At 73.4% G+C, this 198,402-nt stretch carries 173 protein-coding genes and 2 tRNA genes; 93 read left to right on the plus strand and 82 right to left on the minus strand.

Annotated features, from left to right (window positions below; all coding sequences use genetic code 11):
* Window positions 1-195: 195 nt before the first annotated feature.
* From ABFT23_RS20645 to ABFT23_RS20675, 7 genes are all read left to right on the plus strand, one after another.
* Window positions 196-1,017 carry a biotin--[acetyl-CoA-carboxylase] ligase gene (locus ABFT23_RS20645; protein ID WP_347898652.1) on the plus strand — a complete coding sequence of 274 codons (822 nt, stop codon included), beginning with the start codon at window positions 196-198 and terminating at the stop codon, window positions 1,015-1,017.
* 86 nt (window positions 1,018-1,103) lie between these two features.
* Window positions 1,104-1,604: a PH domain-containing protein gene (locus ABFT23_RS20650; protein WP_347898654.1), complete on the plus strand. Its 501-nt coding sequence runs from the start codon at window positions 1,104-1,106 to the stop codon at window positions 1,602-1,604.
* On the plus strand, window positions 1,591-2,643 hold the full coding sequence (locus ABFT23_RS20655) for an adenylate/guanylate cyclase domain-containing protein (RefSeq protein WP_347898655.1): 1,053 nt from the start codon (window positions 1,591-1,593) through the stop codon (window positions 2,641-2,643). The genes ABFT23_RS20650 and ABFT23_RS20655 overlap by 14 nt, the downstream gene beginning before the upstream one ends.
* A 107-nt stretch (window positions 2,644-2,750) precedes the next feature.
* Window positions 2,751-3,068: a winged helix-turn-helix domain-containing protein gene (locus ABFT23_RS20660; protein WP_347898657.1), complete on the plus strand. Its 318-nt coding sequence runs from the start codon at window positions 2,751-2,753 to the stop codon at window positions 3,066-3,068.
* Window positions 3,069-3,122: 54 nt separating this feature from the next.
* Window positions 3,123-4,262 (plus strand): 5-(carboxyamino)imidazole ribonucleotide synthase, encoded by a 1,140-nt coding sequence (locus ABFT23_RS20665; RefSeq protein ID WP_457623824.1) that lies wholly within the window; start codon window positions 3,123-3,125, stop codon window positions 4,260-4,262.
* Window positions 4,263-4,264: 2 nt separating this feature from the next.
* Window positions 4,265-4,780 carry a 5-(carboxyamino)imidazole ribonucleotide mutase gene (gene purE / locus ABFT23_RS20670; RefSeq protein WP_347898661.1) on the plus strand — a complete coding sequence of 172 codons (516 nt, stop codon included), beginning with the start codon at window positions 4,265-4,267 and terminating at the stop codon, window positions 4,778-4,780.
* Window positions 4,758-5,915, plus strand: coding sequence for a heparan-alpha-glucosaminide N-acetyltransferase domain-containing protein (locus ABFT23_RS20675; RefSeq protein WP_347898663.1), 1,158 nt, complete (start codon window positions 4,758-4,760; stop codon window positions 5,913-5,915). Before purE ends, ABFT23_RS20675 begins: the two co-directional genes overlap by 23 nt.
* Here ABFT23_RS20675 and ABFT23_RS20680 read toward each other — a convergent pair.
* Entirely contained in the window at window positions 5,887-7,197 is a 1,311-nt protein-coding gene (locus tag ABFT23_RS20680; RefSeq protein ID WP_347898665.1) for an aldehyde dehydrogenase family protein, read from the minus strand. The two genes, ABFT23_RS20675 and ABFT23_RS20680, sit on opposite strands and share 29 nt — an antisense overlap.
* Window positions 7,194-8,132 carry a TauD/TfdA dioxygenase family protein gene (locus tag ABFT23_RS20685; protein WP_347898667.1) on the minus strand — a complete coding sequence of 313 codons (939 nt, stop codon included), beginning with the start codon at window positions 8,130-8,132 and terminating at the stop codon, window positions 7,194-7,196. Before ABFT23_RS20685 ends, ABFT23_RS20680 begins: the two co-directional genes overlap by 4 nt.
* Window positions 8,133-8,296: 164 nt before the next feature.
* Here ABFT23_RS20685 and ABFT23_RS20690 point away from each other — a divergent pair, with 164 nt between their 5' ends.
* Window positions 8,297-9,349 (plus strand): acyltransferase family protein, encoded by a 1,053-nt coding sequence (locus tag ABFT23_RS20690; RefSeq protein ID WP_347898669.1) that lies wholly within the window; start codon window positions 8,297-8,299, stop codon window positions 9,347-9,349.
* Here ABFT23_RS20690 and ABFT23_RS20695 read toward each other — a convergent pair.
* The 7 genes from ABFT23_RS20695 to ABFT23_RS20725 form a co-directional block, all read right to left on the minus strand.
* Entirely contained in the window at window positions 9,342-10,022 is a 681-nt protein-coding gene (locus tag ABFT23_RS20695; RefSeq protein WP_347898671.1) for a response regulator transcription factor, read from the minus strand. The genes ABFT23_RS20690 and ABFT23_RS20695 overlap by 8 nt on opposite strands.
* The gene (locus ABFT23_RS20700) at window positions 10,019-11,308 is read right to left on the minus strand and encodes a sensor histidine kinase (protein WP_347898673.1); all 1,290 of its coding nucleotides are present in this window, start codon (window positions 11,306-11,308) and stop codon (window positions 10,019-10,021) included. Before ABFT23_RS20700 ends, ABFT23_RS20695 begins: the two co-directional genes overlap by 4 nt.
* Complete coding sequence (locus ABFT23_RS20705) at window positions 11,305-12,300, minus strand: D-alanine--D-alanine ligase family protein (protein WP_347898675.1); 996 nt, start codon at window positions 12,298-12,300, stop codon at window positions 11,305-11,307. The genes ABFT23_RS20700 and ABFT23_RS20705 overlap by 4 nt, the downstream gene beginning before the upstream one ends.
* The gene (alr, locus tag ABFT23_RS20710) at window positions 12,297-13,406 is read right to left on the minus strand and encodes an alanine racemase (RefSeq protein WP_347898677.1); all 1,110 of its coding nucleotides are present in this window, start codon (window positions 13,404-13,406) and stop codon (window positions 12,297-12,299) included. Before alr ends, ABFT23_RS20705 begins: the two co-directional genes overlap by 4 nt.
* Window positions 13,403-14,038, minus strand: coding sequence for a M15 family metallopeptidase (locus ABFT23_RS20715; protein ID WP_347898679.1), 636 nt, complete (start codon window positions 14,036-14,038; stop codon window positions 13,403-13,405). The genes alr and ABFT23_RS20715 overlap by 4 nt, the downstream gene beginning before the upstream one ends.
* A gap of 75 nt (window positions 14,039-14,113) precedes the next feature.
* On the minus strand, window positions 14,114-14,527 hold the full coding sequence (arfB, locus tag ABFT23_RS20720; protein ID WP_347898681.1) for an alternative ribosome rescue aminoacyl-tRNA hydrolase ArfB: 414 nt from the start codon (window positions 14,525-14,527) through the stop codon (window positions 14,114-14,116).
* Window positions 14,528-14,585: 58 nt separating this feature from the next.
* Window positions 14,586-15,023, minus strand: a complete 438-nt coding sequence (locus tag ABFT23_RS20725) for a CoA-binding protein (RefSeq protein ID WP_347898683.1) — start codon at window positions 15,021-15,023, stop codon at window positions 14,586-14,588.
* Between the two features lie 399 nt (window positions 15,024-15,422).
* On the opposite strand from ABFT23_RS20725, the gene ABFT23_RS20730 reads away from it, so the two are divergent.
* Complete coding sequence (locus ABFT23_RS20730; RefSeq protein WP_347898972.1) at window positions 15,423-16,070, plus strand: sigma-70 family RNA polymerase sigma factor; 648 nt, start codon at window positions 15,423-15,425, stop codon at window positions 16,068-16,070.
* 29 nt (window positions 16,071-16,099) lie between these two features.
* On the opposite strand, the gene ABFT23_RS20735 is transcribed toward ABFT23_RS20730, so the two are convergent.
* Together ABFT23_RS20735 and ABFT23_RS20740 are read right to left on the minus strand one after the other, a co-directional pair.
* Complete coding sequence (locus tag ABFT23_RS20735) at window positions 16,100-16,972, minus strand: crotonase/enoyl-CoA hydratase family protein (protein ID WP_347898684.1); 873 nt, start codon at window positions 16,970-16,972, stop codon at window positions 16,100-16,102.
* A 24-nt stretch (window positions 16,973-16,996) separates the two neighbouring features.
* Window positions 16,997-18,292, minus strand: a complete 1,296-nt coding sequence (locus tag ABFT23_RS20740; RefSeq protein ID WP_347898686.1) for an LCP family protein — start codon at window positions 18,290-18,292, stop codon at window positions 16,997-16,999.
* 207 nt (window positions 18,293-18,499) lie between these two features.
* Between ABFT23_RS20740 and ABFT23_RS20745 the strand changes: the two genes are divergently transcribed.
* On the plus strand, window positions 18,500-20,026 hold the full coding sequence (locus tag ABFT23_RS20745) for an LCP family glycopolymer transferase (RefSeq protein ID WP_347898687.1): 1,527 nt from the start codon (window positions 18,500-18,502) through the stop codon (window positions 20,024-20,026).
* 14 nt (window positions 20,027-20,040) lie between these two features.
* Here the strand turns inward: ABFT23_RS20745 and ABFT23_RS20750 are convergent, their stop codons facing one another.
* Entirely contained in the window at window positions 20,041-20,823 is a 783-nt protein-coding gene (locus tag ABFT23_RS20750; protein ID WP_347898689.1) for an inositol monophosphatase family protein, read from the minus strand.
* 32 nt (window positions 20,824-20,855) lie between these two features.
* Between ABFT23_RS20750 and ABFT23_RS20755 the strand changes: the two genes are divergently transcribed.
* Both ABFT23_RS20755 and ABFT23_RS20760 read left to right on the plus strand, forming a co-directional pair.
* Window positions 20,856-21,764, plus strand: coding sequence for a glycosyltransferase family 2 protein (locus tag ABFT23_RS20755; protein ID WP_347898691.1), 909 nt, complete (start codon window positions 20,856-20,858; stop codon window positions 21,762-21,764).
* The gene (locus ABFT23_RS20760) at window positions 21,761-22,684 is read left to right on the plus strand and encodes a glycosyltransferase family 2 protein (protein WP_347898693.1); all 924 of its coding nucleotides are present in this window, start codon (window positions 21,761-21,763) and stop codon (window positions 22,682-22,684) included. Before ABFT23_RS20755 ends, ABFT23_RS20760 begins: the two co-directional genes overlap by 4 nt.
* Window positions 22,685-22,717: 33 nt before the next feature.
* On the opposite strand, the gene ABFT23_RS20765 is transcribed toward ABFT23_RS20760, so the two are convergent.
* A complete protein-coding gene (locus tag ABFT23_RS20765) occupies window positions 22,718-23,794 on the minus strand; it encodes a phosphatase PAP2 family protein (RefSeq protein WP_347898695.1) in 1,077 nt (358 codons plus the stop codon).
* Window positions 23,795-23,943: 149 nt separating this feature from the next.
* Between ABFT23_RS20765 and glf the strand changes: the two genes are divergently transcribed.
* From glf to ABFT23_RS20790, 5 genes are all read left to right on the plus strand, one after another.
* Window positions 23,944-25,179 carry a UDP-galactopyranose mutase gene (gene glf / locus ABFT23_RS20770; protein WP_347898697.1) on the plus strand — a complete coding sequence of 412 codons (1,236 nt, stop codon included), beginning with the start codon at window positions 23,944-23,946 and terminating at the stop codon, window positions 25,177-25,179.
* The gene (locus ABFT23_RS20775; RefSeq protein ID WP_347898699.1) at window positions 25,176-27,245 is read left to right on the plus strand and encodes a glycosyltransferase; all 2,070 of its coding nucleotides are present in this window, start codon (window positions 25,176-25,178) and stop codon (window positions 27,243-27,245) included. Before glf ends, ABFT23_RS20775 begins: the two co-directional genes overlap by 4 nt.
* On the plus strand, window positions 27,238-28,143 hold the full coding sequence (locus tag ABFT23_RS20780; RefSeq protein ID WP_347898701.1) for an ABC transporter permease: 906 nt from the start codon (window positions 27,238-27,240) through the stop codon (window positions 28,141-28,143). The genes ABFT23_RS20775 and ABFT23_RS20780 overlap by 8 nt, the downstream gene beginning before the upstream one ends.
* A gap of 2 nt (window positions 28,144-28,145) precedes the next feature.
* The gene (locus ABFT23_RS20785) at window positions 28,146-28,919 is read left to right on the plus strand and encodes an ABC transporter ATP-binding protein (RefSeq protein WP_347898702.1); all 774 of its coding nucleotides are present in this window, start codon (window positions 28,146-28,148) and stop codon (window positions 28,917-28,919) included.
* 299 nt (window positions 28,920-29,218) lie between these two features.
* On the plus strand, window positions 29,219-31,408 hold the full coding sequence (locus tag ABFT23_RS20790; RefSeq protein WP_347898704.1) for an N-acetylmuramoyl-L-alanine amidase: 2,190 nt from the start codon (window positions 29,219-29,221) through the stop codon (window positions 31,406-31,408).
* A 40-nt stretch (window positions 31,409-31,448) separates the two neighbouring features.
* Here the strand turns inward: ABFT23_RS20790 and ABFT23_RS20795 are convergent, their stop codons facing one another.
* Complete coding sequence (locus ABFT23_RS20795; protein ID WP_347898706.1) at window positions 31,449-32,183, minus strand: TIGR03089 family protein; 735 nt, start codon at window positions 32,181-32,183, stop codon at window positions 31,449-31,451.
* A 57-nt stretch (window positions 32,184-32,240) separates the two neighbouring features.
* Here ABFT23_RS20795 and ABFT23_RS20800 point away from each other — a divergent pair, with 57 nt between their 5' ends.
* Window positions 32,241-33,335 carry a mannose-1-phosphate guanylyltransferase gene (locus tag ABFT23_RS20800; protein WP_347898708.1) on the plus strand — a complete coding sequence of 365 codons (1,095 nt, stop codon included), beginning with the start codon at window positions 32,241-32,243 and terminating at the stop codon, window positions 33,333-33,335.
* A gap of 76 nt (window positions 33,336-33,411) precedes the next feature.
* Here ABFT23_RS20800 and ABFT23_RS20805 read toward each other — a convergent pair whose 3' ends face one another.
* The 3 genes from ABFT23_RS20805 to cofD are packed head-to-tail and all read right to left on the minus strand — an operon-like array spanning window position 33,412 to window position 36,207.
* Window positions 33,412-34,176, minus strand: a complete 765-nt coding sequence (locus ABFT23_RS20805; protein WP_347898710.1) for a DUF3105 domain-containing protein — start codon at window positions 34,174-34,176, stop codon at window positions 33,412-33,414.
* Window positions 34,177-34,216: 40 nt separating this feature from the next.
* The gene (locus ABFT23_RS20810; RefSeq protein ID WP_347898712.1) at window positions 34,217-35,182 is read right to left on the minus strand and encodes a coenzyme F420-0:L-glutamate ligase; all 966 of its coding nucleotides are present in this window, start codon (window positions 35,180-35,182) and stop codon (window positions 34,217-34,219) included.
* Entirely contained in the window at window positions 35,179-36,207 is a 1,029-nt protein-coding gene (gene cofD, locus ABFT23_RS20815; RefSeq protein ID WP_347898714.1) for a 2-phospho-L-lactate transferase, read from the minus strand. The genes ABFT23_RS20810 and cofD overlap by 4 nt, the downstream gene beginning before the upstream one ends.
* Before the next feature lie 162 nt (window positions 36,208-36,369).
* Between cofD and ABFT23_RS20820 the strand changes: the two genes are divergently transcribed.
* From ABFT23_RS20820 to ABFT23_RS20830, 3 genes are all read left to right on the plus strand, one after another.
* A complete protein-coding gene (locus ABFT23_RS20820; protein WP_139978190.1) occupies window positions 36,370-36,624 on the plus strand; it encodes a WhiB family transcriptional regulator in 255 nt (84 codons plus the stop codon).
* 115 nt (window positions 36,625-36,739) lie between these two features.
* Window positions 36,740-39,649: a glycosyltransferase family 2 protein gene (locus ABFT23_RS20825; protein ID WP_347898716.1), complete on the plus strand. Its 2,910-nt coding sequence runs from the start codon at window positions 36,740-36,742 to the stop codon at window positions 39,647-39,649.
* The gene (locus ABFT23_RS20830) at window positions 39,646-41,049 is read left to right on the plus strand and encodes a DUF5719 family protein (RefSeq protein WP_347898718.1); all 1,404 of its coding nucleotides are present in this window, start codon (window positions 39,646-39,648) and stop codon (window positions 41,047-41,049) included. The genes ABFT23_RS20825 and ABFT23_RS20830 overlap by 4 nt, the downstream gene beginning before the upstream one ends.
* Before the next feature lie 16 nt (window positions 41,050-41,065).
* On the opposite strand, the gene ABFT23_RS20835 is transcribed toward ABFT23_RS20830, so the two are convergent.
* Together ABFT23_RS20835 and ABFT23_RS20840 are read right to left on the minus strand one after the other, a co-directional pair.
* Complete coding sequence (locus tag ABFT23_RS20835; RefSeq protein ID WP_347898720.1) at window positions 41,066-42,064, minus strand: glycosyltransferase family 61 protein; 999 nt, start codon at window positions 42,062-42,064, stop codon at window positions 41,066-41,068.
* Window positions 42,054-42,443 (minus strand): metallopeptidase family protein, encoded by a 390-nt coding sequence (locus ABFT23_RS20840; protein ID WP_347898722.1) that lies wholly within the window; start codon window positions 42,441-42,443, stop codon window positions 42,054-42,056. Before ABFT23_RS20840 ends, ABFT23_RS20835 begins: the two co-directional genes overlap by 11 nt.
* A gap of 105 nt (window positions 42,444-42,548) precedes the next feature.
* On the opposite strand from ABFT23_RS20840, the gene ABFT23_RS20845 reads away from it, so the two are divergent.
* The 15 genes from ABFT23_RS20845 (at window position 42,549) to secA (ending at window position 60,730) form a co-directional block, all read left to right on the plus strand.
* Window positions 42,549-42,905 carry a DUF3499 domain-containing protein gene (locus ABFT23_RS20845; RefSeq protein ID WP_347898724.1) on the plus strand — a complete coding sequence of 119 codons (357 nt, stop codon included), beginning with the start codon at window positions 42,549-42,551 and terminating at the stop codon, window positions 42,903-42,905.
* 429 nt (window positions 42,906-43,334) lie between these two features.
* Window positions 43,335-44,702 (plus strand): phosphomannomutase/phosphoglucomutase, encoded by a 1,368-nt coding sequence (locus tag ABFT23_RS20850; RefSeq protein WP_347898726.1) that lies wholly within the window; start codon window positions 43,335-43,337, stop codon window positions 44,700-44,702.
* A 1-nt stretch (window position 44,703) separates the two neighbouring features.
* Window positions 44,704-44,907 (plus strand): Trm112 family protein, encoded by a 204-nt coding sequence (locus ABFT23_RS20855; RefSeq protein ID WP_457623831.1) that lies wholly within the window; start codon window positions 44,704-44,706, stop codon window positions 44,905-44,907.
* Window positions 44,904-45,914, plus strand: coding sequence for an SIS domain-containing protein (locus tag ABFT23_RS20860; RefSeq protein WP_347898728.1), 1,011 nt, complete (start codon window positions 44,904-44,906; stop codon window positions 45,912-45,914). The genes ABFT23_RS20855 and ABFT23_RS20860 overlap by 4 nt, the downstream gene beginning before the upstream one ends.
* A 42-nt stretch (window positions 45,915-45,956) precedes the next feature.
* Entirely contained in the window at window positions 45,957-47,000 is a 1,044-nt protein-coding gene (locus ABFT23_RS20865) for an acyltransferase family protein (RefSeq protein WP_347898730.1), read from the plus strand.
* A gap of 29 nt (window positions 47,001-47,029) precedes the next feature.
* On the plus strand, window positions 47,030-48,001 hold the full coding sequence (locus tag ABFT23_RS20870; protein WP_347898732.1) for a DUF808 domain-containing protein: 972 nt from the start codon (window positions 47,030-47,032) through the stop codon (window positions 47,999-48,001).
* Window positions 48,002-48,121: 120 nt separating this feature from the next.
* Window positions 48,122-49,567 (plus strand): adenosylhomocysteinase, encoded by a 1,446-nt coding sequence (ahcY, locus tag ABFT23_RS20875; RefSeq protein WP_347898734.1) that lies wholly within the window; start codon window positions 48,122-48,124, stop codon window positions 49,565-49,567.
* Window positions 49,568-49,691: 124 nt separating this feature from the next.
* Window positions 49,692-50,405: an MtrAB system response regulator MtrA gene (mtrA, locus tag ABFT23_RS20880; RefSeq protein WP_347898736.1), complete on the plus strand. Its 714-nt coding sequence runs from the start codon at window positions 49,692-49,694 to the stop codon at window positions 50,403-50,405.
* 7 nt (window positions 50,406-50,412) lie between these two features.
* Window positions 50,413-52,071, plus strand: a complete 1,659-nt coding sequence (gene mtrB / locus ABFT23_RS20885; RefSeq protein ID WP_347898738.1) for an MtrAB system histidine kinase MtrB — start codon at window positions 50,413-50,415, stop codon at window positions 52,069-52,071.
* Window positions 52,068-53,807, plus strand: coding sequence for an LpqB family beta-propeller domain-containing protein (locus ABFT23_RS20890; RefSeq protein WP_347898740.1), 1,740 nt, complete (start codon window positions 52,068-52,070; stop codon window positions 53,805-53,807). Before mtrB ends, ABFT23_RS20890 begins: the two co-directional genes overlap by 4 nt.
* A 71-nt stretch (window positions 53,808-53,878) precedes the next feature.
* Window positions 53,879-54,622 (plus strand): ComF family protein, encoded by a 744-nt coding sequence (locus tag ABFT23_RS20895; RefSeq protein ID WP_347898742.1) that lies wholly within the window; start codon window positions 53,879-53,881, stop codon window positions 54,620-54,622.
* Between the two features lie 334 nt (window positions 54,623-54,956).
* Window positions 54,957-55,592, plus strand: coding sequence for a ribosome hibernation-promoting factor, HPF/YfiA family (gene hpf, locus ABFT23_RS20900; RefSeq protein ID WP_347898744.1), 636 nt, complete (start codon window positions 54,957-54,959; stop codon window positions 55,590-55,592).
* A gap of 66 nt (window positions 55,593-55,658) precedes the next feature.
* Window positions 55,659-56,351: a response regulator transcription factor gene (locus tag ABFT23_RS20905; RefSeq protein WP_347898746.1), complete on the plus strand. Its 693-nt coding sequence runs from the start codon at window positions 55,659-55,661 to the stop codon at window positions 56,349-56,351.
* A gap of 219 nt (window positions 56,352-56,570) precedes the next feature.
* Window positions 56,571-57,791 (plus strand): winged helix-turn-helix domain-containing protein, encoded by a 1,221-nt coding sequence (locus ABFT23_RS20910; protein ID WP_347898748.1) that lies wholly within the window; start codon window positions 56,571-56,573, stop codon window positions 57,789-57,791.
* Between the two features lie 71 nt (window positions 57,792-57,862).
* Window positions 57,863-60,730 (plus strand): preprotein translocase subunit SecA, encoded by a 2,868-nt coding sequence (secA, locus tag ABFT23_RS20915; protein ID WP_347898750.1) that lies wholly within the window; start codon window positions 57,863-57,865, stop codon window positions 60,728-60,730.
* 84 nt (window positions 60,731-60,814) lie between these two features.
* On the opposite strand, the gene ABFT23_RS20920 is transcribed toward secA, so the two are convergent.
* A complete protein-coding gene (locus ABFT23_RS20920; protein ID WP_347898752.1) occupies window positions 60,815-61,297 on the minus strand; it encodes an Rv3235 family protein in 483 nt (160 codons plus the stop codon).
* A gap of 82 nt (window positions 61,298-61,379) precedes the next feature.
* On the minus strand, window positions 61,380-62,078 hold the full coding sequence (locus tag ABFT23_RS20925) for a LysM peptidoglycan-binding domain-containing protein (protein ID WP_347898754.1): 699 nt from the start codon (window positions 62,076-62,078) through the stop codon (window positions 61,380-61,382).
* Window positions 62,079-62,180: 102 nt separating this feature from the next.
* Here ABFT23_RS20925 and ABFT23_RS20930 point away from each other — a divergent pair, with 102 nt between their 5' ends.
* The gene (locus tag ABFT23_RS20930) at window positions 62,181-62,720 is read left to right on the plus strand and encodes a hypothetical protein (RefSeq protein WP_347898756.1); all 540 of its coding nucleotides are present in this window, start codon (window positions 62,181-62,183) and stop codon (window positions 62,718-62,720) included.
* Between the two features lie 24 nt (window positions 62,721-62,744).
* On the opposite strand, the gene ABFT23_RS20935 is transcribed toward ABFT23_RS20930, so the two are convergent.
* Genes ABFT23_RS20935 through ABFT23_RS20950 form a run of 4 tightly spaced genes read right to left on the minus strand, consistent with a single transcriptional unit; the run spans window position 62,745 to window position 66,141 of the window.
* Window positions 62,745-63,107 carry a sec-independent translocase gene (locus ABFT23_RS20935; protein WP_347898758.1) on the minus strand — a complete coding sequence of 121 codons (363 nt, stop codon included), beginning with the start codon at window positions 63,105-63,107 and terminating at the stop codon, window positions 62,745-62,747.
* A 3-nt stretch (window positions 63,108-63,110) separates the two neighbouring features.
* Window positions 63,111-64,274 carry an Mrp/NBP35 family ATP-binding protein gene (locus tag ABFT23_RS20940; RefSeq protein WP_347898760.1) on the minus strand — a complete coding sequence of 388 codons (1,164 nt, stop codon included), beginning with the start codon at window positions 64,272-64,274 and terminating at the stop codon, window positions 63,111-63,113.
* Window positions 64,275-64,286: 12 nt separating this feature from the next.
* Window positions 64,287-64,880: a DUF1003 domain-containing protein gene (locus tag ABFT23_RS20945; RefSeq protein WP_347898762.1), complete on the minus strand. Its 594-nt coding sequence runs from the start codon at window positions 64,878-64,880 to the stop codon at window positions 64,287-64,289.
* Window positions 64,873-66,141, minus strand: coding sequence for a magnesium transporter MgtE N-terminal domain-containing protein (locus ABFT23_RS20950; RefSeq protein WP_347898764.1), 1,269 nt, complete (start codon window positions 66,139-66,141; stop codon window positions 64,873-64,875). Before ABFT23_RS20950 ends, ABFT23_RS20945 begins: the two co-directional genes overlap by 8 nt.
* 148 nt (window positions 66,142-66,289) lie before the next feature.
* Between ABFT23_RS20950 and ABFT23_RS20955 the strand changes: the two genes are divergently transcribed.
* Window positions 66,290-67,483 (plus strand): endonuclease/exonuclease/phosphatase family protein, encoded by a 1,194-nt coding sequence (locus tag ABFT23_RS20955; protein WP_347898765.1) that lies wholly within the window; start codon window positions 66,290-66,292, stop codon window positions 67,481-67,483.
* 21 nt (window positions 67,484-67,504) lie between these two features.
* Here ABFT23_RS20955 and ABFT23_RS20960 read toward each other — a convergent pair whose 3' ends face one another.
* Genes ABFT23_RS20960 through ABFT23_RS20980 form a run of 5 tightly spaced genes read right to left on the minus strand, consistent with a single transcriptional unit; the run spans window position 67,505 to window position 73,417 of the window.
* Complete coding sequence (locus ABFT23_RS20960) at window positions 67,505-68,671, minus strand: glycosyltransferase family 2 protein (RefSeq protein ID WP_347898767.1); 1,167 nt, start codon at window positions 68,669-68,671, stop codon at window positions 67,505-67,507.
* 58 nt (window positions 68,672-68,729) lie between these two features.
* On the minus strand, window positions 68,730-70,247 hold the full coding sequence (locus ABFT23_RS20965; RefSeq protein WP_347898769.1) for a phospholipase D-like domain-containing protein: 1,518 nt from the start codon (window positions 70,245-70,247) through the stop codon (window positions 68,730-68,732).
* A 37-nt stretch (window positions 70,248-70,284) separates the two neighbouring features.
* Window positions 70,285-71,475 (minus strand): hypothetical protein, encoded by a 1,191-nt coding sequence (locus ABFT23_RS20970; RefSeq protein ID WP_347898771.1) that lies wholly within the window; start codon window positions 71,473-71,475, stop codon window positions 70,285-70,287.
* Between the two features lie 14 nt (window positions 71,476-71,489).
* On the minus strand, window positions 71,490-71,750 hold the full coding sequence (locus tag ABFT23_RS20975; protein WP_347898773.1) for a DUF6752 domain-containing protein: 261 nt from the start codon (window positions 71,748-71,750) through the stop codon (window positions 71,490-71,492).
* Window positions 71,741-73,417, minus strand: a complete 1,677-nt coding sequence (locus ABFT23_RS20980) for a class I SAM-dependent methyltransferase (protein ID WP_347898775.1) — start codon at window positions 73,415-73,417, stop codon at window positions 71,741-71,743. The genes ABFT23_RS20975 and ABFT23_RS20980 overlap by 10 nt, the downstream gene beginning before the upstream one ends.
* Window positions 73,418-73,527: 110 nt before the next feature.
* Between ABFT23_RS20980 and ABFT23_RS20985 the strand changes: the two genes are divergently transcribed.
* From ABFT23_RS20985 to ABFT23_RS21020, 8 genes are all read left to right on the plus strand, one after another.
* Window positions 73,528-74,757 (plus strand): hypothetical protein, encoded by a 1,230-nt coding sequence (locus ABFT23_RS20985; RefSeq protein ID WP_347898776.1) that lies wholly within the window; start codon window positions 73,528-73,530, stop codon window positions 74,755-74,757.
* 27 nt (window positions 74,758-74,784) lie between these two features.
* Window positions 74,785-75,981 carry an acyl-CoA dehydrogenase family protein gene (locus ABFT23_RS20990; protein ID WP_347898777.1) on the plus strand — a complete coding sequence of 399 codons (1,197 nt, stop codon included), beginning with the start codon at window positions 74,785-74,787 and terminating at the stop codon, window positions 75,979-75,981.
* A gap of 67 nt (window positions 75,982-76,048) precedes the next feature.
* On the plus strand, window positions 76,049-77,119 hold the full coding sequence (locus ABFT23_RS20995) for a DUF2332 domain-containing protein (protein WP_347898778.1): 1,071 nt from the start codon (window positions 76,049-76,051) through the stop codon (window positions 77,117-77,119).
* A gap of 5 nt (window positions 77,120-77,124) precedes the next feature.
* Window positions 77,125-78,177 carry a hypothetical protein gene (locus ABFT23_RS21000; RefSeq protein ID WP_347898779.1) on the plus strand — a complete coding sequence of 351 codons (1,053 nt, stop codon included), beginning with the start codon at window positions 77,125-77,127 and terminating at the stop codon, window positions 78,175-78,177.
* A 10-nt stretch (window positions 78,178-78,187) separates the two neighbouring features.
* Window positions 78,188-79,246, plus strand: coding sequence for a glycosyltransferase family 2 protein (locus tag ABFT23_RS21005; protein ID WP_347898780.1), 1,059 nt, complete (start codon window positions 78,188-78,190; stop codon window positions 79,244-79,246).
* A 7-nt stretch (window positions 79,247-79,253) separates the two neighbouring features.
* Window positions 79,254-80,468, plus strand: a complete 1,215-nt coding sequence (locus tag ABFT23_RS21010; protein WP_347898781.1) for a hypothetical protein — start codon at window positions 79,254-79,256, stop codon at window positions 80,466-80,468.
* Window positions 80,469-80,539: 71 nt separating this feature from the next.
* Window positions 80,540-80,716 carry a DUF5302 domain-containing protein gene (locus ABFT23_RS21015; protein ID WP_347898782.1) on the plus strand — a complete coding sequence of 59 codons (177 nt, stop codon included), beginning with the start codon at window positions 80,540-80,542 and terminating at the stop codon, window positions 80,714-80,716.
* A 200-nt stretch (window positions 80,717-80,916) separates the two neighbouring features.
* The gene (locus ABFT23_RS21020) at window positions 80,917-81,450 is read left to right on the plus strand and encodes a MaoC family dehydratase (RefSeq protein WP_347898783.1); all 534 of its coding nucleotides are present in this window, start codon (window positions 80,917-80,919) and stop codon (window positions 81,448-81,450) included.
* A 10-nt stretch (window positions 81,451-81,460) separates the two neighbouring features.
* On the opposite strand, the gene ABFT23_RS21025 is transcribed toward ABFT23_RS21020, so the two are convergent.
* From ABFT23_RS21025 to ABFT23_RS21035, 3 genes are read right to left on the minus strand one after another with little or no spacing between them, the layout of a single operon-like run.
* Window positions 81,461-84,001, minus strand: a complete 2,541-nt coding sequence (locus ABFT23_RS21025; protein WP_347898784.1) for an FtsX-like permease family protein — start codon at window positions 83,999-84,001, stop codon at window positions 81,461-81,463.
* Between the two features lie 38 nt (window positions 84,002-84,039).
* A complete protein-coding gene (locus tag ABFT23_RS21030) occupies window positions 84,040-84,762 on the minus strand; it encodes an ABC transporter ATP-binding protein (RefSeq protein ID WP_347898785.1) in 723 nt (240 codons plus the stop codon).
* A complete protein-coding gene (locus ABFT23_RS21035; RefSeq protein ID WP_347898787.1) occupies window positions 84,759-85,340 on the minus strand; it encodes a PadR family transcriptional regulator in 582 nt (193 codons plus the stop codon). The genes ABFT23_RS21030 and ABFT23_RS21035 overlap by 4 nt, the downstream gene beginning before the upstream one ends.
* Window positions 85,341-85,395: 55 nt before the next feature.
* Here ABFT23_RS21035 and ABFT23_RS21040 point away from each other — a divergent pair, with 55 nt between their 5' ends.
* The 3 genes from ABFT23_RS21040 to ABFT23_RS21050 all read left to right on the plus strand — a co-directional run bounded on the left by ABFT23_RS21040 (window position 85,396) and on the right by ABFT23_RS21050 (window position 87,574).
* Window positions 85,396-85,956, plus strand: coding sequence for a histidine phosphatase family protein (locus ABFT23_RS21040; RefSeq protein ID WP_347898789.1), 561 nt, complete (start codon window positions 85,396-85,398; stop codon window positions 85,954-85,956).
* 92 nt (window positions 85,957-86,048) lie between these two features.
* On the plus strand, window positions 86,049-86,681 hold the full coding sequence (locus ABFT23_RS21045) for a DUF6758 family protein (protein ID WP_347898791.1): 633 nt from the start codon (window positions 86,049-86,051) through the stop codon (window positions 86,679-86,681).
* 26 nt (window positions 86,682-86,707) lie between these two features.
* Window positions 86,708-87,574: a PHP domain-containing protein gene (locus ABFT23_RS21050; RefSeq protein WP_347898793.1), complete on the plus strand. Its 867-nt coding sequence runs from the start codon at window positions 86,708-86,710 to the stop codon at window positions 87,572-87,574.
* On the opposite strand, the gene ABFT23_RS21055 is transcribed toward ABFT23_RS21050, so the two are convergent.
* On the minus strand, window positions 87,571-88,335 hold the full coding sequence (locus ABFT23_RS21055; RefSeq protein WP_347898795.1) for an SDR family NAD(P)-dependent oxidoreductase: 765 nt from the start codon (window positions 88,333-88,335) through the stop codon (window positions 87,571-87,573). The genes ABFT23_RS21050 and ABFT23_RS21055 overlap by 4 nt on opposite strands.
* A gap of 74 nt (window positions 88,336-88,409) precedes the next feature.
* Between ABFT23_RS21055 and ABFT23_RS21060 the strand changes: the two genes are divergently transcribed.
* A complete protein-coding gene (locus ABFT23_RS21060) occupies window positions 88,410-89,210 on the plus strand; it encodes a ParA family protein (protein ID WP_347898798.1) in 801 nt (266 codons plus the stop codon).
* Window positions 89,207-89,929, plus strand: coding sequence for a L,D-transpeptidase (locus tag ABFT23_RS21065; protein WP_347898802.1), 723 nt, complete (start codon window positions 89,207-89,209; stop codon window positions 89,927-89,929). The genes ABFT23_RS21060 and ABFT23_RS21065 overlap by 4 nt, the downstream gene beginning before the upstream one ends.
* Window positions 89,930-90,041: 112 nt before the next feature.
* Here the strand turns inward: ABFT23_RS21065 and ABFT23_RS21070 are convergent, their stop codons facing one another.
* The gene (locus tag ABFT23_RS21070) at window positions 90,042-91,556 is read right to left on the minus strand and encodes a DEAD/DEAH box helicase (protein WP_347898804.1); all 1,515 of its coding nucleotides are present in this window, start codon (window positions 91,554-91,556) and stop codon (window positions 90,042-90,044) included.
* 164 nt (window positions 91,557-91,720) lie between these two features.
* Here ABFT23_RS21070 and ABFT23_RS21075 point away from each other — a divergent pair, with 164 nt between their 5' ends.
* Complete coding sequence (locus ABFT23_RS21075; RefSeq protein ID WP_347898806.1) at window positions 91,721-92,437, plus strand: ferritin-like fold-containing protein; 717 nt, start codon at window positions 91,721-91,723, stop codon at window positions 92,435-92,437.
* A gap of 17 nt (window positions 92,438-92,454) precedes the next feature.
* Here ABFT23_RS21075 and ABFT23_RS21080 read toward each other — a convergent pair whose 3' ends face one another.
* On the minus strand, window positions 92,455-92,676 hold the full coding sequence (locus tag ABFT23_RS21080) for a DUF3107 domain-containing protein (protein ID WP_347898808.1): 222 nt from the start codon (window positions 92,674-92,676) through the stop codon (window positions 92,455-92,457).
* A gap of 64 nt (window positions 92,677-92,740) precedes the next feature.
* Window positions 92,741-93,373, minus strand: a complete 633-nt coding sequence (locus ABFT23_RS21085; protein WP_347898810.1) for a TetR/AcrR family transcriptional regulator — start codon at window positions 93,371-93,373, stop codon at window positions 92,741-92,743.
* A 146-nt stretch (window positions 93,374-93,519) separates the two neighbouring features.
* Here ABFT23_RS21085 and moeZ point away from each other — a divergent pair, with 146 nt between their 5' ends.
* The 3 genes from moeZ (at window position 93,520) to ABFT23_RS21100 (ending at window position 96,207) form a co-directional block, all read left to right on the plus strand.
* Window positions 93,520-94,728 carry an adenylyltransferase/sulfurtransferase MoeZ gene (moeZ, locus tag ABFT23_RS21090; RefSeq protein ID WP_347898812.1) on the plus strand — a complete coding sequence of 403 codons (1,209 nt, stop codon included), beginning with the start codon at window positions 93,520-93,522 and terminating at the stop codon, window positions 94,726-94,728.
* Window positions 94,729-94,933: 205 nt separating this feature from the next.
* On the plus strand, window positions 94,934-95,812 hold the full coding sequence (locus ABFT23_RS21095; protein ID WP_347898814.1) for a hypothetical protein: 879 nt from the start codon (window positions 94,934-94,936) through the stop codon (window positions 95,810-95,812).
* A 71-nt stretch (window positions 95,813-95,883) separates the two neighbouring features.
* Window positions 95,884-96,207: an MGMT family protein gene (locus ABFT23_RS21100; protein ID WP_347898816.1), complete on the plus strand. Its 324-nt coding sequence runs from the start codon at window positions 95,884-95,886 to the stop codon at window positions 96,205-96,207.
* On the opposite strand, the gene ABFT23_RS21105 is transcribed toward ABFT23_RS21100, so the two are convergent.
* On the minus strand, window positions 96,186-98,639 hold the full coding sequence (locus ABFT23_RS21105; RefSeq protein WP_347898818.1) for an SCO7613 C-terminal domain-containing membrane protein: 2,454 nt from the start codon (window positions 98,637-98,639) through the stop codon (window positions 96,186-96,188). The two genes, ABFT23_RS21100 and ABFT23_RS21105, sit on opposite strands and share 22 nt — an antisense overlap.
* Window positions 98,640-98,753: 114 nt before the next feature.
* Between ABFT23_RS21105 and ABFT23_RS21110 the strand changes: the two genes are divergently transcribed.
* From ABFT23_RS21110 to ABFT23_RS21155, 9 genes are all read left to right on the plus strand, one after another.
* Window positions 98,754-100,061 carry an SWIM zinc finger family protein gene (locus tag ABFT23_RS21110; RefSeq protein ID WP_347898820.1) on the plus strand — a complete coding sequence of 436 codons (1,308 nt, stop codon included), beginning with the start codon at window positions 98,754-98,756 and terminating at the stop codon, window positions 100,059-100,061.
* Complete coding sequence (locus tag ABFT23_RS21115; protein ID WP_347898822.1) at window positions 100,058-101,533, plus strand: DUF5691 domain-containing protein; 1,476 nt, start codon at window positions 100,058-100,060, stop codon at window positions 101,531-101,533. The genes ABFT23_RS21110 and ABFT23_RS21115 overlap by 4 nt, the downstream gene beginning before the upstream one ends.
* Window positions 101,530-102,642 carry an ATP-binding protein gene (locus tag ABFT23_RS21120; protein WP_347898824.1) on the plus strand — a complete coding sequence of 371 codons (1,113 nt, stop codon included), beginning with the start codon at window positions 101,530-101,532 and terminating at the stop codon, window positions 102,640-102,642. Before ABFT23_RS21115 ends, ABFT23_RS21120 begins: the two co-directional genes overlap by 4 nt.
* Window positions 102,639-104,858: a DUF5682 family protein gene (locus ABFT23_RS21125; RefSeq protein WP_347898826.1), complete on the plus strand. Its 2,220-nt coding sequence runs from the start codon at window positions 102,639-102,641 to the stop codon at window positions 104,856-104,858. Before ABFT23_RS21120 ends, ABFT23_RS21125 begins: the two co-directional genes overlap by 4 nt.
* Window positions 104,855-106,051, plus strand: coding sequence for a VWA domain-containing protein (locus tag ABFT23_RS21130; protein ID WP_347898828.1), 1,197 nt, complete (start codon window positions 104,855-104,857; stop codon window positions 106,049-106,051). The genes ABFT23_RS21125 and ABFT23_RS21130 overlap by 4 nt, the downstream gene beginning before the upstream one ends.
* On the plus strand, window positions 106,044-106,808 hold the full coding sequence (locus ABFT23_RS21135; RefSeq protein ID WP_347898830.1) for a GNAT family N-acetyltransferase: 765 nt from the start codon (window positions 106,044-106,046) through the stop codon (window positions 106,806-106,808). Before ABFT23_RS21130 ends, ABFT23_RS21135 begins: the two co-directional genes overlap by 8 nt.
* Before the next feature lie 41 nt (window positions 106,809-106,849).
* A complete protein-coding gene (locus ABFT23_RS22615; protein ID WP_457623849.1) occupies window positions 106,850-107,785 on the plus strand; it encodes a peptidoglycan-binding domain-containing protein in 936 nt (311 codons plus the stop codon).
* Window positions 107,786-107,949: 164 nt separating this feature from the next.
* Window positions 107,950-109,140, plus strand: coding sequence for a trypsin-like serine protease (locus tag ABFT23_RS21150; protein WP_347898832.1), 1,191 nt, complete (start codon window positions 107,950-107,952; stop codon window positions 109,138-109,140).
* A 150-nt stretch (window positions 109,141-109,290) separates the two neighbouring features.
* Window positions 109,291-110,013, plus strand: a complete 723-nt coding sequence (locus ABFT23_RS21155) for a lysophospholipid acyltransferase family protein (RefSeq protein ID WP_347898834.1) — start codon at window positions 109,291-109,293, stop codon at window positions 110,011-110,013.
* Between the two features lie 16 nt (window positions 110,014-110,029).
* On the opposite strand, the gene ABFT23_RS21160 is transcribed toward ABFT23_RS21155, so the two are convergent.
* Complete coding sequence (locus ABFT23_RS21160; RefSeq protein ID WP_347898836.1) at window positions 110,030-110,731, minus strand: hypothetical protein; 702 nt, start codon at window positions 110,729-110,731, stop codon at window positions 110,030-110,032.
* A 135-nt stretch (window positions 110,732-110,866) separates the two neighbouring features.
* Between ABFT23_RS21160 and ABFT23_RS21165 the strand changes: the two genes are divergently transcribed.
* On the plus strand, window positions 110,867-111,301 hold the full coding sequence (locus ABFT23_RS21165; protein WP_347898837.1) for a cupin domain-containing protein: 435 nt from the start codon (window positions 110,867-110,869) through the stop codon (window positions 111,299-111,301).
* A gap of 5 nt (window positions 111,302-111,306) precedes the next feature.
* Here the strand turns inward: ABFT23_RS21165 and ABFT23_RS21170 are convergent, their stop codons facing one another.
* A complete protein-coding gene (locus ABFT23_RS21170; RefSeq protein WP_347898839.1) occupies window positions 111,307-111,978 on the minus strand; it encodes a response regulator transcription factor in 672 nt (223 codons plus the stop codon).
* Complete coding sequence (locus ABFT23_RS21175; RefSeq protein ID WP_347898841.1) at window positions 111,978-112,913, minus strand: sensor histidine kinase; 936 nt, start codon at window positions 112,911-112,913, stop codon at window positions 111,978-111,980. Before ABFT23_RS21175 ends, ABFT23_RS21170 begins: the two co-directional genes overlap by 1 nt.
* A gap of 337 nt (window positions 112,914-113,250) precedes the next feature.
* Between ABFT23_RS21175 and ABFT23_RS21180 the strand changes: the two genes are divergently transcribed.
* From ABFT23_RS21180 to ABFT23_RS21200, 5 genes are all read left to right on the plus strand, one after another.
* Window positions 113,251-113,610 (plus strand): hypothetical protein, encoded by a 360-nt coding sequence (locus tag ABFT23_RS21180; protein WP_347898843.1) that lies wholly within the window; start codon window positions 113,251-113,253, stop codon window positions 113,608-113,610.
* Entirely contained in the window at window positions 113,597-115,105 is a 1,509-nt protein-coding gene (locus ABFT23_RS21185) for a potassium/proton antiporter (protein ID WP_347898845.1), read from the plus strand. Before ABFT23_RS21180 ends, ABFT23_RS21185 begins: the two co-directional genes overlap by 14 nt.
* A 66-nt stretch (window positions 115,106-115,171) precedes the next feature.
* Window positions 115,172-118,447 (plus strand): ATP-dependent helicase, encoded by a 3,276-nt coding sequence (locus ABFT23_RS21190; RefSeq protein ID WP_347898847.1) that lies wholly within the window; start codon window positions 115,172-115,174, stop codon window positions 118,445-118,447.
* Window positions 118,444-121,668, plus strand: a complete 3,225-nt coding sequence (locus ABFT23_RS21195; RefSeq protein ID WP_347898849.1) for an ATP-dependent DNA helicase — start codon at window positions 118,444-118,446, stop codon at window positions 121,666-121,668. Before ABFT23_RS21190 ends, ABFT23_RS21195 begins: the two co-directional genes overlap by 4 nt.
* A 40-nt stretch (window positions 121,669-121,708) precedes the next feature.
* On the plus strand, window positions 121,709-122,929 hold the full coding sequence (locus ABFT23_RS21200) for an ATP-binding protein (protein ID WP_347898851.1): 1,221 nt from the start codon (window positions 121,709-121,711) through the stop codon (window positions 122,927-122,929).
* Here the strand turns inward: ABFT23_RS21200 and ABFT23_RS21205 are convergent.
* Complete coding sequence (locus ABFT23_RS21205) at window positions 122,880-123,950, minus strand: NAD(P)-binding domain-containing protein (RefSeq protein ID WP_347898853.1); 1,071 nt, start codon at window positions 123,948-123,950, stop codon at window positions 122,880-122,882. The two genes, ABFT23_RS21200 and ABFT23_RS21205, sit on opposite strands and share 50 nt — an antisense overlap.
* A 27-nt stretch (window positions 123,951-123,977) precedes the next feature.
* Entirely contained in the window at window positions 123,978-124,673 is a 696-nt protein-coding gene (deoD, locus tag ABFT23_RS21210; protein WP_347898855.1) for a purine-nucleoside phosphorylase, read from the minus strand.
* A 23-nt stretch (window positions 124,674-124,696) separates the two neighbouring features.
* Here deoD and nudC point away from each other — a divergent pair, with 23 nt between their 5' ends.
* Complete coding sequence (gene nudC, locus ABFT23_RS21215; RefSeq protein WP_347898857.1) at window positions 124,697-125,608, plus strand: NAD(+) diphosphatase; 912 nt, start codon at window positions 124,697-124,699, stop codon at window positions 125,606-125,608.
* Between the two features lie 3 nt (window positions 125,609-125,611).
* Here the strand turns inward: nudC and ABFT23_RS21220 are convergent, their stop codons facing one another.
* Window positions 125,612-125,866 (minus strand): mycoredoxin, encoded by a 255-nt coding sequence (locus ABFT23_RS21220; protein WP_347898859.1) that lies wholly within the window; start codon window positions 125,864-125,866, stop codon window positions 125,612-125,614.
* Between the two features lie 180 nt (window positions 125,867-126,046).
* Between ABFT23_RS21220 and ABFT23_RS21225 the strand changes: the two genes are divergently transcribed.
* The gene (locus ABFT23_RS21225) at window positions 126,047-126,940 is read left to right on the plus strand and encodes a pyruvate, water dikinase regulatory protein (RefSeq protein ID WP_347898861.1); all 894 of its coding nucleotides are present in this window, start codon (window positions 126,047-126,049) and stop codon (window positions 126,938-126,940) included.
* Window positions 126,937-129,363 (plus strand): phosphoenolpyruvate synthase, encoded by a 2,427-nt coding sequence (gene ppsA, locus ABFT23_RS21230; RefSeq protein ID WP_347898863.1) that lies wholly within the window; start codon window positions 126,937-126,939, stop codon window positions 129,361-129,363. The genes ABFT23_RS21225 and ppsA overlap by 4 nt, the downstream gene beginning before the upstream one ends.
* 3 nt (window positions 129,364-129,366) lie before the next feature.
* Here ppsA and ABFT23_RS21235 read toward each other — a convergent pair whose 3' ends face one another.
* The 16 genes from ABFT23_RS21235 to ABFT23_RS21310 form a co-directional block, all read right to left on the minus strand.
* Window positions 129,367-131,346 (minus strand): hypothetical protein, encoded by a 1,980-nt coding sequence (locus tag ABFT23_RS21235; protein ID WP_347898865.1) that lies wholly within the window; start codon window positions 131,344-131,346, stop codon window positions 129,367-129,369.
* Window positions 131,333-132,406, minus strand: coding sequence for a zinc ribbon domain-containing protein (locus ABFT23_RS21240; protein ID WP_347898867.1), 1,074 nt, complete (start codon window positions 132,404-132,406; stop codon window positions 131,333-131,335). The genes ABFT23_RS21235 and ABFT23_RS21240 overlap by 14 nt, the downstream gene beginning before the upstream one ends.
* Window positions 132,403-132,945 carry a phage tail protein gene (locus tag ABFT23_RS21245; protein ID WP_347898869.1) on the minus strand — a complete coding sequence of 181 codons (543 nt, stop codon included), beginning with the start codon at window positions 132,943-132,945 and terminating at the stop codon, window positions 132,403-132,405. The genes ABFT23_RS21240 and ABFT23_RS21245 overlap by 4 nt, the downstream gene beginning before the upstream one ends.
* A 4-nt stretch (window positions 132,946-132,949) precedes the next feature.
* A complete protein-coding gene (locus tag ABFT23_RS21250; protein WP_347898871.1) occupies window positions 132,950-134,902 on the minus strand; it encodes a putative baseplate assembly protein in 1,953 nt (650 codons plus the stop codon).
* Window positions 134,899-135,309 (minus strand): GPW/gp25 family protein, encoded by a 411-nt coding sequence (locus ABFT23_RS21255; RefSeq protein WP_347898872.1) that lies wholly within the window; start codon window positions 135,307-135,309, stop codon window positions 134,899-134,901. The genes ABFT23_RS21250 and ABFT23_RS21255 overlap by 4 nt, the downstream gene beginning before the upstream one ends.
* A gap of 12 nt (window positions 135,310-135,321) precedes the next feature.
* Entirely contained in the window at window positions 135,322-135,606 is a 285-nt protein-coding gene (locus ABFT23_RS21260; RefSeq protein WP_347898874.1) for a PAAR domain-containing protein, read from the minus strand.
* Window positions 135,606-137,384, minus strand: a complete 1,779-nt coding sequence (locus ABFT23_RS21265) for a VgrG-related protein (protein WP_347898876.1) — start codon at window positions 137,382-137,384, stop codon at window positions 135,606-135,608. The genes ABFT23_RS21260 and ABFT23_RS21265 overlap by 1 nt, the downstream gene beginning before the upstream one ends.
* The gene (locus ABFT23_RS21270) at window positions 137,371-138,195 is read right to left on the minus strand and encodes a CIS tube protein (protein WP_347898877.1); all 825 of its coding nucleotides are present in this window, start codon (window positions 138,193-138,195) and stop codon (window positions 137,371-137,373) included. The genes ABFT23_RS21265 and ABFT23_RS21270 overlap by 14 nt, the downstream gene beginning before the upstream one ends.
* Before the next feature lie 30 nt (window positions 138,196-138,225).
* Window positions 138,226-138,660: a phage tail protein gene (locus ABFT23_RS21275; protein WP_347898879.1), complete on the minus strand. Its 435-nt coding sequence runs from the start codon at window positions 138,658-138,660 to the stop codon at window positions 138,226-138,228.
* 72 nt (window positions 138,661-138,732) lie between these two features.
* On the minus strand, window positions 138,733-141,021 hold the full coding sequence (locus tag ABFT23_RS21280; protein ID WP_347898881.1) for a hypothetical protein: 2,289 nt from the start codon (window positions 141,019-141,021) through the stop codon (window positions 138,733-138,735).
* A gap of 3 nt (window positions 141,022-141,024) precedes the next feature.
* The gene (locus ABFT23_RS21285; RefSeq protein WP_347898883.1) at window positions 141,025-141,183 is read right to left on the minus strand and encodes a DUF6760 family protein; all 159 of its coding nucleotides are present in this window, start codon (window positions 141,181-141,183) and stop codon (window positions 141,025-141,027) included.
* On the minus strand, window positions 141,180-141,641 hold the full coding sequence (locus tag ABFT23_RS21290; RefSeq protein ID WP_347898885.1) for a hypothetical protein: 462 nt from the start codon (window positions 141,639-141,641) through the stop codon (window positions 141,180-141,182). Before ABFT23_RS21290 ends, ABFT23_RS21285 begins: the two co-directional genes overlap by 4 nt.
* Window positions 141,641-142,087: a phage tail protein gene (locus ABFT23_RS21295; protein ID WP_347898887.1), complete on the minus strand. Its 447-nt coding sequence runs from the start codon at window positions 142,085-142,087 to the stop codon at window positions 141,641-141,643. Before ABFT23_RS21295 ends, ABFT23_RS21290 begins: the two co-directional genes overlap by 1 nt.
* Before the next feature lie 59 nt (window positions 142,088-142,146).
* The gene (locus ABFT23_RS21300) at window positions 142,147-143,700 is read right to left on the minus strand and encodes a phage tail sheath family protein (protein ID WP_347898889.1); all 1,554 of its coding nucleotides are present in this window, start codon (window positions 143,698-143,700) and stop codon (window positions 142,147-142,149) included.
* A 117-nt stretch (window positions 143,701-143,817) separates the two neighbouring features.
* Window positions 143,818-147,717 (minus strand): phage tail protein, encoded by a 3,900-nt coding sequence (locus tag ABFT23_RS21305; RefSeq protein WP_347898891.1) that lies wholly within the window; start codon window positions 147,715-147,717, stop codon window positions 143,818-143,820.
* Window positions 147,714-148,532 carry an eCIS core domain-containing protein gene (locus ABFT23_RS21310; RefSeq protein ID WP_347898893.1) on the minus strand — a complete coding sequence of 273 codons (819 nt, stop codon included), beginning with the start codon at window positions 148,530-148,532 and terminating at the stop codon, window positions 147,714-147,716. The genes ABFT23_RS21305 and ABFT23_RS21310 overlap by 4 nt, the downstream gene beginning before the upstream one ends.
* A 377-nt stretch (window positions 148,533-148,909) precedes the next feature.
* On the opposite strand from ABFT23_RS21310, the gene ABFT23_RS21315 reads away from it, so the two are divergent.
* Window positions 148,910-150,151: an HNH endonuclease signature motif containing protein gene (locus ABFT23_RS21315; RefSeq protein ID WP_347898895.1), complete on the plus strand. Its 1,242-nt coding sequence runs from the start codon at window positions 148,910-148,912 to the stop codon at window positions 150,149-150,151.
* A 55-nt stretch (window positions 150,152-150,206) separates the two neighbouring features.
* Here ABFT23_RS21315 and ABFT23_RS21320 read toward each other — a convergent pair whose 3' ends face one another.
* From ABFT23_RS21320 to ABFT23_RS21335, 4 genes are read right to left on the minus strand one after another with little or no spacing between them, the layout of a single operon-like run.
* Entirely contained in the window at window positions 150,207-152,255 is a 2,049-nt protein-coding gene (locus ABFT23_RS21320; RefSeq protein ID WP_347898897.1) for an ATP-binding protein, read from the minus strand.
* 11 nt (window positions 152,256-152,266) lie between these two features.
* Window positions 152,267-152,941: a DUF4255 domain-containing protein gene (locus ABFT23_RS21325; protein ID WP_347898898.1), complete on the minus strand. Its 675-nt coding sequence runs from the start codon at window positions 152,939-152,941 to the stop codon at window positions 152,267-152,269.
* A gap of 7 nt (window positions 152,942-152,948) precedes the next feature.
* The gene (locus tag ABFT23_RS21330) at window positions 152,949-157,433 is read right to left on the minus strand and encodes a hypothetical protein (protein WP_347898900.1); all 4,485 of its coding nucleotides are present in this window, start codon (window positions 157,431-157,433) and stop codon (window positions 152,949-152,951) included.
* Between the two features lie 59 nt (window positions 157,434-157,492).
* Complete coding sequence (locus tag ABFT23_RS21335) at window positions 157,493-158,188, minus strand: helix-turn-helix transcriptional regulator (RefSeq protein ID WP_347898902.1); 696 nt, start codon at window positions 158,186-158,188, stop codon at window positions 157,493-157,495.
* Between the two features lie 170 nt (window positions 158,189-158,358).
* Between ABFT23_RS21335 and ABFT23_RS21340 the strand changes: the two genes are divergently transcribed.
* The gene (locus ABFT23_RS21340; protein ID WP_347898904.1) at window positions 158,359-159,675 is read left to right on the plus strand and encodes a COG1470 family protein; all 1,317 of its coding nucleotides are present in this window, start codon (window positions 158,359-158,361) and stop codon (window positions 159,673-159,675) included.
* A gap of 21 nt (window positions 159,676-159,696) precedes the next feature.
* On the opposite strand, the gene ABFT23_RS21345 is transcribed toward ABFT23_RS21340, so the two are convergent.
* Complete coding sequence (locus ABFT23_RS21345; RefSeq protein ID WP_347898906.1) at window positions 159,697-162,669, minus strand: BTAD domain-containing putative transcriptional regulator; 2,973 nt, start codon at window positions 162,667-162,669, stop codon at window positions 159,697-159,699.
* A 164-nt stretch (window positions 162,670-162,833) separates the two neighbouring features.
* On the opposite strand from ABFT23_RS21345, the gene ABFT23_RS21350 reads away from it, so the two are divergent.
* Window positions 162,834-163,244 carry an ATP-binding protein gene (locus ABFT23_RS21350; RefSeq protein WP_347898908.1) on the plus strand — a complete coding sequence of 137 codons (411 nt, stop codon included), beginning with the start codon at window positions 162,834-162,836 and terminating at the stop codon, window positions 163,242-163,244.
* Here ABFT23_RS21350 and ABFT23_RS21355 read toward each other — a convergent pair.
* Window positions 163,228-163,542, minus strand: coding sequence for a hypothetical protein (locus ABFT23_RS21355; protein ID WP_347898910.1), 315 nt, complete (start codon window positions 163,540-163,542; stop codon window positions 163,228-163,230). The two genes, ABFT23_RS21350 and ABFT23_RS21355, sit on opposite strands and share 17 nt — an antisense overlap.
* Before the next feature lie 107 nt (window positions 163,543-163,649).
* Here ABFT23_RS21355 and ABFT23_RS21360 point away from each other — a divergent pair, with 107 nt between their 5' ends.
* Both ABFT23_RS21360 and ABFT23_RS21365 read left to right on the plus strand, forming a co-directional pair.
* A complete protein-coding gene (locus tag ABFT23_RS21360) occupies window positions 163,650-164,006 on the plus strand; it encodes an STAS domain-containing protein (protein WP_347898912.1) in 357 nt (118 codons plus the stop codon).
* Window positions 164,003-167,770: a SpoIIE family protein phosphatase gene (locus ABFT23_RS21365; protein WP_347898914.1), complete on the plus strand. Its 3,768-nt coding sequence runs from the start codon at window positions 164,003-164,005 to the stop codon at window positions 167,768-167,770. Before ABFT23_RS21360 ends, ABFT23_RS21365 begins: the two co-directional genes overlap by 4 nt.
* A gap of 15 nt (window positions 167,771-167,785) precedes the next feature.
* On the opposite strand, the gene ABFT23_RS21370 is transcribed toward ABFT23_RS21365, so the two are convergent.
* Window positions 167,786-168,463 (minus strand): GntR family transcriptional regulator, encoded by a 678-nt coding sequence (locus tag ABFT23_RS21370; RefSeq protein ID WP_347898916.1) that lies wholly within the window; start codon window positions 168,461-168,463, stop codon window positions 167,786-167,788.
* A 54-nt stretch (window positions 168,464-168,517) separates the two neighbouring features.
* Between ABFT23_RS21370 and ABFT23_RS21375 the strand changes: the two genes are divergently transcribed.
* Window positions 168,518-171,340 carry an FAD-binding and (Fe-S)-binding domain-containing protein gene (locus ABFT23_RS21375; RefSeq protein ID WP_347898918.1) on the plus strand — a complete coding sequence of 941 codons (2,823 nt, stop codon included), beginning with the start codon at window positions 168,518-168,520 and terminating at the stop codon, window positions 171,338-171,340.
* A gap of 59 nt (window positions 171,341-171,399) precedes the next feature.
* On the opposite strand, the gene ABFT23_RS21380 is transcribed toward ABFT23_RS21375, so the two are convergent.
* The gene (locus tag ABFT23_RS21380; RefSeq protein WP_347898920.1) at window positions 171,400-172,596 is read right to left on the minus strand and encodes an HNH endonuclease signature motif containing protein; all 1,197 of its coding nucleotides are present in this window, start codon (window positions 172,594-172,596) and stop codon (window positions 171,400-171,402) included.
* A 428-nt stretch (window positions 172,597-173,024) separates the two neighbouring features.
* On the opposite strand from ABFT23_RS21380, the gene ABFT23_RS21385 reads away from it, so the two are divergent.
* A complete protein-coding gene (locus tag ABFT23_RS21385; RefSeq protein WP_347898922.1) occupies window positions 173,025-174,794 on the plus strand; it encodes a BCCT family transporter in 1,770 nt (589 codons plus the stop codon).
* 10 nt (window positions 174,795-174,804) lie between these two features.
* On the opposite strand, the gene ABFT23_RS21390 is transcribed toward ABFT23_RS21385, so the two are convergent.
* Window positions 174,805-176,247 (minus strand): hypothetical protein, encoded by a 1,443-nt coding sequence (locus ABFT23_RS21390; protein WP_347898923.1) that lies wholly within the window; start codon window positions 176,245-176,247, stop codon window positions 174,805-174,807.
* Between the two features lie 103 nt (window positions 176,248-176,350).
* On the opposite strand from ABFT23_RS21390, the gene ABFT23_RS21395 reads away from it, so the two are divergent.
* The 5 genes from ABFT23_RS21395 to ABFT23_RS21415 all read left to right on the plus strand — a co-directional run bounded on the left by ABFT23_RS21395 (window position 176,351) and on the right by ABFT23_RS21415 (window position 181,067).
* Complete coding sequence (locus ABFT23_RS21395) at window positions 176,351-177,613, plus strand: deoxyguanosinetriphosphate triphosphohydrolase (RefSeq protein WP_347898925.1); 1,263 nt, start codon at window positions 176,351-176,353, stop codon at window positions 177,611-177,613.
* A complete protein-coding gene (locus tag ABFT23_RS21400) occupies window positions 177,610-178,539 on the plus strand; it encodes a 2-hydroxyacid dehydrogenase (RefSeq protein ID WP_347898928.1) in 930 nt (309 codons plus the stop codon). Before ABFT23_RS21395 ends, ABFT23_RS21400 begins: the two co-directional genes overlap by 4 nt.
* 29 nt (window positions 178,540-178,568) lie before the next feature.
* A complete protein-coding gene (dnaG, locus tag ABFT23_RS21405) occupies window positions 178,569-180,425 on the plus strand; it encodes a DNA primase (protein ID WP_347898930.1) in 1,857 nt (618 codons plus the stop codon).
* Window positions 180,422-180,919, plus strand: coding sequence for a hypothetical protein (locus ABFT23_RS21410; protein ID WP_347898932.1), 498 nt, complete (start codon window positions 180,422-180,424; stop codon window positions 180,917-180,919). Before dnaG ends, ABFT23_RS21410 begins: the two co-directional genes overlap by 4 nt.
* A 75-nt stretch (window positions 180,920-180,994) precedes the next feature.
* Window positions 180,995-181,067, plus strand: a tRNA-Asn gene (locus ABFT23_RS21415).
* 62 nt (window positions 181,068-181,129) lie between these two features.
* On the opposite strand, the gene ABFT23_RS21420 is transcribed toward ABFT23_RS21415, so the two are convergent.
* Window positions 181,130-181,879 (minus strand): ZIP family metal transporter, encoded by a 750-nt coding sequence (locus ABFT23_RS21420; protein WP_347898934.1) that lies wholly within the window; start codon window positions 181,877-181,879, stop codon window positions 181,130-181,132.
* Window positions 181,880-181,991: 112 nt separating this feature from the next.
* Entirely contained in the window at window positions 181,992-182,429 is a 438-nt protein-coding gene (locus tag ABFT23_RS21425) for a VOC family protein (RefSeq protein WP_347898936.1), read from the minus strand.
* Window positions 182,430-182,460: 31 nt separating this feature from the next.
* Between ABFT23_RS21425 and ABFT23_RS21430 the strand changes: the two genes are divergently transcribed.
* Together ABFT23_RS21430 and ABFT23_RS21435 are read left to right on the plus strand one after the other, a co-directional pair.
* A complete protein-coding gene (locus ABFT23_RS21430; protein WP_347898938.1) occupies window positions 182,461-182,691 on the plus strand; it encodes a DUF3099 domain-containing protein in 231 nt (76 codons plus the stop codon).
* Between the two features lie 119 nt (window positions 182,692-182,810).
* The gene (locus tag ABFT23_RS21435) at window positions 182,811-184,436 is read left to right on the plus strand and encodes an LCP family protein (RefSeq protein ID WP_347898940.1); all 1,626 of its coding nucleotides are present in this window, start codon (window positions 182,811-182,813) and stop codon (window positions 184,434-184,436) included.
* A 7-nt stretch (window positions 184,437-184,443) separates the two neighbouring features.
* Here ABFT23_RS21435 and ABFT23_RS21440 read toward each other — a convergent pair whose 3' ends face one another.
* Both ABFT23_RS21440 and ABFT23_RS21445 read right to left on the minus strand, forming a co-directional pair.
* Entirely contained in the window at window positions 184,444-185,259 is an 816-nt protein-coding gene (locus tag ABFT23_RS21440) for a DUF72 domain-containing protein (RefSeq protein ID WP_347898942.1), read from the minus strand.
* A gap of 58 nt (window positions 185,260-185,317) precedes the next feature.
* Window positions 185,318-186,592 carry an aminotransferase class I/II-fold pyridoxal phosphate-dependent enzyme gene (locus ABFT23_RS21445; protein WP_347898945.1) on the minus strand — a complete coding sequence of 425 codons (1,275 nt, stop codon included), beginning with the start codon at window positions 186,590-186,592 and terminating at the stop codon, window positions 185,318-185,320.
* A gap of 81 nt (window positions 186,593-186,673) precedes the next feature.
* Between ABFT23_RS21445 and ABFT23_RS21450 the strand changes: the two genes are divergently transcribed.
* Both ABFT23_RS21450 and ABFT23_RS21455 read left to right on the plus strand, forming a co-directional pair.
* Entirely contained in the window at window positions 186,674-187,336 is a 663-nt protein-coding gene (locus ABFT23_RS21450) for a potassium channel family protein (protein ID WP_347898947.1), read from the plus strand.
* 84 nt (window positions 187,337-187,420) lie between these two features.
* Window positions 187,421-187,497 (plus strand) — tRNA-Ile (locus tag ABFT23_RS21455).
* A 16-nt stretch (window positions 187,498-187,513) separates the two neighbouring features.
* Here ABFT23_RS21455 and ABFT23_RS21460 read toward each other — a convergent pair.
* From ABFT23_RS21460 to ABFT23_RS21485, 6 genes are all read right to left on the minus strand, one after another.
* Window positions 187,514-187,735, minus strand: coding sequence for a hypothetical protein (locus tag ABFT23_RS21460; protein ID WP_347898949.1), 222 nt, complete (start codon window positions 187,733-187,735; stop codon window positions 187,514-187,516).
* A gap of 92 nt (window positions 187,736-187,827) precedes the next feature.
* A complete protein-coding gene (locus tag ABFT23_RS21465; protein ID WP_347898951.1) occupies window positions 187,828-188,004 on the minus strand; it encodes a hypothetical protein in 177 nt (58 codons plus the stop codon).
* A gap of 122 nt (window positions 188,005-188,126) precedes the next feature.
* Window positions 188,127-188,636 carry a DUF2231 domain-containing protein gene (locus ABFT23_RS21470; RefSeq protein ID WP_347898953.1) on the minus strand — a complete coding sequence of 170 codons (510 nt, stop codon included), beginning with the start codon at window positions 188,634-188,636 and terminating at the stop codon, window positions 188,127-188,129.
* A 67-nt stretch (window positions 188,637-188,703) separates the two neighbouring features.
* Window positions 188,704-189,483 carry a DedA family protein gene (locus ABFT23_RS21475; protein WP_347898955.1) on the minus strand — a complete coding sequence of 260 codons (780 nt, stop codon included), beginning with the start codon at window positions 189,481-189,483 and terminating at the stop codon, window positions 188,704-188,706.
* Window positions 189,484-189,540: 57 nt separating this feature from the next.
* Window positions 189,541-190,920 carry a sensor histidine kinase gene (locus tag ABFT23_RS21480; protein WP_347898957.1) on the minus strand — a complete coding sequence of 460 codons (1,380 nt, stop codon included), beginning with the start codon at window positions 190,918-190,920 and terminating at the stop codon, window positions 189,541-189,543.
* Window positions 190,917-191,600 carry a response regulator transcription factor gene (locus ABFT23_RS21485; protein ID WP_347898958.1) on the minus strand — a complete coding sequence of 228 codons (684 nt, stop codon included), beginning with the start codon at window positions 191,598-191,600 and terminating at the stop codon, window positions 190,917-190,919. The genes ABFT23_RS21480 and ABFT23_RS21485 overlap by 4 nt, the downstream gene beginning before the upstream one ends.
* A gap of 60 nt (window positions 191,601-191,660) precedes the next feature.
* Here ABFT23_RS21485 and ABFT23_RS21490 point away from each other — a divergent pair, with 60 nt between their 5' ends.
* On the plus strand, window positions 191,661-192,494 hold the full coding sequence (locus ABFT23_RS21490; RefSeq protein WP_347898959.1) for a COG4705 family protein: 834 nt from the start codon (window positions 191,661-191,663) through the stop codon (window positions 192,492-192,494).
* A gap of 58 nt (window positions 192,495-192,552) precedes the next feature.
* Window positions 192,553-193,251 (plus strand): TVP38/TMEM64 family protein, encoded by a 699-nt coding sequence (locus ABFT23_RS21495; RefSeq protein WP_347898961.1) that lies wholly within the window; start codon window positions 192,553-192,555, stop codon window positions 193,249-193,251.
* Between the two features lie 21 nt (window positions 193,252-193,272).
* Here ABFT23_RS21495 and ABFT23_RS21500 read toward each other — a convergent pair whose 3' ends face one another.
* From ABFT23_RS21500 to ABFT23_RS21510, 3 genes are read right to left on the minus strand one after another with little or no spacing between them, the layout of a single operon-like run.
* Window positions 193,273-193,710 (minus strand): ribonuclease H family protein, encoded by a 438-nt coding sequence (locus tag ABFT23_RS21500; RefSeq protein WP_347898962.1) that lies wholly within the window; start codon window positions 193,708-193,710, stop codon window positions 193,273-193,275.
* 35 nt (window positions 193,711-193,745) lie between these two features.
* Window positions 193,746-194,123: an Hpt domain-containing protein gene (locus tag ABFT23_RS21505; RefSeq protein ID WP_347898964.1), complete on the minus strand. Its 378-nt coding sequence runs from the start codon at window positions 194,121-194,123 to the stop codon at window positions 193,746-193,748.
* Window positions 194,124-194,125: 2 nt separating this feature from the next.
* The gene (locus ABFT23_RS21510; RefSeq protein WP_347898966.1) at window positions 194,126-195,580 is read right to left on the minus strand and encodes a serine/threonine-protein kinase; all 1,455 of its coding nucleotides are present in this window, start codon (window positions 195,578-195,580) and stop codon (window positions 194,126-194,128) included.
* 142 nt (window positions 195,581-195,722) lie between these two features.
* Between ABFT23_RS21510 and tyrS the strand changes: the two genes are divergently transcribed.
* Both tyrS and ABFT23_RS21520 read left to right on the plus strand, forming a co-directional pair.
* Window positions 195,723-197,003, plus strand: coding sequence for a tyrosine--tRNA ligase (tyrS, locus tag ABFT23_RS21515; RefSeq protein ID WP_347898968.1), 1,281 nt, complete (start codon window positions 195,723-195,725; stop codon window positions 197,001-197,003).
* Window positions 197,000-198,049, plus strand: coding sequence for an alpha-hydroxy-acid oxidizing protein (locus ABFT23_RS21520; protein WP_347898970.1), 1,050 nt, complete (start codon window positions 197,000-197,002; stop codon window positions 198,047-198,049). The genes tyrS and ABFT23_RS21520 overlap by 4 nt, the downstream gene beginning before the upstream one ends.
* Window positions 198,050-198,402 lie beyond the last annotated feature (353 nt).

Genomic DNA, 198,402 nt, shown 5'->3' on the forward strand with positions numbered 1-198,402 from the left:
AGCCCGCGTGGACCGCCTCGTCCAGACGCCGCTCCAGATCGGCCAGCTTGCCTGCCGTCGTGTGCAGATCGATCCCCGACCCCACCTCGGGGACCTCGGTGCCCTCACCAGGCTGCGCGCTCACGTCACTCCTCGACTCCCGGACCGACCGGGGGGTGCTTGGACTTGGCTGGTCGGTAGGACAGGCTAGACCTCGTGACCCCGGACTCGGCCGTACGCCCACCTCTCGATCGGTCCCGTCTCGCCGACGGCAACCCCGAGCTGATGCCCGACCTCACCGTGGAGGTCGTCGACGCCCTCGAGTCGACCAACGTCGAGGTCGCCCGCCGGGCCCAGGACGGCGCGAGCGACGGTCTCGTCGTCGTCGCCGACCACCAGACGGCGGGTCGCGGCCGGCTCGACCGCACCTGGGAGACGCCGCCCGGCACCGCGGTCACCTTCTCGATCCTGCTGCGTCCCGAGGTGCCGGCGCGGCTGTGGCCGTGGCTGCCGCTGCTCACCGGCTACGCCGTCGACAAGGCGATCACCGCCGCCGGTCTCGACGCCGGCGTCAAGTGGCCCAACGACGTGCTGGTCGGGGAGAAGAAGGTCGCCGGCATCCTCGTCGAGCGCGTCGACACGCCGCAGGGTCCCGCGGCGATCGTGGGCGTCGGCATCAACGTCGGCCTCACCGCCGACGAGCTGCCGGTCGACACGGCGACCTCGCTCGAGATCGAGCTCGACCGCACTGTCGACCGCACCGACGTGCTCGTCGAGGTGCTCAACGCCATCCGCGAGGCGGTCGACGCCTGGGAGATGGGCGGTGAGCCCAGCAGCGTCCGGCTGCACGAGTCCTACGCCGCCGCGTGCGTCACCGTGGGCCGCGACGTGCGGGTCGACCTGCCCGACGGCAGCGTGCTCGAGGGCCGCGCCGTCGAGATCGACGCCTCCGGCCAGCTGGTGGTCGCCGTCGGCGGCACCGACGGTGAGCGCCGGGCCGTCGCGGCCGGCGACGTCGTCCACGTCCGCACGGCCTGACGCGCCCACGCCGGCCCACACCGGTTCAGGACCCGTAGCCCGGTCGGGTCACTCCCAACCGCTGCCGTTAGTGCGATCATCTGCCCGTGGCCATCTCGAAGAAGCTGCTCAACGACGGCGAGCACGTCGTCTCCAGCATGCGCACCCACCCGAAGGCGCTGTTCGTGCCGCTGCTCTGGACGATCCTGTTCCTCGCCGTCGGGGTGGCCGGGCAGACCCTGCTCGACGATCAGACGCTGGCCTGGGTGGTCTGGGGCGTCGCGCTCGTCGGCATCCTGTGGTTCGCCGGCCGCCCGTTCCTGACCTGGCTGACCTGCGAGCACGCGATCACCGACCGGCGGGTGATCACGCGCTGGGGCATCCTGACCCGCAACGGCAGCGACGTGCCGCTGCACCGCATCAGCGAGATCTCGATCGAGAAGAACCTCATCGACCGCCCCTTCGGCTGCGGCACGCTGATCATCACCAACGCCTCCGACCACGGCAAGGTCGTGCTCCACGACATCCCGCGCGTCGAGCAGACCAAGCTGCAGCTGCACAACCTCGTCTACGACATCTCCGGGCCCGGACGGCGTGACGAAGCCTGACCTGCCGCCCGACGAGACGCCCCCGACGCCGGACCCGACCGAGCAGGCGCCCTGGGGCGACCCGGCCGACATCGTCCGGGCGATCCTGCGCGAGGAGCCGATGTACTCGGCCTCCCAGGTCGCCCGCGAGGCCGGCCTCTCGCTCGGTGACGCGCGACGGCTGTGGCGTGCGCTCGGCTTCCCCGAGGCCGAGGGCGCGGCGGTCTACACGGCCTCCGACGCCGCAGCGATCCAGAGCCTGGTCGCCTCGATCGAGGGCGGGCTCCTCGACTTCGACCTCGCGGTCACGATCACCCGGGCGCTCGGCCAGACCATGGCCCGCCTCGCCGACTGGGAGGTCGCCGCGCTCGTCCACCGGGTCGAGGAGCTGCAGCGCGAGGTCGCGACCGAGCCCGGCCCGGAGGGACGAGCGGCCGGCCGCATGACCACCGCGATGCGGATGCTCGACGACCTCAGCGACGGCTTCGAGGAGATGATGATCTACGCCTGGCGCCGGCACCTCGCCGCCGCGGTGTCGCGCATCGTGGCCCTCGGCGAGTCCGACGACCTGCACACCACGCAGCTCACCGTCGGCTTCGCCGACATCGTCAGCTTCACCGCGCTCAGCAACGAGATCTCGCGCGAGCGCATCGGCGACCTCGTCGAGGTCTTCGAGTCGCGTTGCGCCGACGTCGTCGCCGCCCAGCGCGGCCGCGTCATCAAGTCGATCGGCGACTCGGTGCTCTTCGTCAACGACGACCCCATCCGGGCCTTCGACACCGCCGAGGGCATCATCACCGTCATCGGCCGCGACAGCCGGATGCCCGACGTGCGCGTCGGACTGGCCAGCGGCTCGGTCGTCATGCGTCTCGGCGACGTCTTCGGCCCGCCGGTCAACCTCGCCGCCCGCCTGACGGCGGTCGCGCGCCGCAACCGGATCATCATCGACCAGGCGCTGGCCGCACTCCTGCCCGCCGACCAGTTCGAGACCCGGCGCCTGCCCGAGCGCCCCGTGCGCGGCTTCGGCCTCGTCGAGCCCGTCGCCGTCCGCCGCCACTGAGCCCCGTCCTCCCCGGTCGCCAGGGCGAGGTCCTGTGGTCTGGACCACCGTGCGGGAGTTCGCCGGAAACCGGTGCGCCGGGGGTGATGACTTCCTACCTTGGGCTCGTGTTCGAGGTCCAGGGAGTGCGCCTCGACCCGGTCGAGCGCCGGGTCTGGCTCGACGGTGAGGAGGTCGCGTTCTCGCGCAAGGAGTTCGACCTCCTGCACGTCCTCATCTCGCACGCCGGCGAGGTCGTCAGTCGCGACGACCTGATGCGCGACGTGTGGCACACGACGTTCTGGACGTCGTCCAAGACGATCGACGTGCACCTCGGCTGGATCCGGCGCAAGCTGCACGACGACAGCCGGCGTCCGCACCTGATCACCACCCTCCGCGGGCGGGGGCTGCGGTTCGAGCCGCAGGCGCCCGTCGGCGCGGGCTAGACGCCGGCCCACTACGCTGCTCGGGTGCCGGACCAGGGGAGCAGAGCGCCACTCGTGGCCGTCGTCGGAGGCGGGCAGCTGGCTCGCATGATGGCCGAGCCCGCGGCCGCGATGGGCATCCCGCTGCGGCTGCTCGCCGAGGCCGAGGGGGTCTCCGCGGCGCAGGTCATCGTCGACCAGCTCGTCGGCGACCACACCGACCTCGCCGACCTGCGCGCCGTGACGGCGGGCGCGTCCGTCGTCACCTTCGACCACGAGCACGTGCCCACCGACCACCTGCGCGCGCTCGAGACCGACGGCGTCGCCGTGCGGCCCGGCCCCGGTGCCCTCGTGCACGCCCAGGACAAGGGCGTCATGCGCGAGCGGCTCGCCGAGCTCGGCGCGCCGTGCCCGCGCAACGCCATCGTCGCGAGCCTCGCCGACGTCGAGGCGTTCGGGCTGCCGTGCGTGCTCAAGACGACCCGCGGCGGCTACGACGGCAAGGGCGTCTGGTTCGTCCGCACCCCCGACGACGTCGCCGAGCCGCTCCGCGTCGCCGCCGAGACCGGCGTCCGGCTGCTGGCCGAGGAGACCGTCGACTTTCGCCGCGAGCTCTCGGCGCAGGTCGTCCGCTCGCCCAGCGGCCAGGCGGCCGCCTACCCCGTCGTCGCCTCCACGCAGCTCGACGGCATCTGCCACGAGGTGATCGCCCCGGCGCCCGACCTCGACCCCGACCTCGCCACCCAGGCCCAGCAGCTCGCGCTCACCATCGCCGGCGAGCTCGACGTCGTCGGCATGCTCGCCGTCGAGCTGTTCGAGACCCGCGACGGCCGCATCCTGGTCAACGAGCTCGCGATGCGCCCGCACAACACCGGCCACTGGACCCAGGACGGCGCGGTCACCTCGCAGTTCGAGAACCACCTGCGCGCGGTGCTCGACCTGCCGCTCGGCTCGCCGTCGGCGCGCCAGCCGTGGACCGTCATGGTCAACATCCTCGGCGGCCCCGACGACCAGGTCGGCCGGCTGTTCGACGGCTACCCGCACGCCCTGGCCCGCGACCCGCACCTGCGGGTGCACCTCTACGGCAAGGACCTCCGACCCGGCCGCAAGGTCGGCCACGTCAACGCCTACGGCGACGACCTCGAGGACTGCCTGGAGCGCGCGCGGCACGCCGCCGCGTGGTTCCGCGGCGACCTCGGCAACGAGAGCGAGTGAGGATGAGCACGACCATGACCGTCGGCATCGTGATGGGCAGCGACTCCGACTGGCCGGTGATGAAGGAGGCCGCGCTCGCGCTCGACGAGCTCGGCGTCGCCCACGAGGCTGACGTCGTCTCGGCGCACCGGATGCCCGAGGAGATGCTCGCCTACGGCAAGGACGCCGCCGACCGCGGTCTCTCGGTGATCATCGCCGGCGCCGGGGGAGCGGCCCACCTGCCCGGCATGCTCGCCGCCGTCACGCCGCTGCCGGTGATCGGCGTCCCGGTGCCGCTCAAGACGCTCGACGGCATGGACTCCCTGCTCTCGATCGTGCAGATGCCCGCGGGCGTGCCGGTCGCCACCGTGGCCATCGGCGGCGCCCGCAACGCCGGCCTGCTCGCCGCGCGCATCCTCGGCGTCTCCGACCCCGACCTGCGCCGGCGCATGGTCGACTTCCAGGCCGAGCTGAAGAGGTCGGCCCAGGAGAAGGGCGCCGTCGTGCGGGGCGACCGTGGGCGACGCCTCGGGTTCTAGCTCGTCGACCGGCCGCCTGGTCGCGATCGACGTCGCCCGGTGCCTGGCGCTGCTGGGCATGATGGCGACGCACGTGCTCGACGCGAGCACGGCCGACGGCGACCCGACGCTCAGCCACGAGCTGTTCAGCGGCCGCGCGTCAGCGCTCTTCGCGGTGCTCGCCGGCGTCTCGATGGCGTTGGTCTCCGGACGCCGGACGCCGGTCGGGGGCCGCGACCGGCTGCGGGTGTCGGCGGCGCTCGCCGTCCGGGCGGTGCTGGTCGGCGCGATCGGGCTCTGGCTCGGCACGCTGGAGACGGGGATCGCGATCATCCTGGTCTACTACGCGGCCCTGTTCGTGCTCGGTCTGCCGTTCCTCGGCCTGTCCTGGCGGCCGCTGCTCGCGCTCGCGGTCGGGTGGGCCGTGGCCGCACCGGTGGTGAGCCGACTCGTCGTCCCGGAGCTGCCGCCGCGCCAGTTCGAGAGCCCTCAGCCCGACCAGCTCGAGCACCCCGGCCACCTCGTGGCCGAGCTGCTCCTCACCGGCTACTACCCGGCGGTGCCGTGGCTGACCTACCTGCTGCTGGGCCTGGCCATCGGGCGTCTCGACCTGCGCTCGTCCTACGTCGCCGCCCGGCTCGCCGTCGGCGGGCTCGCGGTCGCCGTCGTGGCCACCTGGGTCTCGGGGATGCTGACGGCGAGCCGGTTCACCGACCTCGAGCTCGACGACGGTCGCTACGGCCAGGTGCCCACCGGTCCCGACGACGGGTGGCGGTGGCTCCTCGTCGTCGAGCCGCACTCCTCGCAGCCGTTCGACCTGGCCCAGACCGCCGGCAGCGCCGCGTTCGTGATCGGCGTCTGCCTGCTGCTGGTGCGCTGGATCGGCGACCTGTCGACGCACGCCGAGCGCGCCGTCCAGGTCGTCTTCGGCGCCGGCACGATGACGCTCACCCTCTACACGCTGCACGTCGTGATGCGCACCGACGACGTCTGGCCCGAGGAGGACCCGTCGACCTATCGCACCCATGTGCTCGTCGTGCTCGCGATCGGCGCGGTGTTCGCCGCCGTCGGCTGGCGCGGCCCGCTCGAGCGTGCCGTCGGCTGGCTGCCCGAGCGCATCCGCGGGGTCAGGGGGCGCGCGTCAGCACGTGCTTGAAGCGCGAGTAGTCCTCGATCGAGCGGGTCGAGAGCTCCGCGCCGTAGCCCGAGGCGCCGAAGCCGCCGAACGGCATCTCCGAGACCGTCGTCAGGTGGTCGTTGACCCACACCGTGCCGAAGGCGAGGCCCGCCGAGAACCGCTCGGCGCGGGCCAGGCTCGACGTCCACACGCTGGCCGCGAGCCCCTGCTCGACGCCGTTGGCCAGCGCGAGCAGGTCGTCGTCCGACGCCGCCCGCTGGACGGTCACGACCGGCCCGAACACCTCCTGCTGCACGATCTCGTCGTGCTGCCCGACGCCGACCAGCACCGTCGGCTCGTGGTGCCGCCCGTCACGGCCTCCACCGGTGAGGGCCGTGGCGCCGGCGGCGAGCGCGCGCTCTACCAGGCCGGCCACGCGGTCGGCGTGGTCGTCGCCGACCAGCGGGCCCAGGGTCGTGCTCTCGTCGGCAGGGTCGCCCGGGCGCAGGTCGCCGACAGCCGCGACGTAGCGCTCGACGAATTCGTCGTACACGGTGTCTGCGACGAGCAGGCGGCAGGCGGCGGTGCAGTCCTGGCCGGCGTTGAGGAAGCCGGCCGGCACGAGCGTGGCCACGGCGGTGTCGAGGTCGGCGTCGTCGAGGACGACGACCGGGGCGTTGCCGCCCAGCTCGAGGTGCACGCGGGTCAGGGAGGCCGCGGCCGTCGCGGCGACGGCGCTGCCGGCCCTGCTCGAGCCGGTGAGCGAGACCAGGGCCACCCGGCGGTCACGCACGAGCGTCTGGGCGACGTCGGGGCCGCCGACGACGACCTCGAGCGCGCCGGCCGGCAGCACCTTGGCGGCCAGCTCGGCCAGGCGCAGCGTCGAGCGCGGCGTGAGCTCGGACGGTTTGATCACGACGGTGTTGCCGGCGGCCAGGGCGGGCGCGACCTTCCAGACCGCCTCGAGCAGCGGGTAGTTCCACGGGGTGACGACGCCGACCACGCCGAGCGGCTCGCGGCGCAGCTCGGAGCGGCGTCCGGCGCTGAACGTGCCGACGGCCGTGCCGGTCGGCACCCGTGCCGCACCGGCGAGGAAGCGCAGGTTGTCGACGACGCCCGGCACCTCCTCGCGGGCGTGGGTGATCGGCTTGCCGACGTCCTCGGAGTCGAGGACGGCGAGCTCGTCGGCGTGCTCGGCCACCAGGTCGGCCAGGGCGATGAGGGCGTCGGCGCGCTCGCCCGGCGTCCGGGAGCCCCAGTCGGGGAAGGCGCGGGCGGCGGCGTCGACGGCCTCGGTGACCGTCTCGACGTGCTCGCTCACGTGATGAGCTGGTCGAGGCGAGCGTAGGCGCTGGCGTCGCCCTTGATCACCCGGCTGGTGCGGCCGTCGATCGAGACCGGGACGTCGCCCGCGACGGTGATGCGGCGCATCTCGCGGTACTCGGTGCCGAAGTCGGCCACCGCGTAGTGCTGGGTGGCGCGGTTGTCCCACATGGCGACGTCGCCGGGCTGCCACTGCCAGCGGATGGTGTTCTCGAGCCTGGTGATCCGTGACTGGAGGACGTTGAAGATCGCGTGCGACTCGGAGGTGTTGAGGCCGGTGAACGTCTTGACGAAGTGGCCGAGCACGAACGCCCGCTCGCCGGTCTCGGGATGCACGCGGACGACGGGGTGCTCGGTCTCGAAGACCTGCGAGGCGAAGTCGGCGCGGCTGTAGTGGGCGTCGGGCTCCTCGGACTCCTCGTCGTGGTCGTGCCGGGCGTAGTCGTAGGAGTTGGTGTGCACGGCCCACAGGTCGTCGACGAGGGCCTTCAGCGACGTCGGCAGCGCGTCGTAGGCGGCGACGGCGTTGGCCCAGACCGTGTTGCCGCCGTAGGGCGGCAGGTGGACGGCGCGCAGCACGCTGATCGCAGGCACGCGGTCGACGAAGGTGACGTCGGTGTGCCACGCGTTGGCGGCCATGCCCTTGTCGGCGGTGACCTTGAAGATGCGCCTCGAGCCGGTGTTGACCGTCGGGTGCGCGGTGGTGAGCGGGCCGAAGCGCTCGGCGAAGGCGATGTGGTCGTCGTCGTCGAGGTGGTGCTGGCCGCGGAAGAAGACGACCTTGTGCCGCAGCAGGGCCTCGCGCACGGCCGCGACGGTCAGCTCGTCGAGGTCGCCGGCGATGCGGACGCCGTCGACCCGGGCGCCGATGCGGCCGCCGAGCTGGTGCACCTGCACGTCGGAGTCGACGGGGCGCTCGAGCGTGCTGGTCATGAGGTCCTCCTGCGCGACAAAGGTATAAAGCCAAGTAACAATATAGAGTTATACACCAGGCCGTCTCGTTTCGTCCTCGCGACGCACCGCGCCGGTACCTCCGGGCAGTGCTGCGGCACCTGCGACCGATCCGTCGCGCGGCCGTGCTCGACAGGCTGGTCGCCGTGAACGAGGTCAGAGCTCCCCGTCAGCAGTGGGCCGACGTCGCCAAGGGCACGTGCATCGTGCTGGTGGTGCTGTGGCACGTGACCCGCAAGGACTACCTCGCCCTCGACTGGGACCTCGGCGCCCCGGTCACCGGGGCCTGGGGGACGGCGTCCGAGGTGCTGCTGCCGGTGCGCATGCCGTTGTTCTTCCTCATCTCGGGGCTGTTCTCGGCGCGCCTGCTCCAACGGTCGTGGCCGGAGGTGTGGCGGCGCCGCGTGGCGCCGATGCTCTGGCTGCTCGTGGTCTGGACGCTGCTGCACACCCTGCTGTTCCGGCTCACGCCGGGCTTCGACACGGCGGTGGCCGACGACCCCGTGGGGCTGCTGGTCCAGCTCACCGTCACGCCCGGCAACCTGTGGTACCTGCTGGCGCTCGGGTTGTACGTCGCCGTCGCCCGGGCCACCCGCGACGTCCCCCACGCCGCCCTGGCCGCCGCCCTGGTCCTGAGCGCGGTCGCGACGGCCGGTCTCGTGCCGACCCCCGGCAACCGCTACGGACTGCTCACCAACCTGGTCTGGTTCCTGCTGGGCACGCGCCTGACCTCGCTGCCGGCAGGGCTGCGGGCGTGGGTCGTGCCGACCCGGCGCGTCGTCGCCGCGACGGCGATCGGGGCCTTCGCGGTCGCGGCGGCGGCCTGGCAGGCCCTCGGCGCCGACGGGTGGCTCGGCGTCCGGCCGGCCCTGGGGCTGCTCGGCATCGCGGCCGGCGCCGCGGTCGCCGTCGCCGTCGCGCGCACCCGGGCGGGGAGTCCGCTCGCCGCACTCGGCCGGCAGACGCTCCCGGTCTACGTGCTGCACCTGCCGCTCGTGGCTCTGGCGCACGCGGTGTCCGGTGAACTCATCACCGGCGCGACGGCGCGGTCGCTGCCGCTCGCCGCCGTCTACCCCGTCGTCGTGACGGCGCTCGTGGTGGGTGCGTGCCTGGCGCTGCACCGGATGCTGGTGCGGGGCGGCGCCTCCTGGTTGTTCGAGGCACCGTGGTCGCGCCGACGGGTCGTCGCCGTCAGCTGACCAGCCCGTGCTCGTGCGCGAACACCACGATCTGCACGCGGTCGCGCAGCGCCAGCTTGCGCAGGATCGCGCCGACGTGGGTCTTCACGGTCGACTCGGAGGCGAAGATCTGCCCGGCGATCTCGGTGTTCGACAATCCCCGTGCCACGGCCGCGAACACCTCCCGCTCCTTGTCGGTCAGCTCGAGGTAGGGCACGGGCACCGGCTTGGCCGCGACGAACGAGCCGGCCATGAGGGCGTTGAGGTCGCCCGGTGCGAGCACGGCGTTGCCGGCGTGCACCGTGCGGATGGCGTCGCGCAGCTGGATCGGCGTGGTGTCCTTGAGCAGGAACCCGCTGGCCCCGTGACGGATCGCCGTGGCCGCCCGGTCGTCGAGGTTGAACGTCGTCAGCACGACGACGCGGACGACGCGCTGCCGCCGCGCGACGCGGTCGGGGGCGAAGATCTGGCGGGTGGCCTCGACGCCGTCCATCTCGGGCATGCGGATGTCCATGAGCACCACGTCGGGCTCGAGCTCGTCGACCAGGCGCACGGCCTCGACGCCGTCGCGGGCGGCGCCCACGACGCCCATGCCCTCCTGGGCGTCGACGATCACGCGCACCCCCTCGCGGAAGAGGTCCTGGTCGTCGACCAGCAGCACCCGGATGTCAGCGTCGGCCGGTGTCTCGTTCATCGCGGGCCCAACGGTACCCAGGCGGTGACGGTGAACGTCTCCCGCTCCGCCTCGTCGCGACGTCGCACGTCGAGCCGGCCGCCGACGGCCGCGAGTCGCTGGCGCATGCCGTCGAGGCCCTGACCACCCGAGTCGGTGTCGCGGGACGGGTCGACCGCGACCGTGTTGCGCACCTCGACGCGCAGGTCGTCGGACGTCGAGTCGTCGGGCCAGTGCCGCTCGACGAAGACCGGGTCGTCGCGCTCGCCGTGCTTGACGGCGTTGGTGAGCATCTCCTGCATAACCCGGTAGACGGTGACCTCGAGGTCGGGCGGCAGCGGACGCGGCGTGCCCAGCTCACGGACGACGACCTCGTGGCCTCCGGCGCGCACGCCCTCGACCAGTCCGTCGAGGGGCCGCGCCTGGGCGACGGCGCCGGTGTCGGGGGCGGACAGCACCTGCCGCACGTCCTGCAGCGACGACCGGGCGGAGCCCGCGATCGTGGCCATCGTCCGCTTCAGGGCCCCCGGGTCGTCGTCCGGCAGGTACTGCGCCGACTCGGCCTGGGCCAGGATCACCGCGAGCGAGTGCCCGACGACGTCGTGCACGTCGCGCGCCAGGCGCGCCTGCTCGTCGCGCAGCCGGGCGATCTCGCGGGCCTGCTCAGTCTCGACGCGGGCGCGCTCGGCGTCGGCCTCGGCGCGCACCTCCGACAGGCGCGACTCCCGGGCCCGGTCGCTGAACCGGAACGCGAGGCCGGCGAGCCACGGACCGGCGAGCACCAGCATCGTGACGACGCCGGCGCCGACCCGCCAGGTGTCACCGAAGCGGTAGGCGGTGTCGAGCAGGGTCTGCAGGTCGACCAGCGACAGGAGCGGGATGTACTCCTGCGCCGCGACCAGGTAGACCGCCATCGCCGCGGCCGCCGGCACGGCGAGCAACCCGGCGACCACCGTGACGACGTGGCCCCAGCGCGCGGCGGCGAACACGACGACGAAGAACGCCAGCTCGACCAGCATGATCTGGACGTCGGCGACCACCTGGACGGCGCCGATCGCCACCGAGACGGCGAGCGCCGCCCCGGGCGTGCGTCGCGCGAGCGTCACGGCGACACCGGCCGCCAGGACCAGCACGGCCAGCCGGCGCGGTGACGACTCGCCGACGAAGTACGAGGTGTTGTCGACCTCGAGCGCGCCCACGACGACGACCACCAGGCCGAGCGCGACCGAGGGCACCCAGTCGCGGGCCCACGCCGCGGCGCGGCCGGAGGGCTGACCGGCAGGGTGTCCGGTGGGCTGGGGCGTCATGGCCCCGTCATCGAACCACGCCCGCCGCCGGCGGCCTCGAGGGCGTCGCGCACCAGCAGGTCGAGCAGCGCGGCGTACGGCAGTCCAGCGGCGGCGAACATCTTGGGGGCCTGCGAGTGCTCGGTGAACCCGGGCATTGTGTTCACCTCGTTGAGCACCGGGCCGTCGTCGGTGACGAAGAAGTCGACCCGCGCGACCCCGTCGCAGCCGAGAGCGTCGTAGACGGCGAGTGCGGCGTCGTCGAGGGCCTTGCGATCGGGCTCGTGGAGATCGGCCGGGATGCGGAAGTCGGCCTGCCCGCCGTACTTGTCGTCGTAGTCGAACAACCCGTCGGTGACGATCTCGAGCGCGGGGGCGACGAACCGGCTGCCGTCGGGACGACCGAGGATCGCGACGTCGATCTCGCGGCCGACGACGACGTCCTCGACCAGCACGCGCGAGTCGAGCGCGAAGGCGGCGTCGAGCGCCGCGTCGAGATCGGCGGCGTCGGCGACGAGCGCGACGCCGTGGCTCGATCCCGAGGCGACCGGCTTGACGACGATGGGGCGGCTCCAGCGGTAGGCCGCGCGGTCGCGGGTGGTCAGCAGCACCCCGGGCGCGGTCGACACGCCGACGGCCTCGGCCACCAGCTTCGTCGCCCACTTGTCCATCGCCAGGGCGCCGGCTCCGACGCCGGACCCGACGTAGGGCAGGCCCGCGAGCTCGCAGAGCGCGGCCAGGGTGCCGTCCTCGCCGTGCGGTCCGTGCACGACCGGCAGGACGACGTCGCAGCGCCGTAGCAGGCACACCGCGCCGGTGAGCCCGACCGGGCGATCGCCGCCGTCGAACCAGGTGCCGTGCGGGTCGATGGTCAGCCGGACGACGTCGTAGCGCTCGGGGTCGAGCGCCGCGGCGACCGCGGCCGCCGAGGCGAGCGAGACCTCGTGCTCGCAGCTCGCGCCGCCGCCGATGACGGCGACCCGGGTCCGGGGGTCCCGCGCGGACGTGGTCACGACCGCCTCACCCGCGCCCCGATGCCGGTGACGATCTCGTGCTCGATCGTGTCGGCCCACCCGGCCCACTCGGCGACCGTCGGCTCGCCGCCCCGGCCCGGCCCGAACACGACGGCGCGCTCGCCGGGCGCGACGGCGTCGCCGTCGAGGTCGACGACGACCTGGTCCATCGAGATGCGCCCGACGACCCGACGGCGCCGTCCGGCGAGCCACACCTCGGCCCGGCCGCTGGTGACACGGGGGAGCCCGTCGGCGTAACCGAGGGGCAGCAGCGCCAGCGTCGTGTCGTGCGGGGCCCGCCAGGTGTGGCCGTAGCCGACCTCCGTGCCGCGCGGGACCCGTCGGCACGCCACGACCGGCGCCGAGAGCGTGAGCGCGGGCGCCAGCGCCGTCGTCCCGCTCGGGTCGATGCCGACCAGCCCGGCCCCGACGCGGCTCATCGTGTGCAGGGACGCCGCGTCGGTCAGGGTCGCCGAGGTCGCGGCGAGGTGCCGCAGCTGCGGGCGCAGGCCGGCGGCGCGTGCCGTCGCGACGCCCCACTCGAAGACCAGCCGGCCCGCCGCGTTGGCCGGGTCGTCGGGCACGTCGGCGCAGCCGAGGTGGCCCATCACGCCGACGACACGCAGCACGCCCGAGCGCTCGGCCCGTCGCGCGGCGCGGCACAGGGCCGGCCACTCCTGCGGGGACGCGCCGTCACGCGCCATGCCGGTGTCGAGGTGCAGGTGCACGCGGGCGCCGATCCCGGCCCGGGTGACGGCCTCGAGGTGCGCCAGGCTCGGGACGGCGAGGTCGACGCCCGAGCCGACCGCGGAGACGAAGTCGGCGTCGACCGGGTTGAGCCAGCTGAGCACCGGCACCCGGATGCCCTCGGCGCGCAGCGCGAGGGCCTCGTCGATGCTGGTCACGCCGAGCCACGACGCGCCGTGGGCCAGCGCGGCGCGCGCGACCGTCGCCGCCCCGTGGCCGAACCCGTCGGCCTTGACGACGGCCATGAGCGCGCCCGGCGTCCGCTCGGCGAACAGGCGGGTGTTGGCCGCGAGCGCGGCGTGGTCGACGTCGAGCCGTGGTCCGGCGACCGGTCGGGAGGCGAGGGTGGGCGCGCTCACCGGGCCACCGGGCCGTAGAGCGCGTGCGGTGCCGCCGTGAGCAGCGCCCAGTAGCGGTCGCCGTACGACCAGTGCCACCACTCGCTCGGGTAGTTGACGAGCCCGGCGCCCCCGAGGGCGTGCGCCATGAGGTCACGGTGGGCGCGCGCGTCGGGCCCGATGCCGTCGGCCGCCGTCCAGCAGCGGCCGTCGCTCTGCTCGGGTGTCGCGTCGATCGGGGTGCCGAGGTCGAGGTCGTCGCCGCACGCGTCGACCAGCGTCAGGTCGACGGCCGCGCCGGCCACGTGCGGAGCCACCTCGAGCGGCGCCACGAACCGGCTGGAGAGCACGCGGAGGCGGGCGGCGTCGGCCTCGGGGTGCAGAACCTGCAGGTCGGCCGTGTAGGCGGCGACGATCGCGGCCTGGTCGGCGAGCGAGCGGTGGCCCTCGACGACCCGGAGGCCGATGCCGGCCGGGAGACGGCGTGCGGCGGCCTCGAGGCGCTCGGCGAGGGTGCGTCGGACCGGCTCACGGGTGGGGGAGAGTCGACGCGGCAGCCGCACCAGCGGCTCGCCGTCGTCGACGACGGGAACGGCGGCGACACGGGGGTCGGCGAGCAGCACGGCGGGCTCGGCGAGGGTCTGGGTGGTCACGGCGACGACGCTAGGGATCCGCCACGGGGCCGGGCATCGGCCTCAGGTGCCGATCGGCTGACCGCGGGTACGACGTCAGTCGTCCCGCACGCGCCCTCGCAACGACTTGGTCTGCCCGCGCTGCTTCTTCGCCTCGACCCGACGCCGCTGCGAGCCCCGCGTCGGTTTGGTCGGACGCCGTGTCGGCGGCGGCGGGGCGAGCGCCTCCCGCAGGTGTTGGGCCAGGCGCTCGCGGGCCGCGACCCGGTTGCGGTGCTGCGAGCGGTGCTCGGTCGCCACCACGCGGACCGGCGAGCCGAGGCGGCCCACCACGCGCGCGCGTTGCGACGGCGACAGGGCCGAGGAGGTGAGGACGTCGTACTCGAGCTCGACGCGGCTGTCGGTGGTGTTGACCGACTGGCCGCCCGGACCCGACGAGCGCGAGAACCGCTCCACGAGCTCGGACGCCGGGATCGTGACCGAGGAGGTCACGACGAGGTCGTCGGGCATCAGCCCCGGCTCCTCGGAGGCCGACCGCGCCTCGACTCGTCGCCGCGGGCCCGCAGGCTCACTCGCGACGCTCGCTCGAGCGGGACGGCCGACCCCATTCGATGGCGGGACAGGTGTCCATCACCATCGCGACCCCGGCCGCACGCGTGCGTTCGAAGGCGGCCTCGTCGACCACGCCGAGCTGGAACCACACGCCGCGGGCGCCGATCGCGACCGCCTGGTCGGCGAACTCGCCCGCGAACTCGGAGCGACGGAAGACGTCGACCACGTCGACGGGGAACGGCACGTCGGCCAGCGTGGCGTACCCGGTCTCGCCCAGGACCTCGTCGGCGCCGGGGTTGATCGGCACGATCCGCTTGCCGCGTTGCTGCAGCAGCTGGGCGATCGACCACGCGGTGCGCCCGGTGTTCGGCGTCAGCCCGACGACCGCCCAGGTCTCGCACTCGTCGAGCATCAACGAGACCGAAGCGGGGTCCTGCCAGTCGTCCGTCGTCACGTCCACCACGGTACGTGCAGTCGGCGGAACAGGCCCCGAGACACCCGCTGTGGAACCCGTCGGGGCATACCGCGGAGCCCGCCGGGTACGGCGTCGGTGGTCGCCGGGATCCCCCCGCCCGGCGACCACCACAGCCTGCCGTCGAGCACGCCGGCGTCGGACAACATCAGTCACATGTTTCCCAGGAGACTGTTGTGCCGGCCTTCGAGTGGTGCCACCATGCTGGAAAGGACGGTCCCCCCTTCAACCGTCCAGGTCCGGAAGGTAACTCGCATGGGGTCGAGTCGCACGGTTACGGACGCGCGTCGTCGCGTCGAGACAGCAGCACTACTAGCTCGGGCACGAGCGAGCCAGGGCGAAGCCCGGGCCCGCTACGAGAACGAGGCGATCCGGTTGAACATGGTGGTCGCCACCGAGGTCGCCCGGCGCTATCACGGCCGCGGCATCCCGGCCGAGGACATCGACCAGGTCGCATACCTCGGCCTGGTGAAGGCGGTGCGGGGTTTCGACCCCGTCGTCGGCGACGACTTCCTCAGCTACGCCGTGCCCACCCTCCGCGGCGAGATCCGCCGCTACTTCCGCGACGCCGGCTGGGCCGTGCGACCACCGCGCTCGGTGCAGGAGGTGCAGGCCCGGGTCACCCAGGCCGACGCCGACCTCACCCAGCGCCTGGGCCGCAGCCCGCGCCCGGCCGAGATCGCGGTCCACCTTGACGTCCCGCTCGCGCTCGTGGTCGACGCACTGTCGGCCAACGGGTGCTTCAGCCCCGTCTCCCTCGACGCGCCCCGCCCCGACGGGGAGGTCACCGACTCCCCGCTCGACCGCATGGGCGACGTCGACCCGTCGTTCGCCAGCGCCGAGGCCCGCCTGGCGCTGCGGCCGCTCATGGACGCCCTGTCGCCGCGCGATCGTCGCATCATCGAGCTGCGCTTCTTCGCCAACCGCACCCAGGCCCAGATCGGCGCCGAGGTCGGCGTCAGCCAGGAGCAGGTCTCCAGGCTGCTGACCTCGATCCTGCGCAAGCTCCGGGTCTCCCTGGCCGCGTAGTCGGGCGCCGCGGCAGCGGCGCCACCCACCTAGCCGGGGAAGATGCGGGGGGCCTCGGAGGCCTTGCCGGTGAAGGTCGGCGTGCGCTTGTCGAGGAAGGCGGCGACGCCCTCCTTACCGTCGCCGATCGAGGCGTGCCACATGGCGACGGAGTCGGCGAGGTGGGACTCGAGGGGGTGGGCGGCACCTGCGCCGCCGTAGACGAGCTGCTTGGCCAAGGCGAGGGCGACCGGGGAGCGGTCGACGACGAACGAGCGGGCCAGGTCGAGGGCGGCCGGGAGGAGGTCGTCGGGCTCGTGGACCGAGCGGACGAGGCGGCCGGCGTGGGCCTGCTCGGCGGTGAGGATGTCGGCGGCGTAGACCCACTCCAGGGCCTGCTGCACGCCGACGAGGCGCGGCAGGAACCACGACGAGGCGGCCTCGGGCACGATGCCGAGGCGGCCGAACACGAAGCCGATGCGGGCCCGGGTGGAGGCGAGGCGGAGGTCCATCGCGAGGGTCATCGTGGCGCCGATCCCGACCGCGGGGCCGTTGATCGCCGCGATCACCGGCTTGGGCAGGGCGTGGATGGCGAGGGTGACCTTGCCGCCGGTGTCGCGCACGCCCTCGGCGTAGGCCGGGTCGTCGAAGCGCTCGCGCAGCGTCTCGGGGCTGACGTCAAGCGACTCGTCGAGCCCGAAGACGTTGCCGTCGGCCGAGAGGTCCATCCCGGCGCAGAACGCCCGGCCCGCCCCGGTGACGACGACGGCGCGGACGTCGTCGTCGGCGGCGTCGGTGGTGAACACCTCGTGCAGCTCGCGCGCCATGGTCAGGTCGAAGGCGTTGAGCGCATCGGGCCGGTTCAGGGTGAGGGTGGCGACGCCGTCGGCGTCGACCGCCCAGTCGAGGGTCTCGTAGGCCATGCGCCCACTATGGCGCGCCGGTTCTCACTGCGGGACGACGATCCCGTTCGGCGTGCACTGCTCGTTGGTGATCTTGTCGGTGTCGTTGTCGATGATCGCCTGGAACAGCGGGTCGGCGCGGTCGCGGTCCCACGTGGTGGCGCTGAGGTCGGTGACCGGCATCGTGCAGGTGCGGTTGCCGCCCGTGCCCGTGCGGCTCATCGCCAGCGCCCAGCGGCCCGCGTCGATCGCGCTCATGCCGTCGCCGAAGGCGAAGAACGACGGCACGGCGTGGTTGAGGTCCCACCAGCGGAACGGGTTGAGGACCGACCACGGCGAGAGCACCTTGTCGCCGATCGCGCCGATCACCTCGCGCTGGCGACGCACCCGCTCGAGGTCGCCGAACGTCGACTGCTTGCGCGAGCGCGAGTAGGCCAGCGCGGTGGTGCCGTCGATCTCCTGGCAGCCCTTCTTGATGTTCAGCCCGGCCAACGGGTCCTTGAGCCGCTCGGTGGGGCACACCTCGATGCCGCCGACGGCGTCGACGACGTCGGCGACACCGCCGAGGCCGATCTCGACGTACTTGTCGACCCGGATGCCGGTCTCGGCCTCGATCACCCGGGTGAGCAGGGGAGCGCCACCGCGGGCGTAGGCGCCGTTGATCTTGCCGGAGAAGAAGTCGCGGTCGATGCGGGTGTCGCGGGGGATGGAGAGCAGCACGCTCGGCCCGCCGCCGGTGTGCATCAGCATGATCGTGTCGGTGAGCTCGGACTGGGGGTTGCCGGTGCTCAGCTTCTTGCGCTCGGCCTCGGTGAGGTCGCGACGCGAGTCGCTGCCGACGAGCAGGTACGTCGTGCCGTCCTGCTCGGCGGGACGGTCGCCGTCGGGCGCGAAGGCGACCTGGTCGGCGCTGCGCCAGGTGACGAACGGCACCGCGACCGTGAACAGCAGCCACGCGAGCAGGAGCACGAGGAACGTGCGGACGTAGAACCGCGGACGGCGCAGCCGGCGGGCCCAGAAGCCACCGCCTCCGCCACCGCGTCGTGGCGGCGGCCCGCCGGGCGGGGGGCCACCCGGGGTCGGCGCGAGGCGCCCCGGCGGCATCGGCTCGGTGCTGTAGGACGACGGATCCTGGCCGGGCTGGCCGTACGGCGGGGGGACGGCGAGCCGCTCGGTCGGCGGGCCGTTCTCCGGACGCCGGGGCGGGGGCGGCTGCTGGTGGGGCGGGTCGGTGCGCCGCTGGACCGGGATGCGGCGCGTCGCCTCGGGGGCGTCGTCCGGCTGCTGTCCGTACAGCCAGCCGAACCTGGGCTCCTCGCCGTCGCCGGGGCGTTCACTCATGACGCGAGACGCTAGCCGACCCGTGGTCGGGGAGCGGGGACGCGGTGACGCCCGGGGTGCCCGGACCGGCGTCCGCCGGCCGTGGCGAGGTCACGGCGTCGAGCAGTGACCTCGTTCGTGCAGGCGTGTCGTCCCCGCTGTGACTCCTGTGACTGGTGATACTGACCAGCAGTTCTGCTTCCTTCCCCAGCAGAGGTTTCGTCTCCCATGTCTTCCCTGACGCCCGGCGTGTCCCGCCTGTCCCAGCCACCCACCACCGCGGCCCTCACCGCCCGGTCGTCGACCCCGGTCGCCGAGCGGGCGGCGCAGGTGCGCTTCCGCCGCGCGATCTCGCTGATGGCGATGACCCTGGTGGCCCCGGGCACGGCCCAGCTCGTCGCGGGCAACCGCCGCGTCGGCCTCGTCGCGTTCCGTACCTACCTGGGCATCCTCGCCCTGGGGGCGGTCATGGTGGTCGCGGTCGCCCTCGACCACGGCCTCGCGCTCGGCCTCGCGGTCAACACCACGCTGCTGTTCTGGCTCAACCTCGCGCTCATCGGTGCCGCGATCGGCTGGGCCGCGCTGTTCTTCGACGCCTGGCGCATCGGCCAGCCGCTCAGCTACTCGATGGGCCACCGGCGGGTCGCCGTCGGGCTCAACGGCGTGCTCGCGCTCGGTGTCGCCGGCGTGCTGCTGTTCAGCGCCCACATCGTCTCCGTGCAGCGCGACTTCATCCTCGCCACGTTCGGCGACGGCGCCGCGAGCGACGCCACCCACGGTCGCTACAACGTGCTGCTCGCCGGCGGCGACTCCGGCGCCGGGCGCTGGGGCCTGCGCACCGACTCGCTCACCGTCGCCTCGATCGACGAGCAGACCGGCAAGACCGTGCTGATCGGTCTGCCCCGCAACATGGCGAACTTCCCGTTCGCCGAGGGCTCGATCATGGCCGAGCAGTTCCCCGACGGGTTCGACTGCGACGACTGCATGCTCAACGGTGTCAGCACCTGGGCCCAGGACAACCCCACGCTGTTCGAGGGCAGCGACCACCCCGGCATGGACGCCACCGTGATGGCGGTCGAGGGCATCACCGGCCTGGAGATCAACTACTGGGCCATGGTCAACCTCGAGGGCTTCAAGGAGCTCGTCGACGCCGTCGGCGGCGTGACCCTCGACGTCAAGGACGACATCCCGATCGGCCTGCCCGGCGACGAGGTCACCGGCACGATCGAGGCCGGCACGCGCAAGCTCGACGGCTTCGAGACGCTCTGGTACGCCCGGGCGCGCTACGGCTCCGACGACTACTCGCGCATGGCCCGGCAGAAGTGCGTGATGAACGCGATGCTGCAGCAGGTCAGCCCGGCCTCGGCGGTCAAGAACTTCCAGGGCATCGCCAAGGCCACCTCCGACATGGTCGAGACCAGCATCCCGGCCTCCGAGGTCGACACGTTCCTCGACCTCGGCATGAAGGCGAAGAGCCAGCAGGTCGCCACCGTGTCGCTCGTGCCGCCGCTCATCAACACCGCCGAGCCCGACATCGCGCTGGTGCACCGCACGATCCGCGCCGCCATCGACAAGTCCGAGGGCAAGCAGCCCGCGCAGACGACGAAGAAGGCCGAGGCCGGTTCGAAGGCCAAGGCCGACACGGGCACCGACGCCCCGCCGACCTCGACGACCTCGACGACCGGTGGCTCGGTCGGCTCGATGAAGGACGGCTACGCCGCCAACGAGTCCGAGGACCTCGCCACCGCCTGCTGACGCCCGGCGGGCCGTCAGGCCAGACGGTCCCAGTCGGCCACGACGGCGTCGGCGACCTCGCGGTCGGCGGCGGCCACCAGCCCGACGTCGTGGATGCGCGTCGGGTCGTAGTCGTGCGCGTCGAGCAGCCGCAGCGCGCCGCCGGCCTCGGTGAGCAGCAGCCGGCCGGGCGCGTGGTCCCACGGCATGGTGCGCGAGTAGAGCAGGTAGTCGGCGTCGCCCTCGACGAGGTGCGGGTAGTCGATGCCGCACGAGACCCAGGTGAGCTCGAGCGGGGCGTGGCCCGGCAGCGAGCGACCGAGCCAGCGCCGCCGCGAGGTCGCACCGCGCCAGGTGGACGGCGCGCCGGCCGGCGTCCGGGTGAGCCGCTCGCCGTTGCGGAAGGCACCCGCGCCGAGCTCGGCGACGTACATCCGCTCGTGCTGCGGCTGCCAGATCCACGACCGGACGACGACGCCCTCGCGCAGCTCGGCGGCCATGACGGCGTGGTCGGGGGAGCCGTGGACGAAGTTCTTGGTGCCGTCGACCGGGTCGACGGTGAAGGCGTGCGCGGCGTCGGCGTAGCGGTCGAGCACCGAGGCGTCGACCGACGTGGCCTCCTCGCCGAGCACCACGGCGTCGGGGTAGGCCGCCGACAGCGCCTCGGTGATGAGCACCTCCGCCTCGCGGTCGGCGATCGTCACGAGGTCGCCGGGGTTCTTCTCGGCGATCTCGTCGGCGTCGAGCGAGCGGAACCGGGGGGTGATCACCTCCGCCGCGACCTCGCGCAGCAGGGTGCTGACGTCATCCGTCTCCAAGCCGGCCACACCTCAACACTAGGGTGAGCACCGTGCGGAAGGTGACGGCGGTCGTGGTGACGTTCAACCGCCTCTCCCTCCTCGAGCGCCTCCTCGCCCGGCTCGGCGAGGTCGACGGCCTCCACGAGGTGCTCGTCGTCGACAACGCCTCCACCGACGGCACCGGCGACTGGCTCGCCCGGCTCGGCGACGAGCGCGTCGTCGCCCGCACGCTCGCGACCAACTCCGGCGGTGCCGGCGGGTTCGCCGACGGGCTCGCCTGGGCGGTCGAGCGCGGCGCCGACCTCGTCTGGCTCATGGACGACGACGGCCTGCCCGAGCCCGACTGCCTCGACCGGCTCCTCGAGCACGACGGCGAGCTCGACTTCTGGGGCCCGGCGGTGCTCGCCGAGCAGGACCCCGCCCGGCTGTGCTTCCCGATCCGCCTGCCCGGCGGCACGACCGTCGTCCACCGCATGGCCGACGTCGAGCGCGCCGCCCGTGACGGGCTCGTCGGCGGCGTGGTCATCCCGTTCAACGGCGTGCTGGTCACGCGCGAGCTCGTCGAGCGCATCGGCGTCCCGCGGGCCGAGTTCTTCATCTGGGGCGACGACGTCGAGTACCTGTGGCGGGCCGAGCGCGACGGCGCCCGCATCGCCACGGTGGTCGCAGCCCGGTTCCGGCACCCGGCCACCGACGACCTCGGCACCCCGATGATGCGTGGACGCACCACCTACAACCACACGCCGAGCGACCTCAAGCACTACTGCATGGCCCGCAACAACACCGTCAACCTGCGCACCTACCGCGGCTGGCCGCACGTGCTGATGTTCTGGGTCAAGACCGTCTGGTTCTACCTGTTCACCCGGCGCCAGCCCCGCCGCGTGCCCCTGAGCGCGCGGGCGGCGCTCGCCGGGCTGCGCGGCGACTTCACCGGGCACCGGAGGTACCTGCGCCCATGACCGAGACAGAGACAGAGACCGAGACCGTCGCCGTCGTCGTCGTCACCCACAACCGCGCCGACCTGCTCGCCCGCCTGCTCGACGGCCTCGCGGCCCAGACGCGACGCCCCGACCTGGTCGTGGTGGTCGACAACGCGAGCACCGACCACACCCGCGACGTGCTCACCGCCGCTCCCGCCGAGCTGGCGCTGCACGTCGTCCACCAGGACAACACCGGGGGAGCGGGCGGCTTCCACACCGGCGTCCGGACGGCGCACGAGCGCGGCCTCGACCGCACCTGGCTGATCGACGACGACGTCGTCCCGGCCCCCGACTGCCTGGCCGTGCTGATGGCGCAGGACGAGGCCTGCGTGACGTCGGTGCGCGAGGACCTCACCGGTCGCCTCGTCGAGAAGGCCGCCATCCGCTTCGACCTCGCCAACCCGCTCGCCGTCAAGCCCAAGACGGCGATGGTCGAGACGACCTACGGCACCCGCTCGGCCATGCCCGAGCGCGTCGAGGTCGAGAACGTCGCGTTCGAGGGGTTCATGGTGCGGCGCGAGGTCGTCGACCGCATCGGGCTGCCCGACCCGGCCTTCTTCATCTTCTACGACGACGTCGACTACGCCCTGCGCGCCCGGCGGGCCGGCTACCGCATCTGGGCGGTGCGCGACGCCGTGCTCGTGCGCCAGCTCGACTTCGACCAGCAGCACGACCTCGCGGGGTGGAAGGGGTACTACATGTACCGCAACCTGTTCGTCGTGCACGCCCGCTACGGCGCCAACCCGCTCGTGCGGCTCAAGCCGTGGCTCGTCGCGCTCGCCGTCGTCGTCCTGAGCCCGGTGCGGGGCGGGCGCGCCGAGGCCCGCAACGTGGTGCGCGCGGTGCGCGACGCACGGAGGCTCAGGCGACTCTCGCCGGAGGCTGCACCGCGCCGGTGACCCGGCTGCTCCGGCGACGAGCCGGAACGGTCGTCAGACCTCGACGCTGACCTGCTCGTCGCGCTTGGCGGCGAGCTTGGGCCGCAGGCCCACGTGGTTGCCGGTGGCCAGCGCGGCCGCCCACACCGTGACCGAGCCGAGGGCGCAGCCGGCGAGGACGTCGACGAAGTAGTGCCAGCCCAGGTAGAGGGTCGCGAACATCGTCAGGACCAGGAAGACCCACGACAGGACGCGGATCCAGCGGGCCAGACCGACGTACTGGACCATGAGGCAGATGGTCACCATGATGCCGACGTGCAGCGACGGGAACGCCGCGATCGTCTGGATGGTGCCCGAGCCGAACACGTCACCCAGCACCTGCACGCGGTCGTCCCACATGGAGTCGGCGAGCTGGGTGTTGTAGGTGGGCGCGAGGTCGGCGAACTGCTCGCGCTGGGCCGAGGTGTAGATCGGGCCGACCGTCGGCAGCAGCATGTAGACCGTGCAGCCGAGCGCCCAGTCGAAGGCGACCGCGGTGACGTACCACGAGCCGGCGGTGCTGTGGCGGGTCCAGACCAGGGCGATCGCGATGCTGACCGGCACCAGGGCGATCCAGACGAAGTAGACGCCGGAGAAGAAGTGCGAGGCCCAGCCGGTGCCGAAGACGTTGTGCAGCACGACGGCGGGGTCGTGACCGAACCAGAGCACCCGGTCGATGGCCCGCATCTCGGAGTCCCAGTCGTGGCCGTTGACGAACGGCACGAAGCTCTTGATGTTGCGGAAGGCCGCGTAGGTCAGGTACCACGCGCCGACGCCGCCGAGGGCGAACAGCCACTGCGAGCGCGGCCACCGCTCGCGCATCACGGCCAGGAACGTGGCCTTCAGGGCGGTGCGCTCGACCCACACGCGGCGCACCAGGCGCGGGACGACGTCGAGCGAGACCGCCCCGAGCACGATCGCCGGGAAGCGGATGTAGCCCGGCACGAAGGCGTCGGGGTCGCGGATCGGCAGCTCGGCCACCGCGGCGAAGACCACGGTCGCCACGGCCATGGCGAGGCCGGCGGCCCAGGCCCAACCGAAGTTGCGCTCGAGGACGCCGCGCAGGCCGGCGTGCGGACGTGGCTCTTCCATAGCACGCAGTTTAAGGTCGCGGGCACAGAATCTCGGTATCCGTGACGACCGAGCCTCGATGTGGAACGGATCACGTCGTGAGCGGTGAGACGGGCGAAACGCCCTGAGGTTTCGGGCCTGGGAGGGCGGCTTCCGTAGACTCGCCGATCGTGCCAGACGCAACGACGCCGCCCGGTTCGACCGACCCGACTCCTGAGCAGGACCTGCCCGACCTGGTGGTCGTCGGCTCCGGCTTCTTCGGGCTCACGATCGCCGAGCGGTGCGCGGCCGACCTCGGCCTGAAGGTGCTCGTGCTCGAGCGTCGCTACCACCTCGGCGGCAACGCCTACTCGGAGTTCGACGCCGAGACCGGCATCGAGGTGCACAAGTACGGCACCCACCTGTTCCACACCTCCAACGAGCGGGTCTGGGAGTACGTCAACCGCTTCACCACGTTCACCAGCTACCGCCACCGCGTCTTCGGCAAGTACCAGGGCCAGGTCTACTCGCTGCCGATGAACCTCGGCCTGATCAACCAGTTCTTCGGCAAGGCCCACACCCCCGACGAGGCCCGGGCGCTCATCGCCGAGCAGGCCGCCGAGTTCGACACCGCGAGCGCGACCAACCTCGAGGAGAAGGCGATCAGCCTCATCGGCCGCCCGCTCTACGAGGCGTTCATCAAGGGCTACACCGCCAAGCAGTGGCAGACCGACCCCACCGAGCTGAGCGCCGACATCATCACCCGCCTCCCGGTGCGCTACACCTTCGCCGACGGCTGGTTCAACGACACCCACGAGGGCCTGCCCACCGACGGCTACACCGCCTGGCTCGAGCGCATGGCCGCGCACCCGAACATCACCGTGCAGCTCGACACCGACTTCCTCGACCCCTCGAACGGCGTCGCCGAGCGCTACAAGGGCAAGGTCCCGATCGTCTACACCGGCCCGGTCGACGAGTACTTCGACAACGTCGAGGGTCGCCTGTCGTGGCGCACCGTCGACCTCGAGCAGGAGACCGTCGACGTCGACGACTACCAGGGCACCGGCGTCGTCAACGCCAACGACCAGGAGGTCCCGTTCACCCGGGTGCTGGAGTTCAAGCACCTCCACCCCGAGCGCACCTACCTGCCGGGCAAGACGATCGTCGTCCACGAGTACTCCCGCTTCGCCGAGGAGGGCGACGAGCCCTACTACCCGATCAACACCGCCGACGACCGCGCCAAGCTCCTGAAGTACCGCGAGCTGGCCAAGAAGGAGCCGATGGTGCTGTTCGGCGGCAGACTGGGCACCTACAAGTACCTCGACATGCACATGGCCATCGGCTCCGCCCTGTCCATGTACGACAACAAGCTGCGCCCGCACTTCGCCGAGGGTGCGCCGCTCACCTCCGGAGGTGTGGACGAGTGACCACGACGACCACGACGACCACGACGACCACGGCGACCCTCGCCGACGGCGGGACGGCGCACGTCCGGCGGCTGCTGCAGCGCCAGATCATGCCGGTCGACCGCGACTTCGACGTCCTCCCGCTCTACGTCGACCCCGAGGCCGCCGTCCTCGACGCCGACAAGTACGAGATCGGCAGCAACCGCAATGCCCAGGAGATCAACGCCGCGGGCATGCGCAAGGGTGTCACCACCGGCGCGACGATCCACCTCGACCAGATCGAGTCGCGCACCGCCCTGCGGGTCGCCTCGGGCGAGCGGCTGTCGTTCGGCACCTACTTCAACGCCTTCCCGGCCGCCTACTGGCGCCGGTGGAGCGTGGTGTCCGACGTGCGCCTGGTCGTCACGGTGCGGGGCGCGGGCGCGACGGTGATCGTCTACAAGTCGATGGCGCGTGGCAACAGCCAGCGCGTCGACTCGGTCGTCACCGCCTCCGGCGAGGCCGAGTCGTTCAGCTTCGACCTCTCCCTCAAGCCGTTCGTCGACGGCGGCTGGTACTGGTACGACGTCGTGGCCGGCGACGGCGACGTCGTCGTCGAGGGCGCCGAGTGGAGCGCCGAGGTGCCGGCCGACCGCGCCGAGCACGGCACCGTCGACGTCTGCATCACGACCATGAACCGCCCCGACTTCTGCGCCAAGCTGCTCGGTCAGATCGGCGACGACGAGGCGTTGCGTCCCTACCTCGACACCGTCTTCGTCATGGAGCAGGGCAAGCAGCTCGTCACCGACTCCGAGGAGTTCCCCTACGCCGAGAAGTCGCTCGGCGACAAGCTGCGCGTGCTCGTGCAGGGCAACCTCGGCGGGTCCGGCGGCTACGCACGTGGCCAGCTCGAGTCGGTCCGCAAGGGCACCGCCACCTACGCGCTCATGATGGACGACGACGTCGTCTGCGAGCCCGAGGGCGTCATCCGCGCCGTCACCTTCGGCGACCTGGCCCGCCGTCCCACGATCGTCGGCGGCCACATGTTCAACCTCTACTCCCGCTCGCGCATGCACAGCTTCGGCGAGATCGTGCAGCCGTGGCGCTTCTGGTGGCAGTCGGCGCCCAACGTCTTCACCGACTGGGACTTCGCGGCCCGCAACCTGCGCTCCACCCGGTGGATGCACCAGCGCGTCGATGTCGACTTCAACGGCTGGTTCATGTGCCTCATCCCGCGCGTCGTGCTCGACGACATCGGCCTGTCGCTGCCGGTCTTCATCAAGTGGGACGACTCCGAGTACGGCCTGCGCGCCAAGGCCGCGGGCTACCCGACCGTCACGTTCCCCGGTGCCGCGGTGTGGCACATCCCGTGGTCGGACAAGAACGACGCGCTCGACTGGCAGGCCTACTTCCACGTGCGCAACCGGTTCGTGGCCGCGCTCCTGCACTCGCCCTACCCCAACGGCGGTCGGATGGTGCGCGAGAGCCGCAACCACCAGATCGCCCACCTGGTCGCGATGCAGTACTCCACGGTCGAGATCCGCCACCAGGCGCTGCTCGACGTGCTCGCCGGCCCGGGTCAGCTGCACGCCGACCTGCCCACCAAGCTGCCCGAGGTCAACGCCTTCCGCAAGCAGTTCACCGACGCCCAGCTGCAGTCCGACCCCGACGTCTTCCCCGCCGTCAAGCGCACGAAGCCGCCGCGCAAGGGCCGCGACGGCACCGAGGTGCCCAAGCGCCGTCAGCTGCTGCTCAGTGCCGCCCTGCAGCCGCTGCGCCAGCTCAAGACCCCCCGGCCGCTCTCGCGCCAGCACCCCGAGGCCGAGGTCCGGGCGATGGACGCCAAGTGGTACCGCCTCGGGCGCTACGACTCGGCGATCGTGTCGATGAACGACGGCACGTCGGCCGCGCTCTACCAGCGCGACCCCGCGCACTTCCGCGACCTCGTCAAGCGCACGGTCGAGATCCACGAGAAGCTGCGCCGCGAGTGGCCGCGCCTCGCCGAGGAGTACCGCGCCGCGCTCGGCGACATCACCTCGCCCGAGGCGTGGGAGCAGACGTTCGAGCCCTGGACCGGCGCCGGTCCCGAGGCGGGCACCGATGACTGACGTCGCCGACCCGGCGACCGCCGTCGGCGCCGTCGACGAGGCCGACCTGCCGCCGCTGCGGCCGCCGTCGGCCGACAACGGTCTCGCGGGCGTGTTCCGACGGCGCTACCTGCTCAAGCTCCTGGTGCGTCGCGAGGTGATCGCGCGCTACCAGGGCTCGGTGCTGGGCCTGCTGTGGAGCTACATCAACCCGCTCAGCCAGTTCTTCATCTACTACTTCATCATGGGGGCGATCTTCCAGCTCCACACGGACATCCCCAACTTCGCCATCCACATCTTCTCGGCGCTGGTGATCGTGCACTTCTTCGCCGAGACGCTCAACGCCGGCGTCCGCGCGATCGTGCGCAACCGGGGCCTCGTGGTGAAGATGGCGATGCCGCGGGAGATGTTCCCGGTGGCCACCATGCTGGTCTCGCTGTGGCACGTGGTGCCGCAGCTGTTCATCCTGCTCGCCGCCACCCTGGTCTCCGGCTGGCGCCCCGACCTGTACGGCATGGCCTGCTTCGTCGTCGCCGTCCTGATGATCATGATGCTCGGCACGGGGCTCGCCCTGCTGTTCAGCGCCGCCAACGTGTTCTTCCGCGACGTCGGCAGTGCGATCACCATCATCGTCAACGTCATCCGCTTCGGCGTCCCGATGATCTACAGCTACGAGATGGTCCAGGACCGCTTCGGCTGGTTCGCCCAGTACTACCTGTGGAACCCGATCGCCGACGCCGTCATCCTCTTCCAGCGGGCCTTCTGGACCGGGGCCGACAACAACACCGGCAACGAGATCGTGATGCCCGACCACATCCTCTACTGGGGCCTGGGCATGCTCGGGGTGAGCGCCGTCGTGCTGCTCATCGGCCAGCTGGTCTTCAGCCGGCTGGAGAACAAGATCCCCGAGAGGCTCTGAGCATGGTCGACTCGATCCGCGTCGAGCACGCCACGAAGACGTTCACCAAGCGCTACCAGCGCACCATCAAGGAGATCACCGTCGCCAAGCTGCGCGGTGAGAAGACCCTCGACGAGTTCCGCGCGATCGACGACGTCTCGTTCACCGTCGAGCAGGGCGAGTCCATCGGCCTGATGGGCCTCAACGGCTCGGGCAAGAGCACGCTGCTCAAGATGATCAACGGGGTCATGCGCCCCGACGAGGGCAGCATCCTCACGCGGGGCACCATCGCCGGGCTCATCGCCACCGGCGCCGGCTTCCACCAGCAGCTCAGCGGACGCGACAACCTGATCCTCAACGCCGCGATCCTCGGCATGAGCGAGAAGGAGACCAGGCGCAAGTTCGACTCGATCGTGGAGTTCTCCGGCCTCGAGGACAAGCTCGACACCCAGGTCGGGCACTACTCGTCCGGGCAGAGCGCGCGCCTCGGCTTCGCGATCGCGATCCACGTCGACTCCGACATCTTCCTCGCCGACGAGGTGCTGGCCGTCGGTGACAAGCCCTTCAAGCGCAAGTGCCTCAAGCGCATGCGCGAGATCCGCGACTCCGGTCGCACCCTGTTCTACGTCTCCCACGCGGCCGGCTCGGTGCGCAAGATGTGCACGCGGGTGCTCGTCCTCCAAGACGGCCGGCTGGTCTACGACGGCCCGGTCGACGAGGGCATCAAGTTCCTCAACTACGAGGACGACGACGCCGACGAGGAGCTGACCGACAGCGAGCTCGGCGCCGACATCTGATCGGACGGCGCCGCACGCCTCCCCGCCCGCACGCCCAGGACGGTCCCGGGGCGCGTCGGCCCCTGTGGACGACGGACGTCCCCAGGTCTCGCGGGGGAGCGCGCCGGAGCTCTGCGGGGTGGATGCGTGGCGCCGGGCGCTCTCCACCGGATATCCCCAGAAAACTCCACAGATGCACGGCGTGTCGGCTGGAAATTACAGGATTGTAGTTACTCAGATCCTCTTCCCAGGGCGTGTGACGGATGTGAAAGTTGCTTCTCGTGTGACTCTTCCCCCGCACACTGGAGCTGATCTTTCCCATGTACTTCCCCCGTCGCCCCCGCACGCCCGACGACACCCGTGACGCCTCTTCCCCGAGTCGGATCCGGTTCGTCACGACCTGCCAGCAGCTGCTGGTGCTCGGCGTGATCCTGGCCGTCCTGACGCCGGCCGCGAACGTCATCTCGATCGACTTCGGCCCCGCCCCGGAGCGGGCCGACGGTGACCCCGGCACCGGAGCAGCCGAGCTGCCCCAGATGTCGATGGCCGCCTACTCGGCGGTCCAGCAGAAGCCGGTGGCGGTGCCCACCGCGCCGGTCGACCCCGTCGTCCGCGAGGTGCCGCTGACCGCGCCCGCCGGCGCCCGGGTCGCGCCCGGCCGGCTCGCGGTCGCCAAGGCCACCGTCGGACGACGCTCGGGCACGCAGCGCATCGTGAGCACGCCGCAGAAGGTGACCGGCTACGGCGCCGTCGGCCTGACCTGGCAGCACGGGACCCGGATCGCCGACGACCAGATCAAGGTCAAGGTGCGTACGCAGGACGCACGTGGGTGGTCCAAGTGGACCAAGATGGAGTACCACGACGAGCACGGCCCCGACCCGGACTCGAAGGAGGGGCGTCGCGCCCGTCCCGGCACCGACGAGCTGCTCGTCGGCACGGTCGCCCACGTGCAGGTCAAGGTCGTGACCAAGAAGGTCGTCCCCGCCGACCTCAAGCTCGCCGTCATCGACCCGGGCGTCGCCACCGCCACCGCCAAGCAGCTGCCGGCCATCGACACCGCCTCGCTGGGCAGCGCGGCCGACCGCGACATCCCCGCCGACACCCCCGCCGACAGCCCCAACGGCGTCGAGACCTCCGACGGCGAGATCGAGCTCGCCGCCAAGGTGACCCCGAAGCCGACGATCTACTCCCGGGCGCAGTGGGGCGCCGACGAGCGTCTGCGCGACCCGGGCTCGCTGCGCTACTTCGAGGTGCACGCCGGGTTCGTGCACCACACGGTGAACGCCAACAACTACCAGGCCGCCGACGTGCCGGCGATCCTGCGCGGCATCTACGCCTACCACACCAAGTCCCGCGGCTGGTCCGACGTCGGCTACAACTACCTCGTCGACCGGTTCGGCCGCATCTGGGAGGGCCGCGCGGGCGGTGTCGACCGGCCCGTCGTGGGCGCCCACACCCTGGGCTACAACGACGACTCGTTCGCCATGTCGGCCATCGGCAACTTCGAGACCGCACAGCCGACCTCGGCGATGGTGCAGGCCTACGGGGCCCTGTTCGCGTGGAAGCTCGCGCTGCACGGCGTCAACGCCGCCTCGACCCGCCAGTTCGTCACCAGCCGGAACTTCCAGGCCATCAACGGTCACCGCGACGCCGGCTCGACGGCGTGCCCGGGCAAGTACCTCTACGCCAAGCTGCCCCAGATCCGCGCCCTCGCCGCCGGTGCCCAGGTCGGCTTCGCCGGGCGTCAGCTGCGCACGAGCCTGGTGCCGGGCCCGGTCCCCGACCTCGTGGTGCGGCGCCGGACCGACGGGCAGGGGTTCGTCGTCCCGCTGAACCGCACCGCGGGCAAGGTGAGCAAGCGGACGCCCATCAAGGCCGGCCTCAACCTCTCGACGCAGAACCTCCTGCTGAACGCGGGCGACTGGAACGGCGACGGAAAGGTCGACATCATCACCCGTCGCACCTCCGACGGCGTCCTCGCCATGCGTCCGGGCCTCGGCAACGGCCGCTTCGGGCCCGCGGTCCTGCTCGGACGGGGGTTCAACAACGTCGAGCTGCTGGCCGCGGTCGGCGACGTGACCGGCGACGGGAAGCCCGACCTCATGGGGCAGCCGCGCGGCAGCTCCATGCGGATCTACCCCGGGCGCGGGGCCACGACGCTCGGCGCCTCCTACGTCGCCTACAGCCGGATCACCGCCAGTGCCCACATCGCCGGCGGGCTCTGGGACGGCGACGGCGCGCCCGACAGCCTCATGCGGGTCGGCAACCGACTCGTCCTCTACACCGGCAACGGGCCCGGCGGGTTCACCGGCAAGCGGACGCTGAGCCTCGACGTCACCCCCTACGACCAGATCCGGGGCGTCAGCGACGTCAACGGTGACGGCCACACCGACCTGCTCGTGCGGCGCACGGCGACCGGTGAGCTGCTGCTCATCACAGCCACCGCGACCGGGTTCGGCCGACCGGTCTCGATCGGGACCGGCTACAACTCCTTCGACCTGATCGGCTAGCGCCGACACACGGACAGGAGCCCACGGACGCCCGGGTCGTTCAGGCAGGGAAGCGGGCGGTGGCGCGCTCGGCGACGTAGATCGCCTCGAGTCGCTCCCGCGCGGCCTGCACGACCAGGACGACGGAACCGCCGCGCTGCAGCGGTTCGACGAAGGAGGCGACACCTGGTGGGGAAGCCGGGTTCACCTCCGACAGGAGACGGCCGCCGTCGGTGACGAGAGTCCCGGCGGCGGTCGTCGCGTGTGCCGGCGTCCAGAGCTCGTCGTGGGTGATGGGGGAGCCGTCGAGGTCGTGCGCGACGTCGGCGCCCGTCGGCGGGTCCCAGGCGGTGAACGCGTCGGGTTGCGACCACACCTCGACCCCGAGGTCGTGGACGCCGGGCGGGACGCCGTCGGCGAAGCGCGTGGCCATCGGGTGCAGCGCGGTGGCGACCACCACGAGGTCGTCGGCGCGCCCGGCCCAGGTCGCGAGCGACGCCGGGCCGCACACGACGGCGTCGGGGGCGTCGTCCTCGGTGACGACGAGGCCGGCCGTCCAGGCGGCGCCGAGCACCACCGGCCCCAGCCAGTGCGTGGGCAGGTCGACCCGGATCGTCTGGCCCTTCTCGAGGTCGAGCTCGTCGACGAGCAGGCTCGCGGTCTTGGCCACCCAGTTGGCGTAGGTGGTCACCGACAGCTCGGTGCGCTCGCCGCTCGCGTCGTCGTAGAAGGTGACCAGCGGCCGGCCCGGCTCGCGGCGCAACAGGTCGTCGAGGACATCGGTGAAGGTGGTCACGGCACCAGTCTGGCGAACCCCCGTGCCGGCTGCGGCTCGTGCCCTACGGTTGCCGCCATGACGGACGAGATCGCGCCCATCGAGAACTTCTGGGCCGTCGTGCCCGCGGGGGGCGCCGGCACGCGCCTGTGGCCGCTCTCGCGCTCGACGTCACCGAAGTTCCTGCGCGACCTCACCGGCACCGGACGATCGCTCCTCCAGGGCACCTACGACCGCCTGGCGCCGCTCGTCGACGACCGGTTCATGGTCGTGACCGGCCAGGCCCACCGCGACGCCGTCGCCGACCAGCTGCCCGAGGTCGACCGCGACGAGATCGTGGCCGAGCCCTCCGCCCGCGACTCGATGGCCGCGATCGGTCTCGCCGCGGCGCTGCTCGAGCGCCGCGACCCCGACGCCGTCATGGGCTCGTTCGCCGCCGACCACGTGATCACCGACCCGGCCGCCTTCGGCGGATCCGTGCGGACGGCGGTCGCGGCCGCGCGCGACGGCTGGCTCGTCACGATCGGCATCGAGCCGACGTTCCCGTCGTCGGCGTTCGGCTACATCCACCTCGGCGGCGACCTCGGGGGGCACGCCGGCGTCCACGCCGTCGAGTCGTTCGTCGAGAAGCCGTCGGTCAGCGTCGCGGAGGGCTACCTGGCCACCGGCCGCTACCGGTGGAACGCCGGCATGTTCGTCGTGCGCCCGGGCGTGCTGCTCGACCTGCTCGCCGCCGACGACCCGGCGTTCGCCGCCGCCCTGCGTGCGATCGCCGCTGATCCGACGACGCTCGAGGCGGCGTGGCCCGCGCTGCCCAAGGTCGCCCTCGACCACGCCGTCGCCGAGCCCGCCGCGGCCGCCGGTCGCGTGGTCGTCGTCCCGGCCGCGTTCGGCTGGGACGACATCGGCGACTTTGACTCCCTCGCCGGCCTGCTCGAGGACGCCGACCGCGCCGAGGTCACGGTGCTCGGCGAGGCCGCGCTGGTGCACGCCGCCCAGGCCACCGGGCTCGTCGTCCCCGCCGGCGGCAAGGTCGTGGCCGTCATCGGCCTCGACGACGTGGTCGTCGTCGACACCCCCGACGCGCTCCTGGTCACCACCCGGGCCCGGGCACAGGACGTCAAGGCGGTCGTGAACGCCCTCAAGGACAGCGGCCGGGGCGAGCTCACCTAGCGCCGAGCCCGACAAGCACGCGCGCCGGGCCCCCGCGAGGGGAGCCCGGCGCCACGGTGCACCGATCAGGGACCGATCAGGGAATCGTCGCCTCGGGGGCGTCGGTGTAGGGGTAGGTGTCCATGAAGTCGACCAGGGCCTGCCCGGAGACCTCGCTGCAGTACTGCCACACACCGGTGGAGTTGGTGGTGTCGCCCTTCCAGTGCGTGAAGGCGACGTGCTGGTCGTCGGGGAACTTCGCGCCGTCCTCGTCGTCGGAGGTCCAGGGCGCGGCGATGAACTTGTTGCGGAAGTTCCGCTCGTCGCCCGACTCCTTGAACTTGGTCGCGATGGCCTTGATCTTGGCGAGCTCGCCGGCGCTGTCGGCGATGGTCTGGTCGTACCACATGATCGTGTAGCCGTGCTCGAGGTTGTGCACGAGCGCCTCGAGCGGCGGGCGGTCGTCGGCCTCGTAGAACTTCTCGCTGTAGGCGGCCGGGGCGACGCCGGCGACGTTCCAGTGGGCGCCGAAGGCCGGCGGGGCGGTGTCGTAGGTGACCGTCTGGGGCTGGTCGACGTGGTTGCCGACGTCGGTGCCCTCCTTCTCGATCACGTCCTGGCACACGTCGGGACCGGCGCCGATCTCGTTGACCGGGGTGTCGGCGTAGGCCGAGACCCGGAACCGCTCGAAGACGACGGGACCGGCGGCGACGCCGATGATGACCAGGGCGATGAGCACGGCGCCGGCGACGATCGCGTTGCCGCGTCGCTTCTCACCGGTGCGCTGCTTCTTGAGGGTCTCGTCGATCAGCCGCTGACGGTCGGTCTTGGCGGTCTTCGAGAGCTTCGACGGCTTGGCCACGCTCGGCATACCTCTTCCGGGTTCGGGGAACCCGGAGAGTCTACGGAGTCGACCTGGCAAAACGCAGATCGGCGTCGTCGTCGTGCCCGGCGACGGGCAGCCACCCGTGCGCGAAGGCCAGGACGACGGCCCGCTCGCCCGCCCCGCGCGGGACCTCGACCACGTGACGGTCGGTCGTGGCCACCACGCCGAGCACCGCGTGCAGCAGGCCGACGAGCTCGTCGGCCTCGACGGCGGCGCCGAACGGCGCGACGTCGTCGGGCTCGCCGCGGAGCGCCCGGACGACGGCCTCGCGGGCGCCGTAGCCGAACAGGTCGGCGCCCTCGGCACGCACCAGCGAGCCGGCGCCGGCACCGTGCTCGCCGGCGGGCAGCACGAGGTCGGCCCGGCCACGGACGACGGCGAACGGGCGTCCGCCGAGCTTGCCCTGGGCGAGCTCGGCGAGGCCGGCGATCTCGTCGGCGACGGCCGGCGCCGTGACGGCGAGCTCGTTGCCGTGGGCGTCGACCCGGCCCGCGAAGCTCTCGGCGACCACCAGCCCGGCGGCGCCGATGGCGATGTCGGTCTGCCCCTCGCGCCAGGCCCGCCCGGCGGTGTCGGTGACGACGACGCCGACGTTGCGCCCGGTGCGCTCGAGCAGCGCGACGCGCAGCCGGCGCGCCGAGGCGTCGGGGTCGAGGGGGAGGAGCACCGCGGAGCCGAGCTCGACGTTGGAGTTGTCGATGCCGGCGGCGGCGAGGGTGAGGCCGTGGTGGGTGCGCACGATCGTGGTCGGGCCGCGCCGGGCGACGACCCGCGCCGTCTCGGCGGCCAGGTGCTCGTCGCGACTGCCGGTCACGACCCGGCCCTCGGCCTTGCTGACCACCTTGCTGGTGACGACGGCGACGTCACCGTCGCCCAGAGCGTCGGCGTCGAGGGCGGTGAGGGCGGTGAGCAGCAGCTCGGCGAGGTCGGCGCCCTCGGTGACCTCGGGGACTCCGTCGGGGGCGGTCGCGGAGACCGTCACGCGGGGCCCCGGCCGACCAGCTCGACCGCCGCGGCCACCATCGCGGCGGTGGCGCCGACGTCGGTCATCAGCAGCGGGACGGCGGCGCACGGCAGCCCGCCGGCCTGCACGCGGGCCACCTGGTCGGCGTCCTGCTCGTCGACGAGCCAGCCGTCGAGCACGCCGGTCTCGGAGGCGGTGCGCGAGCCGTAGTGCAGCCCGACGGCTCCGGCGCCGACCTCGACGCCGATCGAGGTGAGCATCTGGTGGGCCATGCCGCGCACGTGGTTGCCGCCGATGATCGGCGACAGGCCGACCACGGGGGCGCTCGTGGCCCGGACGGCCTCACGGATGCCCGGGACGCCGAGGATGGTGCCGACCGAGACGACGGGGTTGGAGGGCGGCAGGACGACGAGGTCGGCGTCGGTGATCGCCTCGACCACCCCGGGGGCGGGGGAGCTGTCGTCGAGCCCGACGACCACGACGGTCTCGGCGGGCACCTCGGCGCGCAGGCGCACCCAGTACTCCTGGAAGTGCACGACGCCGCGTCCGCTCGGGGTGGTGTCGTCGGCGACGGCCACGTGGGTCTCGACCCGGTCGTCGGTCATCGGCAGCAGCCGGACGCCGGGCTGCCAGCGGTTGCACAGCGCCCGGGTGACCTCGGAGAGCGGGTAGCCGGCGTCGAGCATCTGAGTGCGGACGAGGTGGGTGGCGATGTCGCGGTCGCCGAGGCCGAACCACGTGGGCTCGACGCCGTATGCGGCCAGCTCGTCCTTGACGCGCCACGACTCGTCGCGGCGTCCCCAGCCGCGGTCGAGGTCGATGCCGTCGCCGAGGGTGTACATCACAGTGTCGAGGTCGGGGCAGATCTTCAGCCCGTGCATCCACAGGTCGTCGGCGGTGTTCGCGACGACGGTGACCTCGGCGTCGGCGGCGACGCCGGGCAGGGTGCCGGCCGCGATCCCGTGCAGCAGACCTTGCAGGAACCGGGCTCCGCCCATGCCTCCCGAGAGCACCGTGACACGTGAGATGGACCGCTCCGACATGACCTCTACTGTGCCGCGTGCCCCGTCGGGCCGGGCCACCGGTCCAGCCCCAGGGGTCTGGCCGGGTGCGTATATCACTGTTCCGCTTGACTTCCCGGTATGACAGGCATGTAATTCCTTCAATGTTGTTCGGGGGACGATGAGGGTCGAGAGGCGACAACCATGAGAGAGCTGTTCCTCCTGGAACCAGCAGGAGACGAAGCAGGATGGCAGGAGCGCGCCCTGTGCGCGCAGACCGATCCCGAGGCGTTCTTCCCCGAGAAGGGCGGCTCGACGCGCGAGGCCAAGAAGGTCTGCCTCACGTGCGAGGTACGTGACGACTGCCTCGAGTCGGCGCTCATGAACGACGAGCGCTTCGGCATCTGGGGCGGGCTGTCCGAGCGGGAGCGACGCAAGCTGAAGAAGAAGGTCGTGTAGGGACCGGTCCACCACCGCCCCCACGACCCGGCACCACACGAGGGAGCCCCGACCAGCGCCGGTCGGGGCCCTCGTGGTTTTTGGGCCCGCCCCACCACCAGTACTGTCGTCGATCGTGTCTGCTCCGGTCGGGACCCCCGAGGTCGTCGTGCTGCTCGTCAGCCACGACGGCGCCCGCTGGCTGCCCGGCGTCGTCGAGGGCATCGCCGAGCAGGGCGCGCTGGTCAGCCGGGTCGTGGCCGTCGACACCGGCAGCCGCGACGAGAGCCGCGACCTCCTCGCGGCTGCGGGCCACGACGTCGTCGAGGCCACGTCGGGCGAGTCGTTCCCGCAGGCCGTCGCGCTCGGGCTGCGGCGCATCGCCGAGACCGTCCCCGCCGCCGAGTGGGTGTGGGTCCTGCACGACGACGCCCGCCCCGCGCCCGGCGCGCTCGCCGCACTGCTCGAGGCCGCGGCCCGTCGTCCCGACGTCGACCTGCTCGGCCCCAAGGTGCGCGAGTGGCCCTCGCTGCGCCGACTCGTCGAGGTCGGCGCCACCATCTCCGGCACCGGACGACGCGAGACCGGCCTCGAGCGTGGCGAGTACGACCAGGGCCAGCACGACGACGAGCGCGAGGTGCTCGCGGTCAGCTCGGCCGGGCTGCTCGTGCGCCGCCGGGTGCTCGAGGACCTCGGCGGGTTCGACGTCCGGTTGCCGATGTTCGGCAACGACGTCGACCTCGGCTGGCGCGCGGCGTCGGCGGGCCACACCACCCTCGTCGTGCCGCGGGCCGTCGTGTTCCACGCCGAGGCCGCCCACCGCGGCACCCGGCGCACCGCGCTGACCGGCCGCCACACCCACTACCAGGAGCGGCGCGCGGCGCTCTACACGCTGCTGGTCAACGGCCGCGCCGCCACGTTGCCCTGGCGGGTGCTGCGGCTCACGCTCGGCACGCTCGTGCGGATGGTCGGCTTCCTGCTGCTCCGCTCGCCCGGCGAGGCGCTCGACGACCTCGCCGCCCTCGTCACGGTCGTCTTCCGACCCGGTGCCGTGCGGGCCGGGCGCCGCGAACGACGTGAGCGGCTCGCGGCGCTGGGCCGGGCTCCCGACGGCGCACGGGTCAGGCGGCTGCTCGCCCCGCCGTGGTTGCCCTACCGCCACGGCCTCGACGTCGTCGGCGACGTTGTCTCGGCGCTCACCAGCCAGGCGGCCGACGTCGCCGAGCGCCGTCGCGAGGCCCAGGCCGAGCTCGACCCGTCGTCGCAGGCCGCCGCGCGCCTCCGCGCCGAGCGGGCCGCCCGCGAGGACGACGACGAGAGCGGCCTCGCCGACACCGGCGCCGTGGCCCGCTTCGTCACCAACCCGGTCGTGCTGCTGACGACGGTGATCGTCGTCGCGATGCTCGTGGCGGCGCGCACCGCCTTCGGCCAGGTCTCCGGCGGAGGTCTCTCGCCGGCCCCCGACACGGCGGGCGACTGGTGGTCGCTGCACCTCGACACCTGGCACCCGCTCGCGTTCGGCACCGACGTCCCGGCGCCGCCCTACGTCGCCGTGCTCGCGCCCATCGCCAGCATCGTCGGTCCCACCGCGACGATCGGCCTGCTGCTCGTGCTCGCCGCGCCCGTCGCGCTCTGGGGCGCGTTCCGGTTCCTGCGGGTGGCCGGCCGGCTCGTCAGCCCACTCGGTGCCCCGCGGCTCCTGCTGGTCGGCGGGGCGACCACCTACGCCCTCGCGCCCGTCGCAGCCGGGGCCTGGGGCGACGGCCGGCTCGGCCTGGTCGTCGCCGGGGCCCTGCTGCCGTGGCTCGCCCACGCCGCCCTCGGCTTCGCCGACCCCGAGCCCGACCGGCGCCGCCGCGCCGCGTGGCGCGTCGGCCTCCTGCTCGCGCTCGCGACCGCGTTCGCCCCGGTCGCCTGGCTCGTCGCCGTGGTGCTCGCGCTGCTCGTGCTGGGCGCCGGCGCCGCCGTGGCCCGGGGCGCCGTGCTCTCCCGCACCGTGTGGGGCCCGCCGGGCCTCGCGCTCGCCGTCCCCCTGGTGCTGACCGCGCCCTGGTGGGTCCCCGCGCTCGTCGGCGGGCACGCCGACATGCTGCTGCTCGAGTCGGGTCGGGTGCCCTCGGCCGACCTCGGTCCGTTCGACGTGCTGATCGGCCGCCTGGGCGCCGACGCCCCGGCCGCACCCGCGTGGGCCGGCGTCGTGCTGGTCGTGCTCGCCGTCCTGGCCCTGCTGCCGCGCGCCACCCGCATCCCGGTCACCCTGTGCTGGCTCGTCGTCGCGGCGGCGACGGCGGTCGCCGCGGTGCTCTCGCAGCTCACCCTCACCCTGCCCGCCACCGACGCCCCGGCCGGGCTCGGCGCACCGCTGCTCGTCGTCCAGGCCGCGCTGGTGACCGCCGTCGTGCTCGGCGGCCAGGGCGTCGTCCGAGCCCGGGTGGCCCCGCCCGTGCGGGTCGTGGCCGCCGTCGTCGCGGTCGGTGCGCTCGTCGTACCCGTGGCCGGCGCGGTGTGGTGGGCCACCGGCGACGACCGGCTGACCTCGGCCGACGACGCCGAGGTGCCCGCCTACATGCTGCAGCGCTCCGAGTCGGGCGCCGAGTACGGCGTGCTCGTCGTCCGCGGCACCGTCGACGACGGCTTCCGCTACACCGTGCGCCGCGGCGACGGGCGCACCGTCGGCGAGGACGAGGTCGTCAGCGTGACCGACGCCGACCCCGGCGTCACCGCCACCATCACCGAGCTGCTCTCGCGCCCGACGCCCGACACGATCGACGCCCTCGCCGGTCTCGGCATCGCCTACGTGCTGCTGCCCGACCCTGCCGACGGCTCGGTCTCCTCGACCCTCGACGCCGCGTCCGGGCTCGTGCAGGCCAGCTCGCAACCGGGCAGCCGCGCCTGGGAGGTCGACCGCGAGCTCGACGCCTCGCTCCTCGACGGCGACCCGTCGTGGCTGCGCATCGGCCTGCTGCTCGTGCAGGGCGTCGTGCTGCTGGTCGCGCTCGTACTCGCCGCCCCCACCCTCCGCGCCCCGAGGAGGGACGACGCATGAGCGAGACGCCCCACCCGCCCACCACCCCGGCCCGCGGCACCGCCCGCGTGGGCCGCTCCCGCTCCCGCTTCGACGCCACCCTCGTCGCCGCGGTCGTCGTGCCGCTGCTGGCCGTCGGGGCCTCTGCCCTCATCGACGTCGACACGCCCACCCGGGCCGGCGCGGCGCCGTCCGAGACCCCGCTGACGGAGTCGAGCATCGTCTGCCCCGGCGGTGGCGGCGAGGTGCTCGTCACCTCCACCTCGGGCGAGGGCGGCTCGGTCGACGTCCGCTCCGGCGGCACCGAGGAGCAGGCCGACCTGCGGCCCGGCCGCACCACCTCGGTCGACCTCGGCGAGCGCGCTGCCGTCGTCACCGGCCGCGACGAGCTCGCTCCGGGCCTGGTAGCGGGACGGTTCTCGACCCCGCTCGCCAGCTTCGACTGCCGCGCGCCCGTCTTCGACCAGTGGTTCACCGGCGTCGGCGCCGGGGCCCGGCACCGCTCGACCATCCAGCTGGTCAACCCCGACGAGGGCCGCGCCGTCGTCGACATCACCGTGCTCGGCGCCGACGGCGAGGTCGAGGCGCCGCTGCGCGGCGTGACGGTCGAGGGCGAGTCGACCCGCGCCGTCCCGCTGGCCGAGGTGCTGCCGCGCCGCGACGAGCTGACCGTGAGGGTGACCGTCGTCCGCGGCCGGATCGCCGCCTCCGTCCGCGACGCCTTCCGCGGCGTGGGCAACGCACGCAGCGGCGACGACGGCCTCGCCTCGCAGGCCGCGCCGCAGACCGGCAACCTGCTGCTCGGCGTGCCGACCGGCGCCGGCCCACGCAGCCTGGTGATCGCCAACCCGGGCACGTCGCAGGGGCGCGCGACGCTCCAGCTCGTCACCGGCGACGCGACCTTCGAGCCGCGTGACGTCGAGCCGATCGACCTGCCGCCCCGCAGCACCGTCGTGGTGCCGGTCGCCGGGCTGCTGCGGCGCGCGGGCGAGGGCGACGAGGCGCCCATCGGGCTCCAGGTCGACTCGACCGTGCCGACCACGGCGACGCTGTCGGTGTTCGTCGAGGGCGACCTCGCCACGGCCGTGCCCGCAGTGCCCCTCGAGGGCCCCGGAACCGCGATCCTGCCCGAGGGCTCGAAGCGCCTGCTGCTCGGCGACGCGGCCTCGCCCGGCGTCGTCACCGTCGCGGCCCGCTCCGGCGACGGCACCGCGCTCGAGGAGCAGCGGGTCGAGGTCGGCCCCGGCCGGGCTGCCTCGGTCGACCTGCCCGACGACGCCCGGCTGATCACGGTCACCCCGGCGCGCACCTCCGTCGCCGGCGTGGTCGCCGTCGTCGGCAGTGGCGGCGCGACGATCGTGCGACTGCGCGAGCCGGCCACCGGCGGGGTCGTGCCCGACGTCCGCGTCGGGGCTCCGTAGGACCCTCGCCGAGCGGCTACAGGCCCAGCGACGACAGGTCGGCGGGCAAGTCGGCGGGCAGGTGGGCCGTCGGGTGCTCGCAGACGTGGCCGACCACGCGCTGCGTCGGCAGTCGGACGTCGTCGGAGCCGTGACCGCCGAGCACGAGCACCCGCACCCCGGGCGGGGCGAAGGCCGAGACGTGCAGGGCCGAGTTCGCACCGGCGAGTACCGACGCCCCCGCCAGGAGGCGCACCAGCTCGGTGGCGCCGAGCGTGTCGGGCCGCACCACGTCGAACCCGGCCGCCTGCAGCGTGCGGTCGTGGTCGGTGTCGGCCGTGCCCGACGACAGCAGCACGCGCGGACCGTCGGGATCGAGCAGCGCGGGGCCGCCGGCCGCCGCGGCCACCCGTCGCCACACCACCCGGGCCTCGGGCCAGGCCCAGCCGTTGACGACGAGGCTGCGGCCCGGCACCAGCAGCCGGTCGGCGACCAGGACGTCGTCCTCGACGACCTCGACCGGCAGGCCGCCCCACCCGGCCAGGGCGAGCAGGTCGGACCGGACCTCGCCCACCCCGCGGAACGGGCCCGTCGCGGCGTGGAACACCAGGCCGCGCACCCCCGCCACCGCCGGGTCTCCGGCACCGCCGGCACCGTCGCAGTCGTCGGGCCACAGCGTCGTCAGGGTCTCGGTGACGAACGACCCGACCGGCTCGCTCCAGTGGCCGCCGTAGAGCCACGTGCCCTCGAGGCGGCGTGCGCCCGTCGCCAGCCGAGCCGGTACCCGCAGGGGGTCGGCCGGCGCCACCCGGGCGCCCTCGACGCCACCGATCGCCTGCGACGAGACCACGAGCCGGCCCTCGCCGTCGTGGACGGCGCCGCGGACCCACGCGGTCGGCTCGAGGATCGTGCGCAGCCGGCCGCGGCGCACCCGCGTGAGGATGGCACCGTCGACCACCTCGAGACCGGGCCGGCCCTCGACCGGGTCGTGCGGGAAGTCCGGCACGGCCCAGCCGGTCGACGTCTCAGTCGTCATCGTCGCCGACCCGCGGGTCGACCTCCTCGGGACTGATGCCGAGCAGCTCGGCGACCTGCTCGACCACGACGGTCAGCACCATCGCCTCGAGCTCGGACCGGCTCTCGCACCGGTGCTCGATTGGCCGCCGGAAGACCACCAGCCGGGTCGGCGTCGCGCCCGAGCCGCGCACCAACGACGACAGCGGCACCGTGCCCGAGCCCCAGTCGTCGGGCACCTGCGGGGCGTCCTCGACGGCGTACTCGACCAGCCCCAGGTGCTGCGACCAGCGGTCCTCGACCTCGGCGACGACGGTCAGCACCAGGTCGTCGAACCGGTCGCGCCGCGAGCGCGTCTCGGGCCGACCGGGCACCCGCGGCAGCACCGCAGGCCCCCGCATGCCCCGGTCCCGTCGATCACGCACCGCTGCCGCCCCCCACTCGTGTGCCGGTCACGTCCGCGAGCCTAGACAGGATCGGCACCCACGGCCGGTACCGTCGCCTCCGTGAGTCTCGCCCGGCGCTGTTCGCGTACCGCATGCGACCGCCCGGCGGTCCAGACGCTCACCTACGTCTACGCCGACCAGACCGCCGTCCTCGGCCCGCTGGCCACCTACGCCGAGCCGCACGCCTACGACCTGTGCGCCCTGCACGGCGAGAAGCTCTCGGCCCCGCGCGGCTGGGAGGTGCTGCGCCTCGCCAGCGACCTCACCGACCGCGGGCCCTCCGACGACGACCTGCTCGCCCTGGCCGACGCCGTCCGCGAGGCCGGGCGCCCGCTCGTGCGCAAGACGCCGCCGCCCGAGGAGACTGGCCGCGAGACCTCGCGGCGCGGCCACCTCCGGGTGCTGTCTACTGATTGAATGGCGCGAGCGGAGCTCGCGCGTGGCCCGCTGGTCTGTTGGCGCTCGCTTCGCTTCGCGCGTGGCGCGCCGCCTGAAGAGGCCGTCTCGGCACACGTCCGGCGCACGCCCTCCGCTCCTTCGTCGCTCCGGACGCACCCCGGACGCACCCCGGACGCGCACCGAGACGCCCTCGCGGCGCGCCGGGTCCGATGGCACTGTGCGCGCAATTGCGCTGCTGGTGCCGCTGGGTGGGTCTGAACGTGGCGCTGTGCGCGCAATTGCGCTGCTGGTGCCGCTGGGTGGGTCTGAACGTGGCGCTGTCCGCGCAATTGCGCTGGTAGTGCCGCTGGGTGGGTCCGAACGTGGCGCTGTGCGCGCGATTGCGCTGCTAGTACCACCTCGTACCCTGGCCGCGCCGTGAGGCTGAGTGCCACTACTGTTCGGCGCATGGCTCTCGACCCGGCGACCGTGCACGCCATCTTCAAGGCCTACGACGTCCGCGGCACCGTGCCCGACCAGCTCGACGACGAGCTGGCGCGGGCGACCGGGCGGGCGTTCGTGCAGGTGGTCGGGGCCCGCGAGGTCGTCGTCGGCTACGACATGCGGCCGAGCTCGCCCGGCATGGCCGGGGCCTTCGCCGACGGCGCCAGCAGCGCCGGCGCCGACGTCACGATGATCGGCCTGGCCTCCACCGACCAGCTCTACTTCGCCTCGGGACACCTCGGGCTGCCCGGCGCGATGTTCACCGCGAGCCACAACCCCGCGCAGTACAACGGCATCAAGATGTGCCGCTCGCACGCCCAGCCGATCGGGCTGCAGACCGGCCTCGCCGAGATCCGTGACCTTGTGCTCGCCGACGGCGCCGCCCCGGCCGAGCGCGTCGGCTCGATCACCGAGCACGACGTGCTCGAGGCCTACGCCGCGCACCTGCTGGCGCTCGCGCCCGTCGAGGGGCGCCGGCTCAAGGTCGTGGCCGACGCCGGCAACGGCATGGCCGGCCACACCGCGCCCGCGGTCTTCGGCCGCCTCGACGACGCCGTCGAGCTGGTCCCGCTCTACTTCGAGCTCGACGGCTCGTTCCCGAACCACGAGGCCAACCCGATCGAGGCCGAGAACCTGCGCGACCTGCAGGCCAGGGTGGTCGAGGTCGGCGCCGACATCGGCCTCGCCTTCGACGGCGACGCCGACCGCTGCTTCCTCGTCGACGAGCGCGGCGAAGCCGTCTCGCCCTCGACGCTCACGGCCCTCATCGCCGAGCGCGAGCTCGCCAAGGACCCCGGCGCCACCGTCATCCACAACCTCATCACCAGCCGTGCGGTGCCCGAGATCGTCACCGAGCTCGGTGGCCGTCCCGTGCGCACCCGGGTCGGCCACTCGTTCATCAAGGCCACGATGGCCGAGACCGACGCCATCTTCGGCGGCGAGCACAGCGGCCACTTCTACTTCCGCGACTTCTGGCGCGCCGACTCCGGCATGCTGGCCGCGCTGCACGCCCTCGCCGCGCTCGCCGAGCACGACGGCACCCTGAGCGACCTGCTCGCGCGCTACGAGCGCTACCCGCTCTCGGGCGAGATCAACAGCACGGTGGCCGACCAGGCCGCCGTCGTCGCCGCCATCGAGGCCACCTACGGCACCGTCGACGGCGTCACGCTGGACCACCTCGACGGTCTCACCGTCAGCCACGCCGACTGGCAGTTCAACGTGCGTGCGTCCAACACCGAGCCGCTGCTGCGGCTCAACGTCGAGGGCAAGGACGTCGCGACCATGGAGGCCAAGCGCGACGAGGTGCTGGCCCACATCAGAGGAGACAACTGACATGACTGACGCCACGACGCACGGCATCGACGAGGGCCTGCTCGAGATCATCGTCTGCCCCGACTGCCACGGCGACCTCGTCGTCACCCCGGCCGCCGGCGACGACGGCGGCGCCGAGCTCGTCTGCCAGGGCTGCGGCCTGGCCTACCCGGTGCGCGACGGCATCCCGGTGCTGCTCGTCGACGAGGCCCGCAAGCCGGCATGACCTGGTTCGACGAGTCCCGGCTCGACGACGAGATCGCGCTCGGCGCGGCCGACCTGCGGCTGCGCACGCTGGCCGAGTCGGGTGCCCGCGTGCGCCGCGAGGCCGGCGACGCCGCCGCCGCGACGGCCACGGCGCCCGAGTCGCGCCCCCGCGCGGTGATCGCGGCCGGTCCCGACTCCCGGCTTCTGCGCGCGGTCCTCGAGCCGTTCTGCCCGGTGCCGTTCGTCGCCTGGCCGGGCCCCGCGCTGCCGGGCTGGGCCGGCAGCCTCGACCTCGTCGTCGTCCTCGCCCCGGTCGGCTCCGACTCCGGCGCGGCGTCCGCGGTGGCCGAGGCGGTGCGGCGCGGCTGCCAGGTCGTCGTGGCCTGCCCGCCGGGCTCGATGGTCGCCGAGCACGCCGAGGGCCGCTACACCACCCTGCTGCCCACCACCACCGACGACCAGCTCGCCACGGCCGTGGTCATGCTCTCCTTCCTGCACCGCCTCGGCCTCGGTCCCGAGGCGCACGCCGACACCGTCGCCGAGGCCCTCGACGCCGTCGCGATCGCCTGCTCGCCGCACCGCGACATCTCGATCAACCCGGCCAAGATGCTCGCGATCGCGCTCGCCGACGCCAACCCCCTCGTCTGGGGCGGTTCGGTGCTGGCCGCCCGCGCCGCGCGCCGCGTCGCCGAGTCGATCCGCCGCTCCAGCGGGCGCACGGCGCTCGCCGGCGACGCCGAGCACCTGCTGCCGGTCATCGAGGCGGCTCGTCCCCGCGACGTCTTCGACGACCCCTTCGCCGACGACGGCGGCGAGCGGCGGCCGGTCCTCGTCGTCCTCGACGACGGCGCCGACGACCCCCTCGTGCGCGAGCAGCGCGGCCGGCTCCAGGCCGCGGCCGCCGAGCGCGGCGTGCGGGTGGAGCTGGTCACCGCCGAGGCCGGGGGAGAGGTGGCCCGCTACGCCTCCCTGCTGCTCACGGGCACCTACGCCGCCGAGTACCTGCGCCTCGGGCTGGTCGACTAGCCCTCAGTTTTCTCTCAGGCCGGGCTCCTAGCGTCGATCGGCGTGCCTGCCACCCGAGACCCCTGGTTCGACAACGCCAAGATGGCGTTGATGACGCTCGTGGTCCTCGGTCACGCCTGGAGCATCTGGCTGCCGGCCACGCCCGCCAACAGCTGGGCCTACGACTTCCTCTACGTGTGGCACATGCCGGCCTTCGTGCTGCTCAGCGGCTACTTCTCACGCTCGTTCGACTGGACGTCGCGTCGTCTGAAGCTGCTGGTCGGCTCACTGGTGGTGCCGTTCGTCCTCTACCAGGTCCTGCTGGTCCTGTTCCAGGTCGAGATCGGCTGGGGGACCCCCGAACATCCGTTCCTCGAGCCGCTGTGGCCGTTGTGGTACCTCGTGGCCCTCGTCGCGTGGCGGCTGGTGGCGCCGGTGTTCCGCATGGTGCCGCCGCATGTCGCGGTCGCGGCGGCTGTCGGCGTCAGCCTGCTCGGCGGCACGGTCGACACCCCCTACCTCGGCCTGTCGAAGGTGCTCGGGATGCTGCCGTTCTTCGTGATCGGCCTGGTCGCGACCCGCGAGCACGTCGAGCGTCTCCGAAGCCCGCAGGTGCAGCTGCTCGGGATCGGCGCCCTCCTCTCGACGCTGTGGTGGGTGCGTCACCTCGACTCGGGCACCACCATCTACTGGCTCCTGCACCGCCCCTACGCCCTCATCGGCGTCAGTGACACCGAGGGCGTCGTCACCCGCGCCGTCGTGCTGACCGTGTCGCTGGTGTGTGCCCTCGCCGCGCTGTCCCTCGTCCCGGGCCGCGAGGGCACGTGGACGCGCATGGGGACGGCGACCATGACCGTCCTCCTCGGCCACGCGTTCGTCGTCCGGGGGGCCGAGGCGCGGGGCCTGTTCGACTGGACCGACACGCACGAGTCCCTGGGCCGGGTCGTCGTGGTCGCCGTGGCCGTCGGGTTGTCGGCGTTCCTCGCCTCGCAGCGCGTCGAGCGGTGCCTCGCCCCGGTGACCGACCCGGTGGGCTGGTGGCGTGCCCGGCGGTCGACCACGCCCGCGGTCGACCGCGAGCGCGTATCGCAGCCGGCCACCCGCTGACGGCGCCGGCCATGCCCTAGCCTTCCGCCATGAGCGCTGGCCTCTTCGGACTCCTCGACGACATCGCCGCGATCGCGCGCATCGCGGCGGCCTCGATCGACGACGTCGGCGCGGCCGCGGGACGGGCGGGCGTGAAGGCCGCGGGCGTCGTCGTCGACGACACCGCCGTAACCCCGCAGTACGTCCAGGGGGTCGCGGCCCAGCGCGAGCTGCCGATCATCAAGCAGATCGCCATCGGCTCGCTGCGCAACAAGCTCGTCTTCATCCTCCCGGCGGCGCTGCTGCTCAGCCAGTTCGCACCCGACTGGGTGCTGCCGCTGATCCTCGTCTTCGGCGGCGGGTTCCTGGCCTACGAGGGCGCGCACAAGGTCTGGGAGAAGGTCAGCGGTCACCACCCGCCGGCCGAGAAGACCGCCGGCGAGATCAGCCCCGAGCAGGAGAAGACGATGATCGCCGGCGCCGTGCGCACCGACTTCATCCTCTCCGCCGAGATCATGGTGATCTCCCTCAACGAGGTGAAGGAGGAGGCCTTCCTGGTCCGCGCGGCCACCCTCGGCGTCGTGGCGGTCGCCATCACCGCCCTGGTCTACGGCGTCGTCGCGCTCATCGTGCGCATGGACGACGCCGGCCTGGCCCTGGCCCAGAAGGAGTCCCCGCTCGCGAAGAAGGTCGGGCTCGGGCTGGTCCGCGGCATGCCCGGCCTGCTCACCGCCATCGCCGTCGTCGGCACCGCGGCCATGCTCTGGGTCGGCGGACACATCCTGATGCTCCAGTTCCACGAGCTCGCCGTCCAGGACTTCGTGCTCGGCTGGAACGGGCCCTACGAGCTCGTCCACCACCTCGAGGAGGAGGCCGCGCACGCCCTCGAGGCGATCGGCGGCGTCGTCGGTTGGCTGGTCAACACCGCGCTCTCCGCGGTCATCGGCATCGTCGTCGGCGGCCTCGTGCTGGCCGTCGTCCACCTCGTGCCGAAGCGCGACGGAGCCGCCGCCGCGCACTGAGCGGGCCCTCCCGAGGATTCATCGATCGCCCGCGGGCTGTCCTACGCTGCCAATGTCGCGTGGGAGATCCCGACGGCGCGCAGATGCGCGGCGCAGACGCAGTCGCAACCTCTTCTGGAGATGACGATGGACTACAAGGTCGCCGACCTTTCCCTGGCCGACTACGGCCGCACCGAGATCCTGCTCGCCGAGCACGAGATGCCCGGCCTCATGGCGATGCGCGAGCGCTTCGGCGACGCCAAGCCCCTCGCCGGCGCCCGCATCGTCGGCTCGCTGCACATGACGATCCAGACCGCGGTGCTCATCGAGACGCTCACCGCGCTCGGCGCCGACGTCCGCTGGGCCTCGTGCAACATCTTCTCGACCCAGGACCACGCGGCCGCCGCGGTCGTCGTCGGCCCGAACGGCACCGTCGACGACCCGCAGGGCGTCCCGGTCTTCGCCTGGAAGGGCGAGACCCTGGAGGAGTACTGGTGGTGCACCCAGCAGATCCTCGACTGGGGCGACGAGACCCCCAACATGATCCTCGACGACGGCGGCGACGCCACCCTCCTGGTCCACCTCGGCGTCCAGGCCGAGAAGACCGGCCAGGCTCCCGACCCGGCGACCGCCACCTCCGGTGAGCAGCGGATCATCTTCGAGGTCCTCAACGAGGTCCTCGCGAGCAAGCCGAACCACTGGACGCCGATCGCCAACTCGGTCAAGGGCGTCACCGAGGAGACCACCACCGGCGTGCACCGTCTCTACGAGATGATGCGCGAGGGCACGCTGCTCTTCCCGGCCATCAACGTCAACGACTCGGTCACCAAGTCGAAGTTCGACAACAAGTACGGCTGCCGCCACTCGCTCATCGACGGCATCAACCGCGCCACCGACGTCCTCATCGGCGGCAAGGTCGCGGTCGTCGCCGGCTACGGCGACGTCGGCAAGGGCTGCGCCGAGTCGCTGCGCGGCCAGGGCGCGCGCGTCATCGTCACCGAGATCGACCCGATCTGCGCCCTGCAGGCCTCGATGGACGGCTACCAGGTCACCACCCTCGAGGACGCCCTCCCGGTGGCCGACATCATCATCACCTCGACCGGCAACAAGGACGTCGTCACCGTCGACCACATGCGGGCGATGAAGCACAACGCGATCGTCGGCAACATCGGCCACTTCGACAACGAGATCGACATGGCCGGCCTCGAGGCCGACGGCGTCGCCACCCGCAAGAACGTCAAGCCGCAGGTCGACCTGTGGACGTTCAACGAGGGCGAGGGCGCCGGCAAGTCGATCATCGTGCTGTCCGAGGGTCGTCTGATGAACCTCGGCAACGCGACGGGCCACCCGTCGTTCGTGATGTCGAACTCGTTCACCAACCAGGTGCTCGCGCAGATCGAGATCTTCACCAAGACCGAGGAGTACCCGGTCGGCGTCTACGTGCTGCCCAAGCACCTCGACGAGGAGGTCGCCCGCCTCCACCTCGACGCGCTCGGCGTCAAGCTCACCACGCTGACCGAGTCGCAGGCCTCCTACCTCGGCCTCGCCGTCGAGGGCCCGTACAAGCCCGAGGCCTACCGCTACTGACGGCTCAGCCCTCACAGCGGCACATCGACGCCGCCGCGTCCCCTCGGGGCGTGGCGGCGTCGTCGTCCCCGGACCGCTCCGCGCGCCGGTCGGGCGTCTGGCGCCACCTGCCAGAATGGGTGACATGACCGAGACGGCGGCCGAGACGGCCGGGCACGCGCGTGTGCTCGTCGTCGACGACGACGCCGCCCTGGCCGAGATGCTCTCGATCGTGCTCCGCCAGGAGGGGTTCGACTCCCGCACCGTAGGGCGCGGCGACCTCGCGCTCGACGCCGTCCGCGACTACCGGCCCGATGTCGTCCTGCTCGACCTCATGCTGCCCGGGCGCGACGGCATCGACGTGTGCAAGGAGATCCGCGGCGAGTCGGGCGTGCCGATCGTCATGCTCACCGCCAAGGGCGACACCGTCGACATCGTCGTCGGGCTCGAGTCCGGGGCCGACGACTACGTCGTCAAGCCGTTCAAGCCCAAGGAGCTCGTCGCCCGCATCCGCGCGCGGGTACGACGCATCGAGCCGCCCGAGGCCGCGCAGGAGACCCTGAGCATCGGCGACCTCGAGATCGACGTCGACGGCCACGCCGTCACCCGGGGCGGCCAGGCCATCGGGCTCACGCCGCTCGAGTTCGACCTGCTGCTGTGCCTGGCGCGCAAGCCGTGGCAGGTCTTCACCCGCGAGATGCTGCTCGAGACCGTGTGGGGCTACCGGCACGCCGCCGACACCCGGCTGGTCAACGTGCACGTCCAGCGGCTGCGCTCGAAGGTCGAGCACGATCCCGAGCACCCCGAGATCGTGGTGACGGTCCGCGGCGTCGGCTACAAGGCCGGCAAGGGCTCCTGAGCCCGCCGTGCCTCCGGTCCTGACCCGCGCGCGACGGCCCGCGGCCTCGTCGTCCCGACGCGGTCACCTGCGGCGCGCGCTGACCTTCTGGAGGCGTTCCACCCAGGCACGGGTCGTGGCGAGCACGCTGGTGCTGTCCACGGTCGTGATCGGGGTCGTCGGCTGGTACCTCCTCCGCTCCACGCGTGACGGCCTGCTCGACTCCCGCGTCGAGACCGTCACCGCCGAGGCCGCTCTCGAGACCCAGAAGGCCCGCCAGGACCTCGCGAGTGCGTCGGCGATCGAGTCCGACGTCTCGGCGCAGCTGCGCCAGCTCGCCGACTCGATCATCGAGCGCACCAGCTCCCGCGGCTACGCCGTCGTCGTGGCCGGCCCGGTCGACGACGCCGGCGGCCTCGGCGACGGCCTGGCCAGCTCGACGGCGGGTCTCGACCTCGCCAGCGTGCCCGACGACCTGCAGCGCAGCCTCGAGACCGTCGGCGCCGAGCCGGCCTGGACCTACACCGAGCTGCGCTACGACAGTCGCCTCGATGAGCCCGCCCGGGCGGCGATCGTCGTCGGCTCGCAGGTGCGGCTGCCGGCCGACGGCCGCGCCTACGGTCTCTACCTCATCTACCCCCTCGACGAGGAGCAGCAGACGCTCGCGCTCGTGACCCGCGCGCTGCTCACGGCCGCCGGGCTCCTGCTCGTGCTCGTCGTCGGCCTGACCTGGCTCGTCACCCGCCAGGTCGTGACCCCGGTGCGCATGGCCCGGCAGGTGGCCGAGCGGCTCGCGGCCGGGCGGTTGCAGGAGCGCGTGCGGGTCCGGGGCGAGGACGACCTCGCCCGGCTCGCGACGTCGTTCAACCAGATGGCCAGCAACCTGCAGCGCCAGATCCGCCAGCTCGAGGACCTCAGCCGGGTCCAGCGCCGCTTCGTCTCCGACGTCTCGCACGAGCTGCGCACGCCCCTCACCACCGTCCGCATGGCCGGCGACGTGCTCCACGACGCGCGCGAGCGGTTCGACCCGGCCACGGCCCGCGCCGCCGAGCTGCTGCAGACCGAGCTCGACCGGTTCGAGACCCTGCTCGCCGACCTGCTCGAGATCAGTCGCTTCGACGCCGGCGCGGCCGTGCTCGACCTCGAGGACGTGAACCTCGGCGACGTCGTCCGTCGCGTCGTCGACTCCACCCGCGCCCTGGCCGACCAGCGCGGCGTCCAGATCGCCATCCACGACGCCGACCGGCCCTGCCTGGCCGAGGCCGACGCCCGGCGGGTCGAGCGCATCGTGCGCAACCTGGTCACCAACGCGATCGACCACGCCGCCGTCGGCGGGCGGCAGCCCGGCATCGTGATCCTGCTGGCCGCCGACGACGACGCCTCCGCGGTCGCCGTCCGCGACTACGGCGTCGGGCTCGAGCCGGGCGACTCCTCGATGGTCTTCAACCGCTTCTGGCGCGCCGACCCGGCGCGGGCGCGCACCAGCGGCGGCACCGGTCTCGGGCTCTCGATCTCGCTCGAGGACACCCACCTGCACGGGGGCTGGCTGCAGGCCTGGGGCCGTCCCGGCGACGGCGCGCAGTTCCGGCTGACCCTGCCCCGGCGCGCCGGGTTCGCCCTGCGGCGCAGCCCGCTGCCGCTGCAGCCCGACGACGCCGACCGCGGCCGCCAGGAGGTCGCCCCGTGAGCCCCGTCGTGCGGGCCCTCCTCGCGGCGCTGGCCCTCGCCCTCACGCTCGGCGGGTGCGCCGGCGTCCCGACGTCGGGGCCGGTCGTCGCGGCCGGGTCGGAGTCGACCATCGCCGACGACACCGCCAACGACGTCAACCCCGACCCGCCCAGCCGCGGCATGACCGAGTCGCAGGTCGTCGAGGGCTTCCTCGACGCGATGATGGCCTCGCCGATCGACTTCGACGTGGCGCGGCAGTACCTGACCACCGCCGCTGCCGACCGGTGGCGGCCGGAGCAGGAGATGATCACCTACGACCAGGTCGACACGGTCGAGGACTCCCGGCGGGTGCTGGTCACCCTCGACGACGCCCAACGGCTGAGCAGCACCGGTGCCTGGCTCGGCCGCCTCCGCGAGACCGAGCAGACCATCGAGCTGCGCCTGGTCTACGACGACGGCAACTACCGCATCACCAACCCGCCCGACGCGCACCTGGTGCCCGTCAACTGGTTCACCCAGCGCTACCGCCAGGCCTCGCTCTACTTCTTCGACCCCACCGGCTCGATCCTGGTCCCGCAGCCGGTGTTCGTGCCCGAGGGCACGACGCTCGGGCGGAGCCTCATCGACGGTCTGGTGGCCGGGCCCGGGCCGGGCCTCGCGACGGTCGTGCGCAGCTACCTGCCGGTCGGCGTCACCGCCGACGTGCGCGTGGTCGGCTCGGTCGCGTTGGTCGACCTCGAGGCCTCGGCGACCGTCACCCCCGGCTACAGCACGCCGACCACGCAGCGCATGCTCGCCCAGCTGGCCGAGACCCTCGGTGAGGACCCCACGATCCGCTCGCTGCGCGTCACGCTCGCCGGGACGCCGATCATCACCGCCGACGGCAGCGCGGAGTATGCCGTCGGCGCGGCGGCCGGCGTCGGCCCCAACGGCGCCGACCCCGACACCGGGCTCTACGCCGTCCGCGATGGCGTGCTGGCCCGCCGCGACGGCCGCGAGCTCGTCCCGGTCGCCGGCGCCTTCGGCAGCGGCCGTACCCGGGTCGGCCTCGCCGCGGTCGACCTCTCCGGCTCCCGGGCGGCCGGGGTGGGGCTGCGCGGGCGGAACCTGCTGCTCGCCGACCTCGCCGACCCGGCCGACGGCACGGAGGCGACGGCAACGCAGGTGCTGCAGGGGGAGCGGCTGCTCAAGCCCGAGTGGGACTTCGCCGAGCGGCTGTGGGTGGTCGACCGCACGCGGTCCGGCGCGGTCGTGCGGGTCGTGCGCGGCCGGCAGGTGCGCGAGGTCGACGTGCCCGGGGTGAGCGGTCAGGACGTCCGCTCGTTCCTGGTCTCGCGTGACGGCACCCGGTTCCTGGCCGTCGTGGCCTCCGGCGACGGCGACACCGTGCGCGTCGGCCGCGTCGAGAGCGACCCGGAGGGAGCCGTCGTCTCGGTGCGGGCCACGGAGGTGCTCGTCCCCGCGACGAGCGGTCAGGCGATCGACGACATCGCCTGGGCCAGCCCGACGTCGGTCACGCTGCTCTCGACCGTCGACCCCAGCTTCTCCGAGGTGCGCACCATCGGCGTCGACGGCGCCTCCGGCACCGAGGACGACGTGCGCCCCGTCGCCGGCCCGCTGCTCGGCCTGGTCGGCTCCCCGCTCCCGGACCTGCCGACCTACGGCATCACCTCGACCGGGCTGCTCGACCTCGTCGACTACGACCCCGTCGACTTCGCCGGTGGCCCGCCCCAGGCCGTCGACTACGCCGGCTGACGGCCGGCCGGTCCTCCACAAGAAGGCCCGCCGTGGTGGCGCGCGGACGCCGCGCCTGGTGCCATGGTGGCGTGGGCGGGGGAGACGGGTCGCTCGGCGACGCCGCGGCCGACCTGCTCCTGGGCGGCACGTGCCTCGGCTGCGCCCGGCCGGGCCGGCTGCTGTGCCCGCCGTGCGAGGCGGCGCTGCCGACGACGCCCTTCCCGGTGGCCGGGAGCGCCGCGTGGGCCGCAGCGTCCTACGAGTCCGTCGTCCGGGCGTTGGTCGTCGGGCACAAGGAGCGCCGGCTCCTCGCGCTGACGCCGGTCCTCGGGGCGCTGCTGGCGCGGGCCGTCGCCGCGGCCCTCGACGACGCCCGGGTGCCTCCCGGCGACGCCGTGCTCCTCGTGCCGGTGCCGTCGCGGCCCTCGGCGGTGCGCTCCCGCGGACACGACCCGACCCTCGCGATGCTGCGCGTCGCGGCCCGGTCGCTGGGGGGCGGCGTCCGGGCGCAGCCGCTGCTGCGCACCCGCGTCGGCGTCGTCGACCAGTCCGGGCTCGACGTCTCCGCCCGACGGGCCAACCTGGCCGGGTCGATGGCGGTGTCCGCGCGGGCGTTGCGGAGGGCCGCGCGGGGCGTCGGCGCGGTGCACGTGGTGGTGTGCGACGACGTCGTCACCACCGGCAGCACGCTCGCCGAGGCGCGCCGGGCCCTGGCCGCCGTCGGGGTCACCGCGGTGGCGGCGGCGACCGTCGCGGCGACCCCGCTGCGCCACCGTGCCGTTCACAGCGATTCATCAGACCCGGAGGTTCCGTGGGTGGACCGCACCGACTAACGTCGGTGCATGGAGTCCGTCCGGGTCCGTGGTTGCGCCGTTCCGGGTGCACGTCCGGAGCGGCAAGCCGATGCCAGTCGCAGGCGAAACGGCCCACGTAACCCGCGTGCTGCGCGGGGATCACGGTGCGGCTTAGTCGTAAGTCCTGCCCCGTCCCGGCCGTCAGATGCGGCCAGCCCCTCGGGGTGGCGGGAGAAGGCCAGTAGTGGCACTGAGCTGCGACCGTCTCAGCAGGCGATTGTGGGGACGAAGACCAGGTCGGCCGGACGGACTCCTCAGGCCGCGCACCCCCACGCGCGCCTGCAGCAACCAATCGCTAGCGGGAGGTTCACCGATGGAAGTTGTCGTCACCGGTCGTCACTGTGAGATCACGGACTCGTTCCGGGGTCACTGCGACGAGAAGTTGTCCAAGCTCGAGAAGCACGACCACCGGATCATGCGGGTCCACGTGGAGGTCGACTGCGAGCCCAACCCGCGCCAGCACGACAAGTCCATCCACGTCCAGCTCACCGCGTTCAGCAAGGGCCCGGTGATCCGCGCCGAGGCCGCCGCCGACCACCAGATGGGCGCTCTCGACCTCGCCCTCGACAAGATGGCCTCCCAGATGCGCAAGGCCGCCGACCGCCGTCGCGTGCACCGCGGACGCCGCACGCCGGTCTCGGTCGGGCAGGCGCTCGCCGCGGTGGAGGTCGACCTGACCGACGACACCGCGTCGACCGATGGCGGCGGCGAGGGCCTCGAGCGGTCGGTCGGCCCGATCGACGTCGTCGGCGACGGGCCGCTCGTCGTCCGCGAGAAGACCCACCCGGCGGCCCCGATGACGCTCGACCAGGCCATGTACGAGATGGAGCTCGTGGGCCACGACTTCTACCTGTTCGTCGACAAGGAGAGCGAGCGTCCCTCGGTCGTCTACCGCCGTCGCGGCTACGACTACGGCGTGATCTCGCTCGACGTCGACACCGAGGAGTAGCAGCTCGCCGACGGTCCGGGGTCCCGCCACGGGACCCCGGATCGTGCGTTGTGACAAGATCGGTGCGTGGCAGACGCTGTGGGGCAGTCGGACGCATCCGGACGAGAGCCGATCCGAGTGCTGGTGGTCGACGACCAGCAGCTCTTCCGGCGTGGTCTGACGATGCTGCTCGCCGTCGAGCCGGGGCTCGAGGTGGTCGGTGAGGCCGGCGACGGTGCCGAGGGCATCACGCTCGCCGAGAGCGCCGCCCCCGATGTCGTGCTGCTCGACGTGCGCATGCCGAAGAAGTCCGGCATCGAGGCGTGCCTGGCCATCAAGCAGTCCGTGCCCTCGGCCAAGATCATCATGCTCACCGTCTCCGACGAGGAGGCCGACCTCTACGAGGCCGTCAAGAGCGGGGCCTCGGGCTACCTGCTCAAGGACTCCTCGATCGAGGAGGTCGCCCAGGCCATCCGCGTCGTCGCCGACGGCCAGTCGCTCATCAGCCCGTCGATGGCGATCAAGCTCATCGACGAGTTCAAGCAGATGTCGAAGCCCGAGCGCGAGACCGGCCCCGCGCTGCGCCTCACCGAGCGCGAGCTCGACGTGCTGCGCCTCGTCGCGCAGGGCCACTCCAACAAGGAGATCGCGGCCCGGCTCTTCATCTCCGAGAACACGGTGAAGAACCACGTGCGCAACATGCTCGAGAAGCTGCAGCTGCACTCGCGCATGGAGGCCGTCATGTACGCCGTCCGCGAGAACCTGCTGGAACTGCCCTAACTGGATGGCGTCTTACGGGCGCCTGTCCCGGCGGGGCCGCCCAGCCTGGTGCTCGCTGCCGCGATTGCGGCGTCGGCCCCGACCCGCTCAGAAGGCGCCCGACGACGCGTGCGCCGTGTGGTCCGGTGTTGCTGTGGTCGGGGCGCCTTCGGGCGGTACCGGTCTCGATCAGCGTGCTCGGTCCGGTCGGCTGTCCGTGGTCTGGGGTAGACCTGACTTGTGCCTCGTCCTCAGTCCCTCAGCGTTGCCCAGGCCCGTCGCATCGCGCTGGCCGCGCAGGGCTTCCTCGACAAGCCGCACGAGCCCCCGACGATGCGCACGCTCGCGCGTACCGTCGAGCGCACGGGGGTGCTGCAGGTCGACTCGGTCAACGTCTTCGCCCGCGCCCACCTGATGCCGCTCTACGCGCGCATGGGGCCCTACGACACCGACCTGCTCGAACGGGCCGGCACCGGACGCCGGCAGCGTCGCCTCGTGGAGTACTGGGCACACGTGCAGGCCTTCATGCCGGTCGAGCTGTGGCCGGCGATGGCCCACCGGCGCGAGCACCACCACGCGCGCCGGGGCAAGTGGTCCTTCGTCGCCGCCGACGACGCCCTCGAGGCCCGGCTGCTCGCCGAGATCGCTGAGCGCGGGCCGTCGACCGCGCGCCAGCTCGACGACGGTCTGCCGCGCAGCAGGGACAACTGGGGCTGGAACTGGTCGCGCACGCGCCGGATGCTCGACTACCTCTGCTCGGCCGGGGAGGTGGTCGTCGCCGGGCGCAACAGCCAGTTCGAGATCCACTACGGGCTGCCCGAGCAGGTGCTGCCCGACGCCGTCCTCGCCGCACCCACGCCGCCGGTGGCCGACCAGCACCTCGAGCTGGTGCGCCGCGCGGCCCGGTCGCACGGCGTCGCCACCGTCCCGTGCCTGGCCGACTACTACCGCATGAGCACCGCCGACACCGCCGCCGCGGTCGCGGTCCTCGTCGAGGCCGGCGAGCTCGAGCCGGTGACCGTCGAGGGGTGGCGGCGCCCCGCGTTCCTGCACCGCGAGGCCCGTCGTCCGCGCGCGGTGGCCGCCCGCACGCTGCTCAGCCCCTTCGACCCCGTCGTGTGGCACCGCGAGCGCGCCGAGCACCTGTTCGACTTCCACTACCGCATCGAGATCTACACCCCGGCCGAGAAGCGGCTCTACGGCTACTACGTGCTGCCGTTCCTCCTGCGCGACGAGCTCGTCGGCCGGGTCGACCTCAAGGCCGACCGGGCCACCCGCCGGCTGCTGGTCAAGGGCGCCTACGCCGAGGACGGCGCCCCCGACGACGTCGCCGGCCAGCTCGCCGCCGAGCTGCACCGCGCGGCGTCCTGGCTCGGGCTCGACGAGGTCGTCGTCGAGCCACGCGGCGACCTCGCCGGCCCGCTCGCCGCCGAGGAACGGATCTTCGCGGGCGCTCGTTAGGATGGTCGGCGGCCCGACTCGGGTCGACCCCGACTCTCCACCTCATCCCTGATCCAGAGGAAGTCACCTACGTGCCCGCCATCATCGACAAGATCCTCCGCATCGGCGAGGGCAAGACCCTGCGTCAGCTCGAAGCCCTCGCCAAGGCGGTCAACGCCATCGAGGACGACTTCGTCACGATGAGCGACGCCGAGCTCCAAGCGATGACGGGGGAGTTCAAGGAGCGCCTGGCCGACGGCGCCACGCTCGACGACATCCTCCCCGAGGCCTTCGCGACGGTGCGCGAGGCCTCCAAGCGGGTCACCGGCATGCGGCCCTTCGACGTCCAGATCATGGGCGGCGCCGCGCTGCACCTCGGCAACATCGCCGAGATGAAGACCGGTGAGGGCAAGACCCTCGTCGCCACCCTGCCGTCCTACCTCAACGCGCTGTCGGGCAAGGGGGTCCACGTCGTCACGGTCAACGACTACCTCGCCAAGTTCCAGTCCGAGCAGATGGGCCGCATCCACCACTTCCTCGGGCTCACCGTCGGCGTGATCCTGCCGCAGATGCGCCCGGCCGAGCGTCGGGCCGCCTACGCCTGCGACATCACCTACGGCACCAACAACGAGCTCGGCTTCGACTACCTGCGCGACAACATGGCCGGCTCGATCGAGGAGTGCGTGCAGCGCGGCCACAACTTCGCCGTCGTCGACGAGGTCGACTCGATCCTCATCGACGAGGCCCGCACGCCGCTCATCATCTCCGGCCCCACGCAGGACGAGGTGAAGTGGTACGACGAGTTCGCCAAGATCGCCGCCAAGCTGGTCGTCGACGAGGACTACGAGGTCGACGAGAAGAAGCGCACCATCTCGGTGCTCGAGCCCGGCATCACCAAGGTCGAGGACCACCTCGGCATCGACAACCTCTACGAGTCGGTCAACACCCCGCTGATCTCGTTCCTCAACAACTCCATCAAGGCCAAGGCGCTGTTCCGCAACGACAAGGAGTACGTCGTCATGAACGGCGAGGTGCTCATCGTCGACGAGCACACCGGCCGCATGCTCGCCGGTCGTCGCTACAACGACGGCCTGCACCAGGCCATCGAGGCCAAGGAGGGCGTGCAGGTCCGCGAGGAGTACCAGACGCTGGCCACCGTCACCCTGCAGAACTACTTCCGGCTCTACGACAAGCTCTCCGGCATGACCGGTACGGCCATGACCGAGGCGAGCGAGTTCGACAAGATCTACAGCCTCGGCGTCGTGCCCATCCCGACCAACCGGCCGATGGTCCGCAAGGACCAGGCCGACCTGGTCTACCGCACCGAGGCCGCCAAGTACGAGGCCGTCGTCGACGACATCGTCGAGCGGCACGAGAAGGGCCAGCCGGTCCTCATCGGCACGGTGTCGGTCGAGAAGTCCCAGCACCTGTCCGACGAGCTGAAGAAGCGCGGCGTCGCCCACTCGGTGCTGAACGCCAAGGTGCACGCCGACGAGGCGAAGATCGTCGCCCTGGCCGGTCACAAGGGCGCCGTCACCGTCGCCACCAACATGGCCGGTCGAGGCACCGACATCATGCTCGGCGGCTCGGTCGAGTTCCTCGCCGACGCCGAGCTGCGCAAGCAGGGCCTCGAGCCCACCGGCGAGACCGCCGAGGCCTACGACGCCGCCTGGCCCGAGATGCTCGAGAAGATCAAGGAGCAGGTCGGCAACGAGCACGACGAGGTCCGCGAGCTCGGCGGTCTCTACGTGGTCGGCACCGAGCGCCACGAGTCCCGCCGCATCGACAACCAGCTGCGTGGTCGGTCCGGCCGTCAGGGCGACCCCGGCGAGTCGCGCTTCTACCTCTCCCTCGAGGACGAGCTGATGCGCCTGTTCAAGTCCGAGTGGGTCGACCGCGTGCTCACCATGCTCAAGATCCCCGACGACGTGCCGATCGAGAACAAGCGGGTCACCAACGCGATCGCCAATGCGCAGGGCCAGGTCGAGTCGCAGAACTTCGAGTCGCGCAAGAACGTCCTCAAGTACGACGACGTCATGGACCGTCAGCGCAAGGTGATCTACGGCGAGCGCCGCGAGGTGCTCGAGGGCGCCGACATCGAGGACGAGATCCGCACGTTCATCGACGACGTCGTCGACGGCACCGTGCGCGGCACGCTCGACGACTTCGCCGAGGAGTGGGACCTCGAGCAGCTCTGGACCGACCTCAACCAGTTCTGGCCGGTCGGGGTCGACCGCGAGCAGATGATCGAGGAGGCCGGTGGCGACCAGGCCGGGCTCACGAAGGACGAGCTGGTCAAGATCCTCCAGGTCGACGCCCAGCGCGCCTACAACGAGCGCGAGGCCGAGGTCGGTGAGGAGGTGATGCGCGAGCTCGAGCGGCGCGTCCTCCTGTCGGTCCTCGACCGCAAGTGGCGTGAGCACCTCTACGAGATGGACTACCTGCGCGAGGGCATCTACCTGCGTGCCTACAGCCAGCGCGACCCGCTCGTGGAGTACCAGCGCGAGGGCTACGACATGTTCGCCGCCATGATGGACGGCATCAAGGAAGAGACCGTCGGCTTCATGTTCAACCTCGAGGTCCAGGTCGAGGAGGAGGCCGAGCCCGACAGCGAGACCTACGACCCGTTCGGCCTCGGCGAGGACGGTGTCGAGGTCGAGGAGCCGCTGCGTCGCGAGCTGCCGTCCGAGACCCAGCCCGCCGCGGCGCCGACGCTGACCAAGCACGCTCCGACGATCAAGGCCAAGGGGCTCGAGAAGCAGAGCATGCCGACCAACTTGCGCACCTCGGCGCCGAGCATCGACGGCGACAACGAGGTCGAGGAGATCGTGACGCAGGCCGACGACGAGTTCGCCGGCGTGGGCCGCAACGCCAAGTGCCCGTGCGGGTCGGGCAAGAAGTTCAAGCAGTGCCACGGCGCGCCCGGCGGCCCGTCGGGCGTCACCGCCCGCATCGGCTGACCCACCGCGTACCACGACGGCCACCGAGTCCCCCTGGTCCGGTGGCCGTCGGTCTGTGCGACGCCGGCGCGACGGGGCGACGCGTCAGGCGAACTCGAGCGCGGTGCACACCCACCGTCCGGCGCGGCGCTCGAAGCGGGCCGCCACTGCCCGTGACCGCTCGCCGTAGCGCAGGTGGGCGCTGACCTCGGCGACCCGGGGGCTGGGTGCGCAGCTGTGCACGCTGTGCACCCGAGCGCGCACCGGGGCGATCCGCGAGACCCCGGGCACGTGGCCCCCGGCCCGGGCCACCAGCGTCGCCCGCCGCTCGAGGTCGGCATAGACCTCGCGGCTCGTGTGCCGTACCAGCTGCGAGACGGGCCGGTCGCCGCCGACGATCTCGACGGCGGCCTGCACGTAGCGGAAGGCCCACTCGTCGACGTCGGGTCGCGCCGGGCCCACGGGTGCCTCGGGCGGGTCGAGGTTCGGCTGGAGGTCGAGGGCGAGGGTGCCCTGCGTCGAGGCCACCGCGACCGGCACGGGCAGCGGGACGACGTCGGCGTGGTAGAGCGGATGTGCGGTCGGCATGGCGTGGTCTCCATTCGGGTCGGGGTGCAGGCGTGCAGGTGTTCGGGTTCGTCGGTGCTCAGGTGCTCAGGTGCTCAGGTGCTCAGGTGCGCGGCGGCCGGAGCCGGTCGCCCGGGTGCACGAGGTCGGGGTCGGGCCCGACGACGTCGCGGTTGCGCTCGTAGAGCGCGGAGGTCTCGGCGGCGATCTCGGCCGTGCTCGCCCTCGGGCCGAGCCGGCGCGCGCTGAGGCGCCACAGGCTGTCGCCGGCACGGACGACGATGTCGTCGTCCCGGAGCCCGGCGTGACGACGAGACGCCGGCCCCGGGTCTGGCGCGGGGTGGTCGGCTCCAGCGGCCCGGTCGGGGTAGGGGAGGCCGTCGAGGGAGCCGTCGGCGCGCGCCGTCTGTGCCGTGCCGGCCGCCAGGTCGCCGAGCCGGTCGTGGACCGGACCGAGGGAGGTGCCCGGCGCGCGGACGCCGCTCTCGGCCTGGGCCGCGCCCGCACCGAGGACCACGACGCCGCAGGCTGCGGCGACGACGCGGACCGCCCAGGTCGGCACGCCCCGGGGAGGTCGGGGCGGGCGACCGGAGTGGCGCAGCACCTGCGCGACGACCACGGTGCCCACGACCCACGCCCAGACGGCGCAACCGGTCAGCGCGACGCCGGCCACGCCGACGAGCAGCTCGTCGAACCTGGCCGCGGCGGGGTCGGCCGGCACCGAGGCCAGCGCCCAGTGCGCGACGGCCACGGAGGTCGTGGAGATCGTGAACCAGACCAGGATGCACCGAGAGCGAGACATCGTCGACCTTTACGTTTGCGTGCGTTTGCCTCACTACACGCTCGTTCAATGCAAAAGTCAATCGTTTGATCAGGGAGGCTGTGGATGAACTAGGGTCGGAGCATGGGGTGGGAGCAGGAGCTCTTCGGCTTCCTCGACGAGCTGGAGCAGCAGGCCGACGCGCTCTACGACGCAGAACGTCTGCCCGAGCTGGCCGACCGGGCACGCGCCGAGTACCAGCAGGTCCCGCTCGCGGCCCGGCTCATGGCCTCCCTCGACCACGACGTCGTGCTGCACGTGCTCGGTGTCGGCGCGGTCGCAGGTCGCCTCGACCGGGTCGCCCGGGGGTGGTGCCTGGTCTCAGGCCCGGGTCAGGACTGGATCGTGCCGTGGCCGGCCGTCGCGGCCGTCGAGGGCGCCTCCGACCGGGCGGTGCCCGAGGTCGCCTGGCCGGCCGTGGCGCGTCTCGGCCTGGGCTCCGCGCTGCGCCGCATCGCCGACTCGGGCGAGCGGTGCGTCGTCCACCGCATCGACGGCGGGCGCCACGACGGTCTCGTGCACCGGGTGGGGCAGGACTTCGTCGAGCTCGCCGAGGGCGACCCGCTCCGCCTCTCCCTGCTGGGTCTCGCGACCGTGGCCGCGGTGCAGAGCCGCGAGGTCTGAGGCGCTGCCGCGAGCCGCGCCCGGCTAGGTGGCGTCGGCGTCGAAGGGCGGCAGCTCGCCCTGGAGGAGCGGCATCTCGCCCCTCTTGCGCGAGCGCTCCGCCTCCTCGTCGGCGCCCTCCATCGCCTCGACGATGTGCTTGCGCACGATGGCGCGGGGGTCGAGGTCGCGCAGCTCGAGGTCGGCGTAGTCGGGCCCGAGCTCGTCGCGCAGGTCGTCGCGGGCGGCGTTGGCGAAGTCGCGGGCCTTGCGCACCATGGCGCCGGCCTGCTTCGCGAGCTCCGGGAGCTTGTCGGGCCCGAAGACGACGATCGCGACGAGCGCGATCACGATGAGCTCACCGAAGCCGATGTCGCCGATGAGCAGGGGCGACAGGGCGACGGTCATGGATCAGAACTTACTGGTCGGTGTGAGACCGAGCTGCATGCCGGCGAGGCCGCGGCCACGACCCGAGAGGCGCTCGGCCACCCCGGACAGCTCGCGGGCGGCCGGCGCGGTGGGGTCGGAGTCGACGATCGGCTTGCCGACGTCGCCACCCTCGCGCAGCGACACGTCGAGCGGGATCCGCGCGAGCACGGGCACCTCGTAGCCGAACCGCTGACCGAGCGTCTCGGCCACGCGGTCGCCGCCGCCGGCCCCGAAGATCTCGAGGCGGTGCTCGGTGCCCTCGGGGGTGCAGTGCGGGCACGGCAGGTAGCTCATGTTCTCGATGACGCCGACGACGCGCTGGTGCATCATCGAGGCCATCGTGCCGGCGCGCTCGGCGACCTCGGCAGCAGCCTCCTGTGGCGTCGTGACGACGACGACCTCGGCCCCGGGCAGGTGCTGCCCGAGCGAGATGGCGACGTCGCCGGTGCCGGGCGGCAGGTCGAGCAGCAGGATGTCGAGGTCCCCCCAGAACACGTCGCTGAGCATCTGCACGAGCGCCCGGTCGAGCATCGGGCCGCGCCACGCGACGACCTGGTCGCGGCGCGGCTTGAGCATGCCGATCGAGATCACCGAGACCCCGGACGCCGTGGGCACCGGCATGATGAGGTCCTCGACCTGCGTCGGCCGTGCGTCGGCCACCCCGAGCATCGCGGGCACCGAGTGGCCGTAGATGTCGGCGTCGACCACGCCCACCTTGAGCCCCTGGTGGGCGAAGGCCAGGGCGAGGTTCACGGTGACCGACGACTTGCCGACCCCGCCCTTGCCGCTGGCGATCGCGTAGACCTTGGTCAGGTTGCCGGGCTGCGAGAACGGGATCTCGCGCTGCGCCTGGCCGCCCTGCAGCACCTCGCGCAGGCCACCACGCTGCTCGTCGGTCATCACCCCGAGGGTCAGGTCGACGTCGGTGACGCCCTCGACGCGACCGAGGGCGGCCGTGACGTCGCGGGTGATGGTGTCCTTCAGCGGACACCCGGCCACCGTCAGCAGCACGGTCAGGTGCACGGCACCCGACTCGTCGATCTCGACGGTGTCGACCATGCCGAGCTCGGTGATCGGTCGCTTGATCTCCGGGTCGTTGACGGTGGCGAGTGCGGCGTCGACCTGCTCACGGGTGGGTGCAGTCATGATCTCCTCAGTCTAGGAGCCGGGCGGCGACAGCCGGTCGTCGGTGCCGTGGTGAGGCGCATCACGCTGGTCGTCGCGCCGTGCGGCCTCCGCCGCCCGCTCGTCGAGCTCGGCGAGCAGCGTGCGCAGCTCGGAGCGCACGTAGTCGCGAGTCGCGACCTCCCCGACCGCCATGCGCAGCGAGGCGACCTCGCGGGCGAGGAACTCCATGTCGGCGTGCGCGCGGGCATTGGCCTGCCGGTCCTGCTCGGCGACCACCTTGTCGCGCTGCTCCTGCCGGTTCTGCGCGAGCAGGATCAGCGGTGCGGCGTAGGAGGCCTGGAGGCTGAGCATCAGGGTCAGGAAGATGAAGGGGTAGATGTCGAACGCTGCGCCGCCGGGGGCCAACGCGTTCCACGCGACCCACACCACGACGAACAGGGTCATGTAGGCCAGGAACGTCGCGGTGCCCATGAACCGCGCGAACTGCTCGGCGAAGACGCCGAAGCTGTCGGCGTCGAGGGCCGGACGCCGCACGAGCTGGCGGCGCGTCGCCGTGGGGGTGTCGAGACGCGGCGCGCGGCTGCGGCGCTCCCGGTCCCGGTCGCGATCTCGGCGCTCAGCCACGGCCGGCCCCTTCGCGCAGGGCACGGTCGCGCCAGCCCGAGGGGAGCATGTGGTCGAGCAGGTCGTCGACCGTGACGGCGCCGAGCAGGTGGCCGTTGTCGTCGACGACGGGCGCGGCGACGAGGTTGTAGGTGGCCAGGTGAGCGGCCACCTGGTCGATCGTCGCCTCGGGGCGCAGGCTCTCCATCGAGTCGTCGAGGGCGCCGGCGACCAGGGTCGACGGGGGCTCGCGCAGCAGGCGCTGGATGTGCGCGATGCCGAGCAGCTTGCCGGTGGGCGTCTCGAGGGGCTGGCGGCAGACGTAGACGAGCGCGGCCAGCGACGGCGTCAGGTCGGGGTTGCGCACGTGCGCGAGCGCGTCGGCGATCGTCGCGTCGGGGCCGAGGATGACGGGCTCGGAGGTCATCATGGCGCCGGCGGTGTTCTCGACGTACGACATGAGGCGGCGCACGTCCTGCGCCTCCTCGGGCTCCATGAGGTCGAGGAGGATCTCCTGCGTCTCGAGCGGCAGGTCGGCGACGAGGTCGGCGGCGTCGTCGGGCGACATCTCCTCGAGCACGTCGGCGGCTCGCTCGGTGTCGAGCCGGGCGACGATCTCGACCTGGTCCTCCTCGGGCAGCTCCTCGAGCACGTCGGCGAGCCGCTCGTCGTCGAGGGCGGCCACGACGGCCATGCGCCGCTGCGTGGGCAGGTCGTGCAGCAGCGTGGCGGCGTCGGCCGGGCGCATCTCGTTGATGGCGTGCAGCAGCGCGGTGGCGCCCTGGGCGTCGTTGTCGGCACGCGCGAGACCGGTCACGTCGCGCCACTCGACGACGTGGGTCTGCCCGCGCCGGCGCAGCCCCTTGGCCGGCTCCTGGACGGCGACCCGGCTCAGCACCCAGTCGCGGGTACGGCCCTGCTCCATCGCGACGTCGTAGACCGTGCCGGCGACCGGCCCGTTGCCGGTCGCGATCGTGACGTGGCGGTCGAGCATCTGGCCGATGACGAGCGTCTCGGTGGAGCGCTGCTCGAAGCGGCGCATGTTGAGCAGCCCGGTCGTGTAGACCTGCCCGCTGTCGATGTTGGTGACCCGGGTCATGGGCACGAAGATCCGGCGGCGCCCGAACACCTCGGCGACCAGGCCGAGCACCCGCGGCGGCGTCGACTCCGAGCGCATGGTGACGACGAGGTCGCGCACCTTGCCGACCTGGTCGCCCTGGGGGTCGAAGATCGGCAGGCCCACGAGGCGGGCGGCGTAGACACGCGTCGGGGCGCTGCTCACGGGTGCCTCCTCGCCTCGGATGAGTGGGTCCGGCCGCCGGACGGCCTCCACAATTCAACCACCCGGACCCCGTCGTCCGGACGGCGACGCGGCGCGCCCGACCACGGCGTCGACCGGGGCCTGCCGAGGCGCCCGATATCATGCCCGGGTGAGCGAGCCGGGTCAGGACGACGAGCAGCCGTCCGCGCCAACCCGCGCCACCGCGCCCTCGCACCGGGTCGCCGCGATGCCCCGCGACTCGATCATCACCGTCGTGCTCGTCAGCGTGCTCGCGCTCGCCGGCGTCTCCGTCGCCGCGTGGGCCGGCATCAGCCGCACCACCGACGACCCGGCACCGGCCGCCGCGAGCGGCTCGACCAAGGCACCGAGCACCCCGCAGACCACCATCACGCCGTCGATCCCGCCGCCCCCGCCGCCCACCCAGACCGCGGTCCAGGTGCCCGAGCTCACCCTGCCGACCCTCAAGCAGGTCGACCGCAAGCTGAAGAAGCGCGGCTTCGAGCGTATCGCGGCCGACCGGGTCCAGACGCTGTCGTTCGTCGTCAGCTCGTTCAACGTGCTCGGCGCCAGCCACACCCGCGGCCCCGGACGCCGTCCCGGCTTCGCGGGTGCCGAGGAGCGCCTGCCCGGCCAGCTCGCCGAGCTCGAGCGCAAGCAGGTCTCGATCGCCGGCCTGCAGGAGTTCCAGTACCCGCAGGTCGCCCAGCTCGCCTCCCTGACCGGCGACACCTGGGGCATCTTCCCGGGCACCTCGCTCGGCGAGCGGCTTGCCGACAACTCGATCATCTGGCGCAACGACACCTGGGAGCTCGTCGAGTCCCAGACGATCGACATCCCCTACTTCGGCGGCGCCCCGATGCCCATGCCCTACGTGCTGCTCGAGCACCGCGAGACCGGACGCCGCGTCTGGGTCGGCAACTTCCACAACCCGGCCAACATCGGCGGCGACCACGCCGGCTGGCGCCAACGGGCCCTCGAGCTCGAGGCTGACCTCGCCCAGCGCCTCCACGCCGACGGCACCCCGGTCATCATCACCGGCGACATGAACGACCGTGAGGCCTTCGCCTGCCCGTTCGCGGCCCGCAGCGGCATGGTCTCGGCCGAGGGCGCCTACGACGACAACGGCCAGTGCATGCTCCCGGCCCAGCTCAACGTCGACTGGATCTGGGGCACCACCGACATGCAGTTCGGCAGCTTCCTCACCGACTACGGCGTCCAGGACCGCAAGCTCACCGACCACCCGATGATCACCGCCACCAGCACCCTCGCCGGCGCCGACCAGCAGGAGGGCTGCCAGACCCGCATCACGCGCTCGGGCCCCTACTGGTACTGCAAGGTCTAGGCGCACACCGACCCGACCCGACTACTCCGGGGTGTCGCCGTCGGCGGGGGCCTGGTCGTCGGCGGCGGGGTCGGTCTTGCCCTGCACGCGGTTCAAGGTGGTGCGGACGCGCGCCCGGCCGGCCCGGACGAGGGGGTGGGGCGGGCCCAGGGGGCCGACGGGGCGGGTCCTGAAGAGCTTGCGGAGGCGAGGACCGACCTCGGCGGCGTCGTCGCTGTCGGGGATGAAGGACCACTTGTCGAGCTCGCGGACCATCTCGAGGCGCTCGGCGAGCAGGCGACGCTCGTCGTCGGGCAGCGGCGTCGGGCGGTGGGTCGGACGACGGACGTCGACGTCGACGAGGAGGTCGAGGGCGGCGAGCTGGTCGACCGGGTCCTCCATGTGGCGCTGGTAGATCTTCTCGAAGTAGCGGGCCTTGACGTCGCGGGGGAGGTCCATCTCGACGAGGGCGCGCAGGCCGTAGGCGATGGAGAGGCGCTGGGTGCCGAAGTGCATCTTCGGCCCGGAGCGGACCATCGAGGTCCACTTGCGCACGAAGTCGTCGCCCGAGTAGGACTCGAAGTGCAGCATCCGCAGCTCGTCGCGGAAGACCAGGGGCCAGCGGTTGTCGTCGCGGTCGGCGGCCTTGTGGATGCCGAGCCAGATGTCGAGCCGGGGGCGGACGCCGACCTTCCCGGCGATGTGGCTGCGGTAGTAGAACGAGTTGCTGGGCTCGTCGAGCACCCGTAGCTGGTGCAGGAGGTCGAGCTCGTCGTCGTCGAGCAGGCGCTTGAACAGGTGCGGCTCACCCTCGGGGTGCCGGGTGCTGACGACCTCGAGCGGGCGGATGCCGACGGCCTTGACGTGGCGGGGGATCTCGTCGAGGACCTGGCGGTCGAGCCGGACGACCTCGTCGGCGTCGATGTGGAACAGCCAGGTGGCCCACGGCGAGAACGCCAGCACCGCCTTGGCGATGTTGGCGTTGACGCGCTGACGCTTGTTGAGCAGGTGCGGACGGTCGCCACGCCACCACGGGGTGTTGGTGACGACGTAGGTGACCTCGGGGCGCGTGTCGAGGTAGGCCTCGACCTCGGCTGCGCCCTGGTCGAGGAACAGGATCAGGTGGTCGGCTCCGCCGGCGAGGTTGCCCTCGACGTAGCGCTGGACGTTGTGCAGGTTGTCCTTGACGGTGCTGACGGTGACGATCACGGCGACGAGTGTAGGAGCCGGGTCGGTCGCGCCGACCCGGCCCTACCCGGGTTGCTGGTTACTCGTCGCGCCACTCGGGGCTGTCGATGCCGAGGCCGCCCCAGGTGTCGTCGTAGGCGAAGGAACGCCGGCCGTCGGGCTGCACCTTCCAGGTGCCGCCGTTGAAGTGGAAGCCGTGCGTGTGGTTGCGGTAGGTGTTGTTCCAGTGCGCCAGGTACTGGTTGTAGAGGCGGGCGCTGTCGACCTTGAGGATCAGCTCGTCGCCGTACTGGCCGCCGGCCTGGTAGTTGCTCGAGCCGGTGACGATGATGCGGCGGTTGCGCTTGCCCTCGTAGATGCCGTTGATCGTGAGGATCTTGGCGTGGCTGTAGAGGTCGATCTCGCCGTCGTAGTCACCGTTGCTGTCGGGGGTGTCGAAGCCGGTGCTGCGCACGGGCACGAAGCCGCGGGCGGTCCGGGCCCCGAACACGCGCTGGATGACCCCGTTGGCGTAGCCGATCATGATCTTGACGTCGCAGCCCTCGGCGTAGAGGTCACGCAGCCGGTTGGCGATGCGGACGCCGCGGTCGTCGGACCAGGCGTGCATGTCGACGCGGATGACGGTGCGACCGCCGCCCGGGCCGCGGCAGGTGATCGGCCCGAGGATCTTCTTGATCGGGTCGCGACGCCACAGCCACTGGGTCTTGGCGGTGGCCTTCGCGCGCGGGAACGGCAGCGTGTAGAGCTGGTAGCGACCGAAGGTCTCGGCCTTGTACGAGTTCTTCATGACCTTGTCGGCCCGCATCTCCTTGAAGGTCTGCTCCAGGGAGTCGTACATGCCGCCGGGCTGGTTGATGGTCAGCAGGTCGTTGAACTGGTTGACCGCGCCGTTCTCCTTCATGTTCAACGAGCCGATCATCACGACGCGCTTGGCGGCGCCGGTGTGGCTGAAGAGCACGAACTTGCTGTGCTGGACGTCGAAGTCGCCGCGGCAGCTCGAGGTGCACTGGTAGTAGAAGCTGTTGGACTTGTTCTTCTTGCGCTTCTTCCAGCGCGGGCCGAGGACCCGCTGGAGGTCGGCCTGCGCGCCGGGCTTCTCGTGACCGTTGATGATCACCTGGACGGTCACCTTGCGCTTCTTGTAGGCGCGGATGAGGGCGTCGGCGACCGGCTGACGGTCGAAGGAGAACATCGCCATGCGGATCATCGACCCGCGACGAGCGTGGTTGATGGCGTCGATGACGCGCGCCTCGAGGCGGTACTCCTGGGCGTAGCTGCTGCGCGGCAGGTTGAACGCGGCGCCCGTCGGCGGCGTCCACTGCGCCCACTTCTTCTTCTTTTTCTTCTTCGCCTGCGGGGCGGCCTTGAGCACGGCCGGGGCGGCGGCGGCCACGGTGGAGGCCGTCGTCTGCGAGGCGGTGACCGTCGAGTCGGCCGGTGAGCTTCCTGAGGCCCCCGACGAGGCCCCCAGCAGGGCCAGGGTCGAGGTCGCCAGGCTCAGCGTGAGCGCGATGGCGACGGTGGGTCGTCGCCGCGCCGACGTCTGACGACGCAGCGCACGACGAGGTGCGGGGTGGGGAGAAAGGCCCGGAGTCACGCCCGCACGATACCCCGCGGGTGCCCCCGGGCCGGCTTCATCGCGGGGTTTCGGGGGAGTCGTCGCGGTCGCGCGGCGGACGGACCTTGTCGCGCACGCGCAGGCCGGCGCGTTTCACGCGGGTGACCGGGCGGGCGTCCTCGGCCTCCCGGGCCGCGGCGCGGACGGCGGCGAGGTCGTCGCGGAGCGCGCGGACCTCGCCCCGGCTCTGCTCCAGCCGACGGGTGAGCTCGCGGACGTCGGCCAGCATCGCGCCGGTCAGGCGCGTGGCGGTGGCGAGCAGCTCGGCGTCCTCGACGGCGTAGGGCGTGCGCTCGCGGGGGAGGTCGTCGGGCACGGCGAGCTCGTCGAGGTCGCCGACGACGTCGTAGCCCTCCGCGACGATGCGCTCGATCGCCTGCGCGCTCTTGGCGCGGCTGGTGGCGAGGAGGTCGTCGGGCAGGCCGAAGCGGCGTCCGGCGCTGAGCTCGCGCAGGCGTTCCTCGGCGAGGTAGCCGCGGATCCAGGTGCCGCGGTCGGTGGGGGAGTCGAAGCCCTCGAGGTGCTCGTTGACCCGCCGCAGCAGCTCGACCTCGACGGCGCCGAGCGACTGGTTCGCCGGCTTCTCGGGCAGGGTGTACTCGCCCCGGAGGCCGAGCACGGAGGCGAAGCGCCGCCAGTGCTCGCCGGGGGGCGACCCCGGTCGGGGCATGGGGACGACGTGCACGCGCTCGGGCGCGACGGTGGGGCCCCAGCGCTTGAGGATGCGCCCGAGGTCCCAGGTGCGCCAGGTGAACTCGGAGCGGCGACGGTCGCCGTCGACCTCGTGCAGGGTGCGGAAGGCGCCGTTCTTGACCGCCTCCTGGTAGCCGGCCGCGAACAGGGCGGCGGCGTGCCGGGCGGTGATCACGAGGTGCACCTCGGCGGGCGCGAGGCGGTCGACGGCGGCCTGGGCCTGCTCGGCCGTGGCCCCGCAGAAGAACTCGTGGGTGATCAGCGCGTCGCCGTCGGGGACGGCGTCGAGCTCGGCGCACAGTCGTTCCCAGGTGCCGACGGCGTCGGGGTGGCGATGGTGCAGACCGGGCCGCTCCTGGACGTCGAGCGCGGCCCACAGGTGCTCGCGGTGGCCGGTGCCGGGCAGCAGCAGGCCCTCGGCGAGCAGCTGCTCGCGGTGGCCCCACACGACGTCCTGCAGGTAGGTGGTCCCGGTCTTGGGCTGGCCGATGTGCAGGAAGACGCGTGCGGGCACGACCGCCTCCGCGATCAGGCGGTCTCGGACGGGGGCGTGGGCTTGACCGGGCGCGGGCCCTCGGTGCTCACGCCGAGCCGGTAGCGCTCGATGATCTCGGCCACCCGCGGGTCGTCGCTGTCGGCGAGCGGCACGAGCAGCTCGGCGACGGCGTCGGCGAGCTCGGCCACGCGCAGGTTGAGCTGGCGGCACTCCTGGATCTCGGCCTCCATCGCGTCGAGACGCTCGCGGAGCCGCTGCGGCGAGGAGATGAGGCGGCGGGGGTTCAGTTCCATTGCAGCACCAATCGGCACAGGTGGGCGGGCTGGACGGTCTCGGGGCCGGGACCGTCGGTGATGGCGGCCGACGAGGGGTCGGCCTCGGGGTCGTCGGGGTTGCGCGCCGGCGCACCGGGTCGGGTGGACAGGTTGTCCGGCGAGAGCTTGACGTCGTCGACCCGGCCCTCGCGGCGCAGGACGACCCGCGCCCCGTAGCGCTCGGCCTCGGCGACGAACGCGTCGATGTCGACCGGCCTGAGGCCGGGCGGGTCGCCCGCCGGGTCGGGGGCGACGAGCGCCTGGACGTAGAGACGCCCGCCGTCGGCGAGCACCGTGCGGGCCATGCGGAGCAGGTTGCGACGACCGAGCGTGCTCGTGGAGTCGAGCAGGTGCCGCGCGGTCATGACCTTCGGGCCGCGGAGCGAGCGCAGCTCGGCGGTGGCGGCGTAGGTGGAGCGCAGCTCGGTGAGGTTGGTGGGCAGGAACGTCGCCGGGAAGCCCATCTTCTCGGCACGGCCGGCCATCGGGGCATAGGAGCGCGGCACGTAGTCGAGGCCGTAGGCCCGTCGTCCGCGTCGTGCGACGAAGAGCACGTCGGAGCCGTAGCCGCACCCGACGTCGACGACGGCGGTGCCCTTCGGCTCGCTCCGGTGCACCCAGCGGATGAACGCGCTCGGCGTGGTCTTGGTGAGGGCGCGGGCCTGGCCCCAGTAGGGGTCCCAGGTGGACTCGCGGCGGTGGCGCGTGCCGCGGAACCAGCCGTTGAGGCGCCGGGTGACGCCGATCGGCGTCTCGAACTTGAACGCCGGGTCGGGCACCCGCCAGTGCGGGCCGTACATCGCCTCGAGCAGCCGCTCGGGCACCGCCGGTGCCGGGAACGTGCGACCCGCGAGCTCGACCTCGGTGAGCGGGAAGACCCACTCCGAGCGGTAGGGGGTGCCGACCTCGCCCATGAGGTAGAGCTCGCCGTCGCGCAGGAACCCGGCGAACACGTCGAGGCCGCGCAGCGTGCCGTCGGGCTCGGTGACGATCACCTTGAACGCGGCGCCGCTGTAGCGCGTGACCAGGAAGCCCTGCTCGGTCAGCCGCCGCTGCAGCGCGAACGACTCGATCATCACGTCGGCCGGGTGGTCGCGACGGCTCACGTAGCCGAGGTCGGCGTCGGAGTCGTGACCGATGAACGTCTTCTCGCGGACGGCGCCGAGGAGGGTGCCGTAGGCGACGAACGGCTCGACGCCGCCCTCCTGCAGCGCGGCGATGACCGAGCTCATGCTGTCGAGGAGGGGGGTGAGCTGCTCGATGCTCCGCGAGGCGAACAGCCGCACCAGGCGTTGGCTCTTGTCGAGGCTGAGGGGGTTGCCGCGCGCGTCGACGACCGAGATCTCGCCCTGGCCGTCGCCGAGCGTGACCCGTTGCGCGCAGACCTGCTCGCCCGTGGCGTGCACGACCAGACGCAGCTCGGTGGTGCCGTCGAGGTGCGGTCGCAGGCTGCGGGGCCAGGCCCAGGTGCGTCGTCCTCGGGCCCCGAGGGTCGCCGTGGAGGCCGTGGTGTCGCGGACGGTCCAGAACGAGCCGATGCGCTGGTCGTCGAAGAACAGGTCGACGGGCTGGTCGACGTCGGCGGCGAACGAGATGCCGTTGTCGTCGACGGCGACGTCGGTGACGACGGCCGAGGGTGTCGCCATCTGCCTTCGCTCCTCCGTGGTGCCTGTCGTGCCGGGTCTGACCGGTCACCCTAGGGCACGGCGCAGGTGCCGTCGGTTGGTAGGTTCGCCGCCGTGAGGCAGCAGTGATCGTGCGCTCGACGCCGCGACTGGTGCTGCACGTGGGCGCCATGAAGACGGGCACCACCTACCTGCAGAACGTGCTGCAGGCCAACGGGCCGGCACTGCGCGACGCCGGCTGGTCGGTGCCGGGTCAGGACGACGTCGTCCGCGCCACCCGGCAGCTGCTCGACGTCGCGGGCCCGGCGGTCGAGCTCGGTGGTGCGCGGCCCGACGTCGCCGCGTCGCCGCGGTGGACCGCGCTCCTCGACGACGCGCGGGTGCACGGGGCCCGCGGTGGTCGCGGCACGGTGGTGTCGATGGAGTTCCTGTCGTTCCTGCGTGCCGGTGGCGTGCAGGCCGTGGTGGCCGGTGCCGAGGGGCTCGAGGTCCACGTGGTGCTGACCGTGCGGGACGCCGTCCGGGCGCTGCCGTCGCAGTGGCAGAGCCTGACCCGCAACGCCTTCGGGCACTCGTGGCCGGACTTCGCGACCAGCGTGCGCACGGTGATGCAGGGTGAGCCGGACCCGGTCGCCCGCCCGTTCCTGCGCACCCAGCGCATCCCGCGCATGGTCACTGCCTGGGCAACGTCGGTGCCCCGCGAGCGGTTCACCGTCGTCACGGTGCCCGACGCCTCGGCCGGGCTGCCCCGCGACCTGGTCTGGCGGCGGCTGTGCGACGTCCTCGACGTCGACCCCGCCACGACCTCCACAGCCGCGTCGTTCGACAACCCGCAGCTGGGCTACGGCAGCTGCGAGCTGCTGCGCCGGGTCAACGTCGAGCTCGCGATGCCGGCCGAGCGGCCCTACCGCAAGGTGATGCGCCGCCTGTCGCACGAGCACCTCCTCCCGCTGCGCGCGCAGCAGGGCCGCCACCGTCTCGACCAGGCCACGGCACGGCTCGCCGTCCGGCTCAACCGGCGCACGCTGGCCGCCGTCGCGGAGCACGCCACGCTGGTCGGCGACCCGGCCGACCTGCCGGGCGACCTCGACGGCCGTCATGACCTCGACCCGGGCGACCGACCGGTCGACCCGCCCGCGACCGAGGTGCGCGACGCCGCCGAGGCGCTGTGGCGCGGGGGACGCGAGCTGTGCGCCGAGCTCGGCCTCGCGCTCCGGCCCGAGCTGGCCGCGGAGCTGCCCGACGCGACGCCCGACGCCGTCCGGCAGGTGGCGGGCGTGGTGGCGGTCGCGATCACCGGTGACGAATCTCACCGGCTCCCCACGAGGGCTGCGAACGGCCCTACGGTTACCGCGACGTAGCACGTTCCGCGATCGAAAGGCACCACGATGGGTCGTCTCTGCGAGACCGAAGGCCTGACCGAGGACCAGACCGAGATCTTGAAGGCGGTCCGCACGTTCGTGGAGGAGAAGATCCTCCCGGTGGCGACCGAGCTGGAGCACGCCGACACCTACCCCCAGGAGATCGTCGACGGGCTCAAGGAGCTCGGCATCTTCGGCCTGATGATCCCCGAGGAGTACGACGGTCTCGGTGAGTCGCTGCTCACCTACGCGCTGTGCGTGGAGGAGATCGCGCGCGGCTGGATGAGCGTCTCGGGCGTCATCAACACCCACTTCATCGTGGCCTACATGCTCATGCAGCACGGCACCGAGGAGCAGAAGAAGCACTACCTGCCGCGCATGGCCACCGGTGAGGTGCGCGGCGCGTTCTCGATGTCCGAGCCGGGCCTGGGCTCCGACGTCTCCGCCATCAAGACCAAGGCGGTCAGGGACGGCGACGACTACGTCATCGACGGCCAGAAGATGTGGCTGACCAACGGCGGTACCTCGACGCTGGTCGCCTGCCTGGTCAAGACCGACGAGGGCGCCGACAGCGTCTACAAGAACATGACGACCTTCCTGCTGGAGAAGGAGGCCGGCTTCGGCGAGACCGCTCCCGGCCTGACCATCCCCGGCAAGATCGACAAGATGGGCTACAAGGGCGTCGACACCACCGAGATGGTGCTCGAGGGCCACCGCGTCGGAGCGGGCCAGATCCTCGGCGGCGAGCCCGGCCAGGGCTTCTACCAGATGATGGACGGCGTCGAGGTCGGCCGCGTCAACGTCGCGGCCCGCGCCTGCGGCATCGCCAACCGGGCCTTCGAGCTCGGCATCGCCTACGCCCAGCAGCGCGAGACGTTCGGCAAGCAGATCGCCGACCACCAGGCCATCCTGTTCCGCCTCGCCGAGATGGCGACCAAGGTCGAGACCTCGCACGCGATGATGGTCAAGGCCGCGCGGATCAAGGACCGCGGTCAGCGCAACGACGTCGAGGCCGGCATGGCCAAGATGCTGGCCGCCGAGTACTGCAACGAGGTCGTCCAGGACTCCTTCCGCATCCACGGCGGCTACGGCTACTCCAAGGAGTACGAGATCGAGCGCCTGTACCGCGAGGCCGCGTTCATGCTCATCGGCGAGGGCACCTCCGACATCCAGAAGATGATCATCGGACGGTCCTTGCTCAAGGAGTACAAGCTGAAGGGCTGACGGTGGTCGAGGTGCGAGCGCAGCGAGCCTCGAGACCAGACCTCGACACGCGACGGGTCGTGGTGCGGTGAACCTCGAGACGGCGTTCCGCAGCCAGGCCGAGGCGTGCGCGCACCTCGGCTCGCCGATGTACGGCGTCCTGCTGACGCGGGTGGCCGACGCGCTGGCGGCCGGGGGCGATGCCGCCGAGCCGTTCGCCCGCGTGCTGGCCGGGCACGAGGACGACCCCGGTCCGTCGGCGCTCGCGCTGCGGTTCGCCGGCTCGGTGCACCGCCTCGTGCTCGAGCGCCGCGCCGGGGCGCTGGCGGCGTACTACCCCAGCGTGGGCGGCACCTTCGAGCCCGACGGCGCCTGGACGGCGCTGCGCGGGCTCGTCGAGGCCGAGCCGGACGCCGTCCGGGAGTGGCTCGACCGGCCGCCGCAGACCAACGAGGTCGGCCGCTCCGCGGCCCTCGTCGCCGGTCTGCTCGAGGTCACCCGGGCGACCGGGCTCCCGGTCCGGCTCGTCGAGATCGGCTCGTCGGGCGGGCTGAACCTGCTCGCCGACCGCTTCTGCTTCGTCGACGACCGCGGCCGGGCGCACGGCGACCCCGCCTCGCCGGTCCGGCTCGACGACGCGTGGGCCGGGCCGGGGCCGTGGCGCGCCGCCGACGTCCGTTGGCCGCACGTGGTCGAGCGCACCGGGTCCGACCTGATGCCGATCGACGTCGCGACGACGGCCGGCCGGCTGGCACTGACCGCCTACGTCTGGCCCGACATCGGCGCGCGGCACGAGCGTCTGCGTGGCGCGCTCCGGCTGGCGGCGCAGCACCCGGTCGAGGTCCGTCGCGCCGGAGCGCTCGAGACCGTCGAGCGGCTCGAGCTGGTCGAGGGCACGGTGACCGTGCTGTGGCACAGCGTCATGTGGCAGTACCTCGACCGCGCCGAGCAGGACGCCGTCCGCGACCGCCTCGAACGGCTCGGGGCGCAGGCCACGACGACCGCCGGGTTCGCCCACGTGGCCCTCGAGCCGGGCCGGCGGACGTCCGAGGAGGACCGCCGGTTCTGGCTCTCGGTGCGCCGCTGGCCCGACGGTGGCGACGAGCTCCACGTGGGCGCTGGGCCCCATGGGCCGCCGATCGTGTGGCTGACAGACTGAGGGCCGTGACGCAGACGGGTCGACGTGTGGTGCTGCACATCGGGGCTCCCAAGTCCGGGACCACCTACGTGCAGAGCCGCATGCAGCTCAACCACGAGCAGCTGCTCGCCCACGGGGTCCTGGTACCGCAGAACGTCGCGGAGGAGGGGCCCTCGACGCTGATGTTCCGCGCGGCGCTCGACCTCACGGGCATCCGGCTGTGGCGGGGCCGCAAGTACGCCGACGGCCGGTGGGACCGGCTCGTCGGGACGACGCGGCGCCACCACGGCCTGACCTGGATCAGCGACGAGGCGTTCGTGCGCGCCGACGACGCCGCCGCCGTCCGGGCCGTGCGCGAGCTCGGGGGCGACGGTGAGGTCGACGTCCACGTCGTCTACACCGCGCGCGACCTCGGTCGCGCGATCGTGTCGGCCTACCTGGAGAACCTCAAGCACGGCGGGCTCGAGCACTTCGCCACCTACCTCGACCGCGGTCGCGCCGACGAGCTCAAGGTGATGCGCGCCTTCGAGATCGACACGGTGCTCGGCCGCTGGCTCGCCGCGGTCGGCGACCCGGCGAAGGTCCACCTCGTCACGGTGCCGCCCGAGGGCGGCGACCGGTCGCAGCTGTGGACCCGCTTCCTCGACGTCGCCGGCGTCGACCCCGCCTGGGCCCCCGCCCCGGCCGCGAAGGTCAACGACGCCGTGGGCCTGCCCGAGGCCCAGTTCCTGCGCGCGCTCAACGAGAGCCTCGAGGGCGCCGCCCAGCGCGGTGGCCGCTACCACGCCCTGGTGCGCGACATCGTGGTCGGGCAGGGGCTGGCCCCACGCCCGCGCACGCGCGTCCGCCTCGACCCTCGCCACGAGGACTGGGTGCGCGCCCGCACCGAGGTCTGGCAGGCGTGGGTGCGCGGGAGCGGCATCGACGTCGTCGGCGACCTCGCCGACCTCGACGTCGTCGCCACCGACCCGGCCGAGTGGGTCGACCCCGACCGGCTCGTGCCCGGTGCCGTCGAGGCGGCCGACGCCGCGCTCGCGGCGGTGCGAGCCGAGATGAGGCGGCGGGACGCGAAGCCGTAGGCTCGCCGCCATGATCGTCGCAGCCGCCACGGTGAAGGACACCGCGGCCAACGTCGGGCGCTTCGTGTCGCGCAACCTCGCCAACGGCGTCGACCACCTGGTCGTCTTCACCGAGGACACCGGGGCCGAGGCCGAGGCCGTGCTCGACGAGCACCCCGCCGTCACCCACGTGCGCACCGGTGGCGACTGGTGGCCCGAGCGCCCCCACGACCTCAACGTGCGTCAGCGCCACAACGCCAACCTGGCCCGGCTCCTCCTCGCCCCCTTCGACTGGGCCGAGTGGCTGGTGCACATCGACGGCGACGAGGTCGCCCTGGTCGACCACGACGTGGTCGACGCGCTCCCGGCCGCGCGCGTGGCGTTCCGCATGGCGCCGCTCGAGGCCGTGTCGCGGTCGTCGTGGCCCACCGGCGAGCCCACCCACTTCAAGAAGCCGCTCGAGCGCCCCCAGCTCGTCCTCCTGCGCGCTCTCGGCCTGGTCGAGGAGCCGAACAACAAGTCGTACTTCCACGGCCACGTGCGCGGCAAGGTCGGCGTCCGGCTGCGCACCGACCACCGCATCGGGCTGCACTCGGTCAAGGACTCCACGGGCACGACGGTGAAGAACCTGCCGACGCCGGGCCTGGCGCTGCTGCACTACGACTCGGCCACGGCCGAGGAGTTCGTGCGCAAGTTCTCCACGCTCGCCAAGTCCCAGTCACGCGCGGTCTACCGCCATGGTCGGATCCCGGTCGTCAACGCCATCCGCGCGATCGTCGCGATGGACGTGCCCGACGACGTGCGCGAGCGCACGCTGCACCGCCTCTACGAGCTGACGACGGTCGAGGACTTCGACACGCTGAACGACCTCGGCCTCCTCGTCGAGGTGCACCCCGACCAGGGCACCCACGTGCCCGCGGTGGCGCCCGCCGACGACCTCGTCACGCTCGAGAAGATGCTCGACGCCGCCAAGACGCTGTCGCGCGAGAGCCTGCACATCGACGACCCGTCGGGCGGCCGCGACGTCCTGCGGGACGTGCTCGACCGCACCGGGGTGCCGGCCGGACCGGCGGCGGTGCTGCTGTCGTGACCCGCCCATGACCCGCCCCAAGGTGCTCCTGCACGTCGGCACGCCCAAGACCGGCACGTCGTCGGTGCAGGACGTCCTGTTCCGCAACCGCAGCGCGCTGCTCGCCGCCGGCATCCTCTACCCGGCCGAGCGGTTCGACGCCCACTTCCTGGCCGCGCTCGACCTGATGCGGCTGCCCTGGGGTGGGCTCGAGGTGCAGGCCATCGGCGCCTGGGACGACCTCGCCGAGCAGGTGCGGCGCCACCCCGGCACCTCCATCATCAGTCACGAGATCCTGGCGACCGCGTCCCGCTCGCAGGCGGCCCGGGCCCTCGCCTCGCTCGGTCACGGCAGCGGCGGGCCCGACGAGCCCGAGATCCACCTCGTGCTGTCGGTGCGCGACCTCGTGCGCCAGATCCCGGCCGAGTGGCAGGAGAACGTCAAGCACCGGCGCACCTTCAGCTACCGCCGCTTCCTGCGGCTGATCACCGAGCCCGAGCGCTCGAGCCGCATCGCGTCGTGGTTCTGGGGCGTGCAGGAGATCCCGGCGATCCTCGACCGCTGGGCGCGCGACCTGCCGCCCGAGCACGTGCACCTGGTCACGGTGCCGCCGTCCGGTGGACCGCCCGAGCTGCTGTGGCAGCGGTTCGTGGAGGTGTTCGGACTCGGCGGACTCGACCTCGACCTGCAGAACGACCGCTCCAACCCCTCGCTCGGCGTCCCCGAGACAGCGCTGGTGCGGCGCATCAACCGGCGCACCCACGGTCACCTGCCCTCGGCGCACTACCGACCGCTGGTGCGTGAGCTGCTCGCCCACCGCACCCTCTCGCAGCGCCGGGGCTCGCCGCGCCTGGGCCTGCCGCCCGACCTGCGCGAGTGGGTCGACGGCCTCGCCCAGAGCTGGGTCGCCGAGATCGAGGCCCGCGGCTACGACGTCGTCGGCGACGTCCACGACCTGGTGGGCAAGCCGCCGGGGGAGTGGTCCGACCCCGACCACCCGCGCGAGCGGGCAGTCGCCGGTGCCTCCGTCGACGCCATCGCCGCGCTCCTGCTCGACAACGCCCGCATGCGCGAGGAGGAGGAGCACCTGCGCGCCGAGCTGGCCGAGACCCGTGACCTGCTCGAGCGCGCCCACCTGCGCCCGTCGTACCAGGTGCGCGAGAAGGTGGTCGACCGGCTCGAGTCGGGCACCGCCGGGCGTCAGGTGCTCAAGGCCTACCGCACCGTGCGCCGCCGTCGCTGAGTCGCGGCGGGTCGGCCGTGCCCCCGCGGACATGGGTCGACGCCGCTTGCCGGGCCTGGGAGGGTGGGGGCATGAGCGACGACAACGAGGACCTGAAGGCCAAGATGCGCGAGGCGCTCGACCGCAAGAACGCCGGACGCCGGGGCGTGACGAAGGACGGCCCGCTGAAGGAGAAGGCGCACGGCTCCGAGGTCGTCGGCGCCGGCCCGCAGATGCACCGACGCAAGGCCGGCGGCGGCGGAGCCTGACGGCGCGGAGCGTCGTCCGGCTCCACCGTCGACGCCTTGATGGTGGTCGAGCGATCCGGCGGGTCGAGACCTGGCCGGCGGCGGCGGAGCCTGACGGCGCGGTGCCGAGCGAGTCGTGACGTCGGTCACGACCCGCGCCGAGCGCTGTGCGCCCTGCCAGACTGACCGTCGTCCGCCACCCGACGAGGTCAGGAGCCATGGTGCAGTTCGGTCGAAGCTATGAGGAGTTCGAGGTCGGTGCGACCTACAAGCACTGGCCCGGCAAGACGGTCACCGAGTCCGACGACCACCTGTTCTGCCTCCTCACGATGAACCACCACCCGCTGCACCTCGACGTCAACTACGCCGAGAAGACCACCCAGTTCGGCAAGAACGTCGTGGTCGGCAACTACGTCTACTCGATCCTGCTCGGCATGTCGGTGCCCGACATCTCCGGCAAGGCGATCGCCAACCTCGAGATCGAGTCGCTGCGCCACGTCGCGCCGACGTTCCACGGCGACACCCTCTACGGCGAGACCACCGTGCTCGACAAGTGGGAGTCGACGTCGAAGGACGACCGGGGCGTCGTCCACGTCGAGACCATCGGCTACAACCAGGACGGCAAGGTGGTGTGCATCTTCCGCCGCAAGGTGATGGTGCCCAAGGACAACTACCTCGAGGCGCGCGGCGGCGAGCAGCCCGGGCGCCCGGTGCCGCAGCCGGACAAGAACTGGGCCGGACCCGCCACCGACTGACCGCCCCCGCTCACCCGGCCCGGCGGGTCAGCGTCAGTCGCGACGGCGCGACGAGCCACCCGACGACGGCGCACAGCAGGGGGACGCCCAGCGCGAGCAGGCCGAGCGCCGTCCAGGGCACCGAGGTACCGGGCGTGCCGATCACCTGGACGACGGCCACCCCGCCCGCCGTGCCGACGAGGAGCCCGAGCCCGCCCCCGAGCCCGCCGACGAACAGCGCATGTCCGGCGCTCACGGTGCGGCGCAGCCATGGCGGCGCGCCGACGGCGGTGAGCGTGGCGACGTCGTCGCGGCTCTCGGACGCCGCCAGCGCGACGACGAGCCCGACGACGAGCGCCGTGATCCCGAGGGCCCCGAGCGCGCCGACGAGCACGGTGCGCCCGTTGACGTCGTCGACGGCGGAGTCGGAGTAGGCGTCGATGCCGTGGAGGCGGAGCCGGTCCTGGTCGGCGGTGGTCAGGCCGCCCGGGACGACGGCCCAGCCCGCGTAGCTCGGCTCGGGGACGACGCCGAGCGCGCGGGCGGTCGGTCCGGAGACCCAGACGGGCTCGTACCCGGCCCAGGACGACTCGACGGTGACGGCGTCGAGGGTGTGGCGCTCGCCCTTGCGGGGCCCGCCGACGCGCACGACGACCTCGTCGTCACGCGCCAGCCCGGGGGCCGCGACCACGGCGGCGCCGTCGGCGAAGCGGGCGCGGGCGGCGTCGTCGACCCCGGCGGCGCGCAGGTAGGCGTCGTCGACGATGCGGACGGACGTGCCGGTGCGGTCGACGAGGTAGGTCGGCCGGTAGGTGCGACCGCCGTCGAGCACGCCGTACCGCCAGGTCGCCAGGGACGTCGCGCCGACGACCGTCGACATCGTCTGCCGCATGTCGTCGAGGTCGCTGCCCGGGGTGACCACCACGTCGGCCACGTCGACGGGCGTCAGCGACCGGCTCTCGGCGACGGGCTGGTCGGCACGGGCCTCGAGCCCGAAGCCCACGAGCGCGGCGGTGGTGGTGGCGATCCCGACGGCGAGCACGGAGGCGACGGTGCGGCCGCGGTGCCGGGTGGCGTCGCGGGCCGCGAGACGCCATGGCAGCCATCCGCGGCCCGTGACCCGCCCGGCCACGGCGACCAACCACGGGGCCAGCAGGCCGGTGCCGATCACGAGCAGCGTCACGCCGAGGCCGGCCACGAGCACGGGGACCGGGGTCGGGTTCGAGGCCGTCCGGACGTCGAAGGCGGACGCCGTCCAGAGACCGCCCGCGGCGGTGAGAAGGGCGCCGAGGCCGACGATCCACAGGCCGGGCGTGCGCAGCCGGTGCCGGGCGGCCCGCGGGCCGGTCGCGACGTGGCCGCCGAGCGCCTGCGCCGCCGTCAGGCGCCCGACCCCCCAGGCCGGGATCGCGGCGGCGACGACGGCGCTGAGCACGCCGAGCAGGAGCGTCGTGACGACACCGAGGACCGAGACCGACCAGTCCGAGTACGTCGTCGACCGGAGCTCGCCGAGCGGACCGCGACCGCGGTCGAGCACGGCCCAGGCGCCGAGCCCGCCGAGCGCGGCGGCCGCCGTCCCGATGCAGACGCCCTGGGCGAGCAGCGTGCGCCGCAGGTCGGCGGCGGTGGCGCCGGCGGCCATCATCAGCCCCAGCACGCGGCCCTGGCGGCGCGCCCCGACGGCGAAGACGGCGCCGACGACGACCACGACCACGAGCAGCCCGAGGCCGACGACGAGGGCACCGACCGCGGCGGCCACGGGGTCGACCGCCTCGGGCAGGGCGCCGGGCGTGCCCCACGCTCCGGCGCGCTCGACGCTGTCGCGCATCCGCGCCCCGATCCCGGCGCGCGCCAGGTCCTGCTGCAGCGCCTGGCCCTCGGCGACGCTGAGGTCGGGCAGGTCGACGACGTAGGAGACCCAGTCGGGGCTCTCGGCCGGGCCGACCTCGCGCGGTCGCTCGACCAGGCGTGACGAGGGCGGCACGACCAGGAGGCTCTGGTCGTAGCGGCCGAACGAGGCGCGGGCGGTGGTGCCGACGATCGTGAGCGAGGTGCCGTCCTGCAGCTCGAGGGTGCCGTCGCGGCCGACCTCGTCACGCACCAGCTCGGTGACGGCGACCTCGTCGGGAGCGCGCGGCGCACGGCCCGACGTCAGGTCGTCGAACCGGCCCGCGAACAGCGGGTCGTCGATGGCGGCGACGACGGCCGTCATCGTGCCACCGGAGGCCAGCGGGACCGCCACCGTCCCGGAGCGCACGACCCGCGACCCCGGGGGCAGCAGGGGCAGCACGTCGACGTCGGCCGGATCGCGGGTCGGGCGGCCGTCGGTGCCGACCGGGTTGGGGTAGACGGCCCCGCCCGCGTCGACGACGTCGACCTGGGCCCTATCCCACGGCGTCACCTGCAGCTCGGCGTCGGCCGGGCCGTAGCGCTGGGCGAGGGAGTTCTCGGAGTACCAGTCGTCGGTCGCCACGACGGTCGAGACGACGAGTGCGACCAGCACCGGGATCGCGACGACGATCGTGGTGGCGAGCGTGCGCAGCGGATGGGCGCGCAGGTCGCGGCGGGCCATGCGCAACGCTGGACGCCAGCGGCGGAGGGCGTCCATGCTCACGCCCCGGCCAGGAGCGACTCGGGCTCGGCCGAGCGTCCGGTGTCGTCGACGACGGCGCCGTCGCGCAGGAACACGACCCGGTTGGCCCACGACGCATGGCCGGCGTCGTGGGTCACCATCAGCGCCGCGACGCCGAGCGCGCACCTCTCGCGCAGCAGCCGGAGCACCTGCTCGCCGGTCTCGGAGTCGAGCGCCCCCGTGGGCTCGTCGGCCAGGATCAGCGACCGCTCACCGACGACGGCGCGGGCGATCGCGACGCGCTGCTGCTGGCCTCCGGACATGTCCTGCGGCAGCCGGTCGGCGAGGTCGTCGAGACCGAGGTCGGCGAGCGCGGCGACCGCCTGGCGGCGCGCGACCCGGGCCTTGGCGCCGTCGAGCTCGAGGGGGAGGGCGACGTTCTCGGCGGCGGTGAGGCCGGGCACGAGGTTGAAGTCCTGGAAGACGTAGCCGACCTTGCGGCGGCGCAACCGGGCGAGGTCGCGGGGTGCGAGCTCGCCGAGCTCGACGCCGTCGACCAGCACCTGCCCGGCGGTGGCGGTGTCGAGACCGCCGGCGAGGTTGAGCAGTGTCGACTTGCCCGAGCCGCTGGGCCCCATGACGGCGACCAGCTCGCCCGGGCGGACCTCGATGCTGAGGCCGCGGACGGCGTGGACGGCGCTGTTGCCGCGGCCGTGGATGCGGTCGACGTCGATCACGGAGAGGGCGGCGTGCTGACTCATCGGACGATCTCCTCGGTCGGGGTGGTGTGCGGCACGGACGGGGAGGTGCTGCGCGCCCGGGCGCGGGCGAGCTGGCTCTCGCAGTGGTCGAGCCAGCGCAGCTCGGCCTCGGCCGTGAAGCGCAGGTTGTCGAGCACGAGCGACCAGGCGAGGTCCTCGGGCGGCGGCTCGGCCGGGGCCTCGCGCTTGAGCCGGGTGAGCTCCTGCAGCCGTCGCATCGTCGCGGTGCGCTGCGACTGCACGATGCCGCGTGCGTCGACGCCGGGCGTGGTGGCCGCGAGCGCGAGCTTGATCGCCAGCTCGTCGCGGGGGCGGTCGCCGAGCTCGACGGGCCGGGCGAACCAGGTGCGGACGGCATCGTCGCCGTCGGCGGTGATCTCGTAGCGCTGGCGGCCCTCGCCGTCGGGCTCGTGGCCGACGACGAGGCCGTCGCGCTCGAGGCGGGTGAGGGTCGAGTAGACCTGCCCGATGTTGAGCGGCCAGGTGGCGCCGGTCGCCCGCTCGAACTCCGAGCGGAGCTGGTAGCCGTACATCGGGCCCGAGCGCAGGAGGGTCAGGAGGCCGTGCGGGATGCTCATGGATACGGAGTATGCATACCCGGTATCCATCGGGCAAGTACGACACACTGTCGGCGTGACCGAAGACCTCTGGATCGTGCGCCACGGTCCGACCGAGTGGAGCCGCGACGGCCGCCACACCTCCACCACCGACCTGCCCCTGCTCGTCGACGGCGAGGACGACGCCCGGGCCCTCGCGCCGCGGCTCGCCGACCTCCGCCCGGCCCTGGTCCTGACCAGCCCGCGCCTGCGCGCCCGCCGTACCGCCGAGCTGGCCGGCTTCCCCGATGCCGTCGTCGACGACGACCTCGCCGAGTGGGCCTACGGCGACTACGAGGGCGTCACGACCGCCGAGATCCGCGAGACCGACCCCGACTGGACCATCTGGGACGGCGTGACGCCCGGCGGCGAGACGGCCGACGAGGTCGGTGCCCGTCTCGACCGGGTCGTCGAGCGGGCCCGCGCCGTCGACGGGCCGGTGCTCGCGTTCGCGCACGGCCACTCCCTGCGGGTCCTCGCCGTCCGCTGGCTCGGCTTGCCCGTGGCCGAGGGGCGCCGGTTCCACCTCGACACCGCCACCGTCTCCGTGCTGGGCGTCGAGCGCGACGGCCCCGTCGTGCGCCGCTGGAACTCCTAGCCGCCGCGGCTCCGGCGCGACGGCGGTGGAGCGATCCGCAGGTCCGCTCGCAGCCCGGGCGCGCGAGGCGTCGAGGGCGGTAGCCTCTGGTCATGGGACTCTCGGCGGGGTGCCCGCGGTGCGCAGCCCCGGTGTCGCAGACCGACGCCGGGTGGGTGTGCGTCGAGCACGCCGAGATCCATCCGCTGTGGCGGCCCGACCAGGCGTCCTACGACGCCTTCGCCGAGCACCTCGGCCGGGCCGGCCTGGTGCCGACCCTGCTGCCGTGGCCGCTCAGCCCGGGCTGGGTGGTCAGCGACTTCGCCGCCGTGGGCGCCGAGCCCGAGCGGGCGCGCGCGACGATGACCTGCACGACCGGCACGAGCGCGCTCGACGGACCGGTCGACGTGATCGTCGTGGCCGAGGAGCCCGGCACCGGCCTGGGCGCGCGCATCGCGGGCACGCCGCACGACGACCCTGCGGTGGCCGGCAGCGAGCCGCCGAGCGTCAAGGTCCGCATCGGCAGCCAGGTGGTGCCGCTGTGGCCCGTCTCGACGAGCGCCTCCGACGGCGAGTGGGACCGCTCCGTCGTCGCCGGTGAGGCCCACGGGCGGTGGCTGTGGATCGTGCTGCGGCCGGCGTCGGCGATGCTGCTGCTGCGCGACGACTGGATCCTGCGCGACGCCTCGCAGTCCGGTCCGCACCTGGTCGAGCTGCCCTTCGGAGGCCCTGCGCCGTCCTGGTGACCGGATCGGCTGACAGACTCGACGGCGTGCGCATCGACCTCCACACCCACTCGGCGGTCAGCGACGGCACCCAGACGCCCACCGAGCTCGTGCGGGCCGCGAAGGCCGCCGGCCTCGACGTCCTCGCGCTCACCGACCACGACACCGCCGCCGGCTGGGCCGAGGCCGAGGCGGCGGCGTCCGAGGTCGGTCTCACGCTGGTGCGCGGCATGGAGATCAGCACCGGCCACCGGCACCGCAGCGTGCACCTGCTCGCCTACCTGCCCGATCCGACCCACCCGGGGCTGGCGGCCGAGCTGGCGCGCATCGTCGACGGTCGCGGCTCGCGCGCGCCGGCGATGATCGCCGCCCTGGCCCGCCTCGGCATCGAGCTCTCGCTCGACGACGTCGTGGCCGAGGTGCCCGGTCGGCCGCACGTCGCCGACGCCCTCGTGCGCAAGGGCTACGTCGCCGACCGCGACGAGGCGTTCGCCCGCTACCTCGACGAGGGCGGTCCGGCCTACGTCGACCGCTACGCGTGCCCGCTCGACACGGCCGTCCGGCTCGTCGGCGAGGCCGGGGGAGTCGCCGTCGTCGCGCACCCGTGGGGGCGCGGACGACGCGACCTGTTGCCGGCGTCGGAGCTGGAGCGTCTGGCGCGTCTCGGCCTCGCCGGCATCGAGGTCGACCACCAGGACCACGCGCCGTCCGAGCGCGAGGAGCTGCGCGCACTCGCCCGCGACCTCGACCTGGTCGCCACCGGGTCGAGCGACCACCACGGGCTCGGCAAGGTCGACCACGACCTCGGCGTGCACACCACCGCCGTCGAGCAGTACGAGCGGCTGATCGACCGCGCCGCCGCGGCGGCGCGGGCGTCGGGCCGCCGCACGCCGGCCGTCGTCGGGCCGTCCTAGCGACGCCCGATGCTCTGGTAGGTCTGGAGTGCCCTCGACGGCACCAGCCTGGTCAGGGCCGCGACGGCCTTGTACTGCAGGCCGGGGATCGAGTAGACGCGGCGCTTGTCGTAGTCCTTGAGGGCCTGGGCGACGAGGAAGTCGACGTCGAGCCACATCAGGCCGTCGCCGCGCTTGACCGACATCCGCTCGTGGAACTCGGTCTTGGTGAAGCCCGGGCACAGGGCCATCACGGTGACGCCCCGGCCGCGGTACTCGTGGTGGGCCCACTCGCTGAAGCTGTTGACCCACGCCTTGGCCGCCGCGTAGGTGCCACGGGGCAGGAACGCCGCAACGCTCGAGACGTTGATGACGCCGCCGCGCCCGCGCTCGACCATGCCCTCGAGGGCGGCGTGGCTCAGCCGCAGCACGGCCGTGACCAGCACCTCGAGCATCGCGACCTCGTCGTCGACGGGGTTGTCGAGGAAGCGCTTCTTCAACCCGAACCCGGCGTTGTTGACTAGCAGCTCGACCGGCCGGTCGGCGTCGCGCAGCCGCGCCTCGACGAGGGCGAGCTGATCCGGCACGACGAGGTCGGCGGTGAGGGTCTCGACGTCCACGCCGTGCTCGGCGCGCAGCGTCGCGGCGACGTCGTCGAGACGCGCGGTGTCGCGCGCCACGACCACGAGGTCGAAGCCGCGGCGGGCGAGGTGGACGGCGAACGCGTGGCCGATGCCGGCGGTCGCGCCGGTGACGAGTGCGGTCCGGGTCACGGGAGGCATGCCCCGATCCAAGCACGGCGCGGCGCACCTCGGTTGCGGCCCTGGCCCGGTCGGGTCGGGCACAATGGCGGGCAATGAGCCAGGAGAGCCGGGGGAGCACCACGCTCGCGATCGCCAACCAGAAGGGTGGCGTCGCCAAGACGACGACCGTCGCCTCGATCGGCGCCGCTTTGGCCGAGCTCGGCCACTCGGTGCTCCTCGTCGACCTCGACCCCCAGGCCTGCCTGACGTTCTCGCTCGGCATCGACCCGGAAGACCTCGAGCTCTCGATCCACCACGTGCTCACCAAGGGCCTCGACCCGGCCGAGGTGATCGTCGAGACCGACGACGGCGTCTCGCTGCTCCCGGCCACGATCGAGCTCGCCCGCGCCGAGGCCGACCTGCTCACCCGCACCGGCCGCGAGCACGCGTTGCGCGCCGTGCTCGACGACCTCCGCGCCCAGGACCGGCACTTCGACTGGATCCTGCTCGACTGTCCGCCGTCGCTGGGCGTGCTGACCGTCGCCGCGCTCACCGCGGCCGACGGCGTCCTCATCCCGCTGCAGTGCGAGACCCTGTCCCACCGCGGCGTCGGGCAGCTGCTCGACACCGTGCACGACGTGCGGCGCTTCACCAACCGCGACCTCGCCGTGTGGGGCGTGCTGCCCACGCTCTACGACGGGCGCACCACCCACGCTCGCACCGTGCTCGAGACGATCTCCGCGACCTACGACCTCGACGTCGTCGAGCCGCCGATCCCCAAGACGATCAAGTTCGCCGAGGCCCCGGCCGCCGGACGCTCGATCCTGGCCACGAGCCGCAGCAGCAAGGGTGCCGCGGCCTACCGCGAGGTGGCCGTCGCCCTGACGCGCAAGGCCGCCGGGGCGACGTCGTGACCACCCGTCAGCACCGCGCCGAGGTCGCGCACCGGCTCCAGCCGCGCTGGGGCCGCTTCGCCGTGCTCGGCGCCTCGCTCGCCACCACGGCCATCGCGCTGCTCGGCGGCATCGGCGTCCTGCCCTCGGCCGCCGACCACGAGCGCTCGCGCGACGCCGACCTGTCCGCGGCCCCGGTGGCGCCGTCCGGGACGACCGAGACGACCGAGCAGCCGCAAGCCGACGAGCTGCCGCAGGGTGAGGGCAGCCCCGACCTCGAACCGCCGGCTACGGAGGCCGAGGTGGACGTCGACGCGGACGCCGCCGACGCCGTGCCCGTGGTGCCCGCCGACAGCGGCGAGGGCCGCCGGGTCGTGTTCAGCGAGAGCGAGCAGCGGGTCTGGCTCGTCGGCTCGGCCGGCAAGGTCAAGCGCACCTACCTGGTCTCGGGCAGCCTCACCGACAACCTCGACCCCGGCACCTACCAGGTCTACTCCCGCTCCGAGAACGCCATCGGCATCGACGACTCCGGCACCATGAAGTGGTTCGTCCGGTTCACCCAGGGCCCGAGCGGCGCCGCGATCGGCTTCCACACGATCCCGGTCGACGACGGCGAGCGCGTGCAGACCAACGCCGACCTCGGCACCCCGCAGTCGCACGGTTGCATCCGCCAGAAGACCACCGACGCCAAGGCGCTGTGGGCGTTCGCACCGCTCGGCAGCACCGTCGTCGTCGTCTGACGGCGCGCGATGTCACTGACCGTTGAGACCACTGGCCTGCGCTTGGAGGCGCAGGCCAGAAGGTCCGACGGTCAGTGACGTCCCCGGGCCGCCGTCGCCCGGGGGCGGTCGATCAGGAGTCGGACGGCTCCGGCGCGCTCGTCTCGGCGGCCGCGGCGCCGCCCGAGCCCGACCCGCCGCGACGGCGACGACGCCGGTTGCGGTTGCCGGACGACGTGCGCGGCTGGGCCTCGCCGTCGCCGGTGGGTGCGGGGGACGCGCCGTCGGTCTGCACCGGCGCCTCGGTGGTCTCGGTGACGACGGTCGCTCCACTGCGCGTGCGGGTGCGGTTGCGCTCACGCGGCTTGCGCTCGCGCGGCTGACGCTCACGGGACGCGCCGTCGCGGTCGTCGCGCGGCTTGCGCTCGGCCGGCTTCTCGGCGACGATCCGGCCCTTCGTGCCCGGCGGGATCCCCTGGTCGTGGAAGAGGTGCTCGGAGCTCGAGTAGGTCTCGAGCGGCTCGTCGAACGGCAGGTCGAGGGTCTTGTTGATCATCTTCCAGCGGTGCAGGTCGGCCCAGTCGACGAAGGTGATCGCGGTGCCGGTGGCGCCGGCGCGGCCGGTACGGCCGATGCGGTGCACGTAGGTCTTGTCGTCCTCCGGGCACGTGTAGTTGATGACGTGCGAGACGCCGCGGACGTCGATGCCGCGGGCGGCGACGTCGGTGGCGACCAGCACCCGGATCTTGTCCTCGCGGAACTTGGCGAGGGCCTTCTCGCGCGCGACCTGCGCCATGTCTCCGTGGAGGGGCGAGGCGAGGAAGCCGCGCTCGGCGAGGTCGTCGGCGACCCGCTGCGACTGGCGCTTGGTGCGGGTGAAGACGATGAACTTGTCGGCGTCCTCGGCCTGCAGCAGGCGCCCGATGATTTCGGGCTTGTCGAGGTCGTGGCACTGGTAGATGAACTGCGCGGTGGCCGGGACCATCGTGGTGTCGTAGGACGACTCGGCGCGGATGTTCATCGGGTGGCGCATGTGGGTGCGCGCGAGCGCGACGATGGCCGAGGGCATCGTGGCCGAGAACAGCATCGTCTGACGCGTCTCGGGAGTCAGGCTCAGCAGCCGCTGGACGTCGGGCAGGAACCCGAGGTCGAGCATCTCGTCGGCCTCGTCGAGCACGACGGCGTGCACGTGCGACAGGTCGAGCACCCGGCGGTTGGCGAGGTCGATGAGCCGGCCCGGCGTGCCGACGACGATGTCGACGCCGGCCTCAAGTGTCTCGAGCTGCGGCTCGTAGCCCACGCCGCCGTAGACGGTGAGCACCCGCAGGCCGAGGTCCTTGCTGGCCAGGTGGAGGTCGTTGGAGACCTGGAGCGCGAGCTCGCGGGTCGGGGCGACGATGAGCGCCTGGGGCTTGCCTTGGGGCAGGTCGGCGTAGGCCGGGTCGGTCGACACGACGCTGCGCTGCAGCACGGGGACGCCGAACGCGAGGGTCTTGCCGGTGCCGGTGCGGGCCTGACCGATCAGGTCGGTGCCCATGAGGGCGACCGAGAGGGTCATCTCCTGGATGGCGAACGGGGTGGTGATGCCGGCGCGCTCGAGGGCGTCGCAGATCTCGGGGAGGACCCCGAGCTCACGGAAGGTGGTCAATGTTCTGCTTTCGGGTCGGTCGTGGCTGTGCGGCCGACCGCGCAGAACTGGCCAGAACGAGGCCGTGGAGGCGGGTCAACCGCGCACATGCAGTGGAGCGGCGGGATGGGCCGGGACGTCCGGCGGGCCACTCTCGAGGTGCAGTCTATCGATAGGGTGCGCGCATGGCTGAATCTCCCGCGATCGACCCCTCCCTCGATGACGGGCTCGCGGGGGACGACCCGGGCTACCGGGCCGCCGTGATCGACCTGCTGGGCGTGATCTCCTACGGCGAGATCTCCGCCTTCGAGCGACTCGCGGAGGACGCGAAGCTCGCCCCGACCATGCAGGACAAGGTCGCGCTCGCCACGATGGCCGCCCACGAGCTCGGCAAGGTCGCCGCGCTGCACCAGCGGGTCAGCGACCTCGGCGGCGACCCGTTCGAGGCGATGGCGCCGTTCAACAAGGCGATCGACGAGTTCCACCGCCACACCGCCCCGGCCGACTGGCTCGAGGGCCTGGTCAAGGCCTTCGTCGGCGACGGGCTGGCCAACGACTTCTACCGCGAGATCGCCGCGTTCCTCGACCCCACCACGCGCGACCTCGTCGTCTCCTCGCTCGAGGCCGACGGCGGCCATGCCGCGTTCGTCGTCGACCGCGTGCGCGCCGTCATCGCCGACGACCCCACGGTCGGCGGCCGGCTGGCGCTGTGGGGACGCCGCCTCATGGGCGAGGCACTCACCCAGGCCCAGCGCGTCGCGGCCGACCGCGACTCGCTCACCGCACTGCTCACGGGCGGCGTCGACCGCCCGGGCCTCGACCTCGCGGCCCTCGGCCGGATGTTCACCCGGCTCACCGAGCGGCACGCCGCACGGATGAGCGAGCTCGGCCTCGACGCCTGAGCGCCGACGTCGTCGGGCTAGCTGCGGAAGCCCACCGCGCCGGCGACGCCGCCGCCGATCTCGACGTAGGCGATCTTGGCCGACGGCACGATGACCTTGCGGCCCTTGGTGTCGGTGAGCGTGAGCACGCCCTCGCCCGCGACGGCCTCGGCGACGAGCCTCTCGACGGCCTCGGAGGTCTCGTCGGTGTCGACGAGGAGCTCGCGGGGGGACTGCTGGACACCGATCTTGACCTCCACGGAGGCCTCCTTCTGCTGGTTCGTGGGTGTGGTTCGAGGGTGTGGTTCGGGTGGTGCGGGACGGTCAGTCGGTCTTGGGGTAGCCGCGGATGCCGCGCCAGGCCAGGCCGGAGACCAGCGCGACGGCCTCGTCGCGACCCAGCCCGCCGGCGTCGGCGAGCCAGTAGCGAGCGCTGACCTGCGACATGCCTACCAGGGACACCGCGAGCAGCCGCGAGGCGGCGTCGGGCAGGCCGGTGTCGTCGTGGATGACGTCGGCGATCAGCGCCGCGCACTCGGTGGTCACGCGCTCGACGTGGGTGCGCACGGCGGGCTCGTTGGTCAGGTCGGACTCGAAGACGAGGCGGAACGCGCCGGTGTCGCCGGCGACGTAGTCGTAGAACGCCTCCATCGCCGCGGCGACGCGCTGCTTGTTGTCGGCCGTGGAGTCGAGCGCGGCGCGGCAGTTGTCGATGACGGCGTCGCAGGAGGAGTCGAGCAGCGCGAGGTAGAGCTCGAGCTTGCCGGGGAAGTGCTGGTAGAGCACGGGCTTGGAGACGCCGGCCTTCTCGGCGATGTCGTCCATGGCGGCCGCGTGGTAGCCGTTGGCGACGAACACCTCGAGGGCGGACTCGAGCAGCTGGGCCCGGCGCTCGCGCCGGGGGAGCCGTCCGCCGCGCGGTCGCGCGGAGTCGAGCTCGGGAGGGGTCGTGGCCACGGCGCCACATTACCCGCGGGTCGCGACGTGGCCGCGCACGCCGTCCCGGCTGGACGTCGCGGGCACCCGGGCGCGCCGGTGAGGAACAATGGAGCGTCCGTTGCGGTTCCCCGCACGACCCCATCACCGATCGAGGAGTAGTCCCCGTGAGCCTTCCCGCGCTGGTCGAGCCGGCCGACGAGCTGACCATCGACGAGGTGCGCCGCTACAGCCGCCACCTGATCATCCCCGACGTGGGCATGACCGGGCAGAAGCGGCTGAAGAACGCCAAGGTGCTCGTCATCGGCGCCGGCGGCCTCGGCAGCCCGGCGCTGCTCTACCTCGCCGCGGCCGGTGTCGGCACGCTCGGCATCGCCGAGTTCGACGAGGTCGACGAGTCCAACCTGCAGCGCCAGATCATCCACTCCCAGTCCGACATCGGGAAGTCGAAGGCGCTGTCGGCGAAGGAGTCGATCAACGAGGCCAACCCCTACGTCGAGGTCGTGCTCCACGAGGAGCGCCTCGACAACGACAACGTCATGCAGGTCTTCGAGGGCTACGACCTCATCGTCGACGGCACCGACAACTTCGCGACGCGCTACATGGTCAACGACGCCGCCTACTTCCTCGGCATCCCCTACGTGTGGGGCTCGATCTACCGCTTCGACGGCCAGGCCTCGGTGTTCGCGCCGAAGCAGGTCGAGGGTGCGCCCTGCTACCGCTGCCTCTACCCCGAGCCGCCGCCGCCGGGCATGGTGCCCAGCTGCGCCGAGGGCGGCGTGCTCGGCGTCCTGTGCGCCAGCATCGGCTCGATCCAGGTCAACGAGGCCATCAAGGTGCTCACCGGCATCGGCGACCCGGCGGTCGGCAAGCTGGTCATCTACGACGCCCTCGAGCTCGAGTGGCGCAAGCTCAAGGTCCGTAAGGACCCCAACTGCGCGCTGTGCGGCGACAACCCCACGGTCACCGGTCTCATCGACTACGACACCTTCTGCGGTGCGGTCTCGGAGGAGGCGGCCGACGCCGCCGCCGGCTCGACGATCTCCGTCGTCCAGCTCGAGCACATGCTCAAAGAGCGCGCGGAGGGCACCCGCGACTTCGTGCTGGTCGACGTCCGCGAGCCCAACGAGTACGAGATCAACCAGATCCCCGGCTCGGTGCTGATCCCCAAGGGCGACTTCCTCAACGGCTCCGCGCTCGAGCAGCTGCCGGGCGTCGACTCGGGCACGCAGGTCGTCATGCACTGCAAGTCGGGCGTGCGCTCGGCCGAGACGCTCGCGATCGTGAAGGGCGCCGGCTACGACGACGCCGTGCACGTCGGAGGCGGCGTCGTGGCCTGGGTCAACCAGATCGACCCGAGCCAGCCGTCGTACTGATCTGCTCGCTCCGCGGGCCGTGCCCGGCTGTCGTCGTCAGACGCCGGCGCGCGGCCCGCTCCGCTTCGCGGCGGACCCGTCATCTGATGGTCATTCGTGACTAGCCAGTAACCCGAACGGGCCATGGTCGTTGGAAGGGTCAACAGCCAACGCCCGGTACCGCCCAGCGAGGTGTGGCGCCGGCCTTTCGGGAGGACCCTCGTCCATGCGCCTGACCACCACGATTGCCGTCGCGACCGCGGCCACCGCCGTCGCCCTGACGACCACGCTCGTCGGCACCGCTCCGAGCAGCTCGGCCGCCGTCCGCCACACCACGTGGGCGCCGGCCGCCTCGGCCGCCATCACCCCGGGCGTGCAGATGTACACCGACGGCTCCCAGTGCACCGGCAACTTCGTGTTCACCGACGCAGACGGCGGCGTCTACGTGGGCTACGCCGCCCACTGCGCCGGTCAGGGCGAGGCCACCGACACCGACGGCTGCGGCCAGACCTCGGTGCCGACCGGCACCACGGTCAGCTTCCGCAAGGGCGGCTCGCTGCTCTCCGAGGGCACCCAGGTCGGCACCGGCACCCTGGCCTACACGTCGTGGACGACGATGAACGCGCGCGGCGAGTCCGACGCCAACACCTGCGCCTACAACGACTTCGCCCTGGTCAAGGTCAGCGTCGGCGACGTCGCCAAGGTCAACCCGAGCATCCCGACGTGGGGCGGTCCGGTCGGCATCAACACCACCGGCACGTCCGCCGGCGACCGCGTCTACTCCTACGGCAACTCCAGCCTGCGGGCCGGCATCACCCAGCTGTCGCCGAAGATCGGCATCAGCCTGGGCGACAACGCCGCCGACGGCGGCTGGAGCCACCCCCTCTACACCCTGACCCCGGGCGTGCCCGGCGACTCCGGCTCGGCCTTCGTCGACGGTCAGGGACGCGCGGTCGGCACCCTGTCGACCCTCGGCCTGCTGCCCCTGCCGCTGAGCAACAACATCGGCGACCTGTCCCGTGAGCTCGCCTACGCCCAGGCCCACTCCGGCATCCCGGGCCTGCAGCTGGCGAACGGCACCGAGCAGTTCCGCGGCGTCCTCTGACGCAGCACCGACCAGCCCCCGAGCAGTACCGGCCCCGCCTGGGCAGAAGGCGGGGCCGGTACTTTTCTCACGTGGTCACCGCCGACGAGGAGTTCGTGGAGCGGGTGCTCAGCCTCGTCGAGGCGGTCCCGCGCGGCCGGGTGACCACCTACGGCGCGATCGGTGACGCCGTCGGCAGCGGTCCGCGCCTCATCGGCAACGTGCTGGCCCGCCACGGTGCCGGGGTGCCGTGGTGGCGCGTCGTCCGCGCCGACGGCTCGCTGCCGCCCAACCATCTGGAGGAGGCCCGCCCGGCCTACCGCGAGGAGGGCACGCCGCTGAAGGCCTCGGGCACGGGCGTCGACATCGCCGTCGCCTTCTGGCAGCCGGAGGATCAGCGCAACCGACCGACGTAGTGCGCCGCGCGCCGCAGCTCGAGCACTCGGCGCTCCCAGGTGACGCCGACGACCACGAGCAGGGTGCCGGCGAGGCCGATCACGACCCACTGCGGCGTCTCGGTGGCGTACGGCGCGAGCTCGGCCAGGGTGAGCAGCGTGCCGACGGCGGCGCCGACGACCAGTGGCGCGCTCCAGCGCAGCTGGGCCCCGCCGATCGCGAGCACCAGGCACGCCACGCCGAGCAGCAGCGCCCGGAGGGTGGCCGGCTCGTCGGCGAGCACCCGCAGGAGCGAGGGCACCGTGGCGAGCGCGAGGCCCGGCGCGAGCGCCAGGGCGGTCGAGGCGGTCACGTCTCGGCGCAGGCGCACGAGGCCGACGACGACCAGCGCGACCGCGGTCGGCAGCGTGTAGGCCTCCGGGGCCTGGACGCCGAGGTCGAGCAGGCGCACCCAGGTCGCGGCGACGAGCAGCAACGACCCCGCCCAGGCGACCGGACGCCGCGCCGGGTGGAGCAGCGCGTGCGCCACGAGCAGCGCCCCGGCGAGGGTCAGGTGCAGCGCCAGGCTGAGCGGCACGTCGTCGGCCAGCGGCACCGCGGTGACCGCGGCCAGGACGCCGGCGACGACCGCCGGCACCTCGACCTCCTCCCGCGCCCGGCCCATGGCCATCGCGGCGACCACCACCAGCACCGGGACGGCGCGCCATGCGTCGAGGTCCGCGAGGTCGCCGAGCACCCAGGTGAGGCCGCCGAGGGACGGCGCCAGCACCAGCCCGCCCACGACGCCGGACGGCGTCGTCCGACCGACGAGCGCGAGCCCGAGGGCCGCGGCCGACAGCGCCGCGAGCGGCAGGAGCAGCACGGTCGAGCTCGGGGTCGCGACGGTGACGGCGGCGCCGAGCCCGGCGACGCCACCGAGCACCTGGCCCAGGGCGAGGCGGTCGTCGCGGCGGGCGCCGTCGGCGACGAGGGCGAGCGAGACGGCGGTGAGAGCGGCGACGACGGTCCACAGCGGCACGGGGTGCAGCGCGAGCGTCGCGGTGGCGGCGAGCAGCGTGGTCGCCACGAGCCCACGGACGACGAGCTTGCGACGCCGGAGGACCGGCGCCAGCACGAGGGCCAGCGCCACCACGGCCAGTGCCGTGGGCACCAGCAACGCGGGGGCGGCGACCGGGTCGCCCGGGTCGAGCCGCAGCGAGGTGGTCGGCGACAGGCTCGACGAGACGGCCTGTCCGCTCAACACGAGCCCGACGAACGACGCCGGCGCGAGCGACAGGGCCGCCGGCACGGCCGGCACGAAGAGGTCGGCGCGTCGCACCCACCCGGCCGCCGTCGTCCACCCGACACCGAGCGCCAGCGAGGCGAGGGCGATCTGGGTGGCACCGTTGTCGAGCACCGGCAGGGTGACGACGCAGGTGAGCATCGAGGCCGCGGCGCAGACGACGAGTCGCTGCACGTCGCGCTGGGAGGTCAGCACGACCGGCAGCAGCAGGAGGAGGGCGGCGGTGCCGAGGGCGATGCCCTCGCCCGAGGCCCACAGGTCGCCGACGGTCAGGTCGGCGGTCGGGCCGGCGAGGTCGCCGAGACCGCCGAGGGCGCTGAGGGTGAGGTCGGCCCAGGCGAGAAGACCGGCCAGGCCGGCCGCGGCTGCGCCGACGGAGGCCCCGGCGCTGCGCAGAGCCGCGGCCAGCCCGACGAACGCGGCGGTCGCCCCGGCGGCGACGACGAGGTCGTGACCGATCACCGACGGCAGCGCCGCCTGCGCGACGAACAGTCCGACGACGCCCGCCGCCTGCGGCACCGCCAGGCGGGCCGCGCCCGTCGCGAGCATCCCGCCGGCGGCCGCGAGCGCGAGCCCGACCACGATCGCCGTCGCCGCGGCCGAGGGGTCGCCGAGCCAGCCGGCGTGCTCGGCGCCGAGCACGTCGAGGACGACGAGCCCGAGGGACACGGTGGCGAGCGCCTCACCGGCCAGGCGGAGACCACGACCGGCGAGCACGAGAGCACCGGCTCCGGTCGCGACGGTCAGGCTGACGAGCACCGCCGTCCTGCCGCCGACGCCGAGCCAGTGCCACGCGACGGCGAGGAAGGTCACCGCCGCGACCAGCAGGCACAGGGCGCCGAGGCCGAGGAGGATCGCCGGCACCGACGACGTCCGGACGCCGGTGCGGGCGGGATCGGGCAGCGGCGGGACGACGGGGTAGGGGGCCGGCTGTTCGGGCACGGGGGTCGGCGCGGGGGCAGGCGCGGGGTCGAGGACCGCCAGCGCCCGCAGCCGGGCGGCGAGCAGGTCGGTGCGGCGCAGGGACTCGAAGATCTCGGTGGCCAGGACGTGCCCGAGCGGGACGGCGCAGGTCTCGCACCGACCGTCGGGGGCCACGGGCTGGCGGAGCGTCGTCCGGCACGAGGGGCACAGGCGCGGGTCGGCGTAGGTGAACGAGGCGGTCGGCATGCCCCCATCCCAGCCGCGCGGGCGGACGACGGGACCCGCGCGACCGCTCAACCCGCCTGAGTAGGACTACTCACGCACCACGGTTCGGAGGGGCAGGTGATGATGGGTCGCGTCATGACGAGGTGGAGCCTGGCGGCGGTCGAGAGGGCCGCGCCCGACGCGTCGTCGTGGACGGCTGCCCGCAAGCTCGCGACGCCGGGGCCGTGGTCGCAGACCGGCGCCACCGACGCGCTCGTGTGGGGCAGGTGCCAGGGGTCGGGCCGCACGCCCTACCAGGTGAGCGTCGATCTCGACGGCCCCGCCTACCGGTGCTCGTGCCCGAGCCGGAAGTTCCCGTGCAAGCACGCGCTGGCGCTGCTGACGCTGTGGGCGCGCGACGACCCGGTCATCGGCGGCGACGACGCCGGGGGAGAGGGCGCCGACGTCGCCCGCCAGTGGGCAGAGCAGCGCGCCGGCCGCGCCGCGGCCGCCGCCGCGACGGCGGCCGAGCCGGCCAGACCGGTCGACGAGCAGGCCCGGGCGAGGCGACAGGCCGACCGCGCCCGTCTCATGGACGCCGGCATCGACGAGCTCGCCCTCTGGCTGGCCGATCTCGTGCGCGGCGGCACGGCCGAGGCCCGACGACGTCCCTACGCCTGGTGGGAGGCCGCGGCCGCGCGCCTCGTCGACGCCCAATTGCCCGGGCTGGCCGAGCAGGTGCGCGACACCGGCGCCGGGCTCGCCGGCCGCGGTGACGACTGGGCCGGCTCGCTGCTCGACGACCTCGGTCGCTGGTGGACCGTCGTCCAGGCCTGGCGGCGCCGTGACACCCTCGCGCCGGACCCGGCCGCCGACCTGCGGGTCGAGGTGGGCTGGTCGGTGCCGACCGCCGAGGTCCGCGGCGCCGACGACGTCACCGACCGCTGGCAGGTGCTCGGCGCCTTCCGCACCGACGACGGTCGCCTGCAGCAGCAGCGCACGTGGCTGCGGGGCCTCGACTCCGGCGAGCAGCTCGTCGTCCTCGACTTCGCCGCGCGGGCCCAGCCGCTGCCCGCGGCCCGGCTGGTGGGCACGGTGCTGCACGCCGACGTCGCCCGCTACCCGGGCTCGGCGCCCCGCCGCGCGCTGCTGCCCGACGACGCCGTCGTCGTGGGCACCGACGCGCGCCTGCCCGGCGGCGTCGACCTCGCCATCGCCGCCGACGCGCTGGCCGAGGCCTGGGCGACCAACCCGTGGGCGCGGCGGGTGCCGGTGGTGCTCGACGAGGTCGGTCTCTCGGTGCCCGACCGACTGGTGCGCGACGCGGCGGGCCTCACCGTGCGGCTGCTGCTCGACGACGACCCGTGGGCCCTGGCCGCGCGCACCGGCGGCCGGCCGTGCCGGGTGTTCGGCGAGCTCGAGGCCGACGGATTCCGACCGCTCACCGTCGAGGCGGCGCCATGAGCGCGGGGGAGACCGCCGGCACCTGGGACGACCTCGTGACCGCCTCGCTCGTCGGCACCGGACGCCGCACGGTGCCGGCGTGGCCGCCCGGACTCGCCGTGCGCGAGGGCGCCTCGCCCGAGGAGCGGCTCCTCGACGCCGCCGCCGTCGGCGGAGCGCTGCGACGGGCCGGACGGGTGCCCGCCAGGCGCGCCGACCCGCTCGAGCAGGCCGGGCCCGACCGTCGTCCGGCACCGCCCGCCCGGGCGGTGCAGCTGCTCGACCTCGTGCTCGTGCAGCCGCCGGTCGGACGCCGCCTGCTCCCCGCGCTGCTGCGGGTCTGGTTCGACGAGGCCGGGCGCCGCGGCTACCGCGTGCACCACGGCGCGCTCCCCACGCTGCTCACGATGGCCACCGGCGACGCGACCCTGCGACCCGTCGTCGCGCCGGTGCTCGACGAGCGCGGCCGGTGGTTGGCCGGGTTGCGGCGCGAGTGGGGCTGGGCGGCCGCCGGGCCGCTCGAGCCCGACGACGACCCGCTCGACGAGACGTCGTGGGCGCGCCTGCCCACGCCGGCGCGGGTCGCGGCACTCGCGACGCGGCGCCACGACGACCCGGCGCGGGCGCGCGACCTGCTGGCGACCACCTGGGCGAGCGACCCGGCCCCCGCCCGGGCCGAGCTGCTCGGCATCTTCGCCGCCGGGCTGTCCGACGACGACGAGCCGTTCCTCGAGGCCGCGCTCGACGACCGCTCGGCGAAGGTGCGCGAGGCCGCGCGTCAGCTGCTCGACCGGCTGCCGACGTCCGCGCGATCCCGACGCCTCGCCGCGCTGCTGCGCCCGCTGCTGTCGGTCGACGCCGGTCGCGTCGTCGTCGAGCTGCCGGCCGCGCCCGACGCGGCCGCCGTCCGCGACGGTCTGGTGCCCGGGCCACGGGGCCGGTCCGAGCGGGCGTTCTGGCTCGGCGTGCTCACCCGCGGCGCGCCGCTCGACGTGTGGACCGAGGCCACCGGTCTCGACGCCGCCACCGTCGTCGCGACCCTCGACGAGCCGGCGGCCTCGCTCGAGCTGCGCCAGGCCACCCTGCTGCGGCGAGACGTCGCCTGGGCGCGGGCCCACGTCGCGCACGGCTGGGAGCCGGCGCTGCTGGTGCTGCTGCCGGGCGCCGAGCGCCACGACCTCGTCACGGCCCGGCTCGCCCGGTGCACCACGATGGCCGAGCTGCTCCAGGTCGTCCGACTCCTCGACGGTCCCTGGACGCCGTCGCTCAGCCGCGACGTCGTCGACCGCATCCGGGCACTGCTGACCAGTCGCAACGGCCCCGGTCCCGTCGACCACGGCTCGCTGATGGAGGTGCTCGCGACCCGGCTGCACGGCGACGCGCTGCCCGCCGTCCAGAGCCTGGCGGCCCGCGACACCCCGCTGCACGACCCGCTGCACCGGGTCGCCCACCACCTCTCGCTCGTCCCGACCATCCTGGAGGCCTTCGCATGACCGGAACCACCGTCGAGACCGAGCAGGTCCTGCGCGCCCACGCCGAGACCGCCTACGCCGACGAGCTCACCGCGCTGGCCGCGGTCGACGACCGACCGCGGCCGCCGAGCTGGCGGCTCTCACCGTGGGCGGTCACGACCTACCTGCTCGGCGGCACGATCGACGACGGCACGTCCGACGGACTCGCGATCTCGCCGAAGTACCTCGGGTCGCGCCGCCTGATGGAGATCGCCGTCGCGTCGCTGGCCACCGACCGCGCGCTGCTGCTGCTCGGCGTGCCGGGCACCGCCAAGACCTGGGTCGGCGAGCACCTCGCCGCCGCGGTGAGCGGCACGTCGACGCTGGTGGTGCAGGGCACGGCCGGCACGCCGGAGGAGTCGCTGCGCTACGGCTGGAACTACGCCCGCCTGATCGCCGAGGGGCCGTCGCGCGAGGCGCTCGTGCCGAGCCCGGTGATGCGCGCGATGGAGGCCGGGTCGCTGGTGCGCATCGAGGAGCTCACCCGCATCCCGGCCGACGTGCAGGACGCGCTCATCTCGATCCTGTCCGAGAAGACCCTGCCGGTGCCCGAGCTCGACACCGAGGTGATGGCGCGCCGCGGCTTCAACGTGATCGCCACGGCCAACAACCGAGACAAGGGCGTCAACGACCTGTCGTCGGCGCTCAAGCGCCGCTTCAACACCGTGGTGCTGCCCCTGCCCGACTCGCTCGAGCAGGAGGTCGAGATCGTGAGACAACGAGTCTCGTCGATCGGTGCGGCTCTCGACCTGCCCCCCGACCTCGAGTCGCTGTCGGAGATCGCCCGCGTCGTCACGGTGTTCCGCGAGCTCCGCTCCGGCGTCACGCTCGACCAGCGCACGACCGTCAAGAGCCCCTCGGCCACGCTGTCGACGGCCGAGGCCATCTCGGTGATGACCAACGGCACCTCGCTCGCCGCCCACTTCGGCGACGGCGTCGTGCGCGCCGACGACGTCGCCGCCGGGCTCACCGGCGCCGTCGTCAAGGACCCCGTGCAGGACCTCCTGGTCTGGCAGGAGTACCTCGAGACCGTCGTCCGCGACCGGCCGGAGTGGGCCGACCTCTACCGCGCCTGCCGCGAGCTCGCGTGACCGTCTCCCCGGTCACCGTCCTCGGGGTCCGACACCACGGGCCCGGCTCGGCCCGCTCGGTGCGGGCCGCGCTCGACGAGCTCGCCCCCGACGTCGTGGTGATCGAGGGGGCGCCCGAGCTCGACCCCCTCGCCGCGCTGGTCGCCGACGTCGACCTCGTGCCGCCGGTAGCCGCGCTCGTCTACGTCGTCGACACGCCCCGGCGGGCCTCGTTCTACCCGATCGCTGCGTTCTCGCCCGAGTGGGTCGCGCTGCGGTGGGCGGCCGCGCACGGCGTCCCGGTGCGGTTCGCCGACCTGCCGGCGGTCCACGCACTCGCCGACCAGACCCCGTCGGACGACGGTCCCGACGACGCTGCGCCGAGCGGGCCCCGCACCGACCCGATCACCGCGCTGGCGCGCGCAGCCGGCTACGACGACGCCGAGCGCTGGTGGGAGGACGCCGTCGAGCACCGCACGACGTCGACCCTGGGCGGCTTCGACCTCCTCCGCGAGGCGATGGCCTCGGTGCGCGAGCACGACCCGCACGACGTCGAGAACGAGCGTCGCGAGGCGGCGATGCGACGCGTGCTGCGCGCCGTCCTGAAGGACGGCGCCGAGCGGGTCGTCTTGGTGTGCGGCGCCTACCACGCGCCCGCCGTGCACCCCGACGCGTGGCCGCCGGCCTCGCACGACACCCGTCTGCTCACCAGGCTGCCGAGGGTCAAGGTCGCTGCGACCTGGGTGCCGTGGTCGGCCGGCCGGCTCGCCACCGCGAGCGGCTACGGCGCCGGCGTCACCGCGCCCGGGTGGTACCACCACCTCTTCGTCACCGACGAGCCCGACGAGGTGGTGCCGGGCTGGCTCACGCGCGTGGCCCGCGAGCTGCGGGCCGAGGGCTACGGCGCCGCGCCCGCCACCGTGGTCGAGGCGGTGCGCCTGGCCGAGGCGCTCGCTGCGATCCGCGCCCGGCCGTCGGTGGGCCTGAGCGAGCTCGACGACGCCGGCGAGGTCGTGCTCTGCGAGGGCTCGCGGCTGCCGATGCGCGCCGTCCACGACCGGCTCGTCGTCGGTCAGGAGATCGGCCGGGTGCCCGACTCGGTGCCGCTCACCCCGCTGGCCCAGGACCTCGCCCGCCAGCAGCGCTCGCTCAAGCTCAAGGCGACGACGACCCCGACCGAGGTCGTGCTCGACCTGCGCACGCCCAACGGCCGGGCCCGCAGCATCCTGCTCCACCGACTGCGCCTGCTCGACGTGCCGTGGGGCCGACCGGCCGACGCCGGCCGCTCGACCGGCACCTTCAAGGAGGCCTGGCTGCTCGCCTGGGAGCCCGAGCTCGCCGTCGCCCTCATCGAGGCCGGGCTCCACGGCACCACCGTGGTCGCCGCGGCCGACGCCAAGGCCCGCGCCGACGCCGAGGCCGCACCCGACCTCGCCACCCTGGGCGCGCTCGTCGAGGTCTGCCTCACCGCCGAGCTCGGCGAGGGGCTGGCCGCCGTCGTCGACACGCTCGCCGAGCGCACCGCGCGTCAGCACGACACCCTGGCCCTGCTCGGCGCCGTCGAGCCGTTGGCCCGCACCCGGCGCTACGGCGACGTCCGAGGGGCCGACACCAGCCGGGTCGCGGGCGTGCTCGACACCGTCGTCACCCGTGCCTCGGTCGGCCTGCGGGCGGCCTGCGTCAACCTCGACGACGACGGCGCCGCCGCGATGCGCGCCGCCGTCGACGCCGCCCACCGCGGCATCGCCCTGCTCGACGTCGCCGACCTCAGCCGACCGTGGCGCACGGCCCTCGGCGCGGCCGCCGCCGACGACCGCGTCGCACCGCTGGTCTCGGGCCGGGCCAACCGCATCCTGCTCGACCTCGGCGAGATCGGCTCCGACGACGTCGCACCGCGCATGAGCCGACGTCTGTCGCGAGCCGCCGACGCCGTGGCCGGCGCGGCCTGGGTCGACGGCTTCCTCGACGGCGACGCCGTCCTGCTCGTGCACGACGCCACGTTGCTCGGCCTCGTCGACGCGTGGGTCGCCGGGGTGGGGGAGGAGTCGTTCGAAGACGTACTACCTCTCCTGCGTCGCACGTTCGCGCGGTTCGAGCCGCCCGAGCGCCGTCAGATCGGCGAGCGCCTGCGGCACGGTGACCGGCCGAGGGCCGCCGGCGTCGAGGTCGACGACGGCCGGGGCCGGCCGGCCGCCCGTCGTGTGGCCGAGCTGCTCGGGTTGGCGGTGACGGCATGACCGAGACCGACGAGATCCCGGGTGAGCCCCCGCGCGACCGGCTCACCCGGTGGCGGCTCGTGCTCGGCGGCGACGAGGCCGACGCGCTCGGCGGCCCCGGCGGGGTCGAGCTGGCCGGCGACGACGTCACTCGCGACCGCGCCCTCGGCGACCTCTACGACGGCGACCGCCGTGGCGGCCTCGGCCGCTCCGCCCCGCGCGTCTCGCGCTGGCTCGGCGACATCCGCGGCTACTTCCCCTCCTCGGTCGTGCAGGTCATGCAGGCCGACGCCGTGGACCGGCTCGGCCTCCACGAGCTGCTCATGGAGCCGGAGATGCTCGACGCCGTGCAGCCAGACGTGTCGCTCGTCTCGACCCTGGTCGCGCTCAACGGCGCCATTCCCGAACGCAGCCGCGAGGCCGCACGCGCCGTCGTCCGCACGGTGACCGACGAGCTCGAGGAACGGCTGCGGGCCCGCACGGTGCAGGCCGTCAGTGGGGCCCTCGACCGCTCGACCCGCTCGCGTCGTCCGCGACCGGCCGACATCGACTGGGGCCGCACCATCGCGGCCAACCTGCGCCACTACCTGCCCGAGCAGCACACCGTCGTGCCCGAGCGGCTGGTCGGCCACGCCCGCCGCACGACGCAGGTCGAGCGACAGATCATCCTCTGCGTCGACCAGTCCGGCTCCATGGCCGAGTCGGTCGTCTACTCCAGCGTGTTCGGCGCCGTGCTCGCCTCCCTGCGCTCGGTCGCCACGCGCCTGGTCGTCTTCGACACCGAGGTCGTCGACCTGACCGACGACGTCGACGACCCGGTCGACGTGCTCTTCGGGGTACAGCTCGGCGGGGGCACCGACATCAACCGCGCGCTCGCCTACTGCCAGGGCCACATCACCCAGCCGGCCGACACCGTGCTGGTGCTCATCAGCGACCTCTACGAGGGCGGCATCGCCGAGGAGATGCTGCGCCGGGCCCGGCAGGTCGTCGACTCCGGCGCCACGATGATCGCGCTGCTCGCGCTCAGCGACTCCGGAGCGCCGTCCTACGACGCCGACCACGCGGCCGCCCTCGCCGCGGTCGGTGTCCCGGCGTTCGCCTGCACGCCCGACCTGTTCCCCGACCTGATGGCCGCGGCCATCGAGAAGCGCGACATCGGCCAGTGGGCCGCCTCGCACGACATCCAGACCAGCCACGGAGACGCCGATGGATGACGACCTGCTCGCCGCCTACGACGCCCAGCTGCGCGGCGTCGCCGAGGTCGCCGGCGCCACCCGCTGGGACCGCGTCGGCCCCTTGTGGCGCGCCGAGTTCGACGACGCCGGCTTCGTCTCCTACGAGAGCCTCGCCGGGCACGACGTGCCGGCACTCGTCGCGGCCACGGTCGCGCACTTCCGCGACGAGACCGCGGTGGGCAGCTTCGAGTGGAAGACCCGCGGCCACGACGACCTGCCCGACCTCGAGCCGGCCCTGCGCGCGCACGGGCTCGAGCCCGACGACGCCGAGACCGTCATGGTGGGCGAGGCCGCGCTGCTCGCCGTCGACGTGCCCCTGCGCGAGGGGCTCGGCGTGCGGCGGCTCGACACGCGCGACGAGCTCGACGCCGGCACCCGCGTCGCGCACGAGGTGTTCGGCCGCTCGGGCTTCGACCTCGCCGAGCTGGTTGCCCGCGACCCCGGCCGCACCGAGGCGTGGGGCGCCTTCGACGGCGACCGCATCGTGTCGAGCGGACGGCTCGTCACGGTCGACGACACGGAGTTCGCCGGGCTCTGGGGCGGCGGCACCCTGCCCTCGCACCGCGGTCTCGGCCTCTACCGTGCCCTCACCGCCGCGCGCGCCCGGTCGGCGCTCGCGCGCGGCGTCCGGCTGCTGCAGAGTGACTGCACGCCGATGTCCCGACCGGTCCTCGAGAGGTCGGGGCTGGTCGCGATCACCACGACGACGCCCTGGACCTGGACGCGCAAGGGATAGCCCGCTTCCGGGCCGCGGCCCCGACTGGTGGTGTGAAGGCCATGCGTCGTGTCCTCCTGCTGCTCACCGTGCTCACCGGCCTGCTCGCCTCGCTCCTCGTGAGCACCGCGGCACCGTCGTGGGCCGCGTCGTACCCGACCCTGCGCAACGGCTCATCGGGAGCGAACGTGACGTCGTTGCAGCACCTGGTGACCTCGCGCGGCTTCACCACCGCCGCCGACGGCGCCTTCGGCTCCGGCACCCAGCAGGCCGTGACGGCGTTCCAGCAGTCGGCCGGACTCACCGCCGACGGCGTCGCCGGACCCGCCACCTTCGCCCAGCTCGTCCGCACCCTGCGCCAGGGCGACACCGGCCCCGCCGTCCAGGCACTGCAGGTGCAGCTCAACAAGCACGGCTCGTCACTGGCCACCGACGGCGACTTCGGGCCCGGGACCGACGCGGCGGTGCGCGGCTTCCAGTCGGCCAACGGCCTCGGCGTCGACGGCGTCGTCGGCCCGGCCACCTGGACCACGCTCCTCGGCACCGGAGGTGGCGGCTCGGTGCCCGGCACGACCTACGCCTCGCTGTCCGATGCCCAGAAGGCGAGCTCACGCACGATCATCGGCGTCGGCAAGGCCGCGGGCGTGCCCGAGTACGGCTGGGTCATCGCCCTCGCCACCGCGATGCAGGAGTCGACGCTGGTCAACATCGACTACGGCGACCGCGACTCGGTGGGACTGTTCCAGCAGCGGCCGTCGCAGGGCTGGGGCACCGTCGCGCAGATCCAGGACGCGCGGCTGGCGAGCCAGGCGTTCTACGGCGTCGCCGCGCACACCGCCAACCCGGGACTGCTCGACATCAGCGGCTGGCAGTCGTTGTCGGTCACCGTCGCCGCCCAGCGGGTGCAGCGCTCGTGCTGCCCCGACGCCTACGCGAAGTGGGAGTCGCTCGCGCGCGACATCGTGGCCCACGAGGGCGGCGCGCCCGCCGTCCCGTAGCACGCGGGGCCGGACGGTTCGGCGCCGGAGATCGTCCGGAAGATTCCGAGCACGACGAGGGATTCCCCCAGATGTCACGGGCCCGCAGGACCGGTTGACTGCGGGCACCCGACGTCCCGGGACGATCTCCCGCGTCGGCCCATCCACTCTCGGAAGGCTCCTCCATGCACGTGCGCTCCTGGCTCGCCGCCCGGCGACGTCCCGTCCTCACCGCGGCCGCCTCGCTCGGCGTCGTCGCGGCCCTCGCCACGATGACGCCGTCGTCGGCCGCGCCCGGTGGTGACGACGGCACCGTCAGCCCGAACATCGTCGGCGGCACCACGGCCGCCCAGGGCGAGTTCCCGTGGATGGTCCGGCTCTCGATGGGCTGCGGTGGCGCGATGTACACCGAGCAGATCGTGCTCACCGCGGCGCACTGCGTCGACGGCTCGGGCCCGGACACCTCGATCACCGCGACCTACGGCGTCGTCGACCTGCAGAGCTCGAGCCGCGTGACCCGCACCTCGACCCAGGTCTACGCCAACCCGTCGTACGGCTCCGGCGGCGGCGACTGGGCGCTGGTCAAGCTCTCCTCGCCGATCAGCGGCGCCACGCTGCTCCCGATCGCGACGAGCACCGCCAACGACAACGGCACCTTCACCATCGTCGGCTGGGGCGCGGCGTCCGAGGGCGGCGGCCAGCAGCGCTACCAGCGCAAGGCCACCGTGCCCTTCGTGAGCGACTCCGACTGCGTCGCCGCCTACCAGCCCTTGGTGAACGCGGGCCAGTACGACGAGCTCAGCCCCGGCGTCGAGATCTGCGCCGGCTACTCGCAGGGCGGCGTCGACACCTGCCAGGGCGACTCGGGCGGCCCGATGGTCAAGCGCGACGGCGCCGGCAACTGGATCCAGGTCGGCATCGTCTCCCACGGCTACGGCTGCGCCCGCGCCGGCTACCCGGGCGTCTACGCCCAGGTGAGCGCGCTCGCGGGCGACATCGCCGCCCAGGCCGCCGCCCTGGGCGGGACGACGGCGCCCGGCGGCACGTCGTTCTCGAACAACGCCACCGTCGCCATCCCCGACAACGGCGCCGCCGTCACCTCGACCGTGCAGGTCACCGGCGTGAGCGGCAAGACCTCCGTGCAGGCCGGCGTCGACATCGCCCACACCTACCGCGGCGACCTCGTCGTCACCGTCGTCTCGCCGAGCGGGCAGTCCTTCGTCGTGTCGAACAAGTCGGGCGGCTCGGCCGACAACATCGTGCAGACCTACCCGCTGACCTTCTCCGGCTCGGCCAACGGCACCTGGACCCTGCGCGTGCAGGACACCGCGGCCCAGGACACCGGATCGATCCGCGGGTTCAAGCTGACGTTCTGAGGCCTCCGCCGTCCTCAGGGACGACCTCGCCGCGGCACTCTCCGCGCAATCGCGCGCAGAGTGCCACTCGACGGACCCGCCACCGGCACTGTGCGCGCCATTGCGCGCACAGTGCCGGACGGCATTTCTCGACACACCATCCGACCGGCAGTGACGTGGACCGACTTCACCGGACCCACCGGTAACCGCAAGACTGACCCCGTGGTCATGTACCGGGCACTGCATGCGGTGGTGCCGCCCGTCGCGAAGGCGGTGTGGCGCCCGACGGTCACGGGTCTACACCACGTGCCGCGCACCGGCGGGGTGCTGCTGGCCAGCAACCACCTGAGCTTCGTCGACTCCGTCGTCATCCCGGTCGTCGTGCCCCGCAAGGTCGTCTTCCTGGCCAAGTCCGACTACTTCGACGGCCCCGGCGTCAAGGGCGCGCTGTCGAAGGCCTGGTTCAGCGGGCTCGGCATGCTGCCGGTCGACCGCGACGACACCAAGGCCGCGCTGGCCAGCCTCGACACCGCGCTCGAGGTGCTCGGCCGGGGCGAGGCGTTCGGCATCTACCCCGAGGGCACCCGCTCGCGCGACGGCCGGCTCTACCGCGGCCGCACCGGCGTCGCCCACCTCGCACTCACCGCGGGCGTGCCGGTCGTGCCGGTCGGCCTCGTCGGCACCGAGAAGCTGCAGCCGGTCGGCTCGCGGCTGCCCCGCATCGTCAAGATCGAGGTCTCGTTCGGCGAGCCGATCGAGGTCGCCGGCCGCTTCGACGGCGTCCCGCTCGGCAAGGCGCGCCGCCTCCTGACCGACGAGGTCATGGCCGCGGTCCAGGACCTCTCCGGGCAGGTGCCGGCCGGCATCTACAACGAGCGCCCGCCCGACGCCTGACGAGCCGCGCCGGGGCTCAGGGGCGCAGGCCCCGCAGCACGCCGATGCCGACGGGCGTCGACCGGGTGCGGGTCATGGCGATCCAGACCAGGTTGCGGCGCTCGACGTCGACGACCCTCGAGCGGCCGGGTCGGATGCGCACCGAGCCGTCGGGGTCCTGACCGCGGAGTCCGCCCCACTCGACCCTCACGGCGCGCTGGAGCGGGTTGGTGAACCGGACCCGGTGCCGCTTGCGCAGCACCGTGGCGCGCACCGGCTCGACCGGCCGGACCGTCACGGTCAGCGTGGCCGGGGTCAGGTAGTCGTGGTCGCAGGCCCAGTAGCGGACGGCGTAGGACGCCGCGCGGTTGCCCGTGGCGACCACCCGCAGCGCCGTCGGCGCCGAGGTGCCGCGCCACGCGGCGCTGGTGGTCTCCGCGACGACGAGGGGCGCGCCGGCGGGCACCTCGACCCGGCACACGGCCAGCTCGTCGCCGTTCGGGTCGCGGTCGTTGGCCAGGACGTCGACGAGCACCGACTGGCCGCCCGCGTAGTCGGCCCCGGTGTAGGAGCCGGACACGGTCACCCGGTCGTCGGCCGTCACGGGCGCGTCCTCGGCCCGGTCGGCGTGCGCCGGGACGATGCTCGCCACCGTCAGGCAGGCCGCCCCGACGGCGGTCGCGGCGCCGGTGGCGACGCCCGTCGTGAGCGAGCGGACGCGAACGGGCGGCAGGGGCATCGGTGCTCCAGGGGTCGGTACCCCCGGACCGGACCGGGAGCGACCCGTCGACGCTAGAGGACCACCGTCGGGCCCGAGGCCGAACACGCCGAATCATGGGGTCGGCGGCCGTGGGGAGGACGGCATCATCGGACCATGCCACCTCCTTCCACGCCGTCCACGCCGGCCACCGCCGTCCGCCTCGGTCTCGAGCCGCACCCCGAGGGTGGCTGGTACCGCCGGACCTGGGTATCGCCGGAGACCGTGACCCTGCCCGACGGCCGGGTGCGCCCGACGGCGACGCTGATCCACTTCTTCCTCGCGGCGGGGGAGACGTCGGCCTGGCACCGGGTCGCCTCCGACGAGGTGTGGCTCGCGCACACCGGCACGGTCGCGCTGCAGCGCGGTGGCTCCGCCGCCAAGCCGACCGGCGGAGACGTCGTCGTGCTCGACGGCGAGCGGCAGGCCCAGGTCGTGGTCGCGGCCGGCGAGTGGCAGCGCACGCTGCCGGGCGAGGCCGACGCCCTGGTCTCGTGCGTCGTGTCGCCGGGCTTCGACTTCGCCGACTTCGAGCTGGCCCGACGCGACTGACCGCGTCAGGGCTCGATGAGCCCGGCCCGGATCGCGTAGCGGGTCAGCTGGGTGCGGTCGCGCATGCCGAGCCGGGCCAGGATCGAGGCGCGGTGCTTCTCCACCGTCTTCACGCTGATGGTCAGGGCGGCGGCGATCTCCTTCGACGTCGCGCCCTCGGCGATCAGCTTGAGCACCTGGTCCTCGCGCTCGGTGAGCACGGTGGTCGGCACGGTCTCGCCGCGGCGCAGGCGGTCGAGGTAGTCGCGCACGAGCGCGCTCATGACGCCGGGGTAGACGAACGCCTCTCCCCGCAGGGCCGCGCGGCACGCGGCGACGAGGTCCTCGTCGGCCACCGACTTCAGCACGTAGCCGCTCGCGCCGAGCTTGAGTGACTCGAAGAAGTACTGCTCGTTGTCGTGCATCGACAGCATCAGGACCTTCGGCGGCTCACGCCGACGCGCGATCTCGCGGGCGGCCTGCAGACCGGTCATGCGCGGCATCGCGATGTCGAGGACGACGAGGTCGACCTCGGTCGTGCGGAGGGCCGCGACGGCCTCGGCGCCGTCACCGGCCTCGGCCACGACCCCCAGGTCGGGCTCGGCGTCGAGAATCAGTCGGACTCCACGTCTGACCAAAGCATGGTCGTCGGCGAGCAGGATGCTTGCGGGGGCGGGCGTCGAGGTCGACGTCGTCATCAGGGCGCCACCGCCAGTCGTACGGTCGTGCCGCGACCGGAGCTCTCGACGGTGAGGTCGCCGTCGACCAGCACGGCCCGCTCGCGCATGCCGGTGATGCCCGTGCCCGGGGGACTGTCGCCCAGCCCGCGACCGTCGTCGGTGACCTGCAGGACGATGCCGTCGCCGATCCGCTCGAGGGCGAGGTCGACGCGCGTCGCGCCCGAGTGACGCGCGGCGTTGGTGACCGCCTCCTGCGCGACCCGGTAGAGCACGACCTCGGTCTCGGGCGCCAGGGCTGGTAGGCCGGGGGTGAGCCGCGGCCGAACGGCGAGCCCGCTCGTCGACATCTCGGTGGCCAGCGCCGCGAGGGCGCTGTGCAGGCCGAGGTCGTCGAGCACTCCGGGGCGCAGCCGCCGCGCGACGCGTCGGACGTCGTCGAGACCGGCCCGGGTCGTCTCGCGCAGCTCGCGCAGTCCGTCGACGAGGTCGGGCGGCGCGCCGTTCTCGAGCTGCTTGAGCCCGAGCAGGACGACGGTCAGGCTCTGGCCGACCTCGTCGTGCAGCTCCTGGGCGATGCGGTGCCGCTCGGCCTCCTGCGCCGCGAGCGCCCGGGCGCGGCTCCCGGCCCGCTCGGCCTCGAGGCGGTCGAGCATGCCGTTCCAGCTGCGCACGAGCACCGCGCCGGGCGAGCGACCGTCCTGCTCGGTCAGTCGGCCCGCCTCCTGCGACGGGTCGAGCGAGCGCATCGCCCTGACCACGCGGTCGACCTGCCCGAGCGACGGGCGCAGGATGACGGCGTTGGTGCCCAGCACGACGGTGAGCCCGACGACGAGGGCGACCACCTCCGAGCGCAACGGGTCGGCGGAGACGGTCGCGGGCGAGAGCACCAGCGCGGTCGCCCCGGCGACGAAGACGGCACCGTTGACGAGCACGACCTTCCAGAACAGCGGCACCCCCACAGCGTCACACGCTCGAGCGTGCTAGGCACGGCGGCCGCCGCATATGGGTGGTGGACCCCATACCGCGACGGGTCCTCGTCGCGAAGACTGGACGACGTCCCCACCCACCGGAGGAGCGCGGACGCAGAGCCGAGCAGGACCACGCCAGGACGGGAGGCCCCACGTGGCGCAACAGCCCGAGCCCGCCGCCTGGGTCGTGCTGGGCGTGCCCGCGCTCGGCTTGCTGGCTTTCGCGCTCCTCCGATGGGTTCCGACCGGCCATCTCCTCGTCGTGACGAGGCGTGGCCGCGTCGAGCGGGTGGTGTCGTCCGGGCTGAGGCTCCGGGCTCCCGTGTCGTCATCGGTGCTGGTGCCGACCGGGCCCGACATAGCCCTCGTGGCGCGCGGCACCACCCGTGAGGGGATCCAGCTCCGGCTCGTCGTCGAGACCGAGTCACGCCTCGTGACCCCGTCTCGCCACGAGCGTTTCGTCGACCCGGTCGCCACCGCGACCGAGGCCGGCGAGCAGGTGCTCGCCGCCGCCGTCGCGCACGCGTCGGTGCCCGAGCTGCCCGAGGCCCTCCTGGCCGACTGGGACGCCCTGACCGCCGACGTCGACCGGGCCACCACGCGGCACGGTCTCCACACCAGCTCGATGCGTCTCGTCGAGCTCGACGCCGTCCTCGCGGGCAGCGTCGATGGATCCCGCTGACCTCGACCTCGTCGTCCTCGTCGGCGCAGGGGTGCTGCTGGCGGCCGTGGTCGCCGTCCGCGTCTCGACCCGCCTCGGCCTGCCCAGCCTGCTGCTCTACCTGGCTCTCGGGCTGGTCATCGGCGAGTCCGGTCTGGGTCTGCCGTTCGAGGACGCCGAGCTGACCCAGGTCCTCGGCACCGTCGCTCTCGCGGTGATCCTGGCCGAGGGCGGCTTCTCGACCGACTGGCAGGTGGTGCGCCCGGTCGCCCCGCTGGCCGGGGTGCTCGCGACGCTGGGCGTCGCCGTCTCGGTCGTCGTCACCTCGGCGCTCGTGCACGTCGTCCTCGACGTCGACCTGCGCACGGCGGTCCTGCTGGGCGCCGTGGCGTCGTCGACCGACGCCGCCGCGGTGTTCGCGGTGCTGCGCACGTTGCCCGTGCGGGCCCGGCTGCGGGCGACCGTCGAGGCCGAGTCCGGCTTCAACGACCCACCGGTCATCATCCTGGTCACCGTCGTCGCCTCCGACGCCTGGGGCGACGCCAACGGGTTCGCGTTGGCCGGACAGGTGGTCTTCCAGCTGGTGGCCGGGGTCGTGGTGGGTTTCGTCGTCGCCCGAGCGGGGGTCTGGGTGCTGGCCCGCAGCGCGCTCCCGGCCACGGGCCTCTACCCGATCGCCACGCTCGCCATCGCGTTCGTAGGCTTCGCCGTGTCGGGCGTGCTCGGCGGCAGCCCGCTGATGGCCATCTACGTCGCCGGCCTCACGCTGGGCAACGCGACCCTGCCGCACCGCACGGCCACGGCGAGCTTCGCCGAGGGGCTGGCCTGGCTGTCGCAGATGGGCCTGTTCGTGCTGCTCGGCCTCCTAGCGAGCCCCGGCCGGCTCTGGGAGGCGCTGCCGTCCGCCCTCGTCGTCGGCGGCGCGCTCACCCTCCTCGCGCGACCCGTGTCGGTGGCGGTGTGCGCCGGTCCGTTCAAGGTGCCCTGGCGCGACCAGGTCTTCATCAGCTGGGCCGGGCTGCGCGGCGCCGTGCCGATCGTGCTCGCCACGATCCCGATGAGCAACGGGCTGCCGGCGTCCGAGCGGATCTTCGACGTCGTGTTCGTGCTCGTCGTCCTCTTCACCCTGCTGCAGGGCCCGGCCCTGCCCTGGGTCGCCCGCCGCACGGGCGCGACCACCGCCGTCCACCCGCGCGACGTCGCCGTCGAGTCGGCGCCGCTCGACGAGCTCGGAGCCACGCTCGTGCAGTTCTCGGTGCCCCCCGGCTCACGCCTGGCGGGGGTGGAGGTCGCCGAGCTGCGGCTGCCCCTGCACGCCGTCGTCTCGCTGCTGCTGCGCGACGGCGCCCTGCTGGCCCCCGGACCGACGACGGCGCTCCGCGAGGGCGACCACGTGCTCGTGGCCGCACCGCGTGACGACCGCGCGGCCGTCGAGCGCCGCGTGCGAGCGGTCAGCCGGTCGGGCCGGCTCGCCGGCTGGCACGACCGCATCGCCGGCCCCGGCGCCTCGCGCTGAGCCGGACCGGACCCGCGGCCGGTGGCTCGGCCGCCGGGTGTCGGAGGTGGCTGCTTAGGTAGGTCCATGACCACGACCGCCGCCCCGGGCACCGCGAGCCCGGCCACGAGCTACCGGCTCGTGCGCGAGCGGTCCGACGTCGTCGTCCCGACGCTCGACGAGCACCAGCAGGCCGTGGTCGACCACCGCGAGGGACCGCTGCTGGTGCTGGCCGGACCCGGCACGGGCAAGACGACCACGCTGGTCGAGGCCGTGGTCGACCGGCTCCAGCAGCCCGGGGTCCAGCCCGAGAACGTGCTGGCCCTCACGTTCTCGCGCAAGGCGGCCGAGCAGCTGCGCGACCGGGTCACCGCCCGGCTGGGGCGCACGCTGGCCACCGGCCTGTCGTCCACGTTCCACTCTTTCGCCTACTCGCTCGTGCGGCACCACGCGCCGGCCGACATCTACGCCGCGCCGCTGCGGCTGCTGTCCGCGCCCGAGCAGGACGTCGTGCTCCGCGACCTGCTCACCGACCACCCTGAGTCGGTCACCTGGCCCGACGGTCTCCACCGGGCGCTCGGCACCCGCGGCTTCGCGCGCGAGGTCAACGCCGTGCTGTCCCGGGCCCGCGAGAAGGGGCTCGACGGCGAGCAGCTCTCGGCACTCGGCGCCGAGCACGACCTGCCCGAGCTGACTGCGGCCGGGCTGTTCCTCGAGCAGTACCTCACGACCCTCGACTCCTTGGGCGCCACCGACTACGCCGACCTCATCCGGCGCGCGACCATCGAGGCCGCCGTCCACCGCGACGAGCTGCGGCAGCGGTTCCGCTACGTCTTCGTCGACGAGTACCAAGACACCGACCCCGGGCAGGTCGCCCTGCTGCGCCAGCTCGCCGGCGACGGGCTCAACCTGGTCGCCGTCGGCGACCCGCACCAGTCCATCTACGGCTTCCGCGGCGCCGAGGTCCGCGGCATCCTCGACTTCCCGGCCCGGTTCCCGCGTCGCGACGGCCGCCCGGCCGACGTCGTCGCGCTGCGCACCACCCGGCGCTTCGGCGCCCACCTGCTGCTCGCCTCCCAGCGCATCGCCTCCCGGCTCGCCCTGCCCGGCTCGATCCCCGAGGCGGCCAAGGAGGCGTTCCTCCAGCCGGTCTCCGAGGCACGCGGCGTGGGTCGCGCCGAGGTGTTCACCTTCGACACCGACCGGGCCGAGGCCGAGCACCTCGCCGACCTGCTCCGCCGCGCGCACCTCGAGCACGGCGTCGACTGGTCCGACATGGCCGTGCTGGTCCGTTCGGGGCGCACGTCCATCCCGCCGCTGCGTCGCGCTCTCGGCGCCGCCGGGGTGCCGGTCGAGGTCAGCAGCGACGAGGTGCCGCTCGTGCGCGACCCCGCCGTGCTGCCGCTGCTCGAGGCCGTCCGCGCCGTGGTCAACCTCGACAACGACGACCCCGACCACGTCGACTTCGTGCATGCCTCGCGGGCCGAGGCGCTCCTGCTCAGCCCGCTCGGCGGGCTCGACGCCGGCCAGGTGCGACGTCTCGGTCGTGCGCTGCGCACCCGGGCCAAGGCCGAGGCGCGCGACGGCGACGCCACCCCACCCACCTCGCGCGACCTGCTGCGCTCGGTCGTGGTCCGTGCCGACTTCCTCGACGGGCTCGAGGGGCCCGAGGTCGAGCGTGCCCGCGCCCTCGCCCGGCTGCTCGCCGGCTGCCGGGCCGACCTCGACGCCGGAGCGTCGGCCGAAGACGTGCTGTGGCGGCTCTGGTCGGGCACCCGGTGGCCCGAGCGGCTGCGCCGCTCGGTCGAGCACGGCGGGGGAGCGGCCCGGCGCGCGCACCGCGACCTCGACTCCGTCTGCGCCCTCTTCGATGCCGTCGCCCGCGCCGAGGAGCAGCGCGTGCACCTCGGCGTCGCCGACCTGTTCGCCACGCTCTCGGCCCAGCAGATCCCGGCCGACACGCTCGCCGAGCGGGGCGCGCGCGGCTCCGCCGTCCGGCTGCTCACCGCCCACCGCTCCAAGGGCCTCGAGTGGCGCCTCGTCGTCGTCGCCCACGTGCAGCAGGAGGCCTGGCCCGACCTGCGCCGGCGCGCCACGCTCCTGCAGGCCGACCGCATCGGCGACGACGGCCTCGTCCCACCCGTCACGCCGCGCGAGCTGCTGCTCGAAGAACGCCGGCTGTTCTACGTCGCCTGCACCCGCGCCCGCGACCGGCTCGTCGTCACCGCCGTCGCCTCGCCCGACGACGACGGCGAGCAGCCCTCGCGGTTCCTTGACGAGCTCGGCGTGCCCGTCGTCCACCATGTCGGACGACCGCAGCGCCCGCTGTCGATGAACGGCCTCGTCGCCGACCTGCGGCGCGCCCTCGCCGACCCCGCCAGCCCCGAGCCGCTGCGCGCCGCCGCCGCCCGCCGGCTCGCCCGACTGGCCAGCGAGGCCGCAGGCCCGCGGCGCCTCGTGCCGCAGGCTGACCCGTCGTCGTGGTGGGGCACCCGGTCGAGGTCGCGGTCGGTCGAGCCCGTGCGCGACGCCGACCGGCCGGTGCCGGTCTCGGCCAGCGTGCTCGACCACCTGATGCTCTGCCCCACCCAGTACTTCCTCGAGCGCGAGGCCGGAGGGGTCGCGCGCTCGCACCAGGCCGCCAACCTCGGCCAGGTGGTGCACGCGCTCGCCCAGCGGGTGGCCACCGGCGAGCTCGACGCCGGCATCGACGACGCCGACGTGCTCATGAGCCACGTCGACGAGGTCTGGGAGCGCCTGGAGTTCCGCACCCCCTGGTCGAAGGCGCGCGAGCACGACCGCATCCGCGCCGCGCTCGGCCGCTTCCTGCGCTGGCACCACGCCAACACCCGCACCCTCGTGGGCGTCGAGCAGGGCTTCTCGGCCGAGGTCGAGGTCGACTCGCCCGAGGGGCCCGACGCCGCCCCGGTCGCCGTCCGGCTCACCGGCTTCGCCGACCGTCTCGAGGTCGCGGCCGACGGCTCCGTCGTCGTGGTCGACCTCAAGACGAACCGCTCCATGCCCACCGGCCCGGCCGTCGCACAGCACCGCCAGCTCGCGCTCTACCAGTACGCCGTCGACGCCGGCGCCGCCGACGACCTCCTGCCCGACGGTGCCACCGGCCGCGCCGGCGGCGCCCAGCTCGTGCAGCTCGGCAGCCTCGACGACAACGACTCCGCCGTCGTCCAGACCCAGGAGGCGCCGTCGGCCGACGGGCCCGAGCGGCGCGCGCTGCGCGCCGACATCGGGCTGGCCGCCCACCTGCTGCGCACCGAGCAGTTCCCGGCCGTGCCCGGCGCCCACTGCCGCGACTGCTCCTTCGTGCCTGTCTGCCCGGCCCGCAGCGCGGGGTCGATGACGTGACGCCGCGCGAGATTCGCACGCCGGCCGAGCTGCAGCAGGTGATGCGCTCGCCCTACCCGGTGAGCGAGCAGCAGTGGGCCGCGGTCAGCGCCCCGCTCGCACCCGCCGTCGTCATCGCCGGCGCCGGCTCGGGCAAGACCACCCTCATGGCCGCCCGGGTGGTGCACCTCGTCGTCACGGGCCAGGTGCGCCCCGACGAGGTGCTCGGCCTCACCTTCACCACCAAGGCGGCCAGCGAGCTGCGCAAGCGCATCCGCGATGCGCTCGTCACCGCCGGGGCGCTCGGCGACGCGCGCGGCCCGGGCGGCGAGGTCGAGGGCGACGAGGCGGTCGAGCTCACCGTGCTCACCTACAACGCCTACGCCGCCCAGCTGCTCACCGAGCACGGCCTGCGCATCGGCCACGAGCCCGACACCCGCGTCGTCACCGACGCCGCCCGCTACCAGCTCGGCGCTCGCGTGGTCGACCGCTTCACCGGCGACGTCCACCACCTCACCGACCACCCTCCCACCGCGATCCAGAACCTGCTGGCCCTCGACGGCGCCATGAGCGAGCACCTGGTCACCCTCGACGACGTGCGTGCCTTCGACGCCCGCGAGCGTGAGGCGTTCCTCCGCGCGGCCGCGGAGGAGCGGGCGGGCAAGGACCGCAAGACCTACCGCGAGCCGCCCGAGAAGGCCGCCAACGCGATCGACCGTCGCGCCGAGCTGCTCCAGCTCGTCGCCGACTACCGCCGGCTGAAGTCCGACCTCGGGCTCATGGACTTCTCCGACCAGATCGAGCTCGGCGCCCGGCTCGCCCGCGAACGGGCCGAGGTCGGCGAGGTCGAGCGCGGCAAGTTCAAGGTCGTGCTCCTCGACGAGTACCAAGACACCTCGGTCGCCCAGGCGATCATGCTCTCGCGGCTGTTCTCCGGCCCCGACCCCGAGACCGGGCAGGGCCACGCCGTCACCGCGGTCGGCGACCCCAACCAGGCGATCTACGGCTGGCGGGGCGCGTCGGTGAGCAACATCGTCAACTTCGGCTCGTTCTTCCCGGCCGCCACGGGCCGGACGGCGCTCTACCACCTCACGGTCAGCCGCCGCTCCGACCGGCGCATCCTCGAGGCCGCCAACCACCTGGCCGCGCCGCTCTACGAGGCCTACGACCAGGTCGAGCCGCTGGTGGCCGCCGACGGTGCCGCCGACGGCGAGGTGCGGGTCGCCGTCCACGAGACCGCCGAGAGCGAGCTGGCCGCGCTGGCCGACGACGTCCGCGCCGTGCACACCGGGCAGCCGGGCGGACTGTGGTCCGACGTCGCGGTGCTCACCCGCGACAACTCCCACGCCGAGCAGGTCTTCGACGCCCTGACCGGCGTCGGCATCCCGGTCGAGATCGTCGGCCTCAAGGGACTGCTGCGACTGCCCGAGGTGGCCGAGGTCGTCGCCACGCTCCACCTGCTGCACGACGTCACGCACAACCCGTCGTTGCTCACCCTGCTCACCGGGCCGCGGTGGGCCGTCGGTCCGCGTGACCTGCGGCTGCTGAGCCGCCGGGCGCTCGAGCTTTCCGGGCGGGCCGGCGTCGACGGCGCCGGCATGGCCCTCGCCGACCACCTCGTCGAGATCGCCGACGGCGTCGACCCCGCCGAGCTCCCGGCCCTCGACGACGCCCTCGTCGATCCCGGCGAGCTGCCGTTCTCCGACGAGGCGCTCGACCGGTTCGCGCTGCTCGCCGACGAGCTGCACTACCTGCGCGGCCACGTGGGCGAGCCGTTGCTCGACCTCGTGCGGCGCATCCTCGACGCGAGCGGCGTCGACGTCGAGCTCGCCTCGGCGGTGAGCCCGGCCGCGGCGGCCCGACGCGACAACCTCGACCTGTTCGTCAAGGCGGTCGCCGACTTCCAGGCCGTCGACGGCGAGGTCACGCTGCCCGCGCTCCTGGCCTACCTCACCGCGGAGGACGACCAGGGCAACGGCCTCGACCTCGCCACGCCGAGCGAGGCCGACTCCGTCAAGCTGCTCACGGTCCACCGCGCCAAGGGCCTTGAGTGGGCCTCGGTCTTCCTCGTCGGCGTGGGTGAGACGCGGTTCCCGTCCAACCGCTCGCGCACGCTCTGGACGTCGTCCCCCTCCGTGCTGCCCGCCCCGCTCCGCGGCGACGCCGGCGACCTGCCCCAGCTGGCCGGTCACGACAAGGCCGCCCTCGAGGCCTACCGGCGCTCGACGCGCGAGCACGACGCCGAGGAGGAGCTGCGCCTCGGCTACGTGGCGGTCACCCGGCCGGCGCACCGGCTCGTCGTGTCGTCCTACTGCTGGGGCCAGCGCCCCACGCCGTTCGGTCCGTCGGCCTACCAGGCGACGTTGCGCGACCTGCTCCGGCAGTGGGGCACCGACGCCGACCCGTGGCGCGACAAGCCGGCCAAGGGCGACCCCCACCCCTACGCCGACGTCGACCCCTCGGTGCCGTGGCCGGCCACCGTGGCCACCACCGAGGCGACCCTGCGGCTCGAGGCCGCGGCCCGGGTGGCGAGCGCCGACGTTGCGGCCGACGACGCCGACCTCGACATGATCACGGCCGCACGCGTCGCCGAGTGGGACGCCGAGATCGACCGCCTGCTCGTCGAGGCCCGACGCGACCGCAGCGACCTGGTCGAGGTGCCGATGCCGTCGGCCGTGTCGGCCACCGCGCTCACCCGCCTGCGCGACGACGCCGGCGAGTTCGCTCGCGAGCTCGCCCGGCCGATGCCGCGGCCGCCGTCCCCGGCCGCGCGCTTCGGCACCCGGTTCCACGCCTGGGTCGAGGCGCGGTTCGGCCAGCTCACGCTGCTCGACACCGACGAGCTCTCCGGGCGTGGCGACTCCGACGTCGCCGACGACGCCGAGCTGGCCGAGCTGGTCGAGGCCTTCGAGAAGGGCGCGTTCGCCGACCGGGTCCCCGTCGCCGTCGAGCCGGCCTTCGCGCTGGTGCTCGCCGGCCAGGTGGTGCGCGGGCGCATCGACGCCGTCTACCGCGAGCCCGACGGCTCGGTGCTCGTGGTCGACTGGAAGACCAGCCACGCCCGCACCGCCGACCCGCTGCAGCTGGCGATCTACCGGCTCGCGTGGGCGGAGCTCCACGGCCTGCCCCTCGAGCAGGTGCGGGCCGGCTTCTACTACGTCCGCACCGGCGAGCTCGTCGAGCCGGCCGAGCTCGCCGGCCGGGTCGATCTCGAGCGACTCGTGAGCGGAGCCGCCTCCTGATGCCTTGTTATACTTTCGCGAGGTATAACGGAGTATGCCGATGAGCTCGCTCCCAGGCCCGGGTCCCACGGGTGCCGCCGGTGCTGCCGATCCCTACAGCCCGGGCCAGGTGCCCCGGGTGCTCGCCGGTCGCGAGGTCGAGCTCGGCCGGGTCCGCGACCGGCTCGGTCGGGTGGCGTCGTTCGGCGAGCTCGCCGGCCCGCTCCTGGTCTTCCACGCACCCCGCGGGCTCGGCAAGACCTCGCTCCTGCGTGCCTCCGAGCGCGAGGCCGAGGCGCTCGGCTTCGCCAGCGCGTGGCTGGCCTGCTCACGCGAGCGGCCGTTCCTCGCCGAGCTCGCCCACAGCGTCGACCGGGCCCTCGAGGCGGTCGACCTCGCGCCCGAGCAGCGCCGCAGCTGGCGCGACCGCATGCGCGGGCTGTCGCTCGAGGTCGGGGTGCTGGGCGTCAGCGTCGGGGGCGAGGTCACCGGCGACGCCGCCGACGACGGCGACCACGACGTCGCGGCCCAGGCCCCGATCGGCGCGCTGCAGGACCTCCTGGGCGAGGCGGCCCGCGCCGTCCGGGCACGCGGTGGTGCGGGGCTGGTGGTCTACATCGACGAGCTGCACGCCGCCTCCGCCGACGACATGAGCACGCTGCTCAACGCCGTGCAGAACCTCGACGGCGCGCGGGCCGACACCCCACTCACGGTCGTCACGGCCGGGCTCCCGGTGACGCCCGAGGCCATCGTCCGGGCGGCCACGTTCGGCGAGCGCAGCGCGTTCGTGCCGCTCGACGTGCTCAGCCCCGCCGACGCACGGCACCTGCTGGCGGGGCCGGCCGCCGACCTCGGCGTGGCGTGGTCGTCCGACGCCCTCGACCTCGTGCTCGAGCACTGTGGCGGGCACCCCTACCTGCTGCAGCTGCTCGGCAGCTCGACCTGGACGTCGCGGCGTCCGGTCGGCGGCGACGTGCTCGACATCGACGACGTCTCGGCCGGCCTGCCCGGGGCCGAGCAGCAGCTCCGCGCGATGTACGCCGCGCGGTGGGCGGTCGCGACCGGCCTCGAGCAGTCGTTCATCGTGGCGATGGCCGCGGCCGGCACGGGCAACATCACGCGGGCCGCCATCGCCCGCGAGATGGGGGTCGACTCGCGCGCGATCAGCGTGCCGCGCGACCGGCTCATCGACAAGGGCATCATCGAGCCCGTGGGTCACGGGCTCGTGCGGTTCACGATGCCCGGCTTCGACCGCTGGGTGCGCGACCGAGACTCGCAATGACGCCGAGCGCCGCCGTCCGGCCGGCCCGGTTGGCCCCGATGGTGCTCGCCGACGGGCCGTAGCCGACCAGCTGCACGCGACGGTCGGCGACGGCGGTCGTGCCGTCGAGCTGGATGCCGCCGCGCTCGCTGCGCAGGCGCAGCGGAGCGAGGTGCGTGACCGCGGGCCGGAAGCCCGTCGCCCACAGGATCGCCCCGACCGGCTCGCGGGTGCCGTCGGCGAAGCGGACGGCGTCCGGCTCGACGGAGGTGAACATCGGTCGCCGGGCGTAGGCGCCGAGGGCCTCGGCCGCGCGCTCCTGCTCGCGCAGCGCCAGGCCGGTGACGCTGACGACGCTGGCCGGCGGCAGGCCCTGGCGCACCCGTTCCTCCACGAGGGCGACGACGGCGCGACCGACCTCGGGCGTGAAGTCGTCGGTGCGCCACACCGGCTCGCGTCTGGTCACCCACAGCGTGTCGGTGACCAGCGCGATCTCGCCGAGCAGCTGCACGGCCGAGGCGCCGCCGCCGACGACCGCGGTGCGCAGGCCGCGGAACGCCTCGGCGCCCGGGTAGGCGACGGTGTGCCACTGCGGGCCGGTGAACGTCTCGGCGCCGGGGTAGCGCGGCACGAACGGGTGGGTCCAGGTGCCGGTCGCGTTGACGATCGTGCGCGTCGTCCACGAGCGCTCGCCCGCCTCGACGACGAGCAGGCCCGGGTCGTCGCGGTCGTCGTGCACGCGGTCGACGCGCACCGGACGCACCACGGGCAGGTCGTGGTCGCGCTCGTAGGCGGCGAAGTAGGCCGGGACGGCGACGTTGGCCCGCTCGGCCGGGTCAGGTTCGGGGGACAGGCTGTCCGGCAGGGCGGCGATGCCGTGCACGTCGTGCATGGTCAGCGAGTCCCACCGGTGCTGCCAGGCACCGCCCGGCGCGTCGTCGGCGTCGAGGACGACGTGCCGCACGCCGAGCCGGGTCAGGTGGTACGACGTCGACAGCCCGGCCTGACCGGCGCCGATCACGAGGCTGTCGAGCACGTCCATGTGACGGCAACGCCCGCCGGCCGGTGCTTACTTCCCGAGGGCCGCCGTGAGCGCGATCTCGACCATGCGCCCGAAGGTCTCCTGGCGCTCGTCGGCCGTGGTCTCCTCGCCGGTGACGATGTGGTCGGAGACGGTGCAGATCGCCAGCGCTCGCCGCCCGAAGCGGGCGGCGAGCGTGTAGAGCGCGCTGGCCTCCATCTCGATGGCGAGCACGCCGTGCTCGACCATGCGGGTCAGCAGCTCGGGTCGTGCGGAGTAGAACGAGTCACCGCTGAAGATCAGGCCCACGTGCGCCTCGGGCGCGGCCGCGGCGGCGTCGCGGAGCAGATCGAAGTCGGCCACCGGCGCGTAGTCGAGTCCCTCGAACGCGATCCGGTTCATCGAGGAGTCGGTGCACGCGCCCGAGGCGATGACGACGTCGCGGATCGCCAGGCGGTCGGTCAGCGCACCGCAGGAGCCGACCCGCACGATCGACTGCACGTCGTAGTCGCGGAACAGCTCGTTGACGTAGATGGCCATCGACGGCTGCCCCATGCCCGAGCCCTGTACCGAGACCGGCCGCCCCTGCCACGTGCCGGTGAACCCGAGCATGCCGCGCACCTCGGAGTAGCACACGGCGTCGTCGAGGAACGTCTCGGCGATCCACCGCGCGCGCAGCGGGTCGCCGGGCAGGAGGACGGTCGGGGCGATCGCGCCGTCGCCGGCGCCGATGTGGGTGCTCATGTCGGCGACTCTAGGCTCGAACCGTGAGTCACCCGCACCTGCTGCTGAGCGCCGGCGCCCACGATCGTCTGGGCGTCCGTCGCAAGGACCCCGACTGGCTCGCCGAGCGCTGGCACGACGCGTCGTCGCGGGCCCTCGTCGTCTCCGGCACCCGGGTGCGACCGGTCGAGGGGGCGCTGCCGTGGGTCGAGACCGCCGAGGCGCCCGACGGGGTGCGGGTGCTCCTCGGCGAGCGCGACGGCACCACCCACTGGGCCGTGATCACCGGCCCGGAGGCCGCGGAGAGCCAGGAGGGCGAGTGGTACCCGCTGCGCGGGCTCCTGCCGGCCCTCGCGGGCGACCAGGTCGTCGACGCCCCGCTGGTCTTCCACGCGCTCGGCCTCGCCGAGTGGCACTGGGCCACCCGCCACTGCCCGCGCTGCGGTGGCCGGCTCGCGCCCGAGGCCGCGGGTCACGAGCTGCGCTGCACGGTCTGCGGGCGCACGCAGTTCCCGCGCACGGACCCGGCGGTCATCATGCTGGTCACGTCGGGCGAGCCCGGGGCCGACGACGAGCTCTGCCTGCTCGGGCGGTCGCCCCAGTGGCCCGAGGGCCGCTACTCGACCCTGGCCGGCTTCTGCGAGCCCGGCGAGACGCTCGAGGACGCCGTCCGCCGCGAGGTCGCTGAGGAGGCCGGCGTGGTCGTGGGCGAGGTCACCTACTTCGGCAACCAGCCGTGGCCGCTGCCACAGAGCCTGATGCTCGGCTTCGTCGGCCGCGCCGTCACCACCGAGATCGACCTCGCCGACGACGAGCTGGCCGACGCCCGTTGGCTCACCCGCGCGCAGATGCGCGACGAGGCCACCGCGGGTGGCCTGGTGCTGCCCGGCGGCGTGTCGATCAGTCGCTCGCTGATCGAGCACTGGTACGGCGGGCCGCTGCCCGGCCAGTGGTGAGGATCAGGCCAGCTCGGCGAGCTTGGCCTTCACCTGGGCCAGCGACGGGTTCGTCTGCGCCGAGCCGTCGGAGTAGACGAGGGTGGGCACGGTCTGGTTGCCGTTGTTGACCGACTCGACGAGCTGGGCGGCCTCGGGCTGCTGCTCGATGTCGACGACCTCGTAGCCGATGCCCTCGCGGTCGAGCTGGCCGCGCAGCCGGTGGCAGTAGCCGCACCACGGCGTGGAGTACATCGTGAAGGTGGCGGTCTCGCTCATCGCTGCTGTGTCCCATCGGGTCGGGTAGGTGGAGGTTGCCTCCATGCAACCATCCGGGCGGTCGCTCTGTTCCGGGTGACGGTCGTCTCGCCCGGCCGACCACGTCGCGGGCGGTCGTGGCGCGGCACGGGCCGGCCGACTAGGTTCGACGGGACCGATCGTTGCGGGGAGGGAGCGCGCGTGAGCGAGGTGGGCGATCCCGACGCCGACGGCGTCGTCCCGGTCTTCTTCCTGTCCGACTCCACCGGCATCAGCGCCGAGACGATGGGCAACGCGCTGCTCATCCAGTTCCCCGACCTCGTCTTCGAGCGGACGACGATCCCGTTCATCGGCACGGTCGAGAAGGCCCGCGAGGTGGTCGCCATCCTCGACGAGGCGATGGACGGACCCGTCACGCCCCTGGCCTTCACCACCGCCGCCGAGGACCAGATCCGGCTCGAGCTGGCCAGGACCCGCGCGCCGATCATCGACTTCTTCGAGATGCACATGGGCCGGGTCGAGCAGGTGCTCGGGCAGCAGGGCGTGCGCGAGGTCGCCCGGCTGCACGGCGTCGGCGACATCAAGCGCTACAACACCCGCATGGCCGCGGTGGAGTTCACCATCGAGCACGACGACGGCCAGAGCCTGCGCGCGCTCGACCGGGCCGACGTCGTCCTGCTGGCGCCGTCGCGCTGCGGCAAGACGCCGACGAGCATGTACCTCGCGCTGCAGCACGGGCTGTTCGTGGCCAACTACCCGCTGGTCGACGAGGACCTCGAGTCGCGCGACCTGCCCCGGCCCGTGCGCGACCTCGCCGACCGGTGCTTCGGCATCACCACGACCGCCGACCGCCTCAGCCGCGTGCGCAACGAGCGCCGTCCGGGCTCCCGCTACGCCGAGCTGTCCCAGTGCCGCTGGGAGCTGCGGCAGGCGGGCCTGCTGTTCGACCGGCACCGGATCCCGACGATCGACTCGGCGACCAAGTCGGTCGAGGAGATGGCGGCCCTCGTGCTCCAGACGCTCAAGCGCAACGGCGGGGTCCCCAGCCGTGAACGGATCAAGGCCCGCGATGCCCAGGGAGGCAGCACTTCATGACCGGCACCAACCCCACCTCAGCCAACGTCCGATGGTTCTCCGAGCTCGGGCTGGGCGACCTCGACCAGGTCGGCGGCAAGAACGCCTCGCTCGGCGAGATGGTCTCGCACCTGACCGACCTCGGCGTGCGGGTGCCGGACGGCTTCGCCACGACGTCCGACGCCTACCACCGCTTCATCGGCGACACCGGGCTGGCCGAGCGCATCAGCGAGATGCTCGACGGCCTCGACACCGACGACGTCCGCCGGCTCGCCGAGGTGGGCCGCGAGATCCGGACGGCGGTCGTCGAGCAGGAGTTCCCGGCCGACCTCGAGGCCGACATCCGAGCGGCCTACGAGCGGCTGGCCGGCGAGTCGGCCGTCGACGGGCAGGACGAGGCCAGCTTCGCCGTCCGGTCGTCGGCCACCGCCGAGGACCTCCCCGACGCCAGCTTCGCCGGGCAGCAGGAGACGTTCCTCAACGTGCGCGGCATCGATGCGGTGCTGCTCGCCGTCCGCGAGGTCTTCGCGAGTCTCTACAACGACCGCGCGATCGCCTACCGCGTGCATCACGGCTTCGCCCACGCCGACGTCGGGCTCTCGGCCGGCGTGCAGAAGATGGTGCGCTCCGACGTCGGCGCCTCCGGCGTCATGTTCACGATGGACACCGAGTCCGGCTTCACCGACGCCGTCTTCGTCACCTCGGCGTGGGGTCTCGGCGAGGGCGTCGTGCAGGGTGCGGTCAACCCCGACGAGTTCTACGTCTACAAGCCGGCGCTGCGGGCCGGCCGACCGGCGATCCTCAAGCGGGGCGTGGGCGCCAAGCGCACCAAGATGGTCTACACGAGCAACGCCACGGTCGGGCGCACCACCGAGTTCGTCGACGTCGAGCCCGAGCAGTCGCGCGTGCTCTCGCTCACCGACGACGAGGTCACCGAGCTGGCCCGCCACGCCCTGGTCATCGAGGAGCACTACGGCCGACCGATGGACATCGAGTGGGGCCGCGACGGCGTCGACGGCCTGCTCTACATCCTGCAGGCCCGCCCCGAGACCGTGCAGTCACGGCGCAGCGGAGCCCTCGAGCGCTTCTCCATCGACAAGGCCGTGACCCAGGACGCCGGGGTCCTCGTCGAGGGACGCGCCATCGGTCAGAAGATCGGCGCCGGTCCCGTGCGCGTGCTCCGCTCGATCGAGCAGATGAGCGACTTCGTCGAGGGCGAGGTGCTCGTCGCCGACATGACCGACCCCGACTGGGAGCCGATCATGAAGCGCGCCTCGGCCATCGTGACCAACCGCGGCGGCCGCACCTGCCACGCCGCGATCATCGCCCGCGAGCTCGGCATCCCGGCCATCGTCGGCACGACCTCGGCCACCGGCACGCTGGCCGACGGTGCCGAGGTCACGGTCTCGTGCGCCGAGGGCGACACCGGGCTGGTCTACGACGGCCTGCTCGACTTCACCGTCGAGCGCACCGAGCTCGACGCCATGCCCGACGTACCGGTGAAGATCATGATGAACGTCGGCACCCCCGAGCAGGCGTTCTCGTTCGCCCAGCTGCCCCACCGCGGCATCGGCCTGGCGCGGCTCGAGTTCATCATCAACCGGCAGATCGGCATCCACCCCAAGGCCCTGCTCGACCTCGAGGCCGGCCGCCTCGACGCCGGCCCGCTGCGCTCGGAGATCGAGGAGACGGTGGCGGCCTACGCCTCGCCGCGCGAGTACTTCGTGCAGCGGGTGGTCGAGGGGGTCTCGATGCTCGCCGCCGCCTTCGCGCCCGAGCCGGTGATCGTGCGCATGAGCGACTTCAAGTCCAACGAGTACGCCAACCTGGTCGGCGGCGAGCGCTACGAGCCCGACGAGGAGAACCCGATGATCGGCTACCGCGGCGCGTCGCGGTACCTGTCGGAGGACTTCGCCGAGTGCTTCGCCATGGAGTGCGAGGCGCTGCGCCACGTGCGCGACGAGATGGGCCTGACCAACGTCAAGGTGATGATCCCGTTCGTGCGCACGCTCAAGGAGGCCGAGGGCGTCATCGCGCTGCTGGGCCGGCACGGCCTCGAGCGCGGCACCAACGGCCTCGAGGTCGTGATGATGTGCGAGGTGCCGTCGAATGCCGTGCTGGCCGACCGCTTCCTCGACCACTTCGACGGCTTCTCGATCGGGTCCAACGACATGACCCAGCTGACGCTGGGCCTCGACCGCGACTCGGCGTTGGTCGCCGACGGCTTCGACGAGCGCGATCCCGCCGTCCAGCACATGCTCTCGCTGGCCATCCAGGCCTGCAAGGCGCGCGGCAAGTACGTCGGCATCTGCGGCCAGGGGCCCTCCGACCACCCCGACCTCGCCGACTGGCTGCTCGAGCAGGGCATCGAGTCGATGTCGCTCAACCCCGACACGGTCGTCGCCACCTGGCAACGGCTCGCCGCCAAGGCGGGCACGGCCTGACGGTCAGGCGCGCTGCCGGAGCAGCACCCCGCCCACGAACGCGACGACGGCGCCGCTCACCACGAGTCCGAGACCGAGGGTGACGTCCTCGATCGCGACCATGGTGCCGACGCCGAGCAGCACGACGGCGACGGCGCCACGGCGCAGACCCGTGCCGGTGGTGCCCGTGAGCGAGATCAGCATCAGCACCCCCGTGAGCAGCACGAGCGCCAGGCACAGCAGCTGGACGTTGGCGCGCACGAGGAGCTCGTCGGGCACCCCGCCGCCGCTGGTCTCGTCGACGAGCGCCTCGACGGTGAAGCGGATGCCGCCGACGGTCGCGTCGCGCAGGTGCACGAGGACGCCGGCGACCGCGGTGAGCGTGCCGAGCAGGCCGAGCAGGACCGCCCACAGGCGTCGGTGGCTGTCGGCCTCCTGGGTGAACGTGGCCTCGCCGTGCACCGCGTCGGGCCCGGACGACGCCGTCACCCGCAGCCGCCGGGTCTCGGAGGTGCCGCCGTCGGGCCGGTCGTGGGTCACGGTCATCGTCGAGCGGGCGACCTGACCGGGCGGCACCGACAGCTGCACCGGGTGGAAGCCGATGCGGGCCCGGCCGAACTCGTCGGCGGCCGACAGGACGACGTGCAGCGGCTCGCCGCCCTGGCGGTTGTCGACGTCGACGGCGAACTCACCCCTGCGGGAGGACGTGACCAGGTGGGCCGGCTGCACGTGCACGGCCGCGGAGGCGATGGCCGCCTGGCGCGAGCTGAGCTCGAGCCGGCCGTCGATCTCGGACTCGAGCCCGGCGGCCTGCGCCACCACCGAGAACGGCCGGGTGACCGACTGGCCGCGTGGCGCCGGGGGAGCGGTCACGGTGACGCCGAGCCGGACGGCGCGCCCGGCGCCGACGGTGAACCCGGTGTGGTCGAACCGGAACCCGAGCACGCCGGCCGGGTCGCGACCGCGGAGGGTCACGACGGCATCGTCGCCGTTGGCGCGGTTGTCGACGACCACGTCGACGCGGGCCGTGGTCCCGCCGGCGAGCACGACCTGGCTCGGCTCGAGCCGCAGCTTGAGTGGCACGCGCTCACGGACGGCGGCGGTCTCCTGGGTGACCGTGACCTGGGTGGTCACCGGACCCTGCTCGTCGGTGGCCGTGATGCTCAGCTGGCGTGACGACTGCTCACCGGGGCCGGGAGCGGGGGAGACGAAGCGGGCGGCGACGTCGACGGTGCCGCCGGCGGGCACCTGGGCGACGAGCGGCTGCAGGTCGACCCGGACGACGCCCTCGGGGTCGGAGACCGAGAACCGGTACGTGCGTGGGTGGTTCGAGGCGCGGTTGTCGAGGCGCAGGCCGAACGCGCCGTGCTCGGCGTCCTGCAGCCGCACCAGGCTCGGGTGCGCTACCAGCGTCGCCGGCGGCCCCGACAGCGGGACGACGACGGTGAGCGGCACCTCGGCCACCCGCCCGGGGTCGACGGTCGACCGCACCCGGACGACGACCGGCAGGCGCTGTGCGAGGGCCAGCGTCTCGGGCCGCACCGAGAGCGTCACCGACACCGTGCGGGACTCCTCGGGCAGCAGGTTGGTGTCGCCGTGCTGGATCGCCAGCCACGGGGGCGGGTCGGCCACGACGACCTCGTAGGAGTCGACGATCGACGAGCCGTTGCGCAGCGCGAGCGGGAAGGTGCCGGGCACGAGCGGCGCGACCTCGACCTCGGCCGTGTCGGTGGAGACGACCGGCGGGCGCACCCGGTCGGGCGGACGGCGCGGCGCGTCCGCCGACGGGCGCGGCGGTGCCGGTGGCTGGCCGGGAAGGGAGAACGGCACGGTCGGCGGACCGGCTTCGTCGGCTGCGGGGGCCGGTGGTGCGGCGACCTCGTCGGTCGCGGGGGCGTGCCAGGCCAGGAACGTGTCGCAGACCGGGCAGAACTGCTCGCCCGGCCCGGAGCGCGGGGTTCCGCAGCGCGGGCAGGCGCCGTCGGGCGGGCTACTTGCGGACAAAGAACTCGAGCTCCCCGATCGCGGGCCGGCTGCCGGGGGCGTTGCCGGCGTGGGTGCTGACGATCTCGAACCGCACCGCCGTCACCTCGCTCTGGCGGATCGTCACCCGGACGTCGCCCCGCTTGTCCTCGAGCTCGACGTCGGTGACCTCGCGGCTGCCGTCGTCGTGGGTCACGACGACGCGCAGCTCGGCCGGGCGTCCCTGCTGCTGGAAGGCCTCCTCGTCGGAGGTGGTGACGCCCGGCGTGACGAGCACGTAGACGAGCCGCACGGGGGCGTCGAAGGCGACGTCGACGTGCTCGCCGCGGCCGTCGCCGGCCTTCGCGGGCGCCCAGTACTTGTTGGGCGTGCCGTCCTTGACCAGGTTCGGGCCGTGCCCCTCCTGGGCGCTGGACGCCGTCGCCGTGGCCGGGACGACGCGCTCGACACCCTGCACGCGGTCGCGGACGAGGTCGACGAGGCCACCGACCTGCCCGCGGAGCAGCAGACCACCGCCGGCGAGCAGGCCGACGACGACGAGCAGGGTGAGCAGCCGGGCCGGCACCCGGCGTCGTCCGCCCGGCCGGCGAGCCGCCGGGTGGGTGCCGGCCTCGTCGACCCGCGTCGTCCGCCGGGGAAGGATCCGGCGCCACCAGGGCGTCCTGGCCACGACCGCGTCGACGAGGTCGTGGCCACACCGGCGGCAGAACCTGCGGGTGGGCTTGTTGCCCGCGCCGCACTGGCCGCACACGAGGTCGCCGGGGTTGACCGGCTCCGGCGGCACCGCCTGGTGGCGCGGCGGCGGGGCGACCTGCGCCGCTCCGGGCTGCCGGGCCACCGGTTGCTGCGGAGCGGGCTGCTGGGGCGCGACCAGGGCCGCGGCCGGCGGTACGGACGGCGGTGGCACGGACGGCGAGGACTGCGGGGGAGAAGGGGTCGGCGGGGCCGGCGGGGGCGACGCGTCGACGACCGGCTCGGGCTCGGGAGGGCTCCAGTCGACGTAGCAGCCGCAGCTGCCGCAGAACTGCTCGCCGGCCTCGAGCGGTGCGCCGCAGTCGGGGCACGCGCGCGACGCGCTCACGAGGCGCTCCGGCCGCGCACGACGGTCACGATGTGCGCGACGTGCGCCGGCTTGGTCGACTCGATGAGCGTCTCGACGCGGCGCGGGTCGAGCGCGTCGGGGTCGTCGACGTCGATGGTGACCTCCATGCGGGCGGGGGCGGAACCGGGCAGCGGGCCGCCGGGCGAGGCCGACCACGTGCAGCCGCCGCTGTCGCGCACCGTGACCCGGGCGCCGAGCCCGAGGCCGAGCGCCTCCTCGACGCCGCGACGGGTGCCGCGCCGGCGGTGCACGGCGGCGGCGCCCGCCACGATCGCGCGGCGCTGCGGCAGCGTCCACGTGTCGTCGAGGTCGACGCCGACCCAGCCGGCGAGGTAGTCGACGAAGTCGGCCGGGGCGAGCTGCGGGTCGACGTAGCAGGCCAGCGAGTCGAGGGTCACCAGGATCGGGGCGTAGCCGTCGTCGAACGCGGCGACGAAGCGCTGGGTGAAGTCGTCGTCCTGCAGCACGCCGGGCAGGCGGTGCAGCAGCGGGGCGGGCGACGCCAGGCCGGGCACCATCCCCCTAGCCACCGCGCACCACCCGGATCCGGTGGTCGTAGGAGAAGGTGAGCGCGAACCGGTCGAGGTCGATGCGCTGCACGGCCTGGCCCCGCTTGCCGCTCACGGGGTCGGCGCCGAAGAGCACGACCTCGTCGACGAGCTCGGTGCCGGGCAGCCGCTGCAGCACGGCGTACACCTCGCCGGCCTGCACGGGCCGTCCGAAGGGCCACCCGGTGCCGTCGGGGCCGCCGGTGAGCGGGCTGTAGTAGCGGTTGAGGGCGAGCAGGGCCTCGCGCTGCAGCTCCTCGGATGACGCCCGCGCCCGCGCGACGAGGGTCGCGACCACCGTGACGCCCTGGTAGTACGGCGGCTCGACGCTCACCCGCGCGCCGAGCGTGCGCCGCTCGTCGATGTGGGTGGCCACGGCCCGCAGGGTCTCCTCGGTCGGCACGAGGTCCTCGAACCGCAGCCGCCCGTCGACGTCGGGCGAGGCCGCCGGGACGACGAGCACCCGGACGCCACCGGCCTCGTCGTCGCTCGCAGCGGGCACGGTCCTGACCCGTGCGACCTGGGGCGCGGCCGCGCGAGCGAGCTGCTCGTAGTCCTCGGCGGTGACGGCGCGGTCGCGCGTGCGCAGCGCGAGCGGACCGCGCAGGCGCGCCTCGTCGACGGTCTCGGAGGCGACGCCGCCGATGGCCGCGCGCCGGTTGACCACCCGGTCGATGCCCGGCACGGTCGAGCGCAGGACACGGACGGCCTGGGCCGACACGTTGCCGGTGGGGCCGCCACCGACGCGGTAGGTCGGCACGCGCAGCGGAGCCCCCTTGGGTGGTACGGATCCGTACGACCTCAACGAGCCGTCCGGTTCACGCACGGCCGGTCCGAACGCCACCTCGCCGGTGGCCCGGTCGACCCGGCACACGCGGCTGTCGGCGTCACACCCGGCGAACGACTCGACCTCGACCCAGCGCTCCCAACCTGAGCCGGCCGCGACCTCGACCTCGATCGGCTCGCCGGCCGAGACGACCGGCCCGCGCGCGAGCCGGAACACCTGACCGGGCACGCCCTCCGAGAGCCCGAGGACCTCGCCGTGCACGGCCTCGGCGTGCACGGCCGGCACGGTGCCGCCGAGGGTGAACGCCGTCGCGGCGGTGATCGTCGGGGACGCGCTGTAGAACGGGTACCCCTCCGCCGCGGGGACGACGCGGCAGCGCACCCACCCGGCACGCAGCCCGGCCACCACCGACGCGGCGTGGTTCCTCGGCAGGTGGACGACGACGTCCCCCGCCCGGTTGAGCCCGCCGGTGCCGTCGCGCTCGACCTCGCAGCCGACCCAGTCGCCGCCGTCCCACGCCTCCCAGACCAGCGGCGGTGCTGTGGGATCGACACCCACGCCCTGCACGTGGCACTCGAAGCGGAACCCGATCGCGCAGGCCGGCGCGGCGTCGTCGAGCCCGAGCAGGAGCACGTCGTCGTAGGCGGGCCGCTCGGAGAAGCAGGGGAACTCCTCCTGCAGGCCGAGCTGGTCGTCGCGCCCGGTGGGCTCGCCGCCGACGGGCTGCGTGAGCACGTGCCGCAGGCTCCTCGGGGGCATGCGCAGGTCGGTGGTGGTGGCGAACACGACGGCGTCGTCCTGCGCGGTGCGGAGCGTGGCGACGTCGCTGTCGGCCGGCAGCACGACGTCGTCGGCGGGCGGCGCGGAGAGCCACGCGGTGACGTCGACGTGGGCCGGCGTCGGCGGGTGCAGGGTGACGCCGAGCAGGTCGAGGAAGGTGATGTAGAGCCGGTCCGGCACCCGGTTCAGCCGGTAGAGCAGCTCGTCGGTCATGAACGCGAAGGTCTCGATCAGCGTGACGCCGGGGTCGGAGACGTTGTGGTCGGTCCACTCCACGCAGCGCTGCTGCACCATGCGCTTGGCGTCGTCGACGAGGTCCTGGAAGCGGCGGTCGTCTAGGTGGGGGATCGGCAGGCTCATGGCGTCGGCTCCTCGTGGGGCGGGATCACGTAGAACGGGAAGACCAGGTTGCGCGGGTCGTTGGTGCCGCGGACGGCGTACTGCAGCTCGACGTAGAGCACGCCGCGGTCGACGGCGTCGAAGCGGACGACGACGTCGCCGAGGTCGATGCGTGGCTCCCAGCGGTTGATCGCGATGCGCACCGCGTAGGCGATGTCGCCGGCCGTCGAGGCGTCGGCGGGCGCGAAGACGTAGTCGTGGATCGCGCAGCCGAACTCGGGCCGCATCGGCCGCTCGCCGGGCGCGGTCATGAGGATGAGCCGGATGCTCTCCTCGATCTCGTGGGTGCCCGCCACGAGGGCGACCTTGCCGGTCGGGTCGACGCGCAGCGGGAACGCCCAGCCGGCGCCGACGAACTCCTCACCCACGGGCCCTCACCCTCATCCGATGATCACCGTCGGGCACCCCGGCGGCAGGATCGGTGCGCCGCACCCGGACATGTCTCCGACGCGCGCGGCCGGCAGCCCACCGATGAGCACGGTGGGCGCGCCCGGCGGCACGATCGGGGACGGCGGGTGCGGGCCGGCGACCGGGGGCATCGTGCAGGTGTGCAGGTCGCCCACCCGCGCGGCGGGCAGGCCGCCGATGAGCACGGTCGGGCACCCCGGCGGCATGAGGGAGCCGGGGTGGCCGGAGAGGTCGCCGACACGCGCTGCGGGCGGCATCAGTTGATCTTCACGATCGAGCCCTTGACGGTGGTGACCCCCGTCGCCGACAGCTCCGCGGTGCCCGTGGCGCTCAGCTTGACGGTGGTGCCCTTGAGCTCGAGGCTGCCCGACGCCTCGATCTTCAGGTTGGTGCCCTTGACCGACACGTCGCCGGTGCCGGTGCTGAGGTCGACGTTGCTCTTGGCCGTCACCGACAGCGGGCCCTCGGAGACGATCTCGATGCCCTTGTCGGCGGTCTGGGTCAGCACGATCTTCTGCGCGCCACCGTTGCTGCTCAGCACGACCTGCTCGGCACCGGGCTTCTCCGTCAGCTCGACCACCATGCCCGTGCGCGACACGAACCCGCGGCGCACCACTTCGCCGGACGTGCTGTCCACGTTGGCCTCCCAGCCGCCGCCGGGCTTGTCCTGCCCGTTGTAGAGACCGCCGAGCACGAACGGGTGCTGCAGGTCGCCCTGCGAGAACGCGACCAGCACCTCGTCGCCGACCTCCGGCAGGACGGCGGCGCCACGGTCCTTGCCGGCGCCCGGCTGCAGGGTGCGTGCCCACCACGACTCGTACTGGTCGGAGAGCCACGGCAGGCGGATCTTGACCCGGCCCAGCTTGTCGGGGTCCTGCACGCTCGTCACCAGCGCCGGGACGACGCCCGGGGTCGTCGGGCGGTCGCGGACGGCGGCGTTGGTGGCGCCGTACAGCGAGCGCTCGGAGGTGTTGCTGGCCCCGAACGTCGTCCGGTAGCCGTGGTCGGGGGAGAACTCGTGACGCGTCGAGGTCAGCACGTACTTGCCGTTGAACTGCTCCCCGACGCCGGCGACCCGCACCGCCGTCCCGGCACGGAGGCCGGGGTTGCCGCGGGCGGTGCCCTCGAGCTCGGCGAAGCCGCCGGCGAGGTGGTCGGCGAGCGAGCCGGCGATCGAGCTGACGGCGGCCTGGTCGTGCAGGCCGGCCAGGCCGAGCACGTAGGGCGGGCTGCTGAACGTGCTCGCCAACGCCGCGGGCGTGGCACCGCTGTCGGGCACCGCGCTCGTGGTGGCGGCCGACGTCGAGGTGACGACCTCCTTCTTCGTGGCGGGGTCCCAGCCGCGCACCTCGACGCTCGGTACTTGGCCGGCAGCGGTGATCGTGCCGCGCAGGTGCACCAGGCTGACGCCGGCCTCGAGCACGAGCGGGTCGGTGCGTGAGTCGCCTGTGCCGCCCGGTGCCTCGCTGGCCGGCGTCCGTCTCGTGAAGTGCAGCTTTCCGTCGGACAGGGTGAGCAGTCGATCGTTCTCCAGCGCGAGCCGACGCAGGAAGTCCCAGTCGTTGACGCCGTCCTGGGTGACGTGGTGGTACGTCGCCTGGGTCGACTCGACCTCGGCCGTGAGGCTCGCCCGCTGCGCGACCTTCTGCACGATGTCGGAGGCCGTCATGTTCACGTAGGCCTCGACGCGCGTGCCCCGGAAGAGGCGGTGCGAGACGTCGAGGCCGCGCACCAGCGTCTGCACGCCCAGCTCTCCGACCTCGACCTCGATCGCGGTCACCTCGCCGTCGAGCAGCGGCGTGCTGCCACCGGGCGCCGTCGACTGCAGGCTGAGGCGGACCTTGGCGCCGATGGTGAACCCGCCCTTGGTCAGCACCGTGCCGCCGGTGTCGTTGAAGCGCAGCACGAACATGTCGGGCACGTTGGTGCTGTCGTCGACGTACCCACCGGCGAGCAGCGGGACGACGTCGGCCGGCAGGGGTGTGCCGTCGACGGCGACCTGCAGGGTGTTGGAGAACTCCTCACCGTGCGGCATCGAGCACCGTCCCGGGGCGGGTGGCGGTCGGCGTCGAGGCCGCGGCGACCCGCACGTGTGCCTCCAGCTCCTCGAGGGCCGGCAGCATCAGCCGGTCGCCGGGCCGCATGCGCATCGGGTCGTCGATGCGGTTGAGGTCGGCGACGGCCCGCCACAGCGCCGGCTGGCCGTACTCGCGGTAGGCGATCGCGGGCAGCGAGTCGCCCTCGACGACCTGGTGCACGCGGTGCGGCACGAGACCACCGGACGTCGGGTTCTGCTTCGGCGCGTCGCCGGCGAGCTCCTCCAGGGTCACCTGGCAGGCGGCCCGGATCGGGAGGCCGTCGGCGGTGAACATCGTGTACTTCGCCGAGACTTGGCTGACGTAGGCCAGGAACCCGGTCAGGCTGCCCCACCGGAAGACGACCCACGGCGGCGACGCCTTCTTCGACGTCATCGACGACTGCGTGGGCGTGGTGAGCGAGAACAGCTTCTCGACCGTCTTGACGACGCTGGTGTCATGCTTGGCGCTGGCGTCGAAGAACATCTCGAGCGTGAGCTTCGACGGCTGGCTGCCGGTGAACTGCGGCGGCGGTGCGCTCTTGTTGCCCTTGGCCGGCTCGCGCTTCCAGCTGGCCTGCTTGGCCAGCGCGATCTCCTTCGGGTTGAACTGGAAGTCGAGCTGGAACAGCAAGGCCCCCGGCGCCGACAGCGACCCGTTGGTCGAGGGCTCGTGCACCATCAGGTAGGCGTGCTGCAGGTTGGGCCGACCACCGGCGCCCACGGGCGAACCCGCGGCGGCGGCGTCGAAGCTGACCGGACTCCCGCCCATGGCGCTCTTCTCCTGCCTGCTACCTGGTCGCTACCGGGTGGTGAAGCCGTGGTGGGCGATCTCGAGGGTCTCGGTGAGCACCTTCGGCTGGTCGCTGTTGAGGCTCGGACCGGTCCAGCGCACCGGCAGGACGTCGACGACCGACCACTCCGCGACGACCTTGCCGTCGGCGCGCATCGCCTGGATGACGGCCGTCTTGCGCTCGTAGCCCTGGGCCACCGACGAGACCCAGGAGGCGATCTTCGAGGTGTCGGCGCCGAGGGGGCGGGTGAGCTTGATGTTGCTGTACTTGAGCCGTGTCGGCAGCTGCCACACGTGGGCGTTGTTGCCGCCCTCCTCGCGCATCTCCATGACGACCTCGGCGCCCAGGCCCTCGCAGCTGCTCCAGGCGCCGATGCTGGCGTCGTCGATCTTCACCACGAAGGCGACGCTGACGGCGGTGTCGACGTCCTGCAGCTGGGTCATGGGCGGGCTCCTCTCTCGATCTGGGGTTCCGGTCTATCCGTGGGCACTCACCAAACACTCACCAGCCGGACCTCACCAGGCGTCGGTGCGGGTGCCGCGGCGCTCGCGGTCGAGCAGGAGCTCGTTCTTGAGCCGGCGCAGCAGTGGCGGGAACAGCCGGTGTGCCAGGGCGTCGTCGTCGGCCCCCGAGGCCCGACCGCCCGCCGGTGTCGCGCCCGTGGCCGTCGCGCTGCCCGTCGCGCTGCCTGGCTCGGCATCCCCGGCGGCGTCGGCGTTGACATCCCCGACGGCGCCGGTGGTGTCGGGCGTCGTGACGGCGCCGGGCACTGCGGGGACTGGCAGGCCCGGCAGGTGCGGGAGCGACGCGGGGCCGGAGGCGAGGGCACCCGCGGCAGCGGCCGCGCCGCCGGCGGTCGCCGCGACGGCGTCGGCGGGCCGCGTGGCCAGTGGGAGCGCGGCCGGCAGGCCCGAGGTGAGCTCGCCGGGGCTCGGCAGCACGGAGGGCAGGTCGGCCGGGAGCCCGGGCGCCGCGGGCAGTCCGGGCACGGTCGGCAGGGACGGCAGTCCGGGTACCGGGAGGCCGGTCGGGAGGTCTGGCAGGTCCGGCAGGGACGGCGGCTCGGGGACGGTCGGCATCGCCGGTAGGTCGTCGGGTCCGGGCAGGTCGGCGGCCGCCGGCGACGAGGGCAGGTCGCGCATCGACGGCATCGACGGCATCGACGGCATCGACGGCACCGACGGCACCGACGGCGCGGTGGGCATCGGCGGAGCGCCCGGCATCGAGGGAATCGGGGGCATCGACGGCAGCGACGGCAGCGCGAAGCGCGACACGGTGACCGGCGGTACCGGCGGACTCGTCGGTGAGGTCGGTGTGGTCGGTGTGGTCGGGGTCGGTGGTGCGCTCAGGTCGATCGGGAGGGTCGGGAGGGTCGGGGCGGTCGGCGGTGGCCCGGTCGGGTCGTCCGGGCCGACGGCCGTGGCGTCGTCCCGCGCGCCGACCCCGCTGGCACCGACCGCGCCGGCGCCGGTGGGTGGTGTCGGGGCGGGGGCGGACCGGGGCGCAGCGACCGGGACGGCCGGGATCCGTTGCACCGGCACGACCCGCTCGCGCGTACGCGGTGCGGGGAGGAGCGGGGCCGGCCGGACGACCAGGTTCGGTGTCGGTCGGCCCGGCCCGGGCAGCACGGTGTCGCGCTGCACCGAGGTCGCGAGGCCGCGGGTGAGCGGCAGGGGTGCCGACGGCAGCGTGACGGGGGTTGACGGCACCGCCGCGACGACGGCCTTGGGGGCGGTCTCGACGACGGTGTCGGCCGGTTCGGGCCGTGCGGGCGCGTCGTCCGGCTCGTGCGGCTCGGGTGGCAAGGGTGGTGAGGGTGGCGCCGCGTCGGCGTCCGGCTCGACGACGGCGCGCTGCACGGCGACCTCGGTGAACCCACCGGCCCCGGGCAGCTCGAGAACGGGTGCCGCGGCGGGTGTGGCCGGGGGCTCCGGCGTGACCGACGCGAGCGACGTGACCGGCGCGTACGGCACGATGCCGGGCTCGGCGACGGCGGTCGCGGGTACCTGGGGGAGCGGTGCGCCGAGACCGAGGCGCGGCCGGGTCGCCACCACGGGGGCTGCGGGCGGCAGGGCGAGGGGTGCGTCGGTCGCCCGCTGCAGCGGGCGCGGTACGCCGGGCGCGGCGAGCGGTGCCGGCAGGTCGTCGTCCGGTGGCCCGAGGACGGCGCGATCCGCCGGCTCGGCCTCGGCGACCTCGGCGACCTCGGGGGCCGGGTCAGGCGCCGGAGCCGCCGCCGGAGCGGCGTCGGGCACGACCGCGCGCTGCACCAGCGGCATGCCGAGCGCCGGGGCGGTGACGAGCGAGGGTGCCGTGGGGGCCGGCGGCTCGTGGCCGCAGTCGTGGTCGTGCACGTGGACGGCGCGGGCCACCGGTAGGTCGGGGGTGTCGCTGCTCGCCCGCGGACCGACGGCCCGTTGCACCGGGGAGGGGCGCGGCGGCGGGAGCAGCGTCAGCTCGATCGGGGCCGGGACGAGGGCCGACGGCGTCCCCGTGCCGGGACCGAGGCCACCGCCGTCGCCGTCGATCACGCCGGAGGGCGCGGTGTCGACGACGGCGTGGCTCAGGTGGTCGGTGAAGGCCGGTGAGCGCCACGCCGGCAGCTCGTGCGGGAACGTCGTGGGCCGCGTGATGGTCTGGATGCCCTCGGCGAGGCTGCGCTGGATGGGTGGCAGGAACGCCCAGCCCAGGGGCGACGGCGCCGGCTCACGCGGTGCCGGCGACGGGGCCGGTGCCAGTGCCGGTGCCAGTGCCGCAGGGAGCTCGACGGGCGCGTCGTCGCGTCGTGACCAGGGCCAGCGCACGGGTCACCGCTCCTCGGCGAGCCGGGTGTTGATGCTCGCGATCTCGCCGACGAAGCGCAGCCGTTGCGGGTGCTCGAGGTCGAGGATGTCGTCGAGCCGCCAGTGGAAGTGGTAGGCGACGTACGCGACCTCTTCGTAGAGCCGGGCGGGCGCGTACGTCACGATTCCCCCAGGCGCCCACCCGCGAGGTCGATCGTGAAGCGCTGCGAGCACTCGGGACAGGTCACGGCGGCCCGGGTGTGTCCCTCGGCGTTGATGCGCCGGTAGAAGTCCTGCAGGAACGCGACGTCGCTGGCGAACATGTTCTCCACGACCTGCGCGCTCATCATCGGCAGCGTGCCGAGGCGGGTGATCACCCGGCCGAGCAGCACGACCGTGGTGAAGGCGGCGTTCTCCTGCACGCGCTCGTCGTAGAGCGGCAACAGCTCGTCGCGGGCGGTGGCCAGGCGCATCGTGCCGTGACGGTGGACGACGCCGTCGCCGTCGACGTAGCCCCGCGGCAGCTCGAAGTCGAACTCCGTGCGCATGGTCTGCGCCGTCTCGACCGGCGCCCGCTCCTGGACGACGGGCGGTCCCGCGGTGAGCGGGTCGAGCACGGCGGGGCCGGGTCCGCGCTGCATCAGGACACGGTCACTTCGTCGTAGCAGATCACGAACTTCTCGGTCGCCTGCTCGGCGGCACCGGCCTTGAGCGAGTTGACCTCGACGCTGCGCACCCAGCAGTTGGTGAAGTTGTAGGTCTTGATCGGCGCCCCGGCGTAGTCGAGCAGGGCGACCGAGGCCGTCTTGCGCGAGCCGGACACGTCCCCCTGGGCGACCTGCTTGAGCCAGTCGGTGATGGTCTTGGAGTCGGTGAGGCCGCGGGTGACGGTCAGCTCGCCGGCCTTGGGGCGTCCGATGAGCTGGCGGACGACGTACTTGCCGTCGCTGGTCTGCTGCTTCAGCTCGATCTTGTCGACCTCGGCCTTGAGGCCGCTGACCTCGTTGACCTTGGGGATCTGGATGCCGTCGACGGTGACGATGAAGCCGTTGGCCGAGGCTGAGTCGAGGGGGTCTGCGAGTCCCATGGTGGTGCGTCTCCTTCAGTTCGAGGTTGGTGCGACAGAGGGTCTGGTGGATGGACTGGCTACTCGTTGACCAGGCTCGTCCCGCCGGAGAACTGCGAGAGCTGGAAGATGACGAACTCGGCCGGCTTCACGGGCGCGACGCCGATCTGGCAGACGACCTGTCCGGCGTCGATGCCCTCGGCCGGGTTGGTCTCGTCGTCGCACTTGACGAAGAAGGCCTCGTCGGGGGTGGTGCCGAACAGGGCGCCCTTGCGCCACTCGTTGATGAGGAAGGAGGCGATGGTGCGCCGGATGCGCGCCCACAGCGCTGGGTCGTTGGGCTCGAAGACGACCCACTGCGTGCCCAGCAGGATCGACTCCTCGAGGTAGTTGAACAGCCGCCGCACGTTGAGGTAGCGCCACTCGGCGTCGCTGGAGAGGGTGCGCGCGCCCCACACGCGCACACCACGACCGGGGAAGGTGCGGATGCAGTTGATGCCGACCGGGTTGAGCAGGTCGTGCTCGGCCTTGGTGATCTGGGTCTGCAGCGAGATGGCGCCCCGGACCACCTCGTTGGCGGGAGCCTTGTGCACGCCGCGGGTGTCGTCGTTGCGGGCCCAGACGCCGGCCATGTGGCCCGACGGCGGCACGAACTTGTTGGTGCTCGACGCCGGGTCGAAGACCTTCACCCACGGCCAGTACATCGTCGCGAAGCGCGAGTCGTAGCCGGCGCCGCGGGTGCGCCACTCGTGCACCTGCTGCGGGTTGAGGCCGGGCGGGGTGTCGAGGATCGCGATGCGGTCGCCCATGAGCTCGCAGTGGGCGATCATGCCGAGCTGCACGGCCTTGAAGGTCTCGAGGTCGATCGCCCCCTGCTCGTAGGCGGCGGCGAGGTCGGGCACCGAGACCATCGTGACCTCGTCGACGGCCTCGAGGCCGCTGAAGCCGGTCCGCTGGGCCGCGTCGCCGACGTAGTCGCCGGCGCCGAGGTTGTCGACGGACGGCGGCACCGGCACGGGCTCCTGCTCGGCGAGCACGGCCTGACCGGCCGTCGCGACGGCGAGGGCGCTGCCCGACGACGTCTCCTCGAGGTTGATCAGCTTCGAGGCCGCGTTCACCGCCACGGCGACGTTGTTGTCGCCCGGCTGCGCGGTCACGTTGTCGTAGGTCTCGGTGTCCTTGCCGTCGACGGTGACGACGAGCCGGAACGTCTCACCTGGCGGGTTCTCGCCGCCGGCGGGCTCGACGACCACGCCGATCGTCTTGCCGGCCGTCGCGCCCTTGGCGATCGAGGTGGCCGTGTAGCCCCCGATCTGGGCCCGCTTGGGCGGGGTGATCTCCTTCGGCTTCGCCGCTCCGCCGCGTCCGCCGCTGGGCTCGATGCGGACGACGAAGCAGTTGCCGCCCCCGTTGAGGAACCAGCCGTAGACGGCGTGCGCCAGGTAGGCGTTCTCGGTGAAGTCGCCGAACGTCTCGGCGTACTGGGTCCAGTTGGAGACCAGCGTCGGCTCGTTGACCGGGCCTTTGGCGGCCAGGCCCACGAACGCCGCGACCGACGTCCCGACCCCCTCGATCGGACGGGTTCCGGCCTCGACCTCCTCGACGTAGACCCCGGGCGAGAGATAGGTGGGCATCCTGCAGCCTCCTCGGCTATGACGGTGAGGACTTCAAGGCTTCCCGGTGATGGCGGTGCCCGGGACGGCTGCGTGGACGGTCGCGGAGGAAGTGTCCGGTGCCTCATCGGGCAGGTGTCAACGCCGCGACTCGCGGATCGCTGCGAAGATCTCGGCGAGCTGGGCTGCCGTGGCCCGTCGGATGGTGGGTTCGTCGGGGCGGTGGGGGAGCGAGATCCCGTCCTCGCGCTGCACCTTCGCGACGTACGTCCCGACAGCCGTGGTGATGATGTCCATGCGCGACTTGACCAGCGTGGGCAGGTGTTCGGCGAGCGTGCGCCGGGCGTCGGCGGCGCTGACCCCCTCGATCCACCTCTTGAACTGGGCGTCGTTGCTGGACAGCTGCGACGTCTTCAGCTCGGCCGCGCGCTCGTAGATCATGACGGTCGTCAGTCGTGGGTAGGCGACCGAGCCCTGCTCGGTGACGACGCCGCCGGTCTTCTTCGTGCTCTGGCCGGGCAGGGTGCCGATGCCGAACAGCTTCTGCACGATTGCTTGGCACCAGCCCCACGGGACGACGTGCTCGCTCTCGAGACGCGACACCTCCCGCTCGCGACCGGTCTTGGCGTCGTCGAACTCCTTGCCCTTCTGGCCGTGCCGGTGGACGTCGCCCGCCTGGCCCGCCTCGCCGCCGCGGTTGACCCGGTTGATGGACTCGCCGTCGTAGCCGATGATCTCCCAGCACCGGGCGATGGCGTTGGCGAGGGCGCGGGCCTGCCGCAACAGCTCCGGCGGGATGCTGCCGCCGGACCTCATCATCACCTGGCGCGCGAGTTCCTGCAGGGCGCCGCGCTTCGCGTCCACGTCGCGGAACGCGGCCGCTGCGGCCACCCGGTCGCGGGCGTCGGGCAGCGTGTCGATGTCGGCCGCGGCCATCGCGCGGGTCATCGCCGCACCGGCCTCGCGCGGCGTCGAGGCAACGGTGATCTTCACGTTCTCGGGCTTGTCGCCGGTGACGGTCACCGAGTGCGACGTGCCCCTCGCGGAGAACCCGGCCCTCTCCCGGAGGCCGGCGATCTTGTCCTTCGTCCAGGTCTTGCCGGCGTCGACCTTTCCCTTCACGTAGGCCTTGCCGGCCGCGACCTTCTTCTTCGCCTTCGCGCCGAGGCCGGTGACGCCCCGGATCACCGGGCCGGCGAGCTTGAGGCCGGCCTTGATGACGACGTCGATCGCCTTGGTGAACGGCTTCTGGAGCGTCTGGATGATCGACTTGATCTTCTCGCCGATGCCGCCGACGCCGAGCACACTGGCCAGGAAGCCGATGAGGACCGGCACCATCTGGCCGAGCACGTCCTCGATCTTGGCCATGACGCTCGAGACGTTGCCCTTCGCGATGTCGACGACGCCGTCGATGATCGTGGTGACCAGCTTCATGATGCGCGAGCCGTTGGTGACGAAGAACATGATCACGTCGTAGATCAGCTTGCAGGCCTTGATGAACGCAGCCGCGGGGTTGAGCAGGCCGATCAGCCAGGTGATGCCGGCGGTGATGACCTTGGTGACCACGAAGTCCTCGACCTGCTCCATGATCATGGCCTTGATGTCACCGAGCTTCTCCACGATCAGCTCCCAGACGGCGCCGATGCCGCCCGAGGCGATCTTGGCGAAGATGTCGACGCCCTTCTCGATCGCCCCCATCGCCTTCTCGCCGATCTGCTTGACGATGCGGCTGCGGATGTTGGCCCAGCTGAGACCGAAGACCGAGGCGACCAGCTTGATGATGCCCTTGAGGTCGAAGGTCTCGGGCATCTCGATCCCGGCGTCGGCGAGCTGGCCGAAGAGCCAGCCCATGAGGCCCTTCTTGAGGTGCGTGCCGATGTTGGCGAAGAACCGCATGATGCCGCCCTTGACGCCGGCGACGAGGTTGCCGAGGAAACCGACCGGGTCCTTGATGATGTCCTCGATCGCGCTCGCGGCGCGCGCGAGGACGTTCTTGAGCATGTCGACGAGGCCCTTGATCGTGTCGATCACGCCCTTGATCGCGCCGATGGCGGCGTCGACGAGTCCCTTGTTCTCGGCCTGCATCGCCGCGATGCGCTCGTCGAGGCCCTTGCGTGCCTCGACGTACTTGGTAGCGAGGCTCTCGACGAGCGCGTCCTGCTTGGCGCCGACGTCGGACTCGAGCTGCTCGAAACGGTCGCCCATCTCGGTGGCGGCCTCGGTGCCGACCTTGCGCAGGTCCTGGGGGAGCGAGGTCACGTAGGCGGAGATCTCGCTCCTGCCGCGCGCGATGCGCTGCTTGGCCGCGCCGAGGTCGCCGCCGACGATGTCGGCGACGCGCGAGATCACGCCGTCCATGCGTTGCAGGTAGAGCTCGCGGCCGGCCTCGTAGAACGCGTCGACGGCGCTGGGCATGCCGAGCAGCTTGTCCTTGGCCCACTTGAGCCCGCCGAGCCAGCCGCCGTAGCGCTCGCGCTTGTAGGCCGACATCTTGGCCGCCACGAACGCCTCGAACGCCGCCTTCGCCGACGCCTCGCCGGTCTCGAACGCCGCGTCGACCTTGGCGTCGATGCCGTTGAGGATCTTCTTCACGTCGGCCTCGGTCGCGGTGAAGATCGACTGGACGCGCGCGGTCACCTCCGCGCGCTTGGCCTCGTCCTTGCTCTTGGCCTGACCCTTCTGGGCGACCAGCTGCGCGATCGCCGCGCCCTTGGCCCCGTGCATGCCGGTCAGGCCGGCCCGGGTCTCGGCGCCGGCGTCGGCCTTCGACTGCTCGAGCTTCGCCTTCTCCTGCTCGCGGTAGGCCGCGGGCGCGGTGTCGGCGTGCTCGGCGGCCTTCTTCCTCGCCGTCAGCGCACCCTCGAACTCGGGCTCGTTCGACCTCGCGAGCTGCTGCTCGGTGACGCCGGCGTCGGCCATCTCCGCATCGGTCTGGTGCTTCCCCGCCGCGAGGTTGGTCTGGTCGGCCGGAGCCGGCTTCGGCGCAGCCCCGGCTGCCGGGACGACGCCCGCCCGGCCCGGGTTCTCCGCCGCCATCGGCTCGACGTCCTTCGGCACCGCCGTCGACTGGTCGGGCGGGGCGTCGGTGGCGGCCTCGATGTCCTTCGCGGCTCCCTTCGAGTCGGCGCCGAGCATGCCCTTGACCTCGCCCTTGACCTCGCCGGCCCGGCCCGGGGCGGACTCGGCCTCCTCGAGGGTCTGGGGCGCCTTCGCCTCGATCGCGGTCTTGACCGCGGCGATGAACGCCGGTTTGTCGAACGTCCCGGCCTGCTGGGCGTCCATCGTGTCGGCCTTGGCGGCCCGGGCCTGGGCGGCGAGGTCGTCGGCGGGGGCCTGGGCCGCGCCCTGGGCCTCCTGCGCCTTCGACGCTGCCGTGGGGTGCGCCTTCGCGGTCCCGGCGACGTCGGCGACGCCGCCCTCGACCTGCTGGAACGCCGGGTCGTCGGCGGGCCGGGTGCCGGCGGGGGCGACGGGTGGGGCGAGCTCGGCGCCCGGAGCCAGCGGAGCAGGCCCGGCCAGCGCGGCACCGGCCCCGCCGCCGGATGCCGCGGTGGGCGTGGACGCGGGTCGCGGGGCGGCGTCCTTCGAGGGGACGGCCGGCCTCGGTGCCTTCGCGGCAGCCTTGCCCAACGGCGAGACCGGCTTGACGGGCTTGGTCGGCGGCACGGGCTTCTTCGGCGTCACCGATCCCGGCCCGAAGCCCGTCTTCGTCACCGCGAGAGCGTTCGGCCCGGGCTTCTGGGCCTCGCCGTCGATGTCGACCGGCACGCCGGCGGCCCTGGTCGCCTTCAGGCCCTTCTCGACGGCGTCGATGTCGGGGTCGCCACCGCGGACCTCGGTCAGCGCGCGGTCGATCTCGGCGGCGGCGTCGCCCGACGCCTTGGTGCGGCCGGCCATCAGCGCGGCCACGGCACCGTTGCCGGCCGAGCGCTGCAGCGCCACGAGGGCGGCCGGTCCCCGAGGCCGCGCGGCCCGGGTCACGGCCTCCCGGCCGCGGGCGAGGGCCTCGCTCGCGGCGTGCTCGCGGGCGGCACTCACCCCTCGGCTTCCTCCTCCTCGGCCTCACGCTGCACCGGTCCGAGGGACGGGTCGTGGGCGGCCTGGGCCGGTTCCTCCTCCTCGCCCTCCTCGGCGCGCTGCACCGCCGGCAGCGACGGGTCGTGCGCGGCCTGCACGCTCGCCTCGTCGCCGTGGTCGTGATCTGCGTGCCGCTGGACGGCGGCCGCAGGCGAGGCGGTGCTCGCGGTCTGCACCGGCCTGGTCGGCTCGGGCTGCGACATGACGCGCTCTGCGTTCGCGGCTGCCTCGACCTCGAAGCGGTCGGAGGGGCTGCTCACCGACACGCCGCCGGCGGACGGCGTCCCGTCGACCGGGCCCTGTCGCTGCTGCACGACGTGCGTGAGCTCGTGGGCGAGCAGGGTCTGACCCGACGTCGAACCGGGGTCGTAGGCGCCGCGCTGGAAGACGATGTTCGAACCGACCGTGTAGGCGTGCGCGCTCACCGACGTCGCCGAGTCGTGCGCGGCGTCGCCGGTGTGCACCCGCACGTCGCCGAAGTCCTGCCCCATCCGTACCTCCATCGACGTCCGCACGCCGTCGTCGAGCGGCGACCCGCCGCCGGAGACCACGTCGTGCACCGGCGAGCGCTCCTGCTCGACGGCGGCCGCCGTCGCGGCGTTGCCGGCCGCTCGCTGGAGGCCGAGGACGCCGGCGTGCCCGACGACGTCGGACCGGCCCTGCTGCACGGCCTTCATGGTGACCGGGTCGAGCTCGGGCGCCTTGCCGGCGTGGGCGTGCTCGGCCTCGGACTCGTGCTGCTCGTGGCCGTGGTGGCGCATGGCGACCTCCGTCATCGGGTGCTCGGACCTCCTCCGACCGTCGCACCGGGGGACGTCGCCCGTGGGTGCCGTCGAGACGTGTCTCGGGGCAGGTGGGGGTGCCTGATCGGGCAGGGCCTGTCGTGGTTGCCGTGCGGGGTTGGGTTGGCCGCGCGCGGTAGCACGCCGCGTCTCGGCCTCAAGGACCAATCCGTTCGTCGTGCTGTACCACGGTTTTGGGGATTGGTCCTTGACCCCGAGCCTCTCGCGGCGTGCTGGTCCGGCGCGTGCGGTGGCGCCTCCGCAAGCTCCGGCGCACCGCCCGCCAAATGCGCGGCCAGCGGAGGGAGCTAGGTCGGGTTCGTGGTCGACTTCGAGTCGAACGCGTGTTCGATTCTGTGGTATCATGGCCTATGGCCACCTCGACCCGCACCAGCAGCGATCCGCTGCTGCACGCGGTGCGTGGACGTCGCCTCGCTGAGGCTGACGCACAGGTCGAGACGCTGAAGTCGGTCCTCGCGTGGGCTGAGCGGTACGAGGCCACCTCCGACGAGGTCATCGTGCTGTTCCAGTCGGTCGAGCGTCCGCTGCACCTGGCCGGCCCGGGCGCGCCGGCGGTGTCGGAGTACGCCGCGCTCGACCTCGCCCTGTCACTCGGGATGTCGACCGACGCCGGCCTGACCTACCTCGGTCGGGCACTCGAGCTGTGTCACCGGCTCCCGCGCTTGTACTTGCGGGTGGTCAAGCACGAGGTCGCTCTGTGGCGGGCGTTCAAGATCGCGGATGCGACCATGACGCTGTCCGAAGCGGCGGCGTGGCACGTCGACAAGGCCATCACACCCGTGGCGGATCGGTGCTCGTTCGCCCAGCTCGACCGCACCGTCGACGCCGCCCGGGCCGAGCACGACCCCGAAGACGCCGAAGCCCGACGCCTCGCGGCGCTCGAGGACCGGCGGGTCACCGTGTACCTGGCCGGTGCGACCACCGACGGAACCGTCGACGTCATCGCCACCCTCGACACCGCGGACGCGATCGACCTCGAACACGCGCTGCGTGACGGCGCCCAGACCCTCGCCGACCTCGGGTCGACCGAGACCCTCGACGTCCGACGCTCCCAGGCCCTCGGAGAGATGGCCCGTACCCAGCTCGCCCTCGACCTCGACACCAGCAGCACCGGGCGCGGGGTCACGATCTACGCCCACCTCGACGCCACCAACCCCGACCTGCCCGGTCTGCTCGACAACACCCAGACCCCGCTCCTGGTTCAGCAGGTCCGCTCCTGGTGCGAAGCCGCCGGCACGAAGGTCACCGTGAAGCCGGTCATCGACCTCGCCGAACCCCTCGAGACCCCCTCGTATCGACCCAGTGATGCGATCCGCGAACGCGTCACGCTGCGTGACCGGTGCTGCGTCTTCCCCGACTGCACCCGACGCCGGGTCGACCTCGACCACATCGTTCCGTTCGAGTCCGGCGGCGTCACCGCGACCTGGAACCTCGCCCTGCTCTGCCGCAGGCACCACCGCGCGAAGACCCGCGGTGACTGGTCCTACCGGATGATCGAACCTGGCCGCTACCACTGGACCTCACCGACCGGCGTCGAGAAGACCGTCGACCGACGGCCACCACCCGGCACCCGAGCACGCCGACATCCCTGAAAGCCCCAACCAGCCCCGACTCCGACCGGACCGGGGCTACCGGCACGCGCTCGGCTCACGCGGTCTCGTGGAGCAGCCGGTAGTAGACGCCGAACTCCGACTCGAGGCAGAGCCGTCCGAGCTTGCGGTACTCGCGCTGGACGGCGGTCACCAGGTGTCGCATGCCGATGACGCCGGTGTCGGCGGCGGCGAGGTAGGCGGTGGTGACGGCGGCGGAGCGGATGGCACCGCCGGCGAGGCTGAAGGCGTCGGCGAGGAAGCGGAGGTCGGTGTCGGGGGAGCGGGGCACCGCCGCGCCGAGGCAGCGGTCCCACAGCGCGAGGCGGTGGTCGGGGTCGGGCAGGGGGAAGTCGACCATGACGTCGAGGCGGCGGGTGAAGGCGTCGTCGATGTTGGCGCGCAGGTTGGTGGCCAGGATGACGAGGCCGTCGAACGACTCCATGCGCTGCAGCAGGTAGGCGCTCTCGACGTTGGCGTAGCGGTCGTGGGCGTCACGGACCTCGGAGCGCTTGCCGAAGATCGCGTCGGCCTCGTCGAAGAGCAGCACGGCGTTGACGCCGGCGGCAGCGGTGAAGATCCGCTCGAGGTTCTTCTCGGTCTCCCCGACGTACTTGTCGACGACGGTGGCGAGGTCGACGACGTACAGCTCGAGGTCGAGGTCGTGCGCGATCACCTCGGCCGACATGGTCTTGCCGGTACCGGAGTCGCCGCCGAACAGCGCCGCGACGCCGACGCCACGGCCGCCGCCGGGGCGCATCGCCCAGTCGCCGAGCACCTGCTCGCGGTGGCGGGCGCGGAGCGCAACCTCCTGCAACGCGGTCAGGACGGCGGGCGGCAGCACGAGGTCCGACCAGCCGACCGCGGGCTCGATGCGGCGGGCGAGCCGCTCGAGCGCCGAGCCGTTCTCGGAGCGAGCCCCGAGGCGCAGGTGCCGGGCGGTCACCGACTGGTCAGGCGCCAGCATCGACTGCACCCGCGCCGACGCAGCGGCGCGGGCGACGTCCTCGGGCCGCAGGCGGAACTGGGTGGTGCTCTCGAGCGCGTCGGCGGCGGTGACCGTGCCCGACAGGGCGAAGCGCCACACGGCCCGTCGCTCCTGCTGCGTGCTCGCCGGCACCGGCACGAACAGCGGCGGGTCGAGCGTCCACGACGGGTCCCACGACTCCTCGCCGACGAGCAGCAGCGGCCGCGGGTCGGCCACCAGCTCGTGCAGCAGCAGCGGCCGCTCCTTCACCGCCGACACCGGCCCGGCCACGATGCCCGCGCCCACCAGCCGCGCCTCGCGGACGGCGACGCGGGCCAGGCCCACCGGGTCGGCCTGCCGCACGAGCCGCTCGAGGTCGATCACCAGCGGCCGGTGCCCGGTCAGGCGGAGCGCCTCGACCGCCAGCACGCGCCCCGAGCCCGTCGCCGGCTGACGCAGGTAGGCGAGCGTGACGCCGTTGCCGAGGGCCGTGGCGAGCGGTGACGGGTCGCCCCACGGCACGTCGGGCACGGTGGCGAGCACGGGCGCGAGGGCCGGGTCGGGGGCGTCGTCGCCGAGCAGGAACGAGACCACCCGGTCGGGCACCCGCACCGCGCGGCCCGGGAACGGCCGGTCGCCGTCGTCGAGCGCGACCAGGCCACCGGTGACGAGCGGCCCGCGCAGCAGGTGGGCGTGACCACTGGACGACGAGAGCGGCACCCCGGCCAGCTCGAGCGCGACGGCGACCGACGGACGCCGCCGGCTGACGTCGTCGTTGAGGTAGCCGAAGAACGACTCGAAGCGCGGGTCGACGTCGGCCGCGAGCCCGACCAGCAGCAGGTCGAGGTCGACGTCGTCGAGCCCGAACGTCGCGGCCAGGTCGCGCAGCCGCAGCTCGCCGCCGTCCTCGGCCGCGACGTCGGCGGCGAGCTCGCAGGCCTCGAGCCGGGCGGCCGTCTGCGGCCACTCGACCGCGGCCCGCGGGGTCGCCAGCAGCCGGTCGACGGCCTCGTCGCTGAGGTAGAGGCCGCGGAACGGGTCGTCGGGCGCCGGGTCGTCGGCGCGACGCTCGGCCACCAGCCGGCGGATGCGGTCCTCGACCACGCCGAGCCGGCCGAGCAGGTGCGCGAGGCTGGTCATCGACCGGCCGGTCACCGCGAGCTCCGCCGACGGGCCCGCGGGGTGCCCGTCGTGGGCATCGTGGCCGGCGGCGGCTCGTGCAGCCGGCGCCCCTCGTCGCGGCCGCCGTGCACGAGGTCGGAGGCGTCGATGGTCAGGCCCTCCTCGACGGGCGCCCCCGCCGGGAACTCCTGCCCGGTCCACATCGGCGCGACGACCACCAGGTCGAGCGACGGCTTGAGCTCGCCGCCGAGGGCCGACCACACGTCGGCGAACGCCCGGTCCTCCGGCGGCGGCAGGCCGATCGTGAGCCGCACGGGCTGCTGCGGCTCGGCGAGCTGGCCGACGACGAGGCGCGGCGGCAGCGCGTCGTACTTCACGAACGCACGCAGCAGGCTGTCGAGCAGGCGGTGCTCGTCCTCCGGCCGTTGGGTCCAGGCCGTGACCAGGTAGGAGAGCTTGAAGAACCGGGGGGCGGGGCGGCGCATGACGACGTGGCCGCTGCTCGGGTCGCGCTCCTCGAGGTGGCCGGCCGGCCGCCTCCGCAGGTCCTCGCGGATGTCGTAGAGGTAGAGGTTGACGGTCGGCGCGTTGCGGCGCGCCGCCCAGTCCTTGGTCGGGGCGTCGAAGACGACCTCGAGCTCGGAGCCGCTCAGCGCCTCGGTTGACACGATCTCGTGCAGGGCGTCGTCGACGTGGGCGATCATCCGGTCATCAGCCTCTTCCGTTGAAGCTCGGTGGCGCAAGGGTCCGCGGGACGACGAGCAGCTCGGCGTCGACCGGGGTGAACAGCCCGCCGACGCTGGTGGCCGTGAGCAGCCGCACCCCCAGCAGGTCGTGGCGGACGACGAGCAGCGGCACCCGCACGGTGCCGTCAGCGGCGACCCGGAAGGGCCCCGGGTCGATCGTGATGCCGGGCAGCCAGGTGAGGTCGACGTCGGAGCCGGGCGGCATGTCCTCGCCGTAGGCGAGCACGACCCGGCCGGGCGGGGCGACGCCGGGCAGCACCCGCAGGCTCGGCTGCCGGATCCGCAGGCGCACCTCGTCGGCGTTGTTCACCAGCGTGGTCTCGGACGTCGTCGTCGAGACCCGTGCGCCGAGCGTCACCGGGGCCTGCGTCCCGGCGAGCATCTCGAGCCCGACGGTGAAGAGCCGGACCTCGCCCGGCGCGAGCCCGCCGAGCAGGCACGGGTTCCCGGCGGTCAGGCACGGCGGTGCGGGTCCGGACGCCGCGACGGCCGTCGGCCACGTGGCCCGCAGGCGGACGTCGTCCGCGGGGTCGGGGCTGAGGTTGCGCACGGTGACGGTGGCGGTGCGCAGGCCGCCGACGTAGCCCACCGACCGGTCGAGCTCGATGCGGACGGCGACGTCGGCCCGGTCGACGTCGGCGACGGGACGGCGCCCGCGGACCCGGTAGAGCGCGCTGTCGACGTTGTCGGCCAGGTCGGGGTCGGGTGGTTCGGCCGCGACGATCGTGCCGGTCGCCGTGCCGGTGACGGGCGTCGGGTGCGTCACGCGGACCTGGTAGACGCGTACCTCGCCCGGGTCGAGCCGCGCCAGGTCGCACCCGGTGCCGTCGGCGCGACAGCCGGCCGGGCCTCCCGGGACGGCGCCGACGACGGCGCCGGGGCCGAACGAGGTGCTCAGGTGCGGGTCGTAGGCCGGGGTCGGCCCGTCGTTGCGCATGGTGAACGTCGCGACCAGCGTGTCCCCGACGAGCACCGACGTCGGGGCCACCGTGACGGTGACCGACAGGTCGGCCTCACGGTCGACCTGCCAGGCCGGCTCTGTCTCGGGCGACGGCTCGTCGGTCACCTGTCGGAGTCCGGAGCCGTCGGGAGCGATCGCGTAGACGTTCCGGTCGTCCGGTTGACCGACGGGTTGTCCGCTGAAGGCGATCTCGGTCCCGTCGGGCGACCACGCGGGGTCCTGCGCGGCTGCGACGACCCGGCGGCTCGGGGTCAGCGGTCGCGGCAGCGGGCCGAAGTCGATGGTGCTGCCGACCAGCACCTGGTCGTCGACGATCGGCACGAGGCCGATCTCGTTGCGCTCGTCGCAGCATGGTCCTACGAACTCGAACGACCTCAGCTGGCCCTGGTACTCGTAGGCGATCGTGGTGCCGTCGGGCGACCAGGCCGGGTGCCGGCCGGCCGGGCGGCACCCGTCGGCGCACGAGTCGAGCTCGAGCGGGGGCGCGGTCGGGTCGGAGGTGTCGAGCAGCACCAGGTCGGTCGCCTGCTCCGGTGGGGGTCGCCCCCACCGGCGTGCGGCCGGGAACGGGCGGTACGAGCCGCCGTTGGCCCGCTCGACGACCACGTGCCGGCTGTCGGGCGCCCACGACGGCGTCAGGGTGGTGACGGCGGGGTCGCCGGCCGGTCCGCCGGGCACCCGGGTGACCGTGCCGGCCTCGAGGTCGTGCAGCCACAGCTGCGGGGGCAGGGACGGGGCGTCCTCGAACCCGCGGACGCGGGTGAAGGCGACCCGGGTGCCGTCGGGCGACCAGACCGGGTCGACGTCGGTGTCGAGCCCCTGCCGCCCGCCCGCGGGCAGCAGCGGCCGGGCGTCGCTGCCGTCGGCGTCGGCGCGCATCAGCACGCGCACGTCCGGCTGGGCGCCGGTCGTCCCGCCGTCCGTGCTGTAGACGATCTCGCGGCCGTCGGGGGAGTACGCCGGCCCCGCCTCGTCGTAGCGGTGCCGCACCTCGCCGTCGACGACCTCGCGCCCACGGCGCACCGGACGACGCTGGCTGCCGTCGCTGGCGCGCACGTCGGCGACGTCGGCGTGGAGCAGCCGCGAGCCCGCCCGCACGACGTCCTGCGCGCGGCTGGTGAAGAACAGCGTCGCCGTCGCCAGCGGGCTGTCGCCGGTGTAGGGACGGCGCCAGAACGGGTGGCTCTCGCCGACCCCCGAGACCGGGGTGACCAGGCGCTCGACCGTGACGACGTCGGGCGGGCTGGTGCCCAGGCCCTGCTCGGCGGTGGCCGGGGCGACGAAGCCGATCGCGATGTCGCCGTAGGGGTCGTCGGCGGTCGTGGTGACCGCGAGGTACCTCGGGTTCAGCACGCTCGACCACGCCGGCTCCGTGCCGAGCGTGTCGGCGTCGTCCGGCGTCGTGACGACCCCCGGCTGCGAGGGCGAGAGGAAGGCGATCGTGCCGGACGCCGTCCGCTCGGTCGTGGTGAAGGCCAGCCAGTCCTGGTCCTCGTAGATCGGGATGCAGTCACCGTCGGGGACCCCGCAGCTGCCGGGGACGTAGTCGACGAAGACCGACTGCACCATGGCGGCCGGCTGCGTCTCGGCGACGTCCGGCGTGCTCGTCAGCGCGATCGCCGCTCCCCAGCCGGTGCCGGTGCGCGGCAGCTGCACCAGGTCGGGGAGCGCGTCCGGGACGGCGCTGCTGAACGCCACGCCGTCGACGCCCGCGAGGTCGTTCGTGGCGTCGTAGGTCCAGGTCGGCCACAGCTCGTCGGTGGGCTCGTCGTCCGGCCCGGCGACGAGGTCGTCGGTGAGGTTGACCGTCGTCCAGCCGACACCGCACGCGGTGGCGCGCGACGGCACCGGTGGGGCCTGGCCGAAGGGCGCCACCCGGCCGGGAGGCGGCGGGCTGCTCACGTAGACGTCCCAGTCGCCGTCGGCGTCAGAGGCGTAGGCGACCTCGCCGTTGCCGTTGACGACCGGGTGCGTCTCGCGCCCGGGGTCGCAGGTGACCCGCTCGGCGCTGCCGTGCTCCCGGGCCAGGTAGACCTCGCCGGCCGGGTCGTCGCGGCTGCTGACGAACGCCGGCAGCTGCCCGGGCACCCCGCCGGCCTCGCCCTCGTGGGCCGGCCCGGGCTCGAACCCCTCGAGCCCGGTCTGCACCGACCGCGGGCGGGTGACGGCACCGTGCCGGGCGCCGGCACCGGGGCCGGTGCGCAGGACGTCGACCGCGTAGAGCGCGTCGGCGTCGTCGGTGAAGGCCAGCCGCGGCTCGTCGACGCCGTCCGGATCGACCCACAGGACGGCGACGTCGACCGCGGGCTCGGACGGCCCGCAGACGTCGTCGAGGTCGACGTCGGCGCACGCGAGCACCGTGGTCGGCCCAGCGTCGGCGCGGGTGGTGGTGAACCGGGCCCGGCCCTCGGCGCCGGTCAGCACCACGCCGGTCTGCGTGGGGTCGCCGACGACCTCGAACCGGATCCGGCGCCCGGCGGCCTGCGTGCCGCCGGTGTCGAGCGCGGTGACGACGACGTCGTGGTCGGTGCCGACCGTCGCATCGCCGCCGCCCTCGGTCAGCGCGAGCGAGGCGATCGGGCGCCCGGGCTGCCATGACGGCTGGTGCGCCACGGCGCCGTCGTCCGGCGTGACCCGCGTCGCCGGCTCGCTGCCGTCGAGCCGGGTGCGCCACACCGCGAAGCTCGTCCCGGTGTCGGACGACGCCGCGTAGGCCAGCGAGGTGCCGTCGGGCGAGAACGCCGGCTGGCGCTGCAGCCCGGGCCCGCCCACGAGGACGGTCGGCGCCCCTCCAGACGCGGGGACGGCGAAGACGTCCTCGTTGGTCACGTCGACGGCGGAGTAGGCGATGCGCGTCGAGTCCGGTGACCAGTCGGGGTCGGCGATGCCGTTGGCGACGACCAGCTCGACCGGGTCGGTGCCGTCGGCGTCGGCCCGGTAGAGCCGGTCGGAGGTCACCCCGCTCGGGTTGCCGGTGTAGGCGATGGAGGCGCCGTCGGGCGACCACGACGGCGACCGCACGTTGCCGCCCACCGCGGTCGGGACGACGAGGGTCGCCGGCCCGCCGGACGACGCGACCGACCACAGCTGGAAGCGGCCCGTCGTCCGGTTGCTCGCGAACACGATGCGCGTGCCGTCGGGCGACCACGTGGGGTCGACGTTCTCGGCGGCGACCGAGGAGAGCGTCGTGACGCCCGTGCCGTCGGCGTCCATGGTGAGGATGTCGGAGCTGCCGAGCGTCGTGCGGCGCACGAAGGCGATGCGGGTGCCGTCGGGCGACCACGCCGGGGCGGTGTCGGGGTCGGGGCTCGTGGTCAGCCGGCGGGTGTGGCTGCCGTCGCCCGCCGCGACGTAGACGTCGGGACCGCCGTCGCGGTTGCTCGACCAGGCGAGCAGCGCCTCGTCGCCGGGGAACGCACGCACGAGCGGGGCCGCCTGCGTCGGCAGCACCGCGACGAGGGAGGCGAGCAGGCAGGCCGAGGCCGCCACGACCGCTCTCCGCCCTGGGCGCACGACGTCCTCCCGCTGGTCCGACCGGTCCGCCTGCCCTAGATGAGTCCCTGGCGCAGGGCGTAGGCGACGGCGTGTGAGCGGTTGCGCAGCTGCAGCCGGGTCGTGACGTCGTGCAGCACGTTCTTCACCGTGCGCTCCGAGTAGGACAGGCGGTCGGCGATCTCCTGGGTGTCGCACCCGTCGGCGACCAGGCGCAGCACCTCGATCTCGCGCGTGGCGAGGCCGTTGAAGGTGATGCCCCGCGGTCCGAGGAAGCCCCGCTGCAGCGCGCCGACCTGGCCGAGCAGGCGGCCGAGCAGGTCGGCCGGGATCGTGCCCTCGTCGCACGCCGCCTTCGTGATGGCGCCGACGAGCCGCTCGGCCGACGCCTCGTGCCGGCGCAGCAGACCCACCACGCCGGCCTCGGCGGCGGTGACGACGTCCCCGTCGTCGAGGCCGCCGGCCACGAGCACGAGGCGGGTGGACGACGTCCGCTGCCGCCGCTTGAGCAGCTGCAGCGCGCGCTCGTCGACGGCGTCCACGACGACGACCGTGACCTCGGCCGTGTCGGCCTCGTCGTCGCCGAGCAGCCGGATCTCGGGCTGCGGCCTGAGGTGGCTGACGACGCCCGCCTTGAGGATCGGGTCCCACGCGTCGACGTGCACCCCGACGCGGCGGGTGGCGGGGGTGGGCACGGCGGTCGGCCGGGGCCGGATCGGGGTGGGTTCCGGACGGGCGAGCGAGCTGGTCATGGGGCCTCCTGGGCGCTGGGTGCGCCCATCTGAACCCGCGGCCCTCACCGGCCACTCACCGGTGACTCAACGCCTCGCCCGACGAGTGGCTCATCGGGCACGGGCCGGTGCCCGATGGGCCACCCCGACGTCCGCTCCGCGAGCGACGTCGCGTTCCTAGGTTCGGTTGCATGACGACCAGTGCGACCCTCGACTCGACCTCCCTGCGCCTCGACGCCGGCGGACAGGCTGTCGTGCCGTTGCAGATCCGCAACAGCGGGTCGGTGGTCGAGGGCTACACGATCTCGGTGATCGGCGCGCCGGCGGCGTGGACGACGGTCGAGCCGGCGGTGCTCTCGCTCTACCCGGGCACGACGACGACCGCCACCGTGACGTTCCACCCGCCGCGCTCGGCGCGCGTGCCCGCCGGCGAACTGCCGTTCGGCGTCCGGGTGGTGCCGACCGAGCACCCCGACCAGGCCGTGGTGCCGGAGGGCGTTGTCGAGGTGCTGCCGTTCCTCGAGACGACGGCCGAGCTCGTGCCCCGCACCTCGCAGGGACGCCGCGGACGGCACCGGGTGGCGATCGACAACCGCGGCAACGTGCCGGTCAACGCGCTGGTCGACGCGACGTCGGACGGCGAGCAGGTGCGCTTCAAGGTCGACCCGGTCGGTCTCGCGATCGGGCCGGGCGAGGCGCGGTTCGTCGACCTCGCCGTCGTGCCCCGCCGCCGGCGGTGGCGCGGGCAGCCGGTCACGCACCCGTTCGTCGTGACCGTCGCCCCGCAGGACTCGACGCCGGTGCAGCTCGACGGCAGCTACGTCCAGGGCCCGATCGTGCCGAAGTGGGTGCTGTGGACGCTCCTGGCGCTGCTGGCCCTGCTCGGCGCCGCGCTGGCGGCCTGGTTCTGGCTGCTGAAGCCCACGATCGAGTCCCAGGCGGAGGAGGCGGCGCAGGAGGCAGCCGCCGAGGCCGAGCAGGCCGCCGCGGAGGCCGGCGAGGCCGCGCAGCAGGCCGGGGCCGCCGCGGACGACGCCGGCGGGGCCGCCAACGACGCGAAGCAGGCGGCCGACCAGGCCGAGGAGACCTCGCCGGGTCGCGACCCGAATCCCCGCCCGCGCGTCGTCACCACCGACGTCGCCCCGCGGCTCAACGTGGTCAGCGCCGGCACCGACGAGGCGGTCTACGACCTCCCGGGCGAGGACGACACCCTCGCCCTCACCGACCTCGTGCTGAGCAACCCCCAGGGCGACTTCGGCCGCGTGCAGGTCGTCGTCGACGGCCAGGTCCGGCTCGAGCACGCATTGGAGAACTTCCGCGACCTCGACTTCCACTTCGTCTCACCGATCATGGTGGACGACGACGTGACCCTGCGCGTGACCTGCCGCAGCCCGGGCCGGCCGCCGGACGCCCCGGTGCCGACCACCTGCGACGTCTCGGTCCTCCTCGGTGGCGAGCTCGTCGCTCCCGCGCCGCGGCCGACCCCCTCGACACCGTCGGCCGGGTAGGTCGGTCAGCGGGTCGGCGAGTCAGCGGACCGTGGAGGCGGCGGAGGTGGCGACGCCGAGCGAGGTCAGCACCTCGGCGTAGGAGCGTCTGGCCTCCTCGGAGGCGGCCAGGTCGCCGGCCGCACGGTGGGCCGCGACGAGCAGGCGCCAGGAGGCGTCGCGGAGCGGGTCGACGTCGATCGAGCGACGGGCGGCACTGGCCGCCTCGGCCGGCCGCCCGTGGTCGAGGTGGAGCCGGCCGAGCAGCGCGGCCGCCTCGGCGGCGCGCACCTTGTAGTGCTCGCGGTGGGGGAGCGCCCACTCGCTCGGGCCGTCCTCGGGGAGCACGTCGCCGACGTAGAGGCGCAGCGCGGTGTCGAGGTCGGCGATGGCCTGGTCGGTGCGCCCGTCGGTGCGCGCCTGCTCGGCGGCGCCGGTGAGCGCGTCGAAGCGGCGCAGGTCGGACACGGCGCCGTCGGGCAGCGCGAGCAGGTAGCGCTCGCCGTCGCGGACGACGAGCCGGCTGGCCCCACGGGCCACGCCCGGCTCGAGCGCCGAGCGGATGCCCGAGACGCACACGTGCAGGTTGTGCGTGGCGGCCTGGCCGTCGAGCTGGGGCCACATCGCCTCGACGATCACCTCGCGGTGCACGGGCTGCCCGGCGTGCAGCGCCAGGAGGCGCAGCAGCGCCCGGGCGCGGGGTCGCACCCGGGTCAGCTGCGGGGTGGCGCCGTCGACCCGGACCTCGAAGCCGCCGAAGCACCGGACGTCGAGCGGGGGCACGCGTTCGACGACGTGCGCCGTTGGCGATCTGATTTCGTCAGTGGGTGTGTCCAGCCATTCCCAGGGGCGTACGTCGAGGCCGATGCGGGTCGCCTCGTCGTCGGCCTGCTGTCGCATCGCGGTCGCGCCGCCGAGAGCCGACGCCGCGTAGCCCACGGCGATCGCCCCGGGCACCAGGGCGCTGTAGGCGAAACCGATCGCCGAGTCGGCGTCGCGGGCGGCCTCGGGCAGGTGCTCGGACGACGCCCCGAGGGCGCCGAGCGCACGCGCCCAGGCTTCGAGCGCGGGCGCGTCGAGGTCGCGGCAGCGCCGGACGACGTCGTCGAAGGCCCGCGGGCTCGCGACGCCCCGGTGCAGCCGCCCCACGGCGTCGAGGCCAGCCAGCAGGAGGGCGCCCCAGGAGTCACCCCGGTCGTCGGCCGCGGCGACGGCGTCGCCCCCGGGCGAGGCCCCCCGGTGCATCGCGCCCAGCCCGTGGGCCAACCGGGCGAACCAGGCGACGCCGAGGTCTTCGGCGCGGGCCGCGATGGCGTCGACGCGCTCGGGGTCGGGCGCGGTCAGGGCGGCCGCGAGGAGATCGACGGCGCAGCGGGTGAGGGGGTCGTCGTCGAGGCGCTCGGCGCAGCCGGCGAGCAACGGGCGTGCGGCCGCGAAGGAGCCGGCGATCGCCAGCTCGAAGCCGCGGAGCACGTCGGCGTACAGCGGTCGGAGCGGAGTGCGACGTCCGGGCACCGGTCGCCGGAAGGCGGCCCGCAGGTAGTCGCTCCACCCGTCGCCGGGCTGCTGGTCGCCCGCCGTCCACGTGCGGGCGACGTGCTCCAGCTCGCGCGCCGAACGGCCGGCGGCGCCGTCGAGATCGACCCCGGCGAGGTGGGCGGCGGCCTCGAGCGACCCGTCGCGCAGGGTCCGGACGGCGCGCACGACCCGGACCTCGGCCGAGCACCGCGACCGCGGGACGTCGTCGACCCAGTCGAGGTCGGCGTCGGCGACCACGTCGTCCCACCGGTCGTGCAGCAGCCGGAGCGCGAGGTCCCAGTCACGACCGGCCACGGCGGCCCGGACGGCGGCGGCCGCAGCGTCGTGCTCGTCGGCGAGGAGCGCCGCGGTCGTGCGGAACCAGGCGTCGGTGACGGCGTCGCCGGACTCCGACCGCATCGCGGCGACCAGGTGGCTGCGCAGCACCTCCGGGGTGCGGTAGCCGAGGCCGGCCGCGTCGGCGACGAGCACCCCGCGACGGCGCAGGTCGTCGAGCCGGTCCTGGCTGTCGACGGTGCCGAGCAGGCGGTCGCAGACCGGGGGCGTGAGCAGCTCGAGGCTCGACGTGCGGCGCAGCAGCTCGAGGTCGCCGGCGCCGAGCCCGGCGAGCACCGTCTGGGCGAGGTACTCACGGGCGTAGTCGTCGCGGCGTCCGAGCGCCCTGACCGCGCGGTGGCGCAGCTCGGGCGCGAGCCCGGCCACGGCGTGCCGGAACAGGTGGAGACCCGCCGCCCAGCCCCCGGTGCGCCGCGTGAGGAGCCGCGCGTCGGGCTCGGCGAGCGCGAGCCCGTAGCCCTCGCGGAACAGGTGCGCGGTCTCGCCGGCCCGGAAGCGGAGGTCGCCCGGACCGAGCACGGCGCTGGCCAGCTCGGTGCGCGCGAGGTTCAGCGGCGTCGGCGTCCGGCTCGCCACGACCAGGCGGAGCCGGTCGTCGGTCGCGAGCAGCAACCGCTCGACGCAGTCGCCGACCGCGGCCGCACGGTGGCGGGGGCGGGACAGGTGGTGGAAGTCGTCGACTACGACGACCAGGGCGCTGGTGCGGCGGCCCAGGACGCCGACGATCGACTCGAGGTCGACCGCGGCCGGCAGGTGCGGGTCGGCCCGGTGCACCGCCGCGCCCAGACCCTCGAGCAGGGCGGCCACGGGGTCGTCGTGCTCGGCCGAGGCCCGGAACCAGGCGACGTCGACCGCCGACTGCGCCGCCCAGTGGGCCAGGGCGGTGGTCTTGCCGGCGCCCGCGGGCGCGACGACGGTCGTGATGCGCGCCGTGCGCAGGCGGTCGAGGGACGTCGTCAACCGCGGCCGCGGCACGCCGCCGGCCCGGGGGAGACCGACGACCGGCTCGACCCGCCGCCGCGGGGGACGCGGGGCCGGCAGCACGATGCGGTCGTCGTCGGTGCGCACCACGGGCCCGGACACTCCCGCGTGGATCGGGCCGAGGCGGGCGGGCCGAGCACCGACCTGGGTGTCTGCCACGGTTCCGCCTTCCCTCCGGAGCGCCCGAGGCCCGACGTCCCGGCGCTCGTCGATCCCACCGCGATACCCCAGGGGGTTCCATAGCCCGATCGGGCCATGTGCCCGGTGCCGCTCACCCCACCGGGGTCGTGCACGGCACCCGTAGGGTCGGCAGGATGGTGAGCATGAGCCCGACGAGCCCCGAGACCGTGGGCGACCTGGCCGTCGCGATCGACGTCGACGCGATCGCCCCGGCCCGCGACCGGCTGCGCACCGCGCTCGCCGAGGCCGGTTGCGACGAGCCGCTGGTCGACGACGCCGTCGCCGTGGCGAGCGAGCTGGTCATGAACGCCCTGCTGCACGGCACCAGCGACGAGACCGACGAGGTGCGGCTGGGATGGGTCGTCGACGAGGGCGTCGTCACCATCCACGTCGACGACGCCGGTGGCTCCACGACGCCGACGGTGCACGCCCCGCACCCCACGGCCGGCGGCGGGCGCGGATTGCGGCTGGTCGAGCAGCTGACCAGCACGTGGAGCTTCACGCGCTCCGAGAACGGCACGCGCGTGACGGCCGTGCTCAGCCCCGGCGGCTGATCTCCGGCTCGAACGGCACCATCGCCATGCCGAGCGTGCGCGCGGCGCGCGACCCGTCGGCCGCGACGATGGTCAGCAGGTTGCCCTGCTCGACGGCGCGGCCGGTGGCCCGCGCGACCACGCCGATCGCGGCACTCGGCAAGAAGCCGGTCGCACTCAGGTCGACCCAGGCCTCGGCGTGGTGGGTGATGACCTCGTGCAGCGTCTCGCGCAGTCGGGACAGCTCGGACTCCTCGACGTCGCCGCCGACGACGACGACGCCGTCGGCCTGGATGTCGATCCTCATCTCGCTGGCCACGTCACGAGGATAGGGGTGGGACCGGCGAGGTCCGCGCCGATCATCCGCAGGGGTGAAAGGTGCGCGCCGTCCCCGACGGGCGACCATCTGTCTGACAGGGTTCCGTGGTGAGCGCACGTCCCCCCGCCGACGCCCCGGGCGTCGACGACGACGCCATCGCGGTGCTCGTCGAGCCCGGTGCGGCGCGTGTGATCCTGCGGGGCGACATCGACCTGGCGGTCGCCGTGCGGCTCGGCATCGAGCTGCGCCGGGTCTTCGTCGACGGCCACATCGAGGTCGAGATCGACCTCGCGGCCGTGACGTTCATGGACTCCTCCGCCCTCGGCGTGCTCGTCGGGGCGCAGCGCCAGGCCCGCATCTTCCGTGGCTCGCTGCTGCTCGTCGGACCCAGCGCGTCCGTGCGCCGGCTGCTCGCGCTGACCGCCATGGACAAGGTGCTCGACGTGCGCGAGGCGTCCGGGTGAGCGGCGCGGCAGCGACGCACGTGCTCGACGAGCTGCGCGCGACCGGTGCGGTCGGACGCGACCTGGTCGAGGTCGACTGGGCGGCGACGTCGCTCGGCTCGCCCGAGACGTGGCCGACCAGCCTGCGCGTCGCCGTCCGGATCATGCTCACCTCGAAGTTCTCGATGTGGCTGGCGTGGGGGCCCGACCTGGCGTTCCTGTGCAACGACGCCTACCGTCGCGACACGCTCGGCACCAAGTACCCCTGGGCCCTCGGCCGCCCGGCCAGCGAGGTCTGGTCGGAGATCTGGAGCGACGTCGAACCACGCGTCGAGCAGGTGATGGCCTCCGGCGAGGCCACCTGGGACGAGTCCTTGATGCTCCTGGTCGAGCGCAGCGGCTACGTCGAGGAGAGCTACCACACGTTCTCCTACAGCCCGCTCGCCGGCGACGACGGCGCCACCGCCGGCATGCTGTGCGTCGTCGCCGAGGTGACCGAGCAGGTCATCGCCGAGCGGCGCATGCACACCCTGCGCGACCTCGGCGTGCGCACCCGCACCGCCCAGGACGACCGCGAGGCGCTGACCGACGCCTGCGACCACCTCGCGGGCAACCCGGCGTCGCTGCCGTTCGCGCTCACCTACCTGTTCTCCGACGACGGCACGGCCGCGCTCGCCGCGACGGCCGGCATCGCTGCCGGCCACCCGGCCGCCCCGGTCGAGCTCGGCCCGGACGACGAGGCGGTGTGGCCGATCGACGCCCTGCGCGACGGCGAGCACGTCGTCGTCGACGACCTCGCCCGACGCTTCGGCGACCTGCCGACCGGGGCCTGGGACCGGCCGCCCCACGAGGCCCTGCTCGTCCCGCTGGCCGCCCCGTCGGGCGCTCGGCCCTACGGGTTCCTGGTCGTCGGGGCCAACCCGTACTGCCTCGTCGACGACGCCTACCGCGACTTCGTCGACCTGGTGGCCGCACACCTCGCCACCGCGGTCACCGACGCTCGCGCCCTGCAGGAGGAGCGACGGCGCGCGGAGCAGCTCGCCACGCTCGATCAGGCCAAGTCCGACTTCCTCGCCAACGTCAGCCACGAGCTGCGCACGCCCCTGACGCTGCTGCTCGGCCCCGCCGAGGACGCGCTGTCCGACGAAACCGTGCCCCTGGCGGCCGAGCACCGGCAGCGGCTCGACGTCGTCGTCCGCAACGGCCGCCGCATGCTCGAGCTCGTCAACTCGCTGCTCGACTTCTCGCGCCTGCAGGCGGGCGAGGACGACGCGGTGTTCGTGCGCACCGACCTCGGCACGTTCACCGCCGAGCTCGCCGCGATGTTCGACTCGGCGGCACGGCGGGCCGGGCTCACGCTCGAGGTCCGGTGCGAGCCCGGCGTCGAGGTGCACCTCGACCGCGAGCACTGGTCGAAGGTCGTCATCAACCTGCTCTCCAACGCGCTCAAGTTCACCTTCGAGGGCGGCATCACCGTCGTGGTCGACCTGGCCGACGGGCAGGCCCGCCTGCGGGTCGGCGACACCGGCGCCGGCATCCCCGACGACGAGCTGCCCCGCCTGTTCGACCGCTTCCACCGCATCCGCGGGGCGCGCTCGCGCACCCACGAGGGCTCGGGCATCGGCCTCGCGCTCGTCGCCCAGCTCGTGGGCGTCCACGGCGGCCACGTCGAGGCCAGCTCGCAGGTCGGAGTCGGCACCACGTTCACCGTCACGCTGCCGCTGGGCAGCGACCACCTGCCGCCCGACCGGGTCGCGACGGCGTCCGGCGACCTCGCGGGCGTCGCGGGCCGCAACCGGCGCCGGGTCGAGGTCGAGACGTCCGGGTGGACGGTCGCCCCGCCGGTCGAGGCACCGGTCGCCGAGGTCGGCACCGACGGCCCGGCGCGCGCACGGGTGCTCGTCGTCGACGACAACGCCGACATGCGCGGCTACCTCGTCGGTCTGCTGCAGGCCGACGGCTACCAGGCCCTCGGTGCGACCGACGGCCTGCACGCGCTCGAGGTGCTGCGCGCTGACGGCGCCGACCTCGTCGTCACCGACGTGATGATGCCGCGGCTCGACGGCTTCGGCCTCGTGAAGGCGATCCGCGACGACCCCGTGCTGACGGTGACACCGGTGATCATGCTCTCGGCCCGAGCCGGCGAGGAGGGCACTCTCGAGGGCCTGGCCGCCGGGGCGGACGACTACCTGGCCAAGCCGTTCTCGGCCCGCGAGCTGCGCGCCCGGGTGCAGACGCACCTCGCCCTCGACCGGGCCGAGCGGGTGCGGGCCACGCTCGAGCGCGGCAAGGAGCTGCTCGACCGCGCCGAGCGCCTGGCCCGGGTCGGCAGCTGGGAGATCGACCTCGCGGCCGACACCATCACGGCGTCCGACAACTTCGTCGAGATGCTCGGGCTCACCCACCACGACCTCGAGACCCTGGGCACCACGGCGGTCATCTCCGGCCTCGTGCACCCCGACGACCTCACCCGGGTGAGCACGGTCCTGGGCGAGCTGCCGCCGGGGGAGCAGGTGGCCTACGAGACCCGGATCGTGCTGCCCTCGGGCGAGGAGCGGCTGTTCGTGGCCCGGGGCGAGCGCCCCCTCGACGCCGATCCCGACGGCCACGTGCTGCGTGGCGCCTTCCAGGACGTCACCGACCAGCGGCAACTGCAGGACCAGCTGGTCGCCGCCGAGGCCGGGCAGGAGGCCGCCCTGCGCGAGCGGGCGATCGCCGACGCGCTCCAGCGCAGCCTGCTGCCGAGCCTCGCCGAGGTCGACGTGCTGGACGTCGCCACCTACTACCGCGCGGCCGGCGAGGCCGCCCAGGTCGGCGGCGACTGGTACGACCTCATCGACCTCGGCGCCGGCCGCACCGCCCTGGTCATCGGCGACGTCATGGGCCGGGGGGTGCGCGCGGCCGCGACCACGGGCCAGCTGCGGGCGGCGGTCCGCGCCCTGGTGCGTCTCGACCTCGGGCCGGCGCAGATCCTCGAGCACCTCGACGGGATCGTGCAGGAGCTCGAGCAGGACCAGATCGTCACGTGCGTGCTCGGCATCGTCGACGTCGACGCGATGACGTTCAGCTACGCCAGCGCCGGTCACCTCCCGATCGTCGTCACCGGGACGCCCGACCCCGCGATGCTGCGCGGCACCGGACCCCCGCTCGGCGCCGGCTTCTACGGCGTCGAGAGCGTCACGGTGCCGGTCGCTCCGGGGCAGCTGCTGGCGTTCTACACCGACGGTCTCGTCGAGCGGCGCGACAGCGACCTGGTGGCCGACATCGAGCGGCTCGCCGACGACCTGCGTCGGGTGCAGGACCGGCCGGTGCACGACCAGCTCGACGAGGTCGTGTCGACGGCGCTCGCCCGCGGCTCGGGCGAGGACGACGACGTCGCGGTGATGCTCGTCCAGGTGTGCCCGCCGCGGGCCGACGACGTCCTGCACCGCCGGCTCGAGCACCACGACCTCGCGCCGGCCGAGGCGCGCACGCTGGTCACCAAGCACCTCGATGCGCTCGGCGTGCCCGCTGCCGTGCGCAACGACGTCGTCCTGGCCGTCAGCGAGCTGGTCACCAACGCCGTCGTGCACGCGCGGCCGCCGGTCTCGCTGCGGCTGCGGGTGGGCGACCGCGAGCTGTGGGTCGAGGTGGTCGACCGCACCCTGCTGCGCCCGCAGCGGCAGCGGCCCACCGACGACGACGAGCACGGACGCGGCCTCAACATCGTCGCCAGCCTCGCCAGCAGCTGGGGGACCAAGCGCACCGACGCCGGCAAGGCGGTGTGGTGCAGCTTCACCTGGTGAGGCCTTGGGTGAGACTCAGCGGGGCGGGAGGTCGGCCTCCGGGCCGGGGGTGCCGCCGAGCGCCCGCACGAGGCGCTCGCGGGCTCGCCCGACGTGCTCGTCGAGCAGGGCCGCCGCGCCGTCGCCGTCGCCGGCGGTGACCAGGTCGAGGATCAGGGCGTGCTCGCGGGCGATGGAGGCGTTGTCGAGCAGGCCGCGGCCTTGCACACGGGCCATGCAGAGCGTGACCTCGGTGACCAGTGAGCGGTACATGCGCGTCGTCCTCGGGCTGCCGAGCGCGTCGACGAGCGCGGTGTGGAACCGCATGTCGGGCGCGACGACGTCGAGGGTGGAGCCGTCGACGAGAGCGGCGATCTCGGCGTTGGCGGCCCGGGCCGCGGGGACGTCGGTGCGCTCGCGCGCGAGACGCCGCAGCACCTCCCGCTCGAGGTGGGCCCGGGTGCGGTAGATGTCGCGGACGTCGTCGGGTCCGAGCTCGACGACGCGTGCCGAGCGGTGGTTGCCGCGCACCAGGAGGCCGTCGCGCACGAGCTGCTCGGTGGCGGCCTTGCCGGTGGGGCGGGCCACCTCGTAGGTGCTCGCGATGTCGGCCTCGGTCAGGGCGGTGCCGGGCTCCAGCTCGCCGCGCAGGATGCGCGCGCGGAGATCGTCGGCGATCGCGTCGACCACCGAGACGACCTGGAGGCGGGGCACGACGCCACCCTAGTCCATCAGGTACGCTCGGTGTACTTGCTAGACAATCGAGAGGTGCCCGTGCCGCCATCCCTGCTGGAGACCCTCCGGGCCGCCGTCGCCGATCCCGCCGACGTCCGCGTCGGCGCGCTCGATCGTCACGCGCGCGCGGCCGACGCCTCGCACTTCCTGCTCACCCCGCAGGCCGTCGTCGTGGCGGGCGACGCCGCCGACGTGGCCGGCCTCATGCGTGCGACGTCGAGCCTCGGCGTCCCACTCACGCTCCGCTCCGGCGGCACCAGCCTGTCGGGCCAGGGCGTCACCGACGGCGTGCTGGTCGACGTCCGGGCCCGGTTCCGCGACCTCGAGGTGCTCGACGACGGCGCCCGCGTGCGCGTGCAGCCCGGGCTCACGCTCCGCCAGGTCAACGCCCGGCTCGCCCCCTACCGCCGCCGTCTCGGCCCCGACCCGGCGAGCGAGGGGGCGTGCACGGTCGGCGGCGTCGTCGCCAACAACTCCAGCGGCATGGCCTGCGGCACCGTCGAGAACACCTACCGCACCCTCGAGTCGATGGTGCTGGTGCTGCCGTCGGGCACCGTCGTCGACACCGGCGCGCCCGACGCCGACGAGCGCCTGCGGGCGCTCGAGCCCGGGGTGCACGAGGGGTTGCTCCGCCTGCGCGACCGGGTGCGCGGCAACCCCGCGTCGGTCGCGACCATCGAGCGGCAGTTCGCGATGAAGAACACCATGGGCTACGGCGTCAACGCCTTCCTCGACTTCGACTCCGCGGCCGAGATCCTGGCCCGCCTCGTCATCGGCAGCGAGGGCACCCTGGCCTTCGTCGCCGAGGCCACCTTCCGAACGGTGCCGGTGCGGGCCCACGTGTCGTCGGCGTTCGCGGTCTTCGGCTCGCTCGCCGAGGCCAACCGGGCGCTGCCCGAGCTCGTCGCCACCGGCGCGGCCACGCTCGAGCTGCTCGACGCGACGTCGCTGCGCGTCGGTCAGTCCTTCGCCGACGCGCCCGCTCAGGTGCGCGGCCTCGACGTGACCACCCAGGCCGGGCTGCTGGTCGAGTACCAGGCCGACACCGCCGCCGAGCTGGCCGAGCTGGCCCGCGTCGGCGACCGCACGCTGGCCGGGCTGCCGCTGGTGGCCCCCGCCGTCCTCGACCCCGAGTCGACGGGCCGCGCCCGGCTGTGGAAGCTGCGCAAGGGCCTCTACGCCTCGGTCGCCGGCGCTCGCCCGTCGGGCACCACCGCGCTGCTCGAGGACGTCGTCGTCCCGGTCGACCGGCTCGCCGACACCTGCGAGTCGCTCATCGGGCTGTTCGATCGCTACCGCTACCGCGACAGCGTCATCTTCGGCCACGCCAAGGACGGCAACGTCCACTTCATGCTCACCGACCGCTTCGAGTCCGACGAGCAGCTCGAGCGCTACCACGGCTTCACCGAGGACATGGTCGACCTCGTGCTCGGCCACGGCGGCTCGCTCAAGGCCGAGCACGGCACCGGCCGCGTGATGGCGCCCTACGTCCGACGGCAGTACGGCGACGAGCTCTACGACGTCATGCGCGAGACCAAGCGCCTGCTCGACCCCGCCGGCGTGCTCAACCCCGGCGTCATCCTCGACGACGACCCGCGCGCGCACCTGCGCCACGTGAAGCTGCACCCGCAGGTCGAGCAGGAGGTCGACCGCTGCGTCGAGTGCGGCTTCTGCGAGCCGGTGTGTCCCTCGCGCGACCTCACGCTCACCCCCCGGCAGCGCATCGTCGGACGCCGTGCCGCCGAAAGTGCCCGGCGGGCCGGTGACGACGTCCTCGCCGACGAGCTCGACGAGGCCTACGCCTACGACGGCCTCGACACCTGCGCCGCCGACGGCATGTGCCAGACGGCCTGCCCAGTGCTCATCAACACCGGTGACCTCGTCAAGCGCCTGCGCAAGGGCGACCACGGCCGGGTCGAGACGAAGGCCTGGACCGGCGCGGCCAAGCACTGGTCGACGGTCTCGCGCGGGGGAGCGGTCGCGCTCACCCTGGCCTCGAAGGCACCCGAGTCGCTCGTCACCCGTACCACCGACGCCGGACGGCGCATCCTCGGCGACGACGCCGTTCCCCGCTGGACGCCGGACCTGCCCCGCGGCGGGCGTCGTCGCAGCACCGGTGCCACCGAGGCTCGTCGACCGGCAGACGTCGACGCCGCCGACGCGCTCTACCTGCCTGCCTGCGTGGGCTCGATGTTCGGCCCCGCCGGCGACGGCGACGGCGTGCAGGCCGCGCTGCAGCGCCTGTGCGAGCGGGTCGGCCTGCGGCTCGTCGTCCCGCCCGGGGTCGACGCGCTGTGCTGCGGCACCCCGTGGTCATCGAAGGGCCTGCCGCAGGGCCACGCGGTCATGCGCGACAAGGTCGTCGCCGCCCTCACCGCGCTCTGCGGCAACCGCGAGGTCGTGGTGATCAGCGACGCGACCAGCTGCACCGAGGGCTACCTCGGGCTGCTGCGCGACTCGGGCCTGCGGGTCGTCGTCCAGGACGCCGTCTCGTTCGTCGCCGACCGCGTGCTGCCGCTACTGCCCGAGGGCACCCGGCTGCCGAGCCTGTCGCTCCACCCGACCTGCTCGTCGACCCAGCTCGGTGCCGACGACGCCCTGCGCGCCGTCGCGGGCGCCGTCGCCGACGAGGTGCACGTGCCGGTCGACTGGGGCTGCTGCGCCTTCGCCGGCGACCGCGGCATGCTGCACCCCGAGCTGACGGCGTCAGCCACCGCGGCCGAGGCGCGCGAGGTCCGCGAGGTCGACGCCGCCGCCCACGCCTCGTGCAACCGCACCTGCGAGATCGGCATGACCAGGGCCACCGGCTACGACTACCGGCACGTGATCGAGCTGCTGGAGGAGCAGACGCGCTGAGCCGACCTCGGGCGCGCCGGTAGCCCCGCTCACGTCGTGCGCGGGGCTGGTGGGGGTGGTCAGGGATGTCGGCGGGTGTGGGTGCTGGGTGGTGGCCTGCGGTCGACGGTCTTCTCGGTGCCGGTGGGGCTGGTCCAGGTGTAGAGGCCTGGTTCGATCATCCGGTAGGACCAGTGGCCGTGGGTCTTGGCGCGGTGGTGCCTGCGGCAGAGCAGGGCGAGGTTCCAGGTCGCGGTGACGCCGCCGGACTCGAACGGAACGATGTGGTCGAGGTCGACCCGGCGTCGGGTGCAGTCGGGGAAGACGCAGCACCGGTCGCGGAGCGTGACGCGTTCACGGATCGCATCACTGGGTCGGTAGGCGGGTGTCTCGGCTGGTTCGGCGAGGTCGATGACCGGCTTGACGGTGACCTTGGTGCCGGCGGCTTCGCACCATTCGCGGACCTGGTGGACGAGGAGCGGGGTCTGGGTGTTGTCGAGCAGTCCCGGCAGGTCCGGATTCACCGCGTCGAGGTGGGCGTAGATCGTCACCCCACGACCACCACCGCTGGTGTCGAAGTCCAACGACAACTGGGTGCGGGCCATCTCTCCGAGGGCTTGCGAGCGTCGGACGTCCAACGTCTCGGTGGAACCGAGGTCGGCCAACGTCTGGGCGCCGTCGCGCAGAGCGTGCTCGAGATCGACCGCGTCCGCGGTGTCCAACGTGGCGACGACGTCGACGGTGCCGTCGGTGGTCGCACCCGCGAGGTACACGGTGACGCGTCGGTCCTCCAAGGCCGCCAACCGTCGGGCCTCAGCATCGGCGGGGTCGTGCTCGGCCCGGGCCGCGTCGACGGTGCGGTCGAGCTGGGCGAACGAGCACCGGTCCGCGACCGGTGCGATGAACCGGTCGACGTGCCACGCCGCCGCTTCGGACAGGCTCATGGTCGCGTCAGCGATCTTGAACGCCCGCCACAGCGCGACCTCGTGCTTGACCACCCGCAGGTACAACCGCGGGAGCCGGTGACACAGCTCGAGTGCCCGACCGAGGTAGGTCAGCCCGGCGTCGGTCGACATCCCGAGCGAGAGGGCGAGGTCGAGCGCGGCGTACTCCGGCACCGCCGGCGCACCCGGACCGGCCAGGTGCAAAGGACGTTCGATCGATTGCAGCAGCACGACGACCTCGTCCGAGGTGGCCTCGTTCCGCTCAGCCCACGCGAGCACGGACTTCAGGGTCTCGACCTGTGCGTCGGCCTCGGCGAGGCGACGGCTACGCACGGCAACGAGCAGCGGATCGCTGCTTGTCTTTGTCGCGGTGGCCATAGGCCATGATATCACGGATTCGAACGTATGCTCGATATTGACTCGGCCCGAATCCGGCTCGGGTTCCCTCCGCTGGCCGCGCATTCGGCGGGCGGTGCGCCGGAGCTTGCGGAGGCGCCACCGCACGCGCCGGACGAGCACGCCGCGAGAGGCTCGGGGTCAAGGACCAATTCCCAAAACCGTGATACAGCACGACGAACGGATTGGTCCTTGAGGCCGAGACGCGGCGTGCTACCGCGCGCGGCCAACCCGACCACGCACGTCAGTCCTCGAGACGGCAAGCAAGCAACGCCCGTGACGATCCACACACCAACCCGACGCCCCAAGCGCGACGGACCCGAGCGCGGCTTGACCCGTTCGGGCTAGTCCGATAGGGCTACTGAGTGACATTGCAAGACGACCGACCCGAGACCCGACGCCCATCCACGATCGACGCGAGCGAGCTGAACACGCCACACCCGGCCCTCGACGCGGCCCTCGACGATTCGCCCCACGCGTCCGTCGACGAGCCGACCGCACCGGCCAGGAGCGGCATCGACCGGGTCGTGTTCGCCGTCCCGGCCCTCTTCGCGCTCGGGTTCATCGTCTGGGGCTTCGTGGACACCGACTCGCTCGCCTCGGCGTCGACCAACGCGCTCACCTGGGTGATGGACAGCCTCGGCTGGCTCTTCGTGCTGACCGCGACCGGGTTCGTCGTCTTCGTGCTTTGGCTCGCCCTCGGCCGCTTCGGGCGCATCCCGCTCGGACGTGACGACGAGGAGCCGGAGTTCCGCACGATCTCGTGGATCGCGATGATGTTCAGCGCGGGCATGGGCATCGGCCTGATGTTCTACGGCGTGGCCGAGCCGCTGGCCTTCTTCGCCGAGCCGCCGCCGGGCACCGGCCCGGCCGGCAACGCCGAGGCGGCCCAGCACGCGCTGTCGCACACGATGTTCCACTGGACCTTCCACCCGTGGGCCATCTACGCCGTGGTCGGTCTCTCGATCGCCTACGGCGTCTACCGCAAGGGCCGGCCGCAGCTCATCTCGGCAGCCTTCGAGCCGCTCCTCGGACGCCGCGCGCACGGTCCGGCCGGCCAGGTGATCGACATGCTGGCCATCTTCGCCACGCTCTTCGGCTCGGCCGCCTCGCTCGGCCTCGGTGCGGTGCAGATCAGCAGCGGCCTGCAGATCGTGGCCGGCATCGGCGAGGTCGGCAACGCGGTGCTCGTCGCGATCATCGCCGGGCTCACCGTCGCCTTCGTGCTGTCGGCGGTCTCCGGGGTCGCCAAGGGCATCCAGTGGCTGTCGAACATCAACATGGTGCTCGCGATCGGGCTCGCCCTCTTCGTCTTCGTCGTCGGCCCGACGGTGTTCATCCTCAACCTGCTCCCGACCGCGATCGGCAGCTACGCCGGCGACCTGCCGATGATGATCGGCCGGACCGGCGCCGAGGGTGCCGACGTCGACGCCTGGCTGCAGACCTGGACCGTCTTCTACTGGGCCTGGTGGGTGTCGTGGACGCCGTTCGTCGGCATGTTCATCGCCCGGATCTCGCGCGGTCGCACGATCCGTCAGTTCGTCACGGGCGTGCTGCTGGTGCCGAGCGTCGTCAGCCTGGTGTGGTTCGCGATCTTCGGCGGGACGGCGATCGACCTGCAGCAGACCGGCGTCGACATCTTCGGTGAGGGCGCCTCCGAGTCGCAGCTGTTCGGCACCCTCGACCAGCTGCCGTGGGCGACGCTCACCAGCATCGTCGTCATGGTGCTCGTCGGCATCTTCTTCGTCTCCGGCGCCGACGCCGCCTCGATCGTGATGGGCACGCTCTCCGAGCGCGGCACCGACGAGCCGAAGCGGCTCAACGTGATCTTCTGGGGTTGCGCGACCGGGGCCGTGGCCGCCGTGCTGCTGCTCGCGGGCGGCGAGACGGCGCTCGACGGGCTCAAGACCATCACCATCGTCGCCGCGGTGCCGTTCCTGCTGGTGATGATCGGTCTCGCCGTCGCGCTCGTGAAGGACCTGCGCCGCGACCCGCTCGTCGTCCGGCGCGAGTACGCCGTCGACGCCGTCGAGCAGGCCGTCGTGACCGGCGTGACGACCCACGGCGACGGCTTCGTGATCTCGGTCGAGGCCGACCAGGCGACGCCGGGCGCGAGAGTGGCCGAGCCCCGGTAGGCCAGGGCGCCTACTGGAGCACCCGCAACCCGGCCGCGGCCTTCGTGTAGCCGGCCCTGACCGCCGTCGCCGTGAAACGCCGCGGCCCCGACCGGCCGAAGCGGATGCGGCAGGTGCCGGTCGCGTTGGTCGTGCAGCGCTGGCCGCGGGCCAGCACGACGACGCCGCCCACCGGCGCTCCGGCGTCGGTGGCGCGGAACTGCACCCGCCGGCGGCGGTCGCCGTCCCACGACCTGGGGCTGGCGCCGAGCGTGAGGCCCGGCAGCACGCGCTGGTGCACGAGCTGACGACTGGTGCCGACGACGACGTCGGCGGGCCCGCCGTCGGCCGCGACGTCGACGCTCCACGTGCTCGGGTTGCCGTCGACGCGCACGCTGCCGAGCGCGACCGGTGCGCCCCAGGCGGTGCCGGCCGGGTTGCTGCGTGAGGCGCGCACCGTCTGGCCCGACGCCCAGGCCGCCCACAGGCGGTCGCCCGCGCCGACCGAGAGATCGACCAGGCGGCCGTCGGGGCTGGCCGGCAGGTAGGTGACCGAGGGTGCGCCGACGCGCCACACCGCGATCCGCGTGCGGTTGGGGTAGCCGACCGGGTAGGCGATGACCGGGCCGCTGCTTCGGGCGACGAGGGCCGGGGCGCTCGAGAACTGCGTGGCGTAGTCGGTGCCGGCGTAGCGCGTGACCGACTGCGGCGCCCGCCGGATCGGGCCGAGCGCCGGGGAGACCTGGCGCACGAACACGCCGCGCTCGCCCGGCGTCGTCGAGCTGAGCGCGAACCACGACAGCCACACCTGGTCGGTGCCGGGCACGCGGGCCACCTCGACGTCGTACACGCTGGTGCCGCCCGACAGCGAGAACGACGCGTCCTCCTCGGGCGCGCGCGGGTCGGCGACGACCTTGTCGGCGTAGCGGACGACGTTGTTGAGCGCCCAGGCGACGAACGTCGAACCGTCCGACATGGTCACCGCGCCCAGGCCGTAGTCGGCGTAGGCACTCGTCGAGTCGCTGAGGTAGGTGCTCTGCAGCGTCCAGGCGGCGCCGGTGCCGTCGGAGGTCGCGTAGGAGACGGCGCCGCTGGTGTAGGGGTCGAACGTGTCACCGTTGCGCAACCCGCTGAAGACCACACGCAGCCCGGTCGGCGTGCTCACGATCCGCGGGTCACGGGTCAGGGTGTCCCAGTCGGAGACGACCGTGCTGGCGTAGCGGGTGGCGCCGGTGTCGGTGAGGGCGACGTGGCGGATCGAGTACGAGCTCGTCGCGTCCTTGCGCCCGTAGACGACGTGCAGCAGGCCGTCGGCGGTGCGGACCGTGCCGGGTCGCATGATGATGCCGAGGTCGGCCGGGGCGCCGGTGACCGTCGTCCAGCGACCGGGCGGGCCGGCGTCGGCCCCCGGCGGCGCGGCCAGCAGCGTGGCGGAGCAGGCGAGGGTCACGAGGGCGGCCAGCAGACGTCGCATGGCGGCACGCTAGGCAACGCGCCGACCCCGCGCATGACACGTTCGGGCTACGCGACGGGTCCCTGGCTCCGCGGCGTCGGTGCGCGTCCCTACGCTGGCCCCGATGAGCCCGACGAGCCCGCACCACGACGCCGACGCGCTGTACGACGAGGCCGACGCCGAGCGTGTCGTCGTCGAGCCGCCGAAGCGCGTCGACGCCCCGGTGCGCACGCCCTACGAGCGCGACCGGGCGCGCGTGGTGCACGCGGCGTCGTCGCGGCGACTGGCCGCCAAGACCCAGGTCGTGGGTCCGCAGTCCGACGACTTCGTGCGCAACCGGCTCACCCACTCGCTCGAGGTCGCCCAGGTGGCCCGCGACCTCTCGCGCGCGCTCGGCAGCCAGCCCGACATCGCCGAGACCGCGGCGCTCGCCCACGACCTCGGCCACCCGCCGTTCGGGCACAACGGCGAGCGCGCCCTGGCCGACGTCGCCGGCGCGTGCGGCGGCTTCGAGGGCAACGCGCAGACGCTGCGGCTGCTCACCCGCCTCGAGGCCAAGACCTTCGACGGCGACGCCTCGGTCGGCCTCAACCTCACCCGGGCCACCCTCGACGCCTGCACGAAGTACCCGTGGGTGCGCGCCGGCGAGGGGCCAGACGCCGCGAAGTTCGGCGTCTACGACGACGACCTGGCCGTCTTCACGTGGATGCGCGGGGCCGCGCCCGAGCGCCGCCGCTGCCTGGAGGCGCAGGTGATGGACCTCGCCGACGACGTCGCCTACTCCGTGCACGACGTCGAGGACGGCGTCGTCGCCGGCCGCCTCGACCTCACCACGCTCGACCGTGCGGCGGTCTGGGAGACCCTGCGACACTGGTACCTGCCCGACGCCGCCGACGACGCCCTCGACGACGCGCTCGACGCGCTGTGCGCGGTCGACAGCTGGCCCACGACGACCTACGACGGCAGCCGACGTCACCTCGCCGAGCTCAAGAACCTCACCAGCGACCTCATCGGCCGCTTCTGCGGCGACGTCCAGCAGGCGACCTTCGCGGCCGGGCCCGGACCGTTCGTGCGCTACCGCGCCGACCTGGTGCTGCCCGAGCAGACCCTGCTCGAGATCGCCGTGCTCAAGGGCATCGCCGCCCACTACGTGATGCAGGCGGCCGACCGCGTCGCCGCCCTCGAGCACCAGCGCGAGCTGCTCGCCGAGCTGGTCGGGGTGCTGCTCGACCGCGGCCCCGACGCCCTCGACCGGCCCTTCGCCGACGACTGGCGCGACGCCGCCGACGACGCCGCCCGGTTGCGCGTCGTCGTCGACCAGGTCGCCTCGCTCACCGACGCCTCCGCGGTCGCCCGGCACGCACGCCTCCTAGGCTCGTCGACGTGACCGACCGACTCGTGTGGCTGCCGTTCGACCCCGCCGAGCTGGGCGACGTGCCGACGTCGCTGCGCTACGAGGTCGTCGACCCGGTCGACGGCGACGTGCCCGACTCGGTGGGCGACGTCCGGTTCTACGTGCCGCCGTACCGGCTCGGCGACGAGGTGACCGACGTGCTGGCCCGCATGAGCTCGCTCGAGGTCGTGCAGACCCTCACCGCCGGCGTCGACAACGTGCTGCCGCACCTGCCCGACGGCGTCACGCTGTGCAACGGCCGCGGCATCCACGACGCCTCGACCGCCGAGCTCGCGCTGACCCTGGTGCTGTCGTCGCTGCGGGGCATCCCCGAGCACGTGCGCGGCCAGGCACGCCACGCCTGGGCCGGCGGGTGGCGCACCTCGCTCGCCGACCGCCGGGTGCTGGTCGTGGGCCACGGCGCGATCGGGCGCGCCATCGAGGCCCGGCTGCTGCCGTTCGAGACCACGGTGGTGCGGGTGGCCCGCACCGCGCGCGTGCTTGACGACGGGCCCGTGCACGGCTTCGACGAGCTGCCCGACCTGCTGCCCGACGCCGACGTCGTCGTCCTGGTCTGCCCGCTCACCGACGAGACCCGGGGCCTGGTCGACGCCGCGTTCCTCGACCGCCTGCCCGACGGCGCGCTGCTGGTCAACGTCGCGCGCGGAGCCGTCGTGGTCACCGACGACCTGCTGGCCGCGCTGCGCACGGGGCGCATCACCGCCGCCCTCGACGTCACCGACCCCGAGCCGCTGCCGGCCGACCACCCGCTGTGGGAGGCACCCGGCCTGCTCGTCACCCCGCACGTCGGCGGGCTGAGCTCGGCCATGTGGCCGCGGGCCCACCGCGTCGTCCGCGAGCAGCTGCACCGCTACGCCGCCGGCGAGGAACTCCACAACCGGATGACCGGGCGCTACTGACCGTCCGGGGCCGCCCGTAGGATCGGTGCGTGGCAGGCCGGATCCGCGAGGAGGACATCGCAGCGACTCGCGAGAAGGTCCGCATCGACGACGTGATCGGCGAGTACGTCACGCTCCGCAACGCCGGCGGCGGGTCGATGAAGGGCCTGTGCCCCTTCCACGACGAGAAGACGCCGTCGTTCAACGTCAACACCCAGCGCGGGTTCTTCCACTGCTTCGGCTGTCAGGAGGGCGGCGACGTCGTCACCTTCATCATGAAGATCGACGGCCTCGGGTTCGCCGAGGCGATCGAGCGGCTGGCCGACAAGGCCGGCGTCCAGCTGCGGCGCGAGGAGGGCGGCGACTACGAGCGGCCCAAGGGCCCGCCGCGGCAGCGCCTCGTCGAGGCCAACCGCGCCGCGCAGGAGTTCTACGCCGAGCAGCTCGGAGGCGCCGACGCCGTCGCGGCGCGCCAGTTCCTCACCGAGCGCGGCTTCGACCAGGCCGCGGCCGAGCACTTCGGCATCGGCTACGCGCCGCGCGACGGCGAGGCGCTCGTGCGACACCTGCGGGGTCGGGGCTTCACCTCCGAGGAGCTCACCGTCGTCGACCTCGCCCGCATGGGCCGCTCGCTCTACGACCGCTACCGCGGGCGGCTCCTGTGGCCCATCCGCGAGCCTGGCGGACAGACCATCGGCTTCGGCGCGCGGCGCCTCTACGACGACGACCGCAGCGACGCCAAGTACCTCAACACCACCGAGACCCCGCTCTACAAGAAGAGCCAGGTGCTCTACGGCATCGACCTCGCCCGCACCTCCATCGGCAAGTCCTCCCAGGCCGTCGTCGTCGAGGGCTACACCGACGTCATGGCCTGCCACCTCGCCGGCATCACCACCGCCGTCGCCTCCTGCGGCACCGCCTTCGGCGACGACCACACGCGCGTGCTGCGGCGCTTCCTCCACGACCACGACGAGTTCCGCGGCGAGGTGATCTTCACCTTCGACGGCGACGCCGCCGGGCAGAAGGCCGCCCTCAAGGCCTTCGAGGGCGATGCCAAGTTCGTCTCGCAGACCTACGTCGCCGTCCAGCCCGAGGGCCTCGACCCGTGCGACCTCCGGCTGCGCGACGGCGACGCCGCCGTCCGCGACCTCGTCGCCCGCCGGGTGCCGCTCTACCGGTTCGTGCTCGACAACGTCGTCAGCCAGTTCGACCTCGACCGCGCCGACGGTCGCGTCGACGCGCTGCGCGCCGGCGCCAAGCTCGTCTCGAGCGTGCGCGACAGGTCGAAGGTCGACGCCTTCGCGCGCGAGCTCGCCTCGATGGTCGGCGCCGACGTCGAGGAGGCGCGCACCGAGGTGCGCCGGGCCTCCGGACGCCGTCCCGACGCCGCCCCCGAGCCGGCCCGCGCCGAGCGGCCGCGCAACGCGGTGCCCGACCTGCGCGACCCGCGCTTCTCGGTCGAGCGCGAGACCCTCAAGCTGGTGCTGCAGCACCCCATCGCGATCGGGCGCACCACGGCCGACATCGGCACCAACGACTTCACCCACCCGACCTACCGCGCGGTGTGGGAGCTCGTGGCCGCGGCCGGCGGCACGGTGGCCGGCGCCGACGACCCGGGCTGGGTCGCCCGGCTGCGCGAGGCCGCCACCGACCCCGCCGTCTCGTCGGTCATCAGCGCCCTCGCCGTCGAGCCGCTGATGAGGGAGCCCGACGCCGCCTACGTCAGGCTCTACGTCTTCAAGCTGCTCGAGCTGACCACCTCGCGCCGCATCGCCGAGGTGAAGTCGCGCCTGCAGCGCACCAACCCGGTCGAGCACGCGAGCGAGTACAACCGGATGTTCGGCGAGCTCGCCGCTCTCGAGCAGCACCGTCGACTGCTCCGCGACCGCATGACGAGCGAGTCGTGAGGGGCCTGCGCCGCGTCGTGCGGCCCGACCTCGACGTCGCCCCCGGCGAGCGGCTCCTCGCCTGGGCCACCACCACCGACGGCGTCACGATCGGCGGCACCCGCGACGCGTTCTACGCCCCCGAGCGCGTCCCGTGGGAACAGGTCGAGGCCGCCGACTGGGACACCGAGACCAGCACCCTGCGCCTCAGCGAGGTCGGCTCGTGGGGCGCGACCCGGCCCGAGCACACGTACGTGATCGACGACGTCGACCGCCCGCACCGACTCGTGCAGCTCATCCGCGAGCGGGTCACGGCCTCCGTCGTCTACCAGCGGCACGTGCCGCTCGCCGGGCGCCGCGGCGTCCGGGTGATCGCCCGTCGTCCACCCGGCCGGGCCGCCGACCTGACCTGGGTCTACGAGTTCGACGACGACGTCGACCCCGACGATCCCGCCGTCCGCCTGGCCGCGGCCGAGGCTCTCGCCGCGGCCCGCCTCGAGGTCGGGATCGACTGACGCCGGTCGCCGACGCCGACGGCGTATCCCGATTCCGCGTCCGGCGTCGGGCTTGCTAACGTATGACCCGCACATTCCCCTGTAGCTCAGTTGGCAGAGCGCTTGACTGTTAATCAGGATGTCGTTGGTTCGAGTCCAACCGGGGGAGCACCGTCCGACAGCCCTCGACCTGCACCGCAGGTCGGGGGCTGTTGCGCTGTGCGGGCCGGCTCACCACCGCCCGATGACGAACGCGGTGAGGAAGCCGAGAGCGGTGACGATCCCGGCGTAGAGGTGGGTCCGCTCGAACGCCTCGGGGATCATGGTGTCGGCGATCATGGTGAGGATCGCGCCGGCGGCGAAGGCGGTGATCACCGCGATCGTCTCCGGGCTCGCGTCCTCGAGCAGCAATGCGCCGAGCGCGCCGGCGACGCCGCTGAGCACCGCGATGCCGCCCCAGACCGTGAACACGTAGCGGGCCGAGCGTCCACCCCGCTTCATGCCGGCTGCGCTCGACAACCCTTCGGGAAGGTTGGAGATGAAGACCGCCGCCAGCACGGGCACCCCGACCCCACCCCCGCCCAGCAGGGACACACCGAGGACGACGGACTCGGGGACGCCGTCCATCAGCGCGCCGACCGCGATCGCCGCCCCGCTGCCCTGCTGCTCGTCCTCCGAGGGCTGCTGGTCCTGGGAGCGCTTGCGGTGTGCCGCGCCGCGTCGCGCGAGCGCGACGTCGGCCATCAGGTAGCTCACCGCGCCGACCAGGAAGCCGGCGACGGTCGCGCCCAGCCCCCCCGTCTGCTCCGCCTCGTCGACGAGGTCGAAGGCGAGGGCCGAGATGAGCACGCCGGCCCCGAAGGCCATCACCGTGGCCACCACCCGCTGGGGCACCGTCACGAACCAGGCCACCAGCGCGCCGGCGAGCAGGGCCCCACCGCCCAGGAGCGCCCACGCCCCCGCCTGCAGCCACAACGGCATCCGGCTCTCCGCTCCGACTCAGGGGCCACCGCCCGACCTCGGCGCGCTCGGCGCCGCCCTCACGATCGCACTGCACCGCCGTCGTTGCCTGCACCTGCGCGGGTGACCCCGGCTAGCCCCCCGTCGAGGCAGCGAAGAAGGTGAGCAGGTTGCCGTCGAGGTCGAGCGCGTTGACCTCGCGGGTCCCGTGGTCGGTATCGACGGCCGCGCCCGGGTCGGCCGGGTGCAGGACGCCGGCCGCGGCCAGCTCGGCGTGCAGCGCGTCGACCTCGGCGGGGGAGTCGCACGCAATGCGGCAGCTCGCGGTGCCGGCGATGAAGTCCTCGGCCCCCGTGCGCACCGGGGCGGCTGCGAGCTGGTCGGCCGGACGGCGCCGCCACCCGGTGTCGCCGGCCTGCCAGAGGTGGATCTCGGCGCCGTCGCGGACGACGATCGCGAACCCGTCGGGATCGAGGTGCACCACGGTGAAGCCCAGCCGGTCGGCATAGGTCGCGACCGCCCTGCTCACCGCGGTGACCGGCAGGGCCGGGATGGTGCGACCGAGCGGCATGGGTGCTCCGGGGCGGGAGTAGCGTCGAGGGGTGGAGTCCTCCACCCGCAAGAGAACCTACTTCGCCCTCATGGGCACCTGCGTCGTGCTCATCCTGCTGGCCTGGAACGTGGTGCGGTTCTGGAGCACGACGGCCGCGGTCGTGATGAGCGTCGTCGCGGCCGTGCTGCCGCCGACCGCGGCGATCCTCGGCAACCTCGGCTCGCTCGATCGATCGGCCCCGCCGACCGGCGACGTCCTTCGTCACGACCCCGACCGGTAGCCGAGCGGCGGTCGACGGCGGCGAAGAACGGGTGTCCTCAGGTCCCGGGGGTTATCCTGAGGCGCCGGCCGGAGGCCGGGATGCCTGCCTGCCACCGAGCCGAGGGACGACCACACCCGATGACCGACGAGGTGCTCGACGCCGCCGAGTCCGGCCGACCCGTCGGCTCCCGACGGGCCGAGCGCTCCTCGAGGTTCCCGCAGCTCAAGCTGCGCGGGCGCGGAGGTGCCCGGGCCCAGCGCACACGGCGCCGCGCGAAGGGCCTCGGCAGCACGCTCGGCCTGACGACGCTCGGAGCGTTCGTGCCCGGCACCGGGTACCTGATCGCCGGACGACGCTGGCTCGGCGCGCTGGTGCTGCTGGTCTGGCTCGGCTCGATCGGGGGCCTCGTGTGGTACTTCGGTCGCGGCCTCGAGAACGCCCTCGACTTCGCGCTCAACCCCGGACTCGTGCGCGCCGCCACGGTCGCGATCGTGGTCGCGTTGGTGGTCTGGGCGTTCATCGTCTTCACCTCCTACCGGCTCCTGCGCCCGCGCGAGCGGCCCCGCTCGCACACCGTGATCGGCAACGCGCTCGTCGCCCTGCTGGTCGTGGTCGGTGCGGTCCCCGTCGTCCGCGCCGCGCAGTACGCCCTGGTCACCGCCGACGGCGTCGAGGAGGTGCTTCCCGAGAACGTCGAGAGCGCCACCACGCCCGAGGGCGTCACCGCGGAGGACCCGTGGGCCGGCCAGGACCGCGTCAACGTCCTGCTGCTCGGGGGCGACGGGGGAGAGGGCCGCGAGGGCATCCGCACCGACACGGTCATCCTGGCCAGCATCGAGACCAAGACCGGTCGCACCGTGATGTTCAGCCTGCCCCGCAACATGATGTACGCGCAGTTCCCCGAGGACTCCCCGCTCCACGACGTCTACCCCGACGGCTACCAGACCGGCCAGGGCGACCCCGGCTTCGACATGCTCAACGCCATCTACAGCCAGGTGCCGGTGCTGCACCCGGGCATCCTCGGCGACAGCGACAACGAGGGCGCCGACGCCGTCAAGCAGGCGGTCGAGGGCAGCCTCGGCGTCCCGGTCGATTACTACCTGCTGGTGAACCTGAAGGGGTTCCAGACCGTCGTCGACGCCCTCGGCGGCATCACGGTCAACGTCAACCAGCCGGTCGCGATCAACGGCGACACCGACCGCGGCATCCCGCCCACGGGCTACATCCAGCCCGGTCCCGACCAGGAGCTCGACGGCTTCCACGCCCTCTGGTTCGCCCGCGGCCGCTGGAAGTCCGACGACTACCAGCGCATGGACCGCCAGCGCTGCACCATCAACGCGATCATCGACGCCGCCGACCCGACCACGCTCCTGACGCGTTACATCGACATCGTCAAGGCCGGCAAGGAGATCGTCTACACCGACGTGCCGCGCAAGATCGCGCGCGACTTCGTGCAGCTGATGCTGCGGGTCAAGGACGGCAAGACCCGCTCGGTCGTCTTCCGCCCCTCGGAGAACTTCTCGTCGAGCAACCCCGACTTCGAGTGGATGCAGGCCGCGGTGCAGAACGCCCTCTACCCGCCGCCGCCGAAGCCGGGCAAGCCGAAGGTCGCCAGCGCCGAGAACCCCGAGGTCGAGTGCGCCTACGACCCGGTCGACCCGTCGACCTACGACACCAGCGACTCGACCGGCGAGGACGACCCGGTCGAGTCCACCGACCCCGACCCCGACCCCGACGACGTCACGACCGACGCCGCCGGCTGAGACCGCCTCAGCGCTCCAGTCGCGTCTGCAGCGCCAGCGCGTCGCGGGGGGCGTGGCCCTCGCCGTCGTTGTCGAAGTAGACGTAGACGTCGCCCGCCGCGGCCCAGGCCCGGCACTTCTCGGCCCAGCGGTCGAGCGCCGACGGCGTGTAGCCGCTCCGGTAGAGCTCACGGTCGCCGTGCAGGCGCACGTAGACGACGTCGCTGGTGACGGCCTCGGCCTGCGGCCACCGCCCTGCGGTGTCGGCGACCACGCACCCGACGTCGTGCTCGCGCAGCAGGTCGAGCGCGTCCTGCTCGCAGAAGCTGCGGTGGCGGAACTCCAGCACGTGCTGGACAGGCCGATCGAGGTCGGTGGTGATGAGCGCGCGGTCGTCGGCGAGCTTGTCGTCGTGCCGTGCCGCGAGCGCGGCGACGTCGCGGTGGCTTCGGGGGAGCAGGTCGAAGAACGTCGCCATCCGGTCGCGGTCGAAGGCCAGGGTTTCCGGCAGCTGCCACAGCACCGGACCCAGCTGCTCGCCGAGCGCGAGCACGCCCGAGGCGAAGAAGTTGGCCAGCGGCGTCTCGACGTCCCGCAGCTTCTTCAGGTGCGTGACGAACCGGCCACCCTTGACGGCGAGCGGTACGTCGTCCGGCACCGCGGCGCGCCAGGTCGCGTAGGACGACGGCCGCTGCAGCGAGTAGAACGACCCGTTGACCTCGATCGTGCCGAACCGCTCGCCGGCGTAGGCCAGCTCGTCGCGCTGGCGCAGCCCCGTCGGGTAGAAGTCGCCGCGCCAGTGCGGGTAGCTCCAGCCCGAGATGCCGACGCGGATCCGTCCCATCCAGCGACCGTAGGTGCGCCCGGACGACCCGGACGCACCCCGACGGGCGGGTGGTCGGTCAGGCGCCGCTGAGCTTCTCGGCCGCCGCCAGCGCCACGCAGGTCGCCACGCCGGCCATCGCCGTCTCGACCTCCTCCAGCACCGGGAACGTCGGCGCGAGACGGATGTTGCGGTCGCGCGGGTCGTGGCCGTGCGGGAACGACGCGCCTGCCGGCGTGAGCGCGATGCCGGCGTCCTTGGCCAGCGCGACGACGCGGGTCGCGGTGCCGTCGAGCACGTCGAGGTTGACGAAGTAACCACCGGTCGGCTTGGTCCACTCGGCGACGTCGAGGCCGTCGAGGGCCGTGCCGAGCGCGACGTCGACGGCGTCGAACTTCGGCGCGATGATGTCGCGGTGCTTGCGCATGTGGGCGCGCACGCCGTCGGCCGAGCCGAAGAACTCGACGTGGCGCAGGTGGTTGATCTTGTCGGGGCCGATCGAGGCCATGGCCAGGTGCTTGAGGTACCAGGCCTTGTTGGCCGCCGAAGCCGCGACCACGGAGACGCCGGCGCCGGCGAAGGTGATCTTCGACGTCGAGGCGAACATGATCGGCCGGTCGGGGTGGCCGGACGCCGCCGCGAGGCTCAGCGCGTCGGCCGACTTGGCCTCGTCCTCGGTGAGGTGGTGGAAGGCGTAGGCGTTGTCCCACATGATCCGGAAGTCCGGCGCGGCTGTGGGCATCGCCATCAGCGCGGCGGCCACCTCGGCCGAGACGACCGCACCCGACGGGTTGGCGTAGGTCGGCACGATCCAGATGCCCTTGACCGCCGGGTCGTCCTTGACGAGCGCGGCGACGGCGTCGACGTCGGGGCCGTCGTCGAACATGTCCACCGTGACCATCTCGATGCCGAGGTCGGCCAGCATCGAGAAGTGCCGGTCGTAGCCGGGCACCGGGCAGACGAACTTCAGCGCGGGCTCGTCCTTCCAGGGCCGCTCGCTGCCGGGGCCGCCGTGCAGGAGCAGGCTGGTGAGCACCTGGTGCATGAGGGTCAGGCTCGAGTTGCCGCCGCACACGACCTGGTCGGTCTCGACCCACAGCAGCTCGGCGAAGATCTCGCGGAGCTCGGGCAGGCCCTCGAGGCCGCCGTAGTTGCGCACGTCGGCGCCGCTGCGGTCCTTCGTCGTCGTCGGCAGCGTCAGCAGCGCGTCGGACAGGTCGAGCTGGGCGCTCGACGGCTTGCCACGCGTGAGGTCGAGCTTGAGGCCGCGCGCCTTCAGCGCGGCGAACTCCTCCTCCTTCGCGGCACGGAACGAGGCGAGGGCGTCGGCGTCGAGGTCCTGGAGCGTTGGCATGCCTCCGATCCTGCCGGATCGCGCCCCGTCGTCCGAAGTCGCCGTCGTGACGTGGGACGCCGCCGCCCCGAGGATGTCGGCATGTCACGCGTGCAACGGTGGGAGTCCCGTACCGAGATCCCGTTGATCCTGCTGGCCCTGGCGTTCCTGGTCGCCTACGCCTGGCCGATCCTCGACCCCGGCATCGACCGCACCGCCGACGACGTGCTGACCGTGGTGTCGTGGACGGTCTGGGCGGCGTTCGCCCTCGACTTCGCCGTCCGGGTCCGGCTCGCGGAGGCGCGACGGCACTACGCGCTGACGCACTGGTACGACGTCGCCCTCGTCGCGCTGCCGATGCTGCGGCCGTTGCGACTGCTGCGGCTCCTCGCGCTCGCCCGCATGCTCAACCGTGGATTCGCGGGCACCCTCGCGGGCCGGGTCACGGCGTCCGTGGTCGGCGCGGCCGTCGTCGCGGTCGGGCTCGGCGCCCTCGCCGTCCTGGACGCCGAGCAGGACCGTCCCGACGCCCTCATCACCAGCTTCGGCGACGCGCTGTGGTGGGCGGCGGTGACGGTGACGACCGTGGGCTACGGCGACCTGTACCCGGTGACGACGACCGGTCGCGTCGTCGCGGTCGTGCTGATGGCCGTCGGCATCGCCGTCGTCGGGTCGGTGACGGCGTCCATCGCGACCTGGTTCGTCACCGCGGCCGAGGCGTCTCGCGACGACGCGAGGTCCGGCGCGACGAGCGACCAGCCGTAGACCGGGCACCGACGACCGGTACGCTCACCACGCGGATGACCCCGACCGCGGCGGTGTGTCCGCCGAGCGCGGGGCACGCGCTCAGGGGCGGTAGCTCAGTCGGTCAGAGCAGAGGACTCATAATCCTTGGGTCGTGGGTTCGAGCCCCACCCGCCCTACCACGCACGGCCCGCGGGATCAGGCCGGTTCGACCTCGAGCTGCGTCAGTCGGCTGACACTGAGCTCGCCCTGCACCGACGTGCACTCCCAGATCTCGATGCCCAGCGCGTCCCACTCCACGAGGTTGATGTCGTTGCCCACGACCGTCCCGTCAGCCCGGAAGCGGAACTGCGGCCGCCCGCGGTAGTGCAGTCGTTGCGCGATCTGGGCTGCCTGGGTCTGCGAGATGGTGGGGGACACGCGGGGAACGGCCCTCACCGCGAGGCGTTACGGCTGTTCCGCGCCATCGCCGATGTGAGGTCGGGCACGCATAGCGCTGGCCGACCTGCCGGTCAGGCCCCCGCCTCGTGGTCGTCGCCGGCGTCGGGCGGGCGCAGCACCGTGCGTGCGGCCCGGTACAGGCCGCCCTCCGTCTCCGACATCTGCATCAGCGCGGCCCAGGCCGTGTCGAGGTCGACGGCGTAGGTGGCCATGAGCGCCGCGAGCGCGGCCCCCACCACGGGGCGCACGCCAGTTGGCCGCGTGGCGCGGTGTCGTCGCCGCCTTCGCCGGCCCTCACAGGCTCCATGGTGCGCCACCGCGGCCGCGGGCGCCAGTGACGTCGGAGGGGTCGGCCCGGACGTCGACCGCGTCAGCGGGCAGGGGCACTCGAGACCTGGTCGCCCCACACGGCCCGCGCACCGGAGTCGCCGACGCGGTAGACCTGCACGCCCGTGGCGACCGCGGCGAGCGCGGCGAGCACGGCCAGGGCGGTGACGAGACCCCGTCCACCTGCCGGGGTCGGGCTGGGCTCCTCCGTCGAGCCGCCCGTCGGCGAGCTCTTCTCCGCCCGCCTCGCGAGGACGACGAGCGCGAGCACGAGCACGAGCAACGGGAGCGCGAACCAGATGAGCTGGTCGCCCAGCTCGGCGTGCTCGCCCGGGTCACCGACGCGCTTCTCGAGGGCCTCGCCGCTCGAGGTGGCGACCGGGACGAGGACGGTCGCGACCGCCGCACACGCGACGACGAGGTGGCCGTAGCGGGTGCGCCAACGAGGGACGAGCGCGATGGCGATGGTGCCGAGCACGGCGAGCGGGAGGAGGACGACGACGGCGTGCACCACGAGCGGGTGTACGGGCAGTCCGTTGATCAGGTCGAACACGAGGACTCCAGGGTCGGAGAGGTGGGTTGGCCCGGACGACGTCCGGGGGAGGTCATGCTGTCGCGACTCACCAGTCGGGGCCACCCCCGTCGCCGGTGGCCCGTCGGGAGGGGTGCGCCGTCGACGACGCCAGCGATGCCGGCTCGGTCGGGATCGAGGTCGCGGTCGCGGACCGGGGCGGTCCGCCCCGCGTCCGCCGGGTCCAGCCGAGGGCCGCGGGGGCGAGCGAGGCCACGACGATGCCGACGGTGACGAGCTCGACGTGGTGGGCGACAAGCGGGACCCCGCCGAGCAGACGGCCGGCGACCACCATCGCGGCGCTCCAACCCAGCCCGCCGACGACGTTGTAGACGCCGAAGCGGGACGCCGGCATGCCCGAGGCACCGGCGACCGCGGGTGTGAAGGTGCGCACGAGGGGCACGAACCGTGCCGAGACGACCGCGGTGGGTCCGTGCCGGTCGAAGAACGACCGGGCTGCCTCGAGGTGGCGCGGCGACCAGAGCCACCGCAGCGGGCGGCCGAGTCGGTGCGTCAGCGAGGCGCCCGGGTCGCCCGGGTCGACCGGGGTGTCGGACGGGTGCTGGGCGAGCTGCGGGCCCCAGCGGCGTCCGACCCGGAAGCCGACCTGGTCGCCGGCCACGGCGGCCACGGTGCACGCGCCGATGACCACGACGAGGGGAGCCGACAGGCGGCCGGCGCCGACCAGGAGACCGGCAGCGAAGAGCAGCGAGTCGCCGGGCAGCACGAAGACCATCAGTCCCGTCTCGGCGAAGACCACCGCGACGAGCAGGGCGACGGCCCACCAGGGCCCGAGGGAGGCCAGGAGCGGGGTGAGGATCGCGGTCACGCCGCCACGATGGTGCGGCTCACCTGAATGCCACCTGACTGCGTGCGGTTGGCCGCCTCACCGGACCGCCGGCAGGGTCACCTCCACGACGCCGCCCCCGCCGTCGACCCCCGTGCGGGCGCGGACGTCGCCGCCGGTCGTGCGGGCCACCCGGAGTGCGAGGGCCAGCCCCAGGCCCGAGCCACCGTCGCCGCTCCACCCGGGCGCGAAGGCGTCCTCGACCTCCGTGACGCCGAACCCGGGCCCGTCGTCGGTCACGACGACCAGGGCGAGGTCGCCATCGCGCGACACGCGGACGGCGACCCGCTCGCCCCATCGCAGGGCGTTGTCGAGCAGTGGCGACACGATGCGGTCCATCAACGCCGCGGGGGCGGTCGCCACGACCTGGTCGACGGTCGTGACCGTGATCCGGGACCTCGCAGGATGGCGGCGGACGAGCTCGTCCAGCAGCGTGCCCAGGTCGGGTGCGGTGGCGTCCACAGAGCCGGTCCACGTGCTTGCGCCCGAACGGGCGAGGTCGAGCAACCCGGTCACCGTCGCGGCCATCTCACGGCACGCCTGCTGGATCGCGGCGAGGTCGGCCCGCGCGTCGTCGCCGAGCTCGGGGTCGGAGGACAGCGCGCTCGCCGTCGCCGAGACGGCGGTCAGCGGCGTCCGCAGCTCGTGCGCCAGCTCGGCGGTCAACCGCTGCTCGGCCAGGATCACCGACTGCACCCGTGCCAGCAGGTCGTCGAGGGTGCGACCCAGGGCCCGCAGCTCGTTGGTCGGCGGGCCGAGGTCGAACCGGCGATCCAGGTCGTGCGCCCCCCACTCGCGCGCCGTCGCCGCCATCACCGCCACCGGGGCCAGAGCCCGTCGTCCGGCCCACGCGGCCACGGCGGTGGAGAGCAGCGCGATGACGACCGCCGCCGCGATCGAGGCCCACAACGCACCGGACTCGATGCGCTCGTAGGCGCCCGTGGGCTCGCTGACGACCACCACCCCGCTCGAGCCGGCGGCCGTGACGTAGGGCTGGGCCCGGACCACGTAGGCGTCATCGACCCCGCGGTCGGTCGCAGCCTGCACGCGCGAGAGCTCGGCGTACACCGTCGCGAGCCCCGCGGGGGGCGTGCCCGACACGACGGCACCGGCTGCGTCGTACACCACGACCGCCCCCGAGGCCGCGGTCGGTGCCGGGGCGCCCGTGCCGGTCGGCTGCAGGGCGGATACGGCCTGGTCGGCCCGGACCCTCAGCACCTCGCCGACGCTGTCGGAGGTGGTCGTCTCGAGCACGACCTGCACCACCACGACGAGGGCGATTCCCACCAGGGTGGAGACCACGGCGGCGAACGCGGTCACTCGCTTCCTCGTGGCCGCGACCTCGGAGACGTCGGGGACCTCGGGCAGGTCGGACGGCGAACCCGGACCGGACGTGCGGGCACGACGCGACGTCGTCACGATGTGGCGCCGTCCGTCCCGACGGCGCGGAACCCGACGCCACGGACGGTCTCGATCCGCTCGGGCGCCCCGATCGAGGACAGCTTGGTGCGCAACCGCCGCACGTAGGTGTCGATGGTGTTCTCGTTGACGATCGAGCCGTCGGGCCACGCGGCCGCGACCACCGCGCGCCGGCGGACGACGTCGCCGGGCCGGGCGACGATCGCGGCGAGCATGCGGAACTCGGTCGGGGTGAGGAGCACCTCGGCCGACCCGCACCGCGCTGCGTGGGCGACGGGGTCGAGCACCAGGGTGCCGACGCGCGGACCCACGACGCCGCCGCGGGCCGCGAGCGCTGAGACCCGGGCGAGGACTTCGGGCATCTCGAAGGGCTTGACCACGTAGTCGTCGGCGCCGACCGCGAAGGCCTGCAGCTTGTCGGAGACCTGGCCGAGCGCGGTCAGGAACAGCACGGGCGCCCGCTGTCCGGCCGTGCGCAGCGCCTGGACGACGTCGCGGCCGTCGGAGTCGGGCAGCCCGATGTCCATCACGACCACCTGGACGTCGCTCTCGGGGCCGAACCGACGCAGCGCCTCCCCGCCGTCGTGGGCCGCGACCACCTCGTGGCCGGCCCCGCGGAGCTCGCGGACGAGGACCCCGCGGATCGTGTCGTGGTCCTCGCACACGCCGACCGTCAGCACGAGGACGTCCCGGCGGTCGCGCTCAGGCGGCGTACAGGAACCGGGCCCGATCGTCGCCGCATGACCTCCACACCGCTTCCTTCCCCGACCTCAACGTCCGGCTCGACCCACCGCAGCCCAGCCCGGGCCCGGCACCTGCTGAGCAAGGTCCCCGAGGTGACCGTCTGGTTCTGGCTCGTCAAGGTCCTGTGCACCACGGTAGGCGAGAGCTTCGCCGACTGGGTCGATGCGCGGCTCGGCGTCGGCCTCGTCGCCACCGCGCTGGTGTTCACCGCGGTCACGGCCGTCGTGCTAGCCGTCCAGATGGGCTTGCGCAGCTATCGGCCCGCGGCCTACTGGCTGACCGTCGTGGTGCTCTCGATCACCGGCACGCTCTACACCGACATCCTCACGGACGAGAGAGGGGTCCCGCTGGCCGTGAGCACCGCCGTCTTCGCCGCCCTGCTCGCCGTGGTCTTCGGCGCCTGGTGGGCGCGCGAGCGGACCCTGTCGATCCACAGCATCACCACCACCCCGCGCGAGGCGTTCTACTGGCTGGCCGTGCTCGTCACGTTCGCCCTCGGCACCGCGGTCGGTGATGGGACCCTCGAGCTCACCGGCTGGGCGCCGGGTACCGCCGTGCTGCTGCCGGCCGGGTTGATCGTCGCGGTCGCGGCGGCCTGGCGGCTCGGCCTCAACCCCGTGCTGGCGTTCTGGGCCGCCTACGTCCTGACGCGGCCCCTGGGCGCCAACATCGGCGACTGGCTGGCCTCGAGCCGGGCCGAGCAGGGCCTCGGCCTGGGCACCGCGCTGACGAGCGGCCTGTTCCTCGTCGCCATCCTCGCCGTCGTCGCCTACCTGACCGTCACCCGGGTCGACGCGCCCGGCGCGGTCGACGAGCCAGGCACGAGGTGAGCCCGGACGCATCGACGTCCCGGGGCCGGACCTGCGGGTGGGTGGCTACGATCCGCCGGTGACGACGTCCGAGCCCGTGCTGGGGCGCTGGCCCCGCCTGCGGCTCGTCGTCCTCGTCGTCGCGCTGGCCGCCGCCGGGGTCGTGTTCACCTTCGGCGACGTCGTCAGCACCGCCGAGGTGCAGGACGCCGTCGACGGGCTCGGCCCCCTGGCCCCGCTCGTGTTCGTGGTGGTGGCGGCCCTGCTCGCGGCCGTGCTGGTGCCCGGTCCGGTGCTCGCGGCCGCGAGCGGGGTGCTGTTCGGTGTCGTGCTCGGCACCGTGGTCACCCTCGCGTCGGCGTCCGGGACGGCGATCATCGCCCAGCGCCTCGGCCGCGCCGCCGGCCTCGACGGCGCCCGCTCGGTGCTCGGGCCCGAGCGCGCGGCCGCGACCGAGGACCTCCTCGAACGCCGCGGCCTGTTCGCCGTCGTCGCCCAGCGCCTGCTGCCGGGCGTGCCCGACGCCCCGGCCACCTACGCCTTCGGGGCCCTCGGCGCCCGGGGCTGGCAGGTCGTGCTCGGCACGCTCATCGGGGCCGCGCCCCGGGCGTTCGCCTACACCGCCATCGGCGACTCGCTCGACGACCCGACCTCGCCGTTGGCGGTCGCGGGGGTGGTCGTGTGGATCCTGGTCTCGATCGCCGGTGCCGAGATCGCCCGACGCTGGTGGGTCGGACGACGCCGCGCCCGCGCCGGGCAGGCGGGCCAGCCGGGCTAGGCGGGCTAGCCGGGTCGGGGGTCAGGCGTCGCGGCGGCTGGCCTCGACCGCGAGCCGGTCGACCAGGTCGTTCATCGGGTGGCCCGAGTGACCCTTCACCCAGGCGAACGCGACGTCGCCCCGCTCGACGACCCGCTCGACGAGCGGCTCCCACAGGTCGCGGTTGGCGACCGGCTGCCGGGCGGTGTTGGTCCACCCGCGCGCCAGCCAGCCCTTCCACCACCCGTCGCGGAAGCAGTTGACGACGTAGGTCGAGTCGCTCACCACGAGCAACGGCCCGGACAGCGCCGTGACGGCCTCGAGGGTGGCCTGCACCTCCATGCGCTGGTTCGTCGTGGCTGCGGCCCGTCCCGACTCGTGCTCCGACGGCGACAACGCCCAGGCCCAGCCGCCGGGGCCGGGGTTGCCGCGGCAGGCACCGTCGGTGAACACCTCGCGGGCACCGGGCGGAACGGGCATGGCCGGCGGGCGTGGCCGGCGCTGGCGGGCCGGGCTCATCCGGCGTAGGTCGAGCGGTAGGTCAGCAGCAGCCGGCGTCCCTCGGCCATCGCGGCCTCGAGCTCGGGCACCAGCGCCACGGCCGGGTCGACCGAGCCGGTGTCGGCGGCGAGCTCGACGGCGCGCGCGGCCTCCCCGGCGCGCGGGAGGCCGAGGTTGAGCGCACTGCCGGCGATCTTGTGCGCGCGGGCCCTGAGCGTGTCGACGTCGCCCGCGGCGATCGCGGCGTGCACGGCCGCGACGGCGTCGGCGGAGTTGACCTGGAAGTTGGCGATCGCGCGGTCGAGGTAGCTGGTGTCGCCGGGATCGAGGTCGCGGAGCGTGTCGAGCCGCTCGACGTCGACGCCGTCGATCGGCGGGGTCGGGCCGAGCACCCTCAGGCCTCCCCGTCGATGAGCAGCTGGTCGCCGTCCTGCACCAGCTGCAGCTGGACGGTGTCCTCGTCGGGCCGGCCGCCCTTGTCGAAGGCGTAGGTGTAGGTGACCTGCAGGGTGTCGGGGTCGGACTGGACGTCGAGCACGCGCGCGTTGCTGACGTCGCCCCAGAAGCCGCGGTAGCCGCCGAAGCCGTTGCTCTCGACCTGGAACGCGGGGGTGAGCAGCTCGAAGCCGGCCCGCGGGTCGTTGCTCGCGGTGACCACGTAGTCGCGGATGAAGGCGTTCATCTGCTCGGCCGTCGCCGGTGCGGGGGTCGACGGCGCGGAGGAGGACGGCTCGCTGCTCGACGTGGACGGCGACGTGGACGGCGGCGGGCCGACCTCGTCGACGTTGTCCTGCGGGTCGTCGAGCGTGGCGAGGTAGATGATCGCCCCGACGAGGGCCACGACGAGCAGGGTGACCAGCACCGGCAGGACGCCGAGCCGGCGCCCGCGCGGCGGCGGAGCGGGCGCCTCGGCGACCGGGGGCGGGACGACGGGGGGTTCGACCGGGGGCGGCGCGGCCAGCAGCTCGGTGCGCGCCGGCTCGGGGTGCGCGGGCGGCGGGGGGACGGCGCGCAGCTGCTGGGTGCCCTCGTGACGCCGGGCCGGCGCGGCGGCGTCGTCCGACATCGCGACCAGCTCGAGCACCCGCTCGACGTCGTGGACCGCCCACCGGCGACCGGGGTCGTGGGCCATCGTGGCCAGCAGCACGGGCTCGAGCTCGCCGGCGTCGTCGAGGCGCGGCGGCGGCTCGTTGACGATCTGGTAGAGCGCGCCGAGCACGTTGTCGCCGACGTCGTACGGCGGGCGGCCGGTGATGGCGTGGAACAGCGTCGCGCCGAGCGACCACACGTCACTGGCTGGGGTGGCCAGCTTGCCCGAGGCGACCTCGGGGGACAGGTAGGCCGGTGAGCCGGTGACGAGGCCGGTCTGGGTGAGCGAGGAGTCGGCCTCGCTGCGGGCGATGCCGAAGTCGGAGAGCTTCACCTCGCCGTCGGTGCGGACCAGGATGTTCGACGGCTTCACGTCGCGGTGGACGACGCCGTTGGCGTGGGCGGCGGTGAGGGCCGAGGCGACCTGGGCGAGGAGTCGCGCGGCCTCGCGCTGGGGGAGCGCGCCGCGCTCGCGCACCATGTCGGCCAGCGTGGTGCCCTCGACGTACTCCATGACCAGGTACTGGTGGTCGGTGTCGTCGACGAGGTCGAAGACGCCGACGATGTGCGGGTGGTTGAGGCTGGCGGCGATGCGCGCCTCGCGCTCGGCCCGCATCAGGTCGGGGCTCGACGCCCCGGGCGGGACCCCCACCCGCTTGAGGGCGACAGCCCGGCCGAGGACCTCGTCGCGGCCGAGCCACACCGAGCCCATGCCACCTCGACCGATCTCGCGGTCGAGCGAGTACCTGTCGCCGATCACCTGGTCGCCTTCCTCGTTCCGTCCGGGCCCGACGCGTGTCCGTGCCGCCGGGCAAAACCTAACGTGACAGGGGCAACGGCACCGCCTCGATGCCCGTCGGGCAGGCTTGACCTGCTCGCACGCTGACCTGGAAGGCCCTCACGTGTCCGTCGACCCCGACCTCCTCGACGACCTCCAGTGGCGTGGGCTGCTGGCCCACACCACCGACCTCGAGGCCCTGCGCGAGGCCCTGACGTCGCGCAGCGTCTCGTTCTACGTGGGCTTCGACCCCACCGCGGCCAGCCTGCACATGGGCAACCTGGTGCAGGTCACCACGGCCCGCCGGCTCCAGGACGCCGGCCACACGCCGTACCTGCTCGTCGGCGGCGCCACCGGCATGATCGGCGACCCGCGTGACTCGGGCGAGCGCACCCTCAACTCCGCCGAGACCGTGCAGGAGTGGGTCGGGCGCATCCGCGCCCAGATCGAGCCGTTCCTGTCCTTCGACGGCGACAACGCCGCCACGATGGTCAACAACCTCGACTGGACCGACGGACTGTCGGTCATCGACTTCCTGCGCGACGTCGGCAAGCACTTCCCGGTCAACCGCATGTTGGCCCGCGAGACCGTCAAGCGCCGGCTCGAGTCGGGCATCAGCTACACCGAGTTCAGCTACGTCCTGCTGCAGTCGATGGACTTCCTCGAGCTGCACCGCCGCCACGGCGTCGACCTCCAGTTCGGCGGGTCCGACCAGTGGGGCAACATCACCGGCGGCGCCGAGCTGATCCGGCGTGCGACCGGCGACGCCGTCCACGCGTTCGCGACACCGCTGGTCACCAAGGCCGACGGCACCAAGTACGGCAAGACCGAGGGCGGCGCCCTGTGGCTCGACCCGGCGATGATGTCGCCGTACGCGTTCCACCAGTTCTGGCTGAACGTCGAGGACGAGAAGGTCGGCGAGCTGCTGCGCATCTTCACGTTCCTGCCACGAGCCGAGATCGAGGCGCTCGAGGCGCGGCACGCCGAGAAGCCGTTCCTGCGCGAGGCGCAGAAGACGCTCGCCGACGCCGTCACCACGTTCGTCCACGGTGCCGAGGAGACCGAGCACGCCAAGGCCGCGGCGGGTGCGCTGTTCGGCGGGGGTGACCTCGCGGCCCTGCCCGCCCGGGTGCTCGACGCCGTCCTCGGTGACTCCGATCTCGCCCACGAGGTGGAGATGGGGGAGTGGACGATGTCGCAGCTGCTCGCCCTCAGGCTCTGCTCGTCACGCAGCGAGGCGGTCCGCACGGTGAAGGAGGGCGGTGCCTACGCCAACAACCGGCGCATCGAGGACCCCGACGAGCCGCTCACGCGCGACCTGCTGCTGCACGACAAGTGGCTGCTGCTGCGACGCGGGAAGAAGAAGTTCGACGCCATCGCCGTCACCGGGGCCGCGTCGTCATGACCGACGCCCTCTGGGTGGCCGCCCTCGAGGACCAGGCACGCGAGCGACTGCCCGCGCCGGTGTTCGAGTACGTCGTCCAGGGGGCCCGCGACGGCGACACGGCGGCCCGCGCGGTCGAGGCGTGGCGTCGCTACCGGCTCCAGCCCCACGTGCTGCGCGACGTGACCACGGTCGACGTCTCGGTCTCCGTGCTCGGACGCCGACTGGCGCTCCCGGTGGGCGTCGCGCCGACCACCCTGCAGCGCGCCGTGCACCCCGACGGTGAGCTCGCCGTGGCCCGGGCCGCCGCCGAGGCCGGCGGCCTGATGGTCGTCTCGAGCAACGCCGGCACGCCGTTCGCCGCGATCGGCGAGACCGGCGTGCGGTGGTGGGTGCAGTCCTACCTGCCCGCCGACCGGTCCCTCGCCGAGCCGCTGCTGGCCCGCGCCGTCGCCGCCGGGGCCGACGCCGTCGTCCTCACGGTCGACACCCCGGTGGTGGGGACCAAGTACCCCACCGGCGACGGGCCGGTGATCTGGGACGTCGTCGACCCGGGCCTCCTCCGGGTCAACTTCGACGCCGGCTACGACCGGGCACCCGGCTCCGAGAAGGCGCTCGACCTCGGGGTCCACGACCTCGAGTGGTTGCGCCGGACGACGGGCCTGCCCGTCGTCGTGAAGGGAGTGCTGCGTCCCGACGACGCCCTCGTCGCCGTCGAGGCCGGCGCGGCCGCGGTGTGGGTGTCGAACCACGGGGGCCGCCAGCTCGACCGGACGTCGTCCACGGCGGCGGTGCTGCCCGACGTCGTCGCAGCGGTGGCCGACCGGGTCGAGGTGTACGTCGACGGAGGGCTCCGCTCTGGCCTCGACGTCGTCACCGCCTTCGCGCTGGGCGCGAGGTGCACCTTCCTGGGCCGCCCGCCGCTCTACGCACTCACCGACGGGCACGCCGGCGTTGCGCGCCTCCTCGGCGAGATCTCGGACCAGGTCAGCGACGCACTGCGGCTTGCCGGCGCACGCTCGACACGCGAGCTGCGCGGACTGGCCACACACGAAAAACCACTCTGACCTGCGCAAACGCCTCGAACCAGCGTCTGTGGCCCGGGTCACGTCGTTTCGATTTGTGCGTTCACGCCGAAGTCCTCTAATGTTCTCGATGTCGCCAGGGAGCGGCGGGGAGCAAGGCCGGTCTGGTCGGGCTCTCGGCCCCGGGTAGACCGAACGGTGGCACTGCTCATCGGAGCGTGCCCCACCACTTCAGTAGTCATCTCAAGATCCCCGAGAGGGAGATTCAGATGAGCGCCTGATGTTTGAGAACTCAACAGTGTGTCATAGTCGACGGATTAGTTTGTATGCCTGTCTGTTTCTTTGATGGGTAAAGTTTTTTCGACAATGATTCTGGCGATAGCTAGTGATCGTTT

Source organism: Nocardioides secundeburneus, from assembly GCF_039939255.1.
Classification (GTDB): domain Bacteria; phylum Actinomycetota; class Actinomycetes; order Propionibacteriales; family Nocardioidaceae; genus Nocardioides.

Excerpts from the sequence above, each read along its gene's own strand:
- ABFT23_RS21420 (WP_347898934.1), bottom strand. The coding sequence starts at position 181,879 with ATGCCGTTGTGGCTGCAGGCGGGGGCGTGGGCGCTCCTGGGCGGTGGG.
- ABFT23_RS21340 (WP_347898904.1), top strand. The coding sequence starts at position 158,359 with ATGACGACCAGTGCGACCCTCGACTCGACCTCCCTGCGCCTCGACGCC.
- ABFT23_RS20820 (WP_139978190.1), top strand. The coding sequence starts at position 36,370 with ATGAGAGAGCTGTTCCTCCTGGAACCAGCAGGAGACGAAGCAGGATGG.
- ABFT23_RS20765 (WP_347898695.1), bottom strand. The coding sequence starts at position 23,794 with ATGGAAGAGCCACGTCCGCACGCCGGCCTGCGCGGCGTCCTCGAGCGC.
- ABFT23_RS20840 (WP_347898722.1), bottom strand. The coding sequence starts at position 42,443 with ATGCGGGGGCCTGCGGTGCTGCCGCGGGTGCCCGGTCGGCCCGAGACG.
- ABFT23_RS20735 (WP_347898684.1), bottom strand. The coding sequence starts at position 16,972 with ATGGCCTACGAGACCCTCGACTGGGCGGTCGACGCCGACGGCGTCGCC.
- ABFT23_RS20980 (WP_347898775.1), bottom strand. The coding sequence starts at position 73,417 with ATGGCGACACCCTCGGCCGTCGTCACCGACGTCGCCGTCGACGACAAC.
- arfB (WP_347898681.1), bottom strand. The coding sequence starts at position 14,527 with ATGCCCGACGACCTCGTCGTGACCTCCTCGGTCACGATCCCGGCGTCC.
- ABFT23_RS20975 (WP_347898773.1), bottom strand. The coding sequence starts at position 71,750 with ATGGAACTGAACCCCCGCCGCCTCATCTCCTCGCCGCAGCGGCTCCGC.
- ABFT23_RS21185 (WP_347898845.1), top strand. The coding sequence starts at position 113,597 with ATGGATCCCGCTGACCTCGACCTCGTCGTCCTCGTCGGCGCAGGGGTG.
- ABFT23_RS20990 (WP_347898777.1), top strand. The coding sequence starts at position 74,785 with ATGGGTCGTCTCTGCGAGACCGAAGGCCTGACCGAGGACCAGACCGAG.
- ABFT23_RS21390 (WP_347898923.1), bottom strand. The coding sequence starts at position 176,247 with ATGCGACGTCTGCTGGCCGCCCTCGTGACCCTCGCCTGCTCCGCCACG.
- ABFT23_RS20730 (WP_347898972.1), top strand. The coding sequence starts at position 15,423 with ATGGTGGTCGCCACCGAGGTCGCCCGGCGCTATCACGGCCGCGGCATC.
- ABFT23_RS21395 (WP_347898925.1), top strand. The coding sequence starts at position 176,351 with ATGAGCCCGACGAGCCCGCACCACGACGCCGACGCGCTGTACGACGAG.
- ABFT23_RS20930 (WP_347898756.1), top strand. The coding sequence starts at position 62,181 with ATGGGGTGGGAGCAGGAGCTCTTCGGCTTCCTCGACGAGCTGGAGCAG.
- ABFT23_RS21310 (WP_347898893.1), bottom strand. The coding sequence starts at position 148,532 with ATGACGGAGGTCGCCATGCGCCACCACGGCCACGAGCAGCACGAGTCC.
- ABFT23_RS21045 (WP_347898791.1), top strand. The coding sequence starts at position 86,049 with ATGGGACTCTCGGCGGGGTGCCCGCGGTGCGCAGCCCCGGTGTCGCAG.
- deoD (WP_347898855.1), bottom strand. The coding sequence starts at position 124,673 with ATGAGCACCCACATCGGCGCCGGCGACGGCGCGATCGCCCCGACCGTC.
- ABFT23_RS20925 (WP_347898754.1), bottom strand. The coding sequence starts at position 62,078 with ATGTCTCGCTCTCGGTGCATCCTGGTCTGGTTCACGATCTCCACGACC.
- ABFT23_RS21190 (WP_347898847.1), top strand. The coding sequence starts at position 115,172 with ATGACCACGACCGCCGCCCCGGGCACCGCGAGCCCGGCCACGAGCTAC.
- ABFT23_RS20850 (WP_347898726.1), top strand. The coding sequence starts at position 43,335 with ATGGCTCTCGACCCGGCGACCGTGCACGCCATCTTCAAGGCCTACGAC.
- ABFT23_RS21500 (WP_347898962.1), bottom strand. The coding sequence starts at position 193,710 with ATGCCCGTTCCGCCCGGTGCCCGCGAGGTGTTCACCGACGGTGCCTGC.
- ABFT23_RS21120 (WP_347898824.1), top strand. The coding sequence starts at position 101,530 with ATGACCGGAACCACCGTCGAGACCGAGCAGGTCCTGCGCGCCCACGCC.
- ABFT23_RS21015 (WP_347898782.1), top strand. The coding sequence starts at position 80,540 with ATGAGCGACGACAACGAGGACCTGAAGGCCAAGATGCGCGAGGCGCTC.
- ABFT23_RS21320 (WP_347898897.1), bottom strand. The coding sequence starts at position 152,255 with ATGACCAGCCTCGCGCACCTGCTCGGCCGGCTCGGCGTGGTCGAGGAC.
- ABFT23_RS21275 (WP_347898879.1), bottom strand. The coding sequence starts at position 138,660 with ATGACCCAGCTGCAGGACGTCGACACCGCCGTCAGCGTCGCCTTCGTG.
- ABFT23_RS21130 (WP_347898828.1), top strand. The coding sequence starts at position 104,855 with ATGACCGAGACCGACGAGATCCCGGGTGAGCCCCCGCGCGACCGGCTC.
- ABFT23_RS21205 (WP_347898853.1), bottom strand. The coding sequence starts at position 123,950 with ATGGACGTGCTCGACAGCCTCGTGATCGGCGCCGGTCAGGCCGGGCTG.
- ABFT23_RS21150 (WP_347898832.1), top strand. The coding sequence starts at position 107,950 with ATGCACGTGCGCTCCTGGCTCGCCGCCCGGCGACGTCCCGTCCTCACC.
- ABFT23_RS20760 (WP_347898693.1), top strand. The coding sequence starts at position 21,761 with ATGACCGAGACAGAGACAGAGACCGAGACCGTCGCCGTCGTCGTCGTC.
- ABFT23_RS21030 (WP_347898785.1), bottom strand. The coding sequence starts at position 84,762 with ATGAGTCAGCACGCCGCCCTCTCCGTGATCGACGTCGACCGCATCCAC.
- ABFT23_RS21200 (WP_347898851.1), top strand. The coding sequence starts at position 121,709 with ATGAGCTCGCTCCCAGGCCCGGGTCCCACGGGTGCCGCCGGTGCTGCC.
- ABFT23_RS20940 (WP_347898760.1), bottom strand. The coding sequence starts at position 64,274 with ATGACTGCACCCACCCGTGAGCAGGTCGACGCCGCACTCGCCACCGTC.
- ABFT23_RS20920 (WP_347898752.1), bottom strand. The coding sequence starts at position 61,297 with ATGCCGACCGCACATCCGCTCTACCACGCCGACGTCGTCCCGCTGCCC.
- ABFT23_RS21005 (WP_347898780.1), top strand. The coding sequence starts at position 78,188 with ATGATCGTCGCAGCCGCCACGGTGAAGGACACCGCGGCCAACGTCGGG.
- ABFT23_RS21295 (WP_347898887.1), bottom strand. The coding sequence starts at position 142,087 with ATGGGACTCGCAGACCCCCTCGACTCAGCCTCGGCCAACGGCTTCATC.
- ABFT23_RS20700 (WP_347898673.1), bottom strand. The coding sequence starts at position 11,308 with ATGACGCCCCAGCCCACCGGACACCCTGCCGGTCAGCCCTCCGGCCGC.
- ABFT23_RS21265 (WP_347898876.1), bottom strand. The coding sequence starts at position 137,384 with ATGCCGCACGGTGAGGAGTTCTCCAACACCCTGCAGGTCGCCGTCGAC.
- ABFT23_RS21170 (WP_347898839.1), bottom strand. The coding sequence starts at position 111,978 with ATGACGACGTCGACCTCGACGCCCGCCCCCGCAAGCATCCTGCTCGCC.
- ABFT23_RS21055 (WP_347898795.1), bottom strand. The coding sequence starts at position 88,335 with ATGCCTCCCGTGACCCGGACCGCACTCGTCACCGGCGCGACCGCCGGC.
- ABFT23_RS21110 (WP_347898820.1), top strand. The coding sequence starts at position 98,754 with ATGACGAGGTGGAGCCTGGCGGCGGTCGAGAGGGCCGCGCCCGACGCG.
- ABFT23_RS21325 (WP_347898898.1), bottom strand. The coding sequence starts at position 152,941 with ATGATCGCCCACGTCGACGACGCCCTGCACGAGATCGTGTCAACCGAG.
- ppsA (WP_347898863.1), top strand. The coding sequence starts at position 126,937 with ATGACCGGCACCAACCCCACCTCAGCCAACGTCCGATGGTTCTCCGAG.
- ABFT23_RS20800 (WP_347898708.1), top strand. The coding sequence starts at position 32,241 with ATGACGGACGAGATCGCGCCCATCGAGAACTTCTGGGCCGTCGTGCCC.
- hpf (WP_347898744.1), top strand. The coding sequence starts at position 54,957 with ATGGAAGTTGTCGTCACCGGTCGTCACTGTGAGATCACGGACTCGTTC.
- ABFT23_RS20860 (WP_347898728.1), top strand. The coding sequence starts at position 44,904 with ATGACCTGGTTCGACGAGTCCCGGCTCGACGACGAGATCGCGCTCGGC.
- ABFT23_RS21105 (WP_347898818.1), bottom strand. The coding sequence starts at position 98,639 with ATGCCGACCGCCTCGTTCACCTACGCCGACCCGCGCCTGTGCCCCTCG.
- mtrA (WP_347898736.1), top strand. The coding sequence starts at position 49,692 with ATGACCGAGACGGCGGCCGAGACGGCCGGGCACGCGCGTGTGCTCGTC.
- ABFT23_RS20790 (WP_347898704.1), top strand. The coding sequence starts at position 29,219 with ATGTACTTCCCCCGTCGCCCCCGCACGCCCGACGACACCCGTGACGCC.
- ahcY (WP_347898734.1), top strand. The coding sequence starts at position 48,122 with ATGACGATGGACTACAAGGTCGCCGACCTTTCCCTGGCCGACTACGGC.
- ABFT23_RS21350 (WP_347898908.1), top strand. The coding sequence starts at position 162,834 with ATGAGCCCGACGAGCCCCGAGACCGTGGGCGACCTGGCCGTCGCGATC.
- ABFT23_RS21335 (WP_347898902.1), bottom strand. The coding sequence starts at position 158,188 with ATGACCAGCTCGCTCGCCCGTCCGGAACCCACCCCGATCCGGCCCCGG.
- ABFT23_RS21315 (WP_347898895.1), top strand. The coding sequence starts at position 148,910 with ATGGCCACCTCGACCCGCACCAGCAGCGATCCGCTGCTGCACGCGGTG.
- ABFT23_RS21440 (WP_347898942.1), bottom strand. The coding sequence starts at position 185,259 with ATGGGACGGATCCGCGTCGGCATCTCGGGCTGGAGCTACCCGCACTGG.
- ABFT23_RS21135 (WP_347898830.1), top strand. The coding sequence starts at position 106,044 with ATGGATGACGACCTGCTCGCCGCCTACGACGCCCAGCTGCGCGGCGTC.
- ABFT23_RS20780 (WP_347898701.1), top strand. The coding sequence starts at position 27,238 with ATGACTGACGTCGCCGACCCGGCGACCGCCGTCGGCGCCGTCGACGAG.
- ABFT23_RS21075 (WP_347898806.1), top strand. The coding sequence starts at position 91,721 with ATGGCTGAATCTCCCGCGATCGACCCCTCCCTCGATGACGGGCTCGCG.
- ABFT23_RS21300 (WP_347898889.1), bottom strand. The coding sequence starts at position 143,700 with ATGCCCACCTATCTCTCGCCCGGGGTCTACGTCGAGGAGGTCGAGGCC.
- ABFT23_RS21490 (WP_347898959.1), top strand. The coding sequence starts at position 191,661 with ATGACCTCCACACCGCTTCCTTCCCCGACCTCAACGTCCGGCTCGACC.
- ABFT23_RS20785 (WP_347898702.1), top strand. The coding sequence starts at position 28,146 with ATGGTCGACTCGATCCGCGTCGAGCACGCCACGAAGACGTTCACCAAG.
- ABFT23_RS20740 (WP_347898686.1), bottom strand. The coding sequence starts at position 18,292 with ATGAGTGAACGCCCCGGCGACGGCGAGGAGCCCAGGTTCGGCTGGCTG.
- ABFT23_RS20685 (WP_347898667.1), bottom strand. The coding sequence starts at position 8,132 with ATGACCAGCACGCTCGAGCGCCCCGTCGACTCCGACGTGCAGGTGCAC.
- ABFT23_RS21035 (WP_347898787.1), bottom strand. The coding sequence starts at position 85,340 with ATGAGCATCCCGCACGGCCTCCTGACCCTCCTGCGCTCGGGCCCGATG.
- ABFT23_RS21245 (WP_347898869.1), bottom strand. The coding sequence starts at position 132,945 with ATGGTGCCCGGCCTGGCGTCGCCCGCCCCGCTGCTGCACCGCCTGCCC.
- ABFT23_RS20870 (WP_347898732.1), top strand. The coding sequence starts at position 47,030 with ATGAGCGCTGGCCTCTTCGGACTCCTCGACGACATCGCCGCGATCGCG.
- ABFT23_RS21450 (WP_347898947.1), top strand. The coding sequence starts at position 186,674 with ATGTCACGCGTGCAACGGTGGGAGTCCCGTACCGAGATCCCGTTGATC.
- ABFT23_RS21270 (WP_347898877.1), bottom strand. The coding sequence starts at position 138,195 with ATGGGCGGGAGTCCGGTCAGCTTCGACGCCGCCGCCGCGGGTTCGCCC.
- ABFT23_RS21260 (WP_347898874.1), bottom strand. The coding sequence starts at position 135,606 with ATGCCGCCCGCAGCGCGTGTCGGCGACCTCTCCGGCCACCCCGGCTCC.
- ABFT23_RS21165 (WP_347898837.1), top strand. The coding sequence starts at position 110,867 with ATGCCACCTCCTTCCACGCCGTCCACGCCGGCCACCGCCGTCCGCCTC.
- ABFT23_RS21445 (WP_347898945.1), bottom strand. The coding sequence starts at position 186,592 with ATGCCAACGCTCCAGGACCTCGACGCCGACGCCCTCGCCTCGTTCCGT.
- ABFT23_RS21095 (WP_347898814.1), top strand. The coding sequence starts at position 94,934 with ATGCGCCTGACCACCACGATTGCCGTCGCGACCGCGGCCACCGCCGTC.
- ABFT23_RS21435 (WP_347898940.1), top strand. The coding sequence starts at position 182,811 with ATGACCGACGAGGTGCTCGACGCCGCCGAGTCCGGCCGACCCGTCGGC.
- ABFT23_RS21160 (WP_347898836.1), bottom strand. The coding sequence starts at position 110,731 with ATGCCCCTGCCGCCCGTTCGCGTCCGCTCGCTCACGACGGGCGTCGCC.
- ABFT23_RS21425 (WP_347898936.1), bottom strand. The coding sequence starts at position 182,429 with ATGCCGCTCGGTCGCACCATCCCGGCCCTGCCGGTCACCGCGGTGAGC.
- ABFT23_RS20830 (WP_347898718.1), top strand. The coding sequence starts at position 39,646 with ATGAGCGAGACGCCCCACCCGCCCACCACCCCGGCCCGCGGCACCGCC.
- ABFT23_RS21025 (WP_347898784.1), bottom strand. The coding sequence starts at position 84,001 with ATGGCCCGCCGCGACCTGCGCGCCCATCCGCTGCGCACGCTCGCCACC.
- purE (WP_347898661.1), top strand. The coding sequence starts at position 4,265 with ATGAGCACGACCATGACCGTCGGCATCGTGATGGGCAGCGACTCCGAC.
- ABFT23_RS20695 (WP_347898671.1), bottom strand. The coding sequence starts at position 10,022 with ATGAACGAGACACCGGCCGACGCTGACATCCGGGTGCTGCTGGTCGAC.
- ABFT23_RS20935 (WP_347898758.1), bottom strand. The coding sequence starts at position 63,107 with ATGACCGTCGCCCTGTCGCCCCTGCTCATCGGCGACATCGGCTTCGGT.
- ABFT23_RS21250 (WP_347898871.1), bottom strand. The coding sequence starts at position 134,902 with ATGAGCCTGCCGATCCCCCACCTAGACGACCGCCGCTTCCAGGACCTC.
- ABFT23_RS21220 (WP_347898859.1), bottom strand. The coding sequence starts at position 125,866 with ATGAGCGAGACCGCCACCTTCACGATGTACTCCACGCCGTGGTGCGGC.
- ABFT23_RS20745 (WP_347898687.1), top strand. The coding sequence starts at position 18,500 with ATGTCTTCCCTGACGCCCGGCGTGTCCCGCCTGTCCCAGCCACCCACC.
- ABFT23_RS20835 (WP_347898720.1), bottom strand. The coding sequence starts at position 42,064 with ATGACGACTGAGACGTCGACCGGCTGGGCCGTGCCGGACTTCCCGCAC.
- ABFT23_RS21520 (WP_347898970.1), top strand. The coding sequence starts at position 197,000 with ATGACCGACGCCCTCTGGGTGGCCGCCCTCGAGGACCAGGCACGCGAG.
- ABFT23_RS20855 (WP_457623831.1), top strand. The coding sequence starts at position 44,704 with ATGACTGACGCCACGACGCACGGCATCGACGAGGGCCTGCTCGAGATC.
- ABFT23_RS21290 (WP_347898885.1), bottom strand. The coding sequence starts at position 141,641 with ATGCAGCGCGGACCCGGCCCCGCCGTGCTCGACCCGCTCACCGCGGGA.
- cofD (WP_347898714.1), bottom strand. The coding sequence starts at position 36,207 with ATGTCGGAGCGGTCCATCTCACGTGTCACGGTGCTCTCGGGAGGCATG.
- ABFT23_RS22615 (WP_457623849.1), top strand. The coding sequence starts at position 106,850 with ATGCGTCGTGTCCTCCTGCTGCTCACCGTGCTCACCGGCCTGCTCGCC.
- ABFT23_RS21010 (WP_347898781.1), top strand. The coding sequence starts at position 79,254 with ATGACCCGCCCCAAGGTGCTCCTGCACGTCGGCACGCCCAAGACCGGC.
- ABFT23_RS21060 (WP_347898798.1), top strand. The coding sequence starts at position 88,410 with ATGAGCCAGGAGAGCCGGGGGAGCACCACGCTCGCGATCGCCAACCAG.
- ABFT23_RS21115 (WP_347898822.1), top strand. The coding sequence starts at position 100,058 with ATGAGCGCGGGGGAGACCGCCGGCACCTGGGACGACCTCGTGACCGCC.